The organism is Roseimaritima sediminicola (assembly GCF_009618275.1).
GTDB classification, from domain to species: Bacteria; Planctomycetota; Planctomycetia; order Pirellulales; family Pirellulaceae; genus Roseimaritima; species Roseimaritima sediminicola.
The window spans coordinates 57,672-220,434 of the sequence record NZ_WIAD01000003.1; the positions used below are offsets into that span (position 1 = coordinate 57,672).

Annotated in this window: 115 protein-coding genes, 1 tRNA gene and 1 other RNA gene (1 of these 117 running past the window's edge); 65 read left to right on the plus strand and 52 right to left on the minus strand. The window is 62.6% G+C overall.

Translation table 11 applies throughout. The features are described 5' to 3' along the window. Positions 1–658: the 3' end of an aldehyde dehydrogenase family protein gene (locus GE027_RS03015; protein WP_153555697.1), read on the plus strand. It extends 779 nt beyond the left edge of the window; the window shows 658 of its 1,437 coding nt (coding positions 780–1,437); the start codon falls outside the window, past its left edge; its stop codon occupies positions 656–658. A gap of 334 nt (positions 659–992) precedes the next feature. On the opposite strand, the gene GE027_RS03020 is transcribed toward GE027_RS03015, so the two are convergent. After that, positions 993–2,678: an ATP-binding protein gene (locus GE027_RS03020; protein WP_153555698.1), complete on the minus strand. Its 1,686-nt coding sequence runs from the start codon at positions 2,676–2,678 to the stop codon at positions 993–995. A 198-nt stretch (positions 2,679–2,876) separates the two neighbouring features. Between GE027_RS03020 and GE027_RS03025 the strand changes: the two genes are divergently transcribed. The 6 genes from GE027_RS03025 (at position 2,877) to GE027_RS03050 (ending at position 10,770) form a co-directional block, all read left to right on the plus strand. Further along, positions 2,877–4,889 carry a M28 family peptidase gene (locus GE027_RS03025; RefSeq protein ID WP_162006550.1) on the plus strand — a complete coding sequence of 671 codons (2,013 nt, stop codon included), beginning with the start codon at positions 2,877–2,879 and terminating at the stop codon, positions 4,887–4,889. Positions 4,890–5,143: 254 nt separating this feature from the next. Further along, positions 5,144–5,764 carry an OmpH family outer membrane protein gene (locus GE027_RS03030; protein WP_237607218.1) on the plus strand — a complete coding sequence of 207 codons (621 nt, stop codon included), beginning with the start codon at positions 5,144–5,146 and terminating at the stop codon, positions 5,762–5,764. A gap of 120 nt (positions 5,765–5,884) precedes the next feature. After that, entirely contained in the window at positions 5,885–6,763 is an 879-nt protein-coding gene (gene lpxC, locus GE027_RS03035) for a UDP-3-O-acyl-N-acetylglucosamine deacetylase (protein ID WP_153555701.1), read from the plus strand. Positions 6,764–6,859: 96 nt separating this feature from the next. Continuing rightward, positions 6,860–7,666, plus strand: a complete 807-nt coding sequence (gene lpxA, locus GE027_RS03040; RefSeq protein ID WP_153555702.1) for an acyl-ACP--UDP-N-acetylglucosamine O-acyltransferase — start codon at positions 6,860–6,862, stop codon at positions 7,664–7,666. Next, a complete protein-coding gene (locus tag GE027_RS03045) occupies positions 7,663–8,757 on the plus strand; it encodes a Gfo/Idh/MocA family oxidoreductase (protein WP_153555703.1) in 1,095 nt (364 codons plus the stop codon). The genes lpxA and GE027_RS03045 overlap by 4 nt, the downstream gene beginning before the upstream one ends. A 264-nt stretch (positions 8,758–9,021) precedes the next feature. Then, positions 9,022–10,770, plus strand: a complete 1,749-nt coding sequence (locus GE027_RS03050) for a HEAT repeat domain-containing protein (RefSeq protein WP_153555704.1) — start codon at positions 9,022–9,024, stop codon at positions 10,768–10,770. Positions 10,771–10,774: 4 nt separating this feature from the next. Here GE027_RS03050 and GE027_RS03055 read toward each other — a convergent pair whose 3' ends face one another. After that, entirely contained in the window at positions 10,775–12,178 is a 1,404-nt protein-coding gene (locus GE027_RS03055; RefSeq protein WP_153555705.1) for a coiled-coil domain-containing protein, read from the minus strand. 278 nt (positions 12,179–12,456) lie between these two features. Between GE027_RS03055 and GE027_RS03060 the strand changes: the two genes are divergently transcribed. The 3 genes from GE027_RS03060 to GE027_RS03070 are packed head-to-tail and all read left to right on the plus strand — an operon-like array spanning position 12,457 to position 16,136. Next, positions 12,457–13,191, plus strand: coding sequence for a UvrB/UvrC motif-containing protein (locus GE027_RS03060; RefSeq protein ID WP_153555706.1), 735 nt, complete (start codon positions 12,457–12,459; stop codon positions 13,189–13,191). 8 nt (positions 13,192–13,199) lie between these two features. Continuing rightward, positions 13,200–14,567: an ATP-binding protein gene (locus GE027_RS03065; protein ID WP_153555707.1), complete on the plus strand. Its 1,368-nt coding sequence runs from the start codon at positions 13,200–13,202 to the stop codon at positions 14,565–14,567. A gap of 9 nt (positions 14,568–14,576) precedes the next feature. Next, complete coding sequence (locus GE027_RS03070) at positions 14,577–16,136, plus strand: SLC13 family permease (RefSeq protein WP_237607219.1); 1,560 nt, start codon at positions 14,577–14,579, stop codon at positions 16,134–16,136. Between the two features lie 62 nt (positions 16,137–16,198). Here the strand turns inward: GE027_RS03070 and GE027_RS03075 are convergent, their stop codons facing one another. The 6 genes from GE027_RS03075 to GE027_RS03100 form a co-directional block, all read right to left on the minus strand. Then, positions 16,199–17,305: a cis-3-hydroxy-L-proline dehydratase gene (locus GE027_RS03075; RefSeq protein WP_153555708.1), complete on the minus strand. Its 1,107-nt coding sequence runs from the start codon at positions 17,303–17,305 to the stop codon at positions 16,199–16,201. A gap of 9 nt (positions 17,306–17,314) precedes the next feature. Next, complete coding sequence (locus GE027_RS03080) at positions 17,315–17,515, minus strand: hypothetical protein (protein WP_153555709.1); 201 nt, start codon at positions 17,513–17,515, stop codon at positions 17,315–17,317. Positions 17,516–17,817: 302 nt separating this feature from the next. Then, the gene (locus tag GE027_RS03085; protein WP_162006551.1) at positions 17,818–19,314 is read right to left on the minus strand and encodes a vitamin K epoxide reductase family protein; all 1,497 of its coding nucleotides are present in this window, start codon (positions 19,312–19,314) and stop codon (positions 17,818–17,820) included. Between the two features lie 432 nt (positions 19,315–19,746). Next, the gene (locus tag GE027_RS03090; protein WP_153555711.1) at positions 19,747–21,027 is read right to left on the minus strand and encodes a beta-ketoacyl-[acyl-carrier-protein] synthase family protein; all 1,281 of its coding nucleotides are present in this window, start codon (positions 21,025–21,027) and stop codon (positions 19,747–19,749) included. 131 nt (positions 21,028–21,158) lie between these two features. Further along, positions 21,159–21,845 carry a bacillithiol biosynthesis deacetylase BshB1 gene (gene bshB1 / locus GE027_RS03095; RefSeq protein ID WP_153555712.1) on the minus strand — a complete coding sequence of 229 codons (687 nt, stop codon included), beginning with the start codon at positions 21,843–21,845 and terminating at the stop codon, positions 21,159–21,161. Then, positions 21,845–23,686: an outer membrane protein assembly factor BamB family protein gene (locus GE027_RS03100; protein ID WP_153555713.1), complete on the minus strand. Its 1,842-nt coding sequence runs from the start codon at positions 23,684–23,686 to the stop codon at positions 21,845–21,847. The genes bshB1 and GE027_RS03100 overlap by 1 nt, the downstream gene beginning before the upstream one ends. Before the next feature lie 222 nt (positions 23,687–23,908). Here GE027_RS03100 and GE027_RS03105 point away from each other — a divergent pair, with 222 nt between their 5' ends. From GE027_RS03105 to GE027_RS03140, 8 genes are all read left to right on the plus strand, one after another. Next, positions 23,909–24,799 carry a class I SAM-dependent methyltransferase gene (locus GE027_RS03105; protein ID WP_153555714.1) on the plus strand — a complete coding sequence of 297 codons (891 nt, stop codon included), beginning with the start codon at positions 23,909–23,911 and terminating at the stop codon, positions 24,797–24,799. A gap of 55 nt (positions 24,800–24,854) precedes the next feature. After that, entirely contained in the window at positions 24,855–25,886 is a 1,032-nt protein-coding gene (gene larE / locus GE027_RS03110) for an ATP-dependent sacrificial sulfur transferase LarE (protein WP_153555715.1), read from the plus strand. Then, complete coding sequence (locus tag GE027_RS03115) at positions 25,879–27,420, plus strand: serine/threonine-protein kinase (protein WP_153555716.1); 1,542 nt, start codon at positions 25,879–25,881, stop codon at positions 27,418–27,420. The genes larE and GE027_RS03115 overlap by 8 nt, the downstream gene beginning before the upstream one ends. Positions 27,421–27,486: 66 nt before the next feature. After that, complete coding sequence (locus GE027_RS03120) at positions 27,487–27,903, plus strand: Dabb family protein (protein WP_153555717.1); 417 nt, start codon at positions 27,487–27,489, stop codon at positions 27,901–27,903. 149 nt (positions 27,904–28,052) lie between these two features. Continuing rightward, entirely contained in the window at positions 28,053–29,477 is a 1,425-nt protein-coding gene (locus GE027_RS03125; protein ID WP_153555718.1) for a class II fumarate hydratase, read from the plus strand. Positions 29,478–29,672: 195 nt separating this feature from the next. Continuing rightward, the gene (locus GE027_RS03130) at positions 29,673–30,467 is read left to right on the plus strand and encodes an arginyltransferase (RefSeq protein ID WP_153555719.1); all 795 of its coding nucleotides are present in this window, start codon (positions 29,673–29,675) and stop codon (positions 30,465–30,467) included. A gap of 111 nt (positions 30,468–30,578) precedes the next feature. Next, entirely contained in the window at positions 30,579–31,607 is a 1,029-nt protein-coding gene (floA, locus tag GE027_RS03135) for a flotillin-like protein FloA (RefSeq protein ID WP_390621567.1), read from the plus strand. A gap of 27 nt (positions 31,608–31,634) precedes the next feature. Further along, positions 31,635–32,123, plus strand: a complete 489-nt coding sequence (locus GE027_RS03140; protein WP_153555720.1) for a hypothetical protein — start codon at positions 31,635–31,637, stop codon at positions 32,121–32,123. A gap of 87 nt (positions 32,124–32,210) precedes the next feature. Here the strand turns inward: GE027_RS03140 and GE027_RS03145 are convergent, their stop codons facing one another. After that, positions 32,211–33,446 carry a PP2C family protein-serine/threonine phosphatase gene (locus tag GE027_RS03145; RefSeq protein WP_237607220.1) on the minus strand — a complete coding sequence of 412 codons (1,236 nt, stop codon included), beginning with the start codon at positions 33,444–33,446 and terminating at the stop codon, positions 32,211–32,213. Between the two features lie 207 nt (positions 33,447–33,653). Here GE027_RS03145 and GE027_RS03150 point away from each other — a divergent pair, with 207 nt between their 5' ends. The 7 genes from GE027_RS03150 to GE027_RS03180 all read left to right on the plus strand — a co-directional run bounded on the left by GE027_RS03150 (position 33,654) and on the right by GE027_RS03180 (position 40,731). Further along, complete coding sequence (locus tag GE027_RS03150; protein WP_153555721.1) at positions 33,654–34,367, plus strand: ABC transporter ATP-binding protein; 714 nt, start codon at positions 33,654–33,656, stop codon at positions 34,365–34,367. 26 nt (positions 34,368–34,393) lie between these two features. Beyond that, entirely contained in the window at positions 34,394–36,733 is a 2,340-nt protein-coding gene (locus tag GE027_RS03155) for an ABC transporter permease (RefSeq protein ID WP_162006552.1), read from the plus strand. A 15-nt stretch (positions 36,734–36,748) separates the two neighbouring features. Then, a complete protein-coding gene (locus tag GE027_RS03160; RefSeq protein ID WP_153555723.1) occupies positions 36,749–37,975 on the plus strand; it encodes an efflux RND transporter periplasmic adaptor subunit in 1,227 nt (408 codons plus the stop codon). A 73-nt stretch (positions 37,976–38,048) separates the two neighbouring features. After that, positions 38,049–38,516: a DinB family protein gene (locus GE027_RS03165; RefSeq protein ID WP_153555724.1), complete on the plus strand. Its 468-nt coding sequence runs from the start codon at positions 38,049–38,051 to the stop codon at positions 38,514–38,516. A gap of 47 nt (positions 38,517–38,563) precedes the next feature. Further along, complete coding sequence (locus GE027_RS03170; protein ID WP_153555725.1) at positions 38,564–38,809, plus strand: hypothetical protein; 246 nt, start codon at positions 38,564–38,566, stop codon at positions 38,807–38,809. 51 nt (positions 38,810–38,860) lie between these two features. Further along, positions 38,861–39,727, plus strand: a complete 867-nt coding sequence (locus GE027_RS03175; RefSeq protein ID WP_237607221.1) for an alpha/beta hydrolase — start codon at positions 38,861–38,863, stop codon at positions 39,725–39,727. A 458-nt stretch (positions 39,728–40,185) separates the two neighbouring features. Then, a complete protein-coding gene (locus tag GE027_RS03180) occupies positions 40,186–40,731 on the plus strand; it encodes a hypothetical protein (protein WP_153555726.1) in 546 nt (181 codons plus the stop codon). On the opposite strand, the gene GE027_RS03185 is transcribed toward GE027_RS03180, so the two are convergent. The 4 genes from GE027_RS03185 to GE027_RS03200 all read right to left on the minus strand — a co-directional run bounded on the left by GE027_RS03185 (position 40,728) and on the right by GE027_RS03200 (position 46,317). After that, entirely contained in the window at positions 40,728–42,422 is a 1,695-nt protein-coding gene (locus tag GE027_RS03185; RefSeq protein ID WP_153555727.1) for a hypothetical protein, read from the minus strand. The two genes, GE027_RS03180 and GE027_RS03185, sit on opposite strands and share 4 nt — an antisense overlap. Then, positions 42,397–43,887 carry an IMP dehydrogenase gene (gene guaB, locus GE027_RS03190; RefSeq protein ID WP_153555728.1) on the minus strand — a complete coding sequence of 497 codons (1,491 nt, stop codon included), beginning with the start codon at positions 43,885–43,887 and terminating at the stop codon, positions 42,397–42,399. The genes GE027_RS03185 and guaB overlap by 26 nt, the downstream gene beginning before the upstream one ends. A 273-nt stretch (positions 43,888–44,160) precedes the next feature. Continuing rightward, the gene (locus tag GE027_RS03195) at positions 44,161–45,123 is read right to left on the minus strand and encodes an AEC family transporter (RefSeq protein WP_153555729.1); all 963 of its coding nucleotides are present in this window, start codon (positions 45,121–45,123) and stop codon (positions 44,161–44,163) included. A gap of 3 nt (positions 45,124–45,126) precedes the next feature. Further along, positions 45,127–46,317 (minus strand): nickel-dependent lactate racemase family protein, encoded by a 1,191-nt coding sequence (locus GE027_RS03200; protein ID WP_153555730.1) that lies wholly within the window; start codon positions 46,315–46,317, stop codon positions 45,127–45,129. 215 nt (positions 46,318–46,532) lie between these two features. On the opposite strand from GE027_RS03200, the gene GE027_RS03205 reads away from it, so the two are divergent. Then, positions 46,533–47,996, plus strand: coding sequence for a hypothetical protein (locus GE027_RS03205; protein WP_153555731.1), 1,464 nt, complete (start codon positions 46,533–46,535; stop codon positions 47,994–47,996). 421 nt (positions 47,997–48,417) lie between these two features. Here the strand turns inward: GE027_RS03205 and ileS are convergent, their stop codons facing one another. Together ileS and GE027_RS03215 are read right to left on the minus strand one after the other, a co-directional pair. Continuing rightward, complete coding sequence (ileS, locus tag GE027_RS03210; RefSeq protein ID WP_153555732.1) at positions 48,418–51,936, minus strand: isoleucine--tRNA ligase; 3,519 nt, start codon at positions 51,934–51,936, stop codon at positions 48,418–48,420. Between the two features lie 3 nt (positions 51,937–51,939). Continuing rightward, on the minus strand, positions 51,940–52,350 hold the full coding sequence (locus tag GE027_RS03215) for a hypothetical protein (RefSeq protein WP_153555733.1): 411 nt from the start codon (positions 52,348–52,350) through the stop codon (positions 51,940–51,942). 268 nt (positions 52,351–52,618) lie between these two features. On the opposite strand from GE027_RS03215, the gene GE027_RS03220 reads away from it, so the two are divergent. The 5 genes from GE027_RS03220 (at position 52,619) to GE027_RS03240 (ending at position 58,718) form a co-directional block, all read left to right on the plus strand. Then, positions 52,619–53,323 (plus strand): penicillin-binding protein activator LpoB, encoded by a 705-nt coding sequence (locus GE027_RS03220; RefSeq protein WP_237607222.1) that lies wholly within the window; start codon positions 52,619–52,621, stop codon positions 53,321–53,323. Positions 53,324–53,385: 62 nt separating this feature from the next. Then, positions 53,386–54,741: a hypothetical protein gene (locus GE027_RS03225; RefSeq protein ID WP_237607224.1), complete on the plus strand. Its 1,356-nt coding sequence runs from the start codon at positions 53,386–53,388 to the stop codon at positions 54,739–54,741. An 81-nt stretch (positions 54,742–54,822) separates the two neighbouring features. Further along, positions 54,823–56,322, plus strand: a complete 1,500-nt coding sequence (locus GE027_RS03230) for a rhamnulokinase (RefSeq protein ID WP_153555735.1) — start codon at positions 54,823–54,825, stop codon at positions 56,320–56,322. A 203-nt stretch (positions 56,323–56,525) separates the two neighbouring features. Next, positions 56,526–57,569: a Gfo/Idh/MocA family protein gene (locus GE027_RS03235; protein WP_153555736.1), complete on the plus strand. Its 1,044-nt coding sequence runs from the start codon at positions 56,526–56,528 to the stop codon at positions 57,567–57,569. Positions 57,570–57,677: 108 nt separating this feature from the next. Beyond that, on the plus strand, positions 57,678–58,718 hold the full coding sequence (locus GE027_RS03240) for a 4Fe-4S dicluster domain-containing protein (protein ID WP_153555737.1): 1,041 nt from the start codon (positions 57,678–57,680) through the stop codon (positions 58,716–58,718). A gap of 88 nt (positions 58,719–58,806) precedes the next feature. Here the strand turns inward: GE027_RS03240 and GE027_RS03245 are convergent, their stop codons facing one another. The 9 genes from GE027_RS03245 to GE027_RS03285 all read right to left on the minus strand — a co-directional run bounded on the left by GE027_RS03245 (position 58,807) and on the right by GE027_RS03285 (position 73,364). Next, complete coding sequence (locus GE027_RS03245; RefSeq protein ID WP_153555738.1) at positions 58,807–61,812, minus strand: PAS domain S-box protein; 3,006 nt, start codon at positions 61,810–61,812, stop codon at positions 58,807–58,809. Between the two features lie 330 nt (positions 61,813–62,142). Next, positions 62,143–62,835 (minus strand): 3-keto-disaccharide hydrolase, encoded by a 693-nt coding sequence (locus tag GE027_RS03250; RefSeq protein WP_153555739.1) that lies wholly within the window; start codon positions 62,833–62,835, stop codon positions 62,143–62,145. 82 nt (positions 62,836–62,917) lie between these two features. Then, positions 62,918–63,313 (minus strand): hypothetical protein, encoded by a 396-nt coding sequence (locus tag GE027_RS03255; RefSeq protein ID WP_153555740.1) that lies wholly within the window; start codon positions 63,311–63,313, stop codon positions 62,918–62,920. 230 nt (positions 63,314–63,543) lie between these two features. After that, positions 63,544–63,717 (minus strand): hypothetical protein, encoded by a 174-nt coding sequence (locus GE027_RS03260; protein ID WP_153555741.1) that lies wholly within the window; start codon positions 63,715–63,717, stop codon positions 63,544–63,546. A gap of 140 nt (positions 63,718–63,857) precedes the next feature. Beyond that, positions 63,858–64,880 (minus strand): DUF1559 domain-containing protein, encoded by a 1,023-nt coding sequence (locus GE027_RS03265; RefSeq protein ID WP_153555742.1) that lies wholly within the window; start codon positions 64,878–64,880, stop codon positions 63,858–63,860. 412 nt (positions 64,881–65,292) lie between these two features. Beyond that, positions 65,293–69,726 carry a PVC-type heme-binding CxxCH protein gene (locus tag GE027_RS03270; protein ID WP_153555743.1) on the minus strand — a complete coding sequence of 1,478 codons (4,434 nt, stop codon included), beginning with the start codon at positions 69,724–69,726 and terminating at the stop codon, positions 65,293–65,295. Positions 69,727–69,822: 96 nt separating this feature from the next. Further along, the gene (locus GE027_RS03275) at positions 69,823–70,917 is read right to left on the minus strand and encodes a Gfo/Idh/MocA family protein (protein WP_153555806.1); all 1,095 of its coding nucleotides are present in this window, start codon (positions 70,915–70,917) and stop codon (positions 69,823–69,825) included. A 138-nt stretch (positions 70,918–71,055) separates the two neighbouring features. Beyond that, positions 71,056–72,021: a Fe-S oxidoreductase gene (locus tag GE027_RS03280; RefSeq protein ID WP_153555744.1), complete on the minus strand. Its 966-nt coding sequence runs from the start codon at positions 72,019–72,021 to the stop codon at positions 71,056–71,058. Beyond that, positions 72,015–73,364 carry an asparagine synthase-related protein gene (locus tag GE027_RS03285; RefSeq protein WP_153555807.1) on the minus strand — a complete coding sequence of 450 codons (1,350 nt, stop codon included), beginning with the start codon at positions 73,362–73,364 and terminating at the stop codon, positions 72,015–72,017. The genes GE027_RS03280 and GE027_RS03285 overlap by 7 nt, the downstream gene beginning before the upstream one ends. A 176-nt stretch (positions 73,365–73,540) precedes the next feature. Between GE027_RS03285 and GE027_RS03290 the strand changes: the two genes are divergently transcribed. The 4 genes from GE027_RS03290 (at position 73,541) to GE027_RS03310 (ending at position 82,280) form a co-directional block, all read left to right on the plus strand. Next, complete coding sequence (locus GE027_RS03290) at positions 73,541–76,981, plus strand: aminotransferase class I/II-fold pyridoxal phosphate-dependent enzyme (protein ID WP_153555745.1); 3,441 nt, start codon at positions 73,541–73,543, stop codon at positions 76,979–76,981. Between the two features lie 133 nt (positions 76,982–77,114). Then, positions 77,115–78,248, plus strand: coding sequence for a tRNA epoxyqueuosine(34) reductase QueG (gene queG, locus GE027_RS03295; protein WP_153555746.1), 1,134 nt, complete (start codon positions 77,115–77,117; stop codon positions 78,246–78,248). A 162-nt stretch (positions 78,249–78,410) separates the two neighbouring features. Beyond that, complete coding sequence (locus GE027_RS03300; protein ID WP_237607226.1) at positions 78,411–79,232, plus strand: class I SAM-dependent methyltransferase; 822 nt, start codon at positions 78,411–78,413, stop codon at positions 79,230–79,232. Between the two features lie 585 nt (positions 79,233–79,817). Further along, positions 79,818–82,280 (plus strand): DKNYY domain-containing protein, encoded by a 2,463-nt coding sequence (locus tag GE027_RS03310; RefSeq protein WP_162006553.1) that lies wholly within the window; start codon positions 79,818–79,820, stop codon positions 82,278–82,280. 733 nt (positions 82,281–83,013) lie between these two features. Here the strand turns inward: GE027_RS03310 and GE027_RS03315 are convergent. The 3 genes from GE027_RS03315 to GE027_RS03325 form a co-directional block, all read right to left on the minus strand. Continuing rightward, on the minus strand, positions 83,014–85,278 hold the full coding sequence (locus GE027_RS03315; RefSeq protein ID WP_153555749.1) for a CHASE domain-containing sensor histidine kinase: 2,265 nt from the start codon (positions 85,276–85,278) through the stop codon (positions 83,014–83,016). Positions 85,279–85,655: 377 nt separating this feature from the next. Beyond that, positions 85,656–85,874 carry a hypothetical protein gene (locus tag GE027_RS03320; RefSeq protein WP_153555750.1) on the minus strand — a complete coding sequence of 73 codons (219 nt, stop codon included), beginning with the start codon at positions 85,872–85,874 and terminating at the stop codon, positions 85,656–85,658. A gap of 54 nt (positions 85,875–85,928) precedes the next feature. Then, positions 85,929–87,161 carry a response regulator gene (locus tag GE027_RS03325; RefSeq protein WP_153555751.1) on the minus strand — a complete coding sequence of 411 codons (1,233 nt, stop codon included), beginning with the start codon at positions 87,159–87,161 and terminating at the stop codon, positions 85,929–85,931. A gap of 233 nt (positions 87,162–87,394) precedes the next feature. Here GE027_RS03325 and GE027_RS03330 point away from each other — a divergent pair, with 233 nt between their 5' ends. Further along, positions 87,395–88,291 (plus strand): PP2C family protein-serine/threonine phosphatase, encoded by an 897-nt coding sequence (locus tag GE027_RS03330; protein ID WP_153555752.1) that lies wholly within the window; start codon positions 87,395–87,397, stop codon positions 88,289–88,291. Positions 88,292–88,596: 305 nt separating this feature from the next. Next, on the plus strand, positions 88,597–90,351 hold the full coding sequence (locus tag GE027_RS03335) for an alpha-amylase family glycosyl hydrolase (protein ID WP_153555753.1): 1,755 nt from the start codon (positions 88,597–88,599) through the stop codon (positions 90,349–90,351). A gap of 224 nt (positions 90,352–90,575) precedes the next feature. On the opposite strand, the gene GE027_RS03340 is transcribed toward GE027_RS03335, so the two are convergent. Beyond that, entirely contained in the window at positions 90,576–91,484 is a 909-nt protein-coding gene (locus GE027_RS03340) for a YihY/virulence factor BrkB family protein (RefSeq protein WP_153555754.1), read from the minus strand. A 312-nt stretch (positions 91,485–91,796) separates the two neighbouring features. Here GE027_RS03340 and GE027_RS03345 point away from each other — a divergent pair, with 312 nt between their 5' ends. The 5 genes from GE027_RS03345 (at position 91,797) to polX (ending at position 97,808) form a co-directional block, all read left to right on the plus strand. Continuing rightward, the gene (locus tag GE027_RS03345; RefSeq protein ID WP_153555755.1) at positions 91,797–92,627 is read left to right on the plus strand and encodes a manganese catalase family protein; all 831 of its coding nucleotides are present in this window, start codon (positions 91,797–91,799) and stop codon (positions 92,625–92,627) included. Between the two features lie 46 nt (positions 92,628–92,673). After that, positions 92,674–93,105 carry a hypothetical protein gene (locus GE027_RS03350; RefSeq protein ID WP_237607228.1) on the plus strand — a complete coding sequence of 144 codons (432 nt, stop codon included), beginning with the start codon at positions 92,674–92,676 and terminating at the stop codon, positions 93,103–93,105. A 143-nt stretch (positions 93,106–93,248) separates the two neighbouring features. Next, positions 93,249–94,385 (plus strand): serine hydrolase domain-containing protein, encoded by a 1,137-nt coding sequence (locus GE027_RS03355; RefSeq protein WP_162006554.1) that lies wholly within the window; start codon positions 93,249–93,251, stop codon positions 94,383–94,385. A 149-nt stretch (positions 94,386–94,534) separates the two neighbouring features. Continuing rightward, positions 94,535–96,052, plus strand: coding sequence for an NAD(P)/FAD-dependent oxidoreductase (locus tag GE027_RS03360; protein WP_153555810.1), 1,518 nt, complete (start codon positions 94,535–94,537; stop codon positions 96,050–96,052). Between the two features lie 34 nt (positions 96,053–96,086). Further along, a complete protein-coding gene (gene polX / locus GE027_RS03365) occupies positions 96,087–97,808 on the plus strand; it encodes a DNA polymerase/3'-5' exonuclease PolX (RefSeq protein WP_153555757.1) in 1,722 nt (573 codons plus the stop codon). A 20-nt stretch (positions 97,809–97,828) separates the two neighbouring features. On the opposite strand, the gene GE027_RS03370 is transcribed toward polX, so the two are convergent. From GE027_RS03370 to ffs, 6 genes are all read right to left on the minus strand, one after another. Further along, the gene (locus tag GE027_RS03370; protein WP_153555758.1) at positions 97,829–99,022 is read right to left on the minus strand and encodes an SHD1 domain-containing protein; all 1,194 of its coding nucleotides are present in this window, start codon (positions 99,020–99,022) and stop codon (positions 97,829–97,831) included. Between the two features lie 34 nt (positions 99,023–99,056). After that, positions 99,057–100,556, minus strand: a complete 1,500-nt coding sequence (rpoN, locus tag GE027_RS03375) for an RNA polymerase factor sigma-54 (RefSeq protein ID WP_153555759.1) — start codon at positions 100,554–100,556, stop codon at positions 99,057–99,059. Between the two features lie 104 nt (positions 100,557–100,660). After that, on the minus strand, positions 100,661–101,260 hold the full coding sequence (gene recR / locus GE027_RS03380; protein WP_153555811.1) for a recombination mediator RecR: 600 nt from the start codon (positions 101,258–101,260) through the stop codon (positions 100,661–100,663). A 9-nt stretch (positions 101,261–101,269) separates the two neighbouring features. After that, the gene (locus tag GE027_RS03385) at positions 101,270–101,617 is read right to left on the minus strand and encodes a YbaB/EbfC family nucleoid-associated protein (RefSeq protein WP_153555760.1); all 348 of its coding nucleotides are present in this window, start codon (positions 101,615–101,617) and stop codon (positions 101,270–101,272) included. A 24-nt stretch (positions 101,618–101,641) separates the two neighbouring features. Continuing rightward, on the minus strand, positions 101,642–103,591 hold the full coding sequence (dnaX, locus tag GE027_RS03390) for a DNA polymerase III subunit gamma/tau (protein WP_153555761.1): 1,950 nt from the start codon (positions 103,589–103,591) through the stop codon (positions 101,642–101,644). 38 nt (positions 103,592–103,629) lie between these two features. Next, positions 103,630–103,724: signal recognition particle sRNA small type (gene ffs / locus GE027_RS03395), an RNA gene on the minus strand. Positions 103,725–104,010: 286 nt separating this feature from the next. On the opposite strand from ffs, the gene GE027_RS03400 reads away from it, so the two are divergent. Together GE027_RS03400 and GE027_RS03405 are read left to right on the plus strand one after the other, a co-directional pair. Continuing rightward, positions 104,011–104,640 (plus strand): DUF4254 domain-containing protein, encoded by a 630-nt coding sequence (locus tag GE027_RS03400; RefSeq protein WP_153555762.1) that lies wholly within the window; start codon positions 104,011–104,013, stop codon positions 104,638–104,640. Between the two features lie 16 nt (positions 104,641–104,656). Continuing rightward, positions 104,657–105,886: a HEAT repeat domain-containing protein gene (locus GE027_RS03405; protein ID WP_153555763.1), complete on the plus strand. Its 1,230-nt coding sequence runs from the start codon at positions 104,657–104,659 to the stop codon at positions 105,884–105,886. Between the two features lie 55 nt (positions 105,887–105,941). On the opposite strand, the gene GE027_RS03410 is transcribed toward GE027_RS03405, so the two are convergent. Then, entirely contained in the window at positions 105,942–107,369 is a 1,428-nt protein-coding gene (locus GE027_RS03410; protein ID WP_153555764.1) for a Gfo/Idh/MocA family protein, read from the minus strand. 361 nt (positions 107,370–107,730) lie between these two features. Here GE027_RS03410 and GE027_RS03415 point away from each other — a divergent pair, with 361 nt between their 5' ends. Continuing rightward, entirely contained in the window at positions 107,731–109,155 is a 1,425-nt protein-coding gene (locus GE027_RS03415) for a leucine-rich repeat domain-containing protein (RefSeq protein ID WP_153555765.1), read from the plus strand. A gap of 8 nt (positions 109,156–109,163) precedes the next feature. On the opposite strand, the gene GE027_RS03420 is transcribed toward GE027_RS03415, so the two are convergent. The 3 genes from GE027_RS03420 to GE027_RS03430 all read right to left on the minus strand — a co-directional run bounded on the left by GE027_RS03420 (position 109,164) and on the right by GE027_RS03430 (position 115,367). Continuing rightward, a complete protein-coding gene (locus GE027_RS03420) occupies positions 109,164–111,377 on the minus strand; it encodes a vWA domain-containing protein (RefSeq protein ID WP_153555766.1) in 2,214 nt (737 codons plus the stop codon). Next, positions 111,374–112,261 carry a DUF58 domain-containing protein gene (locus GE027_RS03425; protein WP_153555767.1) on the minus strand — a complete coding sequence of 296 codons (888 nt, stop codon included), beginning with the start codon at positions 112,259–112,261 and terminating at the stop codon, positions 111,374–111,376. Before GE027_RS03425 ends, GE027_RS03420 begins: the two co-directional genes overlap by 4 nt. Positions 112,262–112,343: 82 nt before the next feature. Beyond that, complete coding sequence (locus tag GE027_RS03430; RefSeq protein ID WP_162006555.1) at positions 112,344–115,367, minus strand: PVC-type heme-binding CxxCH protein; 3,024 nt, start codon at positions 115,365–115,367, stop codon at positions 112,344–112,346. Positions 115,368–115,734: 367 nt separating this feature from the next. Here GE027_RS03430 and folK point away from each other — a divergent pair, with 367 nt between their 5' ends. Beyond that, positions 115,735–116,718, plus strand: a complete 984-nt coding sequence (gene folK, locus GE027_RS03435) for a 2-amino-4-hydroxy-6-hydroxymethyldihydropteridine diphosphokinase (protein ID WP_153555769.1) — start codon at positions 115,735–115,737, stop codon at positions 116,716–116,718. Between the two features lie 138 nt (positions 116,719–116,856). Here the strand turns inward: folK and GE027_RS03440 are convergent, their stop codons facing one another. Next, positions 116,857–118,329 (minus strand): lipopolysaccharide biosynthesis protein, encoded by a 1,473-nt coding sequence (locus tag GE027_RS03440; protein ID WP_153555770.1) that lies wholly within the window; start codon positions 118,327–118,329, stop codon positions 116,857–116,859. Positions 118,330–118,527: 198 nt separating this feature from the next. Between GE027_RS03440 and GE027_RS03445 the strand changes: the two genes are divergently transcribed. The 3 genes from GE027_RS03445 (at position 118,528) to GE027_RS03455 (ending at position 123,001) form a co-directional block, all read left to right on the plus strand. Then, on the plus strand, positions 118,528–119,856 hold the full coding sequence (locus tag GE027_RS03445) for a PQQ-binding-like beta-propeller repeat protein (RefSeq protein WP_237607230.1): 1,329 nt from the start codon (positions 118,528–118,530) through the stop codon (positions 119,854–119,856). A 153-nt stretch (positions 119,857–120,009) separates the two neighbouring features. Then, on the plus strand, positions 120,010–120,771 hold the full coding sequence (locus GE027_RS03450) for an ATP-binding cassette domain-containing protein (RefSeq protein ID WP_153555771.1): 762 nt from the start codon (positions 120,010–120,012) through the stop codon (positions 120,769–120,771). Position 120,772: 1 nt separating this feature from the next. Then, a complete protein-coding gene (locus GE027_RS03455) occupies positions 120,773–123,001 on the plus strand; it encodes an ABC transporter permease subunit/CPBP intramembrane protease (protein WP_315852904.1) in 2,229 nt (742 codons plus the stop codon). Between the two features lie 1,097 nt (positions 123,002–124,098). Here GE027_RS03455 and smc read toward each other — a convergent pair. From smc to GE027_RS03480, 5 genes are all read right to left on the minus strand, one after another. Next, positions 124,099–127,695 carry a chromosome segregation protein SMC gene (gene smc / locus GE027_RS03460; RefSeq protein ID WP_153555773.1) on the minus strand — a complete coding sequence of 1,199 codons (3,597 nt, stop codon included), beginning with the start codon at positions 127,693–127,695 and terminating at the stop codon, positions 124,099–124,101. A gap of 204 nt (positions 127,696–127,899) precedes the next feature. Continuing rightward, positions 127,900–128,838, minus strand: a complete 939-nt coding sequence (locus GE027_RS03465; RefSeq protein ID WP_153555774.1) for a DNA integrity scanning protein DisA nucleotide-binding domain protein — start codon at positions 128,836–128,838, stop codon at positions 127,900–127,902. A 116-nt stretch (positions 128,839–128,954) separates the two neighbouring features. After that, a complete protein-coding gene (locus GE027_RS03470) occupies positions 128,955–130,928 on the minus strand; it encodes a hypothetical protein (RefSeq protein WP_153555775.1) in 1,974 nt (657 codons plus the stop codon). A gap of 351 nt (positions 130,929–131,279) precedes the next feature. After that, complete coding sequence (locus GE027_RS03475; RefSeq protein ID WP_237607231.1) at positions 131,280–132,365, minus strand: glycosyltransferase family 9 protein; 1,086 nt, start codon at positions 132,363–132,365, stop codon at positions 131,280–131,282. 72 nt (positions 132,366–132,437) lie between these two features. After that, positions 132,438–132,761: a hypothetical protein gene (locus GE027_RS03480; protein WP_153555776.1), complete on the minus strand. Its 324-nt coding sequence runs from the start codon at positions 132,759–132,761 to the stop codon at positions 132,438–132,440. Positions 132,762–133,016: 255 nt separating this feature from the next. Here GE027_RS03480 and floA (GE027_RS03485) point away from each other — a divergent pair, with 255 nt between their 5' ends. Both floA (GE027_RS03485) and GE027_RS03490 read left to right on the plus strand, forming a co-directional pair. Next, entirely contained in the window at positions 133,017–133,964 is a 948-nt protein-coding gene (gene floA, locus GE027_RS03485) for a flotillin-like protein FloA (RefSeq protein WP_390621568.1), read from the plus strand. Between the two features lie 7 nt (positions 133,965–133,971). Beyond that, positions 133,972–134,856: an alpha/beta hydrolase family protein gene (locus tag GE027_RS03490; protein ID WP_153555778.1), complete on the plus strand. Its 885-nt coding sequence runs from the start codon at positions 133,972–133,974 to the stop codon at positions 134,854–134,856. 115 nt (positions 134,857–134,971) lie between these two features. Here the strand turns inward: GE027_RS03490 and GE027_RS03495 are convergent, their stop codons facing one another. After that, positions 134,972–135,367, minus strand: a complete 396-nt coding sequence (locus GE027_RS03495; protein ID WP_153555779.1) for a hypothetical protein — start codon at positions 135,365–135,367, stop codon at positions 134,972–134,974. Positions 135,368–135,753: 386 nt separating this feature from the next. On the opposite strand from GE027_RS03495, the gene GE027_RS03500 reads away from it, so the two are divergent. Further along, on the plus strand, positions 135,754–136,659 hold the full coding sequence (locus tag GE027_RS03500; RefSeq protein ID WP_237607233.1) for an HDOD domain-containing protein: 906 nt from the start codon (positions 135,754–135,756) through the stop codon (positions 136,657–136,659). A gap of 123 nt (positions 136,660–136,782) precedes the next feature. Here GE027_RS03500 and ilvB read toward each other — a convergent pair whose 3' ends face one another. Next, positions 136,783–138,558: a biosynthetic-type acetolactate synthase large subunit gene (gene ilvB, locus GE027_RS03505; protein WP_153555781.1), complete on the minus strand. Its 1,776-nt coding sequence runs from the start codon at positions 138,556–138,558 to the stop codon at positions 136,783–136,785. A gap of 221 nt (positions 138,559–138,779) precedes the next feature. Between ilvB and GE027_RS03510 the strand changes: the two genes are divergently transcribed. The 8 genes from GE027_RS03510 to GE027_RS03545 all read left to right on the plus strand — a co-directional run bounded on the left by GE027_RS03510 (position 138,780) and on the right by GE027_RS03545 (position 149,305). Then, positions 138,780–139,181 (plus strand): fluoride efflux transporter FluC, encoded by a 402-nt coding sequence (locus GE027_RS03510; RefSeq protein WP_202617315.1) that lies wholly within the window; start codon positions 138,780–138,782, stop codon positions 139,179–139,181. Further along, entirely contained in the window at positions 139,178–142,219 is a 3,042-nt protein-coding gene (locus tag GE027_RS03515) for a YCF48-related protein (protein ID WP_153555782.1), read from the plus strand. Before GE027_RS03510 ends, GE027_RS03515 begins: the two co-directional genes overlap by 4 nt. Positions 142,220–142,361: 142 nt before the next feature. Continuing rightward, a complete protein-coding gene (locus GE027_RS03520) occupies positions 142,362–143,219 on the plus strand; it encodes a hypothetical protein (protein WP_153555783.1) in 858 nt (285 codons plus the stop codon). A gap of 479 nt (positions 143,220–143,698) precedes the next feature. Next, complete coding sequence (locus GE027_RS03525; RefSeq protein ID WP_237607234.1) at positions 143,699–146,335, plus strand: secretin N-terminal domain-containing protein; 2,637 nt, start codon at positions 143,699–143,701, stop codon at positions 146,333–146,335. Between the two features lie 10 nt (positions 146,336–146,345). Then, on the plus strand, positions 146,346–147,962 hold the full coding sequence (locus GE027_RS03530) for a proprotein convertase P-domain-containing protein (protein WP_153555784.1): 1,617 nt from the start codon (positions 146,346–146,348) through the stop codon (positions 147,960–147,962). Between the two features lie 323 nt (positions 147,963–148,285). Beyond that, positions 148,286–148,359, plus strand: a tRNA-Arg gene (locus GE027_RS03535). Between the two features lie 43 nt (positions 148,360–148,402). Then, on the plus strand, positions 148,403–148,555 hold the full coding sequence (locus tag GE027_RS03540; RefSeq protein WP_153555785.1) for a hypothetical protein: 153 nt from the start codon (positions 148,403–148,405) through the stop codon (positions 148,553–148,555). A 39-nt stretch (positions 148,556–148,594) separates the two neighbouring features. Then, positions 148,595–149,305, plus strand: coding sequence for an ankyrin repeat domain-containing protein (locus GE027_RS03545; RefSeq protein ID WP_153555786.1), 711 nt, complete (start codon positions 148,595–148,597; stop codon positions 149,303–149,305). Between the two features lie 524 nt (positions 149,306–149,829). Here GE027_RS03545 and GE027_RS03550 read toward each other — a convergent pair. From GE027_RS03550 to GE027_RS03570, 5 genes are all read right to left on the minus strand, one after another. Beyond that, positions 149,830–151,212, minus strand: a complete 1,383-nt coding sequence (locus tag GE027_RS03550) for an APC family permease (RefSeq protein ID WP_153555787.1) — start codon at positions 151,210–151,212, stop codon at positions 149,830–149,832. Then, positions 151,209–151,949 (minus strand): PIG-L family deacetylase, encoded by a 741-nt coding sequence (locus GE027_RS03555; RefSeq protein WP_153555788.1) that lies wholly within the window; start codon positions 151,947–151,949, stop codon positions 151,209–151,211. The genes GE027_RS03550 and GE027_RS03555 overlap by 4 nt, the downstream gene beginning before the upstream one ends. After that, the gene (rdgB, locus tag GE027_RS03560) at positions 151,942–152,559 is read right to left on the minus strand and encodes an RdgB/HAM1 family non-canonical purine NTP pyrophosphatase (protein ID WP_153555789.1); all 618 of its coding nucleotides are present in this window, start codon (positions 152,557–152,559) and stop codon (positions 151,942–151,944) included. The genes GE027_RS03555 and rdgB overlap by 8 nt, the downstream gene beginning before the upstream one ends. Before the next feature lie 43 nt (positions 152,560–152,602). Then, positions 152,603–154,417, minus strand: coding sequence for a trypsin-like peptidase domain-containing protein (locus tag GE027_RS03565; RefSeq protein WP_162006556.1), 1,815 nt, complete (start codon positions 154,415–154,417; stop codon positions 152,603–152,605). Positions 154,418–154,810: 393 nt separating this feature from the next. Further along, positions 154,811–157,012 (minus strand): redoxin domain-containing protein, encoded by a 2,202-nt coding sequence (locus GE027_RS03570; RefSeq protein ID WP_153555791.1) that lies wholly within the window; start codon positions 157,010–157,012, stop codon positions 154,811–154,813. A gap of 219 nt (positions 157,013–157,231) precedes the next feature. Here GE027_RS03570 and GE027_RS03575 point away from each other — a divergent pair, with 219 nt between their 5' ends. From GE027_RS03575 to GE027_RS03595, 5 genes are all read left to right on the plus strand, one after another. Continuing rightward, entirely contained in the window at positions 157,232–158,272 is a 1,041-nt protein-coding gene (locus GE027_RS03575; protein ID WP_237607235.1) for a phosphatidate cytidylyltransferase, read from the plus strand. Positions 158,273–158,281: 9 nt separating this feature from the next. After that, the gene (locus GE027_RS03580) at positions 158,282–159,058 is read left to right on the plus strand and encodes a TatD family hydrolase (RefSeq protein ID WP_153555792.1); all 777 of its coding nucleotides are present in this window, start codon (positions 158,282–158,284) and stop codon (positions 159,056–159,058) included. Positions 159,059–159,213: 155 nt separating this feature from the next. Then, complete coding sequence (locus GE027_RS03585; protein WP_153555793.1) at positions 159,214–159,486, plus strand: DUF4339 domain-containing protein; 273 nt, start codon at positions 159,214–159,216, stop codon at positions 159,484–159,486. Positions 159,487–159,859: 373 nt separating this feature from the next. Continuing rightward, complete coding sequence (locus GE027_RS03590) at positions 159,860–160,486, plus strand: DNA-3-methyladenine glycosylase family protein (RefSeq protein ID WP_153555794.1); 627 nt, start codon at positions 159,860–159,862, stop codon at positions 160,484–160,486. A gap of 11 nt (positions 160,487–160,497) precedes the next feature. Further along, on the plus strand, positions 160,498–161,409 hold the full coding sequence (locus GE027_RS03595) for a DNA adenine methylase (protein WP_153555795.1): 912 nt from the start codon (positions 160,498–160,500) through the stop codon (positions 161,407–161,409). Here GE027_RS03595 and GE027_RS03600 read toward each other — a convergent pair. Then, complete coding sequence (locus tag GE027_RS03600) at positions 161,399–162,481, minus strand: restriction endonuclease, SacI family (protein WP_162006557.1); 1,083 nt, start codon at positions 162,479–162,481, stop codon at positions 161,399–161,401. The genes GE027_RS03595 and GE027_RS03600 overlap by 11 nt on opposite strands. Between the last annotated feature and the right edge of the window lie 282 nt (positions 162,482–162,763).

Consider the following 162,763-nt stretch of genomic DNA (forward strand, 5'->3'; position numbering starts at 1 on the left):
CCTGATCGGCGACGACGTGGTGGACGACTGGCCGCAGTTTCTGGACCTGATGGTCGAGAGCGTGCTGAGCAATTCCGGACGCAGCTGCATCAATTGCTCGGGCATCTGGGCCAGCCGACACACGCGTGAAATCGCTCAAGCGATCGCCGAACGCATCGGGCCGGTGGACGTGCGGCCGCCGCAGGATCCGGAAGCCAAACTGGCGGCGTTCACCGTTCCGGCCATGGCGACCGGTACGCACGCCATGGTCCAGCAGGACCTGGCCGAAGCGGGGGTGACCGACATGACGGCCGAGTACGGCGAGAAACTGATCGAGAAGGAACACTGTGCCTACCTGCGTCCGATGGTCGTGCATGCCGACTCGCCGGACCGCAGCGTCGCGTCCAAGGAATACATGTTTCCGTTCGTCAGCGTGGTCGAGTGCCCTCAGGACGAGATGCTGTCGCGGATCGGACCGACCCTGGTGGGCACCCTGCTGACGCAGGACCAGCCCTGGTGTGCAGCGGCCAGCCGCTGCGTGGAGATCGACCGTTTGAACATCGGCCCGATCCCCACCAACCGCCTGAACTGGTTGCAGCCGCACGAGGGCAACATCATCGATTTCCTGTATCGCAGCCGTGCCTACCAGATCGCCGAGATGCCGGCCGCCGTGTCTTGAGCGATTTGAGATCTGAGATCTGAGATCTGAGATTTGCTGGCTCCGGCGGATTCTATGTAGAGGAACGAACGTTCCTAAATCGCGGAGCGATGGCATGTGGTAGCCCCGGGCGCGAGCCCGGGGAAACGTAAAAACCACGAACAAAAGCCCTGGAAGGGCGACAGGAAGTCTGGCACCGGAATTCGTGTCGTCCCTCTGGGACTGGCGCGCGGGTGTGGGGGCGGCACCCCAGGCTCGCGCCTGGGGCTACCGCATGTCGCCACTCCGTGGCTGCTGCGCCCCGAGCTTCGCAGGCCCGTGCATAGATTCCGCCGGAGTCAGCAGACTTGAGATCTCAGCCGAGCGTGTCTCGCGATTCGATCGCGGAACCGTCTTCGGCGGGATCGCTGCCGGTGTCTTCGCGGGAACTCGGCTTGGGCGGCAGGTACAAGCGAAAGACGGTCCCGCCGCCGGGCCGGTCTCGAATGTCGATCCAGCCCTCGTGTTCTTCCATGATCTTCTTGCACACCGGCAATCCCAAACCGGTGCCGCGGGCGCCTTTGCCGGATTCAAAGGGCGAGAAGATGCGGTGGCGATCTTCCTCCGGGATGCCTGGGCCGTTATCGGCCACTTCGATCATGACGCCGCGATCGCTGTGACTGCGCGTGCGGACGACCACGCTGGCCTGCTCGCTGCCGGCGACCGCATCGATGGCGTTGGTCACGACATTGAGCAGCGCGCGATGCATCGCTTCGGGGTCGAAGAACGCCTGAGCCGCTTCGAGGTCGGTTTCCAGGCACAGCTCGCATTCGGCGTCCTGGGCGCGAACGCGCATCAGTTCGGCAACGTCCTCGATCAATTCATTGAGATCCGCCTCGACGCGATCGGGCTGCCGTTCCTTGCTGAAACTGAGCATGTCCATGACCAGCTGCGAGATCCGCTCCTGGTTCTTCTCCACCATCGACCAGCCCCGACGAACGGCTTCGTTGTCGTCGCGTTTCAGCCCCGCGTCGATCAGGTAGCCACCGCCGCGGATTCCCTGCAGGATATTTTTTACATGGTGGGAGAGGTTGGCGATCGTCTGCCCCATCACCGCCAACCGTTCGCTCTGCACCATCGCCGAATAATAGTACGTGTCTTCGATGGCCAGGGCCGCCTGATAGCCGATCGCGGTGATCAAACGCAATTGATCGTCATTGAAGCGTTCGACCGGACCGCCGGCGACGACGTTTCCCGACGAAGTGAACGTATCGACGTACAGGGCACCGACGACGCTGTAGCGACCCTGCAGCGGCACGCACATGGCTTCGCGAATGCCGGCCTGCACGATTGACTGGGCCGCGTCCCAGCGCCGATCCTCCTGGGCATCGGTCGTCCGCACCGCCTCTTTGTTCTCCAGCACGTAATCCAAGATCGTACGGCTGATCGAAATCGGTTCGGTGGTCTTGTGTTGCTTGCGGTCACAGCGAGCGGCCGGTCGAAGTTGGCCGGTCTGCGAATCCAACAACATGACGCAGCCCCGATCGGCGACGACCCAGTCGAAGACCAAGCGCAACACCCGATCGAGCAGTTCCGGTATGTCATTGGTGCGTCCCACGGCCAGGGCCGTCAGGTACATCACCTCCAACGAACGGTCACCGCCGGAAGGTCCCTTGGATAGATCGGCCGAGGAAACGATCTTCGACGGCTCCGATGCGGCGGCCCGTTGGACGATGGCCACGCTGTGGGCCGCCTGCAGCGACGTCGGCTGGCTGGAACCGGTGAAGATCATCAATGTCTGACCGATCTGGATGCGGTCGCCGCTGCGGAGCACTTGCTCGGCCACCTCCGCACCGTTCACTTCGGTGCCGTTGCTGCTGTTCAAATCCCGGATCTGGTACTGCAGACCGTCCTCGCTGGAAATCACCGCGTGCTCGCGAGAAACCTCGCTATCGAGCAACTGGATGCCGGCTTTGGGATCACGCCCGATGGTCTGGGGCCCCCGCGGCAGATTAAAGTGGCGACCCTGGTCGCGTCCTCGGATTACAAACAGTGAAGCCATGGCTGGGCAGCGAAAACAGGGAATGGGCCGGACACGCTATGATACCGTTTGAACATCCTAAAGGACCGACGTCGATTTCGGTACCGAATACCTCCTCCTTCCCTTCGCAATCGCCGGGGCGTTACTGTGGCACGGACCTACCACTGGGCTTGGACCTTCCTGACCTTCGCGTTTTTTGCACCTTTCTACACGCCTGCTTTGGCTCTGGCCCAACCGCCCGCCGCAGAACCGGAGCGTCCAGCCGCCCAGCCCGCGACGCAAACGGAGCCCCAGTCGGCTGCGGAAACTTCGGAACGGCCCGACTCGTCGCGGCTCCGCAGTGATCTGCGCTACCTGGCTTCCGATGAATTGACCGGTCGCGGTCCCGGGACGCCCGGAATTGATCTAGCGGCAAAACATATCGCCGGCGCCTTTGCCGAAATGGGGCTGGAAACCGACGCGGTTCCAGACGGGCCATTTCAACGCGTGGAGCTGGAACTGCAGGCCAAAGCCGGTCCGGCCGAAGAAAACTACGTTCAAATCCGCACCTCCGGCGGGACCGAAGAGCGTTTGGAACTGGACGCTGCGATGGTGCCCCTGTCGATCGGATCGCCGGGCAAAGCACAAGGGCCTTTGGTGTTTGTCGGCTACGGCATTGCGGCTGCCGAACTGGACTACGACGACTGGGCGGATGTGGACGTCGAGGGGGCGGTGGTGATGCTGATCCGCAAAACGCCCGGCGAAGGACGCCCCGACCACGCGTTCGCCGACCGCCAGCGCGCCCGCCATGCGTTCTTTACCACCAAGGTCCAGCACGCCGAACGACGCGGCGCCGCGGCCGTCCTGATCGTCAACGATCGCGGCTCGATCCAGAGCCAGGTCGATCGACTGAAGCGACGCGTCGAAGGCGAACAACAACGCATTGATAATATCGACCAGACGCTGGCCAACGCCCCCGAAGGCCTCGACCAGGTACGCAAAACGCTGCAGGAGACGCGCAAAGTCGCCGTCGCCCAGCTGATGACGCTGCAAAACCAACTGGAGCAGGCCGAGAGCGGCTTGTTGGGTGTGAACGATGCAGGCGGTTTTGACCAGCCGGCAACGATCCCGGTGGTGTCGATTTCCCGCACCGTCGCCGACCGTTTGCTGCGCGACGCCACCGAGCAGTCGCTGGCCGCGTTGGAAACGGCGATCGCCGAAGACCTGCGGCCCCGCAGCAGGCCCCTGGCCGATGTCGAAATCCAACTGGAAACGTCGGTGACGCAGGCCCGTATCGAAACCTCCAACGTCATCGGAATCCTTCCCGGTCGTGGCGAACTGAAGGACGAAACGGTCGTGGTCGGCGCCCATTACGACCATGTCGGCATGGGGGGATACGGATCGCTGGCACCGGGTACCATCGCCGTTCACAACGGCGCCGACGACAATGCCAGCGGGACCGTGGTGATGATGGAAGTCGCCCGGCGGATGGTCCGGCGCATGGAACAGTATGCTTCGCATCGCCGCGTCGTGTTTATCGCCTTCACCGGCGAAGAACGCGGGTTGCTGGGCAGCAAGCATTACGTCCGCGAGCCTCTGTTCCCCCTGGCTCAGACCGTCGCGATGGTGAATCTGGACATGGTCGGCCGGCTGAAGGACAACGAATTGACCGTTTACGGGACCGGAACCGCAGACCGCTTCGACGATCTGCTGGACCGCTTGAATCAAACGGCCGGCTTCCGCCTGCTGAGGGTTGCCAGCGGCTATGGGCCCAGCGATCACGCGTCTTTCTATCAGGCGAAAATCCCCGTGCTGTTCTTTTTTACGGGGCTTCACAACGATTATCACCGGCCAAGCGACGATTTCGACAAAATCGATTTTGGTGGACTGGCCCGAATAACCGATATGGTTACCGACGGCACGGCGGACTTGGCAACCGGCCCGCGTCCGAACTACCGATCGACCGAGCCGGGGGCCGGAATCACGCGTCAGTTGACCGTGTTCGTGGGCATCCGGATGCGAAACGGCGCCGACAGCGTCACCGTTTCCGAGGTTCACGACGGCAGTCCGGCCGCGCAAGCTGGAATCCAAACCGGCGATGTGGTGCAGCGCATCGAGAATCGGCAAATCCAAAATTCGGACGATATCCTCGAAGCGTTGCGGGGCAAGCAGCCCGGCGACCGCTTGCCGATCCACGTGCTGCGTAACGGTCAAGCGCAACAGATCGACGTGTGGTTGGCACCGCGTCCCTGACGCACCTGACCGCTTCGACCAGCCTTTTCGCAGCCGGTGCTGCGAATGCGGGTGGCCCGTACCAGGCGTTCGGGCGGCCGGCGAAAGTCGCCAAAAAACTAACCTTTACCCCGCGACCACGAATCGGCAGAATACGTTTGATGTGCAGTGTTCCCCAGGGAGCGTTGCCGCCATCAAGCAGGTCAATCGAGGCCGACGGAACGGTCGCCGATGGCAAACCCAAAGACGCACAAATCATTGCAAGGAGAGCGGACGTGCGAATTTCGAAACTAGCGGCTTATGTGTTCGGTTGTCTGGCTGCTGGAGTCTTGGCTCCGCTGGCCGCTGACGCCCAGAGCCCTGCTCCCGGAACCCCCGGCCATCGTGTGGGCGTCATCGACGTCGCGAAAATCTTCAAAGAGTCGCCCGCGATCAAAAGCCAGGTCACAGCGGTTGAAAACGAACTGAAGGCCTACGACGCCACGCTGGCGAAAAAACGCGAGGAACTGAAAGCGGCCATCGAGCAGCTGAAGACTTTCAATGTCGGCACACCGCAGTACGCCGAACACGAAGAGAAAGTCGCCAACATGGAATCGCGACTGCGTCTGGAAATGGCTCGCAAGCGCAAAGAGCTGTCCGACGCCGAAGCTCGGATCTACTTCGAGAACTACAAGCAGATCACCGCTGCGGTCGAGACCGTCGCCAAGTACAACAAGATCAACCTCGTGCTGCGTTACAACAGCGAAGAGATGGATCCGGAGAAGGGTGAGTCGGTGATCCGCAGCGTGATGAAGAACGTCGTTTATCACGAAGCTTCGCTGGACATGACCAACCTGGTCATGCAGTACCTGAAGTCCCAGGTCGCCAACAAGCCGCAGGCTACCTCCGCTCGGTAGTCACGTGTATCGAAGCCCCGCGGTCGCAGGAAGCGACCGCCGCGGCTTTGCAGAGAATCGCAGTAACGCCATCCAGGCACTTCCTGTTGGGTGGCTCCACGGCACGGAGGCCGCACGCTCATGCGACAGCGAAACGAACACACGATCGCTCATCATTGCCAGGTCGAAGGACGCGGCTACTGGACGGGACAAGCGGTCCGCGTCCGGATGCTGCCCGCATCGATCGGCACTGGTATCCGCATGGTGCGGACCGACCTGCCCTCCAAGCCGCTGCTGCACGTCGGCGTCGATGTTCGCCAAGAACAAGATCTGCGGACCACGCTGGCCTCAGGGCAGGCGAGGTTCGCCATGGTCGAGCACCTGCTGGCGGCCCTGTACGCGATGGAAATCGACAACTGCATCGTCGAGATCGATGCAGAAGAGCTGCCGGGGCTGGACGGCTCCTCGGCCGCTTACGTCGACGCCCTGCGTTCGGCCGGCCTGGTCATCCAGGCCGCACCGCGCAAGCAGCTGGTCATCGACCGCACGATCCGCTTCGGCACGGCGGCCAACTGGCTGGAGGTCTCGCCCTCGCCCGATGGTCGGGCCCATTTCGAGTACCGTCTGGACTACGGCCCCGACTCGCCGATCAAACCACAATCGCATCGCACCCGGCTGAACGCCGACTCGTTCGGTCGCGAGATCGCCTCGGCGCGAACGTTTGTTACCGCCGAACAAGCCCAACAGCTTCGCGATGCCGGCGTGGCCGGACATGTCAGCGACCAGGACCTGTTGGTGTTTGACCAAACCGGGCCGGTGAACAACCTGCTGCGGTACCGCAACGAGTGTGCCCGCCACAAATTGCTGGACATGGTAGGTGATCTGGCATTGGCCGGCTGTGATTTGGTAGGAACGTTTGTGTCCTATCGCGGCGGTCACGCGCTCAACGCCTCTGTCGCTGCCAAGCTGTTGGGCGTATCCCAACAGCGTCACCCCGAAGCGGACCGCCGCGCCGCTTGAGTGCAGGAACATGACTCCACCCACCCAGAAGACTTCCTCGCCTTTGGGCGCCGCCAAGCGACCGGCACAGTTGCGGATCGCCAAGGAATTGCAACGATGAGTACCAATATCGCGTCCACGGCTGCCGTCGACCCCAAAGCGATCATCGACGACGACGTCCAGATCGGCCACTTTTGCGTGATCGGACCCAACGTCCGCATCGGCCGCGGTTCGGTGCTGGCCAACCATGTCACCGTCACCGGCAACACGACCATCGGCGAGGACAACCAGTTCTTTCAAGGAGCCGTCATCGGCGAAGCCCCGCAGGACCTGAGTTACCGCGGCGAACCGACGTGGGTCGAAATCGGGCATGCCAACGTGTTCCGCGAAGGCGTCACCATCAACCGAGCGACCACGAAAGAAGACGGTTACACACGGGTCGGGAATAATTGCTACCTGATGGCCGGCGCGCACGTCGCCCACGACTGCAGCCTGGGCGACCGCGTGACGATGGCCAACAACACGATGCTGGGCGGCCACGTGCACATCCACAACGACGTCACGATCAGCGGCGGCGTGGGCGTATCGCAGTTCGCTTCGATCGGTTGTTTCTCCTTTGTCGGAGCGATGTCGCGAGTCCTGCACGACGTGCCGCCCTACATGCTGGTCGAAGGCAGCCCGGCGCGGCCTCGCTGTGCGAATGTTGTGGCCCTGAAACGAAATAACTTTTCCAGCGATGACATCAAGGCGTTGCAGAGCGCCTTTAAATTGCTGTATCGATCCAAGGTTGGACAGGACGAGGCCGCCCAGTTGCTGCTGGGCAGCGGGCCCATCCGACCGGTCTTGAAGAACGTGTTTGATTTCTTGGAACATTCTCGAGGTGGCCGGCACGGACGCGGTCGCGATCGCAGGAGAGCAGCGTGAGTCAGCGGATTGCAGTCATCGGTGCCGGACATCTGGGCAAAATCCACGCTCGTCTGGTCAGCCAGGTCGAAGGCGCCGAACTGGTCGGGATCGCCGAGCCCACCGAGGCAGCTCGCCGGGCGGCAGCCGAACAATTCAACGTGCCCGTGGTCGCACAGTACCGCGATTTGATTCCCCAGATCGACGCCGCGGTGATCGCTGCCCCGACCGGCTACCACGCCAGGATCGCCACCGACCTACTGAACGCCGGCAAGCACGTTTTCATCGAAAAACCGCTCGCCACCACCCCGGAGGACGCCTTCGCACTGGTCGACCTGGCACAAAAGAAACGCTGCACCATCCAGGTCGGGCACGTCGAACGTTTCAATCCGGCCTGGACGGCCGCGGAAGACGTATTGGTCCGTCCCAAGTACATCGAAGCGGTTCGCGCCAGCCGTTTTCCCGGACGCTGTCTGGATGTCGGTGTGGTGATGGACCTGATGATCCACGATATCGACCTGGTGCTGTCGTTGACCGACGCGCCGCTGCGAGACGTGCAGGCCAGCGGTTTGGCGCTGGTCAGCGAGCACGAGGACATGGCCGAAACGCGACTGACGTTTGAATGCGGATTGGTCGCCAACCTGAAGGCCTCCCGCGTCAGCCCCACGCCGGCCCGCAGCCTGCAGGCTTACACCGAAAACGGCTTTGCCGACTTCGATTTTTCCGCCCCCAGCGTATCGATTCTGCGGCCCGACACCAGCCTGTCGGATCGCTCGTTCCACCTGGACGACCACACCGACAATCCGCTGGGATTTGCCGATCGGTTGTTCGACGCACTGTTGCAAACCGAGTCGCCGGAGATCCAGCCGCGTAATGCCATCCTGGAAGAGCTGTACGACTTCGTGATCAGCATCCGTTCCGGTGTCGCTCCGACAGTGACCGGCTATGCCGGCGCTCGTGCGGTAGAAGTTGCCACGTCGGTGCTCGAGTCGATTGATCGTCGCCAGTGGAACGGCTCGGGCGATGCAGCCGCTCGTGGTCCCCACGCGACCCCGGTCGAACGCATCGAAGCGGCCAGTCGCCGTGTTCGCGAGTCCCGCCGCGCTGCCTAGGCAGAGCGCGGTCGCGCGGCCTCTCCCGTTCTTGCGGCACCATGCGCCGCCTGAGCCACCGCTCCGGTTTTAGTACGCAGCCGCTGTGAAGGCGGCGACCTCGAGGCTCGCGCCGAACCGGCTCGGCGGACCGTCTGCTGACATTAATTTCCCTAGTTTTGCGGCCCGCGACGGCGGCGATAAGCATTGACAGGGCACGAGCGGTTCGGCTACTAGAGACACTGATTTCTCGCCGCTTAGCCACCCTCGGATTGGGTCGACCTCATGCCCGCACGGATGCCCCTGGGCGTTTTTCGTACGCGTCCTACTCTCCGCGTTTTCACGTTGGCCGTCGTGGTCTCGGTCGTCTTTGGCGGCTGTTCTTCTTTTCGTAACAAAGAAGATGACAACGCAGCGTTCAAGAAACTGCTGACCGCTCCGGATCCGCCCAGCACGATCGGCGAAGCGGCGGTTCCCTACGGCATGACGTACGCGCGCGTTCAAGGCGTGGGCGTCGTCAATGGCTTGCCGCGCACCGGAGCCCCGGCGATTCCATCGGAGCTTCGCGATCGATTGATCGCGGAGATGAAAACGCATGACGTGCGGGCCCCGGAAAAGTATCTGGAATCCCACAGCACGGCCCTGGTCGTCACCGAAGCGATCATGCCGCCGGGCATCAAACGGGGCGATGTCTTGGACGTCGGCGTACGCGTGCCCGCACGCAGCGACGTCGGGAATCTCAGTTCCGGTTGGCTGATGCCCTCGCGGTTGCAAGAGATCCGCCGGCTCGACGGCACGCTCCGCAGCAGCGACGTCGCGGTGATCGGCACCGGCTCGGTTCTGGTCCGCGGACAACACGAAGGCAACGGCCAGGAAATGATGCTTGAGGGCACGATCCTCGGTGGTGGCATCGCCCAGGTGGACCGCCCGGTGGGTTTGGTGATCCGGCCCGAATACCAGCACGTGCTGCTGTCGGCCCAGTTCGCCAAGAACATCAATCGCCGTTTCTACTTCTTCGACGGTTCCACGCGGCGCGGAATCGCCACGCCGCGCGAGGACGATTTTGTCGAGATCGATGTGCTGCCGCGCTACGAACACAATGTGCATCGCCTGATTGCGGTGGTCCGGTCGATTTCAGTCGACGGCGACGATCAAGGCCTGCACGAGCGGTTGGGCAACCTGGCCGAGAAACTACGTGAACCGACCACCGCGGCGGCTGCGGCATTAAGCCTGGAGGCGATCGGACCCGATGCGGTTCCGGTGCTGGTCGAGGCCCTGCAAACGTCCGATCCCGAAATTCGCTTCTACGTCGCCGAAGCTCTGGCGTATCTGGATCATGAAGCCGCGATCGAACCGCTGACGACGCTGGCCCGCAGTGAGCCGGCGTTCCGTCATCCGGCGCTGAAAGCTTTGGAAGGTATGCCCCAGCCGGCGGCGACCGAAGCGCTGCGAGCTCTGTTCAACGAATCCAGCAACGAACTTCGCTACGGCGCCTACACGACGCTTCGCTCGCGGCCCGACGCGGCCGGCATCGTGGCGGGCCAACGCTTTGGCAAAGCCTATTCGGTCCATAGTCTGCCGTCGACGGCCGAAACGCTGATCGCGGTCAGTCTGTTTCGCCGCGCGGAGATCGTGATCTTTGGCACCAGTCCCGAGGTCTCGCTGCTGCGTCCGGCGATCTCGCGCGGCGGGATTGTGATCTCGCCGGACGCCGCTGGCCAGCTGCAACTGAGTCGTTTTGTGATCGACAAAGAGGATCGCAAGGCTACTGCTCCGGCCGACGTGGCCTCGGTGTGCGCCGCCGTGGCTGCCCTCGGCGGCAACTATGGCGACTGTGTGGATGTGCTGCGGACGTTAAAGGCTGAAGACGCGATCGCCGCCCGCCTGGCCTTCGATCCGGCGCCCCGGCCCCTGCGAACGTACTATCGCGAGGAGGAGTCCGGTGAGTCCGATGGGTCGCCGAAGCTGGGGCCGCAGGACATCACGCCGCCCCCGCCGAAGGAACCGACGCTGTTGGAAAAGTTGGGCCTGTAGCGGCCTATTTATCCAGGCCCAGCCGAGCCAGCCATTTGCGCGAGCTCTTGCTCTCCGAGCCGTCCGACTGGTCCTGCTGCTGTTCGCGGACCGAACCGGCCGAGCGATCGAGCATCCGGTCGGACAGTTCGACGTTGCGTTTCTCGATCTCTTGACGCTCTCTCGCCAGACGAGCTCTTTCCAGTGAGACCTCGATCTCGGCCTGCCGCAGCTTGTCCTGCCACTCGGACTGGATCTGTTGCAGTTTTTCGCGTTCCTCGCGGACCAGGTCGTCCTGATCCAGCAGCCCCGCGATCGCCGCGGCGCCGATGGCGACGTCGCCGACGGTGCCGGATTGTTGTTCGAGCAACTGCCGCAGCTCCGCGATCTCCTCGTCGCGGCGTTGAATCTCCGCGTCGGTCGTCTTGACCAGGGCCCGCAGTGACTCGAGCTCCTGGCGGGTTTCTTCGGCGTCGGCCGACGTTCCCTGTTCCAGCGACAGCTCTTCATTTTCCAGACGCTGGAGGATCAGCTGTTTGCGCTCCTCCCAGCTGAGCGATTCGTTCGTGGTGTTCGTATTGCCTTCGGCAATCCGTCCGCGGACATTGTGTTCGGCCAGACGCGCCGCTAGATCCTGATTCTGTTGTTCCAGGTCGGCCACGCGAGCCTGGGTATTGGTCAGCTCCTCGAGCAGGGCTTCGTTGCCCGCCTCGTTGGGTTCGATGTCGAATAGGCGTTGGCAGTGCTGTTGATCGAGTTCCGATTGCAACTGGCAGGCGTGTCGGTGGTGCTCGTCCCGCTCGGCGGTCAGGGCATCGATCGTTTCCTGCTGTTCCTCCAGCCGAGCCTGCAAGTGATCGATAGCGGCGTAGTCGGCGGAGGGTTCGCCGGTGGACGTTGCCGCTCCACGCTCCAGCAGCGACGTCAAACCGTCCAGCAGCGTTTCCAGGCGTTCGGTCTGGGGCGACGATTCAGCGGTCGCGGTGCTGCGCCGCCGCCGCCGCTTCCACAGCTGCCGCGCCTGCCGGCGACGTTTTTCGCGGAGCCGGCTCTCACCCACTCGCAGCGCCTCTTCGCGGGACTGCAGTTCGGCCGCCAAAGCGGCCAACTGTTGATCTCGAGCCACCAGGTCCAGTTCCACCGCGACGGTCTGTTGGAGTTGTTTGCCCCAGTCGGCCGGTTGCACGGGGCCGGGATCCGGCTCCGCGGAGGGAGCATCGACGGCGGGTTCGGCGGTCGCCGGTGGCTGGTCCTCGAGCACCGCGGCGGCCGCGGTGCTCGCGGCGGCCGGGGATCTCGAGACCTCGGGGCGGTCATCGCAGGGCCGCGGCGCAGCCGCAGAGGGCGGCGCAGCCGCAGACGACTGCGGAGCCGCGGCGGCGACGTGGTTGCTCGCTTTCCGTTTCGCTTTGCGTTTCCGTCGTGCCATATCGCTGTTACAGAAGAGGGCGGCCCGCGCCCGTTTGGTCCGAACCAGGTGCATTGACCCCCGGGAACAATGCCTCGTATCCAATACCTATGTCGAAAACGCTGGTCGGTCAAAGAACCGCCGGCGGGATCCGGCTGGGGCCCGCAGCGCGCGGTGCCTGCCGAAACGGTCATAGCGATTGCTCGGGTGGTTCTGCGGTTCTCGCCAAGACCCCCTTTGGTATACTAGTTGTTGGCGAAACGCCGTCTGATTCGAGACTTTGATTTTGTGCAAAACCTATGAAGCGTCCGCGTCACATCGACCATCTGCTACAGCAGTGGCCTTACGACCCCAATTCCCTTTCGGTCCGCTTGGTCAAAGGGGCGGATGGTCGTGAGGTGCTGCAAATGCGAGTGGACATGGGACTGTTGCAGTTGGAAACCACGGGACGCCCCGACGGCGAACGCCCCGAGGGTCACGATTCCTACCTGGACTTTCTGAAAGCCCGCGAGCTGGAGAAGGGTTCCTTCCAGCTCAGCGACGACCAGTGCAACGAAGTCGATCGCGAATTCATGCAGATGTACCATCGGCGGATCTGTTGGCTGCGGCTGGAGTACTACCGCCGCGCGGTCATCGATGCGGACCACACGTTGGCGTTGATGGACATCTCGACACGGCTGGCCCCCGACGAGGAATGGACGGCGACGCATGAGGAGTACCGTCCGTTTGTGTGGTTCCAGCGGACGCAGGCCCACGCCTTGGCAGAACTGGAAGAGAGCGGTGCTGAGGCTGCCGTGCAAGCGTTCAATTCGGGGCTGGAATCGATTCGCGAGATCTTCGTCCAACACGACATCGAAGAGCATTTCGAAAACGACGAACTGGTCCAGCGGTTGACCGGCCTGCGGGAATCGCTGCGTGACGAGTACAACGTCGGCAGCACCCTGCTGGAACGCTTGAACGCGGCGGTGGCCGAAGAAAAGTACGAACTGGCGGCCAAACTGCGTGACGAGCTGGCTCGTCGCGACGTGCTCTAGGGTCGCGGATGACGACGCAGAACTGGCCAGTATCGCTGCTGTTTTCCCCCCGGCTGGGCACCTCGATCTGGCTGCTGCAGCTGCGTTGGATGGCGGTCCTCGGCCAATTGATCACGATCGCCGCGGCCTGGGGCGTGCTCAAAGCCGCGCTGCCGCTGGGCCCGCTGTTGGCCCTGATCGGCCTGACGGCCGGTACCAATCTGGCCTATGGGTTTTGGCTGCGACACATCCGCCAGACCGTCTCGCAAGCGGCCGCCCCGGCCGCGGAGGACGCGATTTGGCACGTGGCGCCCAAACGCACCTACGGGGCCGCATCCTTGCTGATGGTCCTGGACATCGGCACCCTGACCGCCATGCTGTATTTCACCGGCGGGGCGACCAATCCCTTCACGTTGTTCTTCTTCGTAAATGTCGCTGTGGGCGGCGTGATTTTGCAACCCCGGTGGGCTTGGACGCTGACCGCCCTGGCGATCTTCGGCTACAGCTTTCTGCTGCGTTTTTATCTTCCGGTCGAAGCGCTGACCCTGCAGGATTCCCAACTGGCCCATCCGATCACGACCGTCGGGATGCTGGTTGCCTTTGTCACCTGCGCTGTGGTGATCACGTTCTTTGTGACGCAGACCGCCGGCGAATTGACGCGTCAACAGCAGCAACTGCGCAAAGTCGAAGAGGACCGCGTGCGGCATCGCCAACTGGAAGGCCTGACGACGTTGGCCGCCGGTGCGGCCCATGAACTGGCCACCCCGCTGTCGACGATCGACGTCGTGGTGCGAGAACTGAGCCGGCATCTGGAGGAATGCCAGACGCCGCCCTCGGTCGCCAAAGACCTCTCGTTGATCGACGGCGAACTGGAATCCTGCCGACAGATACTGATGCGGATGCGCGCCGCGGCAGGCGACCAGTCCGGGCAGAGCTGGGATCATACGACGGTGGAAGATCTGATCGACGCGACCTTGGAAGGCGTGCGGGATCCGCATCGCGTCGACGTGGTCGACGGTCCTGAGAATGTCGAGCAGCAAGCCCTGTGGTTGCCGCAGGAAGCGGTCGCCCAAGCGATCCGCAACCTGATCCACAACGGCTTGGATGCGGGCGGCGAAGAGAGCCGTGTGCGGATCGCTACGCGACTGGACGCCGACGATGTCGTGCTGGAGATCACCGACCGCGGGGCGGGCATGTCCAGCGATGTGCTGGGCCGCATCGGCGAGCCGTTCTTCACGACCAAGGAACCCGGCCGCGGCATGGGGCTGGGCCTGTACCTGACCCGCAACGTGATCTCCCGCCTGGGAGGCAAGATGGAATTCAACAGCCGCACCGACCGGGGAACGATGGTCTCCGTGCGGATTCCCAAGGCTCCCGAACAGCCGCAGCCCCAGTAAAGAGACGCGATGTATCGACGGATTCAAAATGCGATGCTATGGGCCGGTCCGCTGCTGGCCCTGCTGGCCGCGGGGGGTTGTTTGTCCGCCGGCACCAGCGTGGCCGCGGCGGCCTGCGCGGCGGTGGCCGTGTGGTGCGCCCTGTGGTGGGTCTTCGAAACGGTGCACCTGGCGGTGGTCGGTTTGATTCCGTTCGTCGCCTTTCCGCTGCTGGGCGTCCTGAGCGCCGGCGACGTGGCGCGATCCTACGGCCATTCGATGATCTTGCTGTTGTTGGGCGGATTCTTTCTGTCGGCCGCGATGGAACGCAGCGGAGCCCATCGGCGTCTGGCGGTCCTGATGGTCCGCAGCGTCGGGGGCAGCGGCGGCCGGCGACTGGTCCTGGGATTCATGTTGGCGACTGCCGGATTGTCGATGTGGATCAGTAATACGGCCACCTGTCTGATGATGCTGCCGATTGCGATGGCGGTCCTTAAACAGGTTGATGGCGAACCGCGTTTGACCAACGCGCTGCTGCTGGGCCTCGCCTATTCGGCCAGCATCGGCGGCATGGGCACGCCGATCGGCACGCCCCCCAACGTGATGATGGTGGCCTACGTCCAACAAACGTTCGACCGCGACGTGGGGTTCTTTCAGTGGATGTCGGTCGCCCTGCCCATCGTGGCCCTGCTGTTGCCCGTGGCCTGGCTGTGGATCACTCGCCGCGTGCAAAGCAACGTGACCCTGCAGATGCCGCCGGTAGGACGTTGGCAGAGCAGCGAGATTCGCGTCCTGGGCGTGTTCCTAATCACGGCCCTGGCCTGGGTCTTCCGCACCGCGCCCTACGGCGGCTGGACCGCCGTGCTGGCGATCCCCGGCGAAGACGGCCGATCGATGGTGAACGATTCGACGATCGCCTTGGGCGCCGCCTTGGCCTTGTTCATCCTGCCGGCCGGTGAAGACCTGGACGATCGCTCCCCCGACCGACACGACCCCGACCGACACGACCCCGACCGACACGACCGCGAGGAGGGACCGCGGCGGCCGCGTCCGCGGCTGTTGGATTGGGAGACCGCCTCCCGGGTGCCTTGGGGCATATTAATTATGTTCGGCGGCGGGCTGGCCCTGGCCGCCGGGTTTGAAGAGAGCGGGCTGAGCCGGATCCTCGGCCAGCAGTTGCGATTGGTCACCGACCAACCGCTGTGGTTGCTGGTCCTGGCGGTGTGCCTGTTGGTGACGTTCCTTACCGAGATGACCAGCAGTACGGCGACGACGTCACTGCTGTTGCCCATCCTCGGCGGTTTGGCACTGGTCAGCGGCCTGCCCTACGAATATATCCTGGTGCCCGCCACGATCAGCGCCAGCTGCGCATTCATGTTGCCCGTGGCCACGGCCCCCAACACGATCGTCTTCGGTGCCGGACGGCTGTCGACCAGTACGATGGCACGGACCGGGTTTGCGCTGAACTTGTTTGCCGCCGGGCTGATTACCACCGCGTGCACGCTGCTGATCCAGCCGGCGGAAAGCAGCGGCGGGGATACCGGAAGCCGCCGCGAAGCGCCGGCGGCCGCGGTCCGTTCCGTCCCCTGAAGCCTCGGACTTCGCGATCCACAATCGAAGTCGTTTTCTCCCCTCTCTCCCGAATCCGGCGGCTAAGCCTGGCAACGGACGACCGGGTCGCCCAGGACGTCCATTCGCGGTTTAATGCCCAGCCCCGGCGTGGTGGCGGCCGACATCCGTCCGTCAACTCGCTGCGGGGCGTCCTCGGCGATCGACGTGGTGACGTAACTGTTAAAGTCGGTCGAGGTGAACTGCAGATGCGACGGAGTCCCCTGAGCCAGGTGGGCGATCGCCGCAGTGACGATGTCGCCACCCCAGCTGTCTTCGATCGTCATCGCGATGCCCAGCGAAACGCACAGGTCGCGTGCCTGTTTGGCTTTGGTCAACCCGCCGAACTTGCTGATTTTGATGTTCACCAAGTCCATGGCTTGATCCGCAGCCCCCTGCAAGATGGCGGCACAGTCGTCGATCACTTCGTCCAGCACAAACGGCAAGGTGGTGTTGCGGCGGATGCTGAGACATTCCTGATAGGTCCGGCAGGGCTGTTCGATATACACGTCCAGATCCCGGACCGCATTGACCACGCGCATCGCATCGTGCATCAACCAACCGGTGTTGGCGTCGGCCACGAGCTTGTCGCCCGGCGCGAGCACTTCGGCCGCGGCGCGGATGCGATCGATGTCTTCGTCAGCATTACCGCCGACTTTTAACTGGAAACGCCGATACCCTTGGCTGCGATACTCGGCGACGTTGGCCGCCATTTCGGTGGCAGGCCGTTGAGAGATCGCGCGATACAGCACGACGTCCTCGCCAAAACGTCCGCCCAGCAGCTCGCACACCGGCAGTCCGGCCGCTTTGCCCAGGATGTCCCAGCAGGCCATGTCCAGCGCCGACTTGACATAGGGATGCCCCTTCAAGACGCGGTCCATCTTCTGGTTCAACACCTGCAACTGTCGCGGATCATCTCCCAACAGCGCCGGAGCCAGTTCCTCCAGCCCGGTGCGGACCCCGCGTGCGTAGGCCGGCAGGTAGACCGGGCCCAATGGGCAGACTTCGCCAAAGCCGCTGATCCCGGCATCGGTGTCGATCTGGACCACGGTCGTGTCGAACACGTCCACGCTCTTGCCTTCAGACCAACTGTACTTGCCCTCACACAGCGGCAGGTCGACCTGATAAGCCTGGATGTTCGTGATCTTCATAGGGGGCCTTTATTCCAGTTCCACCGAGACCACGCCGGTCACGGTCGTGGCGATGGCCTTGATTACGCACTGGTCATCGCGATCGGCACCGTTGGTCGAGACTTTAATATTGCCTTCGCCCAAATGCGTGATGCCGACATTGTAGTACCCCTGTCGTCGGAGCGATTGTTGGATACGAGATTCCAGGGAGGGCAGGGAACGATCGATCATAGTCACTTGAAAAGAATTGCGGCGGGAGGAGAAGCGGCGGAACCAAAGCAGCTAGGAACGGTAACAAAGACGCCGCAAACGTGCCACTAATGGGCACGTCCTAAATCCGCCGAATTGACGAGGATTTCTCGGGGTCCCAACGGCCCCACCCCCACCTGTGCCGAAACACCTCCCCCGCCGGCACAGTGAGCGTGTCTCGGCGACCGCGACCACGCCAGTATCCCGAGCAGTTAGCAGAGAACCGCGGCTCGCGCTGGACCGGCGGAGCATGTCGAAGCGCCCCTCTTTAACATGCACGAGGCTCAGCGAGCGGCCTGGACGACATGCCGTTCAACCAGGTTCTTGAGCGTCCGAGCCGACGTGATTTGGCCGACCGATGAGGTGCTGGGGAAGAGCAATTTGGGAATCTGGCCGCGGCCAGCCCGGTTGTAGAGACTGACGTTCTTGGCGATGTACGCCGCCGGCGTGCCGCTGTCGAGCTCCTTCCGAAGCGTCTCACGACCGACCAGTTCCGCGGCATGCGCATAGGCCACCTGATAATTCGGTGGGGTCGTCATCAGGTAGTGGTGGAACGCTTCGAACTCCTTCGGACGGAGCCGCCACACGGCCACCGCTAACTTCGCCAGCTCGCACGCGTCGGCCGTCTTCCCACCGCTGCTCGATGCGTGCGGATTGCATTCGCGGTCCATCGGCGTGGGCAACAACAGCACGGCCAAGCGTCCGTTATAGGCCTGTTTGGTTTCGGTCATCGCCGCATGCGTCGCTCGGCAGTGTCCGCAGGTGTAGTCCAGCATTTCGACGAAGAAGTAATCGGCATCGGGACTGCCGACCAGCGGCCAGTGCCGAACATCCAAGCGGACGCTGTTGAGAATCTTTACGGTCTTGCGCTCGGCCGCTTGTTCGCTCGGCTCGTCCGTCGGCTTCGCATCGCCTTGCGTTTCTTGATCGTTGTTGCCCTGGTTGCTGTTGCCCTGGTTGCTGTTGCCACCGACTTGGCCCGTGAACATCATGCTGGGACTGAACAACTGGACGAGCGCCAATCCCACGGACGCGCCGACAGGTTCGCCGGCGGGCTCCGGTGGCAACGCCGGCTTGTCTTGGAGTGAGACGGGCGCCTCAAAAATATCCGGGGCCTCAAAGACGTCGGCGTCGCCGGCGGGCACGTCGGCCTCGCCGGCTGGTTGTTCGTCGGGCGAGATGGTCGCTGGGCTGGCGGCCGCCGGAGCCGGCGCGTGCTGGATCACCTCGTGGGTTTCCATCGGAGCGGCCGTCAATTGGGTGCCGATCAGACCGGCTGTCGCCAGCGTTGCAACACCGCCGGCAAGCAACGTCGCTTTGCGACCGGCCGGCAAACGCAGAAGGACCATCGTCGCTAGGGCCAACCCACAGGCATGGGCGACCAAGCAATATTGACACAGGTGCTGGACCGCGAAGATCTGCAGCCCCACAAACCACACGGCGGCCAGCCCGGCCGACAAGGCCGCGACACTGATCCCCGTCCAGCGCCAACGATTGATCCGCTTTCCGACAGCCGGAACGACCAACATTCCCAACATCAACGCATACAGCACCGCTGCGGGCACGCCCACCGGGATGCCGGCCACACGCGACCAACGCGTCGTCATCACATGCGAGCAATCCAACACGCCGCCGGATCCACACCCGGCGACTTTTCCGGACGTCAAACTGACGTAGGCCAAGTATCCGCTGACGCCCAACGCCACCAGCGCCACCAGCCGCATCGTCCACAAAAAGCGGAGACCAACGGGCCTCTGGCCGGTTGCCGTCCACGCGGTCACGCCCTTGCTCGATCGCCCGGCTGAATTCGGTACGTTTGCAGCAGACAAAGGATGATGATCAAAGGCGACGGACATCTGCGAAGTTCCTAGCTGATGGAGTGGGCCAAGGGCCGTTCACCACACCGTCCCGATTGTAATGGACGAGCGGCGTCTTGGGGGGTACGCTTGCCACCGGTCTATGGAAATTAATTCTAATCGGTGGCACTCCATCGTAGGGCAATTTTTGTACCGAAATTCGGGCTTCCGCCGCCGGCCCACATTTTCTGCATTTTACCAGCCCGAATGGGCGGCTCCGCAACGCTTCGTAGGGATCGTGGGGAAACTGCGGCTGCGAAGCCTAGTGCCACACGCCCAGACCGAAATCCCCAGACCGGAACCCCAAACCACGACCACAGGCCATGGAGTCTAGGGCACCTTGCTGGCAGAAGGCCGCTAGGCCGCGGTCAGGACGATCGCCGTGGCGTGTCCCTGAGGCGTGTGGGTCAGAACAACCACCGCCGGATGCTTCAGAGCCCGGGGTGAAGCGGAAACGTCCAGCGGAAAATCTTCGCCCAACGATTCGGCGTGCCGCAGCGGTGGAATCGTCTGGTGCCGCAAAGCCAAGACGGCGGTGACCAGGTGCATCGATCCGGTCGCCGCGCCGCAGTGGGCCGTCGAAGCGATCGGTGCGCACAAGGGCGTTTTGGGCAAAACCGCTAACAGGGCTTCCATTTCGGCTTCGTCCTGCTGGGGGTCGCCCATTGCGTGGGAAACCACCAAACCGATGTCCTGGGCAGCGATTCCCGCTTGCTCGAGCGCCGCCGACAGAGCCAACTCGATCGCTCGCCGGCTGCCTCGCTGCGATGCCGAGGCGGGGACGAAGCGGACGGCCGAACCGGCCAGCCGCGCGATGGGTGTGGCGCCGCGCTTGTTCGCAAAATCACGTTCTTCCAGCAGCAGCGCGGCGGCGCCTTCGCCACCGACCACGCCGTCGCGATCCGGCGAGAAAGGCCGGGAGGAATCCGTCAATGGTTCACGAGGCGAGGCCAGCGGACAGGCTCCGGAATAGATGAATCCCGATTCGTTGATCCGCGTCCCCGAAGCTCCGGTGAACACGGCATCGGCGATGCCGCGGCGGATACACGAGGCGGATTCGACCAGGGCTGCCGGCCCCGAGGTATCCCCCAGAACCAGGGTGTTGTTGGGGCCAAAGGCCTGCACGGCGATACCGACGTGGCAGGCGGCCATGTTGGGCAGGTACTTCAGCATCCACAACGGAAACAGCTCGCGCATAGCAAACGAACCGAATTCGACCACGGCCTGATCGCCCTGGTGCGTGCTCATCCGTTTGGCCGTGTCGGCCAGCTCATCGGGCGAACCATAGAACATTTCGGATCCGAACACGGTGCCGATGCGGCTGCGATCGTATCGATCGTTATCGGCCAGGAACGCTTCGAAACCGCTTTCGGCATGGGCCATCTGGGCGGCGGCGAACGCCGTCTGCAGCTCGCGGCACATCACCTTCAAGGCTTTGCGCGGTCGCACGTACTGCTTGGGTTCAAAATCGGAGATCATCGCCCCGAAATCCGTCGGTCCGATTTTCCCGTTGGCATGCGGCATCACGCCGATCCCGCTGTGTCGCTGACACAACGCGTTCCAGAACATCTCCGTGCCGACGCCCAGCGGCGTAACAGCGCCGACACCGGTAATGACAACTTCGCGGCCGTTGGGCATCGCTGACTACAATTCGAAGGGAAACGGACAAAGCGAGCTGGATTCTAGCGGATCAAACGCCAAGCGAAAACAACGCATCGGTTCACGAACCGCCCTAGCTTCATTGGCCCAGCGGCGGAATGCAAACCGCCCTACAGAAAATCTCGCAGCGAACGGACGGCCACCGGTTCGCGGCTCGCGAATGGTTCGCCGTAGCGGCGGTTGATCAAGCGTCCCCAGTAGGCCGCGTCGTCGCGAAACCGGTCGATCAACGTCGGCGGCTCGGTCGGCCGCCCGGTGATGAACTGGCTCTCGTAGCAACGGATCGATTCGAGCTTCCGCTCCCACTGTTCACTGATATCCATGATCCAGGCCGGCTGGATGGCTTGGCGAAGATGGATGCAGTAGTAGTAGTAGATCCGCTCGGGGTGAAACGGCTCGCCCGGCATATCGGTCTTGCTCAACTTGGCCCAGAACCGCGCCGCTTCGATGATCTCGGTGGCCGCGTGATGGTCGGGGTGGGCGTCCTGCCAATACGGTGCGAACAACCATCGCGGACGCGTCTGGCGAATGTAGCTGGCGACGATTCGGCGGGCTTCGAGCGTGGGCTGGAGACTGCGATTGGGCAGCCCGGCATTCTCCCGCCACCGCACGCCCAGGGTGCGCGAGGCCGCGGCGGTCTCCTCGACACGCAGCGATTCGCTGCCATGCGGGGTGGGTTCCCCACTGGTCAGATCCAAAATACCGACATCCCATCCGGCGTCGATCATTTTGGCGATCGTTCCTCCCATGCCCAGTTCCGCATCGTCCGGGTGCGGGGCAATGACCAACATGTCCATCAAGGCGTCTCTCGCAGAGGGGCAGGGTTCAGGGGCTTTTCATCTGTCTCGGACGGGCGACCTGTCTCGGACGGGCGACCTGTCTCGGACGGGCGACCTGTCTCGGACGGGCGACCTGTCTCGGACGGGCGGGGCGGCAACCGGTAGGCGACCGCTTGATCGGAGCTGCGAACCAACAGGTGCCGCCCCGAAACGGCCGGGTAATTCCACGTATTGCCCTCGGGTCCGGGCAGCCGCGCCAGCTCCTCGAACGCTTCGGGATTACAGCGTACCAACGCCACGGGCCCGGCTTCGGCTTGCACGACCAGACAATCCTCGACGCGCAGCAACTGGCCCTGACCGTAGCGGTCCCCGCGCGGTTGTCGCCACATCCGCTCCGGGCCGCGCAGGTCCACGCACTCCAGCGTCCCGTCGCTCAGCGCGTAGGCGTAGTGGCCATCGAGCACGACGTTGGTGAATTTGGTTTTCAGCAGCCGGCCGTCGGACCACTCGACGTCGACCCGTTGATCTGCCGGCGCATCGCTGTCGATCCGCAACAATTCACTGCCGCCGCCATAGCCCTTGGACAGCAGCACGCCGTCGTCTTGATAGATCGCCGGGTTCGAACACGAGGCCCCGCCGCTGCTGCTGCCCGGCCACGGCGTTTCCCACAGCACCCGACCGTCTTCGATGCTGTGACCGGTGACGTTGGATTCATTGACCGAAACAATTTGTGCGACGCCATCGAGCACGGCTTTGACGGGCGAAGCGTAACTGATCTGGGTGTTGCCGCCGAGCCAGCGTTCGCCGCCATCGTCGGCATCCAGAGCGATCAAGCTGGCCAGCGGACTGCCGGGGTCTTGCGGGTCGCGGGGGCCGCCGTAGGGCACCACGACCAACGCCCCGGAGCCGGTTTTATCCGCGGTTTTATCCGCGGTTTCACTTCGCGTTTCGACGATCAAAGGCGAGGCGGCTCGCCCCCACGTGACCGCCTGCTCGGCCGTCGCCTGGTCCATCCCGGCGCGCTGCAACAGGTCCTTCTGCCAGAGGCGCTTACCGGTCCGTCCGTCCAGACACAGCAGGATGCCAACGGCCGTTTGTGCGTAGACTTTGCCGCGATAGATCGTCGGCGTCGCCCGCGGTCCGGTTCCGCCCAGGGGATGGTAGTGGCCGCCGGGCGAGGCGTGGTACCAAACCAGTTGGCCATCGTCGATGCGGTAACAGGTCACCCACTGCTGGGCCGTCTCGCCTTCGCCACGCTGTTCCATGGTCACGGCAAACCCATCGGCAATGGCAAACCCGGACCACCCCGGGCCGACCGATTGTCGCCACAGCTCCTCCGCTCCCGACCAATCGGTCGAAAACGCTCGCCGGGCCACGACGCCATCGCGGCCGGGGCCTAGAAAGCCGGGAAAGTCGTCCGCATCGATGTCGCCCAAATCGGCTTCGCCCTCGCCCTTCTGAGCGACCGGATCCGGAGCGGCAAACCGCGGCGCAAACAGGGGCACCAGTTCGCCATTGACGCCGACGACTTCGTAAAAAGCCAAAAACAAACCCAGGGCCGCGGCCAGCATCGCCGCGGGCATCCACCGCTGCAGGGGCGGCGCGTCCCGCCGCAGGGTCCAGACCAGGGCCGCGACCACCCCGATCGTGCCCAGCACATAACTGAGCATGTTCATCATCTGGCCATCGGCCCACGGCTTGCACGCCTGGGCGACGAAGATCAACAGCACACACAGTCCCGCGATCCACAGTCCGGCACGCCGCTTTGGGCGTCGCGGTCCGCTTTCGCTGCCCTCGATCGGCTCGGACTCAGCTGCGGTGCGAGGATTCGAATCGTTTGGCTCGTTCGTTGCGGACACGGCACCAGTTAACGGTTAAAGAGTCTTACGACAGCGATTCTTACGAAAGTCAGCACTGCTTACGGAAAAAGGGGGGCGGTCACGCCGAATTCCGAGGCCCTTCACTCTAACGGCAATCGCGGCGACGGCCTATCGGGCCGGGCACTGACAGTTCGGGCCGGGCGCTGACAGTTCGGGCCGGGCGCTGACAGTTCGGATTGGCTGCGGTTAGAATCCGCCCTCATGCAAGCGGCAACCTATCAATTAATTGACTTCGGCGAGGGGCGCAAACTGGAATCGCTTGGCGATTTCCTGATCGACCGGCCCTCTCCGGCAGCGCTGCACCAGCGTGCTCGGAGCGACGGTTGGGCACGGGCCGACGCCCGGTTTGATGTGCGGAGCAAGCGGTGGTCGTTCCGCCGCCGCTGGCCGGAGTCGCTCTTCGTGGACTGCGGACCGTTTCGGATGCCGGTCCAACCGACGCCGTTTGGCCACATCGGTTTGTTTCCCGAACAGCATGCGAATTGGCAGTGGCTGCACCGACAGGCCGCAGCGCATCGCGAGGCAGGCGAGCATCCCTTCCGCGGACTCAATTTATTCGCCTACACCGGCGCCAGTTCTTTGGCCATCGCGTCGGGAGGCGGTTCGGCGGTACACGTCGATGCGGCCAAACCCAACGTGGCGGCGGCCAAGCGGGCGGCCGCCGCCAATCATTTTGACGACTCGATCCGCTTCCTGACCGACGACGCTCGCAAATTCGTCGCTCGCGAACTTCGCCGCGGCCGCGTCTATGACTTGATCGTCCTGGACCCGCCCGCCTACGGACACGGCCCCGGCGGCAAGGCTTGGCGTCTGGAGCGGGACCTCTGGCCGCTGCTGGATGACTGTTTGAAACTGCTGTCCCGGCCAGAGCGTCGGCTGTTGGTTACCGGTCATAGTGAACAGGTTGATCACCGCGATATCCAACGCTACCTGACGCAGCGGTGCGGGGACCGGGTCGCGATCGAGGCCGGCCGGTCAAGTCTGCCGGATGCGGCGGGCCGCCGCCTGGACTGCGGATTTTCGGTCCGCGCGACCTGGTCCGAAGGCCAACGTGTTTCCCCGTCATCGAACCGCACACCGTCGATCGATTAGCATGGTAGGCTGTGTTTGACGTTCCGTTTGTACCTGCCCTTGTTCGAATTCGCCCATGTCCGGCTTTGCGTCCACCAATTCTCCGCCCTCTTCGCCGGACATCCATCAGGTTGCCGCGGAACTGGTCGCTCGTCTGGGTCGCTGTGAGTCTTGTGTGGTGGCGTTTTCCGGCGGGGTGGACAGTGCGGTCGTGGCGTCCGCTGCCGCCCGGGCGTTGGGCTCACGGGCCTTGGCCGTTACCGCGGTCAGCCCCAGTCTTTCAGCGGCCCAGCTGAAAACCGCTCGGCGGGTCGCAGCGGAAATCGGGATCGAACATCGGGAGGTCGCGACCGACGAGATTCACGATCCGGCCTATGTGAAAAACGACAACCGCCGCTGTTTCTACTGCAAACAAACCCTCTACCAACACCTGCAACAATTGGCCACCGCCCTGGGAACGGCTGAGATCGTCAGCGGTACCAACGCCGACGATACTCAGGATTATCGACCGGGCATCCAGGCCGGCAGGCAGGCCCGCGTCCGCACGCCCCTGGCGGATCTGGGTATCGACAAAGCCGGCGTTCGGCAATTGGCAGCCCTATGGGGGTTGTCGGTTCGGGACGCACCGGCCTCGCCCTGCCTGTCCAGCCGTTTGGCCTACGGGGTCGCCGTCACCCCGGAGCGTTTGGCGATGGTCGAAGCGGCCGAAGCGTTCCTTGACCAGCACGGATTTTCACCGCTTCGCGTCCGTCTGCATGCCGGAGAACTGGCGCGGATCGAGGTCGCGCCGGAGGCCATCGTGCGGCTGCTCGAACCGCCGCTGTGGCAACAAACCGTTGCGGCGCTGCGGGCCGCCGGATTCCGCACGGTGACGGTGGATCTGGAAGGATTCCGCAGCGGCAACCTCAATCAGTTGGTCACGCTGTCACCCCCGGCGGCGGCAGCCCCGGCGGCGGCAGCCCCGGCGGCGGCAGTCCCGCCGGCGGCAGTCCCGGCGGCGGACTGTGCGACTACCGAGCAAGATACTACCGAGCAAGATACTGTGATCGCGAAACATACTGGGATCGCCAAACACGCCTCCCGCACAGGAAGCCGGACCATTGAATAGTCCCGACAACCAACCGGGCGACGCAGCGCGCAGCGTGCGCGAGGGCGGTTCCGGCGCAGTCGATCTGACCGGGTGCTTGATGGGCGACTATCAACTGCTGCGGCGGCTCGGCCGTGGCGGTATGGCCGACGTGTACGTGGCCCAGCAAAAATCGCTGGGGCGACAGGTCGCGATCAAGGTGCTGCGCAGTGATCTGGCCAACGATGCCAACTATGTGGAACGGTTTCGGCGGGAGGCGCGCGCCGTGGCCAAGTTGTCCCACGCCAACATCGTCCAGGTATACGAGATCGGCCAACACCAGAGCCATTACTTCATCGTTCAGGAGTTCGTCGACGGACTGAACCTGCGCGAGAAACTGGAGCGACAGGGTACCCTCAGCGTTCCCGAAGCGGTCAAGGTGTTGGCCGGCGTGACCGATGCGTTGGACGCCGCTCACGAGGCCGGCGTCACGCACCGTGACATCAAGCCCGAAAACATCATGCTGTCGCGTCGCGACGAAGTGAAGGTCGCCGACTTCGGCCTCGCTCGGGTGCTGGGCGGCGAACCGCTGAAGGATCTGACCCAGGTGGGCCTGACGATGGGCACCCCACGCTATATGAGTCCCGAACAGGTGCAGGGCAAACCCGTCGACACACGCAGCGATCTGTACTCGTTGGGCGTCACGATGTTTCACCTGTTGTGCGGCCGGCCACCGTTCGAAGCGGACGATCCTTTGGCGATGGCGGTCAAACACCTGCACGAACGTCCGCCCGACCTTGCCCAGGCTCGCAGCGGAAACGATCTGCCCGCGTGGCTGGTCACCACCATCCATCGGCTGTTGGAAAAAGACCCCGCTCACCGGCCGCAGACACCGCACGAGTTGGCCGACGAAATTCGCTCGGGCATCACCCAACAGTCGCCTTCGCTAGCCGGTTCGGCGGCCACCAGTTTGTCGGCCGCGATGCGGTTGCAGTCGGTGATGGAGCGACAAAAGATGCGAGGCAAGCACCGGCGAATCAAGACCGCGGCGCTGTGGTTGTTGCCGCTGGTCGGTTTGTTGGCCGGCGGCGCTTGGGCGGCGCGGCGCCCCGCGGCCACGGTCGACACGCTGTTGGCCGCCGACGGGGTGGAGGTGGAACGCTTGCCGACGGCCGCCGCGCAGTACCTGGAAGCGGCTCGCCTGGACCGGCCCCAGGCCTGGCGGGCGGTGTGGACGTTTCATCCGCCAGAGCACAGCGAGACCAACGCCGATTACGCCGTCAAAGCCAAACTGCAACTGGCCCGGCTGTACGGACGCCGCGACCAACACCTCTCGGCCATCGATTCCCTGGGCGACTTTGTCGACGATGGCGAGGTGCCGCTGCTGTACCGCATGCTGGGCCAAGCCCTGATGCTGGAATCCTACGAGCACAGCGGACAAACCAAGGCGGCGGGCCGGCTGCGCACCGAACTACAGAAGAATTACCAACAACTGTCCGACACCAACCCCACGCATTTAGAATTGTTTCACCGCAAGGCGCCGCACCTGATCGTACAGCGTCTGCGGCCCTCCTGATCCTCCCATCCCTCCCGTCCCCGTCCCTCCCGCATCCATCCGTCCCTGCCCGCTGAGGTAAAAATCATGACACGAATTAAACCCGCGCTGCTGTCGACCATGTGCCTGTTGCTGGCCGCCTTGCTAACGACCCTCGCCATGAACAACACTTCCCCCGTTACCGCCCAAGAGACCGAGTCCCGCAAACTGCGGCACGTGGTCCTGTTCCAGTTCAAGGAATCGTCCACTGACGAGCAGGTCCAGCGGGTGGTCGATGCCTTTGTCGCACTGCCCGGCAAGATCGACACGATTACCGACTTCGAGTACGGCACCAACAACAGCCCCGAGAACCTCGCGGACGGTTTCACACACTGCTTTACCGTCACCTTCGATTCCGAACAGGGACGGGCCACCTACCTGCCGCATCCGGCCCACAAGGAATTTGTCGAAGTCCTCAAGCCGCACCTGGAGAAGGCTTTGGTATTCGACTACTGGGCGGATTGATTCCGATCCTTTTCATGCGGTGGCCGCCGCGGATTCGCTCGGTCGCCGGCTCCCCAAAGCGGGATGGGTTCTTTAGATTACGCAGCACAACGGCGCGGTAATGCGTGCTTGCTGCGAACCTCTTTCCGACCCTACCTGCGAGCCCTGACATGACAAAGTATCGAACCGAACACGACTCGATGGGCGACGTTCAAGTTCCGGCGGACGCCTACTACGGAGCGCAGACCCAGCGGGCTGTCGAAAACTTTCCGATCAGCGGCTGGAGGCTGCCCTCGTCGATGATCTCGGCCATGGGGCTGGTCAAACTGGCCTGCGCCACGGCCAATCGCGACCTCGGCAAGTTGACCGGCAGCGGCAAAAACCCGCTGGACGACCAAGCCGTCGAGGCCCTGCTCGAGGCCGCCCGCGAGGTCTCCGAGGGCAAGCTGGATGACCAGTTTCCGGTGGACGTGTTCCAAACCGGCAGCGGCACCAGCAGCAACATGAACATCAACGAAGTGATCAGCAACCGCGCGATCGAGATCGTCGGTGGCGACCGGATGGCAACCCAAAAACCGATCCATCCCAACGATCACGTCAACATGGGACAGAGCACCAACGATACGTTCCCGACCGCCATCCACGTGGCCGTGGCGGTGCAGATACAGCGTCGCCTGATCCCGGCCCTGGACAAACTGCGAGCCGCCCTCGAGGAAAAGGCCGAGCAGTGGGACAGGGTGATCAAGATCGGCCGCACGCACCTGATGGATGCCACGCCGCTGCGACTGGGGCAAGAGTTCGGCGGGTTCGCTCGCCAACTGGAACTCTCTCTCCAGCGAGCCCGGCGGGCGGCCGAGGCCGTCCTGGAATTGCCCGTCGGCGGCACCGCCGTGGGCAGTGGGATCAATACCCATCCCGAATTCGGTCGCCGCGTGGCCGAGGTTCTGGCCGAGGAAACGGGTGTCGAATTCGTCGAGGCCGTCAACCACTTCGAAGCCAACGCCCAACGCGACGCCTTGGTCGAATCGCACGGCCAGCTCAAGTGCATCGCGCAAACCCTGTTCAACGTTGCCAACAACGTGCGTTGGCTGGGCAGCGGCCCGCGCTGTGGTTTCTATGAAGTCCAACTGCCCTCGCGCCAACCCGGCAGCTCGATCATGCCCGGCAAAGTGAATCCGGTGATGTGTGAATCGTTGATGCAGTTGACCGCCCGCGTGATCGGCAACGATGGCTGCATGAGCATGTCCGGAGCGGCCGGCGGGAATTTCCAGCTGAACATCATGATGCCGGTGATGGCTCATACCGCGCTGGAATCAATTCAATTGCTCGCTTCGGGAGCCGACGCGTTTGTGGAGTTCTGCGTCGCCGAGATGCAGGCGAATGTCGATGTTTGCGAGGCGGCGGTCGAGCAGAGCCTGTCGATGTGCACGAGTTTGAATCCGTTGATCGGATACGAACAGGCCGCCAAGCTGGCCAAGGAAGCGTTCGCCACCGGCAAGACGATTCGCGAGCTGTGCATCGAAAAAGGCGTGCTGGACGAGCAGGCGTTGAACGAGGCGTTGGATCCCTGGTCGATGACCGAGCCGCAGGCTTGATGGGATCTAGCTGAACAGTAAACGCAGCAACCCGCGAACAACTTGAGCCGTTGGGGCGAACGCCCCGGTTCTTGCCCCCCCGCGTAGAGTCCATCCGATTCGATTGGCTTTTCCAGCCAGGGGGCGGTAGAATCGACCACGGACCAATAAGAAGATGGCCCAGAGCGCACAATCGGCTGAGGTGAAAACGAACGCATGCGTGAGGTGGCAGCGAGCCCGGCGCCGAGGTTTCAGGATGACAGTCTGATCGTCATCCAGGACAGCTTGCAGCCCTGTCCCTACCTCGCCGATCAGGTCGCTCGGATGCCGCTCCAGTGGCCCCAGCGAACCTACAACGCGGCGGACGTGGATGCTTTCCTGGCCGCGGGCTATCGCCGCAGCGGTGCCTTTCTGTATCGCACTCAGTGCCCGCGCTGCCAGGCCTGCGAACCCACCCGGGTGCTGGTTGACGAATACCAGCCGAGTCGTTCGCAGCGCCGAGTGCTACGCCGCGGCGATCGAGATCTCGAGGTCGAGGTGGTTCCGGCGATGGTCGATCGGCGGCATATCGAACTATTCAACCTGCACCGCAATCAGCGCGGCCTGGGCGGCGAGCTGGAAGATATCGACCAGATGTCGTATCGCGCCTTCCTGGTGGACACGTTTTGCCAGACCGTCGAGTTCCAGATCAAGCGGGAGGGGCGTCTGGTGGCGGTGGCGGTGACGGACGTCGGCCACGACGGGGTCTCGGCCGTCTACACCTATTTCGATCCCGCCTGTTCGCGTTATTCGCTGGGCACCTACGCGATCCTGAAACAATTGCAGTGGTGTCGGCAGATGGCGGCGGCCTACCTCTACTTGGGTCTCTACGTCGCAGAGAATCCGCACCTGAATTACAAGGCCGTCTACGGCCCCCAGCAGCGTCTGATCGACGGCGTCTGGCAACGCTTTGATTCCTCCGGCACGCCGCCCGGTGGCGGGTCGCCACAACCGCGTCAAAATCGCGTATAACAGAGGCTTATCGGCCCATCCTCATCGATCGTAACTTCCTTGCAGAGAGCCCCCAACGTGGACGTATTGAACCTGTTTCTGCTGGCCCAGGACGTGGAATCGGGGCGGATGATGTTGTTGATCATCGCCGCCCTGGTGGTCGTGGCTGTGGTGTTGGTCCTGTTTGGCGTTTTCGCCAGCTACTTTGGACTGTGGATCCAGTCGTTGTTGACCGGTGCCAAGGTCGGATTTCTGGATCTGATCGGGATGACGTTTCGCAAAGTCAACACGCGGCAGATCGTGCGTGCCAAGATCATGTCGGTCCAGTCGGGCTTGACCGATCCGGATCTGACCACGCGGGCGCTCGAGGCACATGCCCTGGCCGGCGGCAATGTGCAACAGGTAACGCGGGCATTGATCGCGGCCAAGAAAGCCAAAACGATCAGCCTGACCTTCAAGGAAGCCACGGCGATCGACCTGGCCGGCCGCGACGTACTGGAATCGGTGCAAACCAGCGTCTACCCCAAAGTGATCGATTGCCCGCCTCGCGGGGCCGCCAAGTCGTCCTTGGATGCGGTCGCCAAGGACGGTATTCAGTTGAAGGTCAAAGCCCGCGTGACGGTTCGCGCCAATTTGCAACAGTTGATCGGCGGTGCCACCGAAGAGACGATCATCGCTCGCGTGGGCGAAGGCATCGTCAGTGCGATCGGCAGCGCCACGAACCATAAAGCGGTGCTGGAGAACCCGGATGTGATCAGTAAAGCCGTGTTGGCCAAACGCTTGGATTCGCAAACCGCCTTTGAAATCGTGTCGATCGACATCGCGGACATCGATGTCGGCGCGAACATCGGCGCCCGTCTGCAAGCCGATCAAGCCGAAGCCGACACCCAGGTGGCTCGGGCGCGGGCGGAAAACAAACGCGCCTCCGCCGTGGCGGCCGAAAAGGAAATGGAAGCCCGCGTCGAAGAGAGCCGCGCCCAACTCGTGCTGGCTCAAGCCGCGGTTCCCGAAGCCATGGCCGACGCGTTTCGATCCGGCAAACTGGGGATCTTGGACTACTTCAAACTGCAGAATGTCAGCGCTGATACCGAGATGCGCAAAGCCATCGCAACCGCCAGCAATGACAGCGACGATGCCTACAGTGAGCCGCTGCGGACCTAAGCTCGTATCCTCCTAAAAAGTGAACTCATGGCCGGAGACATCGAAGAGTTTCTGCGGCGGGCGGCCGAGCGTCGCCAACAGCGCGCCCGACAACGCAACGCCCAACAACGGCAACACACCGAGCGTCCGTCTGCTCCTCAGTACACCGATCGCAACCGCGAGCGGGTTCCGCAGACGCCGATCCCGGTCGCGCCGCTGGCCGAACCGGTATCCCATCAAGCCGAACCTTTGATGGCGGAGATCATCGAAGACGACGAGCAGGAAACCCTACTGAAACGCGGTCAGGCGCGACGTATCGAACGGGACGCAAAGGCGGCCAAAGAACGATCCGATCGAAAAAACCGCTCGCAGGGACGACGCTCCGAGGGTCGTTCTTCGGAAACCGGTTCGACCGCACAGCACAGCGAAATAAAGGCCACCGAAGAGTTGCTTCGTATGTTGCGCTCGCCGCAAGGGATTCGTCAGGCCGTCTTGCTGAAGGAAATTCTGGAACCGCGTAGCAACGTCTGGGACTGAGCCGGCGGCGCCGGAAGCGTCCGCGGATCGTCTCGACGCCGGCGGCCTTCCGGCCCGCTGAATCGACAGGCCGCTTTGCGACCGGCGCTATGCCGTCGGGTCATCGCTGGAGGCAGCTTCGGAGGCGGTTCGCGGGCCAACGTGAGGCGCGGGGATCGGGACAGGCAGGGTCTGCAGCAACACCGCCGTCCGGTCGTCTTGCGGGACCGCGTCGCCATTGAAGTGGTCGGCCAAGGCAAACAAGCCATCCAGAATCGCCTCGGCCGGTTGATGCCTCAGCCGAACGATCTCGGCCACCGCTTCGGCTTCGCCCAAAAAGGTTTCATGGTCGCTGGTCGCTTCGCTGATCCCGTCGGTAAACAGTGCCAAGGTATCGCCCGGACGGAATGACGACACGGGATAGGTGGCAAATGTTTCGAACATCGTAATGCCCAGCGGCGGATTGTCGCCTTCCAGAACCCCGAGTGTTCCGGAGGGCGAAATCAGGTATCCGGGGTGGCCCGCACAGGCGTAACTGAGTTGCCGGCGATCCGCGTCCAGCTTGGCCAGAAACAGCGTGACAAACAGATGCTGCTGCATATCGCGAGCCAGCAGCCGATTGACGCGGTTGAGCACCTCGCCGGGCGAGAGTTCCGGTTCGGCCAGGACGCGCAGCGCCGCGCGCGTTTCCACCATCATCATCGCCGGTCCGATCCCATGACCGCTGACGTCGCCGATCGCCACCAGTAAAGCCCCGTCGGACTGTGGAATGACGTCGAAGTAGTCTCCACAGCTGAGCGTGGCCGGTTGGCAGCGGCCGGCGACGACGACGCCCGAAAACTGATTCTCCAGCCGCGGATAAAGCATCTGCTGGATCGCGTCGGCGATCTCCAGCTCGCTGCGGACCGTACGCAGCTCCGTCTCCATCAACAGGCGAGCGTTTCGCTCCAGCGCAAACCGTACGGTGCGTCCCAAAACCGAAGCGGTGAACTGAGGACCTTTGACGATGTAGTCCTGCGCTCCGGAACGCACGGCGCTGACGGCCAACCGCTCGTCGCTCTCGCCGCTAACGATCACCACGGCCGCATCCCCGCTGACCTTTTTGACCGCGTAGAAGGTGTCCAGCCCGCTGCTGTCGGGCAGGTTTAGATCCAACAGAATGACGTTGATCGTTTGCTTATCCAAAACCTCCAAAGTGCCCGCCAATGAATCGGCGTGCAGCAACCGGTAGTCGCTCTCCAGTCCCGCTCGCAGACACACCTGGGCATGCATCCGAGCGGTCGGGCTGTCTTCGACCAACAGAATGGTGATCGCGTCAGGTTCGCTTGCGTCTGCTTCACTCAAAGGGCCGTCGCCGTGGGTTAGAGGGGCACGGGATGTCCACCGTTCAGTATGACCCTGCCCAAGATGCCAAGCAAGTTTTGCGAGCCGACAACTGAACGCCTGTTGGCTGGAAGCCTATGCCACTTGTCGCTCATACAGTGTTAAGCTGAATCGGTCACGTGCTGCCCGCCCCCACTGCCCATTCGTATCTTTCGGTGAACACAATTCATGGTATCCGAAACGTTCGTGTTTACGGTCGAAGGCCTCACCAAGGTTTATTCGATGGGCGAGGTCCAGGTGCATGCTCTACGCGGAGTCGACCTACAGCTGGAGGCGGGCGAATTCACCGTCTTGCTGGGCCCCAGCGGCAGTGGCAAGAGCACGCTGCTGAACATCCTGGGCGGCCTGGACCTACCGACTTCGGGCCGCGTGCATTTTCAGCAACAGGATTTGAGCAAGTCCAGTGAGCGCAGCCGCACGCTGTTTCGTCGCTTCAACGTGGGGTTTGTCTTTCAGTTCTACAATTTGATCCCCTCTCTGACCGCTCGGGAGAACGTGCGTTTGGTCACCGAGATCGCCCGCGATCCGATGACTCCCGAAGCGGCGCTCGAGATGGTGGATCTGAGCGACCGCCTGGATCATTTTCCCGCCCAGCTCTCCGGCGGCCAGCAACAACGCGTCGCGATTGCTCGCGGAATCGCCAAACGCCCGAAGGTCCTGCTGTGCGACGAACCGACCGGGGCTTTGGACGCCGCCACCGGGATCGCCGTGCTGGCCGCGATCGAACGCATCAATCAACAACTGGGCACCACCACAGTGGTGATCACCCACAACGCCACGATCGGCGACATGGCCGATCGAGTGGTAACGATGCGCGACGGCCAAATCGCCACCGACCGGCGCAACGACGTCAAGGTGCCGGTAACGGCGCTGCGGTGGTAGGCATGCGAACGCTGGACCGAAAACTCGTGCGCGAGCTTCGCGGGCACGCCGCCCAGTCGGCGGCCATCGCAATGGTCATCGCCTCGGGCGTGGCCGTGTTCGTGATGAGCATCAGCACGCTGCGGTATCTGAGCGACGCCCGTGATGCCTACTACGACCGCTATCGCTTTGCCGATCTATTCGTCTCGCTAAAACGCGCTCCGATGCCCTTGGAAAAACGGATCGAGGCGATCGACGGCGTGGCGACCGTTCAGACGCGAATCGTCGCTCAGGTCAACCTGGATGTGCCGGGGCTGTTGGAACCGGCGGTCGGCCAATTGATCTCTTTGCCCGACGATGGCCCGCCACGGCTGAACGCTGTGCACCTTCGCTGGGGCCGAATGCCCGAAGCGGACCGAGCCGAAGAGGTCTTGGTCAGCGACGCGTTTTTCGAGGCCAATCGTTTGGCGTTGGGCGATGCGGTATCGGCCGTACTGAACGGCCGGCTTCAGCCACTGCGGATCGTCGGCGTGGCTCTGTCTCCGGAATACGTCCTGCAGGTGCGTCCCGGCGAAATCCTCCCGGACGACCGACGGTTTGGTATTTTCTGGATGCCGCGCCGCCAGATGGAAGCGGTGTTCGACATGGACGGAGCCTTCAACAATGTGACCCTCCGTCTGTTACGAGGCGCCCGTCCCGAACCGGTCATCGAAGAACTGGATGGTCTGCTGGCAGCCTTCGGTGGAGGCGGAGCCTTCGGACGCGACCAACAGGTCTCGGCACGTTTTCTCGATGACGAAATCCGCCAGCTGCGAGCCACCGGCTTGATCGCGCCGACGGTCTTCTTGGGCGTCGCGGCGTTCCTGTTGAACATCGTCCTCAGCCGCCGGATCGCCCTGCAACGCACCACGATCGCGGCGTTGAAAGCCATTGGATACCGTGACCGTGAGGTGGGATGGCATTACCTGAAAGGTGCGCTGCTGATCGCCGCGCTGGGTGCCGCGGTGGGTGCGGTCGCGGGCAGCTGGATGGGCAGCGGATTGGCGCGGCTGTACGCCCAGTTCTATCGCTTCCCCTCGTTCGTCTACCAAGCCGACTTCCGCGTGATCGTGTTGGCCGGAGCGATCAGTCTATTGGCTGCCGGCGGCGGAGCCTGGCGGGCGGTCCGCGGGGCGGTACGCTTGCCGCCCGCCGAAGCGATGCGTCCCGCTCCGCCGTCCGCCTACCGGCGGTCGCTGCTCGAACGGCTCGGCGGTGGCAGGTGGTTGCCGTTGCCCCTTCGCATCGTGTTTCGCGGCCTGGAACGACGACCGGTTGCTGCGGCGTTGTCCAGCGTCGGCATGGCGTTTTCGGTCGCGGTGTTGGTGATGAGCGGGTTTACCAACGACGCCTTGGATTTTCTGATCGACTTTGAATTCCAGCGCGCCCAGCGGCACGACGTCCAAGTGACGTTATATGAGGTAACCTCCCCATCGGCCCGTTTTGATCTGGCGCATCTGCCCGGTGTTCAAGCCGTCGAACAGTACCGCGCGGTACCGGTCAAACTGCGGCACCAGCATCGCCAGCACCGCACCGCGATCTTGGGTCTGAATGAACCGCGCGACCTGTACCGCCTGCTGGACGCCGCCGGACGACCGATCTCCCTGCCGCCCGCCGGCTTGGTCCTGAATGACAAACTCGCTCGGATCTTAAACGTCCGCCTCGGACAGACCGTTACCGTTGAAGTTCTCGAGGGTGGCAAACCGGTGCACGAAGTCCGCGTGGCCCGAATCATCAAGCAGTATGCCGGTGCCAACGCCTACATGCCCCTTCAGCAATTGAACCGCCTGATGCGGGAGAGCGATGCCTTTAACGGCGCGTACTTGGCCGTGGACGAAAGACACCGAAACGAGTTGTACGATCGCTTGAAACGCACACCGAAGGTTGCTTCGGTATCGATCAAGCAGGCGACGATTTCCCAGTTCCGCGATACGGTCGCGGCGAATCAGAACACGATGCAGTCGTTTACCGTGTTCTTTGCTGCGGTCATCGCGGTGGGCGTCGTGTACAACACCGTTCGCCTGTCTTTGGAAGAACGCAGCCGAGAACTGGCCACCCTCCGCGTGATCGGTTTCACGACTCGGGAAGTCTCCGTCGTCCTGCTGGGGGAACTGGTGGTCCTGACGTTGCTGGCGGTGCCCCTGGGATGGGGGATTGGGTATGGTTTCTGTGCCGCCATGACGACAGGATTCGAAACGGAAATGTTTCGTATTCCCCTGGTCATCCATTTGTCGACGTATGCGCGGGCGGCCTTGATCACGGTCGTTGCGGTAGCGATCAGCGGCGGGGTTGTACGTCGTCGACTGGATCGTTTGGATCTGGTCGATGTGTTGAAGAGCGGCGAGTAACCAGATAACGACACCATGGCAAAATCAAACTGGCGAATCCGCGGCTGGATAGTGCCGTTGTTAGTTCTGGCAACATTGGCCATCGTCGTGTTCTGGACTTTTCGGCCCCGGCCGGTGTTGGTGGATGTGGCGGTCGTTCACCGAGGACCGCTGGACGTGCGCGTCGAAGAGGACGGTCGGACTCGCATTCGCGAACGCTACATCGTCTCCAGTCCGCTGGCCGGTCGACTGCGGCGGATTACCTGGGATGTCGGCGATCTGGTGCGCGCAGAGCAAACCGTGCTGGCTCATTTGGAACCCGTCCCGGCCGATCTGCTCGATCCCCGCACGGCCGCTCAGGCGCGGGCCCGGGTGCGCGCTGCGGAGGAACGTTTGAAGGCGACCAAGGCCGAACGGTCCAAGGCCGAAGCAGCCGCCAACTTTGCCGAAATCGAAATGGGACGCGTCCGTCGCCTTCGAGAACAAAACGCTTCGTCGCCCTCGGAAATGGAACGCAAAGAACTGGAGTTCCAGCAGCGAACCGAGGAAGCCCGGGCGGCGAGCTTTGGCGTCGACATCGCGAGCTACGAACTGGAACTGCAACAGGCCGCGTTGCTGTTGACCGATCTATCGTCCGACGACGATTCCGAGATGGAGCTGGCGATCGAAGCGCCGATCGATGGCCGGATCCTGCGGATCTATCAGGAGAGTACGGCGATCGTCACCGCCGGTGCCGCCTTGCTGGAAGTGGGCGACCCATCCGATTTGGAAGTGGTTGTCGATGTCTTGTCATACGACGCGGTCCGCATCCATCCCGGCGACCGCGTGGCGCTGCGGCACTGGGGTGGCGACCAACCCCTGGCCGGACGTGTGCGCTTGGTCGAACCCTCCGGGTTCACCAAAGTCTCGGCATTGGGTGTGGAAGAACAGCGTGTTAACGTGGTCGTCGATTTCCTTGATCCCGCCGAGCGGCGTGGAGGACTGGGCGATGGCTTTCGCGTCGATTGCGAAATCGTCGTGTGGCGCGAAAGCGACGTTCTGCAACTGCCCACCAGCGCGTTGTTTCGCATTGAGGGCCGCTGGCACGTGTTCGCCGTACAGGATGGCCGCGCCCAGTTGACCGAGGTCCGTGTTGGTCAGAACAACGGCCGCATGGCTCAGATCCGGCACGGCCTGGACGTCGGGGCAACCGTCATCGTGCATCCGTCCGATTCGGTCGAAAAGGGCGTTGCGGTCGAAGCTCGGCCGCCCGCTGGGTTCTAAACAAGTCGCCAAGCGGGCACGGCGTTACAGTAATGGGATTGTATGACCCTGTTTTGCTGGAGAAAAAGCAAGCATGACCTACCAAGAATCGATCGAAGAATATGCGGCCGGCCCGGGCCTGTTGCGAGAGGCCGTCGAAAACCTGTCCGCCGATCAACTCGACGCAGTCCCGGTTCCAGGAAAGTGGTCGGTCCGTCAGGCGGTCTGCCATATCGCCGATTTCGAGATCGTCTACGCCGATCGCATCAAACGGGTCCTTGCCGAGGACGAGCCGACCTTTTTCGGCGGCGATCCGGACCAGTTCGCCGCGGGGCTGGCCTACGGAGCCCGCAAGATCGATGAGGAATTAGCCGTGGTCGAATCGATTCGCGCCCAGGTGGCAAGGATCCTGTACACCCTTTCTGAACCGGACTTCGCACGCCTCGGACACCACAACGAAGCAGGACCGATGTCCCTCGGCCAGTTGCTCGAAGGCATTACCGAGCACCTTCCCCATCACGTCCAGGCAATTCATGAGAAACGGACGGCGATGGGCGTGTAGAATACCAGAACGTCTTCCCGCTCCCACGATGCCGGATGAGCCTTGCCATGACACGCCGTCGCAAATTGAAACGATATCGATCCTGTCAATCGGGTTTTGTGGCTGATGGTTACGAACGCTTGGAGAACGACGCTCGATGCAGAGCTCGTCGCATCGTCGAAGCCAAGTACGCCGAGCAGTGGAACGCTTCGGGGATCCTCAATCGCTGGAAACTGCAACGCCAAATGGACGCCGAAATCGCAGCGATAGCCCACAAAATGATGCCCGATGTATCCCCGCACGCGCTGTTTTGATGCTGGCGGGGGCGCTCTGTATGAATTGTCTGACGATAACGTGGGAATTCGATGATGCATCGCACGCTGCGGGTTCTTGCCATTACCGTCCTCGCCGTCGCTCCTGGGGCTGGTGGCTACACACGGCAACCGCCACACGGCGACGCCACACCGGATACCACTCCCGCAACCATCGACGAGCTGCTGCTGTTCTTTCCGTCAAAGTTTCCCAGCGGTGATTGGAATCCGGCACAGCTGCGGTACCGGGATGTTTTCTTCGCTGCCGAAGACGGAACGCAGCTGCACGGGTGGTATTGTCCGGTGGACCATCCACGTGCCGTCGTGCTCGTCGCGCATGGCAACGCCGGACACATTGCATCACGAGCAGCCTGGTTGCGGTATTTACAGACCCAGGCAAACGTGTCGGCGTTCCTGTTCGACTATCGCGGCTACGGACGAAGCGAGGGCACGCCAAGCGTCGCAGGCGCGATTCAGGATGCGACGGCCGCGCGGGAAAAACTGTGTGAACTCGCCGGAATTAAAAACTCGGAAATGCTGCTCATGGGCGAATCGCTCGGCGGCGCGATTATGGTTCATCTGGCAGCCCGAACACCACCGCGAGGCCTGATTCTGCAAAGCACGTTTTCATCCCTTCGAGACGTGGCCGACGTCCACTATCCAAAACTGTCCTGGTTGGTACCGCCGAGCAAACTTGACTCGGCGGCCAAGATCGTGCGGTACCGCGGTCCGCTGTTGCAGAGCCACGGAAACCGCGACCAAACCATTCCCCCGGCATCGGGACTAAAACTCTTTCGCGCTGCGAACGAGCCGAAGCAATTCGTCGTCGTCCCGGGCGCCGACCATAATAATTGGCTAACGAGCGGTTACCTCAAACAGCTCGACCGTTTCATCGATCGCGTTGCCGGTACGGAGGAGTGATGGTTTTTCAGTTCCGCATCACGGACATTTTCATATTTACGTTCTTCGTTGCCGTTGCGCTGACGTTGGGAATTCCGTGGCCCAGTACAACCCTCGCCACCGTTCCCAGTGGCGCCGGTGGTTCCATCGGTGCCGCAATGACGCATTCGTGGCGGGGAACAATTGCTGGCGCGACAGGAGCACTTCTCCTTGCTGTGCTCTTGGCAATGCCGTTCTTCGCCGTCCTATTGCTATCGGGATTCATTTATCCGATAGAGGCGAACGAAGCGCCACCGCCCTACGAGTCCGCATTCCTCAAGGTATGGTTTGCCTACTTGTTAACGACGGGCACTGGCGGAGCATACCTTGGGGTTCGGCTTGCCGATCAGTGTTTATCATTGATGATCGGTTGCTTGCGGTGGGGATCCCCGAACCGATAGAATGGGGTATCCATCAACCGCTTGTATGGGGGCAGACCATTGCGTATCTCTCCGATCGGGGCACTTACCGGTGCCGGTGTCAGCGCGGTCAGTCGCGTGGGCGTCGTCTTGTTCTTCTTTCCCGAGCTCATCGTCAATCCGATTGTTCTGTTACCGTCGGCCGGACTCGGGGTGTTGGTCGGGATGATCGCCGGAGCCCTTCGTCCTCCGTTGATCGCGGCTGGTACCGGTGCGCTGCTCTCAGCGATCGTGCTGGAGTTATTTATCCTGCCCTGCGCGTCGCTGCTCGGCGCCTTTGGCAGTCTGTTGGGCGATGATCGGGCAGGCCATGATTTCTTGATCCAGACCAGTATTTATCTGGTGGGGATGGGAATCGCCGGCGCCGTCGGTGGCGGCGTAGGCAGCCTGATCGGACAACTTGCCGAAGCCGAGCCGCTCGAACCCCAGTTGCTCGAACCCCAGCTGCTCGAGCCCCAGCCGGTGCAGGCGTGCGCAGACGAAGCACCCGTATACGAAGCACGAGTGATTGAACCGCCGGTCGGTCTGCCGCTTGACCCGCCGCTTGACCCGCCCCGGGTCGGCTAGGGCACCAGACCGACGAAGCCGCCCATGACCGCCCCCTGTGCCAAGGCCCCGCGGAGGCTGATCGGTACCGGAGGCACGACCCACGGTGCACAGCTGCCCGGTCGGTAGTAACCCAGCGTGTACTGGCATTCGTTGGGAGGATGGATGCCCATCTTGTAGGGCAGCACGGCGATGTTGGTGAAGAAGTGAGCGGTGGACAGCAGGGGCTGGGCGATCGGCCCGGCGGTGTGCCCGTAACGTTCCAGGTTCACGTCCTCGAAGTACAACGGTTTGTGGCACAGTCCCGACGCCTTCCAGGTGACCTGCTGGGGTGTCCAACGGCGAGGCTGGTGTTTGGCTTGCCGGATCCGGCACTCGTTGGGCAACCCCCATTGTTCGGTGATATAAGCCAAATCGGCTTCGCTGACCCGGTGCAGCGAGATCTCTTCCAGGCCGCCGTGCTCGGCTTGGATCACAACTTTCTCGTAAGCCAAGTCGTGCAGTCGACCTTCGGCCATCACGAATCCGTCCAGCGATCGCCACTGACGAACCTCTTGACGCTCACGGAACTCGCGACGCGATTTTTCCAAGACATCCGGGTCCAGCTCGGCGGGCTGGAAGGGCGGCGAGATGTCCAGCGAGATCTTTTCGATCGTGCGGGCATCGATGCGGTCGCGAAACGCTTCACAGGAGAAACTTTGAGGCTTGGGCGGAGCAATATCGGCCTCTCCGAAACCGCTGCGTCGCGAATCGTCGGCCGCGGAATCGCGATCGGTACCGGAGCGGTCAAAGGGGTTTGGATAATCTTGCGTCTCGGGTGCAGGCTCCGTATCCGCACCGGGCTGCATCGGCACGCTGCCGCGATCATTGGGCGAAGCGGGTTCGCGCATCGGGTTGGCAGGCGAGGGAAGTTCGTCCGCTTCATCCCCGCCGGGCAGGTCCAGCTGTGGCATCGTGCCGGGCACTTCGACCGCGTCATCGGTGCCGCGCGGCATGGTGGGATCGGCCGGGTTCAGGCCGTCGGGCAGGGCCGGCGAGGGGTTGGCCGGCGGCTGCAGCGGCGACTGCATGGCGCCACCGGGCGGGAAGACGGGCGGTTCGCCGAAGATGTCGTTGTTGTCCTCGGGCGTGGGAACCGGCTGCAGGCTGGGCGGAAGCTCCAGCGACGGATCGCCGCCTTGGTTCTGGTCTTGGTTCTGAAAAGCCGCCGGTCGTACGGCGTGGGCGGCCTCGGAGCGGGTCGCAGCGGAAAATGTGGTTTGCCGGACCGGGCGCTGCATGGCGACCTCGGTCAGATCGGCCAATCGGCGGACCGGCACGGCGCGAGCGGCCGGCGCCAGGCCGTGGCTGGCAGCGACGTTGTTCGAGCCTGCCTGATTGGATGCTGCCTGATTGGATGCTGGGCCCGGGGCCGGGGCGGTGTGCGCGGCCGGCGTCTGTGGCGCGGGAGGCGGCGTGGTTTGGCCGCTCTTGCGCCAAGCCAGGTTCCAGGCGGCCGAGCGTGGCTGGGGCGCGGCGGCAGGAGCTTGTTCGCCGAATTTCGGAACCGCTCGCAAGGAATTCGCCACCGGCGACTGGGCCGCCAAGGGGCTGGTGGCCGCGGCCACCAGCAGCACGGCGGCCAACGATCGGGCCGGGCTGCGGCGCAGAAGGGCCGGGCCGCGGCGGAGAAGGGCCGGACGTTCCTTACAGCGTTTCGCCGCCGGGAACATCGGGACTGTAGTTGGGTGCTTCTTGCGTGATCGCGATGTCATGCGGGTGATTCTCCCGAACCGTCGCCGCCGATACTTGGATGAACCGCGCGTCCTTACGCAGCTCTTCAATCGTAGCGGACCCCACGTATCCCATTCCCGCTCGCAGGCCGCCGACCAGCTGGTAGACAAAGTCTCCCAGCGGGCCTTTGAACGGGACCCGCCCTTCGACGCCTTCGGGAACCAGTTTCCCGGCCGAGGTGTCTTTCTGGCGATACCGATCGCTGCTGCCTTTGACCATCGCTCCGATCGATCCCATCCCGCGGTACGCTTTGAAGGTACGGCCTTGGTAGAGGATCATCTCGCCCGGGCTTTCGGTCAAACCGGCAAATAGGCTGCCGATCATGACACAGCTGGCACCGGCTGCGATGGCTTTGCTGACGTCACCGCTGAAGCGAATCCCGCCGTCAGCGATGACTGGAATATTGTGTTGGTCCGCAACGCTCACCGCCGCAGCGATGGCGCTTATCTGGGGCACGCCCACGCCACTGATGACGCGAGTCGTGCAGATCGATCCCGGCCCAATGCCCACTTTGACGGCGTCGGCACCGGCCTCGATCAAATCCTTGGCACCGGCGGCCGTGGCGACATTGCCGGCCACGACGTCGATGTCCCAGTTGGTTCGTTGTTTGATTTCACGGACGGTCTCGATCACGTTCTTGCTGTGTCCGTGGGCCGAATCGACGACCAACAGGTCCACACCCTGTTGGATCAGGCTCTCGGCACGGTCGTAATCGTGAACCCCGATCGCCGCCCCGACTCGCAGACGACCTTGCGAATCCTTGCAGGCTTTGGGAAACCGCTTCATCATGTCGATGTCGCGGATCGTGATCAGTCCCGTTAGTTTTCTTTCTTCGTCAATCAGTAAAAGCTTCTCCACCTTTTTATCCGTTAAAATCCGCTCAGCTTCCTCAAGCGTTACATTCCCAACGGCGGTGACCAGATTTTCCCGGGTCATGACCTCGTCGATCGGGACGTCGGGGTGCTCGAGGAAGCGCAGATCGCGTCGGGTCAGGATCCCTGCTAGCGTCCGGTCGGGATGCACGATGGGAACGCCCGAGACGTTGTGCTGGTCCATCAATTCGGCCGCTCGGCTGGCCTTTTCATGCGGATGCAAGGTCACCGGATCAAAGATGATGCCGTTGGCACTGCGTTTGACCTTCAGCACTTCCTCGGTCTGCTGCTCGGCCGACAGGTTCTTGTGGATAATGCCCAAACCGCCCTCTTTAGCCAAGGCGATCGCCATCCCGGCTTCGGTGACCGTATCCATGGGCGAGCTGACGAAGGGGATTTGCAAGCGAATCCGATTGGTCAACCGCGTGCTGACGTCCACCTCCGAAGGCATGACTTCGCTGTACTGCGGTTCCAGCAAAACATCGTCGAAGGTGATTCCCTGAGAAGAAATCAAGCCGTTTTCGCTAGCCATCGGGGCTCCGGTCCAAGGGGTGGCACAGAAAGGGACGGCCTGCACCCGCTGGCAGACGGACCGAGCCGTCACGAAGAAAGATCAATTGGTGTCGAGTTTGGGTGCGCCGATTATGGAGCAAAGCCCAATCAGCCGCAACGCGATAGGATGCGGTTTTTGTCGCCCAGGCGTCGGTTTGCCGAGACCATCGCGCCGGTCCGGGCCGTTTTTTAGCTCAATCTGGCCGATTGAAAAAAACGGGACCGCGGCCAACAGCGACGTGCCGGGCCGCAATCAGCCGACGCCCAGCCACCAACCGCCGGCCAGCAGCCACAGCGGAATCGTGACGATGGCAATCAGGGAAGTCCCCAAGACGACCTGCACGGCCGTCCCCACATCCTGCCCATACAGACGAACCAGCACGATCGGAAACGTGGCCGCAGGCATCGCGGCTTGCAGCAGCAAGACCTCCTGCAGGCGTGGTTGCTGGATGAGCGCAAAACCGGCGAACATCAACATCATCCCGGGCACGATCAACAACCGGATCAGACTGGCACTGGCCAGCACGGCCTTGCCCGAGTTCCATTTCAACTGAGGCAGGTAGTCGACGATGATCGCGCCGCCGAGCAACAGCCCCATCGGTACGGCGCACTGACCCAGCGCGGTGGTCATCTGCAGGACCGGCAGGGGCAGGTAGTCGATGCCGCCGGAATGTTTCAGGGCCAACCCCACGGCGACCGCCAACAGCGGCGGGCTGGCAAAGATCCGCCGCCACTGGGTGCCCACGCGTCCGGCCACCACCAAAATCCCCAGGCTCCACAGCGCGATGTCCACGCCCACATTGTGAATGATCAACGTGATCTCGGCTTCGGGATAGAATTGCTGGGCCAGCGGCAGGGGGATGTAGCCGTAGTTGCAGATCCCGACGCACAGCACAAAGGCCCGGCGTTTCCCCAGCGTGTCCAATCCGATCCGCTCGCCCAACAGGTGCGCAAACAACGCCGCGCAGCCGAACCCTAGCGCGGTAAACAGGAATCCGAGCAGCGGTGGGAACCAGGTATCGGCCAGCGACTGCAGCGAATCGCCGCTGGTCATGCGGTCGAAGAACAGCGCCGGAAGCAGCAGATTCGCGGTCAGGTTCGCCAGGGAACGGTCACTCTCAGCGGTCAACCAGTGCACGCGGCGGCAGACACCGCCGGCGATCATCACCAGGAACACGCCAAACACCCGAGCGGCGATTGGCAACAGATCTTCCATGCTTTATCGAATCGCCTCGCCGGTGCCGGGACTGCAGTACTGGGCGCAGCGGAGCACGCCGGCCGTCTCGTGCTCGGCGATCAACCGGTCCAGCGACTGCGGCGAATCCAGCGCCCCCAGCCCCAGTTGTTCCACCCGTTCGCCGGGCAGACGCGAGTACAGCACGACGCGGCCTTCGCGCTGGGCATCGAGCAACAACGTGGCGGCCGTCGAGAAGCGATCGGAATCCTTCATCAGGCGTTTGCGTAGCGCTTCCTCGTCGCCGCTTTGCAGCTCGCGCAGCCGCAGCAGCGCTCCGCCCGGCGGTTGCTCCAGGGCCGAGACGATGGCGATAGTCCCACCGGGACGGACCAGCGACCGGGCAACGTACACCGCGCGACCGACATTCTCCCAGGTTTGCTGCTGTCGGTCCCCGTCCAAATAAGCGACCACCAGATCGACTTCGTGGTCCGCCGCCGGTTGGCGGTTCTGCTCGGTGTCGGGCTTGAGGTTGTCCTGGATCGAATCGGCCGTGCCGGCGACGATCCGATACGCGTCGCCCTCGACCGTCGGCGTGACGGCCACCATCAATTGGTATCCCAACAACCAGGCGACCTGCCGCGGTTCGGTCTGTTCGCGGCTGCGGCGCATCAGCAACTCGTACCGATACCGCCGCCGGCTGGTGGCGTCGGCCAGGGCCGGAGCGATGCCGCCGTAATTCCAGTCCGGGTCGAGCGCCCCGTGGGGCCGCGAGAGCACGACCGGAATGACCAGGTCGGCCAGCGTCAGGTCGCGATGCAGGTACAGCGGATCGCCGGCCTGGTTGGCCGCTAGATAAGCCATCGCGTCCTGTTCGCTGGCGTCGTGCCGCTTGACCGTGACCGACTCGGGCAGGGCGTCACGCACGGCCTGGACGCTGGTTTCGATCGCTTCTTCGCCCAGCAGGACCACCACGTCGCCTAGCTCGCCCAGCGGCAGTGCGTCGACGATGCCGGCGAGCACTTCTGGCAAATTGGGAACGTTCGGATCGACCGCCAGCGTCACACTGTCGCCGGGAACCACGACGTCGCCGACGGCGGGAAAGTGCAGCGGTTGTTCCACGGCCTGCTGGGCCGCGGCGCGGACTTCGGCCAAGCGTTGGAAGCCGGCGGGCATAAAGTCCCAGCTGATGGCCGACTCGGCGGCGGGAAGATCTTGTAAACGGGGAAGTTTCACGTCAGAAAGCCTGGGTTTTACCACCAATCCTCTATCAACGACCTGTCGATAGTTGCTACAGACTATCTTGACGTTTTGCGGGCGATCCCGCGATGGTCCCAGCGAAGGCTTTTTCCAAAATGACAACGATTTCCCTGCGTTCGCCCCCCCGCCGACGCCGTCGTACCAGTGGCATAGGCTTCCAGCCTGTGAACAGTGGCATAGGCTTCCAGCCTGTGAATCCTGCCCCCCGATCCTTCGCTCTCCTGCTGCTGTGTGGCGTGCTGGCCGTGATGGGTTGCGGTGGCGACGCGCCGAATTCGACCGAATCGCTTGGCGCCGGCGAAGCGGCTGCCGATTCGGAGTTCTCGCCTGCGACCCAGTCGGTCCGCACGGTGGCTCGACCGATGCCCGCCGGCGAAGCGGCTTCGGGCACCGGTTCCCAGGCGGCCGCCCGGCGATTGCTGGAAACCATGTTGGCTCGTTACCGCGCCGCGACCGCTTACCAGGATCGCGGCGTGGTCAGGCTCAGCTACCGGCAAAACGGGGTGCCGCAGACGGATGTGGCGCCGCTGAGCGTTCAGTATCGGGCTCCGGACCGCGTCTCCCTGCACGCCTACAGTGTCCAACTGGTTTGCGATTCCGGCCGGCTGATGGCCCAGGTCGTGGACCCCACGACCGACAACTTCGATGGGCAACGGCTGCTGCGGAACCTGGACCAGGCCGCGGTCACCATGCAGGCCATCTATGCCGATCCCGTAATCACCCAGCTGGCCAGTGCGGGATTGGGCGGTCCGAGTCCGCAACTGGAGCTGTTGTTGGGCGAGACGCCCCTGTCGGGCCTGGTCGGAGCCGAGTCGCGGTTGTCGCTGGGCAAAGCCGCACGGCTGGACGGCTACGATTGCCAGAGTCTGCAGATCGAAACGGAATCGATCCACTACGTACTGTGGATCGATCGCCAAGCCTTGCTGCTGCGGCGGATCGAGTTGCCGCTGGTGTTGGTGCCGGGCCTGTTGGATGACGTTTCCATTGAAGACGCGCATTTGACCATCGATTTGACTGCGGCCAGCTGGACGCCACCGGCCGAGCAGGCATTTGCGCTGCCGCCGCGGCAGGGCGGGCCGTGGGTCGAGCGAATGGTGCCGCTGCCGCCACCGCTGGAAAGTCCGCTGCTGGGCAAAACTGCCGAAGCGTTCGAGTTGTCGGCCAACGAGGCTTCGGGATCGTCGCCGTTTCGGGTGAACCACCGTGGCAGCGACCGAGACATCATCGTTCTGCTGTGGGTGGCGCGCCACGAGGGTTCTCAGGCCGCCGCGTTGGCCCTCGACGAGATCGAACAGCGACTGGACGAGCGCACTCGCAGAAACGTGCGTTTTTTAATCGTCATGACCGAAGCGGGACCGCCGACCGGCCAGACGTTAGGGCAGTGGGACGTGACCTTGCCGTGGACCGACGACACCGAGGCGGTGGGCCGCGACGTGTTTGGCGTGCAGCACGCTCCGGCGCTGAGCGTCCTGGGCCGCGGCGGCACGGTGCAGTGGTTCCAGCACCCGCTCGAACCCGGCGCGATGCAGGCTTTGCCACAGGTAATCGCCGACCTGCAAGCCGGCGCGGAGGTGGGCCGAACGTTAGCCGAAGATCACCAAGCCAACCAACAAGCCTACCGAGCCGCCCTGCATGAAGCCGCCGCCACCCCGTAGCCAGCAGATCTCAAATTTCAGATCTTATGACTCCGGCGGAATCAATGTATGGCTCGGAGCGATAGAATGCAACGTTTTCTCCCCTCTCCCCCGCTGCGCCGCGAGCGTCAGCGAGTGAAGCAGTGGTGGGAGAGGGGCCGGGGGTGAGGGGGCTCGGGTGCAACGGAATAGCTCTTGAATTACGATCCCCAGGGCCGTGCCGCATCGAGATACGGCAATGGTGCTGCTGCTCTGCATTCCCCCTCGCCCCCAACCCCTCTCCCCCGAAGCCTGACTCGCTTAGGCTCGCCAGGCTTCGGGGGAGAGGGGAGTAAACGATTCTATTTGTACATAGATTCCGTTAGAGTCAGCAAATTTCAAATTTCAGATCTCAAATTTCGAATCCCACCCCCAAACTCTGGCGAGTTCGGCTACGGGCGTCTCACGCTTTGGCGACGCTTAATTCGCCGTCCTGACCGGCGACGCTGAGCGGCTGCGGCTCCGAACCCGGAACGCGCTGTTCGAGAATCTCGTCGGCCAGCGTCTCGCGGCGGATCATGTCCCGGTGCTCATCGACCGCTTGCTTGACGTCGTTGCTCTCGGTCAGGATGCCGACGACGATCCGATCGACGAACTCACAGCCCATCTCCTTGCGGCGGCTCTGAATGAAACGGATCAGATCGCGGGCGATGCCTTCGCGAAACAGTTCCGGCGTGACTTCGGTGCTCAGTACGACCACGCTGTTCGGCCCCTGCGTCGCGGCCGAACCCTCGCGAGCTTGCAGACGAACCTGGATGTCCTGGTCATCCAGCCGCAGGGTTTCCTCACCGACGGTCAACTCGATGAAGCCGTCGGCCTGCAGACGAGCCATCAATTCACCGCCATCGGCTTCGGCCAACTGTTTCTTGACCGCTGGAACGTTCTTGCCGACGCGCGGTCCGAGCCGTTTGAAGTTGGGCTGGACGCTGTAGTGCACCAGGTCTTCGGCGTCGGTGACGTACTGGACGGCTTTCACGTTTAACTCACTTTGCACCAACGCATCGTGTGCCTTCAGCCACGGGACGTGCTGTTGGTCGGGCAGCACGACGGTCACGGACGCCAGGGGCTGGCGGACCTTGAGTTTGGCTTCGGCCCGCGCCGCCCGCCCCAGCGAGGCGATTTCGCGAAGCAGCTGCATGCGGGTGGACAACGTCTGGTCGATCCGGGACGCGTCGCTTTTTGGGTAGTCGCACAGATGCACGCTTTCGGCCGTTTTGCCGCTGCCGACGAAAGGACGCGTCAGTTCCTGCCACAGGCTTTCGGCCAGGAAGGGCACGAACGGAGCGATCAACTTGGTGACTTCGACCAGCGTTTCGTACAGCGTCCAGAACGCGTCCAGCTTGTCGGCCGACCGTTTGTCCTTGGCCCAGAAACGGTCGCGGCTGCGACGCACGTACCAGTTGCTCAGCCCATCGACCAGAGCGGTAATCTGTTGGCAGGCACCGTAGTTGTCATAGGCATCCATCCGTTCGGTGACGGCGGCGATGGTGCGGTTCAGTTCCGAGAGGATCCAGCGATCGATCTCGCTGCGTTCGCTCGCCGGGCGATAACCTTCGCCGCCGGCCAGTTCCGCGGGCGACAGTTGACCGCTGGTCAGTTCAACGCCCGCGGTCGGATCGAACTCGTCGATCTCGGCGTAGATCGTAAAGAAGCTGAACACGTTCCACAGCCGCAGCAGAAATTCCGGAATGGAATCGCGGATCGTGCGTTCGCTGTACAGGATCGACGTCCAGGGCGGTTGGTTGGCAAAGAAGTACCACCGCAGGGCGTCGGCACCATACAGGTCGAAGATCTCGTCGGGGCTGCGGTAATTGCGCAGCTGCTTCGACATCTTGCCCACTTTCTTTTCAAAGGCGCCGCCGAACTTTTCCTTGGCGTCGGCTTCGGTCAGGGCGATGTTTTTCTTGTCGCCCTTCTTGGGCTCGTACCACTCGGCCATCATCAGGCCCAGCACGATGCAGTTGCGGAACGGATGCGGCCAGGGCTGGTCCGCATCGGCCGCCACGTCGACGCTGTTTCCGGCGGTTCGCTGCGGCGGCCCGTCGCCGTCGGTTGCCGCCTGGGAATCCGGTCCGAACAACAGCGTGCTGATCGCCAATTGGCTGTAGAACCAACCGCGAGTTTGGTCCAACGCTTCGCTGATAAAGTCGGCCGGGAACTGCTGGCGGAATTGTTCGCGGCTGCCTTCCTGGTGCGGGTAACCCAGCTGGGCGAAGGGCATCGCACCGCTGTCGTACCAGCAATCGATCACTTCTTCGACTCGCTGCATACGGGCCCCGTCGGCAAAGGGCGAATCGTAGGTGACCGCGTCGATGTAGGGTTTGTGAACGCGCAGATCGTCCGCCAGTTCGGGGTTTTCGGCCTTGGCCTTCTGCCAGACCTCGGTGCCCTGGACGCCGGGCTTGGCCAGCAGTTCTTCGTAGTTGCCGATGGCTTCCATGCGGCCGGTTTGCTGGCACACCCAGATCGGCAGCGGTGTCCCCCAGAAACGTTCACGCGATAGCGCCCAGTCGACATTGGAAGCCAGGAAATTGCCGAAGCGGCCGTCGCGAATGTGTTCGGGCAACCAACCGATCCGAGCGTTGTTGGCCAGCATCTGGTCTTTGAACTGGGTCGTGCGAATGAACCAGCTCTCCCGCGGATACTGGATCAACGGGTCCTGTTCGGCTCGCCAGCAGAACGGGTAATCGTGCAGGTACTGTTCCTGGAAAAACAGCAGACCGCGTTCTTTCAGGTCGCGTGTGATCGGTTTGTCGGCGTCTTTGACCCACATCCCGGCAAACGGGCCGGCCTGCTCGGTCAGTTTGCCGTCGGAAGCCACACAGTGGAACAGTTCCGGTTGCTGTCCTTCCACAAAGCGTTGCTGTTCAGTGGAGAGCACCTCGTAGTCGACTTCGCCGAAGGCCGGGGCTTGGTGGACCAGTCCGGTACCGCTGTCGGTGGTGACGAAATCGGCCGCGACCACGCGCCAGTAGTGGGCCTGACGGCCGCCGGCGACCAGGTCGCCTGCGGCGTCTGCTTTATCGGCATAGAAAAAGTCGAAGGGCGGCCGGTAGCGCAGGCCGATCAGGTCGCTGCCCCGGCAGGTTTCCAGAACCGTCAGTTCCTGCTTGGTCTTGGTGGCGATGGCTTCCACCAGGTCGGCGGCGATCCACAGTTCCTGGTCGCTGTCGGCCACGCGGACCAACGCGTACTGCAACTCCGGATTGACCGCGGCGAACATATTGCTGGGCAGGGTCCAGGGCGTGGTGGTCCAGACCAACAGGCCGCGTCGGGGCGTATCGACCAGCGGAAAGGTCACGAACACACTGGGATCGGCCACTTGGCGATAGCCCTGCCCGACTTCGCCCGAGGACAGGGCCGTGCCGCCTTGGGCCCACCACCAGACGATCTTGTGTCCCTGGTACAGCAGCCCGCGGTCGAACAGGTTCTTCAGACTCCACCACACGCTCTCGATATAGCTTTGGTGGTAGGTCACGTAGGCCGATTCCAGATCGACCCAGAACCCCAGCCGCTCGGTCAGGCGTTCCCACTGCTGCATGTACCGCCAGACGCTCTGCTGGCAGCGTTGGACGAAGGGTTCGACGCCGTAGGCTTCGATCTCTTCCTTGCTGTGGATGCCCAGTTCCTTGCCGACTTCGACCTCCACCGGCAAACCGTGCGTATCCCAGCCCGCCCGGCGTTCACAGCGAAAGCCCTGCATGGTTTTGTAGCGGGGAAACACATCCTTGATGGCGCGGGTCAGGCAGTGCCCGGGGTGCGGCAAGCCGTTGGCCGTGGGCGGACCTTCGTAGAACACAAAGGACGGAGCGTCCTGGCGGCGGGCCAGCGATTTGGCATAGATGTCGCGCTGCTTCCACAGCTCCAGCACCTGCTCTTCGCGCTTGGGAAAGGATACGTCCGTCGAGACTGCTTTGAACATTCGTTATTCGTCCAGGTCGTCTAAATCGTCATCCAGGTCATCGACGTCATCATTCAGGTCGTCGTCGAAACCGGCGCCGCCGAATTCAGTGGGAATGTCGTCGTCCAGGTCCAGTTCGTAGTCCTCTTCCATCTCTTCTTCGAAATCGTCGTCGAAGTCGTCGTCGAAATCCTCGTCGTCGATATCGTCGAAGGTGTCCAGGTCGGCCTCGTCGTCGTCCCCCTTGGCCGGCGTGTCCAGATCGTCCTCGTCCTCGTCGTCATCGTCGAGATTATCGTCGTCCTCTTCGTCCAGGTCGTCATCTTCCTCGAACCCGGACAACTCGACCCGGACGGCCGGCGGCCACTCGGGGCGGGGCAGCGGAGTCCGAACGGGGGCGGAGGCGGTCAACACGGGGGACAGAACAATGCTCATAGAAGTGCTATCAAAGCGAGGGCGGCAGTCTGGAGGATGGGTGGCAAACGGCGGAAAAAGCTAAAAGTTTCGCGACCTAATCAGGTTTGTCAACGCAGTACCGGCTCGCAGGCCGATCTTTGCCACAGAACGAGAGCTGCAGGACGCGTTCTCGCCTTGGCAAGCCATAGGCGTTTTTCGTAACAGGGTTTACACGATGAACTCGGCCGGCTGCAGCCCGCTAGTGAACATAATTCCGCCCTGCCTCCGGATAAAGGGAACAGCAACGATGCGACGACGGGAATTCCTTCGATGGCCCGCAGCGATGGCCGCCACAGCGGGGTTTGCCGCCGCCGGGTGCAGCAGCAACCGCTACGCTCACATCCTCCAGCCCGGTGATACCGACCTGGTGGGCAGCCACCAAGCCGGGGCCGCCGTCTGGAACCCCCTGGTCGATGAATCGGTCGCCAAACTGCTGTCCCGCTGCCCGACGGTCCAGCCCGCGGCCTTTCAAGCGGCCGATGGACAACCGATCAGTCCCGCCGCCGGCCCGGCCACGGTTTGCTTTATCGGCATCGAAAACAAAAGCGCCGAAGAAATGGTCGATTTTAAGGACCAGTTGTACGAGCGAATCGACTCGCAAATCAACGGACACGCGAATTTCCGCAGCGTCAGCCGGCGGATGGTCGAAGCGGCCCTGATCGAGACGCGGCTGCGGCCCGACGCCCTGTTCGTGCCTCAAAACCGCGACCTGTTCGCCGCCGCCCTGGGCCGTCAGGGCAGCCCCATCGATCACCTGCTGTACGCTCGGATCACCTCCGGCACCACCGAACGCAACAAATCGACCCAGCGTGATTACCTGCTGACCCTGGAGATGGTCGACCTGCACAGCGGCCAGTACATCAAGGAGTCGGCCAAGATCAGCAAGGGCTATCACAAATCGCGGGTCGGCAAGATCTGGAACTACGGACCCTTCCAACAAGCCGATGGTTGATGCCCGTCCAGGAAAGGCAATTTCAGGATAGGTCTTCAGCGTGGGGACTGGATCACCGCCGCGTGGCAGCAACGCTGCGGTGCACGGTCCTGTTTTGCGCCCTGCTGGTTGCGGCCGGCGGATGCTCGATCACCCGCGACTCTTTGGCCGACGGCCGGGTGGCGTTCCTGCAGGGCGATCTGCAGGCCTCCCGCGAATTGCTCCAGGCCGCCGCGGAAAAGGATCGTCGCTGGGGACCGCCCGCGCGGCTGGACCTGGCGATCGCCCATCTGGCGGCCGGAGACAACGCGGCGGCCGAGCGGCTGCTGCGGGAATCCCGCGACCACTTCGATCGCCTGCCGGGACTGGACCCATTGGATGAAGCCGGGTCGATGCTGACCGACGACACCAAGCGGACGTATCGCGCGGCCGATTACGAACAGGTCATGATGCGAGCGATGCTGGCCCTGTGCAGTCTGGCTTCCGACGGAACCGACGCGGAAGCCTACGCGATGCAGGCCCAGCTGCGTCAGGCGGAGCTGGCCCAGGCGGCGACCGAGCGGGCCGCCAAGCGGGACATGGAGGTGGGCCAAGCGTACCAGCCGATCGCACTTGCGCCGTACCTTCGCGGCGTGCTCCGCGAATCGACGCATCAAGACTACGACGACGCGGCGCGGGCCTATCAACTGGTTGCCCAGTGGCAGCCCACCTTCGCACCGGCCGGCAGCGATATCCAGCGAGCGTCGGGCGGTGTGCACAGCCCGCCCGGTCACGGCGTCCTGTACGTGTTTGCCTGCGTCGGCCGCGGGCCGGTACGCGTCGAGAAGATCGCCGAAACGACCAGCGATGCCCTGCGGATCGCCGCGTTGGCGGTCGACCACGCCAGCGGCCAGGCGGCCATCCCGCGGGTATCGAACGTGCCGATCGCCGAAGTGTTCATTCCGCCATCGCCGGCTTTCGGCCTCGGCGTCCGCGTCGACCAACACGCACTCGCAGCCACGACGACCCTGACCGATGTGGGTTTGTTGGCCCAGCGGCAAGCCGACGCGGAACGCCCCTGGACGATCGCTCGTGCCGTGCTGCGGCGCGTGGCCAAGGAAGCAGCCGTCAAGGCCGCCGGCAACGCGCTGGGGATGGATGGCCAAATGGCGGGAATCTTTTCCTTCGCTGCCGGCTCGTTCTGGCAGGCCAGCGAAAAAGCCGACCTCCGCTGCTGGGGACTGCTGCCCCGGGAGATTCAGGTCGTGCGAATCGAATTGCCCGCCGGACGACACCGCGTCGGTTTAGAAGTCCTGGGCAGCCGGGCCGATCCGATCGGCCCGGTTCGCCACTGCGAAGTCGACATCCTCGATGGCGAGAACTCGTACCTGTTGGCCTTCGCACCTGCGGAACGGGTTGTTGCGATCCAGGGCAATCGCACCCACAATGTGCCACACTAGCTTCGTCCCCCGCGCGGCCCCGCCCGCCGCTGGTCTCGCCACTCTCGCCGCTCTCGCCCGTTTGGAAAGGATTGCACCGTCGTGCCTGACTCCGATTCCTACCTCGCCGTCGACCTCGGTGCGTCCAGCGGTCGTGTGATTGCCGGATCCCTGGACGGTGGACGCCTGCAACTGGAAACGGTGCACCGTTTCGCCAACGCCCCGGTGTTCGTCCAGGACAGCATGCAGTGGGATACGCTGGGGCTGTGGCGCGAGATCCAAACCGGTTTAAAACAAGCCAATGACCGGGCCGCCGCGTCGGGCGCAAGGATCCGTTCGGTCGGTGTCGATACCTGGGGCGTGGATTACGTACTGCTCGGTGCCGACGATCAACCGGTCGCTCCGATCTACCACTACCGTGATCAACGCAACGACGGCATGCTGGAGAAAGCCTTCGAGATCCTGCCGCGCGAACAGATCTTCCAGCGCACCGGTTTGCAGTTCATGCAAATTAATTCGCTGTATCAATTGTTGGCCACGAAACAGAACTCGCCCCAGCGCTTGGAGGCGGCCGAAAGTTTCGTGATGATGGCCGATTACTTTCACTGGTTGCTGACCGGCGAGCGGTCGGTCGAAGCGACCAATGCGTCGACGACGCAATTGCTGGATCCCCGCAGCGGCGATTGGTCGGAATCCCTGATCGAATCCATGGGCCTGCCGCGCCGGATCTTCGGCCCCCTGTCCCAGCCCGGCACCACGCTGGCACCGCTGCAGTCCTCGGTCGGTGACCGCACCGGCCTGGGCAACATCCCCGTGATCCTGCCGGCCACCCACGATACGGCTTCGGCCGTGCTGGCCGTTCCCTCACAAGGATTTGCACCGGAGAAACCCGACTGGTGCTATATCAGCAGTGGCACCTGGTCGCTGATGGGTTGTGAACTGCCGGGGCCGCTCGTCAACGAGCGCTGCGCGGAGCTGAACTTCACCAACGAAGGCGGCGTCCGCGGCAGCACGCGACTGCTGAAGAACATCGGCGGCTTGTGGGTTTTCCAGCAGATTCGGGCGGCTCTGGAGCGGCGTGGGCAGGCCGTGTCGTGGGAGGACATGGTTTCGCAGGCCCAGGCGGCACCCGCATTCGAGTTGCTGGTCGATCCGGATCACCCCGAGTTTTTAGCTCCGGCCGACATGGTCGACGCGATCTGCGGCTACGCCGGACGCAGCGGCCAGCGGGTGCCGGCCGACAACGGCGTGCTGTACCGCGCGGCGCTCGAAGGGCTGGCCCTGCGTTACCGAATTTGCCTGGAGATGCTCGAGTCGTTGGTCGACAGCAGGATTCGAACCATTCACGTGGTCGGCGGCGGAGCGATGAATCGGTTGCTGTGCCAGATGACGGCCGACGCGTGTCGCCGCACGGTCGTGGCCGGACCGGTCGAAGCCACCGCAACCGGAAATATTTTGATGCAGATGATCGGCAGCGGCGAATTGCATTCGGTCGACGAAGCGCGAGCGTTGGTCCGCCGCAGCAGCCAACCGGTCACCTACGAACCCCAGGATCCGGATCCCTGGGACGCGGCCGCCGAGCGCTTCGTGGCCCTGCCATAAAGCAGAGTCGCCTTTCGCAGAGTCGCCTTTCGCTCCGCGAAAGTAAATCAGAGTCGCCTTTCGCTCCGCGAAAGTAGTGCAGAGTCGCCTTTCGCTCCGCGAAAGTAGTGCACAGCTACCACTTCACAGGCTGGAAGCCTATGCCACTAAGCAGGCTGGAAGCCTTTGCCACAGAGTACTATCAACACGAGGAATCAACGGACATGCGAGCAGGAATTTTGGGCGTCGGATTTATGGGCTGGATTCACTACCTGGCCTATCAAGCTTCGGAGAAAGCCGAGTTGGTGGCCTTCTGCAGTCGCGACGCTGCCAAGCGAGCGGGCGACTGGCGCGGCATTCAGGGCAACTTCGGACCGCCGGCCGGACAGATCGACGTCTCGGGCTTGGCAACCTACGAAACACTGGACCAGATGCTGGCCGACGACTCGATCGATCTGATCGACATCTGCCTGCCTCCGCATCTGCACGTTGACGCGGTCGAGAAGTGCTTGGCCGCTGGCAAGCGGGTGCTGTGCGAGAAACCGCTGGCGCTGACCGCCGAGGAAGCGACCGGGCTGATCGCCAAAGCGGAGCCAGGACAATTGCTGGTCGCCCACATCCTGCCCTTCATGCCCGAGTTTCGGTACGTCGCCGACGCCGCCCGCGACAACCGGTTCGGCAAACTGCTGGGCGGACAATTCAAACGCGTCATCGGCCCGCCCGACTGGATCCCTGACTTCTACGATCCGGCACGTGTCGGCGGTCCGCTGCTGGACCTGCACGTCCACGACGCCCATTTCATACGGATGCTGTTCGGCATGCCCACCGAAGTGCTGACCCGCGGGCGGATGCGGGGTGAAACGCCGCAGTACTTTGAATCGACCTTCGCCACGGCTGATCCCCAAGTGGTCCTCTCGGCCTGTTGCGGCGTGATCGATCAACCGGCGCGACCCTTCACGCACGGCTATGAAGTGCATTTCGAAAAAGCGACGCTGCGTTTCGAATTTGCCGCGCACAGCGATGGCGAATCGTCCATGATGCCGCTGAGCGTGTTTCAGGCCGATGGATCGATCGAGCAACCGGATCTGGGCGATGGCGACCCGGTGAAATCTTTCCATCTGGAGATCGACGCCGCGGCCGATTCGCTCAGCAGTGGCCAGGCGCACCCCGCTTTGGATGGACAGGTCGCCGCCGATGCCATTCGGCTGTGCGACGCCCAGCTCCGCAGTGTGCGGACCGGCAAACCGGTTACAATAGAAGCGGTTTGAATCCCGCCGCCGACGACGGTCCGCCCAGGCTGCGGACGGACTGTCCCCGGCTTTGATGCCCGTCTCCGGCTTTGATGCCCCCGCCTCTGATCACTCGAGAAAGCCTACGTGAGTGCTACGATTTCCAACCAAACGCTGACGGTCGTCGTTTCCAAAGGCCAATCGCGGGCTCCCGCCAAACGGGCCCTAGAAACCGCGATCGCCGAGCGGGTGGCGCGGCTGCCGGGCGTCAGCGTGTTGGTGATCCCCCACCTGTACGACCTGCCTCCACGCGGCGAAACGATCCAGCGACTGCGGGAGGTCGAGGGCGACCTGGTGCTGTTGAGCTGGATTTTTCCCCGCGCCGCGCACTGGGTGCTGGACCGGGCCGGCGTTCGAGGCCAAGTGGGGGCGGTCGAACTAGCCGAACCGGTCGGCGATCCCGAAGACCAAGCCGACGTGCTCGAAGACAATCCGCTGACCGAGCGGGTCATCGATGAATACCCGCGGCCGGATCGCGCGATCTATACACTGGACCTGCGACTGGCCGAAGAAGCGGACGCGTTCGTCGCCGAGGTGGACCGGATCCGCGCGGAGGCGGCCGGTGAAACGATCCCGCCCTCCAGCTCCGCGGTCGCCGAACCGCACCCCGAGGAAAACGACCAACAAGACGCCGACCCGGCCGGCGGTCTGTTTCAGTTGCAGGAAGCGACCACGCGGCGCTGGTACCCGGTGATCGACTTCAGCCGCTGTACCAACTGCATGGAGTGCATCGACTTTTGTTTGTTCGGCGTGTATGGCGTCGACAACGTGGACACCATCCTGGTCGAACAGCCCGACAATTGCCGCAAGGGATGCCCGGCCTGCAGCCGTGTGTGTCCGGCCGGCGCGATTATCTTTCCCCAGCACAAAGCTCCGGGGATCGCCGGTAGCGCCGCGGCCGATGACGGTGGCCTGAAGATCGACCTGTCCCTGTTGTTCGGCGGCGGTGAAAAGGATGAAGATCCCATCGCCACGGCCGCGCGAGAACGCGACGAACAGCTGCTTTTGACGGGGCGTGAAGCGGTCGGAATCGACGATCAACTGGCCAAGCGACAGAGTGAGCTCCAGTCGCAACCCAAAGATGAACTGGACGATCTGCTCGATGAGCTCGATGCGATGGAGCTGTAGCGAGCGGCGTTCGGGGCCCCCCACAAAGTCGCCCGGCTGTCCCAGCCGAGACGTGGGCAACACGACTCGAAGAGTCATGCCACAACGCTTACTTGCCGTTCAGCTTGGGGTGCATCAGCATGGTTCGGACCTGATCGATCGAGGGCGGTTTGACGGAATGTTCGTCGATGCCCGCGCGTTGACTTTTCAAACGATCCTCGGCTTGTCCGTAACCGGTCAGCGCGACCAGCAGCACGTCGTCGAACTCGGGGCGACTGCGGATCGCTTTGGAGACCTCATAGCCGTCCATCCCCGGCAAACCGATATCTAAAAACACCAGTTCCGGATGCGTGTCCAGGACCAACTGCAGGGCTGAAGGTCCATCGTGGGCAGTGCGGATCTGGTGGTCCCCCAGTTTTCGCAGCAGCTTGGACAGCAGCCAGGCCGCTCCTTCGTTGTCGTCCACGATGACGATACTTCGGGGCTGGTGATTAGAGGAAACCGCGACCTTGGGTTGGTCGTATGCCAGCGGCGTGGTGGTCGGCAAGCGGACGGTGAACGTACTGCCCCGGCCCATCCCTTCGCTCTCGGCGCTGACCGTCCCACCGTGCAGTTCGACCAACCGTTTGACCAAGGTAAGCCCGATGCCAAGGCCTCCCTGCGAGCGATCCAGCGAGCGACTGGACTGAGTGAACAACTCGAACACGCCGGCCAACAACTCCGGTTCGATGCCGAGACCCTGGTCACACACTTTGATCACCACCTCGCCGTCGCGCAAGCGGGTCGACAGCTCGATGCGTCCGCCGGCTTCCATGTATTTGCAGGCGTTGCTGACCAAGTTCTCCAAGACCTGAACGATCCGCACCGGATCAGCCTGGATCCAAATCGGTTCGTCGCTTAGTTCCAGATGCAAGGTGTGGTCGTGCATCTGAATCGCATGCTGCACCGCTTCGATCGTTCGGTGAATCAGCGGCGTTAGCTCTACGGGCTGGGTGCGCAAGTCCACTTTCCCACGCATGATGCGCGACACGTCCAGCAAATCATCTACGAGACGCACGACATGTTCGACCTGATCTTGCATCAGGCGAACAACGTCTCGATTGCCCGACAGATCTTCCAACGCCAGCAGGTCCAGCCCACTGCGAATGGGGGCCAGGGGATTGCGCAGCTCGTGAGCCAGCATGGCGAGGAATTCATCCTTGCGGCGGTCGGCCGCAGCCAAGCTGGAGGCGATGCTGCGAAGCTCGTCTTCCATGTGCTTGCGCTCGGTTTGGTCGCGCAGGACCTTCATATAACCCAGGGGCTGCTGATCCGGTCCGAGCAAGCAGGTCGTCACGCCCAAAGCAAAGAACTCCGACCCATCGGCTTTGCACATCCAGCGTTCGCTGGCCGCCGTACCGGCTCGGCTGGCTTCGGCCAATTCCGCCTGAGGTACACCGGCACGTCGGTCGCCGGCAGTGTAGATCCGGTCGGTCAAATCTTGAAACAAAAACTCCTCTTCGGCAAAGCCCAGCACCCGCCGGACACCTTCATTCCAGCTGGTCGGCCGTCCCGCCCGGTCGGTCATAAAGATGGCGTAGTCCTGAATCTGTTCGACCAGGGTTCGGAAGCGTTGTTCGTTCTCCAGTTCCCGGAGTTCGATTTCTTTGCGAGCCGTGATGTCCATCACCAGGCCCACCAACTGTCTCGGCTGGCCTTCTTCGGTGCGAGCGATACTACTGGTCACCCAGATCCAACGTTGTTGCCCGTCGACGCGCACGATCCGGCATTCAAACTCCCACACGGCACGCCCCTCCAGAGCCTGCTGCAGTAGTCCGTCGACGGCCCCGCGGTCGTCGGGATGGACGTGGGTATTGAGAAACAGATCGTAGCTCCAGTTTGGCTGCAATCCGTCGTAGCCGAAGATCTGGTCGTGCCGGACGCTGCGAGTGGCTTGATCGGTGGCAAGGTCCAGTTCCCACTGACCGATCTGAGTCGCTTCCAGGGTGAACTGCAGCAAAGTCTCATTGCGTTTCAGGGCGTCGATCGCCTGCAGCTCGCCGGTCACGTCTCGCAGCACCGCCAACAAGGCAGGACGCCCGGCATAGACGAACGCGCTGCCGGTCACCTTGACCGAAATCGTCGAGCCGTCCTTGCGAACGTGGGTGCCATCGACGTGATAGACCTCGCCCCGTTTCGTTTGCTCGACAAAGCTTGCGAACTTGTAGTGGTCGTCGGGATGGACGATCTGGGCTCCCTTCATCCCGATCATTTCTTCACGCGTGTAGCCGTGCATCTGACACCCGGCCGGATTGACCTCAATCAACCTTGCCTGATCGTCAAAAATCAAGATCGCGTCGCTGGTGGATTCAACGATACTGCGGTACTGCGATTCTCGCTCTGCGATGCGTCGGTCCGCCCGTTTCTGTTCGCTGACGTCCCGAAACACCAACACGACGCCGACGATATGGCCCTGGTCATCGCGGATCGGTGCCGCGCTGTCATCGATGGGCGACTCGCCGCCGCCCCGAGCCCGCAGGATGGTGTGGTTGGCAAGGCCGACAATGCGGCCGTGCGCCAGAACCCTCTCGACCGGATTTTCGACCGGCGCGCCGGAAGTTTCGTGAAAGATCTGGAACACCTCGGCCAAGTGCTTGCCGGCCGCGTCCTGCTGAGACCAACCGGTCAGTTCTTGGGCCACCGGGTTGAGGTACGTGACGCGGCTCTGGGTATCGGTCGTGATCACCGCGTCGCCGATGCTGGCCAGGGTGATCGAAAAACGTTCGCGTTCCCGCCCGAGACGCTCGTTGTCCCGGCGAATCCGACGACTGATCGCCGCGGTCGCCGTACCAAAACTGACAAACAGTCCCAACGCCGCCCAACCGCCCGCGTCGCCCGGAAGGATCGCACCGTGCGGCGGCAAAAATAGGTAGCTGGCCAGCGCCGCACTCAAAAAAGTTGCCAGCAAGGCCGAACCGGCACCTCCCAGCCAAGCCGCCAATACGACCGAGAAAAAAAACGTGACGAATGGCACCTGATCGCCCAAGGGCGTGGCGAACAACCAACGCCAAACCATCGCCAACACCGTGACAACGATGGCAATCCCATAGGCAATAAAGGCCGGAGGTCGTCTCACGTTTTATGAAATGGGTTTCAAGAAGAGAGCGATGGCGGGCTCGGCACGGGCAGGCGGCAAGCCCCGCCAAAGGGAGGGACACAGAAACACTCGCGTCAACGGCAAACAAATGTCACCGGCTCCACGCAAGCAAATCGTATGCCGCGGCGTAGTGGGCATGCCGCCAGACAACCGGCATGCCGCCAGACAAGACCGATGCCACAGCGCAGCTCGGCGATTCCCGGCGAGAGATATGCCGGGTTTTTTTCTCGATCCGGAAGCCTACACCGACGCGCAGCTCGGCACCCGTCGGCGGAGCGAAAGGCGACACGGGTCCCTGCCGCGACGTTGCTACTCGGTCTGTTTGCTCAGCAACTCGACCGATTTGATCTCCACGTGCATGTCTTGATTGCCGTGCAATTGCAGGGCAAAGACGCCCTCTTTAGCGCCCTTTTCGTCGCTCAGATCGCAGGCCAGGATGTCGCCGACCTGCGTGACAATGCGGTCCCCGTGGACACTGACCACCATCGTCGTCCACTGCTCGCCATCGAGCCCAGCGACCACCTGTTGCCATTGCTTGTTGCGTTTGCCGCGACGCTCCGGCGGGAACGATTCCAGATAGTTCAGCGGTTTGGCGATCCAGGCTCGTCCGCCGGTCTCATACAAACCGCCGACCAGATCGCTGTTCTCCAGTTCCGCCTGCACCCCGTGGATCCCGACGGCTTGTTCGACCGGTTTGCTGTGGAAGTAGAACCCGCTATTGCCAGCCCGGATGCGGAACACGATTCGAGCGGTGAAGTCGCCGTAGGACTGCTCGCTCAATAGCAGGCCGTGGCGTTTTTCACTCTTGGGACTCTTTCCCACGAGAATCCCGTCAACGACCTCCCACTGCCCACCGCCGACGGGTTTCCATCCACGGAGATCCTGGCCGTTGAACAACGGCTTGTTCTCTGCAGACTCCGGCCCTTCGCCAGGAGCCGACACGGTCCACAGAAACGTAGTAACAAGCAGACCGAAACAGCAGCGCAATAGCAGGCGGGACATCGTCGAAGGACCGTCAGTAGTAACCAACGAAGCGGGGAATACAACGAGCCGTCATTGTAATCGCTGCGGAGCCCCGCGGGGGTCAACGACCGCGTCGCAAGCGTCCCAAAACTTGAATCTGCGAGAGCTCATAGGCGTCCTCGGCACCCAACCGCGTCGCCATGTACATCAGTCGCGCGGTGATCCGACAGCGAATGGGATGACGCGAGTTGTCACAGGCGCACTGCATGTCTCGCAGGAATTGTCGATCGCACTGCTGACGGCTGGCACCGGGAATCGTGTAACAGGCGTCGTGGCGACGACAGGCGGGCCGAAAATCCGCCCCGCCGGCACCCTGCGGGATCAGATACCGCAGCGGCCCCCGCATCGCAGCCGGCCCACAGGGACGCGAGCTATCGTCCGCCCCGTATCCCAAACTCGCCGGCAACAAAACCACCAGGGCGATCCCTAGAACACGTGTGAGCGATACGTCCAGCATAACGAACATCCTTCGTTGATTTCGGCGGGGCAGGGCAGGCCTTGGCGGGGTGACCACGACAACCCTAGGACGCTCCCGAGCTGGATCAACAGGGTTGTCTGCAGAAACCGCGATTATTGCAACCGAGGTTTCGGGGCGTCCCGTTGTAACGATCCGCCGGCCGGCGACCCTCCCGCACAGGCGGGAGAAAGTTCCCCACCGGTTCCAGCGAACCCCTGGTGCCGACGCGCTCAGCGGTTGCGTTCGGCAGCTTCGATGCCCTGATCTTCCAACTGGATCGCCTGCTGAGTCTGCGCGTCCAGCAGAGGCGGTTCCGAAGCGACTTCGCCGCCGCAGCCCACCGCGACGGCCAACATACTCAGAATGCTGACCATCAACAGTCGTTTCCTCGTCAAGGTACTCATTGGTGTTTCTCGTATCTGTCGTATGGAGTTGTTACGTAGTGTTTTACAAAGTAGCTCGGCCGGTCCCGCCAAGAGGTGCGTGGGCAACGGCAGGGACCGCCGCGCCATCACGCTCACAGGCCGGAAACCTATGCCCCAGGTCAAGGCAGCTCAACCACTTCGCCGTCGTTGCTGACGCTCATCCGGCGAAAGACTTCGGCGTCGACCGTTTCGGCGATCAGCCGCACCGAACCGTCGCCGAGACAGAAGTTGGTTCCGCCGCTGTGCGAGGAACCGAAGAACGGATGCCAGGCTCCCCAGGAGATCCCGCCGCGGTCGGTGACCGTGGTCCAGGCTCCGTTCTCGTAGTGGGTCGCCTGCTCGTCGGTGATCGGAGGAATGCCGTAGCGGGTTCCGTCGGCCAGTAAGCCGGCCCCGAACCGCACCACATCCTCATCCCACCCGGCATTGTTCCAGCGTTCGTTGTCGCCGCCCTCGCTGCCGAAGGAATTGCGATGCAACGCCTTTTCGCCAATCATCAGCGTATTGGACGAACCGTCGCGAATCTGTTCGATACGCGTCCGACCGCGGTCGGTTTGCATGATCACGCCATCCAAACCACTGCTGGCACGTTCACGAACGCTGCCCGGTCCGCGGGTCCCGGCGTTGCCGGCGTAGTCGACGCGATAGAAACCGCCGCTGCCGTAGGGCTTCGGCTGGCGCCGCGAAGGACAGCTGTAGATCGGTGAATGCGCCTGAGCGACGATGTCTTCCTGGGTGTTGTAACCACCGGAACCCACGATGGGGTCGTAGGTTTCACTGGACAGGTCGTAGACATTGTCCTGTTCGATGTACGCCAGGATTTGATAACTCCAGCTCCACCCATAGCGGGTCTGCGACCGGCAACAGTCTTCCAGCGGATCGGGCACCCGGTGGTCGCCGTCACGAGCACCACCCGGCAGGTATCCCAGCGTGTCCTGAAAGTTGTGGCAGGCCAAGCCCATGTTCTTCAGATGGTTCTTGCATTGCATCCGCCGCGCCGCTTCGCGAGCCGCTTGAACGGCCGGCAACAACAATCCCACCAAGACGCCGATGATCGCGATGACCACCAACAATTCCACCAAGGTAAACCCTCGATGCGATGTGCGGCCCCGCCGACCGCTGTGACTCAGATTCCTGTTCATTGCTTTCCTTTGTTTGTCCATTTCCGTCAATGTTTTCTGACATCGTTGACCGCCGTCGCCCCTGCGACGACGTGACGAGGCAAACAGTAGAAAAGCGTTATGAAGGGCATATGAAGGAAGCGTTAGCGTTGCGAATGCTCCGCAGCGGGACCACCGGCCCCAACGCGCAAGGTCTGCCAATATCCCGTTGCGGCGAGGCTAAGGCGACCGAACCAATCCGCTCGGGCAGAGCGCAAGGGGGAAAGATTTTTTCCGGACTGCCCATGCGTCTTGAGCGTCCTGAGCGTCGACGCTACACAAGCGGAACGATCGCACGGACGGTTCAGTCCACGGACTGGCGTTCGCGAATTTGCCGAGCCACGTCGTGGCCGGCTCGTCCCCGCACATGCAGGAGCTGGATCCGGAGTGTCCTTTATCCGGCGCTGGCGTTCTCGATCGTCACCGCCATGATGATCGGAGCGCTGTTGTCTTCGCCCTTGACGAACTCAAGCCGCTCGATTGTCTCGTCCCGCCGAGGCGTGATATTCAGGTAGCGGATTTGTTGGTCGCCCAGTTCAAAGGCGAACTGGCTTTGCGGCACATCCACGCGGCGAATGTAATCGGCAAAGTGCACGCCGTTTCGCAGCGGATGGTCTTCGCTGCGGCCATCCGCGTAATGCAGGCGGACGATCATCGAAACGGTCTGCCGCCGATCGTAGGGATAATTCCATCCACCGACGCCGCTCAGCAGATGGATCTTGGCCGCCGGCGAGTTGACCGGCACAGTCACCGAGCGCGGCATCTTGGGCGGCAGGGATCCGTTGGGCCCGTGCAGCAAAATAATGTTCGGCCGGGACTTGCCCTCTGGATCGGTCAAGACGAAGGGGACGTTCTCGAAGACTTTGGCGTTCCAGTCCGAAAACACCATTCGGTCCGGGCCGTCGTCGCCGTCGTGAAACAAGCCTTTGGTGCTGATCGCCGTCGCCGCGCGATCCAGTGGCAAGGGAACGAATCGTCCCTTGTCGGTCAGGAATTCCAGCAGATCCGCCAATTCCTGCTGGCTGATCTGTTTTTCAAACCCCTCTGGCATCACCGATTGCCGCGACGCGATCAATTCTTCGATCTCGTCGCGTGCCACGTCGATCGTCTTGCCCTGCGAATCGACAATCGTGATGCTCGTTCGCGACTCCCCGGCCAGCATCCCGTTGATCACTTGACCATCGATCGTCAGGACGTTGTACAGACGATAATTGCCTTCGACGTTGCGCGAGGGGTCGATGATGTGAACCAACAGTTCGCTTTTGGGATGCACCGCCATGCCGGTCAGGTCGGGTCCGATCTTGTGTCCGATATCGCCGTGTTTGTGACACGCCGCACAGACCTTTTTGAAGACCGCCCGGCCCGCATCGACATTGCCGGTTTGCTCGGTCAGATGCATCAGCGATTGCAGGACCTTCTCACGGTCGGCGTCGGGCAAGCCACCGCCCATGGCGAGCAATGCTTCGGCCCGCTTCTGCAGCGCTGCATCCGGATACGATCGCAGCGACTGTTTCTGTTCAAGGCTCAACTCATTCAGGTCGAACTCACGCTGCTCCGCCGCAGCCAACAGCGTCCGGGCCCAAGCCGGTTTGCCCAACAACAAACTGATCGCGGTGTTTTTGACGCTGGGGGTAAATCCGGACAGCGCGTCCAGCACGACTTCGCCGGCGGTGGCCGATTCGCTGGCCGCGATCGCGCCGAGCAGTCCCGCCCCGAGTTGAGGCGAAGTTTGCGGCGTGATCACCGCGACGATTTCTTCCACCGCCTCGTCCTCTGCCGCGCGAAAGCCGATCAGGTCGCGAGCCGCGGCGACGCGAGCTTCCGCCGCCGCGTCCTCATTGCCCAGGAGGTCGACCAAGGCATCGACGATCTCGTCGGCGTACGATTCCAGGGCCCGCGTATTGCACTGGGCGGCCACTCGCAGCAATTTGACTTTGGCTTCGGCGGGCAAGGCATCGAAGGCCGCGACAAAGGCCTGATCCAGCTCGGTGTTCGCGACCACGCGGAAGTCGCTGGGCAATCCTTCGGTCAATCCATCCAGCGCGGCGACCGCCAGCGGTGCGGGGCTGCGGGCCAAACCATCCAGCAAACGCTGAAGCCGATCGGCGTCGGGGCGACCGCGGGCAACATGCTCGGCCACGCGACCGATCAATTGACGAGAACCCTGCGAGACCACCGGTTCCTGAAGCTCCGCAATCGCCCTCAGGAAACCATCGGCATGCGCCGCTGCCGCGGCGGTGAAGCCATCGAGCAGGATGTCGTCGAGCTCTGGGCGAACCAAAAGCGCGACAAGTCGACCGGCCCGATCCGAGGCCGGCATGTCGGCCAGTGTCAGCAGCGCCTGCAAACGAACCTGGGCGTCTTCGTCGCCAAAGATCGTGGGAGCATTCATCAACACGTCCAGCCCCTGCGGGTGAACGGGCAACAGCGCCAGCGCCGCGCGGCGGACGCCGGGCGAGCGATGCGCGATGCCGCTGGCGAGCAATTCGGCCGCCTCGGAGGATCCCGCCGCAAACCATCCCAGACCGTCCAGCGTGTGCAGGGCGTGGATGGCGCCAACGTTTAAACCGAGGGCGTCGACCGATTCGTCTTGGACCAGTGAGACCAACGCAGGAATCGCCTCCCGGGCTTCGCGTTCGATCAACAGTCGCTGGGCGTGCAGCCGCCACACGAAGGATGGATGCTGCAGTTGTTCGACCAATTGCTCTGCGGACGCCGCGGCCAAAGACGCGAAGGCATGCAGTTGCTCCTGGTCGTCCTCGGTGGCCACCACGCGATAGATTCGACCGTGTTTCTTGTCACGCAGGTCGCTCTCGTAGGCGGCGCCTTTGCCGGTTTCAAAGCCCTGGGGCGTGGGGTTGTGCTGGACGATGTAGTTGTACCAGTCGATCACCCAAACCGCCCCGTCGGGACCGACTTCGGCCATCACCGGGGCGCTCCATTCGTCGTCGCTGGCCAGCAGATTCAGCGGGCTGGTCGAGGAATAATCCGCGCCCTCGCGGCGCAGCACAAAGGTGCCCACCAGGTGACCGGTCGGCCCGCAGACAAAGGCCGTCCGGTTCCACCACTGCTCCGGGAAGGCCCGCGCGGTGTACAGGGCGTGGCCAGCGGCAGCGGTGTAACCGCCGTGATGGTCGACCTGACGAACCTTGTCGGTGATCGGATCGAACCGGTGCGAGTCGGCGATCGTGTGCAGCGTGGACGGGGCCCAGCCGCGAACGCGTTCGTAGTAGCGATTCGGGATCGGCATGAACATGCTGGGATTGTGATTGGCGGTCGAGCCGAAAATAAGACCTTCCTCGCTGATCCCCAAACCCCACGTGTTGTTATCGCTGGAACGAATAAATTCCAGGTCGGTCACTCGCGGCGGATCGGTCTGAGACAGCTTGAATCGCCAGAATCCCTGCCGGAAGGATTGGGCCTGATGCATTTCGCCGTCGGGACCGAGGTAGCGCGGCGAGCTGTTGTTGTAGCCCTGCATGGCCCAGATCCAGTTGTCCAGGCCATAGCGAAAATTACTGACCCCGCCGTGCGTATCGCCCAGAGCCCAGCCGGTGATCAGGGTCGTCCTCTGGTCGGCCACGTCATCGCCATTGGTATCCTTCAAGTAGATGGTTTCTGGGCCGTTTTGGACCACCGCGCCGCCACGCACGATCACCAATGTGGTGGGAATGCTAAGGCCTTCCGCGAACACAGTAAATTTGTCCGCGACGTGGTCGCCGTCGGTGTCTTCGCAGATCCGGATGCGGTCGCGATTCTTGCCCAGTTCGTTCGGGTAGTCGACCGTTTCGCAGACCCACAACCGACCTTGTTCATCCCACGTAAGGGCGATGGGTTTGGCCTGGAACGCGCGTTCGTCGGCGTAGCGGCGGACGATCATGTTTTCCGGCGTCACGAACCGCTTGATCGACTCTTCCGGCGACAACGGTTTTTGCATCAGGGTGATCGGATCGCCCTGGGTGCCCCACTGGCGGCTGGGAGTGTAGTTGGGGATCTTGGGGCCCACATCGACGTACTGGAAGGGTTCCTCGCCGGAGGGCAAGGCGGTCATCGCAGGCACATCAAACCGCTCGGGATCACGGAAATCGGCCGCTTTGCCGGGATCGCCGCCGCAGGCCCAGCGGATGCCGCGTTCGACCAGATTCACAAAGCCGGGATTGGTAAATGTCCGGGCGTCGTGCCCCCAAGCGGTGTAGAACACGCGGCCGTTGCCATGCGTGCGAACCCAAGTCCAAGGCTCCCGCGCTCGATTCTCCGCCTGTTCCCCTTCGCCGCGATACTCCAGCACCGTGCGGTTTTGCTCGTTGTGCAGATGGTGGATGTAGGTTTCGTCCCAGCTGCTAAACCCGCCAAAGCCCTGCATGACCGGGTGCTCAGGCCGCGCGATTTCGGTCGAGAAGATGCCGGTACCGTGACGCTGGAATTGGCCTCCCATCAGCGCCACCATCTCGGGACTATTCCGCCAGCAGTAACTGGCACAGTGCAGCGGTACAAACCCCTTGCCGTCGGCGACGAACTTCAACACCGCGGCCGCCTGCTCGGGTTCGATGGTATCGATGTTGGCGTACAACACCAATCCATCGTAGGCGGCCAGCGTTTCCCGGTTGAGATCGTCCATGCGTTCGGTGTACCGCAGCTCGATCCCGCGCTTCTCGAGCTCCGGTGCAAGCTCCTGGAACCGCCTGGCCGGTTGGTGAGGGCCGTTGTCGCCCATGAACAGCAGCGTGAAATCGGCGGCCGACGCGGGGAATCGCGGCATCGCAACCAACCATACAGCGACGGCGGACAAGCACGCCAAGCGGGTCGCCGGAGCAAAACGGGACAGCATGAAAACGGTTCTCGCACAGGGGGAGCATTCGACCCACCGCCACACGGGTCGAGCAAAAGCAACGGGAGCATCAATGGGCTGCAACGTGGGCGGGAATCAACCCAGCGTGAATTCGGGCAAGCGCACGATCTCGCCGCCCTTGGTGGCCGACTCGTGCGCGCAGATCCCGACACAGGTCCAGTTCGCACTGGTCACCGCATTGGGCAGCGGATCGCGATCTTCCAGCAACGACGAAACGAACTCATGCACCAGATGCGGATGCGATCCGCCATGGCCTCCGCCCTGCACAAACGAAAGGTGCTCGGCATCGTGAATTTCGGCCGGCAGAGTAAATCGGCGGATCTCCTCGGGCAGCCGATGCGCAAAGTCCGGCACCTCGATCTTCTCCGGGATTTCCGGTTCCGGTTTCTTGGCCGTATGCAGCACGTGCGGTTCGTTCTCGATCAGCGTCCACTCAAAACTCTTCTTCGTGCCATACACGTCAAAGCTCTCGCGGTACTGACGGGCGACGTCGTACAGGAATCGCCAGATGTGCGCCGTCAGATCGCTGTCCTTGATCTTGATGTGGCAGGTTTCGACCGCGAACGTGTTGCCGGACTTCTTGGCGATGTCCTCGCGAACCGTTCCCGAGCCAAAACAGCTAACGTACTCGGCCAACCCGTCGACCAATCCCAGACAGGGGCTGACCACGTGCGTCGCGTAATGCATCGGGATCATTTCTTCCCAGTAACTGGGCCAACCGTCCATGTCCTGCGGATGCGATGCGGCCAGGTGCTGGATCTTGCCCAGCTCACCCTTCTCGTACAGCTCCTTGATAAACAAGTACTCGCGACTGTAGACGACCGTTTCGGCCATCATGTATTTGAGGCCCGTCTGTTTGACCTTGTCGACGATCTGACGGCACTCGTCGATCGTCGTGGCCATCGGCACGGTGCACATCACGTGCTTGCCGGCGTCGAGGGCCTTGAGCGACATCCAGGCGTGGTCGGGAATCGGGCTGTTGATATGGACGAAATCGATGTCCGGATCGGCCAACACATCGTCGTAATTGGTGTAGCGTTTCTCGATCCCGAACTGGTCTCCCGACTTATTTAATGCTTCGGGATTGCGCCGGCAGATGGCCGTGACATTGGCTTGGGGGTGGGCTTGATAGATCGGGATGAACTCGGCACCAAATCCCAATCCGATCATGGCGGCGTTGACGGTCTTGCTCACGGGCGGGGCTCACTATCGCAATAGTTGGAAGGGAAGCATCGACGACGTAGAGAGGCATTATGGCCCTTCAGCCCGCCCTGCCAATGACATTTTGCGCATTAATATTGAGATATTTCACCCGCGTCGATTTCGCTGCTGCAGGCTCCGGTAGGCGGCCGGGTCCTGCTGCGGATCCAGATCCCAGAGATCGGCGGTAACGACGCAGCGGGCCCCGGCGCGGGCCGCTTCGTCTTGCGAGCGGCCAACCGCTTCCAGCAGCGAACCGGTTTGCGGGGGCGAGAACTCGCCCGCCGCTTGCCGCTGTTCCATCCAGCCGTTGCCGGAGCGGGCCGGGATGATCGTGATATGACGGGCTCCGGCGGCCAGCGCGTGCCGCACCGACAAGACCGTCCACCGCACCGCTTCGGCTTCCTCAGTCCAGGGCGGTCGCAGCATCAGGAACACGCGCAAATCGATACCGCGCGTCCGGAGGTAACGTGCAAACGCGTCGAAATCGTCGCGGGTCATGCCCTTGTTCAAGCGCCGCAGCATGCCGGGTTGGACGGTTTCCAGACCGACGGCGATCTCCAGGCGTCCGGCTAGCTGGCTGGCGAAGCGTTCGATCCGGCTGCGTCCGAAGCGCGGGTGGTTCTCGACGACCACGCGATCGAAGCGGCGCACCGCCCGGGCGATCGCCCCGTAATCCGAAACAGGGATGCTGCGGGGGTCGAAGAAACTGCCGCTGTTGTAAAGCTTGATCGTGCCGCCGCCGGCCTGCGCGGGTCCGCCGGTTTGCGGGGGGCCGTCCGCGTGCGGCCGCCAGTGCTGGGCGATGGCTTGGCGGATCTGGGTGACGATCGCTCCGGGCGGCGTGGCCCCGGGCAGGGTCTGTTGCCAGAGGTCGCACATGGCGCATCGCAGCGGGCACTCGGCGGCGGCCAGTAGGATCGTCAGGGTCGGCGTCTGACCGCCCCGGCCGTCGGCTTCCTCTTCCACCAGCACAGCGCCAGCCCGCTCGGCGGTGACGGGCTGTTTCGCACCGCGAGCCGCCAGCACTTGGCCGGTCAGCGTATTCTTAGCGCGGCCAGCGTCACTCAGCACGCGGTCTTGGCGGGATCGAGAAACAGTTCCGTAAAGGTGTCGCGGTAGACGAGCGGGTCTTCTGGGAATTGCTCGGCAAAAGTGGCTTCATCGACAGCGCCTCTTTGGAAACGGCACTTCTCAAAGACCGGCATCTCTAGCCCGGTAACCGCACGCACGCCGGCCGCGACCACCTGGCCTTTTAATTCGTACAGACGCTGGTGGTCCCAGTCGGTCAGGGCGACAAAGGGAATGGCTTCGGCCGCTTCGATCACATCGGGCAAGGCGTAAGGACTGAAGCCCTCGAACCCAAACCGGCGTGCCGGGGCGGACGTTCGCACGTGACCGCGACTCTGACCGCCGCTGTAGACCAGCGAGTGCTTGACCGCATCGACGCCCCAGCCTTCCTGATACAGCATGCGATTGCCCAGCACGCTGCGGATGGTCAGTTCGGGATTGTCTTCGATCGGGTAATCTTTCAGGTTCTCGTCGCCGCCGTCGCCATCGATCAGGTATTTCCAGTCCGGGTATCGCTCGCGGATCCCGCGGCACATTGCCAGAGCCATCGTGGCGGACTGGACGTCCAGCGGTTTGTAGTCCTCGATCACGCGGATGGCGTCGCGGTAATTGATCGCTTCGACCGGAACATCGATCACCTCCAGCAGCATCTCGAGATCCACCTGGCGGAGGAACTGCTGGGCTTGGCGAACGTCGCTGCTTTGTTCCGCCACGTTCAGTGTAAAGGCTTTCAGACGCTGAGCCGGTTGGCCTCGCTTGAGCAGCAATTGATGCAGGACCAACAACACCGATCCGCTGTCGATCCCGCCGCTGAACAGCACCCCGATCGGCTGGCGATCATCGATTTTGTCCAGCCACGCGTTGCAGGCCGCTTCCAGGCGCCCGATGTAGTGGTGTCCGATGGCGTCGACATCGGCCGGCAGGCGATCGCGCTGCGGCGTGAAGAAACGATTCAGCTGGGGGTTGGGATCCGGGCAACCGACCAGTTGCAGTTCCAGCAGGTGGTGGGCGGGAACCATCCGCGTATAGGAAGGATGGAATTGATCCTGCAGCCCTTCGGCGACCAGTTGGGCATGAATTTCATCGATACGTTCGGCGATGATCAAGCAGGGGCCGGCGGTCCGCTTGGCCAGAAAGTATCGCATCGGCCGGCCAATCGAACGGGCCATGCGAACGGTTTTTCCCACGCGTTGGCAGATGGCGAACTGGCCCTGTATCTGGCGTATCCGTTCGGCTTGGCCGCTCCGCACCGCCTCGGCGGCTTCGGCGTCGCTCATGTTCAACAGAACATTGCCACGGGGATCCAGCAGGTCGACCACACGTTCGACCGGTTTTTGGGGGGGCATCATCGGCACACCTCAGCGGGATCAGGCCGGCCATTCCGGTTCCGGCAGGTTATTCAGAACACCTATCAGCGGTTACACTAGCCTATCGTCGTCGGATTCGGGAAGGCTCGCCCGCATGATTCCGACCACAAAACGTCCCAACCTAAGTGGACCTACCCGTTTGGATATTTGACTCGATGGTGAATTTGCAGCGTTATTTTCCAGAAGGCGGACCGCCGCGCACCAACTTTCTTGACATCATCAAACACTGGACGGACATCCACCCGGACGACTACGCCTTCCACTTCAGCGACGGCGAGCGAGAGGAAGCGGCGCTGACCTACGGTCAACTGTGGGATGAGATCCGGGGCTTGGCCGGCTATCTGCAGCGGACCGGTGTGCGGCGCGGCGAGCGAGTGCTGTTGATGTACCCTCCGGGCCTGGACTTTGCCGTGGGTTTCTTCGCCTGCCATGCGGCCGGAGCCATCGCCGTACCGGCGTTCCCCCCCCGCAAGAATCGCAAAGCCGGACGCATCCGCTCGATCGCCAAAGACGCCGACGCGCGCTTTGCGCTCTCGACCGCCAAGGTGGCCGAACAGCTCGGCGGCGAGAACCGTCACGAGGACTTGGTCGACATCGAATTGATCGGTACCGACGAGCCGCTGGCGCGAGATGCCTCGGCGTGGCAACAAGTCGCCATCGATGGCGACGACGTGGCCCTGCTGCAATACACCTCTGGTTCGACCGGTTCGCCCAAGGGCGTGATGCTCTCGCACCGCAATCTGGTCGCCAACTGCGAACAGATCACCTACGCCTTCGAACCCGAAGGTGCCACGCGCGGGGTGACCTGGTTGCCGACCTATCACGACATGGGGCTGGTCGGCGGCGTCCTCCAGCCAATCTTTGTCGGCAAGATGAACGTCCTGATGAGCCCGATGACGTTCCTGCAGCACCCGGTGAAGTGGTTGCGGACGGTCTCGCACTACCAAGCTCACATCAGCGGCGGACCGAATTTTGCCTACCAGTTGTGCGTGGATAAGATCAGCGAGGACGAACTGCAGGGCCTGGACCTGTCCTCGTGGTTCGTCGCCTTCAACGGTGCGGAACCGATTCGCACCAGCACGCTGGACGCGTTTGCCGAAAAATTCGCCCCGGTGGGCTTTCGCCGCGAAGCCTTCCTGCCTTGTTACGGGATGGCCGAAACGACGTTGATCGTCACCGGCGGCCCCCAGGCGACGCGTCCCTTCGCTCGCACCTTCCAACGACACAACCTGGACGCCGGCACCGCCACGCCGATTCCCAAGGATCGCGAAGATGCCCGCGAAATGGTGGGCTGCGGCGCGGTGATCCCGGGCGAACGGGTGGAGATCGTCGACGCCGAGACCAACGAAATCCTGCCTCCCGGCAAAATCGGCGAGATCTGGGTGCAGGGTCCCAGCGTGGGCAAAGGCTACTGGAATGCTCCGGAAGCCACCGCCGAGACCTTCGATGCCCGCACCAGCGATGGGCAGGGACCGTTCCTGCGAACCGGCGACTTGGGCTTCCTGCACGAGGACCAGTTATTTGTCAGCGGTCGCTTGAAAGACTTGATCATCATCCGCGGTGTGAATCGCTATCCGCAGGACATCGAAAAAACCGTCGAAGAAGCCAGCGAAGCGGTTCAGGCCGGAGCCGTCGCCGCGTTTGCCATGGAACACGAGGGCAGCGAGCGTTTGGTGATCGTGGCCGAAACGGTGCGGAGCCGGAATCTGGATCGCGAGAAACACCTGCAGGCCATCCGCCGCGCGGTCACCGCCCAGCACGAACTGCCTCCGGACGCGCTGTACCTGGTGCGAAACAGCAGCGTTCCCAAGACCAGCAGCGGCAAGATCCAGCGTCACGCCTGCGTCGACGCCGTCCGCGATCAAACCCTCAAAGTCGTGGCCAAGTGGGTGCGCTGGGAAGAGGAAGTCGAAGCCTGGCACGATGACCGCCCGATGATGCAGGCGGCCACCGCGGGCAGCGGCCAGGACCAGGCCAACGGCAACAACCTGGAGGGCGCGACCATCGATGGCCGTCCGCCCAATGCCGACATCGTCGCCGTGGTTTCGCAACACGTGCGAGCCGTCGCCCAGGAACGCGCCAAACAGCTGGACGTGGATACCAATATCGTCCTGGACCTGGGACTCGATTCGCTGGAACGATTGCAGATCGCCCATGCCCTGGAGCAGGCGTTCGGCGGCCGGTTTCCCGAAGACGTGCTGGACGAAATCGAAACCATCGGTCAGGTCGCCGTGGCGATCGAGCGTCACATGGGGCAAGCCGCGATCGCTCGCGCCCAACAACACGGCGGACCGGGCGAAGCGGAATCGGCGGCAGGCGGACCGGCCGAGGGCCAGGCCGCCCCGCAGCGCGAGATCGACGAAGCGTCCTATCAATTCGATCGCTTTCCCGAGTACCTGCGGCTGAAGCAGACCATGGCTCAGGTGCTGATGACCGGCGTGCCGAACCCGTACTTCTCGGTGCACGAGTCGGTGGTCCGCGATACGACCGTGGTCGATGGCCGCGAACTGATCAGCTACGCCAGTTTTAATTACATCGGCATGTCGGGCGATCCCGAAGTGACCCGCGCCAGCATCGAGGCGATCGAGAAGTACGGCACCAGCGTCTCGGCCAGCCGCCTGGTTTCCGGCCAAAAACCGGTGCACCTGGAACTGGAAAAGAAGATCGCCGAGTTCTGCGGCGTGGAGGATTCGTTGACGTTTGTCAGCGGTCACGGGACCAACGAATCGGCGATCGGCCAACTGGTCTCGCCGGGCGATTTGATCCTGCATGACTCGCTGTCGCACAACAGTATCGTCCAGGGTGCGATGCTTTCGGGCGCCCGACGTCGCCCCTTCCGGCACAACGATTTCGAAGAGCTCGAGCGCGTCTTGAGCGAAGTCCGGCGGCAGTACCGCCGCGTGTTGGTCGTCGTCGAAGGCGTGTACAGCATGGACGGCGACTACTGCGACTTGCCGGCGGCAATGGAGGTTTGCAAACGACACAAAGCGTTGTTGATGATCGACGAAGCCCATTCGCTGGGAACGCTTGGCGCGACCGGCCGCGGGGTCGCCGAACACTTTGGCATCGATCCCAACGAAGTCGATATCTGGATGGGCACCCTGGGCAAAGCGATCGGTTCCTGCGGCGGGTACATCGCCGGCCGCAAGGAACTGGTCGAGCTGCTGCGATACACCGCGCCGGCGTTTGTCTTTGCCACCGGGATGAGTCCCTCGGTGGCCGCCGCCTCGCTGAAGGCCTTTGAAGTGTTGGAGCGAGAACCGGAGCGACCCCGGCGGTTGCTGGAGAATTCCGCCCTGTTCCTCGGCCTGCTCAAAGACGCGGGGATCGATACCGGACTCAGCGGTGGCACGCCCGTGGTGCCGGTGATCACCGGCAATTCGCTGGTCGCCCTGCGGTTGTCGCACCGCCTGTTGCTCGACGGCATCAACGCCCCGCCGATCCTCTACCCGGCCGTGGAAGAAGCCGCCGCGCGGGTGCGTTTCTTCATCACCAGCACGCACAGCGAACAGCAACTGCGCGATACCGCGGCCCTGGTGATCAAGCACGCCGACGCAATGGGAATCGGCCGGTCAACCGAAGCGGCCGCCAAGTAACCATCAGCCGTAGGGCGCTAGCCCACGGTTCCAGTCCAAAGTCTGGCGACTTCAGCTACGGAGAGCGAGACGTCCAAAGTCTGGCGACTTCGGCTACGAGGTCGGCAACGGTCCAAACGGGAGCGCTAGTGTTGTGGAGGACGACGCCGCGGAACTGAAGCGTTGGCTGCGTGAACGTGCCCAGCAGCTGGGGTTTCACCTGTTCGGCGTCGCTCCCGCGGTCACGCCCACCGGGTACCACCGATTGGTCGAGTGGATCGAGGCCGGTTACGCCGCCGAGATGGATTACATCCCGGCGCGGCTCTCCGCCTACCAACATCCCGACGGCGTGATGGATGGCACGCGGTCGCTGGTCATGCTGGGGTTTCCCTACCGCACGGTCGAACCGCCACCGGCGGATGCGCTCGAGGGACGCGTGGCACGGTATGCCTGGGGCACGGCGGACTATCACGACCTGATCCACCGGCGGCTGAAGCAACTCAAGCGTGAACTGGCCGCTCGCGATGCCTCGATCGGCGTCCGCGGCGTCGTCGATTCGGCTCCCTTGATGGAACGCGAATTCGCCCAGTTGGCCGGACTGGGATGGACGGGCAAGAACACGCTGCTGCTGAACAAGCTAGAGGGCAGCTACTTCTTTCTGGCTTGCCTGCTGCTCGGTGTCGATCTTCCCGCCGATCCCGCCCACCACAGTGACCACTGCGGCACCTGCACCCGCTGTCTGGACGCCTGTCCCACCGACGCCTTCGTCGCGGCCGGCGTCTTGGACAGCCGCCGCTGCATCAGCTACCTCACGATCGAGCATCGCGGTCCGATCCCTCGCGAGCTGCGTCCCCAGATGCAGGACTGGGTGTTTGGCTGTGACGTTTGCCAGGACGTCTGTCCCTGGAACCGGCGTGGCAGCGTCGCAAACGACCCGGCCTTGCAGCCGCCGGTGCCCGACCAGCAACTGGATCTGGTGGGGTTGTTCGACCTGGACGACGACTCCTTTCGCACGCGGTTTCGCAAGACGCCGCTGTGGCGAACCCGGCGCCGCGGCATCTTGCGAAACGCCGCCATCGTGCTGGGCAATCAACAAGCCTCAGCGGCGGTTCCCGCCCTTTGCAAAGGGCTGGCCGATTCCGAACCCCTGGTGCGCGGCGCGGCCGCCTGGGCCCTGGGGAACATTGCTACGGGAGCCGCCTGGGCCGCTTTGCGCGAGCGTTCCGCAATCGAACAGGACCCTACGGTTCGTGCAGAGATCGATGCGGCACTATCCTCCTGTAGCTGATCTCGCCAGAGATTGGATCGTAGCGGCGAGCAGGTCCAAAGTCTGGCGACTTCAGCTACGGCCACGGTCGCCGCGCGTAAGTGTCGACCCTGCTGCCGGGCCCGGTTATGCTGAACCCTGGAATATCCTTCCCTCAAAATCCTTCCTGCGAGCGCGATCCCGATGCCACTGGTCTGTGTAAAACGCTTTATCTGCTCGGCCGTCGCCTTTGCCGGTTTGCTAGGCATGACCACCGCGATCGCGTCAGCACAGCCGCCGGGGCCCAGTCCGGACACGCTGGCTGGATCCGCGGAAGGCTCGCAGCAGGCCGAACGGCCGCGGCCCGACGAGGAGGCGCGGCGGTCGTATCTGGGCCGCGTGATCGCCAAACCGATGTCGCATCTGGGCGCCGGTTGGCTGGTGCGGCCGACGCGGCAAGAGGAAGAGCGTCCGGACCAATCGCTGAAGCAGCTCGGTCTCCAAGCCGGCATGACGACCTGCGACATGGGCTGCGGGAACGGTTTCTGGACACTGATGATGGCGCGGGTCGTGGGACCACAGGGCCGGGTCCTGGCCGTCGATATCCAGCCGCAAATGCTGACCAAACTGCGTCAGCGAGCGGACCGCTTTGAGATCGAAAACGTGGAACCGATCCTGGGTGACGTCGATGACCCGAAGCTGCCGGCTGGCGAAGTCGACTTGGTGTTGATGGTGGACGTGTACCACGAGTTTTCGCATCCCGAGTCGATGTTGTGGTCGATCCGCCGGTCACTGAAACCCGAAGGCGTCGTCGCTTTGCTGGAATACCGCGAGGAGGATCCGCGGGTGCCGATCAAACCGCTGCACAAGATGTCCAAACCGCAGATCATGAAGGAGTACAAGCAGAACGGTTTTAAATTGGTGCGCGAGTACAACGGTCTGCCCTGGCAGCACCTGATGTTCTTCGCCCGCGACGACAGCCCATTGGAAGCGATCGAACCCGAACCGTTCTCCGTCCAGCGATAATGCTGCGGTAGCTCAAGCTCCCAGTGTTGCCTTTCGCTCCGCCGAAAGTACCTCCAGTGTCGCCTTTCGCTCCGCCGAAAGTAGCTCCAGTGTCACCTTTCGCTCCGCCGAAAGTACCTCCAGTGTCGCCTTTCGCTCCGCCGAAAGTAGCTCCAGTGTCACCTTTCGCTCCGCCGATCACGCGAATCGTCGCGGATATGTGAGTGCTGGTTTGGGGGCTCCTCTCCACGGTGCGACACCCTTCTGAACAACCTCAGATAGACGCGGATGAACACAGATTATTCGAACTCCAGTTCGGTGTTCATTTGAGTTCCTCTGCGACTCTTGCTTGTCCGTCCCTCCGCGGTGGCATTACAATGGGGGGCTCGAGTGCGGTCGTGAACGCTACCTACCGCGCTGCAGAAGCAATGCACCCGAGGGGCAAGTTCGGTGCGGGCGGAAGCAACAGTTCACACCGCCGCCGCGTAATTTCTACCGTCCAACCGTTTGGTGACGGTCCATCACAATCGCGTCCAGGGGCAGCAAACAATGCGGAACACGATTCGAACCTTTCTCATAACATCGGTCGTATGTACCGCCGCTGGCGTGACCGCGCTGATCGGCCTGTCAGAGGTCGCGAACGAACTGTCAGAGGTCGCGAACGAAACCGTCAGCGAAGAGCAGAGGGCAGAGCTCATCGAACGGGTTCTCAGCGGGGCATTTAAGTCGGATAGAATTGATTACGGCTTTCACGTGGTGGACGGTCAGGTCGTCTTCGAAGGACGCAATCATGCCAGCAGTCTGGTGCGCAAGAAAGTACTGACGCCGGTCGAAGGTGCCGATGCGGCAACCTTCCGCACCCTTAACCAGGTATTTCCCGAGCGAGGTAGCCGCGTGTATTACGGCGTGGACAAGAACTATGTGTACGTAGAAGACACCGAAGGAATCAGGAGAATTGACGCCGACCCGACTACGTTTCGGCTGCTGGATCTTGCCGGCAGATTTGCCCGCGACAAAGACAGCGTTTACTACCGTGCCGTCAAAATTGAAGGCGCCGATCCCAATTCGTTCCGCCGCCTGCATGGTGATTTTTCGGTTGACGACAACCACGCCTATCTCGGGCACCTCGTTGTTCCAGCGGACGCCTCAACGTTCGAAGCAACCTCTTCCGGGTACGTCTCCAATGTCTGGCACAATGATCGAGTTACCAAGCGGCCGAATACAATCGCAGGCTGGAGTCGGGACGCAAAGAATATCTATTATGGTATCGAGCGATTTGACCCTGCCGATCGCGAGACGTTTCAGGATCTGAGTTTTGCGAGCTACGCCAAAGACGCGTACCACGTTTACTACAAAACGGAGATTGTTCCTGAAGCCGATCCGGAAACCTTTGAGATTCTGGGGACGCAATATCTAGACTTCTTTCCGCCGAGTCTAAAGTACCTCAATGTTCACGGCCCACTCGCACGCGACAAGGACCACTTCTATTTCGATGCTGAAATCTACGAACGGGACGGGCCCTGGTTCCATGAGAACGACGAAAATGACCTAGAACGGGAAAGCGTGAAGCCCGGTACCAGCGTCCACCCTCCGAACGTGCTCAGCGAGTCGCTAGATAAGATCCTACGCAAGCACGAAGCGCAACTTGCTCGATCAAGCACCCTGCAAGTAGATTGGTCGGTAACGTATCACGAGGACGCTGACAATCCGACCCGCGTCGAGCACTACCGGACCTCCATCGCTCCCGGTTACGAGAGATCAACCCGGCTAGCTCCGGGAGCGGAAGTCCCGGACCACTATCTGTGGGACGGTGCGTCATTTCATCGGATGCCGGGGTACTCACGCGAAGAGTACCTTCGTGAGCCCACGTCGATTACGGCTGTTAACGGTCTGCTGTACCGCGAAGACAGCCCTGTTCATCGCCTCTTCCAATGGCGTTCGCTGCGGGCGTATCGGGTATACGCAAATGAGTGCGATTTGAGTCTCCGAGAGCTTTGTGAGCAGTCGCTGGAACAGCCGGAATTCGACCAAAGCGGCGATTTCGTACAGATCCAAATCGTGCATCCAGGTTCGTTGGCTTTCAACCAACGCGGAAGGCTAGCGATCCCAAAAGGAGCACGAGTTTCTTTTGAACTTGACGCGGCGAGAGGGTATCTGGTCACGGGCCATGGGACCACTTTTGCACTCAATAGACATGGCAAACGTTTTTCACAGCAGCTCAGCGTCCAGACGTATAAGGAGTTCCCCGGAGGTGTTTTTCTTCCGTCTCGCGTGAGCTATTCCGCACAGCGAGGAAGGCATGAGACGCGGCAGACAATCGATATCGAGTATTCCGCGGTCAATCAGCCGATCGAGACTGACCAGCCGTTTTTTCCCGAGAATCTGTTGGTAACGGAGTTCAAAACCTGTGACGCCGCGAACCCGGTCGGCTGTTACGTTGTCCGAGCGGATGGCACTCTGGGCGAGCAGTTCCCGTCCGAGCGGGTGGCGTCTCTGGTGAGAGCGCATCGTATGAACGATTCAGAATCCTTGATTGCGCCCCAGATGAAGAAGCTGAGTGCTGCGCCGGATGTAGGAGATGCCGCGCCGCCAATCAGGGCGATGAACATCCTGAGCGGGCAACCGGAAGCGGTGGAGTTTCAAGGCCGAGTTACCCTGGTAGAGTTCTGGGCGACTTGGTGCGGCCCTTGCCAACCTGCAATGCAGAGAATTAACGATCTTGCCAACGAACGAAGTGAACGGTGGGAAGATCGCGTGCAATTCGTCACGATCAGTGTCGATGATGATCACGGTGCGGCTGAGAGACGTTTGCGCACTCGCGGATGGCTTGGCACCCGAACTCTGGTCGACACGCCGGTAACGGGTCACTCGCTCGAAGACATTGGGTTCCCCTCCGTTGCGGCCCAGGACTACGTGGTGACCGGCGTCCCGACGAGCTTACTTATTGACGACCACGGAAACATTGTATTCAGAGGTCACCCGGCGTCTGTCGATTTTGCTGAACGGATCGAGCAACTTCTGGAAAGCCGCCGCGGCAGCGATACGGTACTGGACGATCACCACGAATGACGAACGTCGACCACCGTGGAGAACGCGGCCGAGGGGCAAGCGTACCCTTAGAAATCGATACCGCCCCTCCTCAGAACGCGGCAAGCGAGCCGCTAGTGCCATGCCCCGACCATCAAACGAAACTATTGCGGAACAGACTGCATCGCTAGCTAGCGCGGCGGTCGTGCTGCTAGGGTTGCTTGCAACGGAACCTGGGCTTGTCTTTGCAACGGGGATCGCGATGGTCGCTGCCGGGCTCGTGTCATCGTGCTTTACCTCGGCGCAAAGAGTCGGCCCAGAAGTTCGACTTCGCTATCTGTTACTTTCCTCGCTCGTATCCCTCCTACTCCTGGGAATGGTGGGTTGTATCGTCTGGGACTACACGAAGGACGTAATATCGTTCTCCGCTGCGATCATGATGGCATTGGCGGGACATGGCACGGTGTACTTCATAACGCGTTCATGGCTAGCGCATCGCCGCAAACCCCTCGTTGGCGACGGCGAAAAGAGGCCGTTGTGACCTACTCTCAGCGTTGGACCGCCGCAATGTTGACATCGATTCTCTTTCCTGGAAGTTTCGCTGTGTGATCGACGCGTTGACTTCACTCGACGCGCGATGTCACGGCGAATACTCTCGATTGTTGATCGCATTTGATACCTGAACGTAGGCGAGCGAACACTGATCGACGGCTATGCCGGTTTAGCACGAGTTCTGGTCTTGATCAGTTCGAGGTCAAATGACGCCGCACAGAAGCTATGCGGTGGGGCTGACCAGTTCTCGATGATCACTCAGGACGCGGCCGGCGATGACGCGGGGCCAGTGCAGGATGAAACACGCTCCCTGGCCGGGTGCCGACTCCACTTCGATCGATCCGCCGTAGGTTTCGACCGTCTTTTTGATGATCGCCAGCCCAACGCCGCTGCCGGTTCCGCCCGAGTTTTTGGCAGCCAGGGTGTGAAAGATCTTGAAGATCCGGTCGTGAAACGCAGGGTCGATTCCCGGCCCATCATCGGCGACGTGAAAATGTACGAAGCACTCGTCGACCGTGGCCGAGACCGTCACCCGGCCGGTCGCCGCGTGGTGGTGCTTGATGGCGTTGGCGATCAGATTGCGCAAGCACGTTTCCAGGGGCGTACGGAGCGTCTCAAAGGTGGGCATGTCATCGGCGATTTGGATCGTGAACTCGGCCGGACGGTCCAACAGCGACGCCAACTGCGCGGCCAGCTCGCCGGTGTCGACTTGATCCAATCGGTCGTTCACCTTGCCGGCTCGTGAATACGCCAGTAGGTCCCGCAGTAATCGGTCCATCAAGGCAATCCGGTCCTGCAGCTTCAGCAGATGCTCGCGACAGTTCGACGGCAAACGGTCGCCGGCATCCTCCAGCGTCCAATCGGCCAGGTGGGCGATGCCTCGCAGGGGCGAACGCAAGTCGTGGGAAGCGATATTGGCGAAATCATCCAGATCGCGATTGCTGCGGCGAAGCTCCGCGACGGTTTGCCGTATCAACGCTTCCTTTTCTTTACGCTCCGAGATGTCGCGCAGAACGATTGCCATAAAGGCTTGCCCCTGCTCGATCCAGTGTGAAGTTGTCACCTCGACCGGAAATTCTTCGCCGCTCTTGCGTCGCCCACAGCGTTCGCGGCTGTCCGCTCGCTCGCTGGCGAACAACGTCTCGGAATTCGCCTTCGAGCCGCCGTGACCGTCCAGATCGTCGCCGCCGAGCAGGAGCTGATAGGGTCGCTCCAACAGTTCCTCGGACGCATAGCCGAAGGATCGCTCGGCGGCCGGGTTGACGTAGATTAAATTGCCCTGGCCGTCGCTGAGGACGATGGGGTCGTGAGCGGAATCGCATACCGCCTTGAATTGTTGTTCCTGCCGCCGATATGCCTGGGTCATCGCGTTGGCCAGTGAGGTAGCGCGTCGGTTTTGCCGACCGATCGAACCGATCACTAAAAACAACAGAACGTCGACGATCAGACCCACACAGGCCACCAAGAAACTGAGCGACGCCTCGGTTGGGCTGATGAAACCCGGTTGCGATTCAAAGTACAGGGTCCACGTACGACCCCGCAAATCCAACGCGAGCGTTCGAGCAAACTTGGGCGTTGGGTCCTTGGCGACGTTGTGCAGGCGGCGGTTGCTGTCGTACAGCAGGTGCTGGCTGGTCAGCACGTCGCCATCGTAGACTTCGAAGTCGATTCCCGCGGTCGGCGAGCCCAGGGTGCCCTCGAACAGATCGCGAGCTCGAAAGGGTGCGTACACGAATCCGGTTACCGCTTTCGCTTTCTCGGCCAGCGTGTCGCGGGGGGCCGCTCGGTCGAACAAAGGCAAGTAGACCAGGAAGCCTGGCTGCACGTCGGTTTCGGTTTCCTGCACCAGGGTTACCAACCCCGAGATGGCAGGTTGAGCGGTGGCAATCGCCTCCTGCATCGCTGCCCGGCGCACCGGTTCGGAATACATGTCGTACCCAAAGGCTCGTTGATTGCGCCAATCAAACGGCTCCAGATGATGCACAACGCCATAGACCGGCCGTTGACCGGGCGGTTTGATTTCAAAGTCCGGAAAGCCCTCTTCCCGGACTCGCCGGACGTAGTCCTGTTTGTCCGCGTCGCGGACGAACGCAGCAAAGCCGATCCCCTGTATCCCTGGGTAGTATTGCTGCAACCGGGAATTGTCGATGAAGGTGCGCCACTCTTCCCGCGACACGCTCCGGGAGGAGGCATAGAGTCCGACGCCGCTGCGCAATACCTGCTCGTATTCCAGCATCCGCCGCTCCACGGCGTCGCGGATCTCACCGGTATGAAACTCGAATCGATCGCGGGCGCGATCTTCCATGTACCGATACGACAGGTACCAAGCCACGGCCGTAACGATCAAGGAGATGCCGAGGATACCCCAAGCCGTAACCGAGCTATGAAAGCGGCTCGTCGAGTAGACATCCCCTTCGGACGTGGCCAAGGAGGAAGGGTCTGAGAGCGGTGTCCCGACGTGCGGGGAAACGTTTTCGGAAGGGGACACGGCGTTCGGCAGAGCAGACTAGGGATGCGGAAGCGTTCGGCGCGGAACGCCGAGCCTGCTCAATATGCCTTATCCGGTGGCAGCACGCAAAGCCGATTCCCTGGAGCCAAAGCGAATTCGTGGCATAGGCTTCCGGCCCGTGAAAGGTCGACGATGACCGGGAAGCTTACGCCACGGCGAACAACGGCAAGGAAATTGAACCGCGGCGAAACGCGAGCGCGGACGGCGGACAACTGGTCGGCTGGTCCACGACGGGCAGGCAATTCTTCGCGATCGCGACCGGCTAAGCACGTCGCAACATTTGATTCGGCTTTACCCTCCCGCTGCGCGGGAGGGTGTTGTCGCGGGGTTTCACCGAAAGATTCATGCCGACGTGCTTAGCCGCGAAGTTTCCAACCCACGATCAGCCCCAAGCCGAAACACCACATGGCCGCCACATCGGGCTTCTCATGCGCGTAATCGCGGAACATAGTCAACACGTCCTTGGCCGGTTCGGAGACGTAGTGCTGGGAGTACTGCTGGGACGATTCGTTGCTGCCGGAACTGGTTTCACGATTTTCGGCACGATCGGTGCGGCTGGACGATTGCGTAGACATGGATGGACAAACCTCGCTTGGAAAATGGGGAAGAAAACAAAACGCAATGGGGCTTTAGCGGCTGAGCCGCTGGTACCAAGACGGTTCGGGGCGTCGCGGTGCTCCCAACGATAATCCCATCAGAATGCCGACAACCAGCCCCAACCCCAGAGCCGCCGTGGTCGATTCCAGCGGATGCTGGCTGATCGTCCGCACGGTCGAATCGTAACCGCGACGAGCCTGTTGGGCGGCTTGAGCGTAGCCTTGACGCAGCGACTCGCCGGCGTCGCCCGCGATCTGCGCCGCTTGGTCGGTGATCGTAGCGTCGCCGGCACAGCACTCATCAAAGAAAGCTTCGATCTGTTCGCGGGACTGCCCCGTTTTACGCTGGATCAAGCCGGCCAACTGGTTCAGGTCGCCCTCGGCCCGGCGGAGATCATCGTCGGTGATCGCGCCGTACTTCTTCTTGACCTCACCGGAGATCGAATTCCACTTTCCACTGAATTCTTGTTTGGTAACCATGTTCGTCCCAGTAAAGGATGGTGAAAGCAAAAGCCCAACGGCCTCCGAGCTGAACGGACGCTCGAAAGACATCGCGGGCGATGGGAAACATTGTTGAATGCAAATTTGATGCCGAGATCTTTGAAACCGCTCGCACCCAGCGGAGCAGGGGCTCGGCCAGCGGAGCAGGGGCTCGGCCAGCGGAGCAGGGGCTCGGCCAGCGGAGCAGGGGCTCGGCCAGCGGAGCAGGGGGCCCTCGTGCCGGACCTGTTGAACCAGACGCCGCAGCGTCGGAGAGACCCGCGTCGCAGCCCGCGCGCCGGCCGGTCGCGGAGGCGCCGCAGCCGGCGGATCAGGGGCCGTTCTGCCAGCGGCCGGTCGCTGGGCGATCGAGGCCACGGCGCGATCAAAGGCGGCACGATCCAGGGGCTTGGGCAAGAAAAAGGTCCCGCCAAAGTGGGCGACGATGGCGTAGATCTCGGCGTCCCGCAGGCTGCTCATCACAATCACCGGCAACTTTCGCAGCGCCGGAGAGGCGTGGTTTCGCAGCGAATGCAGCAGCGTCAGGCCACTGTACACCGGCATATCGATATCGGTGACCACCAGAGCCGCACGGTATTCGGTGAGCAGTTGCCAAGCTTGCTTTCCATCGCCTGCGGTTCGGCAAGTGTATCCCAGACGCTGGATCCAGTTGGCCACCAGAGTCCGATTCGCTTTGACGTCGTCGGCGACCACGGCGATCGGCCGGAGCGATGCCGCCTGAGGATCTGCTTTGGCCGGGGGACCGGCTTCCGCGGGAGGATTCATGTTCAGACCTTTGTAACCAAACGGGGAGGCCCGCGTACGCAGGGCTGCGCGAGCGTTTACGTATGCAAAGCCCGGGCCAAGGCGCGCAAACACGTTCGTCCACAAAACGGTGGACGGGCGTTTTCTGTTCGTAGGGGAACCTGCGGCGCTCAACCGCAGACTGCTCGACCCAGTAGAATACGGAACCACGAACGCGAATCATTTTGCCGCCCGAAGGAAGAGAGGCCACGGTGATGGACAAACAACCAACTTTGGATGTCGCTGGTCGGTCGGACATCGGTCGCCGCCGAGCCGAAAACCAGGACCACTTCCTGATCGCCGACCTCCATCGCCAATTAGAAGTCGTCCAGACGGACATCCCCCTGGAGAAATGCAACGAGCTGTACGGAAACTGTCTGGGCCGCTTGATGGTCATCGCCGACGGCATGGGTGGACATGCCGATGGAGCGTTGGCCAGCGGTACCGCGGTGCGGGCTTGCGCACGCTACGTCCTGGACATGACCAACTGGTTCTTAAAACTATCTTCCTCTAACGAAGACGACTTCAAACGCGAATTAGAAGATTCGCTGGCGGTGGTCCAGCAGTCGCTGTACGACAGAGCGGTGCCTCACGACCGTCAAATGGGCACCACCGTCACGATGGCTTATGTGGTTTGGCCGCGGCTGTACGTGGTGCATGCCGGGGACAGCCGCTGTTATCTGTTTCGCGACAATCAACTGGTTCAGTTGACGACCGATCACACGTTGGCTCAAAAGCTGTTGGAGGACCGTGCGATTACGCCGGAAGAAGCGGCGACGTCGCGGTGGCGACACGTGCTTTGGAATTGCGTGGGCGGCAGCCGGGAACAGGTCGAGACGGAGGTCAGCAAGATCGTGCTCGCCCCCCGCGACAAATTGCTGCTGTGCAGCGACGGTCTGTCCGGCATGCTGGACGACAAACAACTCAGCGAAGCGCTTCGCGAAGAAGCCTCCAGCGGCAAAACCGTCGACCGCCTGATCGAAGCGGCGAATCAAGCCGGCGGCACTGACAACATATCGGTCATCGTCGCCGCCTACGGAGAGGAGGGAGCGGAGGACGCCGAGGATGTTCGGGCGGTGGACGCCTCGCTGGCTGACACCCGGCCTGAGTGACGCGACAACGCCGAGCCCGCTGCGGCCGCCTTCGTGATACCGACCCAGCCCTTGCTATTTTGCTACCGATTCGGCTCAGCGTTTGCTACGTCTCTACGGAGCGGCTTGGCTACAGAGTCGCTTGGCTGCGGAGCGGTCGGCTGAGGAAAACCGCCGGGTGTTCGATGCGGAAACCGGTTCTCGTTCAAAACATTTCACAAGAAAGACAGGCCGTGGGTACGACCCTAGAAAACCAGCGATCCGAAGAACCCAGGGACCGCAATCGCAGCGATGAACAAAGTCGCGGCGCAGCAAAGCATTCGGGAATGGGACCTATGCCGCACGACAGCGGGGTCGCCTTTCGCGTCTGGGCCCCTAATGCAGACAGGGTCAGCGTGGTCGGGGACTTCAATGACTGGGATGCCGGCAACGGAGCGATGGAGGCGGAACCGGGCGGTTGCTGGTACCGCGATTGTGCCGAGGCGGTGATCGGCGACCAGTACAAGTACGAAATCGTAAACGGCGATCAGGTGCTGCGACGGGTGGATCCGCGGGTGCGCGAAGTGGTCAACAGCGTGGGCAACGGGATCGTACACGATCCCGATTTCGACTGGCAGGACGATGACTTCGAAATCGCCAACTGGAACGAACTGGTCATCTATGAAACGCACGTGGGTACGTTTCGCCGCAGCGACGACGATTCCCCGGGCGATTTCGAAGACTTGATCGCCGGCCTGGACCACCTGAAAAAGCTGGGGGTCAACGCACTGCAGATCATGCCAATCGCTGAATTCGCCGGGGATCTTTCCTGGGGCTATAACCCGGCACATATCTACGCAATCGAGAGCGCCTACGGCGGACCGCGGCAGTTCAAACGTCTGGTTCGTGAAGCCCACCGGCGCGGATTCGCCGTCATTCTGGACGTGGTCTACAACCACTTTGGCCCTTCGGATCTGGATCTCTGGCAATTCGACGGTTGGCACGAAAACGACAAAGGCGGGATCTATTTCTACAACGACCAGCGTTCGACCACGCCGTGGGGCGACACCCGGCCCGATTACGGACGCGGCGAAGTGCGTGCGTTCATCCGCGACAACGCCATGATGTGGTTCGACGATTACCACGTGGACGGCCTCCGCTACGACATGACGCTGTACATCCGCAGCGTGGACGGTGCGCAAGACATCCCCGATGGCTGGGGACTGACGCAGTGGGTCAACCGCGAAATCTACGAGAAGTACCCCAAAGCCATTACGATCGCCGAAGACCTGCAGAACAACGACTACCTGACCAAACCTCAGGAGGACGGCGGCGCAGGTTTCTCCACTCAGTGGGATGCCGGGTTTGTGCATCCGGTGCGCGACGTTCTGATTGCGCCCGATGACGGAGCTCGCGACTTGCACAAAATTATCGGAGCGCTGGAGCACCAGTACAACGGCCGCCCCTTCCAACGTGTCGTCTACACCGAGTCCCATGACGAGGTCGCCAACGGCAAGTCACGAGTTCCCAGCGAAATCGACGAAGCCGATCCGGATGGCCGGTTTGCCAAAAAGCGATCGGTGCTGGGCGCCGCCCTGACGTTGACCGCCCCCGGCATTCCGATGCTGTTCCAGGGCCAGGAACTGCTGCAAGACGGATGGTTCCAGGACACCGAAGAATTGGACTGGGAGAACCGTGAAAAGTATCCGGGCATCCTGCGGCTGTATCGCGATTTGATCGCCCTGCGACGGAATCGAGAAGGCCAAACGCGGGGCTTGACCGGCGAACGGCTGCAGATCCTACACGCTAATCATCACGACAAAGTGCTGGCATTCCGTCGCTGGGACCAGGGCGGAAGCGACGACGATACGGTCGTGCTGATGAACTTCAGCCACACCGCGTTCGAAGCGTATCGGTTCGGTCTCCCGGCCGATGGCAAGTGGACGCTGCGGTTCAACAGCGATGCGGAAACGTACAGCGACCATTTCGATGGGCATCCCGTCGGTGATATCGCGGCCGAAGAGCATCGCTACGACGGCCTCGAGTTCTCCGGCGTGAGCAACCTGGGTGCCTACGCCGCGCTGATCTTTTCCAAGGCGTGAGCGTCGGCCCGAACCGGGGCGATCGCCCAAACGGCTCAGGGGCGCGTGGCGGGAGTGCATTCACAGGCGGCAAGCCTATGCCACTGCGGTACCTCGGCTACTTTCGGCGGAGCGAAAGGCGACACTCGTTCACAGGCTGGAAGCCTATGCCACGGCGGTACCCTAGCTACTTTCGGCGGAGCGAAAGGCGACACTCGTTCACAGGCTGGAAGCCTATGCCACAGTTAGGGGCGTTTGATTTCTTTGACGACGCGGACGGCGTTGGGTTCGGGCTTGATTCCCTGGCCGTATCGAACCGCGTACACCTGCGTCGCTTCGGCGCCGAGCAATACGATCATCGCGGTGTAGTAAACCCAGACCAACAGCACCGCCAGCGAAGCCGCGGCCGCCCCCAGCTGGGCTCCGGGTTCGCTGTAACTGAAGTACACCTGCATCAGGGAACGGCCCACCAAGAACAACACCGTGGTGATCGCGGCGCCGACCACGACGTCACGCCAACGCACCTCCGCGTCCGGCATGAACTTAAAGATCGCCGCGAACACGACGAAGACCACCAGGGCCTGAACCGTAAAATGAGTGACCGCGGCAGTGGTTTCAGACATTCCGATCAAACCGCCCAGCCGATCGCCCAGGCTGGTCAGCACCGAGGAGATCACCAGCGAGACCAGCAACAAAAATCCCAGTCCCAGGATCATCGCAAAGGACAGGATGCGTTTCATAAGAAAACTCTTCCAAGCGGTATTCTCCGGGTCCGGCTGGACCTCCCAGACCTGATTCAACGAAGCCTGTAAGGCGGCCACAACGCCCGTCGCACCGACTACGATCCCGACAAAGCTGAGCAAGGTTTTCCACCATTTGCCCTGAGTCTGCTGATGGTTTTCGATAATCGTCGAGATCTGATCGGTGGCGGCCTCATTGCCCAACATCTGAGCGGCTTGACTGGTCAGGATCCCTTGGGCCTTTTGTTCGGCCTGTTCGCTCTCGTACATCACCGACAGCGCGAACGTCAGCACGGTCATCAACAGATACAACAACGGCGGCAGGGCGAAAGCCGTGTAATACGCCAGCGATGCGGCCAGCGTCGTGCAGTTGTTCTTGGAAAACTCGCTGAACGTTTGCTTCAGAAAATTCATGGTCCTGTCGGATGCAAGATGGAGCCTACCCGCGGTGGTGCCGGAGACCTTCACTCGAATGGCAAATGCGAATGCCAAATGCGAATGCCAAATGCGAATGCCAAATGCGAATTCCAAATGCTAGTGGCAAATGGCGTGCCGGCATGGGAACCACCCTCGGCCTCGACAGCTTCTTCGCCGCGCCGGGCAGGACGTTTGCGGTATCCAGCTTTCTGCTTCCTTGGCGCATCCTTTGCACCGCGGGGGGCCACCACCAGCCTATGTTGGGCTGGTGTCAAGCGTGTTCTCCCAGCAACAGAAATGGAGCGAAGGATGTTTTATCACGATGGCGGAAAGCTGCAGTACCCGGTGCGTGTTGAGAAGCCCAGTCCCATCTTTGCCAAAGCGTTACAGCAAGCAATCGGTGGCATCCAAGGGGAAATCCGCGTGTGCCTACAGTATCTGTTCCAAGCCTGGGGAGCGCGCGGACCGGTGAAGTACCGCGACATGCTGCTGGAAACCGGCACCGAGGAGATGGCTCATATTGAAATGCTGGCGACGGCCGTCGCGCTGAATCTGGAAGGGGCTCCGCTGGAACAGGAAGAGGCGGCCAAGGACCCGGTGGTGTACGCAGCGCTCGGTGGCATGAACATTCAACACGTTATCGGCACGTGCATGGCCGCCATGCCGGTGGACAGTGAAGGAGTGCCTTTCAACTGCAGCCATGTCTATGCCTCGGGAAACACGGCTGCCGATATGTTGGCCAACGCAACAGCAGAATCGACCGGTCGCATGCTGGCGGTTCAGCTTTGGAGGATGACCGATGACCCTGGCATGAAGGACATGCTCAGTTACATGATCGCCCGCGACACCATGCATCAAAACCAATGGATGGCGGCCTGGGAAGAACTCGGCGGACGCGAAAACCATCCGATTCCAAACTCGTTCCCGCAGGAACAAGAAAACGAAGATTACAACTACGCCTTCCTGTCCTTCGGCGTCGGCGACGACTTCCAAGTGCCAGAGGGAGCCTGGACCGAAGGTCAATCGTTCGATCACAAAGGATCGAACTCGACCGTCCAAATGCGTCCGCTGGGCGACAAACCGCAATTGGGTGCCGCGCCGCCCAAGGCGGCGGTGCAGAAAGCCCAACTGAAGAAGTAGTCATCCGTGCCATGCATGCAGTTCGAACTAACGAGAGGAACGTGATATGGAACGTGAAATCAAGCGACGGGACGTCATGGGGTCCATGCTGGGGCTGGGTGCCGGTGGTCTGGCCGGGGCTGTGATGGCTCAAACCGCCCAGGCCGCCGACCGCGGCGGCGGAGCATCAGTGCCCAGTGAGGGCAGTACACCCAACGTCTACTGTGGCGAGTTGCGGCTGAGCCCCGGCGGGACGCGAACGCACCAGTTACGGCAGTTCGTCCGCACCAATGTCTGCGATGGCCACGTGTTGTGCACGCTGACCGAACAGGATCCCAATAATCCGGCTATCACCGCAGTGTTCGCTGCGGCGGCTCGGCGGGATGGTGTTTGGGGCGCGGAGATCACCGTGCATTTACTGGCACCGCCCCGCGGGGATGTACAGTTGAGCCTCTTGCACATCGGCGCCGCTGCCCCCGCGCGTTCCGCGATCGGCTAGACTGTAGCGATCTGGGAATGCGGTGAGGTAATTGCGGAATCATTGCGTCTGAAAGGCAAATGAGCGGATCACGACGGTCTTTTTTATCGGTGGCGGCTGGTTGTCTGGCCGTGCCGATGTGCTGCCATGGGCACGAAGAGGGTTTGTCAAAAGCGAGTTCGGCGCCGCGGCTGCCCAGTGTCGATCACTTGCTGAACCGCTTTATGGAGTCGCACAACGTTCTTGGTGCAGCGGTCGCGGTCGCGCGGCGAGGTCGTCTGGTTCATGCCGCCGGCTACGGCAGGACCAGCGAGGCGGGCGGACGGCCGGTCGTCGCCACCGACCGCTTTCGCATCGCCAGCGTCTCCAAACCGGTCACGGCGATCGCGATCCTTCGGCTGTGGCAAGAGGATCGCTTACGGCTGGACGACGCGGTGGCCGACATTCTGGAACTGGAGCCGGTAGACCCTCGGTTTCGTTCGATCACGGTCGAGCACCTTTTGCATCACACCGCCGGCTTTGATTCGGCGAAGAGTCTCGACCCGATGTTCGCGGACGTCCGCATCGCCGGCGAACAGAATGTTCCGCTGCCCATCGACCAGCCGACCATCGTTCGTTTTATGTTGCGGCAGCCCTTGGATTTCGCCCCCGGCACCCGCTATGCCTATTCCAATTTCGGCTACCTGCTGTTGGGTCAGGTCATCCAACGGGTCACGGACATGGCTTACGACGATTATGTTCGGCAACACATCCTGGCTCCGCTGGGCATCGAGTCGATGCAGCTGGGGCGAACCGCCCGGGAACACGCCGCTCGGGACGAGGTGCGTTATCTGGCGGATCACCCCGAGCGGCGTTATCCATCGGTGCTGAGTCCCCGGCGGCAACAGGTGCAAGGTCCTTACGGCAACTTTCATCTGGAGCCGATGGCGGCGCACGGCGGCTGGATCGCCTCGGCACCCGATCTGGTACGCTTGGCGACCGCGTTAGAGGGCCACTCGCCAACCGAACTGCTTTCGCCCGCGGCGCTCGAGCGGTTGCGGCGACGGCCGGCCTGCAGCCGCGAGGGCCAACCTGTGTACTATGGCGCCGGAGTGCAAGTACGCGTTGTGGCACCGGGCACCTACAATCTGTGGCATAACGGATCCTTGGATGGCACCAACAGCCTGTGGGTCCTTCGGCATGACGACATGGCGTGGACGGTCCTGTTCAACCAACGCTACGGGCGAAATCGCAAACCGTTGTCCGGCTTGATCGACGGGCCCCTGCACGGGGCTGTGGATCAAGCTGCCGTGGCGAACTGAGCAGATCGGCAGGAGTCTTTCGGCAACCCTCTTGCCGGGATCAAGCCCCCGACTCTCTCGACGAGAGCGGGCTACTTAAACACGCTGTGCGACGTGCACACATTAATTCGATTCACAACGTTCTCCCTGAGATTGCGGCCTGCCTGCTGATGACGCATTACGATGTCGCGATTGTCGGGTCGGGTTACGCAGGGGCCACGCTGGGCTGGATCTTGGCCGCCCAAGGACGCTCCGTACTGTTGATCGATCGTGCGGCGCACCCGCGCTTCGCGATCGGCGAATCTTCGACACCGCTGGCGGACCTGATCCTCGACCGCCTGGCCGATCGCTACGGCTTGCCCGGCCTGGGCTCTTTGGCTCGCTACGGTCGCTGGAAACGGGATCTATCGCAGCTGGAGTGCGGCCTGAAACGAGGCTTCAGTTATTTCCAGCACGCTTCTGGCCGTCCCTATCACGATACCGCCGATCACCGGCGGAGCTTGCTGGTAACGGCAAGCGCTGACACCACGCTAGCCGATACGCACTGGTTGCGAGCAGACGTCGACCATTATCTGACGCAGGGGGCATCAGCCGCCGGCGCGGATCTTTGCGAACACACACACGTCCAGTCAGCCGTATGGGACCAGCATTGGCGGATCAAGCTGCGGGACGCCACGGCGACAGCTTCCGCGGCGACCAAGAACGTCACAGCGGGCTTCTTAGTCGACGCCACCGGCAGCAGCGGGTTCGCAAACCGGTTCCTGGGAACGCGCGACGTCACCGCTCGTTTGCAAACCCGAACGGCGGCCGTCTATGGCCACTTCGACGGCGTCGGTTCATGGTCGCAAGCCTTGAAACAACAGGGTTTCGGCACCGCCGACGATCCCTTTGATGCAGACCATGCCGCCCAGCATCATCTGCTGGAGGATGGATGGGTGTGGATGTTGCGTTTCGACGGTGGCCGAACCAGCGTGGGACGCGTATTCGCGTCCGACGCCGCCCCCCGACCGTGCCCCTGGCGAGCGATCGCGGACCGCGATACCGCGCCCGGCGAGCCGGCGGTCGACGCCTTGGGACTGCGGGCGTACCCGAGTCTGGCAGCGGTCCTGGAAGACGCTCGGCACGTCGCGCCTGGCTCGGGCGTCGTCTGCCAACCTCGCCTGCAACAAGCACAAACACCCGTCGTTGGCCCCGCCTGGGCCCTACTGCCCACGGCGGCCGCCACGATCGATCCGCTTCATAGCACCGGCATCGCGCACGGTTTGTGGGGCGTTGAGCAATTGGCCGGCATCCTCTTGGATTCGCCGGCCGGCTCTCCGCGGCGGCTGGCTCGGTACGCGGAAATGCTGGAGCGGGAGATCGATTGGCTGGACCGCATCGTCGCCGTTTCGTATGCGAACCTGGGGTGTTTTTCTCGCTTTGCCATCTCCACGATGCTGTACTTTATCGCTGCGATCGATTGTGAAGAGCGTTACGGGGCGGGCGAATCGGTCTCGGCCCTGTGGTCGGTGGACCGTCCGGAATTGATGGCCGCAATCGATGACTGTACGGCGTGGCTGCAACCGCCGGGCGGCTCGCTCGAACAACTGGCCCGGCGCGTCCGAGCGCGGCTGCAGCCGTGGAATACGGCGGGTTTGCTGGACGCATCGGCAAAGAATCGTTATCGCTATACTGCAGCACCGAAGTAGTCGCTTGCTCACCAACACCGCCTCCTGCCGACTTATGAACAACGCAAAGATCGCCGACGTATTCGACGAACTGGCCGACCTGCTGGAACTGAAGGGCGAAAACCCGTTCCGGATCCGTGCTTATCGCAACGGCGCCAAGGCCGTCCGCGAACTGGACGAATCGATCGCCTCGATCCTGGCCGACTCGTCCCGCAAATTGGAAGATGTCCCGGGTATCGGCAAGACGATGGCCGAAAAGTCACAGGTGCTGCTGGATACCGGCAGCCTCCCGCAACTGGAAGACCTGCGCGAAGCCTACCCCGCCGGCGTGCTGCAGATGGTTCGAGTACCGGGCCTGGGCGCCAAGAAAGCGGCTGCGCTGCATCGCGAACTGGGGGTCGAAACCCTGGACCAATTACGCGATGCCTGTAACCGCCAGCAGGTGCGGAAGTTGAAAGGTTTCGGTGCCAAAACCGAACAGACGATTCTGGAAGGACTGGAAATCGCGCAAGCCGCAAACGAACGCCTGCGATGGGTCGAAGCCGACCGGATCGTGCATGCCTTGCTGGAACACATGCAGGCCTTGACCGGACTCGAACAGATCCAACCGGCGGGCAGCTACCGCCGCGGCCGAGAGACGGTCGGGGACGTGGACCTGTTGGTCGTCGCTCAGGATCGCACCGCCGCGATGGATCACTTCGAAGCGTTTCCTGGGCGAGCCGATACGATCGCTCGCGGCGATACCAAGGTTTCGATTCGCGTCGGCGAATCGTTTCAGGTGGACATGCGAGTGGTCGAAGCGGAGCAGTTCGGCGCGGCCCTGCAGTACTTTACCGGATCCAAAGAACACAATGTACGCCTCCGAGGAATCGCCAAGAAACGCGGCTTGAAGATCAACGAGTACGGCGTGTTCAAAGACGACGACGAGGCGTCGATCGCGGGCAAGACGGAAGCCGAAGTCTATGAAGTGCTGGGGATGCCGTGTTTTCCGCCGGAGATCCGCGAAGATCGTTTTGAGTTCGGCTGGGCCGAATCCGGAACGTTGCCGGAGTTGATTTCGATCGATCAGATCCGGGGTGACCTGCACATGCACACCACGGCCACCGATGGCCAAGCGACGATTCGTGAAATGGCCGACGCCGCCATCGAACGAGGACTGGGTTACATCGCCATCACCGACCACTCCAAACGTGTGGCCATGGCCGGTGGCCTGGACGCGGAGGCCCTGCGTGAGCAGTGGAAGATGATCGACCAGATCCGGCCGGAATACGAAGGTCGACTGCAAATCCTGAAAGGGATCGAATGCGACATCCTGGAAAACGGCGAGATGGACCTGGACGAAGCGGTCCTGATGGAGGGCGACTGGATCATCGCCAGCGTCCACTACGGCCAGAAACAGTCACGCCAACAGCTGACCGATCGCATCTGCGGCGCCCTAGAGCATCCGGCCGTCAGCATCGTTGCCCACCCCACGGGCCGGCTGATCAACCGACGAGCGGCTTATGACGTGGATATCGAAGCGGTGGTGCAAGCGGCGGCCCAGCACGGCAAGTGCCTGGAACTAAATGCCAACCCAGCGCGTTTGGATTTGAACGACCTGCACCTGATGCTGGCCAAACGTCACGGCGTCCCGATCGTGATCAGCACCGACGCTCATTCGACCGAAGGACTGGACGTCATGCGGCACGGGATCCAACAAGCCCGCCGCGGCGGGCTGACAGCCGCCGACGTGGCGAACACCCGAGCGTGGGCAGAGATGGATCCACGCGGCCGCTAGAGTTGTCTCCGTCGTGATATTTACTGCGGGAATACCGGTTCGGCGTTGTCGCCGGTCGCTTCCGACTCGATCGCTTCGACCTCGACCTGCATGTCGCCCATCATGCCGGCGACCGTCTGGGCCAGCGAGTCGATTACCTGGTCGAATTCCGCTTGCGTTTTGGCACTCAACAACGCGTTGACCGGCGCGCCGACCATCATCAAACCCAGCTGCATCTGCATCATATTCTGTTGCCCTTCGGGCGTTTTCATCTGCGCGATCTGGGCACGCTGTTCCGCGATCGTTTCGTCCCACTCGGCGACCATATCGGCTGGCAACCAACGGTTGTCGACTTTGACGAATTTCTGTTCGGTGGTTTCGTCGCCAAAGGTGATTCGAAACGTCGCTTCCTGGTCGGACTCGTCCAGCGTTTCGATCGTCGGGGTCTCGGCCACCTGTCCGAAGGGGCTCTGCGGAACCGAGCTGGCATTCTCGGCCAGCTTCATAAACGCCTCGCGGATGTCCCGCGCGTCCTGGGCAATGAACTGGTCGACATCCAATTGCTTCATCGCGTCTTGATCGGTCAATCGACTGTTGACGATCGCAGCGAGCAGACCGGCCGCTGCGTCCCAAGCCGCCTGGGCGTCTTCCTCGCCGCCCAACAGCGGTCCCAGCTGGGGGTTTTGGAAGAACATCTCTCGTTTGGTCTGAACCAGTTCGGCAGCGTTCTTCAGCAAGCCCACGACACCGTTCCAGGTTGCCGCTGGGATCGCGTCGGCTTGCATCCGAAGGTTCTGCTGGACGTCGGCCTGATAGCGCGGCGGCAGCGCATCCCAGAGCGTGGGAAGATGAAAGCGTGCCATTGCCTGGGTCAGTACCCGCGCGGTTTCACGAGCCGTCGGTTCGGGTCCCAGCAGACTTTGCGGCGAGTCCCCGGCGCCGGCCGCGAGGTCGCCGGCCGGCGGGCTCTGGGGGTTGTTGCCCGACGGCTGCGAAGCCTCGTACAAGCGTTTGGCCTGGGCGACGCTCTCGGCGTTCAATCGCTGCAGCGGAACGGCGATCACACTGCCGTCGTCTTTCTTCAGGTACAGCAGGCCACGTTCGACGCGTTCAAACGACGCTTCGATCTGAAACTTGCCGGTACTGTCGGTCCAGGTTTCCGCCGAAACCGCGGGCACGATCCCCAGTCCGGAGGTCAACAGAATAACAAGCGTAGCGAGCGATAAACGAGACATAGCGGTTTCACCGTTGGAGAGCTGAGACGTTGAACTATTTCTTAACCAGCGACCAATCGCGTCGCTGGCGACTGGACGGAATGCCCATTTTCTTACGGTACTTGGTCACGGTCCGTCGCGCGACGGTCATCCCGACTTTCTTCAACTCGTCGACCAAGTCCTCGTCGCTGTGGGGGCTGCTCTTGTCTTCCTTGTCGATCAACTCCTGCAGCTTCAACCGGATCGTATCCCAGGCAACATCTTCGCCGTCACCGGTTTGGGTGCCGCCGACGAAGAAGCGTTTCATGGGCAGGATTCCCCGCGGGGTCTGCATCCATTTATCATCGACCGCTCGGCTGACCGTGGTGACGTGCACGCCGACGCGGTCGGCAATCTGCTGCATCTTCAGCGGCTCGATCGCTTCGGGACCTTCGTCCAGAAACCGGGCCTGATGTTCGACGATGGCCTGCGCCACTTTGGTCAGGGTGCTGCGTCGTTGTTCGATCGAATCGATCAACCACTGGGCGCCGTTGATCTTCTTTTTGATGAATTCGCGTTCTTCGTCGGTGCTGGTCGGATCCTGCAACCGGGTTCGGTAGTACTCGCTGATGTACAGCCGCGGCACGCGATCGTCATCGAGGGTGACTTTGTACTTGCCGTTTTCGTCTTGCTCGACGATCACGTCCGGGGTCACGGTGGGCACGTACGTTTTGGTAAACGCGTTGCCGGGTTTGGGATTCAGTTTGTGCATCGCATCGCGGGCGGCCTGGATCGTTTCGATACTGAACCCGGTTTTTCGCTGGATCGCGGGCATTCGGTTTTCGGCCAGATCCTGCAGGTGATGACTGATCAGGGTTTTCATTTCGTCGTACAGCGGCACATCGCCGGTCAACTGCAACAGCAAGCACTCGCGGAGGTCGCGGGCCGCGATGCCGACCGGTTCGAGCGACTGGACGACCGCCAAGGCTTCCTTGGCAATCTCCAGATCCTCTTTGCTGTGGTTCGACGGCAGCAGATCGCCCAGCGGCATCCGCAGGTAACCGCCATCGCGGGCATCCAGCGTACTGATGATCCGTTCGGCCATCGCCTCGACCCGATCATCGATGTCCATTTCGGACAACTGATGCAGCAGGTAATCGTTCAACGACTCGGGACGGGTTTCCGTATTGGCCATCAGATCGTGACGGCGATCGGCTTCCTCCTGCATGCGGTTGGCCGAGCGGCGGAACGAATCGTCGAACGTATTGGGCAGTTCGCTGTCCATGTTCAGCAAACGTTCGAAGTCGTCCTTGTTGTCGTGGTCGTTGTCGACGACCAGCTCTTTCTCGGTCTCCGCTCGCGTATCCTTCGAGGGCACCTCCGACTCGTCGCTTTCGTCGGGAGCCAGCGGATCGGTTTCGGATTGTTCCAGCAAAGGGTTTTCGTTCATCTCTCGCTCGATGCGTTCCTGCAGTGCCAGCACGGGCAACTGCAGGATCTCCATCGATTGAATCATACGCGGGGCAATTTTCTGAACTTGCAACTGCCTGGCATCAAGGCCCATCGACATGCGCATCAGAGGGTACTCCACTGGAGGTGTTTTCAAGGAATATTTCGTCTCAGCCTGGCCTGGACCTGCGACAGCGATCTGCCGTGCCCCGAGCCACCCCTGCCGAAGGTTTACAGTTTCTGGCGTCCGGTCAGGGCATCTGCCAGGATTTCTTTGTTGGCGTATTCCAACACGCTGCCGGCGGTGATGCCACGCGCCAACCGCGTCACGTTCACCGGAAATTCAGCCAGCAGGTTCGAGATGAACAACGACGTCCCATCGCCCTCGAGCGTTGGATTGGTCGCCATGATCACCTCCTCAAAATTCCCCGTCCGGACCCGATCGACCAGCGGATCGATGGTCAATTGGTCCGGACCAATTCCGTCGAGCGGAGCGATCCGCCCCAGCAGTACATGATACAGGCCGCGGTACACGCCGGCCTGTTCCAAAGACATTAAATCACGCGGCTGTTCGACGATGCACAGCCGCGTCGTGTCCCGCTGGGGGTCGGAGCAGATATTGCATCGCTCGCCCTCGGACAGGTTGTAACAAATACTGCAGTAATGAACGTTCTCGCGAACGCGCGTGATCGCGTCGGCCAACTGCAGTGCCTCGGCCTTGGGGACCCGCAACAGATGGTACGCCAGTCGTTCGGCGCTCTTGCGACCGATGCCGGGCAGACGGCCCAGTTGCTGGACCAAATCGTCGACCGATCCGGATTCTGATGACAACACCGCTGGCTAACCACCCGTCAGGGAAGCCATCGCGCCGTCCATCCCCGGCAGTCCCCCGATGTTCAGCTCTTCGGTCAATCGCTGCATCGACTCGGCGAACATCTGTTTTGCCTGGGCGTGGCCGCGATTGGTCGCCTCGCAGATCCACTGCTGCAGGACCGAGTCCTCGTGGTCGGCGGCAGCGAATTCGATCCGCTGCATCTCGCCGAGACCGTTGAAGTGAGCCACGACCGCGCGGTCGCCGGCTTCGACCGTAAACGTCTCTTGACGGAGCTGGTCATTCATCTCCGCGATCGCTTCGGGCAGTTTTTGTAAACCGCTCATCATCGAAGCAATATTTCCAAATTTGAACATCGATATCCTGGGTCTAGTCCACGATCACGATCGGGGTTCGTCGACGCGGACCACTTCCGCGTCGAATATTTCCATGCACTTCTGCACCCAAGGATGGTTTTGCAATTCCCGTTGCCGCTGCCGACGTTCACTGGTCGTGCTCGGCGGCGGAGCCAATGGTTTGCTGACCGCCTTGGGGTCGAACCCCAATTCTATCAGCACACGGCGTGCCGCGGTGCCACAAACGGCTTCGTCAATTTTATTTTTCTGTTCAGGTTTTTCGCAGCGGCTCTTGGTAAGCGTTAAATCCTTGGGAAACAGCAGGCGAATCTTGCCCGCTTCGAGGCATTCCACCCGGCTGACCTGTTGAGCCAAACCGGCGGTCAGCTCGTCCATCTGAGCCAGAGCCTCACGCCACAGCCGCCCGACCCCCTGTTCGGTCCACTGCACGGGCGTTCCGGGCCGAATCGTCGCGGCCGCGGCCGGGTGACCAGCCGGCGCCGTATTACCCGCCGCCGGCGAAGCATTGCCCGCCGCCGGCGAAGCATGACCCGCCGCCGGCGAAGCATTGCCCGGGGCGGGCGAAACCGCCGCGGTTGGCACGGCAACTGCCCCGCTGGCGGACGAACGTCCACTTTCCGGATTCGCCCCGGCGGCCGGATTTGCCGCAGGCGGCACAGAGCCCGGGGCCGCGGCACCGCTTGCCGGCGTCCTATCGGCCTGCGGGACGCTGGCCGGGGCCGCGGTGGGCGGCCCCGTCGTCCGCCCCGCCGCGGCATCGGGACCTACGAGGTTGGCTTTAACGTTTTTTTTTTCCGGGTCGCCGCCGGCCGCTTCCAAAGCCGCCATCGCGTCGGCGATTCGCTGCAGGTCGGGCAACTGGCAGATCTGGATCAAAGTCGTTTCCAGCAGCACGCGGCCGTGCACGCTTTGCCGGATCCGGACCAGGGCCTGATCCAACAGCGACACCACGGCCAGGACGGTCGACACGCCCCACTTCTGGCCCCGCTCGCGCAGCTCCTCGTGCATCGATTCGCTGCAGAACCGCAGCATTGTCGGCGAGCAGCCGACCGTGGCGACCATCAGATCGCGAAAGTGCCCCAGCAGCTGCTCGCCCAGCTGGCCCGCATCGACGCCGGCCAGGATGGCCGCATCGGCTTGCTGGAGCGCGGCGGCGGAATCACGAGCGATCAGGGCCGACGTCAATTCGCTCAGACGTTCGTCGTCGGCGGTGCCAAGCATGTTGTGGACCGCTTCGACCGTCAATCCTTCGCTGCTGAAGCTGAGCACCTGTTCCAGCAGGGACTGGCTGTCGCGCATCGAACCCGCCGCGCGGCGAGCGATCAAGCGCAGGGCTTCGTCTTCGGCGTGGGCGTTCTCGGCATCGACGATCTCGCGCAGCCGAGCCATGATCTGGTCGGTGTGGACCGGCGCAAAGTCGAAGCGTTGACAGCGGCTGAGCACGGTGATCGGGATCTTTTCCGGATCGGTCGTGCAGAAGATGAACTTGACGTGCGGCGGCGGCTCTTCCAGCGTTTTCAGCAGGGCGTTGAAGGCCGCCTGCGTCAGCATGTGGACTTCGTCGATGATGTAGATCTTGTATCGAGCCCGACTGGGGCGCACGCCGACGCCCGCGCGGAGGCTGCGGATTTCATCGATCCCGCGGTTGCTGGCACCGTCGATTTCCAACACGTCGACGTCTTCCCCCGCATCGATCGACTGGCAGATATCGCTGTCGTTGTCGGGCGTGGCCGTCGGGCCTTCGGGGGCGTTGAGCGCTTTGGCAAAGATCCGCGCCGTGCTGGTCTTGCCGACTCCGCGAGCCCCGGTGAAGAGGTACGCGTGGCCGACGCGGTTGGTTTCGATGGCGTTCTTCAGGGCTTGGCCCACGTGGCCCTGGCCGACCAATTCGCCGAAATTCTTGGGGCGATAACGCCGGGCGACGACAACGTATTTGTCGGAGGACGTTTCCTGAGGGGCAGGGGATTCGGCCATCGTTTTCTAAGCAGAGTCCAACAAGAGATGAATTGCCCGCCGGAGGCGACCCCCACACAAAGGTACCCCGCTTATGGCTGCTCCAGTTAAGGCCTGACCAGGTTCACGGCTCCCCATCGCGAGGGCCGCCACCGGCGGGCAATTCGATTGGCTCGATAGGCCACCCGGACACAGATGGTGTCGGTCACGGGCGAAGGGCTAGATTCTGATGCGCTCCGCCCTCCCTGTCAACGCGGTGCGAACCGGCGGCGGGCAGATTTGCGGCCGCCCGCATTGATCTTGCTGGCGGTCGATGGGTTTTCCTAGGATCGAGGGCCGCGACCAATCGGTGTTCTGGCGAAAACACATGCCCGGTGAACGTGCGATGGTCCGGTCTGTCCGCTTCTTTCCAAAATCACGGTAGCAAGGATTTATCCGCGATGACGGCCCCCAAGCAACGCCTCGACATCGACGCCCACACTATTGTTCGACACCAACAGGAACTGGTGGCCCGTTGGCACGAGCAGGACATCGACAATCCGTACACCGGATTCCTGCAACTGGTTTGCCAGCAGCATGAATTCAATTTCCGTCTGTGGCACGAGGAAGACATCGCTCGCAGCCCCACGGCCAGCGACACCGAAATCGCCCAGGTCAAACGCAACATCGATGGGCTGAACCAGAAGCGTAACGACATGATCGAACGCCTCGACGACGCGATCACCGAACGGCTGCAGAGCGAAGGTGTGGTGGTCGCCGCCGAGGCCCCGATCAACACCGAAACGGCCGGCAGCACGATCGATCGCCTCTCGATCATGTCGCTGCGTCTGTATCACTACGAGGAACAGCTGCACCGCGGCGACGCCGACCAGGCCCACAAAGCCAAGGTCACGCAGCGGATCGAAATCTGCCGCTTGCAGCACAGCGACTTGACCGACGCCTTGGCCACGCTGCTGGACGACCTGTTCGCCGGCCGCAAACTGCACAAGACCTATCGTCAGTTCAAGATGTACAACGACCCTTCGTTGAACCCCTCGATCTACCAGGCTTCCCAGCGTCGCGCTGGTTAAACGGACGCCCCCTTCGATGGACAACCCGTTTGCAGTCGATCGACGTCCGCGCGCTCCACTGCGGACCGTGCGGACATTGGCCGTGGTGGTGGTCGCCTTGGTGGGCGTGCTGGGTATCCAGTGGGGCTCCCAAAGATGGCTACTGACGCGTCTGTCGACGGGTCTGAACGAACAACCGATCGACGTGCGGATCCAGCGGCTGCAGCAAATCGCCCAGCTCGGTTCGATCGGCATGCCGGTCCTGACCGAGCAGCTGGCCTCGCCCGAGGAGGCCGTTGCCCGCACCGCTTTCGATCTGCTCCGCGAAGACCAACGCGGCTGGGTCGAATTGACCGACCGGCGGGCCGACGACCGGCATCATCGCCTGGTACAGGAATTGACCGAGGTCGCGCCGCGGCTGCCTCGCTCGCGCAGCGGCTGGCTGGCGATGCTGCTGAACCGCACCATCGTCGAAACCGTCGAACATGCTTCCAGCGACGCGTCGCTGGCCTACCGACAAGCGACCGAGCTGTTGGCCAGCTTTTCCGCGGGCGATGGCGTCGACGACCTGCCCGATACCAGCGAACGGCTTGCTTCGAGTGATCCGGATGCGGCGACGCCGCGGGTCGCCCTGCGAACCCAACCATTACCGCTCGAGGACACGGCTCCGGCCTCGTCGCCGCCACCGCCGGCCGCAGCGCAAGGCCCCGAGACGGAATCGTCTGCAGGCCAGGAGCGATCCTCTGCGAGCGAATCCCAGGAAGCTTTGCTGCAGCCGCTGGAAACCAGCAACCAAGTCCCCCAGTTATCGCCGGTCCGCGTTCAATCGGGACGGGGACGGGAGGCCGTCGTGGTTCCCGTGGAATACTTGAGCGGCGGTCCTTTCGAAGCCTACACGACGCGCAGCGTGATCGCAGGCCTGCGCAGCGTTCAGCCGCAGCTGAGAGACGCGGCCCATCGCGAACTGCAGCGCCGCGGCTTTGACCAAACGGCTTTGCTGCTAGCCGAACGTTTGGCCGATCCGGACATCCGTGTACGCTTGGCACTGCTGTCGGAACTAGCCCGGCACGACGAACTGGACCCTCGCCAGTGGCTGCAGTGGTTGGGCGAAGACGCCGAACCCGAGGTCCGGCGTCAGGCGATTGCCGCGTTGGGAACGATGGACCAAGCCGAGACGGTCCAGTGGCTGCGTGAGCGGCTGGCGGTCGAGCGGGATCCGGCGGTCGCGGACCTGATTCGTCGCATCCTCCAGCAGCGCAAAAAATAAGCTCGCAGCACCGGCGGCGCTGCGAGCTTACGAATCACTTCAGCGCTGCGGCACGCTACATTTCCCAGCCGTCGCGGTATTCGCGGCTGACGAATTCGTTGACCGCTTCGACGTTGGGGCTGCGCATCGCCTTGGCATCCCACTTGACGCGCTGACCTTCTCCGGCTCGCATCGCCAGGTTGCCGACCAGGATGGTTTCGGTCAGGCGGCCAGCGTAGTCGAAGTTGGCCATCGTGCCGGGTTCGTATTCGCCTTTGACGGTCGACACGAACTCCCACTTCTGCCGTTCATCACCGCTGGCGTTGTACGGAATCCGCGGCAAGGTCTGCTCGGGCTTTTTGTAGTCCGTGAACCTGTCTTCGGGCAGCAGGATCGCCCGCGCACCGTAATCATCCGGCGAGAACAAGATGCCCTTGGTGCCGATCAGCACGGCACCGCTGGTCTTGCGACCATTGCCACTGCGTTGGGCTTCGACGCGGCGTTGGAACGAGGCCGGCAACTGCGAGATCACCGATTCGTCGGGCAGGTTGCCGCCGTCGTACCAGTGGAACTTGCAGGGCTTGAAGTTCCCGCGTTCCGGGAACTCGAACAACAGCGTGGAGCTGCCGGGGAAGGTTTCGCCTTCGACGATTCCCGGGTTCTTCACGGCGGTCACCGCGACCGGGTCCCACAGATCCAGGGCCATCACCGGCATGTTGGTCGTGTGGCACGCCATGTCGCCCAGAGCGCCGGTGCCGAAGTCGACCCAGCCGCGCCAGTTGAACGAGTGGTAAACGCCTTTCTTGAAGGGCCGCATGGGAGCCGGTCCGATCCAGGCGTCCCAGTTCAGGCCTTCGGGAATCGGATCTTCGCCTTCGGGACGTCCGAGGCCCTGCGGCCAGACCGGACGGTTGGTCCAGACGTGCACGTCGGTCACATCGCCGATCACGCCGTCGCGGACCATTTCGACCGCTTCGCGAAGCCCGTCTTCGGAGGTGCCTTGGTTGCCCATCTGCGTCACCACGCCGGTTTCGGCCGCCGTTTCGCGCAAAGCCCGTGCTTCGGCGATCGACCAGGTCAGCGGTTTCTGACAGTACACGTGCTTCTTCATCCGCATCGCCTTCAAGGCGGCGGTGGCGTGGGTGTGGTCGGGCGTGCTGACGGTAACGATGTCGACCTTGTCGCCCAGTTGGTCCAGCATTTCGCGGAAGTCGGAGAACTGCTTGGCGTCGGGGAACTCGCGTCCCTTCTTGGTCAGGGTGCCAGCATCGACGTCGCACAAGCCGACGATTTTGACGCCCAGGTCGCCGATGTGACTGCAGTCGCTGCTGCCCTTGCCGCCAACGCCGATGCAGGCTGCGGTCAAGGCGTTCTGTGCCGATTCCTGACCGACCGCTTGGGACAGACCTTGGCTGCCGAGCCACAGGCCGGTTCCCAGTGCCGCGGATTGTTTGACGAAGGTTCGACGCGTCGAACCACGCTGGACAGATTTAGATTGGGCCATTCAATAAACTCCGAACAAGAAAATTGCATCCAGCCGTGGCGCATTACCATGCTTGCCCCGGTGGATAGAACACGATTGAGGAAACGAGGTGGGGTAAGGATTGGGGTAGGCAAACACGTGGGTGGGACGGACACCCCGGGGGGTGGCAGACGCATTCCCGGGGGTGCGATCGACATCCTGAAGGTACCGCCCGTAGGGCGACGCTCGCTCTACAATAGCAGCTGGGCGGCCAACAAACAATCAATTGCGTTCCTCTGCTCGCCCTAAACACCGCCTTTGGACTAAACTGCTGCTTCCGATACAGCTTTCCCTCCCTTTCACCCAAAACGCCCCAGTGACGGAGTCCTTTGTGAGCCGATTCATGTTTCGTTTACCTCGCCTGTCCGCCTGCCTGCCGTTTGCGGCCGTCCTGGTCGTCTGCACCAGTGCCGGTTGCCAGGAAAACCAGCCGCTGGAACCCACTCAGACCACGCGTGCAGAGCTGGAGCAGACCCCGAACCCGGTGACGCCCAAACCCTATCCTTTGACCAACGCGGATTCGGTCCAGCGGCCCCAGCCTGTGGCCCAGCCCAGCCCTCCCGTCCAACAAGCCCCACAGCAGTCCGACGATGCGGTCGCGGCGCTGGAGGCGGCCGGGTACGCCCTGACGACCAACAGCCAGGGACACGTCGTCGAGTTGGCCGTGGGTACGGATGATTCGATTGCCGATACGTTTCAGCATTTTGCTGGTTTGCCGCACGTCAAAATCGCTCGGCTCTCCGGACCCGGCATCCATGACGAAGGCCTCGAGGCGTTGGCGGAACTGGAAAACCTCCAGCGGCTGGACCTGACCGATGCGGCGATCACCGACGAAGCGATGAAAACGGTCGGCAAACTGGACAAGCTGGTCGCGCTGTTCCTCCGCCGCACCGGCATTTCCAACGATGGTCTGGCACATCTGACCGACCTGCCCAAGTTGCGGGCGATCGACGTGCGCAACAGCAATATCTCCGATCCCGGCATGGATCACCTGGCCAAGATCACGACCCTGGAAGACATCCAGCTGGAAAAATCCAACGTGACCGACGCCGGAATCGAAAAACTGGCCGACCTGAAACTGAAGAGCATCAACGTGAACTACTGCACGTCGATCAGCGATGCGTCGCTGCAGGTGTTCGGCCAAATGCCGACGCTGCAGTACATTCAGATGGACGCCAGCAAGATCAGCGACGAAGGCATGCCGGCGGTCGCCAATTTGAAGAAGCTGAAGCGGCTGCGAATTCGCGAGACCGACATCACCGGCGAAGGGTTCAAGCACGTCGCCGGCCTGGACCAATTGGACCGCTTGGAACTGCGCGGCACGTCGATCGACAACCAGGGCGTGGCGATCATCGCCGACCTGCCCAACGTCACCTATCTGGACCTCAGCGAATGCCGCTTGATCGACTCCGAAGGTTTTGCGCCGCTGAACCAGCTGAAGAAACTGCGACTGCTGGGCCTGTGGGAAACCAAGCTCGATGACGAAGCGCTGGCCCAGCTGGGTGATTTGACCGAACTGGAAGACCTGGACCTGAAGTCCACGTCGATCACCGACGAAGCCACGCCGACGCTGCTGAAGTTTAAAAAGTTGAAGCGTCTGAACGTGGCTGGCACCCAGCTGGCCGATGAAAGCATCCGCAAGCTGGCCGCTCTGCCGAACCTGGTCTACTTGAACATCGCCAACAACTCGAACATCGGCTTTGATGTCATCGACGAATTGATCGAGAAGTACGAAGACCTGAACCTGGTCGAATACGAGAGCGGCTGAGCTCCGCGTTACATCAGCCGCCGCGTGTACAGAACCCACTCGGCCGTCAGCAGGCCGACGGCGATCAATAATAGCCACCGCCACAGTTCGCCTCTGGCGGCGACGGTGGCGGCGCCCTCTTCGGCTCGCAGAATCGCGTTCTCGCGATCCAGATCGATGATCGTGATCCGGTCGCCACTGCGGACCGTGGCGTCGGGGTCGATCGGGGCGTCGTTGCGTCGGACCACGCCATCGTCCAGCCAGGCCTGGATCTGCGGTTCGGTCCCCGCCTCCAGAGCCAGCATGGCTTCGGCAATCCTCGCCCCGTCTTCGGCTTCGCCGACCACGTACTCGGTGTCGAACTGGGCGACCGGTCCGATCAACCGCACCGCGGGACGTTGCAGACGGCTTTCCTGCAGGTCAAACAGGTTGACGGTGAACACGCCCAGCGGCAGTTCCTGTTTGGACAACAGATACAGGCCCGGTTGATCCGTGTCGGTGATCGATACGGTTCCGCCGGCGGCCACCTGCAGGGTGCGTTTGCGGCCGCTCGGGTCGGTCAGGTCGACGGTCTTCAGACGGTTGTCGACCCGCATCGTGACGGTCTCACCCGGCGGGTACGAAGGCGACGAACTGGAATCGATCGCGCCGCCCAGGTGCCGCAGGACGTTCAGTACGAACACCGGCCAGCTGCGCTGCACCGGCCAGTCACTGTTAAAAACCATGCCCTCTTCGGTGTCGGACAGGATGTCAAAGCCGACGACCAGGTCCTGATAACCCTCGCGCGGCGAAACGGCCATCACCGCGCCGCTGTCGGCGGTCAACAGATCGACACTGCCCTGGGGCGGCGTCAGCGGACGGCCTTCGACGATCTGCAGGGAGTACAGCTCCAGGAAACGCATCAAGGGATGCGTGCGATCGATGTCGATCAACAGCACCGGCGAGGTTGGTTCGCCCCACTGCCAACCGGCCGGGGGCAGCGAACCGATAAACATCGTGTTGGAAACCGGCATCTGCTGCGGTGCACAGCGATCGTAGATAATCAAATCGTCCAGGCCGCCGGTGGCCCGTTCTTGATAAGCGTCGCTTTGCAGATAGGCCGGTGAAACGGTTTCCAGCAAACACAACCGCCTGGCTTCGGGCGTCTGCAGCGCCAGCTCCAGCGGGTGGTTACCTTCGCTGACCAACAGCACCGAAACGGTACGCATGGGGGCGATTGCCGCGTAAGCCGTGTTGTCCAGGGCCAGCTCGTCGCGTGCTACCGGGCGGCCGTTGTCGTCGACGATATTCAGGACCAGCTTCAATTCGGCGGCCGCCGCGTTGCTCAACTGAAACGGCGCGCCGGCTTCTTCACCGGCCGGAATGTCCAGTTCGATCGCGTCCAGGAACTGGTCGTCCATGAACAATGTTGCGTCGAGCCGTTGGCGCTCGGTGCCGGTATTGGCCACGCGAGCGAAGGCTTCGACTTGTTCGGGCGTTTCGGGATTTCGCTGGGCGCTGAAGGCCACGATCGCCAGATTCGCTGCGTCCTCGGTGCCGACGGGAATGTAGGTGGCTTGCAGGTTTTCTAAATCGAAATCGGTGACATTGGGAAAACCGCCATCGGAATAGATCAACAGCTGGGCCGGCTGGGCGTCGGCCACTTGGTAGTCCTGGGCATCGCCGGCTTCGCTGGTTCGATTCGGGTTGGCCAGCCCGGCCGCGGCTTTGAGCGCATCGAGCACATCGGTCGGGCGGTCGCTCTGGCGGGCCCGCTCGAGGGCCTCGCGCAGGCGGTTGCGATCCGACGTGAAGGACTGCAGCACTTCGGCGCGATCGTTAAAGGCGATCAGCATCGCGACGTCGGTATCGTCCATCCTGTCGATCCGCTCGCGAACCTTCTTCTTGGCCGCTTCGAAACGACTTTCCTCCTCATCCACGTCGGTCGCTCGCATACTGGCCGAGGTGTCCAGCAGCAGGACCAGCCGTTCGTTCTGCTGATTGCTGCTCTGCCAGCCGGGCCGCAACAGGGCCAACGCGGCCATCGCGATGACCAACAACTGCAGCAACAACAACAGACTGCGGCGCAGCCGCTGCAGCAGACTGTTGACGTGCAGGTCTTCGATCGTCCGCGACCACAGGAACGTGCTGGGCACCACCATCGGCTGGCGCCGCAGTTTCAGGAAGTACAACAGCACGATGCCGATGGGCACCACCGCCAGCAGCGCCCATTGCCACGCCGCCAAGGCCGGCAGATAACTCATCGCACCACCCCACGTTCACGTAAGTATCGAGTGACCAGTTGGTCGACCGGCATATCGGTGCGGGCCAACAGGTAAGTGATCGAGCGTCGGCTGCAGAACGTTCGCGCGGTGTCGATAAAGGCGTTGACGGTGCGTTGGTAGCGTTCCAACAGGATACGGTTGACGGTGACTTCGGCCTGGTCGCCGTCTTCGCTATCGACCAGCCGCAGGTCGCCCTGCAGCGGCGGTTCCAATTCTTCCGGGGCCAGCAGGTGAACGACGTACACGTCCATGCGGCGGCCCAGCAACATCCGCAGCGCTTGTTCATAGCCCTGCTTGTCCAACAGATCGGTGATCAGGACGACGATTCCGGTTCCGGTGTTGCGATGCGAGAAACGCTTGACATCCTCGTACAACGAACCGTTATCGCCGGGGCGAATCCCATCGAGGTATTCCAGCATTCGCCACAGGTTGGACTTGCCCCGCAGGACCGGTGCCCGGTCGCCCTGGGGACCGAGCGCGGCCAGTTTGACGCGGTCGGCACGGCACAGGCCCACGTACCCCAGGCAGGCGGCCAATTGCTTGGCGACGTGCAGCTTGGTCGGATCGCCAAAGTTCATCGACTCGCTGGAATCGATCAGGGCGTAAAAGTGCAGGTCTTCCTCTTCCAGAAACAGTTTCAAAAACAACTGGTCCAGACGTGCATACAGGTTCCAGTCGATCTGTCGCAGGTCGTCGCCGGCGACGTAGTTTCGGAAGTCAGCGAATTCGACGCTTTGTCCCTTGCGGCGACTGCGGCGTTCGCCCTTCATACGTCCGCGAAAGACACGACGAGAAACCAATTCCAGTCGCTCCAGACGAGCGATCAGATCGGCGGGCAGCAGCTCGGTTGCGGCGGCAGGCATAAGCGGTTTTCGAAGACGGTTGCAGCGATCAGGAACAAACACGCAAACCAGCATCTTACCGGCTGCGCCAACCAATTCCCAGCTACGGCGCTCCGGGCAATTTCTTGGCCTCGGGATCGCGCGGTGGTTTGTCCAGGGCCAGGAACGCAAACAGGTCGGCGATCTCTTTTGGCGTCAACTGCTTCTCCAGCTCCTCGGGCATCATCGAAACCTCGTTGATCTTGAAAACTTCGATCTCGTCTCGAGGAATCGATTCCACTTTGCCGCCCTGCAGCTTCAACACCACTCGCTGGTCCGATTCCTCCACCGCCAACCCAGTCAGGACGCGTCCGTCGGCGGTGACCACGGTGCGTGCTTGATAGCCCGGGCCGATTACGGCCGAGGGATCCAAGACGTTGTGGAGCAATTGATTCCAGTCGTTGCGGCCGTTGCGGGTGATATCGGGACCGACGGCGGCTCCTTTGCCGTAGATCTGATGGCATTGACCGCAGACCTTCATGAACGACGCTTCACCGGCGATGGGATCGCCGTCGGCCGAAGCCAAACGCTCGCGGTAATGCTGGATGATCTTGCTGCGGTCGCTGCGTCGGTCGGTGCGAACCTGACCATAGACCTCGGCCACCGCCCGCTGGACCGCGGGTTCGGTCGCCGAGGCCAAGCGTCGCAGTTGGTTCAGGTTCAACGCCTCGCGGGGGACGCGTTCGGCGGCGATCGCTTGCAACAATTCCTCGGACCAACCGCTGCGTTGGGTCAGCAATTCGATGACTTTGGGTTTCACGTCGCCGGGCAACTGAGGATACAGCTGCAGCGCCAGATCGGCGATCTCGGGATGGCTCGCCCGGCCCAGTTGATCGAGCACCGCGGCCCGCAGCTCCGGCGATGTCTGCTGCTTTAGTAAAACCCCACGCAGGCTTTCCAGCAGGTTGGGGCTGTTGGAATAAATCAGGGTTTCGAGCGCCGCGACGCGCTGGGACGTTGGCCGCAGGGCGTTTTGAAAGACCGTCGCGGCGTGGCGTTGGCCCGCGGCATCGCCCCACATGGCCGCCAGCATCAAAGCCGAAATCTGGTTTTGGTCGATCAAGTGTCGCAGCTGTGGAGCGATCGCGCGGGCCAGACGTTGTCGCTGGGCGGCGCTGAAGCGGCCCTGCTGGGTCTGAGAAATCACAGCTTCGAGGATGGCCGTGGTCAGAGGGGAGGGCATCTGCGCGTCCAGCGACTCCGTCAAAATCTGCTGGACAAGCGGCAGATTTTGTTCGGCTGAATCGCACAGCACGGGCAACAAACGTGGCAGCAACTGCTGCACGTTCTCGTCCGCCTTGGCGACCAGCAATCCCTCGACCGTCGTTGCTGGCGACTTACGAACCCACGGCAGAACGGCGTTCCAAGCGAGGTGCGTGATCGTCGGGTCGTTGCTGTGCAGCAAGCAATCCCGTACCACGGCGGTCTTGTCTTCGGGCGCCAGCGAAGCCTTTCCGGCTGCGACAATTAATTGCACCCGAGTGCGTGGATGTGTCGTTTCGGCGGCGGCCATCTGCCGCAGTTTGCGGCCGACCGCGTCGTCGTCGGCATGGTGATCACCCAGCCCGCGAACGCTCCAGGCGGCGATGACCGGATCGCTGTGATCGCACAACCGCAACAGGTCCTCGGCGCGATGCTGCGTCCCGGACAGCAGCGTCCAAAGAGCGTGTCGACGAGCGGTTTGCGGCGTGTCGGCGTCGTTGACCATGTCCAGCAACCGGCGAGCCGTGGTGGCGTCGCTCCGCTCGGCCAGGATCCGCTGGGCACGCTCGCGCCAATAGATATTGGGCGAAGCCAAACGCCGCAGCAACTGCTCGTCGGTTTCCGCTTGCAGATCGAATGCTTCGGCGGCCGGCGTGTTTTGATAACGAACGCGATACAGCCTTCCATGTCCACGGTCCACGCCTTCGGGATCCGCGTTGGCATCCTGATAACAGTGGTACCGGTCGTACCAATCCAGCACATACAGGCACCCGTCGGGGCCGACTTGCTGGGACACCGGCATGAACCACACGTCGTTGGCAGTGAGGAAGTCTTCACGCGGTTTGCCGAAGTAGCTGGCACCACGCGGCTCGAGCACATCGGCGTTCAAACAACCCGCGTGGACGTTGCCCATGTACAACGTGTTGCGATACTCCGGCGGGTAGGCATCGCTGTCGAAGTGCACGATCCCACAGTAGGCCGCCTTTTGATGTTTGTGCTGGACGATTGAAGGCATGGGCCAAGTGTACGCGGGATAGGGCCCGCCCTGGCGGATGTAGTAGCCGGTTTCGGCCACGTGCCAGAGGTGGTCGATCACACAGGCCGAGAGAAAGAAGTCGCCGGCCGGATTGATGGCGATGCCCCACGGGTTGCTGGTCCCTTCGGCAAAGATTTCGAACTCCCAAGTGCGCGGGTCCAGCCGCCAAACGGCACAGGTAAATCGCCATGGCTCCTGACCGCTTTGGTAGTTGGGATTCTGCGGGGTGTAGCGGACGCGGCAATGGTTGAAGACGCCGTTCAGGCCGTACAGGTATCCATCGGGGCCCCAGGTAAACGCGTTGGGCAACTCGTGCGTATCGGTGCGGCCGAAACCGGTCAACACCTTCGTCGTCTTGTCGGCTCGCAGGTCGCCGTCGGTATCCTCCAGGAACAGCAGGTCCGGAGCGTTGGCGACCCACACGCCGCCGTGGCCGACCTGGATGCCCGAGGGAATGTTCAGGCCTTCGGCAAAGACGGTGACCTTGTCGACCACGCCGTCGCGATCGGTATCCTCCAGAACCTTGATCCGGTCGCGTCCCGGACCGGGCTGGCGACGCGGGTACTCAAAGCTTTCCGTCACCCAGAAACGGCCCGCGTCGTCGATGCACATCGCCACGGGATTCATCAGTTGGGGTTCCGAAGCGACCAACTGGACCGAAAAGCCCTCGGGCACCTCCATCTTGTCCAGCGCCGCCTGCGGCGACAGCGGCGGACCGGGCGGCGCGTCCTGACGGCGGGGAATGCGAAGCTCTTCGCCGGAGGTCACGTGCGGAGCCAACACCGCGGCCACCAAGACCAGCCACAGGATGGGATGGCCAGCGCCGGTGGGGAAAGACAGCATGCTCATAACGAAACGTCGACTGCGATGGAGGAGGGAAACAGGTGTGGCATAGGCTTCCAGCCTGTGATCTGCGTGGCATAGGCTTCCAGCCTGTGAATACCGAACGTGGCCCCAGTTTAATCGATTGCCGCGGCGGCCGGCGGAGCGGGGCATTGCTCTGCGGCGATCCGCTCCGGCCATGGGACATGCGGGGCCGACCGGTTATAACAACCGGTCTGAACTCTCCTGGCGCCGTCCAGGCAGCTCGCGTCCGCCGCACTGGGGTCTCCGCCGCACTGGGGTCTCCGCCGCACTGGGGTCTCCGCCGCACTGGGGTCTCCGCCGCACTGGGCCCTCCTGGACGCGGTTGGCAAGCGTTGTATACGGTGAATTGATGTCCGAGCGTGCTGAACCCAATGAACGTTTCGAATGCCTGGTCAGCCTGGGATCGAACCTGGGCCAGCGGCAGGGCCTCCTGACCGAGGCGGCTCGCCGATTGGCCGTGCATCCGCTGGTGCGCGAGTTTCGCACCAGCCGCTTGTTCACAACGCCGCCGATCGGTGGTCCCGGCGGCCAGGAACCGTTTCTCAACGCGGTCGCAGCCTTTCGCACCGCGGCGCCGGCTCGTGAAATCCTGCTTTGGCTGCAGGCGATCGAACAACAACTGGGCCGCGAGCGAAAGATTCGCTGGGACGCACGATCGATCGACCTGGATGTCGTGCTGTACGGCGACTTGACCGGCGGCGGGTCGGACCTGATCGTCCCCCACCCCCGCTACACCGCGCGTCTGTTCGTCTTGCTGCCGGCCTGCGACATCGTTCCCACCTGGTGCGACCCGCGGTTTGGCTGGACGATCCAGCGGTTGACCGATCACCTGTTGGCCGCGCCGCCGTCTCTGGCCCTGGTCGGTGGCGACGCCGATTGCCGCAACCGCTTCTGTGAACAGGTCGCTCGGCGGCTGGACATCCCCTGGTTTGCCGCTCCGCCGCTGCCGGCCGCACCGGCGGTGGCCGCCAACGCGCCGGCCGATGCGGCCTCCTACGGGACGAACATCAGCGGTCAGGTACAAATCGAAGCGGACCCGGGACAAGCTTGGATCGCCGCCGCACCGCCGGTCCTGCCCACCGTGGCGGAAGAGGCCACCTGGTCGGCGAACCATCGTCTGCCGCGGTTGTTGGTTCGCCTGCAACAGACCGACGCCCTGCATCGCTGGCCCGCGCCGCATCAGATCTGGCCGCGAGGCGGTCGCTGGCCGGAGTATCGGCTGGAGATCGGCGACCCGCAGTGGGCGGTGGAGGAACTGGTTTCCGCATTCGATTCGCTGCGGTGCCCGGTTACCGCCGCCAGCGACGACGGCGACTGGTGGAAACCATCGTAGCAGGGTCGCCATAGTAGCTCGGCTGTCCTCAGCCGAGGCAGGTCAGCATTCTCGGCTGTCCTCAGCCGAAGCAGGTCAGCATTCTCGGCTGTTCTCAGCCGAGGCAGGTCAGCATTCTCGGCTGGGACAGCCGAGCTACTATGACCACAGGCGACTCTTGGTTCGCAGTTGCCGGTAGGCTTCGTGCAGCCAACGCCGCGCCTGCGGGCTGGCCACACACACGCCCAGCGTACAGACCACGGCGGCCAGCGGACCGGCCAACAAGGTCGCCGGCAGCAGGGTTACCCAGACCAGCGTGACGTCCGAACGATACCCGCTGTGCTGCATCGCCAGATAGATGCCCAACAGGACCACCAGGTGCGAGAACGCGGTGGCCGCGACGGCGCCACCGAGCCCGAAGCGGGGCAGCAACCAGGCGTTCAACCCCAGGTTGACCGCCAAGCCCACCGCCAAGGCCCACCCGACCAGTTTGCCGCGCTCGGCGACCCATAAATAATTCTGGGCCAGCGCGATCAAGCCGGCCCAAATGCTGAACGTGAACGCCAGCGGCATCACGGCCAAACCGTCTTCGTACCGGCCGCCAAGCAGTTTTTCGAACATCCAGGGGGCGAGCGTCAGCGCTGCGGCGGCTCCCACGGTGAAAACGACCGACACGGCCAACAGCACGCGCCGCAGGGAAGCTCGCATTTGACGATGCCTCCCGCCTTCCCAGTCGGCCGTCATGTAGGGCAACAGGACCCCGCTGCCCATCACCGCGACCGATACGAGCAGGGCGGGAATGATCCGCGCACTGTGGTACTGCCCGACCAGCGATTGCCCCAGATCGGCGGACTGGCTGACATGCAGGATCATGTAACGGTCGGACAACTCAAAGGCGTTGGACAACAGGTTCATCACCCACAGAGCCGCCGCGTAGGGCAACACGCGCTGCCACATCGATCCGCTGCACAGCGGCTCCGGTGCCCGCGGCACCAGGTGCCAGTTCCGCAGCAACACCCACCATGCCGGCAAACTGCCCAGCCAGCAAGCGGCGGCAAAACTGTAAATCAAACCGGTCAACTGGCCTCCGCCCATCAAGACGGCCATCGCGAGAACCGTAAACCCAACGCTCTGGGTGAACTGCATCCAGGACACCACGCGAACTTGACGCAGCGCGGCGACCAATTCATTCAGGCTGTTGAACAGCACGATCGAAACCACCGCCACAGCCAGGGCCAGGATCGGAGAAAACCCCGCGGGCGCACGAAAAACCAGCCGGCCGAAAGCCTCGGGAAACACCAGCATGCCCGCGGCCGCCGCGCCCGACAGCGCGAACGTCAACCAGGCGATCCGACCCAGGAAACTCCGCAGATGGCCTCGCTGGCGATAGGTTTCCACATAGCGAGGCAGCGAACCGGGCAGGCCCAGCAACAACATCGGCGTGACCATCGTGACGAAGCCAAAGGCCATCGCCCACTGGCCCAGTACCTGGTCGTCCAGCACTCGGCAGAACCAGATGCCGCGGCCAAACCCGATGCCTCGCTGGATCACCGTCATCAGCAGCATTACCGACATGCCGAGCGCCAGCGAATCGGCCTGGAACGAACGATCGGACGATTCGGCAGCGGACATACAGCGAGGGGATTCAGCGACGGCGGCGAAAAAACGACGGCGTTAAACTGTTCGTCGAAGCTACCACAGTGCACCGCCGTGGCGATAAAATAGCCGCACTTCCCGTGCTCGTCTCGAGCGATTATTCCGGTTTTGTCGGTGGCATGTCTCCGCCCCGATTCCGATTGCCCACCGTGTTCAATAGAGAGCTGCTCTGAAATGCTGTCACGATTTCGTTGCTGGTCGTCGCCGGGATGTTGGTTGCCGCTGTGGATTTTGATGGTTGCGACGGCAACCCTGGACGTGTGTCCGGCGGCCGGCGCGGAACGCGACCGAGCGGCAGAGTGGCCGCGGTTTCGCGGTCCCGGTGGCGACGGCGTGGCCGCGGCCGATCCGGCCCAGGTGCCGCTGCGCTGGGGCCCGGATCAGAATGTGCAGTGGCGCTGCGAAACGCCGGGCGAAGGCTGGTCCTCGCCGGTCGTGGGTCGCGGCAAAGTTTTTCTCAGCGCGGCGATCAAACGGCCCGAGGATGCGGAATCGTCACGGGATTCCGAACAGCTGGATTTGTCGGTCGTCATCATCGATGCGAAAAGCGGCGACATCCAGCGGGTGGCAACGCTGTTCAGCCAGGACCTGAGCGATGCCCCGGGGATCCACAGCAAGAACTCCCACGCCAGCCCGACGCCGATCCTTGACGGCGACCGGTTGTACGTGCACTTCGGGCATTTGGGCACGGCCTGCTGTGATCTCGAGGGCAACGTGATCTGGACGCAGCGCAGCCTGCGTTTTCCGCCCACCCACGGCAACGGTGGTTCGCCGGTCCTGGTGGATGGAAAATTAATTTTCACCTGTGACGGCAGCCGCGATCCCTACGTCGCCGCCCTCAACGCCGCCGACGGTTCGGTGGCCTGGCGGACGCCGCGCCCGGTCGACGCCGAAAGAAAATTCTCTTTCGCCACCCCCACGCTGATCACCGTCGATGGCCAGCAACAGGTCATCGCACCGGGCAGTGACTGTGTCTTGGCTCTGGAGCCGTCGTCGGGACGCATCCTTTGGCAGGTTCGCTACGACGGGTATTCGGTGGTGCCCAAACCGCTGTTTGCCGGCGGGCTGATCTACCTGAGCACCGGGTACAATCGCGCCAGCCTGCTGGCGATTCGTCCCGACGGAAGCGGGGACGTGACCGACACGCACGTCGTGTGGCGAGTCGACAAGAGCGTCTCGAAAACGCCTTCGCCAACCGCGGCCGAAGATCTGCTGTTCCTGATCAGTGATGACGGAATTGCCGTTTGTATCGAACAGGCCAGTGGCGACGTGGTGTGGAGGCAGCGGCTGGGCGGCAACTTTTCCGCTTCTCCCGTACGGATTGGCGACCGGCTGTACGCCACCGACGAATCCGGCGTCACCAGCGTCATTGGCGCCGGTCGCGAGTACCGATTGTTGGCGGAAAACGATTTGCAGGAGCGCGTCCTGGCTTCGATGGCCGTCGCCGCCCCAGCCCTCTATCTGCGGACCGACAAGGCGCTTTACCGGTTGCAAAAACCCTGACCCTTGCGGCGCTTCTACGGGTCTGAGAAAGCCCCGCAGCGGCGCCGGTCGCAGGACCCGCCCTGGCACGATTCGCCGCGGAATTGTCTGGGAATCTGTGGCGGTCTCGCCCTGGTAACCTAAGCTGTACCAACAGGAGCACTGCCAGGAACCATGATTTACGTTCAAGATCTGACAAAAACCTACGACGACCTGCAGCGGGGGCGGTTTGTCGCTGTGGATCGGGTCACGTTCAACGTGTCGCGCGGCGAGATATTCGGCTTGCTGGGTCCCAACGGTGCGGGCAAAACCACCGTCCTGCGGATCCTGAGCACGGTCTTGCGGCCGACCAGCGGGACGGCGCGCATCGGCGGCTACGACGTCGATAGCGATCCGGCGGACGTGCGAGGCATGATCGGGTTTGTCAGCAATAACACGGCCCTCTACGACCGCATGACCGCCTGGGAAACCGTGCAGTACTTTGGACGGCTGCACGGGATGAGCAAAGCGAAGCTGGCCGAGCGTCTGGAAGGATTGTTCGACCAGCTGCGGATGAACGATTTTCGCGACGTCCCAGCCGGCAAAATGTCTACCGGGATGAAACAAAAGGTGTCCATCGCCCGGGCCCTGGTTCATGATCCGCCCGTCTTGATCTTCGATGAAGCGACCCTGGGGCTGGACGTGATGGTCGCTCGGAATTTGCTGCAGGTCGTACGCAGCCTGCGCGACGCCGGCAAATGCCTGATCTTCTCGACGCATATCATGCGCGAGGTCGAACGGTTGTGCGACCGCGTCGCAATCATGCACCGCGGACGCATCCTCGATACCGGGACGCTGGACGACCTCCGCCATCGGCACCAGGAACAGGACGTGGAAGATCTGTTCTTTGGATTGCTGTCGCGTCACGAACAACAAGCTTTGTCGGAGGCCGTGTAAGGTGCGAGGTTCGGAACATAATCGCCCGCGACCACGTACGGTCGCGATGATCTATCTTCGCGAAATGCGGGATCAGCTGCGCGATCGCCGCACGATCTTTACAATCGTCGTGCTGCCGATGGTGCTGTATCCGTTGGTCGGCACGCTGCTGCTGCAGATCGCCCAGTTCACGCAACAACACGCTCCGCGGATCGGCGTGGTGGGCGTGGAACACCTTCCGGCCCGGCCCGCTCTGGCCGATGGCGAAACGCTGGCCGAGGCTTACGAAGCGACGCAGGGCAATGCCACGTTTGAGTTTCATCAGTGGCAACAGTTGGCCCGCGACGGCGACGTTCCCTCAATCGCTCAGGCATTCGTCAACCGCGAGGACTACGACGCGGTTCTGCTGGTGCCGCCGGAGTTTTCCCTTCGGCAAAATCAGGCTCGCGACGGCACCCCGGCCGGGATCCACGGTCTGCGGATCGTGGTCAACCCTCGCTCCGATGCCGCGGGAATTGCCAGCGATCGGCTGTACTCGGTCCTGGGCCAGTGGCGTGATGACATCGTCGGCGATTCGCTGGACGACCGCGGTATCGATCGCGCCGTATTGCAGCCGTTCGAGGTCGAAAAAACCGCGACCAAAACCGCCGGCGGGCGGTCGATGTTGTGGAGCAAACTGTTGCCGTTTGTGATGCTGATCTGGGCGATGACCGGCGCGTTCTATCCGGCCATCGACCTGGTCGCCGGCGAGAAAGAACGCGGCACCTTGGAAACCTTATTGTGCAGCCCGGCGCTGCGCAGCGAGATCGTGTGGGGCAAGCTGGGTGCAGTGACCACGTTCAGCACACTGACCGCCCTGTTGAACGTGTTCAGCATGATGGTGACCAGCACGTTCATCTTTCGGCAGATGGGACTGGGCATCGGCGACGCCAGTTTCGGACCGCCCCCGGTCACCGCGATGCTGTGGTTGCTGTTGGCCCTGTTGCCGTTGTCGGCCCTGTTCAGCGCCCTGGCGCTGGCCGTCGCCGCGATGGCTCGCAGCAGCAAAGAAGGGCAGTACTACCTGATGCCCCTGATGATGCTGTCGCTGCCGCTGGTGCTGTTGCCGATGATGCCCGGAATGGGGTTGAACGTCGGCACGGCACTGATCCCCGTCTCGGGCATGTTCCTGTTGGTGCGGGCTCTGGTCGAAGCCCAGTACGTGGCGGCCCTGATGCATTTTCCGATGGTCGCCGGCGTGACGTTTGGTTGCCTGTGGCTGGCCACACGCTGGGCCCAGCGCCAGTTCGAAGACGAAGCGGTCCTGTTTGGCGGCGGCGAACAATGGGAACTGCGGTCCTGGATGCGGCATCTGTGGCGAGACCGCCAGGCGGTGCCCACGCCGGTTCAAGCCTTCGCCTGCGGGGCGATCATCCTGGTCGGATTGTTCTTCGGCAAATTGATGGTCAGCGAAATGCCCAGCGGTCTGGGCGCGTTGACGCGTTTGATCCTCACGCCGCAGATCGGACTGATCCTGGCTCCCGCGCTGTTGATGGCGATCATCCTGACGACCTCCTTGAGGCAAACGTTTCGGTTCCGGATGCCGCCGCTGGCCTCGCTGCCGGTGGCCGTGTTGCTGGGCGTCAGTCTGCATCCCTCCTACGTCACGCTGGGGCACTGGATCAGCGACATCTATCCGATCAGCGAGCAGACTCAGGCGGCGCTGAAACCGATGAGCGAGATGATCGCGTCGGCTCCGCTGTGGAACGTGGTGCTGCTGTTGGCGCTCGTTCCGGCGGTGTGCGAAGAACTGGCCTTCCGCGGATTCATGTTCAGCGGGCTGGTTCGCGGCGGCGGACGGATGCGAGCCGTGGTCGTTACGGCCGTCCTGTTCGGTGCCTCCCACGGCCTGTTGCAGCAGTCGCTGGCCGCCACGGTAATGGGATTGATGCTGGGCTGGGTCGCGCTTCGCAGCGGCAGCGTGATCCCCTGCCTGTTGATTCACTTCACCAACAACGCCCTGTCGGTTTCGATGGCGCGGATTCCCCAGATGAACCTGCCGGGGTCGGATCTCCTGATCACCGTCGCCGCCGACGGCAGTGCGAGTTACCAGCCGATGTGGGTGCTGATGGCATCGGGGCTGGCGTTCGCCTGCTTGACGTATTTCTATACCCTGCAGTCCACGGCCGACGAAGACGCCGCGGAACTGGAAGTCCAACCCAACCGCCTGGCCGACCCCGGCTTGCAGCCGGTATTGTCGGGGCAGTTGTAGGAAAGCGCAACATTCACCGCGATCGCAGAACCAGCCCGCAGGACGACTCCAATGAGACCGCAGCGGCTCCAAACAGACCACGCCGCAACATTCACCGCGACCGCAGAACCAGCCCGCAGGGCGGCATAGCCCTTGCCGGCCGTGTCACGGCCTGTCGGTTAATCCGAAAACGCGTTGCTTATGTGAGCCGTTTGGGCGATAGCCCCGGTTTTGCGGTGACGAAACCGAGGCTATCGCCTAAACGGCTCAATAATTCGACAGACCGGTCAACCGCCGGGTCACGCCACCCCAAACAAACCAAAGCCCCGGAGGGGCGACACAGCCGGTCTGCATCTGTGCCGCCCTTCGGGCTAAGAGTGTTTTGCTGCCCCGGCAAGGGCTGTGCCGTCCTTCGGACTAGGAGCAGGCTTGTCGACAAGCAAGTTAGGTTGCACATGCAGCGGCTCCAAACAGACCATGCCGCAACAATCACCCCGACCGCAGAACCAGCCCGCAGGGCGGCATAGCCCTTGCCGGCCGTGTCAACCGCCGGGTCGCGCCCCCCCCAAACAAACCAAAGCCCCGGAGGGCCGGCACAGCCGGTCTGCACCTGTGCCACCCTTCGGGCTAAGAGTGTTTTGATGGCCCGGACCCGGGGACTCACGTCCCCGGCAAGGGCTGTGCCGTCCTTCGGACTAGGAGCAGACTTGTTCACAAGCAAGTTAGGTTGGACATGCAGCGGCACCAAACAAACCACGCCGCAACAATCGCCGCGACCGCAGAACCAGCCCGAAGGGCGGCATAGCCCCTGCCGGCGGTGTCAACCGTCGGGTCGCGTCACCCCAAACAAACCAAAGCCCCGGAGGGGCGGCACAGCCGGTCTGCATCTGTGCCGCCCTTCGGGCTACGAGTGTTTTGATGGCCCGGACCCGGGGACTCACGTCCCCGGCAGGGGCTGTGCCGCCCTTCGGGCTAGTGACGTCGGAGGGCGAAAAGGAACGGAACCGTGGGCTAGCGCCCTGCGGCTGATGTGGAAACCGTGGGCTAGTGCCCTGCGGCCGATGTGGAAACCGTGGGCTAGCGCCCTGCGGCTGATGTGGGCACCGCGGGCCTTAAACTTATGCCGCGTCGGTGTTTTTGATTTCGCCTTTTTCGTTGACGTCTTCGAAGCGGACCGAGACTCGCTTGCTGACGCCCGACTCCTGCATCGTCACGCCGTACAGCGTCGTCGCGGCGGTCATGGTTTTCTTGCTGTGCGTGACGACCACGAACTTGGACTGATCCAGGAACTCTTTCAGCACGGTCACAAAGCGGCCGATGTTGGCTTCGTCGAACGGTGCGTCGACTTCGTCCAGCACACAAAACGGACTGGGGCGATACTGGAAGATCGACATCAATAACGCCACGGCCGTGAGCGCCTTTTCGCCCCCGGATAGCAAGGAGTTTGAGAAGGACGGTTTGCCCGGCGGCGTGGCGACGATCTCCACGCCGGCTTCCAGGGGATCGTCGGACTCTTCGAGGATCAGGTCGGCCTGCCCGCCGCCGAAGGACTTGCGGTACAGCCGCTGGAAGTTCTGGCGGATCGCTTCGAGCGTATCCATGAACAATCGCCGGCTGTCGGTGTTGATGCGCTGGATCACGCGCTGCAGCGAATCCTTGGCGGCCGTGAGGTCCTGGTACTGGCCGTGCAGCTCGTCGTAGCGTTGCTGCAGGCCTTCCAACTCGTCCAGGGCTTCCATGTTGACCGAACCGACCCGCTGCAGCTGTTCACGCAGGCGGGTGATCTCTGCTTCGGCCGCGGCACGGTCCTCGGGCGGCTGGTGATCCTCGGGCGGCTCTCCCCCGCGAAGATCGATCTCATAGTCTTCCAACAGCCGGTCCGCCAAAGTCTCTCGCTTCAACTTGACCGTATCGCGGCGGCTGGTCAGGGCATGCAGCTGCTGGGAGGCCTTGTTGGCCGCTTCGCTGGCGGCATCGAGGTCGCGTTGCAACTGCCGCTGGCTGGCGCGCACCTCGGACGCTTCGGCGGCCAACGACTTCATCTGCCGTTCGGTTTCTTCCAGTCGCAGGTACTCGCGCGACAGCGTGTCGCCGGCTTGCAGCTGTTTCAGTCGCAGTTGATCGCGGCGGGCGTCGTCGCTGCGCAGCTGGACGCGGACCTCTTCGACCGCCGCTTCACGCTGCGATTGATCGCGACGCTGTTGCTCGAGCGTCGCCGTCAGGGCTTCGACCTTTTGTTCGGCGCGAGCGACGTCGACCGACAGGGCCATAACGTGATCGGTCGCGGCCCGCAATTCACTTTCTTTGGCTTCCAGCCGCCGGTCGCTGGCGGCGGCCTCGCTTTCCAGCGAGCCGATTCGTTGGCGGCAATCGGCCAGTTGTTGTTCGATGTGCTGCTTGCGCCCGGCCGCTTCCTCGTGCGACCGCGTGGTGGCCTGGATCTCGGCTTCGATCTCGGCGAGGCTGGCGGCTTGGGCGTGAAGCCGTTCTTCGGCGTGCCGCAAACTGGCGTCGGCCGCGGCCCGGCGTGTGATCGATTCGCGGTGCGCATCCTCGACACGTCCGACCTCGGCCGCCTGTTGGTCGACGCGCCCGTTCAGACGCTCGGCTTCTTCGCTGGCCTCGGTCAATTGATACTGGTAGTGCTGGATGTCTTTGGCCGTCGCGGCCAGTTCGCTGTGGCGGCTGACCAGGCCGGCTGCGGCGGTCGCGGGCCCGACGATGATCGAACCATCGCGGTCCAACAGTTCGCAGTTGCTGGTCACAAATCGCAGGCCGGCCCCGCTGAGCTTTCGCAGGCCCAGGGCGGTTTGCAAGGTATCGACGATCCAGGTCGTTCCCAGCAGGTGACGGATCAGCGGTTCGAAAGGCGGTTCGGTGCGGACCATTCGATCGGCCCGTCCCAGCACGCCGCCGAGGCCGTCCAGCCGAATCTTGTCGCCGGGCCGACGCGGCGGCAGCTCGTCGATCCGCAGCAGGCCGACGCGGCCGGTGACTTCGATCTGTCCCGACAGGATCGCCTGTTGGACGCGGTCGCCGCGAACGATCGCGTACTGGGCCAGCGGTCCCAGCGTGGCGTCGATCAACGGCGCCACCTCGGGGTCGGTTTCCAAATGATCGGCGACGATTCCCTGTACGTCGCGGAGCACATCGCTGCCGCCGGTGCGGACCTGGTCCAGCAGCGAACGCACGCCCACGTGGACGCCCTCTTGTCGCTTCTGCAGATCCTGGAGCACTTTCTGTCGCTCGCTGAGTCCCTGCAGACGCACTCGCAGGGCCGCGATCTCTTCACGGCGTCGCGACAGCAAGCGGCGTTTCTCGTTCAGCTCCGCCAGCGTCAGTTCAATCTGCTTTTCGGACGCCGCGATCGCCGTGTTCAATTGATGCAGGGTCTGACGCCGCGTCTTTAGTTCTGCCTGGGCGTCGCGGACCGCCTGGCGGCCGGACTGTTGGCGGGCAGCCAGACTCTCGCCGGCCCTGGCCGACTGGCTGAGCTGTTGTTCCAGACGCTGGGCTTGGCCTTCCAGATCGGCCACGGTGCGCAGCGCCGCGAGGTGCTGGGCCTGCAGCTCGGCGCGTTGTTGCCGCGTCTGTTCGGTTTGCTCGGCGGCCTCGCTGCGAACCGTCTCGGCCGCATCGACCGCCGCGGCGGCATCGGCGTGCTCTTGTTCGTACACCGCCAGCCGGCTTCGCAGACCGCGGAATTCGGCGGCGGCCGAACCGGCTTGGGATTGCAGCAGACGCACCCGCCGGCGGCTCTTGGCCAGCGTCTGTTCCAGTTCGGCAAGCGAAACCGCATCGGCGTCGCGACGACCGGCCACGCCCGCGATCTCGCGACTGATTTCGCTGCGGGTCGCTTCGACACTGCGAGCCCGTTCGGCCAGGTCCTGCAGCGCGACCTCGAACTGCTGTCGCTGCTGAGCGATCTGGTCACGCCGGGCCTGTTGATCGGCGGCCTGGCCGGTCACCTCCGCCAGTTCCGTTTCGGCTCGGCTCAGTTGCTCGGACATCTCCGACCAATCGGTCCAGGCCAGTTCGGTACGCAATTGCCGCAGCCGCTCGGACGCCTGGCGATAGCGTTCGGCCTTGGACGCCTGGGATTTCAAACTCTGCAGCCGGCTGGCCACTTCGTCGACGATATCGCCCAGGCGGACCAGGTTCTGGTCAACGCGAGCGAGTCGCCGTTCCGCTTCGACCTTCTTGGCTTTAAAGCGACTGATCCCCGCGGCTTCTTCAAAGATGATCCGGCGGTCTTTGGCATTGGCCTGCAGCATGCGATCGACTTTGCCCTGTTCGATCAAGCTGTAGGCATCGATCCCGATCCCGGTACCGGCGATCAGAGATTTAATATCTTTCAGGCGGCAGGACTGGCCGTTGATCAGGTACTCGCCTTCGCCGCTGCGAAAGACGCGGCGGGTGACGTGCACCTCGGGAGCCTCGATCGGCAGGTTGCCATCGCTGTTGTCAAAGATGATCGTCGCTTCGGCCGACCCAGCCGGTCCGCGACTCTGCGAGCCCTTGAAAATGACGTCCGCCATTTCCTTGCCACGCAGGCTCTTGGCACTCTGCGAACCCAGCACCCATTTGATCGCATCGACGATATTGCTCTTGCCCGAACCGTTGGGTCCGACCACGACGGTGATCCCGTCGGGAAAATCGAACCGAGTGCGGTCGGCAAAGCTTTTGAAGCCGGCGAGTTCGAGAGCTTTCAGCATGCCAGCGGCGGACGCAACGCAAAGGAGACAGGAGGGGGGGCCTGACCAAACCGACGGGTCAGGACGGCCAGGAAGACCAAGCATGGCCGGAAAGACCAAACCGTGCCACTCCGAAAGGGGGCGAGCACCCAGGCGGATGCTTCCCTAAAGCCTAACTTATTGCGCCAAGCCGGAATAGAGTAAAACCCGGTGCGAGGGGTCGCCTTATTCAGCACCGGTCGGGGGCGGATCGTAGTTGAATTCCTGCCATTTGACAGCCTTGTCCATGGGTTCAATCCGCATCACCAGGTCGCCGTTTTGATACAGGCGTACGGTTCCGGTCGATTGACTGACGACCACCGAGACGGCTTTGGTCTTGCGGGTGATCGCCGCCCCGGCCCAGTGCCGCGCCCCCAGGCCTTTGGACATCTGCAGGTCCTCGTGGGCGACTTCCAGCATCTGCCGGCTGCGTTCGATGAAGCCGTCGGGCGTGATGACGAAGGCGCCGTCGAGTTGGGAGATTTCTTTGGCATCCTCCGAGACCCGGGGATCCATCAGGTTGCGGTGTTTTTTGTTGTAACCGCGGAAGGGATCGGCGCCGCTGTCCTTGGCGTGTTCGATCACACGGCGGGTGTCGCCGACGACGAACATCGCCCCGACGGGCTTGCCCTCGCGGCCTTCGCGACCGATCTGAACGGCCAGGTCGACGACGGCCTTGAGCGTCTTCAGCGGCACGCTGCTCTCCAGCCGCTGCAGGTCGCGGACACTCAACCGCCGCATCCGTTCGTCCAGCTGCATGTGGCTGATCGAATCGAAGCGGCCCTGTTGGAAACCGCTGTAGACGGTTACGACTTCGCCGTTGGGACGAATTAATTCGTCCGCAGCCGCTTCCAACAGGGCGTGCTGCAGCCGTTCCAGCAGGGGCGCTTTTTCCTTGTTCAGGGCCAGCGGTTTCAGGCCGGCCTCGGCTGCGCCCTCGAGGTCGCTTTCTGAATCCACTGCGACGATCAACGTCAGCTTGGAATCGGCCGTGTCTCGAACCCGCTTCCAGTCGGTGGCCCCGTCGAGCAACAACAACAGGGCGTCGGCGCCGAGCGTTTCGGCCGTATGGACGCCCAGTCGGACCATGGCGGCGTTGTGTTTGGTCAGACGTTGCGTTGCCATCTTCGCTACACGGGATCGGGGGAAGGCGAAAGTTCTCACGTCGCAAAAGGACGACGCAAAAACTTTACCTTGCAATCCCGGAGCCGGCAATTGTGGGCACCCGGGCCCGCGCGGCGCTAGCGCGCGTGGCCGCCGCTCTGCCGGTTCGCCACCGCCATCGCTCGCCACGGCGGCGTGTCGCTGATCACTCGCTGGTGATACAGCGCCAACGACCGCAGGGCGTGCCCCTTGGGACCGATCTCCCATTCCTTGCCGCGGTGCCGCGCCATGGTACTGGCCAGGAAGCCCACGGCGCGAACCATTCGCGGGTCCTGCAACTGGTCATCGGGCAACACCCCGATCAACCATTCGACGATGTGCCCGGTGGTCTGAATCTTGCGATCGACATCGTTGCGATTGCCGCGGCCTTCAAACCATTCGGTGCTCATCGATCCGTCGGGGTTCTGCAGTTTCCAGGCGTAGTCGACGAAGTCGTTGATGAAACGATCGGCCCGGGCCCACTGGCCGGTGATCGGCAAACCCTGCTGGCGGCGAATCCGCAGGGCGTGGCTGAGGCCCATCAAGCGATGCGTCCCCCCGCAGGCGGCGCCGATCACTTGCTGGCTCAATTCTTCCTGGATCAAGCGTTCGAAATCCCAGTGTTGGCCATCGCTGGAGGTCCAGCTGGCGTCGGTGTCCAGGTAGTGGGCCAGACCGATCAGGGTAAACGTCAGCTCCACGCCCGGCCGGCAATCGGCCTGCTCTCGAGCGACCAGGTCGGCCACCGAAAAACGCTGCTTGCCGACGTACAACGGATACGATTCGGGAACGCCGATCAAACCAAAGATCGCCAGAAACTGGCCTTGGTGCCCCTGCAGTCCGACGCCCGAGCGCGGGGCAATTCCGGCGCGATCGACGCTGAAGATGCGTTTGCCGCGGCAGATATTATTGCCGGCCATCCAGGCCACCGCATTGAACCGCTTGCGTCCGTTCAGGACCTGCGTCTCGACGCCATAGACCATGATCGAATGCAACATGCCCCAGGAGCTGCGTTGCTGGGCATTTTCGGGCCGCTGGTAGTGATACCGCAGGACCGATTCCAGCGGTCCTTGCAGGCGGCGAACCGCGGCGGAAACTTCCGGCCGCGGAGGCTGGACTTCGTCGCCGATCGAACGAGTGCGAGTCGAAGCGGTGGCTTCGGAGGGATCCAAATCGCCAACATACCGCTGATCGGCTTGGTCGCCGGAGGAACGAGCGTCCGCAGACTCGGTCGCTTGCCCGGGTGCTTCGAGCAGCGGCAGCGGTTCCGCATCGCCCGCATCCGGCGACGTCGGCGAGGGACGGAAGTACTCGCGCAGTCTCGCGGTACGTTCCCCTCGGGGTGCCTCCGAGCGGGACTCGTCGACCGCCGACGGGTCATCCGTCGCGGGAGCGTCCTTCGCGGGGACATCCTTCGCGGGAGCCGCTTCCGAAGGGTCGACGGAGCGCATCAGGTCGGGCCGCCGCACCGGAATCACGGGCCCGGAGGGGTTCGCCGAGGCGCCGTCTGTATCCGGGGAGGAACCGGCCTGGGGCGAGCGAGTATTCAGGGCCGACGCCGGATCGTCCGGCACCGCCTGCATTCGGGGCACGGGAATCAATCCTTCCAGCGCCTGAGAAAGATCCTCGGCAGCGTCATGTGGCGAGCCTTCGCCCGACGCACGACTACGACTCTCAGGCGCGGGCCGGAGTCCCAGGGTCTTGGCCGGTGGCCGGGCGACCGAGACCGGGTCGCGCAGCGGAGCCGGCGGAAGATCACCTTGGCGGGCGACCCAACCATCGGTGAGCGGTCCGGCGGGGCGCGCCGACACGCGCGGCGCATCACCCGGTTCCGTCCCCTCGCGCGACGCTCGCTCGCGCGATGTTTCTCGTTCGCGGGACGTTTCTCGCTCGCGGGATTTTGCCGGGGCCGCCAACGGCCGGCCATTGGTGGGTTCCAGCAGTTTCAGCTGCGGCTCAGCAACCTCCGTCAGCGCTGCGGGCTTCTCGGCAGAAGCGATCGCGGGCAGGGTCAAAAACGTCGAAGCGACGACGATTCGCTTGGCGAAAGAAACTTTCCGATAGCGGAGCATAAGCTGGCGGCTCTCTGGTTGCCTGGGTGGTCGCAATCAATGCAAAACGCGCGAGAGGGTGCCCCTGAAGGCATACCTCAGCCACAGCTACTTCTATCGGAACGTACCGCTGTACAGTCCAGCCTCTGCGAGAAAGAGTTCGCCAATCCGTCGCGGCAAATGGGCAAGACAGCCCGGCGGCCGAGAGCTGGGAAAAATAGGGACCCGGGGATCAGCGCCGATGGGGGGAGTGGTGGCGGCGAGAAGCGGACCAGCCCCCGTAGCTGAAGTCGCCAGACGTTGGATTCACAGGCTGGAAGCCTATGCCACAGAAGGGGCACGACTCGGAGAGTCCTGCTAAGGGCCGGGCGGCTAAGCCGCGGCGGCGGCCGAGCGGGAGATCAGTTTGTCGGCGGCGTGGCAGACGTCTTCGACGCTGATCGCTCGCATCGCCGTGTTCTCGGCTGCTCGACGCTCGCGACGGTTGCCATTGTGGAAGGCCCGCTGGACGGCGATGTGCTGCGAACCATAGGGTCCCGAATCCACCGCGCGCGTCGCCCCGTGCAGACCGATCGTGGGCGTTTCCATCGCTACGGCCATGTGCATCGGACCGCTGTCGCCGCTGATGAACAACTGGGCAGAGCCCAGCAGGGCGGCCAGGTGCAACAGATTCGTATCGGGAGCCAAGACGGCGCTGCCGCCGGACAGCTCCACAATCTCCTCGGCCCAGCGACGTTCCTTGTCACTGCCCCAGATCACCACGCTGGGCATTTGATAGGTGGTTTCCAGGTAGCTGGCGACCGCGCCGAACCGGTCCATTTCCCACAGTTTGGAATCCCAACTGGCGCCGGGGTTCAGCACGGCCAAGCGAGCCGGGTATTGGCGTCGCCAGGTTTCGGCCCACCGCTGGGCTTCGTCGGGAATGGGCAGGTGCCAGGCGACGTGCGGTTGTTTGATTGCCAGCGGTTCCAACAGGCCCAACGAGCGATCGGTCAGATGGGGCTTGCCGGGCGGCACCAGGACGTTGTTGAACAGACCGCTCAGTTCCGAACCGTGGTATCCGGCATGGCCGACGCGGCGGCGGGCGCCGCTGAGCCAGCACGCCAGAGCGCTTTTGGTGTTTCCTTGGCAATCGATCGCCGTGTCGACGCGCAAGCTGCGCAGGCGCCGGCGAGCCGCCAGGACGCCACGAGGCGAAGTGAACCAGCCGCGTTGGAGTTCAACGACCTCGTCCAGCCAGGGGTGATTGCGCACCATGGCCGCCGATTTCTTTTCCACCACCCAAGCGATATAGGCGTCCGGATAGGCATCGCGGAGGGCCGCGGCCACGGGTAACGTCAGAATCGTATCCCCGATCGCGCTCATCCGCGAAATCAAGATTCGCGGATCTCGGTCGTCACCGGAAGCGGAAGACGCGCGGGACGGGTGCGTGGGGGTTTTGGTCGTGGCAGCAGGCATCTGGCAACTTGGCATCGGGAGGAACGTTCGAAACGGCGGTCCAACACAGATGCTGCTGTACCAAATCCACTCTCAGCCAGAAAGAGAACTTTGCGTGGAGCCGTGTTGCCTTTCAATCTGCTGATAACGTTCGCGTTGCCAGAACCGCACCCAGGGGCCGGCTTTGCGAAGCGCCGGATCGTCACTCGCCAATTCGTGCTGTTTGCCGCGGCGGGTCAGCAGACGGACCGTGCCCTCGGGCGAGACGTCCTGAACCACCCAGTACTTGTCCACGACGTAGCCGTAGTTGTCGCCTTTGGGCGAGGCGGTCACCTGCCGGGCCCGCGGCCCCGGCGCGGGGCTCCGCTTGGTTTTGCGATAAACGACCCAGTCGCCAGGTCGAAATGGCTGTGTCACGTGTCTTCTCCTCGCTCGGTCGGGGCCCGGACGTGCGGGCCCACGGGGCCCCAGATGCTTGAATTCTCTGGGCGGCTGCAACCGGCATGCCGCCGATGGGGTATAAAGGTTACTTGCGAATGCCTCGTGGTCCCATATTATCATGCTACCGCGGTGGCTTTCCGCCGACGTGGTTCCCTGCCGAAATACACTGCCGAGATGTACCTCATGACCTCCCTGACGCCTCTGTTCGCAGCCAACGTCGACGTAGTTCTGATGATCGCCGGCGGTCTGCTGTTGGCGTTCTTTCTGTTCCTGCTGTTCATCTTCTTCATCCGCTACGGCAAGCTGTGGTTTCAAGCTTACATGTCGCGGGCGGACGTCAGCCTGACCAGCTTGATCCGTATGCACTTTACGAAGGTGAATCCGAACGTGATCGTGCAGGCCAAGATCATGGCCGCCCAGGCCGGGATGGACATCAATCGACGTTCGGGCATCAGCACCCAGCGACTGGAATCGCACTACCTGGCCAACGGCAACGTGATGAACGTCATCCACGCGATCATTGCCGCGCACCGAGCCAGCATCGAACTGGATTTCGACCAGGCCGCGGCGATCGACCTGGCCGGTCGCGACGTGCTGGACGCCGTGCAGACCAGCGTCTATCCCAAGGTGATCGACTGTCCGGATCCGCGTCGCAGCGGCAAGACCACGCTGAGCGCGATCACCAAAAACGGAATAGAGCTTCGGGTGCGGGCCCGCGTGACGGTGCGAACCAATCTGGCTCAATTGATCGGCGGAGCGACCGAGGAGACGATCATCGCCAGGGTCGGTGAATCGATCATAAGCTCGATCGGGTCGACCTCGTCGCACTTCGAAGTCCTCGAGAATCCCGACATGATCACCCGCGCCGTGCTCAAACGCGGCCTGGACGCCCAGACCGCCTTCGAGATCGTGTCGATCGACATCGCCGACATCGACATCGGCGAAAACATCGGGGCTCGCCTGCAGTCGGATCAGGCCGAAGCCGATACGCGTGTGGCTCGAGCTCAGGCCGAACGCCGCCGCGCCGAAGCGGTGGCCGAAGAACAGGACCAGAAAGCCAAGGTGGCCGCGAACCGAGCCCAACTGGTGTTGGCCGAGGCCGAAGTGCCCAAGGCGATGGCCGATGCATTCCGAGCCGGCCGGGTGAATCTGCGTGAACAGGCTTCCGATGAGGTCTGAACAAGCGATGGGAAGCTCTCAAGCAGGGGCGGCGGGCGTGTCGCGTCGGACCAGCCGCCGAGTTCGGTTTCCCGGCGGTAACGGCTTCGAATTGGCCGGCATCGTCGACGCCGTCCGGGACGATCCCGAAGCTCCGTTGGTGCTGTTTTCCCACTGCTTCACCTGCAACAAAGATCTCAAAGCGATCGTGCGGATCAGCCGCCGGTTGGCCGAAGGCGGCATCGCCGTGTTGCGATACGATATGACCGGCCTGGGCGGCAGCGACGGCGACTTCTCGCAAACCAACTTTACGACCAACCTGGCCGACCTGCGGGCGGCCGCCCGATACGCCGCCGAACACCTGCGGCCGCCGGACGTGTTGGTCGGACACAGTTTCGGAGGGGCCGCTTCCTTGGCCGTCGCTGCGGCGCCCGAAACCGCTGCGGCGCCCGAAACCGCTGCGGCGCCCGAAACCGATGCGGCACTCGGGCACTTGCGCGGCGTCGTCGGCTTGGCCGCCCCGGCCGATACGCAGCACCTGGCCCAATTGATGCTGCGGATGAACCCGGAAATCGAATCGGCCGGGCAGGGCACGGTCCGCATCGGGGGCCTGCCCTGGACGATCACCCTCCAGATGCTCCGCGACTTCCGTCAACATCAACTGCCCGACCGCATCGCCGGGCTCGCCCTGCCGCTGCTGCTGTGTCACAGCCCTCAAGATACGACCGTGGGATTCGACCAGGCGCTGCGAATCATGCAGCTGGCCACGCAGGGTCCGAATCCGGCCTCGGTCAGCCTGCTGTCGCTCGACGGCGCCGATCATCTACTGACCACCAACGACGCCGACTGGATCTACGTCGCCGACGCGATCGCCGCATTCGTCCGCCGGCATGCCGTCACAGGTTCCGCGTAGCTGAAGTCGCCAGACTTTGGAGGAAGCGCTGGAGTCTAGGCTTTAGCCAACCGGACCGCGCAAAAACGAATCGCCTGAAGGCTACACTCCTTCGTCCAAACGCTGGCGAGTTCAGCTACGGATCCAACCGAGCGGGTTCGGGCGACCGGGACAGGGCGGCCAAGAGGCAGGCGACGCAGAGCAAGCCGGCGGCCAGCGCGACCGGATGGAGGCGGCCCAGCGGCCGGACCAGGCGCAGCAACCGGCTTGTCGACTCTTCGGCTTGCTGGTGCTGAATCCATTGGTTGATCGCCCAGCCGGGATCGGAATCCAAACGCTCCCAGCCCCGCACGGTCCGTCGCCAGCCCACCGGCGGAACCTGAGCGACGCGCTCCTCCGCGACCGCGGTGTCGCCTGAATCAGACGCGTCGACCGAAGCGTACGCATCGGTAGGGGCCGAGCATGCGACGACCATCAACAGCACTGCCAGGACGGGCGTTCGTCCAACGATCCGACACGCAACCCAAACCACACTTTACCCTCCGTTCAAAACCGCAATCGCCGGCGACGACGTCCGGGACGCCGGGTTGCCGGATGAAACGGATGAACAGAGATGCAGGCACCGTGCCGAGTGTGCCGCGGGAATCGCTAACACCTTGTCGCGAGGCCACTTAGATCGACTTTCGGGAGACCCAGCGGGGTCGGATGTGGTTTTGCAGCGACACCGCCGTGATGCCCCAAAGCGACCGCGGTTGCGTAAAGGCAACGGGGGCTGAGCAGGACTTTGCCGCCGGCAAACTTTCTTCGCTCGCAGGCCACGATCGTGAGCTAGGGTTCCAAAGTGTCATCTTTTCCGCATCGCCGCGCGACCGACGGGGATGCGTTCGAATGAACCTTGCGCTATACGGACTAAGCGACATGTCGACTGTCACCGCCACCGAAGATCTGGAAAAACTGCTCAGCGCCGGCCAACTGCCTGCCCTGCCTCAAAGCGCGATTGCGCTGCTGCAACTGTCTCAGGACCCGCAAGCCGGCCCGGTTGAGTTCGCTCGTCCGATCGAAGCGGACCCCGGCCTGATGGGCCAGGTCCTGAAATTCGTCAACTCATCGTACTTTGGATTCAGCCGCGAGATCGGCAGCGTGCAGCAAGCGTTGACCTTGGTCGGCACCCGCGCGATCGCCAACTTTGCACTCTGGAACGCGGTGTTCAGCGTCATCCCCAACCCCAAATTCGGCCCCTTTGATCTGAAGGGTTTGTGGCAGGACTCGCTCCGCCGCGCCCTGTTCGCCCGCGGACTGGGCAAGCAATTGCGGTTGCCCAATGCCGAAGACCTGTTCGCCGGCGCACTGCTGCAGGACATGGCGATTCCGTTGCTGCTGAAGGAGATGCCCGAGCAGTATCAAGACCTGGTTCAGCGGCGAGCGGCCGAAGGACGCCGGTTGAGCGGACTGGAACGCGAAGCCTTTGGTTGGGACCACGCCGATGCCGCCGCCCATCTGGCTCAGAAGTGGAGCCTGCCGACGGAGTTTGTGGATCTGATCCGCGACCACACCCACCTGGACGCCCTGCTGGATCAAGGCACACCGGCCGTCGGCGGTGCCTGCGTCGCGTTGGCTTCGCTGCTGCCCAGTTGCGTCGACGCCACCTGGGAGGAACGCGCACTGTTCGTCGCCGGCTTCGAACGCTTGATCTCCGGGACCAGCGTCGACCTTCCGGCACTGCTCGAGGAAGTCGACGAGAAAACGTCCGACTTCGCGCCCCTGCTCAAGCTGCCCGTGCCCAAGCGGACGCTGATGTCCGCCTGGAAAGAAGACCAGGCCTAAGCCAAAGCTGCTCGGCTGTCCCAGCCGAGAAGAAAAGCTGCTCGGCTGGGGACAGCCGAGCTACTATCTTTCGCGGAGCGAAAGGCGACACTACTATCTTTCGCGGAGCGAAAGGCGACACTGCTATTCCAGAATCATGTCGTCGACGGTCAAGCCGCCGGGGATCATCGGCAGGACGTGTTCCTGGTAGGGAACCTGGACGTCCAACAGATACGGCCCTTTGTGCTCGATCATCTCGGTCAGCGCGTCTCGCAGGTCGGCTTTGCGGCGAATCGTCGAGGCTCCGCAGCCGTAGCCTTTGGCGATCGCGACGAAGTCCGGATAGCGTTCTTCGGCATAGGCGAACTTGTCGGCCGCACTCTTACCGCTGGCTTCGTCGTGATGGATCGGCCCCAGGTAGGTATGGGCGCGGTTGCGTTCCATGAAGCGGTCTTCCCACTGCACCACCATGCCCAGGTGTTGGTTGTTTAACAACAGCACCTTCACGGGCAATTCCTCGCAGAAGCAGGTGGCCAGTTCTTGGATGTTCATCTGGAAGCTACCGTCGCCGTCGATATCGACGACCAAAGCGCCGGGGTTGGCCGCTTGAACGCCCATGGCCGCCGGCAGGCCGAAGCCCATCGTGCCCAGCCCGCTACTGCTCAGCCAGGTGCGTGGCTTGGTGAACTTGTAGAACTGGGCGGCCCACATCTGGTGCTGGCCGACGCCCACGGTGATGTAGGTATCCATCGTGCGGGTCAGATCGCACAACTCGCTGATCGCATGCTGCTGGAGGATGCCATCGAACTGCTTGTCGTAACGCAGCGGGTACTTGGCCTTCAGCTCCATACAGTGCTGGACCCACGGCGCCAGGTCCTCGGGCGCCTCGACCACTTTGTTCAATTCGGTCAGGACGTCTTTGACATCGCCGCAGACCGGAATGTGCGCCGACTTGTTCTTGTTCAGCTCGGTCGAGTCGATGTCGACGTGGATGATTTTGGCGTCTTTGGCAAAGGCTTCCAGTTTGCCGGTGACGCGGTCGTCAAAGCGGACGCCCAGAGCGATCAACAGGTCACAGTCGCGGACGGCGTAATTGGCATAGGCGGCCCCGTGCATGCCCAGCATGTCCATGGACAGTTCTTCGGTGGCCGGAAACGCCCCCAGGCCCATCACGGTGGTAGTGATCGGGATGCCGGTCTTGTTGACCAATTCACGCAGCTCTTCGCTGGCTTCGCCGTTGATGATCCCACCGCCGGCGTAGATGATCGGACGCCGCGCTCGACGGATGGCCGCCGCGATCTGCTTGACCTTTTCGGCGGCCACCGGCTGGGGCTCGGGGTTGTACCCCGGCAGATTCATGGGCACCTCCCAGTCGACCGCCACGGTGGCCAGTTGGACGTCCTTGGGCATGTCCACCAACACCGGTCCGGGACGGCCCGTCGCAGCGATGTGGAAGGCTTCCTTCATGATTCGTGGCAGGTCTTCGACATCGGTCACCAAGTAATGATGCTTGGTGATCCCCCGGCAGACCTCGACCATCGGCGTTTCCTGAAACGCATCGCTGCCGATCGCGCCGGTGGGAACCTGACCGGTGATGCACACCATGGGGATGCTGTCCAGTTTGGCATCGGCGATCGCGGTCACCAAGTTGGTTGCCCCGGGGCCGCTGGTCGCCATCACCACGCCGACTTTGCCGGTGCTGCGAGCGTAGCCCTGGGCGGCGAAAGCCCCGCCTTGTTCGTGTCGCGGCAGGATCGTTCGCAACGAATCGCCGTAGCGGGTCAGGGCTTGGTGCATGGGCATGCTGCACCCGCCCGGATAAGCAAACAGCACGTCGACGCCGTGATCGACCAGCGACTTGACCAGGATGTCAGCTCCAGTCATCAGCTGTGTATCAGCGGCGGCGTTAGCAGTACTCATTGCAGGAAATCCGTTCTATCGGGGGGCATGCATAGTGATCTTGGTTCGCCGGTGCGTCTTCGAGCGGCCCCGGCGAGGTTTTCAACAACGAATCTAAAACCCAGGGTGCGATTAGGCAATGGTCAATCAGAACCGACGTTGCCGAATTTCCCCGTCTAGCTCTAGGATGCGGGGATTATGGAGCAGGTTCACCCCCCGACCCCGAAATCTTCGAGCTGTTGATGCCGCGACTGGGTTTTCTGGCCGACTTTGCCGCCGTCGCCCTCGGTGGGGCATGCGGAGCGATGCTGCGGCACGGATTGACGCTGGCCCTACCGCCTTTGTGGGGTTCGCGAGCGATGCTGGGGACGTTGGTCGCCAACGTGCTGGGCTGCCTTGCGATCGGCATGCTGGGCCAGTGGGTCCAGTTGGAGGCGGTCTCGTTTGGCCAGCGGTCGCAGTTACTGCTGCGCGTCGGACTATTGGGCAGCCTGACCACTTTCTCTACCTTTGCCGCCGAAGCTTGGGCCGTGGGCGGGGAGGGTCGCACCGGGATGCTGCTGCTGCACCTGTCGGCTCACCTGTTGGTCGGCTTCGCCGCCTTTTGGCTTGGCACCTATCTTGTCCGCGAGTTCGCTGCATGACCGCTCAACACCCCCCGGCGAGCCGGATACTCCCGGCGAGCCGGACGAAGACCCGGCTGGATCTCCGCCGCTCGCCTGCCCGCTGCTCCTCCGTCTTTGCCGCCACGCTGGCGGCGCTGCTGTTGGGGTGGCTGCCGGTGGCGGACCCAGGCCTCGGAAGCGGGAACCGAGCGGCCGCGCAGGATTTGACCGGCCAACAGCCCGAGCACGGTTTGGCTCCCTATGGTGCTCGCAAGTGGTTAAGGGCCGACGCGACACTGCGGGCCGTGACGTTCATCGATGCCGACCGCGGCTGGGCCGTGGGCGATCGCGGCGTGATCCTGGCGACGCAGTCCGGCGGCGATACCTGGCACCGCCAGCACACGCCGACCCTGGCAACCCTGTACGACGTAACCTTTGTGAACGCCCGGCACGGCTTGGCCGTCGGCGGTTACTACAGCAGCGACACCCAGACCAGTCGCGGCGTGATCCTGTTGACCGCCGATGGTGGGCGAACCTGGCAACGGCTGGACACGGACCTGCCGCTGCTGCGATCGATTCGTGCCTCCGCCGATGGATCGTTGGTCGCCGGCGGCGACTACTCGACGGTGCACATGTCGGCGGTGTTCGCCAGCGATGATGGCGGCAAGACCTGGATGGGAGCCAACGCGCCGGATGTCCGGCGATGCCTGAAAGTGGTGGGCTCGCCCGAAGGCTCGCTATCCGTTCTGGATGCTTCCGGATCGCTGCACCATCTGAATTCGCCGCTGGATGGGGCCCGAGCCGTCCTCGCCGACGCCTTGCTGGCCGACCTGGTCGGCGATGGCCCAGAGCGTCTGGCCGTCAACGCCTTGGGGACGGTGTACGAAAGCCACGATGGCGGACGGCGCTGGACTCGCCGCGTCACCGCCGCAGCGGCCGCCGAAGATGCCTGCTGGTTGGCCGTCACCGCGGTCGACCGGCACTGCGTGGTGGCCGGCGGACCGGGCAACACCATTCGCAGCATCGACGCTGGAGGAAAGGTCGACGACGTCGCTGCGCCGGTCCATGCGCCGCTGCGTTGCCTGCACTTCTTCGACGCCCAACGGGGCTGGGCCGTGGGCGCCTTTGGAACCATTCTAGCGACCCGCGACGGCGGTCAGACGTGGCGGGTGCAGCGGGGCGGCGACCACCGGGCCGCCCTGTTGGTGGTGGGACAGCACACCGCCGACGTGCCCTGGTCGGTGGTCGCGCAGGAAGGCCTGGAACGAGGACGACGCATCGCCGTGGCTGTCGTGCGCAGCCCCAGCGAAGCAGACCTCGATCCACTCCGGCCCGAACCGTCCAGTCTGCTGCATCAATTGGCCTGCAATCTGGGCGGCGGCGAAACCTGTTGGTGGCAAACGGAAACGCAAACCGGCCGCGCCGACGCCCGGCAAATCCATGCGGCGCTTCAGACCTACCGGCCGCGCGTCCTGGTGCTCAGCGCCCAGATCGACGCCAATCATCGCCGGCAGTGGTTGCAGCTGGCCTCGCAAGCCGGCGTCCAGCGGGTGCTGGAACCGACCGCCAAGGGTTACAGTGAATGGACGTTGCACGGGGCCGCCCTGTTGCCTCGAACCGGGGCCTTGCTGTCGGATCTACAGCGCGACGCCGCGGCGCTCCTGCAGACGTCCCGTCCTCAGGTTGCCGACCGCTATTACCGCCGCACCTACGACGCGATGACGCCGATCGGCCAGGCGATCAACGATCCGCTGGACGGATTGTTGGCTGCGTCGCCGGCCGAGACACGTTCTATCGACACCGCGCCCAGCCGGCACGCCCTGCAAATCCTGCAAGCCCGCGGCGGCGAAGAAAAGATGGTCGCCCGGATGATGGCCGATGGAAATCGCGGCGGATCCTACCTCCAGCGGTTTCGCTTGACGCTGCGGCAAACGCCCCGCGAAAACCGGTTGCGACTGGCTCGCCACGTCCTCGAGCAGTGTCGCCACAGCGATCAGCCCGACCTGTACCTCCAGACGCTGCGGGTGATCGTCGAGCAGCTGGACGAAACGCCGCTGGGGCAGTGGGCTCGTCTGCGGAGCCGAGCCATCGAAAACAGTGACGAATGGGACCTGCTGCAGCGAGCCACGACCCACCGCGGTGTGCCGGAGCCGACTCCCGCCCAACGCGTCCAGTTGTCGCCGTTTGCTCAGGAAGATCGCTCGCAAATCCGACAGGCTTCGGCCGTTGGCGATCTGGTGCTCACGCCGGACTACTCGCCTCAGCACGCCGTCGCCGCGATCCGTCCGCCCGCCCCACGCGATGGCCTGGACCTGGCCTGGGACTTCGATCCCCGCGTCGTGCTGCAAGACCTGCTCCGCCGAGGTGGTTCGTCGAATTCGGCAGCGAGCCTGCAACCGCTACGCGGTCAAGGCAACCACGGCGGTCAAGTCAAACAACTGCTGACCAACCCCGCGACCCGTCGCTGGGGCGAATTGCTGGCTCCCGACGACACCTCCAGTCTGGCGGTGCCCCGCGTCACGGAGCGTCCCTATCTGGACGGCCGTCTAAACGATGCCTGCTGGGCCGGCGCCGCGGTCTGGACAACCGCCGACGGGTACCAGGTGCGCCTGGCCTACGACGGCCAGCACCTGTACGTCTCGGCCACCGGCACCGCCCCCTTGGCCGCCCGGACCACCACGCCGGATCGCAGCAGGCACCCTGACCGCAGCCCGGTCGCCGCTGATGCCCAGCGAAGCCGCGACGCCGATCTCGATCACGCGGCACGATTGGTCATCAAGATCGATACCGACGGAGATCTGTTGACGGCCTTCGGTCTCGAAGTCGATCGCGAGGGCCGAACGCGTGACAGCTGCGACGGCTTCACCGGCTGGCAACCGCTGTGGTACGTCGATACCGATCAACACGAAGGACGCTGGACGGTCGAAGCCGCCATTCGCCGCAGCGACCTTTCGCCCCTGCCGCCGGTCGTGGGCAGCCACTGGAAAATCAGTGTAGGCCTGTGCGACGAAGGAGCCGATCCGTGGCAAGCGAGATTGCCCGACGGCCCCCGCTGGCAAGCCTTTCGGTTTGAATAGCCGGGGCAGAGGATCGCTATTGATCCCGGAGGCGGTTTCTTCGATGCTATGCCGGTTTGACCCTGATCCATTGCAGTGCAAGGAGGCACCGATGTCCTGCGTTTTCGCTACTCGACCTGCGCGTTTTCATTCTTCGTTGGCCGTGCGTACCGCCGTTCTCGTCGGACTGTTCTTCTTCTCGCCGCTGTCGGCCCTGTTGGCCGAAGACGCCACGCAGTGCCTGATGCGCTACAAACTGCAAGCCGGTGAGGAGCTGCGGTTCCGCGTCGAACATCTGGCCAACACCAAGACCCGCCTGGACAACGCCGACACCACGTCCAGTGTGCGGACCGTCAGCACCAAGGTCTGGCGCGTCACCGATGTCAACGACGAAGGCGAGATGACCTTCGAACACTTTATCGAATCGGTAGAGATGAGCCAGAAGAACGGCGACGCCGACGAGATCCTCTGGAGCAGTGACAGCGGCGAAGAAGCCCCGCGGGCGTTTCGCGGGATCGCCGAGCAATTGGGCAAGACGATTTCGACCATCCGCATCAACGACCAGGGTCAGGAACGCGAACGCCTGAACGACAAAGGAACCAAGACCGACCTGGGCATGGGGGGGATTACGGTCCCGCTGCCTGAAGGCCCCGTCAAACTGGGTGGCCAGTGGTCGGTGCCCCGCCAAATTCGCGTTCGCACCGAGGACGGGGTCGTCCAAATGATCAAAATCCGCGAACTGTACACGCTGGAAAAATTGTCCGCCGGCGTGGCCACGATCTCGGTTCGCAGCGAACCGCTGACCCCGATCGAAACGCCCAAAATCAAATCGCAGGTGGTCCAACAATTGAGCAACGGTACGGTGCGCTTCGATGTCGACGCCGGCCGCACGCTCAGCAAACAACTGGACTGGGACGAGACCGTCGTCGGATTCCACGGCGCGGACAGCATGATGGAATACCGCGCTCGGTTGACCGAAAAAGCGATCGACGGCCCCACCCGTACCGCCACACGCCGCTAGCGGACGGCCGATTTATCGAGCCGTTTAAGCGTTAGCCTCGGTTTCGTCACCGCACCCCCGGGGCTATCGCCCACACGGCTCACACAAGCAATGCGTTATCGAACAAATCGACCGGCCGCTAGCGAGCGCGGCCGTAGCTGAAGTCGCCAGACTTTGGACCTCGTCGACTCTCTTGGAATCGATGTCCGTTCACGTACATCGATTCTCTTTTGAGCCAGGGACCTCGCCCCCGGAAGAAAACCCCGGCCGGCGCGAAACGACCATGTGTTCACGCCGCGGTGGAGCGTGGAATCATTGACTTACCGGCATAATTTAATATGCTGTAAGGTCCCCCCATCGGAGTCGTTCTGGGGCTCGCGGTTTTTCCCTTCCCGCCTCGCGCCGCGGCCGCCCCCCTCCGCTATCCCACCTGCCCCCTCCCGCCGTCCCGTGGATCAGCTGTGATCACCTCTTTGCTGCTCTGTAAGTCCGTGTTGCCCGTGCGTCCTCGTGCGCTCGGTTTTCTGTTGGCCGTATCGATCCTTGTCCCGGCCGCTGCGAACGCCGCTCAGGATTCCGCTGCCGCCGCGGCGGAGAATACCGCTGCGGCACCGGCCGAATCCTCGGCCGCCCCCGGCGAGCCCGACCAGGCCCCCGCGACCGACCAGGCTCCTGCGGCTGACCAGGTTCCGCAGACGGACCGGGCCCCGGAGCCCGAAGGCGAGTCCGCGACCGGCGAAGCTGCGGCCGACGGCACGGTCCGTTTCGGCTTTACCAGCACGCCCTGGCGCGAAGTGATCAACTGGATCGCCGACGAGGCCGGTTTGGCGCTACACGTCAGCGGATTACCGCCGGGCAGCTTCAGCTACACCGATCCGCAAGCGTTCACCTACGCCGAAGCGATCGATCGAATTAATTTGTTTCTGCTGGCCGAGAACTTCACGCTGGTCCGCAGCGGCCGCTTGTTGTCGGTCATCGACCTGTCGGACCAACGGAGTCTGCAGCAGTTGGAGGTGTTGGCCAAGCTGGTTCCGGTCGACGCTCTGACCGAGATGGAACCGCACCATGTGGTCAAGTGCCTGTTTCCGCTGGGCGACATCGATGCGGATGCGGCGGTCAGCGAACTGGCCGCACTGAACCTGATGACCACCCCCTCGGTGTTGACCCAGACCAATCAACTGCTGATCACCGACACGGTTTCCAAACTGCGCAGCGTTCGCTCGGTCTTGGATGCCTTCAATCCCGAAGAGATGGACGGCGACACGGTCGTCAAAAGTTTCGCGCTTCAGCATGTCGATGCCGAACAGGTGCTGTTGGTGGCTCGTCCGCACCTGGGGTTGGCGACCGGTGAGATGATCGGTATCGACGTCAGTCTTTCGGCCGATCCGCAGGGCAAGCACATCTATGTGACGGGCATCGAAGACAAGGTGGAATTGATCGAGAACCTGGTCGCGGCGATCGATCAACCGCAGGGTGGCGTCGCCGCGGGCGGACAGGCTCACGTGCTCGAGTCGCATGCCGTGCCCGGCGGCAACCTGGACACCGTCTACGACGTGCTGCAAACCCTGCTGGCCGACAAAGAGGTGCGGTTGTCCAAAGACGAAGCGGCCGGAACGATCGTGGCCTTGGCGACGCCCAGCGTACACCGCGAGATCGACCAGACCGTAACCCAGCTGCAGGCCTCCGACGCGGCCTTCGAGGTGATCCCCCTGAAGACCATCGATCCCTACTTTGCGATCAGTCTGCTGGAACAGATGCTGGATCTGCCCGGTCCTCTCGACGATCCTCCCAAGGACGCCACGGACATTCCCAAGATCGACGCCGACCCGGGCAATATGCGGTTGTTCGTCCGAGCCAAACCGCAGCAGATCGAACAGATCAAAAACATCATCGACGGTCTGGAACGCAACGGCCCCGGCGACACGGGCGATGAGATGCGGATCCTGCCGATGCAAGGCGAACAGACGCTGGCGCTGCTCCGCACGGCGGCGACCTTCTGGCGCGGCGCCCATCCGGTCGTGCTGTATCCCTCGACAGCGGAACCATCGGTGGAAGTCCGCGAGCGGGTCGTCAACGGTCAAGCCGAAGAATCCGCCTCCGACGCCCCATCCGATTCCGGCAACCACGCCTCGCACACCGCTCGCCGTCCGGATCCCGCCTCGGACGATTACGCGCCACAGTTGCTGACGCCCGAGGCCAGCGACCAGGCGCCGCCGATCCGCTGCCAGATGACGCCGCGGGGGTTGGTCTTGCAGTCGGACGATCCGGCGGCCCTCGATCGCTTTGAACAACACCTGCGGACGTTGGCCGGACCGGTCGACTCGCTGCCCTCGCCGCCGGTCGTGTTTTATCTGAAGCACACCAAGGCGGACGCCGCCCTGCGGATGCTGGGCGAATTGCTCGACGGAGCCGATGCGGCTCAGGTCAGCCAGTCCGGACAGCTGGTCAACGGGATGCTGGGCGGCGGTAGTTTTCTGGGCTCCATGGTTACCGACGACGAAGGCACCACGACGATGCTGTCCGGTGCGATCACGGTCGTCGCCGATTCACGGCTGAACCGCCTGATCGCCCAGGGCACCGCCGCGGATATCGATCTGATCGAGAACTACCTGAAGATCATCGACAAGGACAGCAGCATCACCAGTATCGAGACCTACGGATCGACGCATGTGATCGAGCTGCTCAATACGCGGGCCGAGGAAGTTGCCGAGGCGATCCGCGAAGCCTATCCGGGACGCATCGCCGGCGAGGACGCGCTGAGCCAGTTGAGCAAGAGCGGCGACCCCCGAGCGGCCCAGCAAGCCGCCGCTTTGGCCGCCGCCCTCGGCAAGAGCAAAGGCGGCAGCGCGGCCGACGGCCTGAAACTGCTGGGCAAAGCCTCCGGCACGGCCGAGCCCCAGATCAGTGTCGCCGTCCACTCGTCGAGCAACAGTTTGATCATCACGGCCCCGGACCAGCTGTTCCAAGAAGTCGAAGCCTTGGTCCAGCGGATCGATGCCCAGGGCGAGCAAGCGGTCGAAGTGATTTCGGCCATGAACAGTTCCGCCTTCGAAGCCGTGCAGCAGGTGTTGCTCGGCGAGACGCCGGACGATCGCGGCCGCGGGCGGTCGTCACAACGCAATACTCGCAGCCGTTAGGACGCCAAACATGTTGTCACGTCAAGAAGCCGGTCGGCTGTTATGGGTCGGCTGGGGTTGTCTGTTGGTTTGGGGGCTGCTGCCGGTTTCCACCGGACTGGGACAGGCCGGTCTGCGGGATTCACTGGAGCGGCTGGACCGCAATCGCAACGGCGAAATCGACACCCACGAAATCACCAGCTTGGCGCGTCCCTGGCTGGAACGCGTCGGCGAAGCCCGCAATCTGTCGTTGGATCGTTCGCATTCGATCGAAAAATGGCAGGAGGCCGCACGGGCCTACCATGCCATTAATAATGGTGTGGCGGGACGCCGCGTACGACCGACCTCGCAGAGTAGTGTGAAGTCGTTCGAGCCGGATCCGGACCGTCCCTTGGTCCCGGAATTCGGGCTGCCCGAAGTCAAGTATCCCTACATCCAGGACGACCTGGACGAAGCCGACCGGACGCTGCGGCGGCTGGACCGCAACCGCAACGGTTACCTGGACCACGAGGAAGTCCTCCGCGGTCGCTGGACCCATCGCGATCCGTTCGCCGAAGATTATGACCGCGATGGTCGCTTGAGCCGCCTGGAGCTGGCCCAGCGCTACGCCCGCCGCCGGATCCTGGACGATTCGGCCGACGAACTGATGCAGAAACGACGGCGGGTGGGCAGCGAGGTTCGCCCGAGCCGAAGCGACGACGACGACCGCTCGCGACGCTGGCGAGGTCGCGATCCACGCTACTACCTGACCAGCACCGTGCTGAGCCGCTTTGATACCAATCGCAACGGACGGCTCGAAGCGGCCGAAGCGATGCGGCTGGGCGTGCCGATGGGCCGCGTCGACACCAATCGCGACGGCGAATTATCCCGCGAGGAACTGCACGCCTACCTTGCGGAAATGCAGGACGCCGCGATCAGCGAAACCGAAGGCTTGCCGGCTTGGTTCTTTGAACTGGACGTCAACCGCGACAAACAGGTGGCGATGTCGGAGTTCGCCGAAGTCTGGACCGAGGAAAAGGTCCAGGAATTCGCCGCCTTGGATCAAAACGGTGATGGCCTCCTGACCGTCTCCGAAGTCGTCCTCTCCAGCGCCGTGGCCGGCGGCACCTTCACCAACGAGACGGCCGAGGTGTTGCCGCCCAAACAAACCGTCATCTCCGAGATCGTGGTCGATGAAACCTTCCGCGTCGCCGACCTGGACGTCCAACTGTCGATCACCCACACCAGTCTGAGCATGCTGGATGCCTTCCTGGTCGGTCCCGATGGGCAGCGGGTCGAATTGTTTACCGCCGTGGGCGGTCACGACGACCACTTCGATCAGACGGTATTCGACGACCAAGCCGACACGCCCATCACCAAAGCTCGGCCGCCGTTTCGCGGCAAGTTTCAACCCGAGGCGCTGCAGAAACGCCAGCCCAGCCTGACGCACTTCAACGGCCAGAGCGTCGAGGGCGTGTGGCAGTTGGTGATCAGCGGCACGCGCAACGAGCGGTTCGGGATGCTGCACCGCTGGGCCTTGATCGTCCGGCCGATGGAGGAGTCCTACAGCGATCCGGTCCGTCGCGGCTTGATCGATCCCGAGGACGCCTCGCCGGAAGCCGATCAAGCTCGCGCCCGGCAAGACGAGGCCAACGCCGAGCGATATTAATTTGGCTGGACGGCAAAGCCGAACCGCGCCGATCAGGAATCGCAGAGCGATTGATTGTGGTAGCCCCGGGGGCGAGCCCAATGCCACTTCCTTTGCAGCGGAACGGCGCGAGCCGTCCGGTTTTGCGGTGCGAATCTTCACACACCGGGCGGCTTGCGCCGCTCCGCTAACGCTTCAATCGCAAGCGATGGTGAAAGTAGATGGCATTGGGCGCGAGCCCGGGGGAACGCTACCTCCAGGCGAACGGGTGTTCGCGAAACCACTGTCGAAATTTCTGGCCGGCTGGTTTATATTTCTTACGGCCGCGGCACCTCGCGGGCCCCGCCCTCATAGCTCAACTGGATAGAGCAGCGCACTTCTAATGCGCAGGTTGTAGGTTCGAGTCCTACTGGGGGTACTGCGGTCGCAACGACCTTCGCACTGTTTCATGATGGGGTGCGATGTTTCACAATGGGGTGCGGGGCCACGCCGCGTTCGAAGCCGAAACATGCGTCGGCGGCAAGTCGGCCGGCAAGAACGACGCGGTGGCTTTCCACAGCTTGCACCGCCTGCCGGCGGGGCCGTTGATCAGCACTCAGGCGATGGGTCGATAACCTGAGCCGTTCTTTTTCTGCAACCTGTCGGGAGCCTTGATGTCTTCGCCGCAATCTTCTTCGTCCATGCTGACCGTCTTGATGACTGCTGCGGCGGCGATCCTCGTGGGCGGAGGCGTCCTGTGGTGGAACCTGCAGTCCGGTGATGGGGTTGCCGATGCGGGGCCGGAATCGGTTCCCGACAGCCGCCCTGACGCGTCGCCCGCGGAATCAAGGTCCCAACCCAAGCGGTCCGTGATCGGCCCCGAGGTTTCCGAAGAAGCGTTCTTTCGCGCCGCCGGAACGGGCGAACTCGTGACCGTCGAACGAGCCCTCAAGCAAGGCATGGATCCCGATGTTGCGGATTCCGGCGGTCAGACGCCGCTGATGATGGCCGGTTTTAATGGGCACCTCCGCGTGATGCGTCGCTTGCTCGACGCCGGCGCCGAAGTGAACCACCGCAGCCAGCTGAACCGGACGCCGCTGATGGTCACGGCCAGCGGTCCGAATCTGGAAGCGGTACGTCTGTTGTTGGCCGAGGGAGCCGAAGTGGACGTTCGCGACAACCACGAAGCTTGGACGGCGTTGATGATCGCCGCCTCCGAAGGGCAAGCCGAAGTGATCGAGGCGCTGCTCGAAGCCGGCGCCGATCCGACGCTGAAGGATGACGATGGTGAAACGGCAGCCGACTTTGCGAAGGATCGCGGCTTCGCTGCCTGCGTAGAGGTACTCGAACAAGCCGAGCAGGACGCTGCGGAGTCGCGAGAGTAGAAAGTGTTCCCCGGGCTCGCGTTTTGGGGCTACCACAGACAATCGCTCCGCGATTTAGGAACATTCGTTCCCCTACATCGAATCGTTTTCTCCCCTCTCCCACCACTGCTTCACTCGCTGACGCTCGCGGCGCCGCAGCCACGGCAGTGGCGACATGCGGTAGCCCCAGGCGCGAGCCTGGGGTGCCGCCCCCACACCCGCGCGCCAGTCCCAGAGGGACGACACGAATTCCGGGGCCAGACTTCCTGTCGCCCTTCCAGGGCTTTTGTTCGTGATGTTTACGTTTCCCCGAGCTCGCGCTTTGGGGCTACCACAGACAATCGCTCCGCGATTTAGGAACATTCGTTCCCCTACATGAAATCCGCCAGAGTCAGCAAATCTCAAATCTCAGATCGCAAATCGAGCACGAGCAGATTTCGCCACTCGCCACTCACCACTGGACACTCGCCACTCCCTACTCGCCACTCCCTACTCGCCACTCGCCACTCGCCACTCGACCTTTCCAAACTCTGACACTTTGTCAGCTACGAAATTGGCTCGGTGCGGCGGCGGCTCATCCACCAGTACACGGCCAGGCCTACGGGCAGGACCAGCAGCACGCGCAGCAGACCGCCGGGGTCGGCTTGCCAACGGTACAGCAGCGTCTGGACGGCGATCATCGCTGTGACGGCGACAAAGACCAGCGGCAACCACGGCCAAAGCGGCACCGGCCGATTGCCCGCCCGGCCGCGGAAACGAGGCAGAAGCAAACAGCCGATCGTCGCTGCACTGCTGATCGATAACAAAAACGCCAAATACTCCAGCAACTCCAGAAAGCCGGTGTTCAGGACCAACGCACACGCGATCCCCGCTTGCAGGACCACCCCGCGGCGCGGCGTTGCTCCGGCACTGTCCAGCCATCGGGGCAAGTGACCGTCGCGGGCCATCTGGGCATACACATGCGGACCGGTCTGGATCATCGCCAAGACACTCGTGGCCAGCGACACCAGAATCACCATCCGCAGCCCTTCCACCATCCACGCCGGAGCCACATAGCGGCTGGCTTCGATGGCCACCTTCGGCTCTCCGGCAATGGCTTCGGCCGGTGCACCAAATACAAACACGGCATTGAGCAACAGATACAGCGCGGTGACCACCAGCGTGCCCAACAACATCGCGCGCGGGACGCTGGCCCGACAATTGCGTGCCGCTCCGGCGATGTAGATCGCGGCGTTGTAGCCGGCGAAGCTGAACGAGACCCACATCAGGTTGCTGGCCACCGCCCCCCAGAGCCGCGCGGTCGTCCACGGTTCGCCCAGCGGCTGGGGGGGCGCCGATTCGACGCCTCCGCCGGTACGAAACATCGCGGGCAGAGCGTAGAGCACAAACAGCACCAACAGCACCAGTTTGCCCAGCACCAACACGTTCTGCACGCTCGCCGCCGGACGCAGCCCGATCAGATTGATTGCGGTGAAGCAGATGATCAGGGCGACCGCCACGGTGCTGTCCCCGACCGGCAGACTGCCCTCGAGATGTTTGGCAAAGCCTACGGCGGATAGGCCGATCGCACCGCTGAAACCAGCGACCAGTGAGATCCATCCCGCCATGAATCCGACCAACGGATGCACGCCGCGGGCGAGGAATAGGTACTCGCCCCCGGACTCGGTAACCTGCCGCGCGAGTCCTCCGTAACAGATGGCGCCGATCAGGGCGATCGCCCCGGCGCCGGCCCACACGGCCATCACCGCCGTCGGCCCCGGCAAACTGGCCAGCGCAAAGCCGCTGGTCGTGAACACGCCCACGCCGATCATGTTGGCCGCCACCAAACAGGCCAGCGACAGTGTGGTCAGCGGACGATCCGCCAGCTCGGTCGCCGCCGCCGAACTACCGACGTCCCCGGGTGCCGGCTCGCGGAGCTTGCCAGTCAACGCAGCAACACCGTATTCATCAGGTCATCGACGATGATCGGACGCGGCGCGACGAAGACCTCGCCGGCGCGCACTCCCGCGGCCTGGCCGGAGATCAGGGCGGCCGCACGAACCCGTTCTTCGGTCAGCGGCCGGTGGGCGAACTGTGATTCGTAACAGGCGATCGCTTCGATCTTCTGTTCCAGAGTGTCGCTGATATCGACCGTGATATGCGAAGCATGCCCGGGCAGCACGTCCGGTTCGTGGGCAAAGCGAAAGTACAGGTGTCGGCTGATCGAATGCACCGGCAGGTTTTCGAAGTAGTCGTCCCACTTGGTCAAGCGGCTGTAAAAGATCGCCGCGTCGGTGATCTGCATCGCTTGCCAGTGATCCGGCGAAGCCATGGGCGTTTTTTCACCGAACCCCAACACCAAGGAGGGACGAAAGCGACGAAACTCGCGAGCCAGCGCCACGCGAGCCTCCAGCCCATCGAACAGACGGCGATTGGGCAAGCATAGATTAATGCGTTTGTGGATCCCCAGCGCATCGGCCGCATCGCCGGCTTCGCGCAACCGTTGGTCGGGTCCGGAGGAATTGGGCGTGGGTTCGCCATCGGTCAAATCGACGATGCCGACGCGATAGCCCTGCGCGGCCAACTTGGCCAACGTCCCGCCGCACGCGATTTCGGCATCGTCGGGATGCGCCCCCACGGCGATCACATCCAGCGGTTCATCCTCGTACTCAAACGCTTCAGACAACGCGTTCCCCTTGTTGGACCAGAGCCACGAAGGCAGGCAAGAATTGACGCAGCGCCCGCGCCCGGTGGCTGATCGCCTGTTTGACCATCGGGCCCAATTGACCGAACGAGCGATGCAATTCGGGCACAATAAATAAGGGGTCGTAGCCGAAACCGTTGTCGCCGATCTCCTCGCTGCCGATCACACCGTGGCACTCGCCGCGAGCCTCCAGCCGCACCGTACCGCCGGGGTCCGAAAGACAGATCTGACAGGTGTAATGCGCGCCGCGCCGCGCCGCCGGCACGTCGGCCAATTTTTCCAGCAGCAACGCATTGTTCCGCTCGTCGGTGGCGTCGGGTCCGGAGAAGCGAGCCGAATACACGCCCGGTGCGCCCTCGAGCGCGTCGACCGACAGCCCGCTGTCTTCGGCCAACACCCAGCGTCCCAGATGCCGCGCCTGCTCGACCGCTTTCAGCCTCGCGTTTTCCAAGAACGTCGTGCCCGTCTCTTCCACCGCCAACGCGCCCTCGATCTCTGCCAGCGAAGTCAGCCGGACCTTGTCCGCCGGCAACAACTCCCGCAGCTCGATCAGTTTCTTTGCGTTGTGGGTTCCCAGTACTAAATCAAACATGCGGCGAATTGTAAGCGTCGGGGCGGATTGATGCTACAAGCCATCACAGTTGTTGCCACCGAGAAATCGCCTGCCAGACATCCTCAATCGGCAGGGCATAGGACGTCGTGCGCAAAGCCCGGGCGATGTTGACGCCGATCACCCGGCCGTGCCGGTCGACCAGCGGGCTGCCGCAGTCGTCCGGTGCCAATGGCGTGTCGTGGGGCAACACATGCGGGATCTCGAAACGTCGGTCGCTGAACGGCCCGCCGCCCCAATTGTCGAAACTGTGACGGTGGCGGCGGTCCCGGCGAAACGCCCCCAGCACCGCTTCCAGTTGACGCGTTTCGTCCTTCCGCAAGACCTCCAGCGGCAAACGATCGCCGACCCGCTTCTTGGCGATGACCGACACCAGTTCATCGGCCGAACGGATCGAGCGACCGTCGACCGATTGCACTAGGTCCCCGACCTGCAAACCGGCTCGCTCCGCCCCCGACCGCTCGACGACATCGGTCACTCGCACGCCATTGGCATGCGGCGTTACCGAGACACCCAGCATGGCGCGGCCGCTCAGCAGGGGTGGCTGACGCATCGCAAAGGAGCGCGGCGTCGAACTGACGAAGCCAACCACGGGTTGGCCCGCGGCGCTGATCGTCACGACGGGCGATCCCGGCGCCGAGCTCAGCTCGCTGGCGGTATCGGTGTCCGGCTCTGTTCCGGAAACGGCGGGCGACCGAGGGGCGAGTTCGATCGCCAGTACCGCCAGGTCGCTGTCCTCGTCGCTGTCCAGCCAACTGGCCGGCCGCGGCTGCGGCTCGCCGGGCAACTGGACCTGCCACGCTTGTTGCGGGGCCGCCGAACCCAACAGGCTGGCTTTGGTCGCCACATAGGACAGGTGTTCGGAGACCTCCGCGTCGCTCAGCAGCGTGCCGGCGGCGATGGTCCGCGGACCTTGCCGCAGTTCCACGGTCGCTTGCCGCGCGGCCTGCCTCGCCGCGGCCAAACGGTTCACGTACCGATCGGCTTGTCGACCGCCGACTGGCGTGGCGGAGTCCCGACTCGGATTCAAATCCGCCACGGCCGGTCGCCGCGCCGCGTAGGACCGGGCAGGCGATCCGAGGGGCGAACTCTCCGGCAACTCTCCAGGAAACGGCTGCGGTTGGCCGGCCAGATTGTTGCCAAACCCGACTTCCCAGTCCGGACGTTTGGGACGCAGCGCACCGTCGCTGCCGCGGTGCAGCTCGCGAGCCGAACAGAGGGCATCCCAGTGACGGAAATAGGTGGCCAGCGGGATGTGCAGATTGAAATCGACCTCGTCCTGACAGCGGCTGGAGATGCCCACCAGATTGCCGGCCAAGTCGAAGACCGGTCCGCCGGAATCCCCGCCCATGATCGGACAATCGCTGATGAAGGCGTCGGGGCGGTTGCGCAGCAGACAGCCCACGCGGACCGCCGGCGGTTGACCGTGCTGGAAGGATACGGGATAGCCCAGTTTCAGCAGCCACGATTGTTCCGCGGGCGTTTCGACGCGGCGGATTTCGACCGCCGGCCAGGGCCCCGGTTCGACGATCTGCGCCAGAGCAATGTCCAGATCATCACACACGCCCAGCACTCGAGCTGTGGTGCGGCGGCCATCGGGGAAGGTAACACGCAGCCGGCGACCGGGACGCTTGGCGACGTGCGCTACCGACAACAGCAGTCCCTCGGAACTGACCACCACTCCGCTGCCACCGCCAAAGCCGACCGTCGCCGCAGAAACCTGGTCGATCGCTTGCTGGATCTGCGATTCGAACTCCGCCAAACCGTCGGATGCCGCCAAATCGTCCGCCTCGGCCAAACCGGCGGAGTTTGCCAGGCTGGCGCTACGTTCGTCCGCCACGGCGCTACGTTCGTCCGCCAGGGCGGGGGGCTGCTGGGCATAACAAGCCGAAGCCCCCGCTCCCCCAGCCAACGCAAGGCCAGCCAACGCAAGGCCAGCCAATGCCAACGCGGCCGCTGGAAACGCGGCGAAAGCAACGCGGCCAAGCCCGCCAATCCAACCCAATCGGGGTTTCGCCAAAGCATCAGGCATGAATGCACCTTTCTCCCATTACGACAGTGGGGCATCCTGCAAGGTCCGGAAAGACCATCATGGCCTTTCGTCCAGCCGAACTCGGCGGCTGTTCTATCATGGCCGTTCGCCGGGCGAAGGCAAGCTGAATGACGGCGAATCACCCGTCGCGGGCGGTCCGGCCATGCGGGTCCTGCGGCACCGGCAAACCCTGTGGTCGCCTTACCGCAGCGCGGCGCGCATTAATTCGTCTCGTTGCAAAGAGCCGTCGCGGTTCTTATCGGTGTGACGGAACTGGTAAACCCGAAACGCGGTGGGCACTTCGTCCTCGGAAACGCGGCCGTCACGGTCGGTATCGAACCGCACCAAAAAATCTTCCGCAAAGGCCTCGGCGCGGCGTCGTTGGGAAGCGACGCCTGGACGCGATCGGTCCGGCGAGCGAGCTGCGGGCTGCGAGGGCGATACGCCCGCCTCTTCGCCAGGGGTCTGGAGCTGCTGGCGCGGGCGAGCCACCTGCAGAAAGACCACCGACATCTCTTCCCAGGTCTGGTCGCCCCAAGTCACGTACTCGTCAGGATCCGGATTGTTGGGATTGTCCGCCGAGTTATCAAACACGCTGCGGAAGGCCAGGCGATCGACATCGGCCAGGGGCAGCGGTTCGCTCAGGACGTAGTTGTGTTGCCAATTGAAATCGTACTGCGGAACGTCCAGCAACAACTGCTGAGAATCGCCCCGCTGGGCCGAGAGCCGAAAGGATTTGCCGCGAACGTGCATGTGCGGCGCGATGCCCAGCAGAAAACCGTCGCGCGGGTACCATGCGACGGTGCCTTCGACCACGTGATCGGAGACGCGTGGCGGGATCTCGAATTCCTGCTCGATGCCACCGACGACCAACACTTCATGGGTGACATCTTCTTCGGCAACGAAGTTCACGCCAAAGCTGGTCAGGTCTTCCTGCTCGCTACCGTTGGGGGTGTAGTGCATTTGCACGATGAACTGGGAACCCGCGCGGACGCGCCGGGCATAGCCCTCGGGTAGAATCGTCGGCTCCTGGCCGGGAACGTAGGCCGCCAGAAAACCGATCTCCCGCATGTCCGTCCCGTCGGGAGGCCGGACAAAGACGATACAGTGATGCACGACCGCGCGGTTGCCCGGAATCACTTCCGCCGACGACAACCACCGATCCTGTTCAAAGCCGGGATCGACCACAAAGTACTGATACTCGACCGTGCCCTCGGCGGGCACCACGAACGGCTTTCTGCTGATGTCGTAGACTCGCTCGGGCGGCGTGGGCAATCGCCAGTGGGCAAGCCTGTCCGGCGACGATGGCCTGTCCGGCGACGATGCTTTCTCCGGCAACGACGGCAACTGGCTGGCGTCGCCAAAGGGTGTGCCAGCTTCCACCCAGCGATGCAGCACCGCGCGATCTTCCGCCGACATGGTCCGCGCATTTTCAAAGGGGACGCCCTTCGCACCGGCATGCCAAGGCGGCATGCGACCGTTGTCGACCACCTCCAAGATCATATCCGCCCAGCCGACGACCTCGTCGTAGTCGGTCAACGCGAACGGACCGATCTCGCCCTCGCGATGACATTCCACACAGTTTCGCAGCAACACTCGGCTGACCTGATCGGCAAACGTAACATCGCTGGTGGGATCCGGCGTGCGTCGCGGTGCGATCCGGCATCCCACGGCGGGTCGATGCGCAACCTCGGGCCTCTCGCCAGAGAGCAGTCGCGTTAGGGCCGCGTCCAGATCGTGCGACGTCGGCTCGGCACGGGAGATCCCCGGTTGGTATTGGTCGTCGATCCGGCCCTGGTAACCCACGCGTCCTGCCGAATCCAGGACAAAGACTTCGGGCGTTCGGGTGGCACCCAAGAAACGCGTGACGCTTTGATCGGGATCCTTGGCGATAGGAAATTCGATGTTATGCCGCTGGCGGTACCGGCGGATCTCCTCCAGCGAATCCTGTTGGTTGGGAACAATGCCGACGAAGGCTACCCGATCGGCGTAACGCTCGGCCAACTGTTGCAACCGAGGCCCGTACAACCGCGCCAGGGGACATTCGGTACCGAGAAAGCAAACCACCTGCAACGACGTCTGTTCGGGAGCGGTCAAGTGCAACGAGCCACCGTCGCTGCGGGGCAGGTCGAAGCGGTACGGCGAGACGGGTTCGTCGGCTACGGCCGGCACGGTCAATAAAAGTAGAACGCCCAGCAACCCCAGCGAAACGGGCAACCGCAGCGAAACGGGCACCCCCAGCGAATCGGGCAACCGCAGCGAAACGGGCAATCGCAGCAGGCGTGGCCACGCCGTGGAGAAACCGCCGAGCCAAGCGGCAGGGGCGCCCGGCGACGAACAACCTCGGCGGGCGTCGCCGTCGCGGGGTCGTGGGGAGCTCGCGGCAAAAACCGTCCAGAACAATGCCTATCGCCTCCGCACCTAGAAGGGAACTGGAATGAATCGAAGCTGCCCTTTTAATTGTGGCAGGGATTCGAGAGCCTAGCCAGCCCTACGAAGGGCAGGGGGAATTGCTATAATCCGCCCCGTTCTCCGCCGCTAGCCACCGTTCCTCGAACGAGATCAGTTGCCCCGAAAGGCCGACTGCTACGCTCCGTGCTCCCCAATCTGCTTTCCCACACGATGCTAGCCATCGACCCGGTCCAGGACGCCGCGATGAGCGACTGGGTGACGAAGCGAACCTTCGTGTTGCTTGCCGTCGTCCTGGCCGCACTGAGCATCGCTTCGCTGGTGGCATTCCTGCTGACCCGCCGCGAGAACGTCTCGATCGAATCGGCGGTGGTCCGACGCTTTACCAGTCGCCTGCGGATTTGGTGGATCATGTGCGCGATCCTGATCTGCGGCTTTCTGCTGCACCGGATCGGGACGATCGTGTTGTTCGGTTTGGTTTCGTTTTGGGCGTTGCGTGAATTCATCACCATGACGCCGACCCGACGCGGGGATCATCGCGCGCTCTTTTGGGTGTTCTTTTTCTTTACGCCCCTGCAGTACGTATTGATCATCCTGAATCATCTGTCGCCGTCCTGGCTGACAGGCGGCCGGCCCATCGATTTTTATGGGCTGTACAGCATCATGATTCCGGTCTACGGCAGCCTGTTCATTCCGGCCCGGATCGCGCTCGGTGGCGACTTCAAGCGGTTTCTCGAACGCAGTGCCAAGATCCAGGCCGGACTGCTGATCTGCGTCTACTCGCTGAGCTATGCACCGGCGCTGTTGGACCTTTCGTTGCAACATGCCGATGGCCGGCCCTGGAATGGCAGCAATGTCACGTTGCTGTTTTTCTTTCTGTTGATCGCCCAGCTTTCCGCCGTGCTGCAGCGAGCCTGGACCCGCCTGATCGGCAACCATCCGGTGGCCCGCGACATCAATGCCGGACGGACCTGGGAAGGCGTCGTCGGTTCGGTGCTCAGCACGGGTATGATCGCCGCGGCCCTGTTCTGGGCCACGCCGTTTACGGTCTGGGAATCGGGAGCCATGGGCATGGTCGTGGCCTGCCTGTCGTTTGCGGGCAAGATGACCATGAGCGCGATCAAACGCGACCGAGGCGTCAACGATACGGGCACGCTGGTACAGGGACACGCCGGACTGCTGGATCAAATCGACGATATCTGTTTTGCCGCGCCGGTCTTCTACCACCTGACTCGCTTCTTCTACTCTGGATAAGCCTCGCCGATGCTGTTCGATACCCACGCGCACTTGGACGACACCCAGTTCGACGATTCTCGAGCCGACGTTATTTCGCGAGCCAAGCTGGCGGGCGTGGTAGGCATCGTCGCCGTGGGCACCACGGCTGTATCGAGCCAGCGATGTTGCCAGCTGGCCGCCGAGTACCCGGATTACGTCTATGCCGCGGTGGGCATCCAACCGAATTATGTGGGTGAAGCGGAAGAGGACGATTGGAAACAGATCGAACAGCTGATCGGATCGCCCGGCGTGCGGGCTGTGGGCGAAACCGGGCTGGACGATTACTGGAAAGACAGTCCGATGGAGCTGCAGGTCGATTACTTTCTCCGCCACGTCGACTTGGCTCACCGCCACGGCTTGCCGTTTATCGTTCACATGCGGGAAAGCTGTCCGCAGATCATCGAGGTGCTGCAGCCTCTGGCCCGGCAGCGAACGTTGTGCGGCGTCATGCATTCCTATACGGGCGATTGGCCGCAAGCCAAACAGTTGCTGGACTTCGGCCTGCACATCAGCTTTGCCGGCATGGTCACGTTCAAGAAATCGGCGGACCTTCGCGAGGTGGCGCGTCAGGTGCCCGAGGATCGCCTGTTGATCGAAACCGATTCTCCCTACCTCAGCCCCGAACCGCTCCGCGGCCGCCGGCCCAACGAACCGGCCCGCGTCGCCCATACGCTCGAATGCTTGGCCGAGACCCGGGGCGTCAGCGCGGACCACCTGGCCCATGTCACTACGGCCAACGCTCGCCGCCTGCTCTCGCTGGGCTAGCCTAGCCCCCCGGCGCTGACGCGGCCCCGCCCGGATTTCGCATTCCCGAAACGGATTAGTGCTATTTGAAAAAGTTTCGTTCCCTTTGGGGGGCCACTGCGCTACAATGGAACTAAACGAGATGATTCGTACAGCGTTCTGCGAAGGGACAAGCGATGTCAACCGACTGGTTCTTTTTGAAAAAGGGGTGGCTGGGCAAGTCGCGTGCGGTCGGGCCACTGAACGAGCCGGACTTGTTGCTTCGCATCGACCGCGGGGAAATCGCCCCGGAAACGCTGCTGCAGAGCGAGAGCAAAACCCGCGGCCGCTGGATCCCCATGAACCGTGTCGGCCCGGCGTTTAAACACTGGCGAAAGTTGCACCCCGAATCGAAAGCGGCCGAGACGCCGGCCGAACGAAGCCGAGGAACGTCCGGCCGTCGCGCGTAAAAAATCCGCGGCATCGTCTCTAACATGGCAGCGGAGTTGAGCTTGTCTGATTCTAACGGATGCTATGTATGGGAACGAAAGTTCCTAAATCGCGGAGCGATTGATTGTGGTAGCCCCAAAGCGCGAGCCCGGGGAAACGTAAACACCACGAACAAAAGCCCTGGAAGGGCGACGGGAAGTCTGGCCCCGGAATTCGTGCCGTCCCTCTGGGACAAACGGGGTACGCGTGTGACTCGGGCCGGTTTTGCCTGGAAACGCGGAACGGTCGTTAGTTTAGCGTAGGTCCTCGTACGGGCGGGTTGCCAGATTCTCTCGGTCTCTGGTACGATTTCCAAAAACGTTTGCAGGAAAGGGTTTACGGAGGATTCTGTGGGTGGCGACATCGGCTAGGAAGACGAAAAAGGCGGCTGTTTCCCATTTGCAGTCTTGCGACCCTAAATTGGCGGGTGTTATCGCGCGTGTTGGTCCATGCAAGCTGCGGATCGAGCGTGATCACTATTGGATGCTTGTGAAATCGATTTTGTCGCAGCAGCTTTCGGCGGCGGCCGCAAGAACGATCCGCAATCGAGTCATCGATCTACTTCCGAACGGTTCTCGCGCTGCTAGTGACCTTGATTCGGTCAGAGACGAGGATCTTCGTCTTGCGGGCGTTTCAAACCAGAAGATTGGCTTCGTTCGATCCCTGACAACTGCGGTCTTGGATGGGCGGCTTTGTTTTTCCGAGATTGAAAAACTCGAAAACGATGCCGTAGTCGATGCTCTGGTAACTATCAAAGGAATCGGCCCTTGGACCGCAGATATGTTTTTGATCTTCTCCCTTGGAAGACTGGACGTATTCCCATCGGGAGATGCAGGGGTGCGATCGGCGATGCGACGGATTTACGAAATTGATTCTGAAGCGAGTTTGGACGTCTATGAAACGGTCGCGAACAAATGGCGACCGTATGCGAGCATAGCTAGTTGGTATTGCTGGCGAGTTATCGATCAAAAAATCTTTTGAAGGACTAATACGTGGCAACGACACGCGCAAAACGAAATGGAAAGCCTCCCGCGGTCTCCAAGCTTACGAAAAAGAAGAAGTTGATCCTCTTTGGTTGGTATGGAGGGAAGTTTTCACATCTGGATTGGCTACTTCCTTTGCTGCCAGAATGTCATCACTACTGCGAACCGTTCGCTGGGTCTGCAGCAATCCTTATAAACCGAGAGCCTTCGCCAGTTGAGACCTACAACGATCTCGATGGTGAGGTCGCGAACTTCTTTCGCGTACTTCGCGATGATGGAGAAGAGCTGGCGCGGCTAATTGGTTTGACCCCGTTCTCGCGTGAGGAATTTGGTATCGCATGCGAACTGGATCCAGACGCATCGGCGACCGAACGAGCAAGGCGTTTCTACATCCGCGCTCGGCAAGTGCGTACAGGCCTCGCCCAAACTGCAACTATCGGGCGTTGGGCAAATTGCAAGAACACAAGTCGAGCTGGAATGAGCGGTGTGGTGAGTCGCTGGCTTGGCGGTGTGCAGGCGCTACCGGATATTGCGGAGCGATTACTTCGTGTGCAAATCGAAAATCGTCCGGCAGTTGACGTTGTCAAGCTTTACGATTCCCCGACCACGCTATTCTACTGTGATCCGCCCTACGTTCATTCCACGCGTGGAGATTCAAAGGCATACAGCTGCGAAATGACGGATGAGCAACACGTCGAACTGGCGGATGCATTGAATGCCGCTCAAGGCATGGTCGCTTTCTCAAATTACGAGTGCGAACTGCTCGAAGAGCTATACCCACCGTCCAAATGGTTCAAGCACACTAGTCCGCCGAAAACAAATCACGCGACTAAAGGAACGCGAACTGAAGTGCTGTGGACCAACTACGATATTGAAGCAATCAAAGCGAAGCGGGAAGGGAATTCACTTTTCACTTCATAATTCCGTGTCGTTTGAGCGTCGAGGCGAAGTAACGTTTCGCTTCGTCTTTACTCCGCATCGTTGTTAGCGCTCGATTTACCAACTCAAGCAACTGCCGACGGTCGGTTTCGTTCATCAACGCACATTCAGCTCTAACAAGTTCGTCGATCGAAATAAATGCAAGGTCGAAGCCGTCGTTCGAGTTCTCTGCCACGACGCTAGTCGACGAGAGGCTGGTAGTCGCTTGCCTACCCGTCACAAAAAGCAGTCGTCCGCACTTCGCGTACTTCGCTTTTTCTACCGCATGATTAACGTCTGACTGAAGGTACGGTTTGTCTTTGACCTCGACGGGAAGTATCACAATGTCGCCGGAGTAGACATCGATATCTCCCACTTCGTTCGAGCTAGACCCAGCTTGGTTCGCTGGATGAATGCGTACGCTTTCCCCTTTTCCATTGTAGCGCATGCCGAGTATCGCTCCCGCGACACTAACCGGAATCTCACCCCCAAATGACTGGGATAGATAGTCGTCGAAAAACGCCTCAAGCAACGACGACGATAGTGAGATTGATTTCAATGGAAGGTCGGTAATCGTACGACCTTGTCTCGACATCGTCAATTGGAATGCGTATGTGAACGCCTCTTTAACTGTTTCGCCAGAGGCGTCGTTCAACGATTCGAGCAAGTCGTAAAGAGTATGTAATAGCTTGCGATCCTTCCCTGCTCGCACTGCGTTGTTCTTGTCGACGGCTTCAAAACGTGCTGGCTTGTTTAAGTATGGTTCGTTGGAACCGCCTAGCCGACAGTCGAGATGCTCACGCTCGAAGGGGACCCAAACATTGTGGCAAAGTGAGCGGGCGTCATAAGCACCTTCCAAATCGGCTTTCGCTTGGATCGAGCGTGGATGGACAGAGGGATCGACGACCTTCCCGAGCAGTCCCGTTATCAGCAGGTAACGAAACGTCTTGTGGTCGCCCAAAATGATGTCCCTGATGGCTGCTCTTTGTTCTGCCGTTAAAACAGAGGGTTCAAACGGTTCGTATTCATCTAACGCAATCGTCAGCACTTCCAAAGCACGCTTGTGGTTGCTCATCAACCTACCGCCATTCACTGGCGCCCCTAAAACTCGATGAAACATGTTCATGGGTATGACCCCCGTGCGGACTAGTGTAGCGAGACCTTTTTTCTCGAACTAGCAGTGTGCATGGGGAAATGGTTGTTGGCGATGCGAGTTGGCAAACGCTGCCCGCCGGAGATCATGCGGCTAGATACTTACAGGTAATTCGAGATCAGATTCCGAAAACAAAGCTTTGGCCCGGACTAACGAAGTAGGCGGGGGACGTTTCCCTGCAGTTTATTGCTGTACGGAGAGACC

Bases quoted from the DNA above. Each gene is read 5' to 3' on its own strand.
- GE027_RS03385 (WP_153555760.1), bottom strand. From the start codon at position 101,617: ATGTTCAAATTTGGAAATATTGCTTCGATGATGAGCGGTTTACAAAAA.
- GE027_RS03300 (WP_237607226.1), top strand. From the start codon at position 78,411: ATGCCACTGGTCTGTGTAAAACGCTTTATCTGCTCGGCCGTCGCCTTT.
- GE027_RS03150 (WP_153555721.1), top strand. From the start codon at position 33,654: ATGGTATCCGAAACGTTCGTGTTTACGGTCGAAGGCCTCACCAAGGTT.
- GE027_RS03325 (WP_153555751.1), bottom strand. From the start codon at position 87,161: ATGAATCCTCCCGCGGAAGCCGGTCCCCCGGCCAAAGCAGATCCTCAG.
- smc (WP_153555773.1), bottom strand. From the start codon at position 127,695: ATGCTGAAAGCTCTCGAACTCGCCGGCTTCAAAAGCTTTGCCGACCGC.
- GE027_RS03465 (WP_153555774.1), bottom strand. From the start codon at position 128,838: ATGGCAACGCAACGTCTGACCAAACACAACGCCGCCATGGTCCGACTG.
- GE027_RS03020 (WP_153555698.1), bottom strand. From the start codon at position 2,678: ATGGCTTCACTGTTTGTAATCCGAGGACGCGACCAGGGTCGCCACTTT.
- GE027_RS03255 (WP_153555740.1), bottom strand. From the start codon at position 63,313: ATGCTGGACGTATCGCTCACACGTGTTCTAGGGATCGCCCTGGTGGTT.
- GE027_RS03430 (WP_162006555.1), bottom strand. From the start codon at position 115,367: ATGAGCATGCTGTCTTTCCCCACCGGCGCTGGCCATCCCATCCTGTGG.
- rdgB (WP_153555789.1), bottom strand. From the start codon at position 152,559: ATGTTTGATTTAGTACTGGGAACCCACAACGCAAAGAAACTGATCGAG.
- GE027_RS03540 (WP_153555785.1), top strand. From the start codon at position 148,403: ATGTTTCACAATGGGGTGCGGGGCCACGCCGCGTTCGAAGCCGAAACA.
- GE027_RS03500 (WP_237607233.1), top strand. From the start codon at position 135,754: ATGTCGACTGTCACCGCCACCGAAGATCTGGAAAAACTGCTCAGCGCC.
- GE027_RS03415 (WP_153555765.1), top strand. From the start codon at position 107,731: ATGTTTCGTTTACCTCGCCTGTCCGCCTGCCTGCCGTTTGCGGCCGTC.
- floA (WP_390621567.1), top strand. From the start codon at position 30,579: ATGTTGTTGATCATCGCCGCCCTGGTGGTCGTGGCTGTGGTGTTGGTC.
- guaB (WP_153555728.1), bottom strand. From the start codon at position 43,887: ATGGCTAGCGAAAACGGCTTGATTTCTTCTCAGGGAATCACCTTCGAC.
- GE027_RS03050 (WP_153555704.1), top strand. From the start codon at position 9,022: ATGCCCGCACGGATGCCCCTGGGCGTTTTTCGTACGCGTCCTACTCTC.
- GE027_RS03545 (WP_153555786.1), top strand. From the start codon at position 148,595: ATGTCTTCGCCGCAATCTTCTTCGTCCATGCTGACCGTCTTGATGACT.
- dnaX (WP_153555761.1), bottom strand. From the start codon at position 103,591: ATGGCCGAATCCCCTGCCCCTCAGGAAACGTCCTCCGACAAATACGTT.
- GE027_RS03175 (WP_237607221.1), top strand. From the start codon at position 38,861: ATGATGCATCGCACGCTGCGGGTTCTTGCCATTACCGTCCTCGCCGTC.
- GE027_RS03125 (WP_153555718.1), top strand. From the start codon at position 28,053: ATGACAAAGTATCGAACCGAACACGACTCGATGGGCGACGTTCAAGTT.
- lpxA (WP_153555702.1), top strand. From the start codon at position 6,860: ATGAGTACCAATATCGCGTCCACGGCTGCCGTCGACCCCAAAGCGATC.
- GE027_RS03585 (WP_153555793.1), top strand. From the start codon at position 159,214: ATGTCAACCGACTGGTTCTTTTTGAAAAAGGGGTGGCTGGGCAAGTCG.
- GE027_RS03265 (WP_153555742.1), bottom strand. From the start codon at position 64,880: ATGAACAGGAATCTGAGTCACAGCGGTCGGCGGGGCCGCACATCGCAT.
- GE027_RS03165 (WP_153555724.1), top strand. From the start codon at position 38,049: ATGACCTACCAAGAATCGATCGAAGAATATGCGGCCGGCCCGGGCCTG.
- GE027_RS03090 (WP_153555711.1), bottom strand. From the start codon at position 21,027: ATGCCCAACGGCCGCGAAGTTGTCATTACCGGTGTCGGCGCTGTTACG.
- rpoN (WP_153555759.1), bottom strand. From the start codon at position 100,556: ATGCGCATGTCGATGGGCCTTGATGCCAGGCAGTTGCAAGTTCAGAAA.
- ileS (WP_153555732.1), bottom strand. From the start codon at position 51,936: ATGTTCAAAGCAGTCTCGACGGACGTATCCTTTCCCAAGCGCGAAGAG.
- GE027_RS03515 (WP_153555782.1), top strand. From the start codon at position 139,178: ATGACCGCTCAACACCCCCCGGCGAGCCGGATACTCCCGGCGAGCCGG.
- GE027_RS03475 (WP_237607231.1), bottom strand. From the start codon at position 132,365: ATGCCTGCTGCCACGACCAAAACCCCCACGCACCCGTCCCGCGCGTCT.
- GE027_RS03420 (WP_153555766.1), bottom strand. From the start codon at position 111,377: ATGAGTTATCTGCCGGCCTTGGCGGCGTGGCAATGGGCGCTGCTGGCG.
- lpxC (WP_153555701.1), top strand. From the start codon at position 5,885: ATGCGACAGCGAAACGAACACACGATCGCTCATCATTGCCAGGTCGAA.
- GE027_RS03285 (WP_153555807.1), bottom strand. From the start codon at position 73,364: ATGCCCCCCCAAAAACCGGTCGAACGTGTGGTCGACCTGCTGGATCCC.
- GE027_RS03490 (WP_153555778.1), top strand. From the start codon at position 133,972: ATGGGAAGCTCTCAAGCAGGGGCGGCGGGCGTGTCGCGTCGGACCAGC.
- GE027_RS03055 (WP_153555705.1), bottom strand. From the start codon at position 12,178: ATGGCACGACGGAAACGCAAAGCGAAACGGAAAGCGAGCAACCACGTC.
- GE027_RS03215 (WP_153555733.1), bottom strand. From the start codon at position 52,350: ATGAGCATTGTTCTGTCCCCCGTGTTGACCGCCTCCGCCCCCGTTCGG.
- GE027_RS03575 (WP_237607235.1), top strand. From the start codon at position 157,232: ATGCTAGCCATCGACCCGGTCCAGGACGCCGCGATGAGCGACTGGGTG.
- GE027_RS03130 (WP_153555719.1), top strand. From the start codon at position 29,673: ATGCGTGAGGTGGCAGCGAGCCCGGCGCCGAGGTTTCAGGATGACAGT.
- larE (WP_153555715.1), top strand. From the start codon at position 24,855: ATGTCCGGCTTTGCGTCCACCAATTCTCCGCCCTCTTCGCCGGACATC.
- GE027_RS03530 (WP_153555784.1), top strand. From the start codon at position 146,346: ATGTTGTCACGTCAAGAAGCCGGTCGGCTGTTATGGGTCGGCTGGGGT.
- GE027_RS03120 (WP_153555717.1), top strand. From the start codon at position 27,487: ATGACACGAATTAAACCCGCGCTGCTGTCGACCATGTGCCTGTTGCTG.
- GE027_RS03140 (WP_153555720.1), top strand. From the start codon at position 31,635: ATGGCCGGAGACATCGAAGAGTTTCTGCGGCGGGCGGCCGAGCGTCGC.
- GE027_RS03235 (WP_153555736.1), top strand. From the start codon at position 56,526: ATGCGAGCAGGAATTTTGGGCGTCGGATTTATGGGCTGGATTCACTAC.
- GE027_RS03580 (WP_153555792.1), top strand. From the start codon at position 158,282: ATGCTGTTCGATACCCACGCGCACTTGGACGACACCCAGTTCGACGAT.
- GE027_RS03370 (WP_153555758.1), bottom strand. From the start codon at position 99,022: ATGTCTCGTTTATCGCTCGCTACGCTTGTTATTCTGTTGACCTCCGGA.
- GE027_RS03330 (WP_153555752.1), top strand. From the start codon at position 87,395: ATGGACAAACAACCAACTTTGGATGTCGCTGGTCGGTCGGACATCGGT.
- GE027_RS03170 (WP_153555725.1), top strand. From the start codon at position 38,564: ATGACACGCCGTCGCAAATTGAAACGATATCGATCCTGTCAATCGGGT.
- GE027_RS03425 (WP_153555767.1), bottom strand. From the start codon at position 112,261: ATGCCTGCCGCCGCAACCGAGCTGCTGCCCGCCGATCTGATCGCTCGT.
- GE027_RS03060 (WP_153555706.1), top strand. From the start codon at position 12,457: ATGAAGCGTCCGCGTCACATCGACCATCTGCTACAGCAGTGGCCTTAC.
- GE027_RS03220 (WP_237607222.1), top strand. From the start codon at position 52,619: ATGCGACGACGGGAATTCCTTCGATGGCCCGCAGCGATGGCCGCCACA.
- GE027_RS03275 (WP_153555806.1), bottom strand. From the start codon at position 70,917: ATGATCGGATTGGGATTTGGTGCCGAGTTCATCCCGATCTATCAAGCC.
- ilvB (WP_153555781.1), bottom strand. From the start codon at position 138,558: ATGAGTACTGCTAACGCCGCCGCTGATACACAGCTGATGACTGGAGCT.
- GE027_RS03410 (WP_153555764.1), bottom strand. From the start codon at position 107,369: ATGGCCCAATCTAAATCTGTCCAGCGTGGTTCGACGCGTCGAACCTTC.
- GE027_RS03340 (WP_153555754.1), bottom strand. From the start codon at position 91,484: ATGAATTTTCTGAAGCAAACGTTCAGCGAGTTTTCCAAGAACAACTGC.
- GE027_RS03195 (WP_153555729.1), bottom strand. From the start codon at position 45,123: ATGGAAGATCTGTTGCCAATCGCCGCTCGGGTGTTTGGCGTGTTCCTG.
- GE027_RS03290 (WP_153555745.1), top strand. From the start codon at position 73,541: ATGGTGAATTTGCAGCGTTATTTTCCAGAAGGCGGACCGCCGCGCACC.
- GE027_RS03510 (WP_202617315.1), top strand. From the start codon at position 138,780: ATGCCGCGACTGGGTTTTCTGGCCGACTTTGCCGCCGTCGCCCTCGGT.
- GE027_RS03185 (WP_153555727.1), bottom strand. From the start codon at position 42,422: ATGTTCCCGGCGGCGAAACGCTGTAAGGAACGTCCGGCCCTTCTCCGC.
- GE027_RS03065 (WP_153555707.1), top strand. From the start codon at position 13,200: ATGACGACGCAGAACTGGCCAGTATCGCTGCTGTTTTCCCCCCGGCTG.
- GE027_RS03075 (WP_153555708.1), bottom strand. From the start codon at position 17,305: ATGAAGATCACGAACATCCAGGCTTATCAGGTCGACCTGCCGCTGTGT.
- polX (WP_153555757.1), top strand. From the start codon at position 96,087: ATGAACAACGCAAAGATCGCCGACGTATTCGACGAACTGGCCGACCTG.
- GE027_RS03470 (WP_153555775.1), bottom strand. From the start codon at position 130,928: ATGCTCCGCTATCGGAAAGTTTCTTTCGCCAAGCGAATCGTCGTCGCT.
- GE027_RS03360 (WP_153555810.1), top strand. From the start codon at position 94,535: ATGACGCATTACGATGTCGCGATTGTCGGGTCGGGTTACGCAGGGGCC.
- GE027_RS03405 (WP_153555763.1), top strand. From the start codon at position 104,657: ATGGACAACCCGTTTGCAGTCGATCGACGTCCGCGCGCTCCACTGCGG.
- folK (WP_153555769.1), top strand. From the start codon at position 115,735: ATGTCCGAGCGTGCTGAACCCAATGAACGTTTCGAATGCCTGGTCAGC.
- GE027_RS03320 (WP_153555750.1), bottom strand. From the start codon at position 85,874: ATGTCTACGCAATCGTCCAGCCGCACCGATCGTGCCGAAAATCGTGAA.
- GE027_RS03105 (WP_153555714.1), top strand. From the start codon at position 23,909: ATGCAAGCGGCAACCTATCAATTAATTGACTTCGGCGAGGGGCGCAAA.
- GE027_RS03400 (WP_153555762.1), top strand. From the start codon at position 104,011: ATGACGGCCCCCAAGCAACGCCTCGACATCGACGCCCACACTATTGTT.
- GE027_RS03260 (WP_153555741.1), bottom strand. From the start codon at position 63,717: ATGAGTACCTTGACGAGGAAACGACTGTTGATGGTCAGCATTCTGAGT.
- GE027_RS03440 (WP_153555770.1), bottom strand. From the start codon at position 118,329: ATGTCCGCTGCCGAATCGTCCGATCGTTCGTTCCAGGCCGATTCGCTG.
- GE027_RS03600 (WP_162006557.1), bottom strand. From the start codon at position 162,481: ATGAGCAACCACAAGCGTGCTTTGGAAGTGCTGACGATTGCGTTAGAT.
- GE027_RS03345 (WP_153555755.1), top strand. From the start codon at position 91,797: ATGTTTTATCACGATGGCGGAAAGCTGCAGTACCCGGTGCGTGTTGAG.
- floA (WP_390621568.1), top strand. From the start codon at position 133,017: ATGATCGCCGGCGGTCTGCTGTTGGCGTTCTTTCTGTTCCTGCTGTTC.
- GE027_RS03350 (WP_237607228.1), top strand. From the start codon at position 92,674: ATGGAACGTGAAATCAAGCGACGGGACGTCATGGGGTCCATGCTGGGG.
- GE027_RS03445 (WP_237607230.1), top strand. From the start codon at position 118,528: ATGCTGTCACGATTTCGTTGCTGGTCGTCGCCGGGATGTTGGTTGCCG.
- GE027_RS03070 (WP_237607219.1), top strand. From the start codon at position 14,577: ATGTATCGACGGATTCAAAATGCGATGCTATGGGCCGGTCCGCTGCTG.
- GE027_RS03080 (WP_153555709.1), bottom strand. From the start codon at position 17,515: ATGATCGATCGTTCCCTGCCCTCCCTGGAATCTCGTATCCAACAATCG.
- bshB1 (WP_153555712.1), bottom strand. From the start codon at position 21,845: ATGGACATGTTGGTCATTGCCCCGCACCCGGACGATGCGGAACTGGGC.
- GE027_RS03270 (WP_153555743.1), bottom strand. From the start codon at position 69,726: ATGCTGTCCCGTTTTGCTCCGGCGACCCGCTTGGCGTGCTTGTCCGCC.
- GE027_RS03450 (WP_153555771.1), top strand. From the start codon at position 120,010: ATGATTTACGTTCAAGATCTGACAAAAACCTACGACGACCTGCAGCGG.
- GE027_RS03335 (WP_153555753.1), top strand. From the start codon at position 88,597: ATGGGACCTATGCCGCACGACAGCGGGGTCGCCTTTCGCGTCTGGGCC.
- GE027_RS03160 (WP_153555723.1), top strand. From the start codon at position 36,749: ATGGCAAAATCAAACTGGCGAATCCGCGGCTGGATAGTGCCGTTGTTA.
- GE027_RS03250 (WP_153555739.1), bottom strand. From the start codon at position 62,835: ATGTCCCGCCTGCTATTGCGCTGCTGTTTCGGTCTGCTTGTTACTACG.